This window comes from Parahoeflea alexandrii (assembly GCF_027214025.1).
GTDB lineage: Bacteria > Pseudomonadota > Alphaproteobacteria > Rhizobiales > Rhizobiaceae > Hoeflea > Hoeflea alexandrii_A.
Window position 1 is genome coordinate 187,918 of record NZ_JAPWHB010000005.1, and the last position, 227,697, is coordinate 415,614.

At 61.3% G+C, this 227,697-nt stretch carries 205 protein-coding genes, 1 tRNA gene, 1 pseudogene and 1 riboswitch (2 of these 208 cut by a window edge); of the genes and pseudogenes, 116 read left to right on the top strand and 91 right to left on the bottom strand.

The features are described 5' to 3' along the window. The 6 genes from O4H62_RS17325 to O4H62_RS17350 form a co-directional block, all read left to right on the top strand. On the top strand, positions 1-127 hold the end of the coding sequence (locus tag O4H62_RS17325; RefSeq protein ID WP_269389744.1) for a MaoC/PaaZ C-terminal domain-containing protein. The gene continues 326 nt to the left of window position 1, outside the view; only the last 127 of its 453 coding nucleotides appear in the window; its start codon lies beyond the left edge, outside the window; its stop codon occupies positions 125-127. 21 nt (positions 128-148) lie between these two features. After that, positions 149-883, top strand: coding sequence for an SDR family oxidoreductase (locus O4H62_RS17330; RefSeq protein WP_269389746.1), 735 nt, complete (start codon positions 149-151; stop codon positions 881-883). A gap of 23 nt (positions 884-906) precedes the next feature. Then, positions 907-2,202 (top strand): L-fuconate dehydratase, encoded by a 1,296-nt coding sequence (locus tag O4H62_RS17335; RefSeq protein ID WP_269389748.1) that lies wholly within the window; start codon positions 907-909, stop codon positions 2,200-2,202. A 29-nt stretch (positions 2,203-2,231) separates the two neighbouring features. Further along, entirely contained in the window at positions 2,232-3,071 is an 840-nt protein-coding gene (locus O4H62_RS17340) for a fumarylacetoacetate hydrolase family protein (RefSeq protein WP_269389749.1), read from the top strand. 157 nt (positions 3,072-3,228) lie between these two features. Continuing rightward, positions 3,229-4,371, top strand: coding sequence for a fumarylacetoacetate hydrolase family protein (locus O4H62_RS17345; protein WP_269389751.1), 1,143 nt, complete (start codon positions 3,229-3,231; stop codon positions 4,369-4,371). Between the two features lie 12 nt (positions 4,372-4,383). Beyond that, complete coding sequence (locus O4H62_RS17350; protein ID WP_269389752.1) at positions 4,384-5,889, top strand: aldehyde dehydrogenase (NADP(+)); 1,506 nt, start codon at positions 4,384-4,386, stop codon at positions 5,887-5,889. An 80-nt stretch (positions 5,890-5,969) separates the two neighbouring features. On the opposite strand, the gene O4H62_RS17355 is transcribed toward O4H62_RS17350, so the two are convergent. The 6 genes from O4H62_RS17355 to O4H62_RS17380 form a co-directional block, all read right to left on the bottom strand. Then, positions 5,970-6,668 carry an ABC transporter ATP-binding protein gene (locus tag O4H62_RS17355; RefSeq protein WP_269389753.1) on the bottom strand — a complete coding sequence of 233 codons (699 nt, stop codon included), beginning with the start codon at positions 6,666-6,668 and terminating at the stop codon, positions 5,970-5,972. Next, entirely contained in the window at positions 6,665-8,407 is a 1,743-nt protein-coding gene (locus tag O4H62_RS17360) for an ABC transporter permease subunit (protein WP_269389755.1), read from the bottom strand. Before O4H62_RS17360 ends, O4H62_RS17355 begins: the two co-directional genes overlap by 4 nt. Further along, positions 8,385-9,236, bottom strand: a complete 852-nt coding sequence (locus O4H62_RS17365; RefSeq protein ID WP_269389757.1) for a branched-chain amino acid ABC transporter permease — start codon at positions 9,234-9,236, stop codon at positions 8,385-8,387. Before O4H62_RS17365 ends, O4H62_RS17360 begins: the two co-directional genes overlap by 23 nt. Before the next feature lie 15 nt (positions 9,237-9,251). Then, the gene (locus O4H62_RS17370) at positions 9,252-10,415 is read right to left on the bottom strand and encodes a substrate-binding domain-containing protein (protein ID WP_269389758.1); all 1,164 of its coding nucleotides are present in this window, start codon (positions 10,413-10,415) and stop codon (positions 9,252-9,254) included. 23 nt (positions 10,416-10,438) lie between these two features. After that, positions 10,439-11,857, bottom strand: coding sequence for an indoleacetamide hydrolase (iaaH, locus tag O4H62_RS17375; RefSeq protein ID WP_269389760.1), 1,419 nt, complete (start codon positions 11,855-11,857; stop codon positions 10,439-10,441). A gap of 88 nt (positions 11,858-11,945) precedes the next feature. Further along, positions 11,946-12,707, bottom strand: a complete 762-nt coding sequence (locus O4H62_RS17380; protein ID WP_269389762.1) for a helix-turn-helix transcriptional regulator — start codon at positions 12,705-12,707, stop codon at positions 11,946-11,948. Positions 12,708-12,969: 262 nt separating this feature from the next. On the opposite strand from O4H62_RS17380, the gene ispD reads away from it, so the two are divergent. After that, positions 12,970-13,653 (top strand): 2-C-methyl-D-erythritol 4-phosphate cytidylyltransferase, encoded by a 684-nt coding sequence (gene ispD / locus O4H62_RS17385; protein ID WP_269390290.1) that lies wholly within the window; start codon positions 12,970-12,972, stop codon positions 13,651-13,653. Between the two features lie 66 nt (positions 13,654-13,719). On the opposite strand, the gene O4H62_RS17390 is transcribed toward ispD, so the two are convergent. The 9 genes from O4H62_RS17390 to O4H62_RS17430 all read right to left on the bottom strand — a co-directional run bounded on the left by O4H62_RS17390 (position 13,720) and on the right by O4H62_RS17430 (position 23,859). Beyond that, the gene (locus tag O4H62_RS17390) at positions 13,720-14,400 is read right to left on the bottom strand and encodes a GntR family transcriptional regulator (protein WP_269389764.1); all 681 of its coding nucleotides are present in this window, start codon (positions 14,398-14,400) and stop codon (positions 13,720-13,722) included. Positions 14,401-14,409: 9 nt separating this feature from the next. After that, the gene (locus tag O4H62_RS17395; protein ID WP_269389765.1) at positions 14,410-15,291 is read right to left on the bottom strand and encodes a dihydrodipicolinate synthase family protein; all 882 of its coding nucleotides are present in this window, start codon (positions 15,289-15,291) and stop codon (positions 14,410-14,412) included. 105 nt (positions 15,292-15,396) lie between these two features. Next, a complete protein-coding gene (locus O4H62_RS17400; RefSeq protein WP_269389766.1) occupies positions 15,397-17,196 on the bottom strand; it encodes an IlvD/Edd family dehydratase in 1,800 nt (599 codons plus the stop codon). Positions 17,197-17,294: 98 nt separating this feature from the next. Next, positions 17,295-18,209 carry an SMP-30/gluconolactonase/LRE family protein gene (locus O4H62_RS17405; RefSeq protein ID WP_269389767.1) on the bottom strand — a complete coding sequence of 305 codons (915 nt, stop codon included), beginning with the start codon at positions 18,207-18,209 and terminating at the stop codon, positions 17,295-17,297. Then, entirely contained in the window at positions 18,206-19,165 is a 960-nt protein-coding gene (locus tag O4H62_RS17410; RefSeq protein WP_269389768.1) for an ABC transporter permease, read from the bottom strand. The genes O4H62_RS17405 and O4H62_RS17410 overlap by 4 nt, the downstream gene beginning before the upstream one ends. 11 nt (positions 19,166-19,176) lie before the next feature. Beyond that, the gene (locus tag O4H62_RS17415; protein WP_269389770.1) at positions 19,177-20,226 is read right to left on the bottom strand and encodes an ABC transporter permease; all 1,050 of its coding nucleotides are present in this window, start codon (positions 20,224-20,226) and stop codon (positions 19,177-19,179) included. After that, a complete protein-coding gene (locus O4H62_RS17420) occupies positions 20,219-21,766 on the bottom strand; it encodes a sugar ABC transporter ATP-binding protein (protein ID WP_269389771.1) in 1,548 nt (515 codons plus the stop codon). The genes O4H62_RS17415 and O4H62_RS17420 overlap by 8 nt, the downstream gene beginning before the upstream one ends. Positions 21,767-21,858: 92 nt before the next feature. Next, entirely contained in the window at positions 21,859-22,995 is a 1,137-nt protein-coding gene (locus tag O4H62_RS17425) for a sugar ABC transporter substrate-binding protein (protein ID WP_269389773.1), read from the bottom strand. A 114-nt stretch (positions 22,996-23,109) separates the two neighbouring features. Further along, a complete protein-coding gene (locus tag O4H62_RS17430; protein WP_269389775.1) occupies positions 23,110-23,859 on the bottom strand; it encodes a FadR/GntR family transcriptional regulator in 750 nt (249 codons plus the stop codon). A 186-nt stretch (positions 23,860-24,045) separates the two neighbouring features. On the opposite strand from O4H62_RS17430, the gene O4H62_RS17435 reads away from it, so the two are divergent. Beyond that, on the top strand, positions 24,046-24,645 hold the full coding sequence (locus O4H62_RS17435; RefSeq protein WP_269389776.1) for a TetR/AcrR family transcriptional regulator: 600 nt from the start codon (positions 24,046-24,048) through the stop codon (positions 24,643-24,645). Position 24,646: 1 nt separating this feature from the next. After that, on the top strand, positions 24,647-24,976 hold the full coding sequence (locus tag O4H62_RS17440) for a DMT family transporter (RefSeq protein WP_269389778.1): 330 nt from the start codon (positions 24,647-24,649) through the stop codon (positions 24,974-24,976). A gap of 69 nt (positions 24,977-25,045) precedes the next feature. Here O4H62_RS17440 and O4H62_RS17445 read toward each other — a convergent pair whose 3' ends face one another. The 8 genes from O4H62_RS17445 to O4H62_RS17480 form a co-directional block, all read right to left on the bottom strand. Next, positions 25,046-26,086: an NADP-dependent oxidoreductase gene (locus tag O4H62_RS17445; protein WP_269389779.1), complete on the bottom strand. Its 1,041-nt coding sequence runs from the start codon at positions 26,084-26,086 to the stop codon at positions 25,046-25,048. A gap of 127 nt (positions 26,087-26,213) precedes the next feature. Continuing rightward, positions 26,214-26,984: an SDR family NAD(P)-dependent oxidoreductase gene (locus O4H62_RS17450; protein WP_269389781.1), complete on the bottom strand. Its 771-nt coding sequence runs from the start codon at positions 26,982-26,984 to the stop codon at positions 26,214-26,216. Positions 26,985-27,007: 23 nt separating this feature from the next. Next, positions 27,008-28,162 (bottom strand): acyl-CoA dehydrogenase family protein, encoded by a 1,155-nt coding sequence (locus tag O4H62_RS17455; RefSeq protein ID WP_269389783.1) that lies wholly within the window; start codon positions 28,160-28,162, stop codon positions 27,008-27,010. 80 nt (positions 28,163-28,242) lie between these two features. Then, positions 28,243-29,445: a pimeloyl-CoA dehydrogenase large subunit gene (gene pimC, locus O4H62_RS17460; protein WP_269389784.1), complete on the bottom strand. Its 1,203-nt coding sequence runs from the start codon at positions 29,443-29,445 to the stop codon at positions 28,243-28,245. A 12-nt stretch (positions 29,446-29,457) separates the two neighbouring features. Beyond that, positions 29,458-30,642 carry an acetyl-CoA C-acyltransferase gene (locus O4H62_RS17465; protein WP_269389786.1) on the bottom strand — a complete coding sequence of 395 codons (1,185 nt, stop codon included), beginning with the start codon at positions 30,640-30,642 and terminating at the stop codon, positions 29,458-29,460. An 18-nt stretch (positions 30,643-30,660) separates the two neighbouring features. After that, the gene (gene pimA / locus O4H62_RS17470) at positions 30,661-32,352 is read right to left on the bottom strand and encodes a dicarboxylate--CoA ligase PimA (RefSeq protein WP_269389787.1); all 1,692 of its coding nucleotides are present in this window, start codon (positions 32,350-32,352) and stop codon (positions 30,661-30,663) included. Next, positions 32,349-34,451 carry a 3-hydroxyacyl-CoA dehydrogenase NAD-binding domain-containing protein gene (locus O4H62_RS17475; RefSeq protein ID WP_269389789.1) on the bottom strand — a complete coding sequence of 701 codons (2,103 nt, stop codon included), beginning with the start codon at positions 34,449-34,451 and terminating at the stop codon, positions 32,349-32,351. The genes pimA and O4H62_RS17475 overlap by 4 nt, the downstream gene beginning before the upstream one ends. Before the next feature lie 21 nt (positions 34,452-34,472). Next, entirely contained in the window at positions 34,473-35,339 is an 867-nt protein-coding gene (locus O4H62_RS17480) for an alpha/beta fold hydrolase (RefSeq protein ID WP_269389791.1), read from the bottom strand. A gap of 163 nt (positions 35,340-35,502) precedes the next feature. Here O4H62_RS17480 and O4H62_RS17485 point away from each other — a divergent pair, with 163 nt between their 5' ends. Genes O4H62_RS17485 through O4H62_RS17510 form a run of 6 tightly spaced genes read left to right on the top strand, consistent with a single transcriptional unit; the run spans position 35,503 to position 41,101 of the window. Continuing rightward, a complete protein-coding gene (locus O4H62_RS17485) occupies positions 35,503-36,414 on the top strand; it encodes an IclR family transcriptional regulator (RefSeq protein WP_269389792.1) in 912 nt (303 codons plus the stop codon). Then, the gene (locus O4H62_RS17490) at positions 36,411-37,205 is read left to right on the top strand and encodes an ABC transporter ATP-binding protein (protein WP_430538474.1); all 795 of its coding nucleotides are present in this window, start codon (positions 36,411-36,413) and stop codon (positions 37,203-37,205) included. Before O4H62_RS17485 ends, O4H62_RS17490 begins: the two co-directional genes overlap by 4 nt. Continuing rightward, positions 37,202-37,915: an ABC transporter ATP-binding protein gene (locus O4H62_RS17495; RefSeq protein WP_269389795.1), complete on the top strand. Its 714-nt coding sequence runs from the start codon at positions 37,202-37,204 to the stop codon at positions 37,913-37,915. The genes O4H62_RS17490 and O4H62_RS17495 overlap by 4 nt, the downstream gene beginning before the upstream one ends. 10 nt (positions 37,916-37,925) lie before the next feature. After that, a complete protein-coding gene (locus O4H62_RS17500; RefSeq protein WP_269389796.1) occupies positions 37,926-38,801 on the top strand; it encodes a branched-chain amino acid ABC transporter permease in 876 nt (291 codons plus the stop codon). Positions 38,802-38,804: 3 nt separating this feature from the next. Then, the gene (locus O4H62_RS17505) at positions 38,805-39,851 is read left to right on the top strand and encodes a branched-chain amino acid ABC transporter permease (RefSeq protein WP_269389798.1); all 1,047 of its coding nucleotides are present in this window, start codon (positions 38,805-38,807) and stop codon (positions 39,849-39,851) included. 23 nt (positions 39,852-39,874) lie between these two features. Then, a complete protein-coding gene (locus tag O4H62_RS17510) occupies positions 39,875-41,101 on the top strand; it encodes an ABC transporter substrate-binding protein (RefSeq protein WP_269389799.1) in 1,227 nt (408 codons plus the stop codon). 65 nt (positions 41,102-41,166) lie between these two features. On the opposite strand, the gene O4H62_RS17515 is transcribed toward O4H62_RS17510, so the two are convergent. The 6 genes from O4H62_RS17515 to O4H62_RS17540 are packed head-to-tail and all read right to left on the bottom strand — an operon-like array spanning position 41,167 to position 47,133. Next, positions 41,167-42,450, bottom strand: coding sequence for a four-carbon acid sugar kinase family protein (locus O4H62_RS17515; protein WP_269389801.1), 1,284 nt, complete (start codon positions 42,448-42,450; stop codon positions 41,167-41,169). Positions 42,451-42,452: 2 nt separating this feature from the next. Continuing rightward, positions 42,453-43,727, bottom strand: a complete 1,275-nt coding sequence (locus O4H62_RS17520) for a RuBisCO large subunit C-terminal-like domain-containing protein (RefSeq protein ID WP_269389803.1) — start codon at positions 43,725-43,727, stop codon at positions 42,453-42,455. 7 nt (positions 43,728-43,734) lie between these two features. After that, complete coding sequence (locus tag O4H62_RS17525) at positions 43,735-44,274, bottom strand: VOC family protein (protein WP_269389805.1); 540 nt, start codon at positions 44,272-44,274, stop codon at positions 43,735-43,737. 7 nt (positions 44,275-44,281) lie between these two features. Continuing rightward, positions 44,282-45,559, bottom strand: a complete 1,278-nt coding sequence (locus O4H62_RS17530; protein WP_269389807.1) for a TRAP transporter large permease — start codon at positions 45,557-45,559, stop codon at positions 44,282-44,284. Further along, positions 45,556-46,071 (bottom strand): TRAP transporter small permease, encoded by a 516-nt coding sequence (locus tag O4H62_RS17535; RefSeq protein ID WP_269389809.1) that lies wholly within the window; start codon positions 46,069-46,071, stop codon positions 45,556-45,558. The genes O4H62_RS17530 and O4H62_RS17535 overlap by 4 nt, the downstream gene beginning before the upstream one ends. 24 nt (positions 46,072-46,095) lie before the next feature. After that, positions 46,096-47,133, bottom strand: coding sequence for a TRAP transporter substrate-binding protein (locus O4H62_RS17540; protein WP_269389810.1), 1,038 nt, complete (start codon positions 47,131-47,133; stop codon positions 46,096-46,098). A gap of 215 nt (positions 47,134-47,348) precedes the next feature. Between O4H62_RS17540 and O4H62_RS17545 the strand changes: the two genes are divergently transcribed. Together O4H62_RS17545 and O4H62_RS17550 are read left to right on the top strand one after the other, a co-directional pair. Beyond that, positions 47,349-48,344 (top strand): LacI family DNA-binding transcriptional regulator, encoded by a 996-nt coding sequence (locus O4H62_RS17545; protein WP_430538462.1) that lies wholly within the window; start codon positions 47,349-47,351, stop codon positions 48,342-48,344. Positions 48,345-48,615: 271 nt separating this feature from the next. After that, complete coding sequence (locus O4H62_RS17550; protein WP_269389814.1) at positions 48,616-49,590, top strand: agmatinase; 975 nt, start codon at positions 48,616-48,618, stop codon at positions 49,588-49,590. 26 nt (positions 49,591-49,616) lie between these two features. Here the strand turns inward: O4H62_RS17550 and O4H62_RS17555 are convergent, their stop codons facing one another. The 5 genes from O4H62_RS17555 to O4H62_RS17575 all read right to left on the bottom strand — a co-directional run bounded on the left by O4H62_RS17555 (position 49,617) and on the right by O4H62_RS17575 (position 53,850). Further along, positions 49,617-50,654, bottom strand: a complete 1,038-nt coding sequence (locus O4H62_RS17555) for an aromatic ring-hydroxylating dioxygenase subunit alpha (protein ID WP_269389816.1) — start codon at positions 50,652-50,654, stop codon at positions 49,617-49,619. Positions 50,655-50,769: 115 nt separating this feature from the next. Continuing rightward, on the bottom strand, positions 50,770-51,564 hold the full coding sequence (locus tag O4H62_RS17560) for an amino acid ABC transporter ATP-binding protein (protein ID WP_269389818.1): 795 nt from the start codon (positions 51,562-51,564) through the stop codon (positions 50,770-50,772). Beyond that, positions 51,561-52,229, bottom strand: a complete 669-nt coding sequence (locus O4H62_RS17565) for an amino acid ABC transporter permease (RefSeq protein ID WP_269389819.1) — start codon at positions 52,227-52,229, stop codon at positions 51,561-51,563. The genes O4H62_RS17560 and O4H62_RS17565 overlap by 4 nt, the downstream gene beginning before the upstream one ends. Continuing rightward, positions 52,226-52,867: an amino acid ABC transporter permease gene (locus tag O4H62_RS17570; protein ID WP_269389820.1), complete on the bottom strand. Its 642-nt coding sequence runs from the start codon at positions 52,865-52,867 to the stop codon at positions 52,226-52,228. The genes O4H62_RS17565 and O4H62_RS17570 overlap by 4 nt, the downstream gene beginning before the upstream one ends. 155 nt (positions 52,868-53,022) lie before the next feature. After that, positions 53,023-53,850, bottom strand: coding sequence for a transporter substrate-binding domain-containing protein (locus tag O4H62_RS17575; protein WP_269389821.1), 828 nt, complete (start codon positions 53,848-53,850; stop codon positions 53,023-53,025). Between the two features lie 428 nt (positions 53,851-54,278). On the opposite strand from O4H62_RS17575, the gene O4H62_RS17580 reads away from it, so the two are divergent. Genes O4H62_RS17580 through O4H62_RS17590 form a run of 3 tightly spaced genes read left to right on the top strand, consistent with a single transcriptional unit; the run spans position 54,279 to position 57,345 of the window. After that, entirely contained in the window at positions 54,279-55,208 is a 930-nt protein-coding gene (locus tag O4H62_RS17580) for a transketolase (RefSeq protein WP_269389823.1), read from the top strand. Beyond that, positions 55,208-56,212 (top strand): transketolase family protein, encoded by a 1,005-nt coding sequence (locus O4H62_RS17585; RefSeq protein WP_269389824.1) that lies wholly within the window; start codon positions 55,208-55,210, stop codon positions 56,210-56,212. The genes O4H62_RS17580 and O4H62_RS17585 overlap by 1 nt, the downstream gene beginning before the upstream one ends. Positions 56,213-56,214: 2 nt before the next feature. Then, complete coding sequence (locus tag O4H62_RS17590; protein WP_269389826.1) at positions 56,215-57,345, top strand: RuBisCO large subunit C-terminal-like domain-containing protein; 1,131 nt, start codon at positions 56,215-56,217, stop codon at positions 57,343-57,345. A 190-nt stretch (positions 57,346-57,535) separates the two neighbouring features. Here O4H62_RS17590 and O4H62_RS17595 read toward each other — a convergent pair whose 3' ends face one another. Genes O4H62_RS17595 through O4H62_RS17605 form a run of 3 tightly spaced genes read right to left on the bottom strand, consistent with a single transcriptional unit; the run spans position 57,536 to position 61,220 of the window. Further along, complete coding sequence (locus O4H62_RS17595) at positions 57,536-58,591, bottom strand: substrate-binding domain-containing protein (protein WP_269389828.1); 1,056 nt, start codon at positions 58,589-58,591, stop codon at positions 57,536-57,538. Positions 58,592-58,623: 32 nt separating this feature from the next. Further along, positions 58,624-59,685, bottom strand: a complete 1,062-nt coding sequence (locus O4H62_RS17600) for an ABC transporter permease (RefSeq protein ID WP_269390292.1) — start codon at positions 59,683-59,685, stop codon at positions 58,624-58,626. Positions 59,686-59,687: 2 nt separating this feature from the next. Then, positions 59,688-61,220, bottom strand: coding sequence for a sugar ABC transporter ATP-binding protein (locus O4H62_RS17605; RefSeq protein WP_269389830.1), 1,533 nt, complete (start codon positions 61,218-61,220; stop codon positions 59,688-59,690). A gap of 117 nt (positions 61,221-61,337) precedes the next feature. Here O4H62_RS17605 and mtnK point away from each other — a divergent pair, with 117 nt between their 5' ends. Together mtnK and mtnA are read left to right on the top strand one after the other, a co-directional pair. Next, positions 61,338-62,606 carry an S-methyl-5-thioribose kinase gene (gene mtnK, locus O4H62_RS17610; protein WP_430538464.1) on the top strand — a complete coding sequence of 423 codons (1,269 nt, stop codon included), beginning with the start codon at positions 61,338-61,340 and terminating at the stop codon, positions 62,604-62,606. Between the two features lie 2 nt (positions 62,607-62,608). Then, complete coding sequence (gene mtnA / locus O4H62_RS17615; protein WP_269389834.1) at positions 62,609-63,712, top strand: S-methyl-5-thioribose-1-phosphate isomerase; 1,104 nt, start codon at positions 62,609-62,611, stop codon at positions 63,710-63,712. Between the two features lie 27 nt (positions 63,713-63,739). Here mtnA and O4H62_RS17620 read toward each other — a convergent pair whose 3' ends face one another. Next, a complete protein-coding gene (locus O4H62_RS17620; RefSeq protein WP_269389836.1) occupies positions 63,740-64,711 on the bottom strand; it encodes a sugar-binding transcriptional regulator in 972 nt (323 codons plus the stop codon). Between the two features lie 84 nt (positions 64,712-64,795). Between O4H62_RS17620 and O4H62_RS17625 the strand changes: the two genes are divergently transcribed. Then, the gene (locus O4H62_RS17625; RefSeq protein WP_269389838.1) at positions 64,796-66,868 is read left to right on the top strand and encodes a bifunctional aldolase/short-chain dehydrogenase; all 2,073 of its coding nucleotides are present in this window, start codon (positions 64,796-64,798) and stop codon (positions 66,866-66,868) included. 74 nt (positions 66,869-66,942) lie between these two features. On the opposite strand, the gene O4H62_RS17630 is transcribed toward O4H62_RS17625, so the two are convergent. From O4H62_RS17630 to O4H62_RS17660, 7 genes are all read right to left on the bottom strand, one after another. Continuing rightward, positions 66,943-68,469 (bottom strand): mannitol dehydrogenase family protein, encoded by a 1,527-nt coding sequence (locus O4H62_RS17630; protein ID WP_269389840.1) that lies wholly within the window; start codon positions 68,467-68,469, stop codon positions 66,943-66,945. Beyond that, positions 68,457-69,230, bottom strand: a complete 774-nt coding sequence (locus O4H62_RS17635; protein WP_269389841.1) for an L-iditol 2-dehydrogenase — start codon at positions 69,228-69,230, stop codon at positions 68,457-68,459. Before O4H62_RS17635 ends, O4H62_RS17630 begins: the two co-directional genes overlap by 13 nt. Beyond that, positions 69,227-70,231, bottom strand: a complete 1,005-nt coding sequence (locus O4H62_RS17640; protein WP_269389843.1) for an ABC transporter ATP-binding protein — start codon at positions 70,229-70,231, stop codon at positions 69,227-69,229. Before O4H62_RS17640 ends, O4H62_RS17635 begins: the two co-directional genes overlap by 4 nt. Before the next feature lie 11 nt (positions 70,232-70,242). Next, on the bottom strand, positions 70,243-71,073 hold the full coding sequence (locus O4H62_RS17645) for a carbohydrate ABC transporter permease (RefSeq protein WP_269389845.1): 831 nt from the start codon (positions 71,071-71,073) through the stop codon (positions 70,243-70,245). 12 nt (positions 71,074-71,085) lie between these two features. Next, positions 71,086-71,955, bottom strand: coding sequence for a carbohydrate ABC transporter permease (locus O4H62_RS17650; protein WP_269389847.1), 870 nt, complete (start codon positions 71,953-71,955; stop codon positions 71,086-71,088). Positions 71,956-72,077: 122 nt separating this feature from the next. Further along, complete coding sequence (locus tag O4H62_RS17655) at positions 72,078-73,382, bottom strand: ABC transporter substrate-binding protein (protein WP_269389848.1); 1,305 nt, start codon at positions 73,380-73,382, stop codon at positions 72,078-72,080. 117 nt (positions 73,383-73,499) lie between these two features. After that, entirely contained in the window at positions 73,500-74,531 is a 1,032-nt protein-coding gene (locus tag O4H62_RS17660; protein WP_269389849.1) for a LacI family DNA-binding transcriptional regulator, read from the bottom strand. A gap of 312 nt (positions 74,532-74,843) precedes the next feature. On the opposite strand from O4H62_RS17660, the gene O4H62_RS17665 reads away from it, so the two are divergent. From O4H62_RS17665 to O4H62_RS17755, 19 genes are all read left to right on the top strand, one after another. After that, a complete protein-coding gene (locus tag O4H62_RS17665) occupies positions 74,844-75,443 on the top strand; it encodes an ANTAR domain-containing response regulator (protein WP_269389850.1) in 600 nt (199 codons plus the stop codon). Then, positions 75,444-76,658: a CmpA/NrtA family ABC transporter substrate-binding protein gene (locus O4H62_RS17670; protein ID WP_269389852.1), complete on the top strand. Its 1,215-nt coding sequence runs from the start codon at positions 75,444-75,446 to the stop codon at positions 76,656-76,658. Positions 76,659-76,978: 320 nt separating this feature from the next. After that, the gene (locus tag O4H62_RS17675; RefSeq protein ID WP_269389854.1) at positions 76,979-78,358 is read left to right on the top strand and encodes a CmpA/NrtA family ABC transporter substrate-binding protein; all 1,380 of its coding nucleotides are present in this window, start codon (positions 76,979-76,981) and stop codon (positions 78,356-78,358) included. 73 nt (positions 78,359-78,431) lie between these two features. After that, complete coding sequence (locus O4H62_RS17680) at positions 78,432-79,499, top strand: ABC transporter permease (RefSeq protein WP_269389855.1); 1,068 nt, start codon at positions 78,432-78,434, stop codon at positions 79,497-79,499. 9 nt (positions 79,500-79,508) lie between these two features. After that, on the top strand, positions 79,509-81,269 hold the full coding sequence (locus tag O4H62_RS17685) for an ABC transporter ATP-binding protein (protein ID WP_269389856.1): 1,761 nt from the start codon (positions 79,509-79,511) through the stop codon (positions 81,267-81,269). A gap of 4 nt (positions 81,270-81,273) precedes the next feature. Continuing rightward, positions 81,274-83,727, top strand: a complete 2,454-nt coding sequence (gene nirB / locus O4H62_RS17690; protein ID WP_269389858.1) for a nitrite reductase large subunit NirB — start codon at positions 81,274-81,276, stop codon at positions 83,725-83,727. Next, the gene (gene nirD, locus O4H62_RS17695; RefSeq protein WP_269389860.1) at positions 83,724-84,056 is read left to right on the top strand and encodes a nitrite reductase small subunit NirD; all 333 of its coding nucleotides are present in this window, start codon (positions 83,724-83,726) and stop codon (positions 84,054-84,056) included. The genes nirB and nirD overlap by 4 nt, the downstream gene beginning before the upstream one ends. Positions 84,057-84,064: 8 nt before the next feature. Beyond that, positions 84,065-86,728 carry a nitrate reductase gene (locus tag O4H62_RS17700; RefSeq protein ID WP_269390293.1) on the top strand — a complete coding sequence of 888 codons (2,664 nt, stop codon included), beginning with the start codon at positions 84,065-84,067 and terminating at the stop codon, positions 86,726-86,728. Next, positions 86,700-88,262 (top strand): siroheme synthase CysG, encoded by a 1,563-nt coding sequence (cysG, locus tag O4H62_RS17705; RefSeq protein WP_269389862.1) that lies wholly within the window; start codon positions 86,700-86,702, stop codon positions 88,260-88,262. Before O4H62_RS17700 ends, cysG begins: the two co-directional genes overlap by 29 nt. 109 nt (positions 88,263-88,371) lie before the next feature. Further along, complete coding sequence (gene ligD / locus O4H62_RS17710) at positions 88,372-89,319, top strand: non-homologous end-joining DNA ligase (protein ID WP_269389863.1); 948 nt, start codon at positions 88,372-88,374, stop codon at positions 89,317-89,319. Positions 89,320-89,509: 190 nt separating this feature from the next. After that, entirely contained in the window at positions 89,510-90,706 is a 1,197-nt protein-coding gene (locus O4H62_RS17715; RefSeq protein ID WP_269389865.1) for an MHYT domain-containing protein, read from the top strand. A 199-nt stretch (positions 90,707-90,905) separates the two neighbouring features. Then, positions 90,906-91,772, top strand: coding sequence for an FAD binding domain-containing protein (locus O4H62_RS17720; protein WP_269389866.1), 867 nt, complete (start codon positions 90,906-90,908; stop codon positions 91,770-91,772). Positions 91,773-91,787: 15 nt separating this feature from the next. Beyond that, a complete protein-coding gene (locus O4H62_RS17725) occupies positions 91,788-92,288 on the top strand; it encodes a (2Fe-2S)-binding protein (RefSeq protein ID WP_269389868.1) in 501 nt (166 codons plus the stop codon). Continuing rightward, positions 92,285-94,714, top strand: a complete 2,430-nt coding sequence (locus tag O4H62_RS17730; RefSeq protein WP_269389870.1) for an aerobic carbon-monoxide dehydrogenase large subunit — start codon at positions 92,285-92,287, stop codon at positions 94,712-94,714. Before O4H62_RS17725 ends, O4H62_RS17730 begins: the two co-directional genes overlap by 4 nt. Before the next feature lie 28 nt (positions 94,715-94,742). After that, on the top strand, positions 94,743-95,612 hold the full coding sequence (locus O4H62_RS17735) for an AAA family ATPase (protein ID WP_430538475.1): 870 nt from the start codon (positions 94,743-94,745) through the stop codon (positions 95,610-95,612). Position 95,613: 1 nt separating this feature from the next. Then, complete coding sequence (locus O4H62_RS17740; RefSeq protein ID WP_269389874.1) at positions 95,614-96,801, top strand: vWA domain-containing protein; 1,188 nt, start codon at positions 95,614-95,616, stop codon at positions 96,799-96,801. A gap of 2 nt (positions 96,802-96,803) precedes the next feature. Further along, entirely contained in the window at positions 96,804-97,622 is an 819-nt protein-coding gene (locus O4H62_RS17745) for an XdhC family protein (RefSeq protein ID WP_430538465.1), read from the top strand. A 57-nt stretch (positions 97,623-97,679) separates the two neighbouring features. Further along, positions 97,680-98,192, top strand: a complete 513-nt coding sequence (locus O4H62_RS17750) for an SRPBCC family protein (RefSeq protein ID WP_269389876.1) — start codon at positions 97,680-97,682, stop codon at positions 98,190-98,192. A gap of 121 nt (positions 98,193-98,313) precedes the next feature. Then, on the top strand, positions 98,314-98,532 hold the full coding sequence (locus O4H62_RS17755) for a DUF1858 domain-containing protein (protein WP_269389877.1): 219 nt from the start codon (positions 98,314-98,316) through the stop codon (positions 98,530-98,532). A gap of 6 nt (positions 98,533-98,538) precedes the next feature. On the opposite strand, the gene O4H62_RS17760 is transcribed toward O4H62_RS17755, so the two are convergent. After that, positions 98,539-99,114: a Crp/Fnr family transcriptional regulator gene (locus O4H62_RS17760; protein WP_331284469.1), complete on the bottom strand. Its 576-nt coding sequence runs from the start codon at positions 99,112-99,114 to the stop codon at positions 98,539-98,541. On the opposite strand from O4H62_RS17760, the gene O4H62_RS17765 reads away from it, so the two are divergent. After that, positions 99,088-100,542, top strand: a complete 1,455-nt coding sequence (locus O4H62_RS17765) for an NnrS family protein (protein ID WP_331284470.1) — start codon at positions 99,088-99,090, stop codon at positions 100,540-100,542. The two genes, O4H62_RS17760 and O4H62_RS17765, sit on opposite strands and share 27 nt — an antisense overlap. On the opposite strand, the gene O4H62_RS17770 is transcribed toward O4H62_RS17765, so the two are convergent. Further along, positions 100,539-101,219 (bottom strand): NnrU family protein, encoded by a 681-nt coding sequence (locus O4H62_RS17770; protein WP_269389883.1) that lies wholly within the window; start codon positions 101,217-101,219, stop codon positions 100,539-100,541. The two genes, O4H62_RS17765 and O4H62_RS17770, sit on opposite strands and share 4 nt — an antisense overlap. A gap of 423 nt (positions 101,220-101,642) precedes the next feature. Between O4H62_RS17770 and O4H62_RS17775 the strand changes: the two genes are divergently transcribed. The 7 genes from O4H62_RS17775 to O4H62_RS17805 are packed head-to-tail and all read left to right on the top strand — an operon-like array spanning position 101,643 to position 110,308. Beyond that, positions 101,643-103,859 (top strand): 4Fe-4S binding protein, encoded by a 2,217-nt coding sequence (locus O4H62_RS17775; protein WP_430538476.1) that lies wholly within the window; start codon positions 101,643-101,645, stop codon positions 103,857-103,859. 12 nt (positions 103,860-103,871) lie between these two features. Further along, complete coding sequence (gene nosZ / locus O4H62_RS17780) at positions 103,872-105,791, top strand: TAT-dependent nitrous-oxide reductase (RefSeq protein ID WP_269389886.1); 1,920 nt, start codon at positions 103,872-103,874, stop codon at positions 105,789-105,791. A gap of 12 nt (positions 105,792-105,803) precedes the next feature. After that, positions 105,804-107,072 carry a nitrous oxide reductase family maturation protein NosD gene (locus O4H62_RS17785; RefSeq protein WP_269389888.1) on the top strand — a complete coding sequence of 423 codons (1,269 nt, stop codon included), beginning with the start codon at positions 105,804-105,806 and terminating at the stop codon, positions 107,070-107,072. Beyond that, positions 107,069-107,998, top strand: a complete 930-nt coding sequence (locus O4H62_RS17790; protein ID WP_269389889.1) for an ABC transporter ATP-binding protein — start codon at positions 107,069-107,071, stop codon at positions 107,996-107,998. Before O4H62_RS17785 ends, O4H62_RS17790 begins: the two co-directional genes overlap by 4 nt. Next, on the top strand, positions 107,986-108,816 hold the full coding sequence (locus tag O4H62_RS17795) for an ABC transporter permease (RefSeq protein ID WP_269389890.1): 831 nt from the start codon (positions 107,986-107,988) through the stop codon (positions 108,814-108,816). Before O4H62_RS17790 ends, O4H62_RS17795 begins: the two co-directional genes overlap by 13 nt. Continuing rightward, entirely contained in the window at positions 108,813-109,364 is a 552-nt protein-coding gene (locus O4H62_RS17800; protein ID WP_269389891.1) for a nitrous oxide reductase accessory protein NosL, read from the top strand. Before O4H62_RS17795 ends, O4H62_RS17800 begins: the two co-directional genes overlap by 4 nt. Then, positions 109,361-110,308 (top strand): FAD:protein FMN transferase, encoded by a 948-nt coding sequence (locus O4H62_RS17805; protein WP_269389893.1) that lies wholly within the window; start codon positions 109,361-109,363, stop codon positions 110,306-110,308. The genes O4H62_RS17800 and O4H62_RS17805 overlap by 4 nt, the downstream gene beginning before the upstream one ends. 65 nt (positions 110,309-110,373) lie before the next feature. Here the strand turns inward: O4H62_RS17805 and O4H62_RS17810 are convergent, their stop codons facing one another. Continuing rightward, complete coding sequence (locus tag O4H62_RS17810; protein ID WP_269389894.1) at positions 110,374-111,138, bottom strand: helix-turn-helix domain-containing protein; 765 nt, start codon at positions 111,136-111,138, stop codon at positions 110,374-110,376. 283 nt (positions 111,139-111,421) lie between these two features. Here O4H62_RS17810 and O4H62_RS17815 point away from each other — a divergent pair, with 283 nt between their 5' ends. The 7 genes from O4H62_RS17815 to O4H62_RS17845 all read left to right on the top strand — a co-directional run bounded on the left by O4H62_RS17815 (position 111,422) and on the right by O4H62_RS17845 (position 122,257). Further along, entirely contained in the window at positions 111,422-114,145 is a 2,724-nt protein-coding gene (locus O4H62_RS17815; RefSeq protein ID WP_269389895.1) for a nitrate/nitrite transporter, read from the top strand. An 18-nt stretch (positions 114,146-114,163) separates the two neighbouring features. After that, positions 114,164-117,910 (top strand): nitrate reductase subunit alpha, encoded by a 3,747-nt coding sequence (locus O4H62_RS17820; protein ID WP_269389896.1) that lies wholly within the window; start codon positions 114,164-114,166, stop codon positions 117,908-117,910. Beyond that, positions 117,907-119,430, top strand: coding sequence for a nitrate reductase subunit beta (gene narH / locus O4H62_RS17825; protein ID WP_269389898.1), 1,524 nt, complete (start codon positions 117,907-117,909; stop codon positions 119,428-119,430). The genes O4H62_RS17820 and narH overlap by 4 nt, the downstream gene beginning before the upstream one ends. Beyond that, the gene (gene narJ / locus O4H62_RS17830; RefSeq protein WP_269389900.1) at positions 119,427-120,119 is read left to right on the top strand and encodes a nitrate reductase molybdenum cofactor assembly chaperone; all 693 of its coding nucleotides are present in this window, start codon (positions 119,427-119,429) and stop codon (positions 120,117-120,119) included. Before narH ends, narJ begins: the two co-directional genes overlap by 4 nt. An 18-nt stretch (positions 120,120-120,137) precedes the next feature. Further along, positions 120,138-120,839 (top strand): respiratory nitrate reductase subunit gamma, encoded by a 702-nt coding sequence (narI, locus tag O4H62_RS17835; protein WP_269389901.1) that lies wholly within the window; start codon positions 120,138-120,140, stop codon positions 120,837-120,839. Then, complete coding sequence (locus O4H62_RS17840) at positions 120,836-121,630, top strand: peptidylprolyl isomerase (RefSeq protein WP_269389902.1); 795 nt, start codon at positions 120,836-120,838, stop codon at positions 121,628-121,630. Before narI ends, O4H62_RS17840 begins: the two co-directional genes overlap by 4 nt. A 114-nt stretch (positions 121,631-121,744) precedes the next feature. After that, positions 121,745-122,257, top strand: coding sequence for a DUF2478 domain-containing protein (locus tag O4H62_RS17845; protein ID WP_269389904.1), 513 nt, complete (start codon positions 121,745-121,747; stop codon positions 122,255-122,257). A gap of 148 nt (positions 122,258-122,405) precedes the next feature. Here the strand turns inward: O4H62_RS17845 and O4H62_RS17850 are convergent, their stop codons facing one another. Together O4H62_RS17850 and O4H62_RS17855 are read right to left on the bottom strand one after the other, a co-directional pair. After that, positions 122,406-123,230: a transporter substrate-binding domain-containing protein gene (locus O4H62_RS17850; protein ID WP_269389906.1), complete on the bottom strand. Its 825-nt coding sequence runs from the start codon at positions 123,228-123,230 to the stop codon at positions 122,406-122,408. Between the two features lie 161 nt (positions 123,231-123,391). Beyond that, entirely contained in the window at positions 123,392-124,321 is a 930-nt protein-coding gene (locus O4H62_RS17855) for a LysR family transcriptional regulator (protein WP_269389908.1), read from the bottom strand. Positions 124,322-124,472: 151 nt separating this feature from the next. Between O4H62_RS17855 and O4H62_RS17860 the strand changes: the two genes are divergently transcribed. From O4H62_RS17860 to O4H62_RS17900, 9 genes are all read left to right on the top strand, one after another. Next, a complete protein-coding gene (locus tag O4H62_RS17860) occupies positions 124,473-125,648 on the top strand; it encodes an NAD(P)/FAD-dependent oxidoreductase (RefSeq protein WP_269389910.1) in 1,176 nt (391 codons plus the stop codon). Next, the gene (locus tag O4H62_RS17865; RefSeq protein WP_269389912.1) at positions 125,645-125,899 is read left to right on the top strand and encodes a 2Fe-2S iron-sulfur cluster-binding protein; all 255 of its coding nucleotides are present in this window, start codon (positions 125,645-125,647) and stop codon (positions 125,897-125,899) included. The genes O4H62_RS17860 and O4H62_RS17865 overlap by 4 nt, the downstream gene beginning before the upstream one ends. Then, entirely contained in the window at positions 125,892-127,223 is a 1,332-nt protein-coding gene (locus O4H62_RS17870) for an FAD-dependent oxidoreductase (RefSeq protein ID WP_269389914.1), read from the top strand. Before O4H62_RS17865 ends, O4H62_RS17870 begins: the two co-directional genes overlap by 8 nt. Positions 127,224-127,235: 12 nt before the next feature. Then, the gene (locus O4H62_RS17875) at positions 127,236-128,636 is read left to right on the top strand and encodes an aldehyde dehydrogenase family protein (RefSeq protein ID WP_269389915.1); all 1,401 of its coding nucleotides are present in this window, start codon (positions 127,236-127,238) and stop codon (positions 128,634-128,636) included. A gap of 11 nt (positions 128,637-128,647) precedes the next feature. Continuing rightward, the gene (locus O4H62_RS17880; RefSeq protein WP_269389916.1) at positions 128,648-129,391 is read left to right on the top strand and encodes a 4-hydroxy-tetrahydrodipicolinate reductase; all 744 of its coding nucleotides are present in this window, start codon (positions 128,648-128,650) and stop codon (positions 129,389-129,391) included. Positions 129,392-129,411: 20 nt separating this feature from the next. Then, positions 129,412-130,329: a 4-hydroxy-tetrahydrodipicolinate synthase gene (gene dapA / locus O4H62_RS17885; RefSeq protein WP_269389917.1), complete on the top strand. Its 918-nt coding sequence runs from the start codon at positions 129,412-129,414 to the stop codon at positions 130,327-130,329. 178 nt (positions 130,330-130,507) lie between these two features. Further along, complete coding sequence (locus O4H62_RS17890) at positions 130,508-131,173, top strand: amino acid ABC transporter permease (protein ID WP_269389919.1); 666 nt, start codon at positions 130,508-130,510, stop codon at positions 131,171-131,173. 115 nt (positions 131,174-131,288) lie between these two features. Then, on the top strand, positions 131,289-132,068 hold the full coding sequence (locus O4H62_RS17895) for an amino acid ABC transporter ATP-binding protein (protein WP_269389920.1): 780 nt from the start codon (positions 131,289-131,291) through the stop codon (positions 132,066-132,068). A 5-nt stretch (positions 132,069-132,073) separates the two neighbouring features. Then, positions 132,074-133,150, top strand: a complete 1,077-nt coding sequence (locus O4H62_RS17900; RefSeq protein ID WP_269389922.1) for a saccharopine dehydrogenase family protein — start codon at positions 132,074-132,076, stop codon at positions 133,148-133,150. Between the two features lie 192 nt (positions 133,151-133,342). Here O4H62_RS17900 and O4H62_RS17905 read toward each other — a convergent pair whose 3' ends face one another. From O4H62_RS17905 to O4H62_RS17930, 6 genes are read right to left on the bottom strand one after another with little or no spacing between them, the layout of a single operon-like run. Next, a complete protein-coding gene (locus O4H62_RS17905; RefSeq protein WP_269389923.1) occupies positions 133,343-133,642 on the bottom strand; it encodes a nitrate reductase in 300 nt (99 codons plus the stop codon). Further along, complete coding sequence (locus tag O4H62_RS17910) at positions 133,639-134,628, bottom strand: CobW family GTP-binding protein (protein ID WP_269389924.1); 990 nt, start codon at positions 134,626-134,628, stop codon at positions 133,639-133,641. The genes O4H62_RS17905 and O4H62_RS17910 overlap by 4 nt, the downstream gene beginning before the upstream one ends. Continuing rightward, a complete protein-coding gene (locus O4H62_RS17915) occupies positions 134,625-135,803 on the bottom strand; it encodes a CobW family GTP-binding protein (RefSeq protein ID WP_269389926.1) in 1,179 nt (392 codons plus the stop codon). Before O4H62_RS17915 ends, O4H62_RS17910 begins: the two co-directional genes overlap by 4 nt. Positions 135,804-135,808: 5 nt before the next feature. Next, entirely contained in the window at positions 135,809-136,219 is a 411-nt protein-coding gene (locus O4H62_RS17920) for a Fur family transcriptional regulator (RefSeq protein WP_269389927.1), read from the bottom strand. After that, the gene (locus O4H62_RS17925) at positions 136,216-137,067 is read right to left on the bottom strand and encodes an iron chelate uptake ABC transporter family permease subunit (RefSeq protein ID WP_269389928.1); all 852 of its coding nucleotides are present in this window, start codon (positions 137,065-137,067) and stop codon (positions 136,216-136,218) included. The genes O4H62_RS17920 and O4H62_RS17925 overlap by 4 nt, the downstream gene beginning before the upstream one ends. After that, positions 137,060-137,923, bottom strand: a complete 864-nt coding sequence (locus tag O4H62_RS17930; RefSeq protein ID WP_269389930.1) for a metal ABC transporter ATP-binding protein — start codon at positions 137,921-137,923, stop codon at positions 137,060-137,062. Before O4H62_RS17930 ends, O4H62_RS17925 begins: the two co-directional genes overlap by 8 nt. 125 nt (positions 137,924-138,048) lie before the next feature. Between O4H62_RS17930 and O4H62_RS17935 the strand changes: the two genes are divergently transcribed. The 10 genes from O4H62_RS17935 to O4H62_RS17980 all read left to right on the top strand — a co-directional run bounded on the left by O4H62_RS17935 (position 138,049) and on the right by O4H62_RS17980 (position 149,688). After that, entirely contained in the window at positions 138,049-139,101 is a 1,053-nt protein-coding gene (locus O4H62_RS17935) for a zinc ABC transporter substrate-binding protein (protein ID WP_269389931.1), read from the top strand. A 75-nt stretch (positions 139,102-139,176) separates the two neighbouring features. Further along, positions 139,177-140,385, top strand: a complete 1,209-nt coding sequence (locus O4H62_RS17940) for a GTP-binding protein (protein WP_269389933.1) — start codon at positions 139,177-139,179, stop codon at positions 140,383-140,385. Positions 140,386-140,515: 130 nt separating this feature from the next. After that, positions 140,516-142,018, top strand: coding sequence for an ABC transporter substrate-binding protein (locus tag O4H62_RS17945; RefSeq protein WP_269389934.1), 1,503 nt, complete (start codon positions 140,516-140,518; stop codon positions 142,016-142,018). Next, entirely contained in the window at positions 142,015-142,989 is a 975-nt protein-coding gene (locus tag O4H62_RS17950) for an ABC transporter permease (RefSeq protein WP_269389935.1), read from the top strand. The genes O4H62_RS17945 and O4H62_RS17950 overlap by 4 nt, the downstream gene beginning before the upstream one ends. Continuing rightward, on the top strand, positions 142,982-143,794 hold the full coding sequence (locus O4H62_RS17955; protein ID WP_269389936.1) for an ABC transporter permease: 813 nt from the start codon (positions 142,982-142,984) through the stop codon (positions 143,792-143,794). The genes O4H62_RS17950 and O4H62_RS17955 overlap by 8 nt, the downstream gene beginning before the upstream one ends. Further along, positions 143,791-145,209, top strand: a complete 1,419-nt coding sequence (locus O4H62_RS17960) for an ABC transporter ATP-binding protein (RefSeq protein WP_269389937.1) — start codon at positions 143,791-143,793, stop codon at positions 145,207-145,209. Before O4H62_RS17955 ends, O4H62_RS17960 begins: the two co-directional genes overlap by 4 nt. Before the next feature lie 15 nt (positions 145,210-145,224). Continuing rightward, positions 145,225-145,444, top strand: a riboswitch (cobalamin riboswitch). Between the two features lie 269 nt (positions 145,445-145,713). Beyond that, positions 145,714-146,487 carry a (2Fe-2S) ferredoxin domain-containing protein gene (locus tag O4H62_RS17965; protein WP_269389938.1) on the top strand — a complete coding sequence of 258 codons (774 nt, stop codon included), beginning with the start codon at positions 145,714-145,716 and terminating at the stop codon, positions 146,485-146,487. Positions 146,488-146,517: 30 nt separating this feature from the next. Then, positions 146,518-148,014 (top strand): ABC transporter substrate-binding protein, encoded by a 1,497-nt coding sequence (locus tag O4H62_RS17970; RefSeq protein ID WP_269389940.1) that lies wholly within the window; start codon positions 146,518-146,520, stop codon positions 148,012-148,014. A gap of 4 nt (positions 148,015-148,018) precedes the next feature. After that, complete coding sequence (locus tag O4H62_RS17975) at positions 148,019-148,936, top strand: ABC transporter permease (RefSeq protein WP_269389942.1); 918 nt, start codon at positions 148,019-148,021, stop codon at positions 148,934-148,936. Further along, positions 148,933-149,688 carry an ABC transporter permease gene (locus tag O4H62_RS17980; protein WP_269389943.1) on the top strand — a complete coding sequence of 252 codons (756 nt, stop codon included), beginning with the start codon at positions 148,933-148,935 and terminating at the stop codon, positions 149,686-149,688. The genes O4H62_RS17975 and O4H62_RS17980 overlap by 4 nt, the downstream gene beginning before the upstream one ends. A gap of 246 nt (positions 149,689-149,934) precedes the next feature. On the opposite strand, the gene O4H62_RS17985 is transcribed toward O4H62_RS17980, so the two are convergent. Continuing rightward, the gene (locus O4H62_RS17985; RefSeq protein ID WP_269389944.1) at positions 149,935-150,915 is read right to left on the bottom strand and encodes a fumarylacetoacetate hydrolase family protein; all 981 of its coding nucleotides are present in this window, start codon (positions 150,913-150,915) and stop codon (positions 149,935-149,937) included. 38 nt (positions 150,916-150,953) lie between these two features. On the opposite strand from O4H62_RS17985, the pseudogene O4H62_RS17990 reads away from it, so the two are divergent. Beyond that, a pseudogene (locus tag O4H62_RS17990) lies at positions 150,954-151,160 on the top strand (hypothetical protein); the annotation flags it as partial. Positions 151,161-151,218: 58 nt separating this feature from the next. Continuing rightward, a complete protein-coding gene (locus O4H62_RS17995) occupies positions 151,219-151,869 on the top strand; it encodes a hypothetical protein (RefSeq protein WP_269389945.1) in 651 nt (216 codons plus the stop codon). 311 nt (positions 151,870-152,180) lie between these two features. Here O4H62_RS17995 and O4H62_RS18000 read toward each other — a convergent pair whose 3' ends face one another. Next, a complete protein-coding gene (locus tag O4H62_RS18000) occupies positions 152,181-152,567 on the bottom strand; it encodes an HNH endonuclease (RefSeq protein ID WP_269389946.1) in 387 nt (128 codons plus the stop codon). Positions 152,568-152,937: 370 nt separating this feature from the next. Between O4H62_RS18000 and O4H62_RS18005 the strand changes: the two genes are divergently transcribed. After that, positions 152,938-153,204, top strand: coding sequence for a helix-turn-helix transcriptional regulator (locus tag O4H62_RS18005; protein ID WP_269389947.1), 267 nt, complete (start codon positions 152,938-152,940; stop codon positions 153,202-153,204). Between the two features lie 130 nt (positions 153,205-153,334). Here O4H62_RS18005 and O4H62_RS18010 read toward each other — a convergent pair whose 3' ends face one another. After that, entirely contained in the window at positions 153,335-153,844 is a 510-nt protein-coding gene (locus tag O4H62_RS18010; RefSeq protein ID WP_269389949.1) for a hypothetical protein, read from the bottom strand. Between the two features lie 80 nt (positions 153,845-153,924). On the opposite strand from O4H62_RS18010, the gene O4H62_RS18015 reads away from it, so the two are divergent. Genes O4H62_RS18015 through O4H62_RS18030 form a run of 4 tightly spaced genes read left to right on the top strand, consistent with a single transcriptional unit; the run spans position 153,925 to position 161,201 of the window. Beyond that, positions 153,925-155,430 (top strand): ATP-binding protein, encoded by a 1,506-nt coding sequence (locus O4H62_RS18015; RefSeq protein ID WP_269389951.1) that lies wholly within the window; start codon positions 153,925-153,927, stop codon positions 155,428-155,430. Further along, positions 155,427-158,171, top strand: a complete 2,745-nt coding sequence (locus tag O4H62_RS18020; protein WP_269389952.1) for a Z1 domain-containing protein — start codon at positions 155,427-155,429, stop codon at positions 158,169-158,171. The genes O4H62_RS18015 and O4H62_RS18020 overlap by 4 nt, the downstream gene beginning before the upstream one ends. Continuing rightward, complete coding sequence (locus tag O4H62_RS18025; RefSeq protein ID WP_269389954.1) at positions 158,158-159,117, top strand: PD-(D/E)XK motif protein; 960 nt, start codon at positions 158,158-158,160, stop codon at positions 159,115-159,117. Before O4H62_RS18020 ends, O4H62_RS18025 begins: the two co-directional genes overlap by 14 nt. Further along, complete coding sequence (locus tag O4H62_RS18030; RefSeq protein ID WP_269389955.1) at positions 159,114-161,201, top strand: AIPR family protein; 2,088 nt, start codon at positions 159,114-159,116, stop codon at positions 161,199-161,201. Before O4H62_RS18025 ends, O4H62_RS18030 begins: the two co-directional genes overlap by 4 nt. 5 nt (positions 161,202-161,206) lie before the next feature. Here O4H62_RS18030 and O4H62_RS18035 read toward each other — a convergent pair whose 3' ends face one another. Next, on the bottom strand, positions 161,207-162,748 hold the full coding sequence (locus O4H62_RS18035; protein WP_269389957.1) for a DNA cytosine methyltransferase: 1,542 nt from the start codon (positions 162,746-162,748) through the stop codon (positions 161,207-161,209). A 65-nt stretch (positions 162,749-162,813) separates the two neighbouring features. Between O4H62_RS18035 and O4H62_RS18040 the strand changes: the two genes are divergently transcribed. Then, positions 162,814-163,269 carry a very short patch repair endonuclease gene (locus O4H62_RS18040; protein ID WP_269389958.1) on the top strand — a complete coding sequence of 152 codons (456 nt, stop codon included), beginning with the start codon at positions 162,814-162,816 and terminating at the stop codon, positions 163,267-163,269. Between the two features lie 147 nt (positions 163,270-163,416). Here the strand turns inward: O4H62_RS18040 and O4H62_RS18045 are convergent, their stop codons facing one another. From O4H62_RS18045 to O4H62_RS18070, 6 genes are all read right to left on the bottom strand, one after another. Next, complete coding sequence (locus O4H62_RS18045; RefSeq protein WP_269389959.1) at positions 163,417-163,737, bottom strand: hypothetical protein; 321 nt, start codon at positions 163,735-163,737, stop codon at positions 163,417-163,419. Between the two features lie 404 nt (positions 163,738-164,141). Then, complete coding sequence (locus tag O4H62_RS18050; RefSeq protein WP_269389961.1) at positions 164,142-164,372, bottom strand: hypothetical protein; 231 nt, start codon at positions 164,370-164,372, stop codon at positions 164,142-164,144. Between the two features lie 295 nt (positions 164,373-164,667). Beyond that, on the bottom strand, positions 164,668-165,519 hold the full coding sequence (locus O4H62_RS18055) for an ATP-dependent Zn protease (protein ID WP_269389962.1): 852 nt from the start codon (positions 165,517-165,519) through the stop codon (positions 164,668-164,670). Then, positions 165,437-167,530, bottom strand: coding sequence for an ATP-binding protein (locus tag O4H62_RS18060; protein WP_269389963.1), 2,094 nt, complete (start codon positions 167,528-167,530; stop codon positions 165,437-165,439). The genes O4H62_RS18055 and O4H62_RS18060 overlap by 83 nt, the downstream gene beginning before the upstream one ends. Continuing rightward, positions 167,530-168,009 carry a hypothetical protein gene (locus O4H62_RS18065; protein WP_269389965.1) on the bottom strand — a complete coding sequence of 160 codons (480 nt, stop codon included), beginning with the start codon at positions 168,007-168,009 and terminating at the stop codon, positions 167,530-167,532. Before O4H62_RS18065 ends, O4H62_RS18060 begins: the two co-directional genes overlap by 1 nt. A gap of 84 nt (positions 168,010-168,093) precedes the next feature. Beyond that, positions 168,094-168,999 (bottom strand): hypothetical protein, encoded by a 906-nt coding sequence (locus tag O4H62_RS18070; RefSeq protein WP_269389967.1) that lies wholly within the window; start codon positions 168,997-168,999, stop codon positions 168,094-168,096. Positions 169,000-169,150: 151 nt separating this feature from the next. Between O4H62_RS18070 and O4H62_RS18075 the strand changes: the two genes are divergently transcribed. The 6 genes from O4H62_RS18075 to O4H62_RS18100 all read left to right on the top strand — a co-directional run bounded on the left by O4H62_RS18075 (position 169,151) and on the right by O4H62_RS18100 (position 176,229). Then, positions 169,151-169,531 (top strand): hypothetical protein, encoded by a 381-nt coding sequence (locus O4H62_RS18075; protein ID WP_269389969.1) that lies wholly within the window; start codon positions 169,151-169,153, stop codon positions 169,529-169,531. Positions 169,532-170,052: 521 nt separating this feature from the next. Then, on the top strand, positions 170,053-170,826 hold the full coding sequence (locus O4H62_RS18080) for a phage Gp37/Gp68 family protein (RefSeq protein WP_269389970.1): 774 nt from the start codon (positions 170,053-170,055) through the stop codon (positions 170,824-170,826). A gap of 21 nt (positions 170,827-170,847) precedes the next feature. Then, positions 170,848-172,059 (top strand): three-Cys-motif partner protein TcmP, encoded by a 1,212-nt coding sequence (locus tag O4H62_RS18085; protein ID WP_269389971.1) that lies wholly within the window; start codon positions 170,848-170,850, stop codon positions 172,057-172,059. A gap of 38 nt (positions 172,060-172,097) precedes the next feature. Beyond that, a complete protein-coding gene (gene dgt / locus O4H62_RS18090) occupies positions 172,098-173,540 on the top strand; it encodes a dGTP triphosphohydrolase (protein WP_269389972.1) in 1,443 nt (480 codons plus the stop codon). Positions 173,541-173,548: 8 nt separating this feature from the next. Beyond that, complete coding sequence (locus tag O4H62_RS18095; RefSeq protein ID WP_269389973.1) at positions 173,549-174,328, top strand: hypothetical protein; 780 nt, start codon at positions 173,549-173,551, stop codon at positions 174,326-174,328. 749 nt (positions 174,329-175,077) lie between these two features. Next, complete coding sequence (locus O4H62_RS18100) at positions 175,078-176,229, top strand: hypothetical protein (RefSeq protein WP_269389975.1); 1,152 nt, start codon at positions 175,078-175,080, stop codon at positions 176,227-176,229. A gap of 94 nt (positions 176,230-176,323) precedes the next feature. On the opposite strand, the gene O4H62_RS18105 is transcribed toward O4H62_RS18100, so the two are convergent. After that, a complete protein-coding gene (locus tag O4H62_RS18105) occupies positions 176,324-178,393 on the bottom strand; it encodes a site-specific integrase (RefSeq protein ID WP_331284471.1) in 2,070 nt (689 codons plus the stop codon). Between the two features lie 178 nt (positions 178,394-178,571). Then, positions 178,572-178,645, bottom strand: a tRNA-Gln gene (locus tag O4H62_RS18110). A 244-nt stretch (positions 178,646-178,889) separates the two neighbouring features. On the opposite strand from O4H62_RS18110, the gene O4H62_RS18115 reads away from it, so the two are divergent. Beyond that, a complete protein-coding gene (locus O4H62_RS18115) occupies positions 178,890-180,440 on the top strand; it encodes a Ppx/GppA phosphatase family protein (protein ID WP_269389977.1) in 1,551 nt (516 codons plus the stop codon). Then, the gene (locus tag O4H62_RS18120; RefSeq protein ID WP_269389978.1) at positions 180,437-181,153 is read left to right on the top strand and encodes an RlmE family RNA methyltransferase; all 717 of its coding nucleotides are present in this window, start codon (positions 180,437-180,439) and stop codon (positions 181,151-181,153) included. Before O4H62_RS18115 ends, O4H62_RS18120 begins: the two co-directional genes overlap by 4 nt. Here O4H62_RS18120 and O4H62_RS18125 read toward each other — a convergent pair. Together O4H62_RS18125 and O4H62_RS18130 are read right to left on the bottom strand one after the other, a co-directional pair. After that, the gene (locus O4H62_RS18125) at positions 181,136-182,551 is read right to left on the bottom strand and encodes an MFS transporter (RefSeq protein ID WP_269389979.1); all 1,416 of its coding nucleotides are present in this window, start codon (positions 182,549-182,551) and stop codon (positions 181,136-181,138) included. The genes O4H62_RS18120 and O4H62_RS18125 overlap by 18 nt on opposite strands. Positions 182,552-182,818: 267 nt before the next feature. After that, complete coding sequence (locus O4H62_RS18130; protein ID WP_269389980.1) at positions 182,819-183,859, bottom strand: alpha/beta hydrolase family protein; 1,041 nt, start codon at positions 183,857-183,859, stop codon at positions 182,819-182,821. A gap of 351 nt (positions 183,860-184,210) precedes the next feature. Between O4H62_RS18130 and O4H62_RS26530 the strand changes: the two genes are divergently transcribed. The 3 genes from O4H62_RS26530 (at position 184,211) to O4H62_RS18145 (ending at position 186,864) form a co-directional block, all read left to right on the top strand. Beyond that, complete coding sequence (locus tag O4H62_RS26530) at positions 184,211-184,510, top strand: hypothetical protein (RefSeq protein ID WP_430538467.1); 300 nt, start codon at positions 184,211-184,213, stop codon at positions 184,508-184,510. A gap of 246 nt (positions 184,511-184,756) precedes the next feature. Next, positions 184,757-186,256, top strand: a complete 1,500-nt coding sequence (guaB, locus tag O4H62_RS18140) for an IMP dehydrogenase (RefSeq protein WP_269389982.1) — start codon at positions 184,757-184,759, stop codon at positions 186,254-186,256. Then, positions 186,256-186,864 carry a hypothetical protein gene (locus O4H62_RS18145; RefSeq protein ID WP_269389983.1) on the top strand — a complete coding sequence of 203 codons (609 nt, stop codon included), beginning with the start codon at positions 186,256-186,258 and terminating at the stop codon, positions 186,862-186,864. Before guaB ends, O4H62_RS18145 begins: the two co-directional genes overlap by 1 nt. Positions 186,865-186,955: 91 nt before the next feature. Here O4H62_RS18145 and O4H62_RS18150 read toward each other — a convergent pair whose 3' ends face one another. Continuing rightward, positions 186,956-187,990, bottom strand: a complete 1,035-nt coding sequence (locus O4H62_RS18150; protein WP_269389984.1) for a hypothetical protein — start codon at positions 187,988-187,990, stop codon at positions 186,956-186,958. A 162-nt stretch (positions 187,991-188,152) separates the two neighbouring features. Here O4H62_RS18150 and O4H62_RS18155 point away from each other — a divergent pair, with 162 nt between their 5' ends. Then, a complete protein-coding gene (locus O4H62_RS18155) occupies positions 188,153-188,566 on the top strand; it encodes an MAPEG family protein (RefSeq protein ID WP_269389985.1) in 414 nt (137 codons plus the stop codon). Positions 188,567-188,626: 60 nt separating this feature from the next. Here O4H62_RS18155 and O4H62_RS18160 read toward each other — a convergent pair whose 3' ends face one another. Beyond that, positions 188,627-189,733: an endonuclease/exonuclease/phosphatase family protein gene (locus tag O4H62_RS18160; protein WP_269389987.1), complete on the bottom strand. Its 1,107-nt coding sequence runs from the start codon at positions 189,731-189,733 to the stop codon at positions 188,627-188,629. 143 nt (positions 189,734-189,876) lie between these two features. Further along, positions 189,877-190,836, bottom strand: a complete 960-nt coding sequence (locus tag O4H62_RS18165; RefSeq protein ID WP_269389989.1) for a LysR substrate-binding domain-containing protein — start codon at positions 190,834-190,836, stop codon at positions 189,877-189,879. 143 nt (positions 190,837-190,979) lie between these two features. Between O4H62_RS18165 and O4H62_RS18170 the strand changes: the two genes are divergently transcribed. Next, positions 190,980-191,261: a DUF1127 domain-containing protein gene (locus O4H62_RS18170; protein ID WP_269389991.1), complete on the top strand. Its 282-nt coding sequence runs from the start codon at positions 190,980-190,982 to the stop codon at positions 191,259-191,261. A 105-nt stretch (positions 191,262-191,366) separates the two neighbouring features. On the opposite strand, the gene O4H62_RS18175 is transcribed toward O4H62_RS18170, so the two are convergent. The 6 genes from O4H62_RS18175 to O4H62_RS18200 form a co-directional block, all read right to left on the bottom strand. Continuing rightward, positions 191,367-192,263, bottom strand: coding sequence for a DUF937 domain-containing protein (locus O4H62_RS18175; RefSeq protein ID WP_269389993.1), 897 nt, complete (start codon positions 192,261-192,263; stop codon positions 191,367-191,369). A 123-nt stretch (positions 192,264-192,386) separates the two neighbouring features. Then, a complete protein-coding gene (locus O4H62_RS18180) occupies positions 192,387-193,760 on the bottom strand; it encodes a glutamate--cysteine ligase (RefSeq protein WP_269389995.1) in 1,374 nt (457 codons plus the stop codon). A gap of 142 nt (positions 193,761-193,902) precedes the next feature. Next, the gene (locus tag O4H62_RS18185) at positions 193,903-194,637 is read right to left on the bottom strand and encodes a 16S rRNA (uracil(1498)-N(3))-methyltransferase (RefSeq protein WP_269389996.1); all 735 of its coding nucleotides are present in this window, start codon (positions 194,635-194,637) and stop codon (positions 193,903-193,905) included. Positions 194,638-194,668: 31 nt separating this feature from the next. Next, positions 194,669-195,127, bottom strand: a complete 459-nt coding sequence (locus tag O4H62_RS18190) for a hypothetical protein (protein WP_269389997.1) — start codon at positions 195,125-195,127, stop codon at positions 194,669-194,671. 181 nt (positions 195,128-195,308) lie between these two features. Then, positions 195,309-195,950, bottom strand: coding sequence for a LysE family translocator (locus O4H62_RS18195; protein WP_269389998.1), 642 nt, complete (start codon positions 195,948-195,950; stop codon positions 195,309-195,311). A gap of 124 nt (positions 195,951-196,074) precedes the next feature. Continuing rightward, positions 196,075-196,821: a hypothetical protein gene (locus O4H62_RS18200; RefSeq protein WP_269389999.1), complete on the bottom strand. Its 747-nt coding sequence runs from the start codon at positions 196,819-196,821 to the stop codon at positions 196,075-196,077. 87 nt (positions 196,822-196,908) lie between these two features. Here O4H62_RS18200 and O4H62_RS18205 point away from each other — a divergent pair, with 87 nt between their 5' ends. Next, on the top strand, positions 196,909-197,457 hold the full coding sequence (locus tag O4H62_RS18205; RefSeq protein WP_269390001.1) for a MarR family winged helix-turn-helix transcriptional regulator: 549 nt from the start codon (positions 196,909-196,911) through the stop codon (positions 197,455-197,457). After that, entirely contained in the window at positions 197,457-198,155 is a 699-nt protein-coding gene (locus O4H62_RS18210; protein ID WP_269390002.1) for an MOSC domain-containing protein, read from the top strand. Before O4H62_RS18205 ends, O4H62_RS18210 begins: the two co-directional genes overlap by 1 nt. A 9-nt stretch (positions 198,156-198,164) precedes the next feature. Here O4H62_RS18210 and O4H62_RS18215 read toward each other — a convergent pair whose 3' ends face one another. The 5 genes from O4H62_RS18215 to O4H62_RS18235 form a co-directional block, all read right to left on the bottom strand. Further along, a complete protein-coding gene (locus O4H62_RS18215; protein WP_269390003.1) occupies positions 198,165-198,836 on the bottom strand; it encodes a LutC/YkgG family protein in 672 nt (223 codons plus the stop codon). Then, entirely contained in the window at positions 198,833-200,269 is a 1,437-nt protein-coding gene (locus O4H62_RS18220; protein WP_269390005.1) for a LutB/LldF family L-lactate oxidation iron-sulfur protein, read from the bottom strand. The genes O4H62_RS18215 and O4H62_RS18220 overlap by 4 nt, the downstream gene beginning before the upstream one ends. 19 nt (positions 200,270-200,288) lie before the next feature. After that, positions 200,289-201,074 (bottom strand): (Fe-S)-binding protein, encoded by a 786-nt coding sequence (locus O4H62_RS18225; RefSeq protein ID WP_269390007.1) that lies wholly within the window; start codon positions 201,072-201,074, stop codon positions 200,289-200,291. Next, a complete protein-coding gene (locus O4H62_RS18230) occupies positions 201,071-201,898 on the bottom strand; it encodes a FadR/GntR family transcriptional regulator (RefSeq protein ID WP_269390009.1) in 828 nt (275 codons plus the stop codon). The genes O4H62_RS18225 and O4H62_RS18230 overlap by 4 nt, the downstream gene beginning before the upstream one ends. 237 nt (positions 201,899-202,135) lie before the next feature. Further along, a complete protein-coding gene (locus O4H62_RS18235) occupies positions 202,136-203,047 on the bottom strand; it encodes a LysR family transcriptional regulator (protein ID WP_269390011.1) in 912 nt (303 codons plus the stop codon). A 237-nt stretch (positions 203,048-203,284) separates the two neighbouring features. Between O4H62_RS18235 and O4H62_RS18240 the strand changes: the two genes are divergently transcribed. From O4H62_RS18240 to glcF, 4 genes are read left to right on the top strand one after another with little or no spacing between them, the layout of a single operon-like run. After that, on the top strand, positions 203,285-204,769 hold the full coding sequence (locus tag O4H62_RS18240; protein WP_269390014.1) for an FAD-binding oxidoreductase: 1,485 nt from the start codon (positions 203,285-203,287) through the stop codon (positions 204,767-204,769). Continuing rightward, positions 204,766-205,983: a glycolate oxidase subunit GlcE gene (glcE, locus tag O4H62_RS18245; protein ID WP_269390020.1), complete on the top strand. Its 1,218-nt coding sequence runs from the start codon at positions 204,766-204,768 to the stop codon at positions 205,981-205,983. Before O4H62_RS18240 ends, glcE begins: the two co-directional genes overlap by 4 nt. Before the next feature lie 53 nt (positions 205,984-206,036). Then, complete coding sequence (locus tag O4H62_RS18250) at positions 206,037-206,414, top strand: DUF4870 family protein (protein WP_269390023.1); 378 nt, start codon at positions 206,037-206,039, stop codon at positions 206,412-206,414. Positions 206,415-206,471: 57 nt separating this feature from the next. Beyond that, on the top strand, positions 206,472-207,815 hold the full coding sequence (gene glcF, locus O4H62_RS18255; RefSeq protein ID WP_269390025.1) for a glycolate oxidase subunit GlcF: 1,344 nt from the start codon (positions 206,472-206,474) through the stop codon (positions 207,813-207,815). Between the two features lie 117 nt (positions 207,816-207,932). Here glcF and O4H62_RS18260 read toward each other — a convergent pair whose 3' ends face one another. Further along, positions 207,933-208,643, bottom strand: a complete 711-nt coding sequence (locus O4H62_RS18260) for a L,D-transpeptidase (RefSeq protein WP_269390026.1) — start codon at positions 208,641-208,643, stop codon at positions 207,933-207,935. A gap of 182 nt (positions 208,644-208,825) precedes the next feature. Then, complete coding sequence (locus O4H62_RS18265) at positions 208,826-209,593, bottom strand: L,D-transpeptidase (protein WP_269390028.1); 768 nt, start codon at positions 209,591-209,593, stop codon at positions 208,826-208,828. Positions 209,594-209,831: 238 nt separating this feature from the next. Between O4H62_RS18265 and O4H62_RS18270 the strand changes: the two genes are divergently transcribed. Beyond that, positions 209,832-210,467, top strand: a complete 636-nt coding sequence (locus O4H62_RS18270) for a DNA-3-methyladenine glycosylase I (RefSeq protein ID WP_269390030.1) — start codon at positions 209,832-209,834, stop codon at positions 210,465-210,467. Beyond that, a complete protein-coding gene (locus O4H62_RS18275) occupies positions 210,464-210,817 on the top strand; it encodes a DUF1801 domain-containing protein (protein ID WP_269390031.1) in 354 nt (117 codons plus the stop codon). The genes O4H62_RS18270 and O4H62_RS18275 overlap by 4 nt, the downstream gene beginning before the upstream one ends. 2 nt (positions 210,818-210,819) lie before the next feature. Here the strand turns inward: O4H62_RS18275 and O4H62_RS18280 are convergent, their stop codons facing one another. Further along, on the bottom strand, positions 210,820-211,689 hold the full coding sequence (locus tag O4H62_RS18280) for a DMT family transporter (protein WP_269390032.1): 870 nt from the start codon (positions 211,687-211,689) through the stop codon (positions 210,820-210,822). Between the two features lie 426 nt (positions 211,690-212,115). On the opposite strand from O4H62_RS18280, the gene O4H62_RS18285 reads away from it, so the two are divergent. The 5 genes from O4H62_RS18285 (at position 212,116) to O4H62_RS18305 (ending at position 216,881) form a co-directional block, all read left to right on the top strand. Continuing rightward, the gene (locus O4H62_RS18285; RefSeq protein ID WP_269390033.1) at positions 212,116-212,571 is read left to right on the top strand and encodes a BA14K family protein; all 456 of its coding nucleotides are present in this window, start codon (positions 212,116-212,118) and stop codon (positions 212,569-212,571) included. 144 nt (positions 212,572-212,715) lie between these two features. Further along, positions 212,716-214,356 carry a histidine--tRNA ligase gene (gene hisS / locus O4H62_RS18290; RefSeq protein ID WP_269390034.1) on the top strand — a complete coding sequence of 547 codons (1,641 nt, stop codon included), beginning with the start codon at positions 212,716-212,718 and terminating at the stop codon, positions 214,354-214,356. Positions 214,357-214,362: 6 nt separating this feature from the next. Continuing rightward, the gene (locus O4H62_RS18295; protein ID WP_269390035.1) at positions 214,363-215,484 is read left to right on the top strand and encodes an ATP phosphoribosyltransferase regulatory subunit; all 1,122 of its coding nucleotides are present in this window, start codon (positions 214,363-214,365) and stop codon (positions 215,482-215,484) included. Then, positions 215,481-216,176 (top strand): ATP phosphoribosyltransferase, encoded by a 696-nt coding sequence (gene hisG, locus O4H62_RS18300; protein WP_269390036.1) that lies wholly within the window; start codon positions 215,481-215,483, stop codon positions 216,174-216,176. Before O4H62_RS18295 ends, hisG begins: the two co-directional genes overlap by 4 nt. 405 nt (positions 216,177-216,581) lie before the next feature. Continuing rightward, positions 216,582-216,881: a hypothetical protein gene (locus O4H62_RS18305; RefSeq protein WP_269390037.1), complete on the top strand. Its 300-nt coding sequence runs from the start codon at positions 216,582-216,584 to the stop codon at positions 216,879-216,881. 114 nt (positions 216,882-216,995) lie between these two features. Here the strand turns inward: O4H62_RS18305 and O4H62_RS18310 are convergent, their stop codons facing one another. The 4 genes from O4H62_RS18310 to groES all read right to left on the bottom strand — a co-directional run bounded on the left by O4H62_RS18310 (position 216,996) and on the right by groES (position 220,387). After that, positions 216,996-217,379 carry a DoxX family protein gene (locus tag O4H62_RS18310; RefSeq protein WP_269390038.1) on the bottom strand — a complete coding sequence of 128 codons (384 nt, stop codon included), beginning with the start codon at positions 217,377-217,379 and terminating at the stop codon, positions 216,996-216,998. A 128-nt stretch (positions 217,380-217,507) separates the two neighbouring features. Beyond that, positions 217,508-218,026, bottom strand: a complete 519-nt coding sequence (locus O4H62_RS18315) for a hypothetical protein (protein WP_269390040.1) — start codon at positions 218,024-218,026, stop codon at positions 217,508-217,510. Positions 218,027-218,373: 347 nt separating this feature from the next. Continuing rightward, positions 218,374-220,020: a chaperonin GroEL gene (gene groL / locus O4H62_RS18320; RefSeq protein ID WP_269390041.1), complete on the bottom strand. Its 1,647-nt coding sequence runs from the start codon at positions 220,018-220,020 to the stop codon at positions 218,374-218,376. 70 nt (positions 220,021-220,090) lie between these two features. After that, on the bottom strand, positions 220,091-220,387 hold the full coding sequence (gene groES / locus O4H62_RS18325; RefSeq protein ID WP_269390042.1) for a co-chaperone GroES: 297 nt from the start codon (positions 220,385-220,387) through the stop codon (positions 220,091-220,093). Positions 220,388-220,634: 247 nt separating this feature from the next. Between groES and O4H62_RS18330 the strand changes: the two genes are divergently transcribed. From O4H62_RS18330 to O4H62_RS18355, 6 genes are all read left to right on the top strand, one after another. Continuing rightward, on the top strand, positions 220,635-221,483 hold the full coding sequence (locus O4H62_RS18330; protein WP_269390044.1) for a TIGR01459 family HAD-type hydrolase: 849 nt from the start codon (positions 220,635-220,637) through the stop codon (positions 221,481-221,483). A 22-nt stretch (positions 221,484-221,505) separates the two neighbouring features. Further along, positions 221,506-222,495 (top strand): bifunctional riboflavin kinase/FAD synthetase, encoded by a 990-nt coding sequence (locus tag O4H62_RS18335; RefSeq protein WP_269390045.1) that lies wholly within the window; start codon positions 221,506-221,508, stop codon positions 222,493-222,495. Continuing rightward, positions 222,492-223,211: an SDR family NAD(P)-dependent oxidoreductase gene (locus tag O4H62_RS18340; protein ID WP_269390047.1), complete on the top strand. Its 720-nt coding sequence runs from the start codon at positions 222,492-222,494 to the stop codon at positions 223,209-223,211. Before O4H62_RS18335 ends, O4H62_RS18340 begins: the two co-directional genes overlap by 4 nt. Further along, a complete protein-coding gene (locus O4H62_RS18345; RefSeq protein WP_269390048.1) occupies positions 223,208-223,960 on the top strand; it encodes an SDR family NAD(P)-dependent oxidoreductase in 753 nt (250 codons plus the stop codon). Before O4H62_RS18340 ends, O4H62_RS18345 begins: the two co-directional genes overlap by 4 nt. A gap of 255 nt (positions 223,961-224,215) precedes the next feature. Further along, a complete protein-coding gene (gene ileS / locus O4H62_RS18350; protein ID WP_269390050.1) occupies positions 224,216-227,203 on the top strand; it encodes an isoleucine--tRNA ligase in 2,988 nt (995 codons plus the stop codon). A gap of 258 nt (positions 227,204-227,461) precedes the next feature. After that, positions 227,462-227,697, top strand: the start of a protein-coding gene (locus tag O4H62_RS18355; RefSeq protein WP_269390051.1) for a hypothetical protein. Its footprint extends 346 nt past the window's final position; the window shows 236 of its 582 coding nt (coding positions 1-236); it begins with the start codon at positions 227,462-227,464; its stop codon lies beyond the right edge, outside the window.

The following is a 227,697-nucleotide window of genomic DNA, read 5'->3' on the forward strand; positions in this document are numbered from 1 at the left end:
GGACGATCCGAAGCGCAAGGATATGGGGCGCGTGTTCGAGCGCACCGAGGTCGTCAACCAGCACGGCGATGTGGTGCTGGTCGCCGATCACATCTATATCGTGGAACGAAAGCACAAGCCCGCCTGAGCGGCAACATATGGAGACATCATGGCAGACTGGGTCAAGGACAAGACGGTACTGGTGACGGCCGCAGGCCAGGGCATCGGCCGCGCAACCGCAATCGCGTTCGCCGCCGCCGGCGCGCGCGTCATCGCCACCGACATCAACGAAACCACGCTGGCCGAACTTTCCGGCACATCCGGAATTGAGACCCGACGGCTCGACGTGCTCGACAATCAGGACATTGTCTCGACGGTCGCCGCCGTCGGTCCGGTCGACGTCCTGTTCAACGGCGCGGGTTTCGTTCACGCAGGCTCGATCCTGGAGATGCCGGACGAGGATTTCGACTTCGCGATCGATCTCAATGTGCGCTCGATGATCCGCACCATCCGCGCGGTATTGCCGGCGATGATCGAGCGCGGCGGCGGCGCGATCGTCAACATGTCGTCGGTGGCAAGCTCGATCAAGGGCGTGCCCAACCGCTTCGCCTATTCCACCACCAAGGCTGCCGTCGTCGGGCTGACCAAGTCGGTCGCCGCCGATTATGTCGGCCAGGGCATCCGCTGCAACGCCATCTGCCCCGGTACGGTCGAAAGCCCGTCGCTACAGGAGCGCATGCGGGCGCAGGGCGACTACGAGACAGCCCGCGCGGCCTTCATCGCCCGCCAGCCGATGGGCCGGCTCGGAACGCCGGAGGAAATCGCCGATCTCGCTGTCTATCTGGCAAATGCCACCTACACTTCTGGACAGGCCTACGCGATCGATGGCGGCTGGACCATCTGACGACCAGGACAGGATCAACGACCGTGACGAAAATCACTGGCCTCGAGACCCATGATCTCAGGTTCCCGACATCGCTGAGCCTTGATGGCTCGGATGCGATGAACCCGGACCCGGACTATTCGGCGGCCTATGTCGTGCTCAGGACCGATACTCCGGGAATGGAAGGCCACGGTCTGACCTTCACCATCGGCCGCGGCAACGACATTTGCTGCGCCGCGATCGAGGCCATGCGCCATCTCGTCGTCGGCCTCGACCTGGCCTGGATCAGTGAAAACCCCGGCCGGTTCTGGCGGCATGTGACCTCCGACAGCCAGCTGCGCTGGATCGGCCCCGACAAGGGCGCCATCCACCTGGCGACCGGCGCGGTGGTCAACGCGGTCTGGGATCTGCTGGCCAAGCAGGCGGGCAAGCCGGTCTGGCGGCTGGTTGCCGACATGAGCCCCGAGCAGATCGTCGACATCGTCGATTTCCGTTATCTCACCGACGCGATCACCCGCGACGAGGCGCTGGAGATCCTCCGGCGCGCCGAACCCGGCAAGGCGGAGCGGATCGCGAGCCTCGAAGAGACCGGCTACCCCTGCTACACCACGTCGGCCGGTTGGCTTGGCTATCCCGACGACAAGCTCCGCCGCCTGTGCCGCGAGGCGGTCGCCGCCGGCTACGACCACGTCAAGCTCAAGGTAGGCCGTGATCTCGACGATGACATAAGGCGGCTCAGGATCGCGCGCGAGGAATTGGGTCCCGACCGGTTTCTGATGATCGACGCCAACCAGGTCTGGGAGGTCGGCGAGGCGATCGAGTGGATGAAGCAGCTCGCCTTTGCGAAACCGTTCTTCATCGAGGAGCCAACCAGCCCGGACGACATAGCCGGCCACAAGGCCATTCGCGAGGCGATTGCGCCGGTGAAGGTGGCGACCGGCGAGATGTGCCAGAACCGCATCATCTTCAAGCAGATGATCGTCGGCGGCGCCATCGACGTGGTCCAGATCGACGCCTGCCGCATGGGCGGGCTCAACGAGGTGCTGGCGGTTCTGCTGATGGCCGCGAAGTACAATCTTCCGGTCTGGCCGCATGCCGGCGGCGTCGGCCTGTGCGAATATGTCCAGCATCTCTCGATGATTGATTTTGTCGCCATATCCGGCACAATGGAGGGGCGGGTGATCGAGTACGTCGACCATCTGCACGAGCATTTCCTTCACCCGTGCGTCATCCGCGATGCAGCCTACATGCCGCCCTCATCGCCCGGCTTCTCCATCGAGATGAAAGCCAGATCCATAACCGAGTACACCTTCACGCCGTCACAGACTGCGGTCGCCTGACCGCCCACCAGACACAAGGAAAGAACATCATGAAACTGCTTCGCGTTGGCGCCCCCGGCCAGGAAAAGCCCGCCATTCTCGACGCCGATGGCAAGGCCCGCGATCTCTCTTCCGTCATCAGCGATATTGCCGGTGACGCGCTGCTGCCGGAAAGCCTGGCGAAGATCGCGGCAATCGATCCGGCCACGCTGCCGGAACTGGCGGATGGCCGCATCGGCCCTTGTGTCGGCCAGGTCGGCAAATTCATCTGCATCGGCCTGAATTACTCCGACCACGCGGCCGAAAGCGGCCTGGATGTGCCCAAGGAGCCGGTTATCTTCATGAAGGCCACCAGCGCCATCTGCGGCCCCGACGACACGGTCCTGATCCCGCGCAAATCGGTCAAGACCGACTGGGAAGTCGAACTCGGCGTCATCATCGGCAAGGGCGGCGTCTATATCGACGAAGCCGACGCGCTTGACCACGTCGCCGGCTACTGCGTCGTCAACGACGTCTCCGAGCGCGAATTCCAGATCGAGCGCTCGGGCACCTGGGACAAGGGCAAGGGCTGCGACACCTTCGGGCCGATCGGCCCCTGGCTGGTCACCCGCGACGAGGTTGCCGATCCGCAGAACCTCAAGATGTGGCTGGAAGTAGACGGCCACCGCTACCAGGACGGCTCCACCAGCACCATGGTCTTCGGCGTCAAGCATCTGGTGAGCTATGTCAGCCAGTTCATGAGCCTGCAGCCTGGCGATGTGATCTCCACCGGAACGCCTCCCGGCGTCGGCATGGGCCAGAAGCCGCCGACCTATCTCAAAGGCGGCGAGACCATGGAACTCGGCATCGAAGGACTGGGCCAGCAGCGCCAGAAGGTCGGCAAGGCCTGAGGCTGATCAGGGGGCGTTCCGCTATCTGACGTCTCAAGAGCCAAACATGACGGGCGCCGGGGTTTTCCCGGCGCTTTTTTGCCAATTCGGGGTTGCGGGCTGCGTCAATCTGCCCGAAACAAGGCCGCTGCTTTTTGCATCTGGGGGGATATCCGAAATGACCGACTTCAACCTGCCCGACGAGGGCATTTTCATCGGCCGCATCTGGTCGCCCGAGGTTCAGGGACCATCCGTGGTGACGCTTCGCGACGGCAAGATCGTCGACATCACGTCAAAGGCTGCGCCGACAGTGCGCGACATCTGCGAGATGGACGATCCCGCAGCTTATGTGCGTGGCGCTGACGGCGTGACGGTTGGCGATCTCGCTTCACTGGCGGCCAATTCCGGTGACATGGCGAAGCCGCATTTCCTTGCCCCGTGCGATCTCCAGGCGGTCAAGGCCTGCGGTGTCACCTTCGCGTCCTCCATGGTCGAGCGGGTGATCGAGGAGAAGGCCGCCGGCGACCCGAAGAAGGCGCAGGATATCCGCGCCCGTGTCGGCGACATCATCGGCGGCTCGCTTCGCAACATCAAGGCGGGTTCGGAAGAGGCCGCCAGGGTGAAGTCGGCGCTGATCGCGGAAGGCATGTGGAGCCAGTATCTCGAGGTCGGCATCGGGCCGGACGCGGAGGTGTTTACCAAGGGGCAGGTGCTGTCCTCGGTCGGTCCGGGGGCGGAGGTCGGACTGCATCCGGTGTCCAAATGGAACAATCCGGAGCCCGAGATCGTTCTGGCCGTGTCGTCGAAAGGCCGCATCGTCGGTGCATCGCTCGGCAATGACGTCAACCTGCGCGATGTCGAGGGCCGCTCGGCACTGCTTCTCGGCAAGGCAAAGGACAACAACGCCAGCTGCGCCATCGGGCCGATGATCCGTCTGTTCCATGACGCTTTCACGCTCGACAACGTCCGCCGGGCCGAACTCGACCTGACGGTGAAGGGGGAGGACGGTTACGTGCTCAAGGGCCATTCCTCAATGAAGGAGATCAGCCGCGACCCCGCCGATCTGGTCGGACAGACCCTCGGCCGCCATCACCAGTACCCCGACGGGCTGATGCTTTTTCTCGGCACCCTGTTCGCACCGACCCAGGACCGTGATACGCCGGGCGAGGGATTTACCCACAAGATCGGCGACGTCGTCACCATTTCGTCGCCCGGGCTTGGCAGTCTTACCAACACGGTGCGGCTGTCGACCCAGTGTCCGGAATGGACATTCGGCGTCGCCTCTTTTATGCGGAACCTCGCCGCAAGAAATCTTATCTGAACGGAGACCGATATGCTGACGGGAAAACATCTGATTGCCGGAAACTGGGTTGCAGGTGACGCGACCTTCAAGAGTGAACCGGCGCATGGGGATGTCCATGAATTTGCGGTCGGCACGCCGGCCCACGTCGACACGGCGGTAAAGGCGGCCGAGGAGGCTTTCTGGAGCTTCGGCTATTCCTCCCGCGCCGAACGTGCGGCGCTGCTCAATGCCATCGCCGACGAGATCGAGGCGCGCGGCGCCGAAATCACCGCGATCGGCACCTCGGAAACCGGTCTGCCGGAAGCCCGCCTCGAAGGCGAGCGCGGCCGCACCACCGGCCAGTTGCGGCTGTTCGCCAGCCACATCGAGAAGGGCGACTATCTCGACCGCCGTCATGACGAGGCGCTGCCCGATCGCGCGCCGCTGCCGCGCCCCGACCTGCGCATGATGCAGCGCCCGATCGGCCCGGTGGCCGTGTTCGGTGCGTCGAACTTCCCGCTCGCCTTCTCCACCGCCGGCGGCGACACGGCGGCTGCTCTGGCGGCAGGCTGCCCGGTCGTGGTCAAGGGCCATTCCGCCCATCCCGGCACCGGCGAAATCGTCGCTCAGGCTGTCGACGCGGCACTCAATAAGCTCGGCATGCATCCCGGCATCTTCTCGCTGATCCAGGGCGGCAAGCGCGACGTCGGCCAGAGCCTTGTCCAGCACCCGCTGATCAAGGCCGTCGGCTTCACCGGTTCGCTTGCCGGTGGCCGCGCGCTGTTCGACCTCTGCGCCCAGCGCCCCGAGCCGATCCCGTTCTTCGGCGAACTCGGATCGGTCAACCCGATGTTCCTGCTGCCCGAAGCGGTCAAGGCGCGTGGCGAGGCGATTGCCAAGGGCTGGGCCGGTTCGCTCACCATGGGCGCCGGGCAGTTCTGCACGAACCCGGGCATCTCGGTGATCATTGACAGCCCGGAGGCCGATGCCTTCGTCGAAGCGGCGACGGCGGCACTCAGCCCCGTCGGTGCGCAGACCATGCTGACCGACGGCATCGCCCAGGCCTATCGCGCCGGACGCGACCGGGTCGCCGGCGTCACCGGGATCCAGGAACTGCTGACCTCGACCTGCGATCTGCGCAACGCCACGCCCTACCTCTTTGCCACCACCGGCAAGGAATGGCTCGACAACGAGATTCTCGGCGAGGAAGTGTTCGGCCCGCTTGGCCTGATCGTCCGGGTCTCCGATTTCGACGAGATGATGAAGGTCGCGCGCAGCCTGCATGGCCAGCTGACCTGCACCCTGCATCTGGATGCAGGCGACACGGCGCATGGCCGGGCGCTGATGCCGGTGCTGGAGCGCAAGGCGGGCAGGGTGCTCGCCAACGGCTTCCCGACCGGCGTCGAGGTGGCCGATTCCATGGTTCACGGCGGCCCCTATCCGGCGTCGACCAATTTCGGTGCGACCTCGGTCGGCACCCTGTCGATCCGGCGTTTCCTGCGCCCAGTCTGCTACCAGAACATGCCGGCAGACCTGCTGCCCGACGATTTCAACTGATCGTCTCGGCACGGAGCCTTTGAAGACAGACCGGCCTCATCCTCATGGATGGGGCCGGTTTTCTTTCGGCTCCCGGCGGCTCAGATCTTCAGCCGCCTGGACAGTTCCGCGCGAAGGTTGACCGTGCCGGAATGGGTGTAGATGCATTCGCCGTGATCCATCAGGGCGGCGTGATCCGCCACGGCCTCGACCAGGCTCAGATTCTGTTCGACGATCAGAAAGCCGCGGCCCACCGCCTTGGCGCTGTTGATCGCCTCGGCCATCAGCGCGATGTTTTCCGGCTGCACGCCTTCGGTCGGCTCGTCAAGAATCACCAGCCGCGTGTCTTCGGCCAGCGCCCGGCAAAAGGACAGGATCTTCTTTTCCCCACCCGACAGGGTGCCGGCCCTTTGCCCGAGCCGGTCCGGCAGGCGTGGAAACATGGCGAAAAGCTCCCGGTAGCGCTCCAGCGAACGGTCGCTGTGATGCAGCGTCAGGTTCTCGGCGACGCTCAGCGTATCGAACACCACGCCTTCCTGCGGGGCATAGCCCATGCCCTGCCTGGCACGGCCATGGGCCGGAGCGAAGGTGAGATCCTCCCCCTCGAAAATGACCTTGCCGGACGCGGGTTTGAGCGCTCCGGTGACAAGCCGCACAAGCGTCGATTTGCCGACGCCGTTGCGGCCGGTCACGCACAGCGCTTCACCCGCTGCCACCGCAAGCGACATATCGGTGACGATGACGATCTCGCCATAGCCGCCGGTGAGATTTTCGATGGAGAGAAGAGGCGCGGCACTCATTTGCTGCCTCCCGAATAGACGCGGGCGACATCGGCATTGGCGCGGATCTCGGTCATGGTTCCGTTGGCAAGCAGCGCCCCCTGATGCATGACGAGAACGTGGTCGGACAGCCGCTCAACCACCTGCATGTCATGTTCGATGATGATGAAGGTGGCCTTTGTCTGCCCGGCAATCGCGGCGATGGCTTCGATCATCTGCCGGGTTTCGTCGGTGGACAATCCGGCGCAGGGCTCGTCGAGCAGCACCAGGTCCGGCTCGGCGAGCACGGTCATCGAGAAATCGAGCATCTGCCGCTGGCCGACAGAGAGCGAGCCCGCAGCCTTGTGGCTCTGCTGAAGAAAGGGAAAGCGAGTTTCCAGCTCGCCAAGCATTTGTGTCGTCAAGCCATAGGGCCGCATCGAGAACATCTCCACTGTTCCGATGCGGTTTGCCCACAGGGCAATTTCGATGTTCTGGCGCACGCTGAGCTCGGGAAAGATCGAGGGCACCTGGAACTTGCGGCCGATGCCGTTGCGCGCCGCGATGAAGGGCCGGGTGTTGCCGAGCGAGATGCCGCGCCAGCTGATCTCGCCGCCGCCGAGCGGAAGCCGTCCGGTGAGCACGTTGAGCGCCGAGGTCTTGCCGGCTCCGTTCGGTCCGATGATGCAGTGAATGCCGCTTCGGGAGATGGAAAAGCTCAGACCATTGAGGATCCGGACGGGTCCCATGCTGACACCGACAGTGTCGAACCGCAGGTCAGGGGCCACGCGATGCTCTTTGCCCTCCAGCATCGCAGGCGCAATGCGCTTGTCATGATCATGTCTGCCGCCGCCGAACCGGGATAGTGCGGCTGAAAACAGCCCGCTGATGCCGCCCGGCATCTTCAGCACGACGAGGATGAACACCAGCGCGACGGCCACTTCCCAGTAGCGGAAGCTGTCGCGCAGGCCTGCCGCCATGAAGCCGATCAGCACCGCGCCGGCGACCGGGCCGATGAGGCCGAAGCGTCCGCCGACCGCGGTCCAGATCAGGAGTTCCGCCGACAGCACGAAGCCCACCGCCTGCGGCGTGACAATGCCCTGGTGCGGCGCGTAGAGCGCACCCGCCAGCCCGGCAATGCCGCCGCTGATGGCAAAGGCCGCGGCTTTCAGCATCGATGTGCGGAAACCGAAGAACTGCAGCCGCTCCTCGTTCTCGCGGATGGCGATAAGCAACTGGCCGAACGGCGCCCGCATCACATGCGCGAGTGCCAGGGTGGAAACGATCAGCACGCCGACGATGACGAAATAGAGCGTCTCGTAGGTATCGATGCCGGGCAGACCGGGAATTCCGGTCATGCCGTTGAACCCGCCGGTAATCCCGCTCAGCGAATTGGCAAGCTGAAAGCCGAGCATCGACAGCGCCAGCGTGATCAGCGAGAAATAGGGACCGGAACCGGTCTGCCGGTTGAACACCAGCGCGCCGATGAAACCGGCCAGCAGCGCCGGCACCAGGCAGGCGACGGCAAAGGCTGGAACGAGCATTGCCCAGCCGAGATCCGCCTTCAGCGCGGCGCCCGCGAGATAGGCGCCGATGCCAAAGAACAGCGCCTGCCCGAGCGGCAGGAAGCCGGCGCGACCCCAACAGAGCGCAATGCCCTGCGCCACCATGCCGTAAAGCAGATAGAGCCCCAGCTGGTAGGCTGTGAAGCTGTCCGAGATCCAGGGGAACGCGATCAGCAGCCCGGCGAGCGTGAATTTAGCGGCGCGAGAAAATGCCATCGGGCCTCAACCACAAAAACAGGATGGAGATCGCAAGCACGCCGAGATATCCGGCTGTCTTGTCGAAAATCGCGGAGATGATGACGTCTGCGCCGCCGATAATGCTCGATCCGGTGATCAGGCCCTCGATCGTACCGAGCCCGCCCACCACCAGGATGAAGAAGGACGACAGCAGGTAATCCAGCCCCATATAGGGTTCGACCCGCACCAGTGGCGCCAGCAGCACGCCCGCCAGGCCAGCGATGGCGACGCCGGTGACGAAAGTGGCGCGCGACAGCCGGGCCGTGTTGATGCCGACGGCCGCGGCAAGGTCGGGGTTCTGCACCATCGCCTTGATCCGCGCGCCGGTGTTGGAGCGCTGGTACCAGACAAACAGGGCGGCAAACATCACGACGATCACCGCCATCAGCACCAGCCGGTAGGCCGGGTAGTCGATGCCCAGCAGGCTGACCGTGCCCGGCAGTGATTGGTCGACGCTCTGGTATTCCCGCCCGAAAGTGACCTCGACGCCCTTCCGCATCAGGATCGCGATCCCCCATGTGGCCAGGAACGTGTCGAACGGCCGCCGGTAGAGGTGGCGGATCACCGACCACTCCATCAGCCAGCCGAGCGCGCCGCAGACAATCAACGCAAGCGGGATCGCCAGCAGGAACGGCAGACCGGCCTGCTGCACCGTGAGCGCGCTGTAGGCGCCGAGCATGACGAACTCGCCATGCGCCATGTTCATGACGCCGAGCAGGCCGAACACCACCGCAAGCCCCAGGACGATCAGTCCCAGGGTTGCGGTGGAATAGGCGAAATTCAGCCCGTAGGTGACAACGAGATCCATCGCCTCTGCCGATCCTCAGCCGCAATTGTTGCCGGGATCGACATTGGCGAAGGTCTGCACCACCTTGAAGGCGGTGCCGTCCGCTTCAGCCAGGTAGATGTCCTTGGCGACATGGCGGTTCGACATCGTCGCCTGACCGCGCGGACCTTCGTAGGTCGTGCCCTCGGCGATGGCATCGATGTCGCTGGCTGACAGCGACTGCGCCTTGCCGGCGAGCGCGCTCAGGAGCAACACGCCCTCGTAGCAGGATTCACCCAGCGAATTGAGCGCTGCGGCGTCGGCGCCGAACTTCGCGGCATAGGCTTCGGCGAAGGCCGTGGCGGCCGGCGTGTCGATGGAGGCGAAGTAGCCTGCCGAGGAGTAGAGCCCCTTGGAGTTTTCCGCGCCGATGCCGGCCAGGGTGTTTTCCTCGATCAGCGTGCCGAGCCGGATGGCGCTGTCGGCAAGCCCGAAGCTGGCAAAGGCCCGGTTGAAGCCGACCGATGCGCCGCCGACCAGCGTGATCAGAACCGCATTGGCGCCGGTATCCTTGATCTTGGCGAGATTGGAATCGAAATTGTCGGCCGTGAACGGCAGGTATTCCTCGCCTACCACTTCACCACCCGACGCCTCGATGTAGCCTTTTGCGGCAGCGTTGGTGTCGCGCGGCCAGTTGTAGTCATTGCCGATCAGGTACCACTTGGTGGCGCCCTTTTCCTTGGCCAGCCACGGAATGACCGGTGCCAGCTGCTGTTCCGGCGTTTCGCCGATGACATAGGTGCCGGCCGCGCATTCTCCGCCTTCATAGACGGGGGTGTAGATGTAAGGCACCTGGCCCTTGAACAGATTGGTCAGCGCGCCGCGCACGGCGCTGTCATGCATGCCGATGAAGGCTTCGGCCTTCTCGCCCTTCCACAGTTTCAGCGCGGCCTGCGTGGCGTCGGCGGGCGGTCCGCCGACATCAACGTACACCGGTTCGATCTGGCGGCCGAGAATGCCGCCGGAGGCGTTGATCTCGTCCACGGCCATCTGCGCGCAGTTCTGCGAGGACGGGCCGAACAGTCCGGCCGGGCCCGACAGCGGGATCAGGATGCCGACCTTGATCGGACCCGCGGCAAAGGCCGAGGTGATGGCATTGCCTGAAAGTGCGCCGACGAGGGCGGCACCCAGAGATGATTTGATGAAGTCACGTCTTTTCATGTTTGTTCCCCGGTTGTTAGGTTTCAACGGACTGGCGGTTTCGCATCGAAGGCGAAGACGGTTTCTATGGCGGCGGCAATGGCGAGCAGCCGGTCGTCGGACAACGCGGGGCCGTCGAGCTCCATGCCCAGCGGCAATCCGTCCGGACTGAGGCCGGAGGGCAGGCTGATGCCGGGAATCGCGGCATTGCTGCCCGGATCGGTGTTGCGGATGAAGGTCGGGAAGGTCGGAACCCGTTCGCCGTTCAGCTCCACGGTCTCGTCATCGCCGATCGGGCGGGCCGGAAGCGGCGTCGTCGGGAAGATGATTGCCTCAACGTCATGCGACCTGAAATAGTCGGCATAGGCCGCCAGCAGCTTCGGCCGGTCCTCGTCGAGTGCCTTCCGGTAGACAGCCTCCGGCAGGGCGTCCGGGCCAAGCTGGGAGGCAACCAGTCCCTTGACGTCCGGGCTGCCGATGCCGTCGAGAATGTCCTGCATGGTCAGGTCCAGTCCCTGGTCGCGCAGATAGGCCGGAAGATCCTGCATGAATTCGTAAAGCACCACCGGGAAGCTCACCGCCGCGTCGAGCGCGCCGATATCGGGAATGTCCGCCTCGATCAGCACCACTCCGGCGTTGCGCAGGGCTTCGAGCGCGGCTTCCGCATTGGCGGCCACGACCGGATCCAGCGTCTCGTAGAAATAGCCGCGCGGCACGCCGAGCCGCAGCCCCTTGAGGTCTGCCGCAGATGTCGCGGGCGCGCCGCCCGCCATCACCCGGTCGAGCAGTTGCGCGTCGGCGACCGAGCGGGTGATCGGGCCCGCGGTGTCGCGGGTGTGGGATATCGGAACGATGCCATCGCCTGGATAGCGCCCGACGGTGGGGCGGAAGCCGACCAGACCGCAAAGCGAGGCCGGAAGCCGGACCGATGCGCCCGTATCGGTACCGATGCCGCCGGGCATCATCCGCGCTGCGACCGCTGCGGCGACCCCGCCGCTCGATCCGCCCGGGATCATCGCCGGGTTCCAGGGATTGCGCACCGCGCCGGTGACGCCGTTGTTGGAGCTGATGCCGAAGGCCAGTTCGTGCATGTTGCCGCTGGCGCCGAGAAGCGCCCCGGCATCGAACAGGGCCTTTGCCACCGGCGCCGGCGCCCTGGCGACATGGCTCGACAGTGCCCCCGTTGCGGCACCCGTCGGCAGGATGCCCGTGTTGATGTTGTCCTTCAGGCACAGCGGGATGCCGCCGAGCTTCTGCCCGGCCTTGCCGGATGCATCGACCTTGTCGGCGGCCTCCAGCAGTCTGTCCCAGTCGTGCGACACCAGCGCGTTGAGCGATTTCTTATCTTCCGAGCGCGCGATCAGCGACTGGGCGTATTCGCGGGCGGAGAATCGCCGCGCCGCCAGCCCTTCCAGCGCCTGCGTGATCGTGAGGTCGAAAAGGTCGAGATCTTGATGTGGCATTTTCCCTCCGCCGGTGGTGTCGGACCGAGGGACATGATGCGTAGGACGGAGGCGGGATTCCTATCCTCAGTAATGAGGATATTTCAGATCAATGGGTGATCACCCGGGAGAGAAGCTGGGTGCGCCCGCTGATCCCGAGTTTGCCGTAAACATGTTTGAGATGGGACCGGACCGTGGTGAAGGAGATCCCGTATTTTGCGGCAATTTGCTGATCCGACAGGCCGGCGAGCACGGCCGCGCAGATTTCCTTCTCACGCGCGGTCAGCATCGCGCCGGCAGCCGTCTGCTCGAGCGCGGTGACCAGGTCGACCTTGCCCTGCGCGGTTGTCTCCCGCGCCAAGGCGCCGCGCATCGCATTGGTGAAGGCCGGGCCGATGGCATCGAGGATCTCGAGCTCGCGCTGGCTGAAATCCTCCTTGGTCTTGCCGCGCCAGATCCTGAGGTCGCCGATATTGGTGCCGCCGGAATAGGCGTAGTAGTTGACCCCGTAGTGAAGGCCGTCATTGGCGAGGAAATCGTTGAAGAACTCGGTTCGCACGAACCGGCTGCGCGGCATGATCTCGCTTACGCCGGTCGCCTTGCGCCGCCGTTGCAGCACCGGCGTTATCGGGTCGCAATACTGGAAGTACTGCTCATAAGCGCCCAGATTGTCGTCGCTCATGTTGATCGACACGCGGTCGCAGAACGTGTTCTTGGCATCGTTCCAGACATAGGAGGCGAAATATTGCGCGCCGAGCAGGTCCAGCAGCTTGAGCCCGACCCTGCGGCGCAACTCGTTCGAGCCGTACCCGTACGACAGATCAGCCATGATGCTGAAGACGAGATCGGTTTCCTTTGTCGTCAGGTTCAAGGACGGGCCCGCCGGTTGGGTGCGCAATCAGACCGTCACGATACACACAAGGCCAGTTTCTTTCAATCCGGATCGATGGCGGCTAAGAAACTGAGCCTTTACGGCGATGTTCCGACAGTTCCTGTCGCCGGCACAATCTTCGGGATCGGACCGTCCCGATCATGCCGGCGAGAGACTGCCCGGCGGTTCCGGCCTGCGCCATCCGGAAACGGAGATTGAAGTTCGCCGGAAGAAGGGCTAGTCGGAAACCATGTTGAATTCCGTGCTCATCGTCGCGGCCGGCCGCGGCCATCGCCTGGGCGGCGAGATCCCAAAGCAGTTCCTGCCTGTCGGCGGCATCTGTTCGCTCCGCCGCGTGGTGGACGCGTTTCTGGCGCTGGATACGATCGACCTGCTGCGCGTGGTCATTCATCCCGACGACGAGGCCCTGTGCGAGGGGGCCCTGGCCGGGATCGATGACAGGCGGCTGCTTGCCCCGGTGCATGGCGGCGCGACGCGGGCCCAGTCGGTGCGCCTGGGTCTCGAATCCTTCTGCGACACCGGTACCGGAAAGATCCTCATCCATGATGCGGCGCGCCCGTTCATCCCGGCACGTGTGATCGAGGACGTACTCTCCGCGCTTGATCAGGCGGAAGGCGCGTTCGCGGCCCTGCCGGTCGTCGATGCGCTTTGGCGGGCTGAGGGCGACCATGCCCTGGCGCCGGTTTCCCGCGACGGGCTGTGGCGGGCGCAGACCCCGCAGGGGTTTGACTTCAACGCGATTCTCGCCGCCCATCGCGGATATGATGGCGAGGCCCATGACGATGTCGCCGTTGCCCGTGCGGCCGGCATGGATGTCAGGATCGTCCAAGGCGCGGAGGCCAATTTCAAGATCACCACCGCGACCGATCTGGAACGGGCGGAAGGTGAACTGTTGCGTCTTGAAAATGAACGCCAACCGGACTGACCAGACCCGGCGCGCCTCGAAAGCGGTTTGCGCAAGCCGGCCCGCTTCTCCCGGCCGACCAACCTTTCACATGTTGACCGCGCGCCGCCGTGCAATCTCGATATGCCGGCGCATGGCTTCAGCCGCGGCGTCCGGATCGCGCGCCTCCAGCGCTTCGATGATGCGCAGGTGGTCGCCGATCACCGAGGGGATCATCGGCACGTAAAGCCGTGTCTCGGCCAGCCGGATCAGCTTGATCTTGATCCAGTTGACCCGGTAGGCCTGGGCGACGATGTCATTGCCGAGCCCGTCGATGATGGCCTCGTGCAGCTCGAGGTCGACGGCTTCCGCGTCCTGCATAAGCCCGTCTTCCTCGCCGCGCTCGAACCGTTCGAGAATCTCCTCATGGTGGGCGCGCAGCCTGGCGATCAGTCCGGCATCGGCATGTGTGGCAAACAGCCTGACGGCAGCCACCTCGATGAATTCGCGGAACTGGTAGGCGTTGCGCACCAGGTTGAGATCGACCTGCGGAACCTGCATTCCGCGCTGCGGCACGGTGCGGATCAGCCCCTCGGCCTCCAGCCGCGGTACCAGTTCCCGGATCGCGCCGAGCGGATATCCGGTGATTTCCACCAGCTGTCGCTGCGTGATGAACTGGCCCGGCCGGATTTCCTGCGACAGCAGGCTGCGCGTGTATTCCTCATAGGCCTGCTCGCGCAGCTTCAGCGGTTCACCATCCTTGTTGGTCTGTGTTGGTGACAGGATCATCCGCTCTCCTCAGGCAACCGCCATGATGGCGTCAAAGGCTTTGACGAGGTTTGATTTTTGCTCAGGGCTCAGTTCGGTAAGCGGTGCGCGCACGGCATCGAAGCCGGCATCGCGTGCCAGGTGCCCGACCAGAACCTTGACTGCCGGCATCACCGGATGGGAGACGATCAGGTCGACGAGTTCGCTGACCACCCGTCCGTCACTGCCGGAATGGATCACCGACGCCAGCAGCTCCGGTGCGACGTTGGCCACGCCGCAGATCGATCCCTCGGCGCCCCTGGCCATGGCGCGCGGCAGCAGCCGTTCGTCGCCGACCAGCACCGAGATGTCGCCGTGGCTTTCGAGATAGCGCTCGGCGGTCGCCCAGTCGCCCGAGGAATCCTTGATGCCGGTGATCACGCCGGGCCAGGCCTTGCGCAGCCGCGCGATCAGTTCCGGCGACAGCGCCACCGCCGTCTGTCCCGGGATATGATACATGATGACGCCGCGAAGGCTCGATCCGATGCGTTCGAACACCTGGTTGAACCAGCTGTAGAGCCCCTCGTCATCCACACCCTTGAGATAGAAGGGCGGCGCCATCAGCAGCCCGGCCGCACCTGCGTCGAGGGCCGCTTTCGACTGGGCGACGGCATCGTCAATGGCCGAGGCCATGATGCCGACCTGGATGCGTGTGTCCGCTGGCAGAGCGTCCGCCAGGGCCCGATACATGGCCTTGCGCTCCTCCAGCGACAGGCCGTAGCCCTCGCCGGTGGTGCCGCACAGCGTGACGCTGTCGCAGCCGCGCGCGAGCATCGCTCCGGCATGTCTTGCAAGCTTGGGAAGGTCGACCGCGCCCGACGCGGTGTAGGGAGTCACCAGGGCGGCCGAAAGGCCGAAGATCGGTTTTGACATCGGGGATAAGCCAGTCTATTGGAGCTAACATGTTAGTGCGATGTCACTACAGCGTTTGCCCCGGGCGGTAAAGCCCGGTGCAGACAAATCAACAGCCGTCAGGCGTCAATGATTGTCGCGGGGAATCGACTTCTGTGCGACGCGCTGGAACTCGTCCGATCCACGCAACACCATGCCCTCGGCAAAGGGCTCGGCCAGCTCGCGGAAGTATTTCTGCCAGGGAGTCTGGCTTGGCGGGATCGGGTAGCCGCCCGACGCGGCCAGGTCCCGGGCGCGCTGCTCCCATTCCTCCTGCGGCACCAGGGCATCGACGCGGCTCTTGCCGAGGTCGATCCGAATCCTGTCGCCGTTGCGCAGCAGCGCAAGACCGCCGCCGGCCGCGGCTTCCGGCGAGGCGTTGAGGATCGAGGGCGAACCCGACGTTCCCGACTGGCGGCCGTCGCCGATGCAGGGCAGGGCGGTGATGCCCTTTTTCAAAAGGTAGCTCGGCGGGCGCATGTTGACCACTTCCGCGCCGCCAGGATAGCACAGCGGGCCTGCGCCACGCATCACCAGGATCGAGTTCTCGTCGATGGCGAGGCTCGGATCGTCGATCATCTTGTTGTAGTGTTCGGGACCATCGAAGACCACCGCGACGCCCTCGAAAGCGTCCCTGTCGTCCGGATTGGACAGGTATCTCTCCCTGAACTCCTTCGAGATCACCGAGGTTTTCATGATGGCGCTGTCGAACAGCGACCCCTTGAGATTGAGGAAGCCCGCCTCCTGCATCAGCGCATTTGAAACCGGCCGGATCACGTCCGCGTTCTCGCTTTCGCGGTTGGAGCAGTTTTCCCCGATGCTGCGGCCATTGACGGTTAGCGCATCCGGGTGCGGCAGCAGATTGGCCCGCATCAGTTCGGCCACGACGGCGGGAACGCCGCCGGCCCTGTGAAAGTCCTCGCCCAGATAGGCGCCTGCGGGCTGCAAATTGGTCAGAAGCGGCACGTGGTGTCCCAGCGTCTGCCAGTCGTCATTGGTAAGCTCGACGCCGATGTGCTTGGCGACCGCCACCACGTGGATCGGCGCATTGGTCGACCCGCCGAGTGCCGAGTTGGTGACGATGACATTTTCGAATGCCTGCCGTGTCATGATGTCGGACGGTTTGAGGTCCTCGCGCACCATGTCGACGATCCGCTTGCCGGTGGCATAGGCCATCTGCCCGCGCTCGCGGTAGGGGGCGGGGATCGCGGCCGATCCCGGCAGTTGCATCCCAAGCGCTTCGGCGAGCGAGTTCATGGTCGAGGCCGTACCCATGGTATTGCAGTAGCCGACCGAGGGCGCCGACGAGGTGACGAGTTCTGCGAACTGCTCGTCATCGATCTTGCCTTCGGCATGCAGCTCGCGCGCCTTCCACACGATCGTTCCCGATCCGGTGCGTTCGCCGCGGAAATAGCCGTTGAGCATCGGTCCGACCGAAAAGGCGATCGCCGGAATGTTGACCGTCGCCGCCGCCATCAACAGCGCAGGCGTGGTCTTGTCGCAGCCAATCGTCAGCACCACCCCGTCGAGCGGGTAGCCGAACAGAGATTCCACCAGGCTCAGATAGGCGAGGTTGCGGTCGAGCATCGCGGTCGGCCGCTTGCCGGTTTCCTGGATCGGGTGAACGGGTACCTCGAGCGGCACCCCGCCATTGGCAATGATGCCGTCGCGAATGCGCTTGGCGAGTTCGATGTGATGCCGGTTGCACGGAGAGAGGTCCGATCCGGTCTGCGCGATGGCGATGATCGGCTTGCCCGACTGAAGCTCTTCGCGCGTCAGTCCGTAGTTGACGTAGCGCTCGATATAAAGCGCTGTCATCTCCCGGTTTTCGGGATTGTCGAACCAGAGCTGTGAACGCAGCGGGGGCTTCTTGTCTTCATTTGACATCTTGGTCTCCAATACCGTTAGGCGGGCATTACATATCGTATGGCGTTCCCGAATGCGGCGACTTCACATTGACCGGCATCGCCCGGTGGACGGCAGTGTTAGCAGCCTCTCGTCCGGACATAAATCGAATACACCGATGTCGTCGCGCAGATTGCAAGGCGATTCCGGTTGGCGCCAAAAAAACACACGTTCGAAACCACTTCCGGAACCAGGATCTTGCCGAGCAGGTCACCGTCTGGCGAGTAGCAGTGCACGCCGTCGCCGGCCGAAGACCAGATGTTTCCGGAGACATCGACGCGAAACCCGTCGAACAGACCGGAGTCGGACAGGACGAAATTCGTTCCGGCGCCTAGGCTGGCGCCGCCGGTTGCAACCGGGTAGCGGCGGATTTTCGGGGCGCAGTCGGCAACATGGGTGCGTCCGGTATCCGCGACATAGAGGAATGCCTCGTCCGGCGAGAAGGCGAGCCCGTTCGGCTGCACCAGGTCGCTGACCACGCCCGATACGGTTCCATCAGGTGCGATGCGGTAGACCTGCGACGCGCCGATCTCCGATGGCGCCGCATGTCCTTCATAATCGCTGTCGATGCCGTAGGTCGGATCGCTGAACCAGATCGAGCCGTCCGATTTGACCACGACATCATTGGGCGAGTTGAGCTTCCTGCCGTCAAAGCGGTCGGCAAGAACGGTCCGGCTGCCATCGTGCTCGATCCGGCTCACCGCCCGGCCGCCATGTTCGCAGCTTATGAGCCGGCCTTGCGGATCCGTGGTGTGGCCGTTCTGGTGCCGGCAGGGCTGCTCGAACACCGATACCGACCCGTCGGTCTCGTCCCAGCGCATCACCCGGTCATTCGGGATATCGGACCACAGCAGATACCTGCCGGCGGCGAAATAGACCGGCCCCTCGGTCCAGCGCCCCCCGGTCCATAGGCTTTCCAGCCGCGCGTTGGAATGGATCAGGTTCGAGAAGCGGTCATCGTTGACCTGGTAGAGTTGTGAAGTCGAGTGTGTCATGAGTGCACCTTGTTGCCGCGCCCATAGACCAGAAGCATGGAGATGATAACCGATCCATAGATGACCTGGCGTCCGGCTTCGGGCATCTGCATGATGGAGAGCACCGAGTTCAGCAGCACGATGAGGATAACGCCGATCAGGGTGCCGATGTAGCGGCCCTGACCGCCGAGAATGCGGGTGCCGCCGATCACCACGGCGGCGATCGCAGGCAGCAGGAAGGGATTTCCCATGCCCTGGTAGGCCCTGGCCGAATAGCCGGCAAGCATGACCCCGGCAAGGGCGGCGCAGATGCCCGAGACCACGAATGACCCGAGGATCACCCGCCGCGTCCTGATGCCGGAGAGATAGGCCGCGACCTCGCGGTTGCCGGTCACGTAGATCTCGCGGCCGAAGGCGGTGCGCTTGAGCATGACGGCGATGACGACGGAGACCGCCAGCCAGACAAAGATGGCGCTCGGAATTCCCAGGAACCGGTCCGACGCAAGCGTCCGCATCAGCGGCGTTGCACTGTCCTGCGGAGCAAAGCCTCCGGTGTGCGCCACCATCAGGCCGCGCAGCACCGAATCCACCCCGAGCGTGAAGATCATCGAGGGAACCCTGAGATAGGCGACGCCGAAGCCATTGACCAACCCGACGGCGGCACCCACGGCGATGCCTGTCGGAATCGCCCATTCGCCGCCGACGGTGGTCGCCATCATTGCCGCCGCGGTCATCGTCCAGGCGACGCTGAGATCGATATGCCCGAGCAGGATGACCACCATCATGCCGGCCGCCACGATCCCCAGGAACGATCCGGTCTGCAATTGCTGCAACAGATAGCCGGGAGACAACAGCGGCGCCGAGCCTTGCGTGGAAAGCGTGTAGACGGTTCCGATGCTCAGGATTACCAGGATGAAGGCCGAGGCGATCACCATCGGCTTGTCTTCGGCTTTCAGGCTCGGGATATGAAATGCCATGTCCTCGCCTCCTATCTGAACAGGTTGAGCTGGTTCTTGACCCGCAACGTTCTGAAAGCGCCGAGACTGACGGCGGCCAGCAGGACAAGCCCTTCGACCAGCGGCTGGAGCAGCGGATCGATCGAGACGATGCGGAAATAGAACGAAATGACCCGGAGGATCAGCGCGCCGACAAGCGAGCCGATGGCCCCGCCGACGCCGCCGAGCAGCGAGGTTCCGCCGACCACGACAGCGGCGATGGAATTGAGCGTGTAGGCGCCGGCCTGCGTGATGTCGGCGTTGCCCGACGATGTCTGGATGGCGAGATACAGCCCGCCGCAGGCGGCAAAGAAGCCCGCCAGCGTAAAGGCTGCGATCTTCGCCCGGTTGATCGGCAGGCCGGACATGTAGGCAGCGCCTTCAGCCGAACCGATGGCATAGATGGTGCGGCCGGTCACCGTACGCTTGAACGGCAGCCAGACGCCGAATGCGATCGCCACAACGATCAGCAATGGCACCGGAATCCAGGAAATCGTCTGGAACCAGCCAGCGTCCGCATCAAACAGCCCGTAGGTGGCGACAAATTCATAGAGATCATTGGTCAGCGCCCAGCTGATGTCGTCGTCGACATTGCCGCCGGGCACCGGCCGGATGAACAGCGCCAGCCCGACGGCGACGGCGCCGGTTGCCAGCGTCGCGATGATCGGCTGCAGGCGGCCATAGACGACGATCAGGCCGTTCATCAGACCGAACGCTGTCCCGGTCGCCAGCGTGATGATCATTCCGAGCACGATCTGCAGCGGCGATCCGTTGACGACCTCAGAGGCGATACAGTTTGCCAGCGTCATCACGGCGCCGACCGACAGGTCCAGGCCGCCGAGCAGCACCGGAACGGTCTGTGCCATGGCCAGAAACACGATTGCCACGGATTCGTTGCTGTTCTGGATCAGGACCGCGGCCGAAAAGCCACGCGGGTGCAGCATGTTGTAGACGAGATAGAGCGCCACGAGCATGGCGATGGCGCTGTAGAAAGCAACATTCTGCCTGATGTTGGTGGTGAGCGCGGAGCGTTTGTCAGCCATGCCGTGCTCCTGCCGCTTGCAGCGATGACTGCGTGCCCACATTGAGCGAAGCCGCGACGATGGCTTCCTCGGTGATCGCGTCGCCGCTGAGCTTGGCGACGATTTCTCCGTCGTACATCACCGCCACGCGGTCACAACAGCCGATCAGTTCGGCATAATCACTTGAATACAGCAGGATCGTTTTCCCCCGGTCGGCCAGCTCGCGAATGAGCTTGTAGATTTCCTGTTTGGTGCCGACATCGATGCCGCGCGTCGGATCGTTGAGCAGGATCACGTCCGGATCCGTCATCAGCCATTTCGCGATCACCACCTTCTGCTGGTTCCCGCCCGACAGTGTGGAAACGATGTCATCGGGGCTGGCGACCTTGATCTGCAGCTTGGCGATGCCCTCGCTCACCGCCGTTCTGGCCTTGTCCTGATTGATGAACGGCCCGTCGGAGACACGGTCATAGGAAGCGGCGAGCAAATTGTCGGCGATCGACATGGCCAGCATCAGGCCTTCGGTTTTTCTGTCTTCCGGCACCAGCGCGATCCGCATGGCGTCGCTCTTGGCTTCGGCCGGGGATCCAGGTCGGCAGGGGTGGTCAAGGATTGCGACCTTGCCCTGCAATCCCCTGAGCACGCCGAACAGGCCGAGAAGCAGTTCCTTCTGGCCTTGCCCGTCGAGTCCGCCCAGCCCGACGATCTCCCCCTTGCCGATGCTCAGGTCGATGCCCTTGAGCTGGCCTTCCCAGGCGAGTTTGTCGATTGTCAAGTAGGCGGGCTTCGGCACAGGCTCGGGTTTCGGCGGATAGTGCGCGGTCACCTCGCGGCCGATCATCAGCTTGACGATCTCGCCCTCGCTGTGGGCTCCCTTGGCAAAGGTCTCGATATGTTGGCCGTTGCGGAACACTGACAGCATGTCGCAGAGCTTGTCGATCTCGTGCATACGATGGGAAATGAACAGGCTCGCGACGCCGGCTGTCCGCAGCTCGGCAAGCAGGCCGTAGACGGTCTCGACATCACGGCTGGTCAGCGCCGATGTCGCCTCGTCGAGAATGAGAACCTTCGGATCCTTGCCGAGCGCCTTGGCGATCTCGACCATCTGCCGGCGCGACAGTGAAAGCTCGCGCACCAGCGAATTGGGATCGACATCCTCACACTTGATCCGTGCCAGGAGTTCCTCGGCGCGGCGGTTCTGCACCCGCTTGTCGATCAGCCCGAACCGGGTGCGCGGCGGTGCCGCGATGGAGATGTTGTCGGCGACCGACAGGTCCGGGACCAGCGAAAGTTCCTGGAAGATGCAGACGATGCCAGAAGCGACCGCCTGTTCCGGATTCGAGAACCGGACGGTCTTGCCTGCCACCTCGACAGTGCCGGCATCGGGCTGCAGCACGCCGGAGAGGATCTTGATCAGCGTCGACTTGCCCGCGCCGTTCTCGCCCAGGATCCCGTGGATCGTGCCCGAACGGCAGCTGAAATCCACGCCTTCCAGGGCACGCGTACCCGAAAAATGTTTCGATACGCCACTGAGCTGGACGATCGGACTGTCAGTCGGCATCGTGCGCGCACTCCTCGCAGGCAATTCGGTCATGTCTTGGGATGAATGGGGCGCCAGGTCATGCATGGCGCCCCGGGGATCTGCTTCGATGTTTACTTCACGTCAGCTTCGGTTTGCGCCATGATCGACGGGCCGGAGATGTTGACGCCACAGGGCGGGAACTCGTTCACTGTGAAGAAGTTGTCCGGCAGGTCGCTCCAGTAGTTCTTGCCGTCCTCGAGATCCTTGTAGGTCGCCACCGGCAGCGGCACCGAGATCAGCTGCGGCATCACATTGCCTTCGAGCGCGGAGACCGCCGCCTTCATGGCAATGGCGACCAGGCCCGGGGACTGGCCGATCGAGATGCCTTTCAGGCCTTCGGCGGAATGGGCGGCAATCGCCTTGCGGTAGCCGTTCTCGGATTCGCCCGCGACCGGCACCCAGGGGTGGCCTGCATCCTTGAGCGCCTGGATGACGCCGTTGGAGCCGCCCTGTCCGACGACAGCCTCGAACTGGCCGTGAACCGCGATGGCGTCGGCGACGACTTTCTGGGTCGTGCCGTCATCCCAGTTACCGACGACCGAAACCACTTCCCAGTTGCCGCCATCAGCCTTGATGACTTCATTGATGCCGATGGAGCGGTCGCGGTCGACCGAGTTGCCCGGCAGCCCGCGGACTTCGAGGATCTTGCCCGAAGAGACACCCTTGGCCTTGAGTTCGTCCAGCGCGAACTGGGCCCACATGCGGCCCATCTTCAGCTGGTCTTCGTTGACCTGCATCACCTTGTCGGTGTCGAGCACGTTGTCGAACGGCACCAGCACCACGTTGTTCTTGTCGGCAAGGCGGATCACCCGGTCGAAGCCGTCGGGCGACACCGCGATCGTGACGATCGCGTCATAGCCCTGGTTGATGAAATCCTCGATGGCGCCCAGCTGTGCCGGCGCGTCGGTTCCCGTCGAAACCACCTTGAACTCGGCAATCTTGTCCTTCATCGCCGGATCTTCGGCGAAGGCCTTGGCTGTCTTGATCATCTGGATGCGCCAGCCATTGCCGACGAAACCGTTGACCACGGCGACCTTGTAAGGGCCTGCCTTGGCCGGCCACTGCATGTATTTTGTGTCCGCACTCCACGGTGCGAAGCAGGCCGGGTCGACGCCCGGGCCGGAAACGATCTCGGGACCTGCCATGGACAGGCTTGTCGAGAGCATCAGGCCCACGGCGGCAGTTGAAATGAGTGTTCCTAGTTTCATGCTCGTTCCTCCTCCTACGGTGCTTCCTCGCACCCTCTCAGATGCCACGATGTGTGACGATCATCTCCTCGGCCGCGTTGTCTTTGTCGCCTCGCGGTCAGATATTGGCTGCCCCTAATCCGAAAAATGCCGAAAGCCGGCGTCCAGATGGGTCTTCATCTTGTATTGATAGGCCGTCCGGTCTCGCTTCTCGATCGTCTCAAGGATTGCGGCATGCTCGGAGTACGTAACGGTCGCGAATGTCTGGACGGTCTTTGCCTTCATCATGATTTTCACGATCACCGGCTTCATGATCTTGTAGACGTCTAGAATTGCCTTGTTTCCCATCACCGCCACCAGGCGGGTGTGAAAGCGGAAATCGATCTCCGAGGCGTTGACAGCTGTCTCGGCGTTCAGGAGTTCCGTGTTGATCTGGCGCAGCTCGGCGATGTCTTCGGGCGTGACCTTGTCGAAAAGCAATTCGAAGGACGCCACCTCGAGCAGGCTTCGGAAACCCTGGATGTCGACGAACGTCTCGCGCGATACCTCGAGTGTATTGAACGAAAACAGGTCGAAGGCCCGCGCCATGCGCTCGTCGATGATGACGGCGCCCACTTTCGGGCGTACCTTGACGACACCGTAGGTCTTGAGAATGCGCATCGCCTCGCGCACGGTGTTGCGGCCGGTGTTGAAGCGCTCGCAGAGTTCCTTTTCCGTCGGCAGGCTGTCGCCGACCTTCAGTCCACCCTCGGAAATCAGCGTGCGGATATGCTCGACAAGATCGTCCACCGCCGATGCCCGCGAAGTCCGGCCGCTCGGCTCCCGGGCTTCAGGATCGGTCGCGAGGCTCGTCTCGCGAAGGGATCTGTCGGATGTGTCGGTCACTGGATATTCCTATTTGTTGGACAAATAAGAGATATCCAACTCGAATATTCCAAGTCAAGTACGTATGAGCGCGATTATGGCCAAAATCGACGTTTAATCATCCCATAAATAAACGACTCGTGCTGCTCACTGTGTCATCAATTGATTTGCCTTGCTAAAAAACCGTCCAGACGGTATGTACTGGCCATGAACAGACCTCAACGCAAGAACAACCCGGATGCCGTGCGTGCAAGGCTCATCGAATGCGCCGCACGGCTGATTGTCGATGATGGGCTTTCCGCTTTGACGCTGGAAAACGTCGCGCGCGAGGCTGCCGTCAGCAAGGGCGGCTTGCTGCATCATTATCACGGCAAGAACGCGCTGATCGACGGCCTGTTCGAAGAGGTGGTGGATTGGTTCGACAGCCAGGTGGAGAATGCTCTCGAACCCGAGGAAACCGCACCGGCACGGTTCTCGAAGGCCTATTTGCGGGTCGTGGCAGCCATCGATATGTCCGTGCCCGAGGAAAGGCGTCTCGCCGTGTTGATGCTGATGCTCAGTTCCGACCCGCATTATTGCGCCCGCTGGAACCAGTGGGTGGAGGCGCGCCTGCAGCGGCACGCAAAAACCGATCTGTCGCCGTTCGCCCGTACCCTGCGTCTGGCAGCCGACGGTCTGTGGTTGTCCGACCTTGGCGGTGGACCGGATTCGAGCCCGTCCGCGCGCCGGGAAATCCTGGCGTTTCTTGAAGACATCGATGCAACAGGGGCGATGTTGGCCAACTCCCCCCACGAAGGAGGGCAGTGACATGCCATGGCTGTTTCTCGGCATTGCGATCACCGGTGAAGTCATCGCCACCACGGCGCTGAAAGCCTCCGAAGGCTTCACCAGGTGGGGGTATGGCGGCATTTCCGTTATCGGTTACGCCATTTCGTTCTACTTTCTGTCGATCGTTCTCAAGACCATTCCGGTCGGCATCGCCTATGCCGTCTGGGCCGGCGCCGGGGTGGCCATGGTCACGCTCATCGGCGTCGTGCTGTTTGGCCAGAAGCTGGACCTTTACGCCTATCTCGGCATCGCCCTGATTGTTGTCGGCGTGCTGGTACTCAACCTGTTGTCGGGAACGACTGCACATTGAAACCGCCCGGAGGCAATCGCGCATCCGGGCGGTGATTTCTCGGATCAATGGAGGACTGTAACGGTCCGCTTACGCGACCTTGACCAGCGTCTTGCCGAAATTCTTGCCCCCGAGCATCCGGATGAAGGCATCCGGCGCGTTTTCCAGCCCCTCGGTCACATCCTCGCGGTAGACGATCTTGCCGCTTTTGACGAGCGGCCCGACCTCGGCCAGGAAGTCGCCGAAGCGGTCGAAATGATCCGAAATAATGAACCCGCCCACGGTCAGCCGGTTGACGAGGATCGTCCGCCAGGCTTTAGGAAGCCGGTCGGGGCCGTCACTCTGTCCGGCACCAAGCGCGCCGGCATTGTACCAGGCGATCATGCCGCAGAGCGGGATGCGGCCGCCGACATTCATCATCGGCAACACCGCATCGAGCGTGATCCCGGCGACGTTCTCGAAATAGATGTCGATGCCGTCCGGGCAGACCTCGGAGAGGGCCTTGCGCAGATCCTTTGCGTCGCTTGCAGCCCGATGATCGATGCAGGCATCGAAGCCGAGTTCCTCGACCGCAAAGGCGCATTTGTCCGCCCCGCCGGCCACGCCCACCGCGCGCAGGCCCTTCTGCTTCGCCAGCTGCCCGACCATCGAGCCGACCGGGCCGGTGGCGGCGCCGACAACCAGCGTCTCGCCCGCCTTGGGCTGGCCAATGACGTTGAAACCGTACCATCCTGTAAAGCCCGGCATGCCGAGCACCCCGAGCGAGGTGGAGATGGGAGCGACATCCGGGTCGATTTTCCTCAGCTCCTTGGCCGGCACCACGCCATGGCTGCCCCAGCCGAACATGCCCATTGCAAGGTCCCCGGGCTTGAAGCGCGACGACTTGCTCTCAATGACTTCGCCAACCGCGCCGCCGCCCATCTGCTCGTCGATCTTCACCGGTGTCGAATAGGACTTTGCATCGTCCATCCGCCCGCGCATGTAGGGATCGAGCGACATGTAGAGGACCTTCATGAGCACTTCGCCTTCGCCGGGCGAAGGCATTGCCACCTTCTCCAGGCGGAAATTCTCCGGTCCCGGCTGGCCTTCGGGGCGCTTGGCCAGGACGATCCTCTGCATTTGCTCAGACATGATGTTTCTCCATTCTGGTGGCGGGCAAGGCCGAGCCGTGTTCGATCAGGGAGTGATCCGGCGCGGCAGTCCCGAAAATGATTAAGTCAGGTTTTTGTCGAGTGTAACCAGCCGAACGTGACATGAATCAGGCGATGGTGACGCCGCCATCGGCGACGATCACCTGTCCGGTGATGAAGCTCGCGGCCGGGGAGGCGAGAAACGCCGCCACCGGACCGATTTCCTCGGGCAGGCCGATCCGCCTGAGCGGCGTCGTTCTGGTGCGTTTCTTGAGCAGTTCCTCGTCCTCCCACAAGGCACGGGCGAAGTCGGTCTTCACCAGTCCCGGCGCAATGCAATTGACGCGGACATTGTCGCCACCGTGCTCGACGGCGAGATTTCGCGCCAGCGCGAAGTCGGCCGCCTTGGATATTCCGTAGCCGCCGATCACCGCGTTGCCCTGGATCCCGGCAATCGAAGAGATGATGACGATGGCTCCGCCGCCCTTTGCCTTCATCGCCGGGATCACCCGGTTGCAGAGCCACAGGTTGGACTTGACGTTCGAGCCCATGATCTTGTCGAAGGCCTCGTCGGACAAATCCGCAAGCGGCCCGTAGGCCGGATTGACCGCGGCGTTGCAAACCAGGATGTCCGGCGCGCCGTAGAGCTTCTCCGTCCCGGCGATCAGGCCTTCGACCTGCTCTTTCCTCGAAATGTTGCAGGCGATCACCGACGCCTCTCCGCCTTCCGCCCGGATCGCTTCGGCAACCGGCTCGCAGGCTTCCGCGGTCCGGCTGGAGATGACCACCTTCGCGCCGAGCCGCGCCATGGTCTCGGCCGTGGCGCGGCCGATGCCGCGGCTCGATCCGGTGATGACGGCCACCTTGCCGTCAAGCGAGTAGGGCGTCGAAGGGGTCATGGCGCTTTGCTCTCTTGTCGGGTTCAGGCGTCTTCGCGTATCAGGCCATCCATCTGTGCCAACCGCTTGAGGTGATGGTTGGCGTCACCGAACAGGATGTCGATCATCGTGGTGCGCTTGAAATAATGCCCGATCGCATATTCCATCGTCATGCCGACGCCGCCATGCAACTGGATCGCCTCGCGGCCGATGATCTTTGCGGATTCGCCGATCTGCACCTTGGCCGCCGACACCGCACGGGCGCGCTCAACCGGGTCGTCGCCGGTTGCCAGCATGCTGGCATACATGGTCATCGAGCGGGACTGTTCGAGTTCCACGAACATGTCGACCGCGCGGTGCTGTAGCGCCTGGAAAGAGCCGATCGTCGTGCCGAACTGGCTGCGGGTCTTGAGATAGTCGAGCGTCAGCTCGTGCATCTTCTCGAAGCATCCCACGGCCTCGGCGCAGAGTGCGGCAACGGCTTCGTCGGAGACACGCGAGATCACCGGCCAGGCGCCGCCCTCGCTGCCGATCAGCGCGTCCGCGCCAACCTTGACCGACTGCAGCGTGATCTCGGCTGCCCGCAACCCGTCCTGGGTCGGATAGCCATGGCGCGAGACGCCTTCGGCATTCCCGTCGACCAGGAACAGTGAAATCCCGTCCTCGTCGCGCGAGCCGCCGGAGGTGCGGGCCGAGACGATGAGCTTGCCGGCGCTGTCGCCATGCAGCACCAGCGCCTTCTTGCCGTCGATCACCCAGCCGTCGCCATTCTTTTTCGCAGTTGTTTCGACGTCGAACAAATCATATCGGCCCTGCGGTTCGGCGCAGGCAAAAGCCATCCTCAGGCTGCCGTCGGCAATGCCCGGGATCAGGGTGGACTTCTGTTCGCTGTTGCCGGCATGACGAAGCACGCCGCCGGCCAGGATCACGCTGGCAAAATACGGCTCCAGGATCAGCGCCTTGCCGAACGCTTCCATCACGATCATGGTTTCGGTGGCGCCGCCGCCGATGCCACCGTCCTCTTCGGCGAACGGCAGCGCCAGCAGACCGAGTTCGGCATACTGGTTCCACATCTTCTCGCTGAAACCGGTGTCGCCGGCGCGGTACTTGCCGCGCGCCTCGAAACCGTACTGGTCCTTGAGCAGGCGTTCCACGCTGTCCTTGAGCATGCCCTGTTCTTCGGAAAGGTCAAAATCCATTGCGTTGTTCTCCCGACAGGCCGGCCGCGCCGGCGCCGAATTGCAGGCCTCGTGTCCGGGCCCCTGAATGCTGGTCCGTGCTAAAGCCCGAGAATGGCCTTGGCGATGATGTTCTTCTGGATCTCGTTCGATCCGCCATAGATCGACACCTTGCGCGTGTTGAAATAGGCAGGCGCGATCGTCGAGGCCCAGTCCGGCCCGATCGACGGCTCGTTGCGTCCGTCGATATCGTCTTCCGGAATATAGGGCATGGCGTAGGGACCAACGACATCCATCAACAGTTCGGTCGTCGCCTGCTGGATTTCCGATCCCTTGATCTTCAGGATCGAGCTCGCGGGATCCTGCGTGCCTTTCTCACGTTTCGCCTCGCCGGCAAGAACCCTGAGCTGGGTCATCTCGAGTGCCTTCAGCCGCACTTCGACGGCCGCCACCTTCTCGCGGAATTCCGGCTGGTCGATCATGCGCTCACCGCCGACCCGCTGATGGGCGGCCAGCTCCTTGATCCGCCGGATGCGCTCCTTGGAAACGCCGACGCGGGCAATGTTGACGCGCTCGTTGCCGAGCAGGAACTTGGCGTAATTCCAGCCCTTGTTCTCTTCGCCGACGAGGTTTTCGACCGGGACCCGGACATCGTCGAAGAACACCTCGTTGACCTCAACGCCGCCGTCGATGGTCTGGATCGGACGCACGGTGATCCCCGGTGTCTTCATGTCGATGAGCAGGAACGAGATGCCGGACTGCTTGCGCGCATCCGGATCTGTGCGCACCAGGCAGAAGATCCAGTCGGCATATTGCGCCAGCGTCGTCCAGGTCTTCTGGCCGTTGACGACATACTCGTCGCCGTCGCGCACGGCGCGGGTTTTCAGCGAAGCCAGGTCGGACCCCGAGCCCGGCTCGGAGAAGCCCTGGCACCACCAGTCCTCCAGTGTCGCGATCCTCGGCAGGAAGCGGCTCTTCTGCGCCTCGTTGCCGAAGGTGTAGATCACCGGGCCCACCATGTTGACGCCGAAGGCCAGCGGAGCAGGGGCAGGGGTCTGGCTCATTTCCTCAAGATAGATGTACTGCTTGACCGGGCTCCAGCCGGTGCCGCCATGCTCGACCGGCCAGTGCGGCACCGCCCAGCCCTTGTCGTGCAGGATCCGGGTCCAGGTGACCAGCTCTTCCTTGGTCGTGTGGCGGCCCGCGACGATGTTCTCCCGAATGCTGGCAGGAAGCGCCTCCCGGAAAAATGTCCGGACCTCGTCGCGGAAGGCCAGCTCGTCTTCTGTGAATCTCAGATCCATGGTTCAACGTCCTCAAAAGATTTCGAAAAGGCCGGCCGCACCCATGCCGCCGCCGACGCACATCGTCACCACGCCGTATTTCACGCCGCGGCGCTTGCCCTCGATCAGCACGTGGCCGGAAAGCCGGGCGCCGGTCATGCCGTAGGGATGCCCGACGGAAATCCCGCCGCCGTTGACGTTGAGCTTTTCCGGGTCGATGCCCAGCCGGTCGCGGCAATAGATCACCTGGACCGCGAAAGCTTCGTTCAGCTCCCACAGGCCGATGTCGTCAATTGACAGGCCGGCGCGCTCCAGCAGGCGCGGGATGGCGAAGACCGGGCCGATGCCCATTTCGTCAGGCTCGGTGCCGGCGACAGCAAAGCCGCGAAGCGCGCCCAACGGTTCCAGGCCGCGATTTTCGGCAAGCTTGGCGTTCATCACCACGCAGGCCGATGCGCCGTCGGAGAGCTGGCTGGCATTGCCGGCGGTAATGAAGGCCCCTTCGCCGCGCACGGGTGTCAGGCCGGCCAGGCCTTCAAGTGTTGTCTGCCGCCGCGGCCCTTCGTCGGCCGAAATCGTCACTTCCTGATAGGAGACTTCCTTGGTCTCCTTGTTCATCACGCCCATGGTCGCCGTGATCGGCACGATCTCGGCGTCGAACCTGCCCGCATCCTGCGCGGCTGCGGTCCGCCGCTGGCTTTCCAGCGCGTAGATGTCCTGCGCCTCGCGGCTGATGCCGTAGCGCTTGGCGACGGTTTCGGCGGTGTCGATCATCGGCATGTAGATGTCGGGCTTGTGCTGCATTAGCCAGCGGTCCTGGCGATGAAATGCATTCATGTGCTCGTTCTGCACCAGGCTGACCGACTCAAGTCCACCGCCGATGGCGATGGGGACGCCGTCAAGCTGGATCGAGCGCGAGGCGACCGCGATGGCCTGCAGGCCCGAGGAGCACTGCCGGTCGATCGTGGCTCCGGAGACCGTGACGGGAAGACCTGCGCGCACCAGCGCCTGGCGGGCGACGTTGCCGCCGGTCGCACCCTGCTGCAAGGCGCAGCCCATGATCACGTCTTCGACCTCACCGGGCTCAATGCCCGCGCGCTCGACGGCATGCTTGATGGCGTGGGCCCCGAGTGTTGCTCCGTCGGTGTCGTTCAGTCCGCCGCGATAGGCCTTGCCGATCGGTGTGCGGGCGGTTGAAACGATGACTGCATCCTGCATTGGATTATCCTCTACTCTTTATGATGTGCTGTGTTCGGTGTGTGTCGGGGCTGCGGATCTGCTTTTCTCCATGTCACGCAATTCCTTGCGCGACAATTTGCCGACCGATGTCTTGGGAAGCTCATCCCGGAATTCCAGCGCCGCTGGCAGCTCGTGGCGTCCGAGCCGGTCTTCGAGAAACGCGACAAGCGCTTCGAGAGTGAACGATTCGGCCCCCGGTTTGAGCGTGACGAAGGCCTTCGCCGCCTCGCCGCGATACTCGTCGGGGATGCCGAGAACAATGCATTCTCCCACCGCCGGATGTTCGTAGATCGCCTGCTCGATCATCTGCGGATAGACATTGAAGCCGCCGGAAATGATCATGTCTTTCTTGCGGTCGACGATGTAGAAATAGCCGTCGGGCGCCATGTAGCCGACATCGCCGGTCAGGAAGAACCCGTCGGCGAACGCCGCTGCGTTTTCCCGCGGCTTGTTCCAGTAACCTGCCGTCACGTTCTTGCCGCGGACCCGCAATTCGCCGACTTCGCCAGCCGGCAGCACCCGGTGCGGATCGTCGAGATCGACCACCTGCAATTCAACGCCGGGCAGGGGCATGCCGATCGATCCGGGCTTGGCTTCGCCGAATGGCAGCAGGTTGGTGCCGGCCGGCGAGGTTTCGGTCATGCCCCAGCCGCCGGCCAGTCGCTGGCCGGTCAGACCTTCGAAGCGCTGGCCAACCTCCACCGGCAGCGGCGCGCCGCCGGAAGAGCAGCGCACAAGCGAGGAGAGGTCGGTCTTCATCAGGTCCGGATGGTTGGCAAGCGCGATCCACATGGTCGGAACCCCGGGGAACGTGGTGATCCGCTTGGCCTGGATGTCGTGGAGAACCTGGGTCGGATCAAAGCGCATATGCAGCACGATCTGCGCCCGCCGTCTGATCCCCAGGAGCAGGATCGTGGTCAGCGCGTAGATGTGAAACAGCGGCAGGATGCAAAGGACTTTCTCGCCCTCTTCCGGATCGCCGTAGAGCGCCTCGAACCAGATGTCGTAGCTCGAGACCGCGGCGGTCAGGTTGGCATGGGTCAGCATCGCCCCCTTGGCCGGGCCGGTGGTGCCGCCGGTATACTGAAGCAGCGCGATGTCGTCTTCGCCGATCTCCGGCCAGGATCCGGGTGCGGCTCCGCTCGCGCAGAATGCGTCGAACCGGATCACGTCCTCGCGCTCGGGGATCGCTTCCCGTGCCGGATTGTCACCGCCGAAACGGCTGTCGTCTCCAACGATGACGCGGTCCGCCAGACCCGCCTCCATCAGCTTGATCGCGCCGGCGAGCATGCCGCCGATGTTGGTCGTCACGATGGTGCGCGCGCCCGAATCGGTGAGCTTGTGCGCCAACTCGCGCGGTGCATCGAGCGGCGAAAGATGCGCCAGCCGGGCGCCGGATTTCAGTGTGCCGAAAAAGGCCACCGGATGCCAGGGCGTGTTGGGCAGGAACAGCGCGACGGTCTGGCCCCTGGCAAGGCCCGCCGCCAGCAACGCCGCGGCGAAGGCGTCCGCTTCGTCGCGCAACTGGCTGTAGCTCATCGACCATCCGCGGAACTCGATGAGCGCCCGGTCGGGACACTCGGCGACGGCCTCGTCGAGCAGGGCCGGAAGGCTGTCTGTCACGATCGGGGCATCCCACGTCATGTTGTCCGGGTAGGACGCTTCCCAGGCATGCCGCCCGGCGGTCATGCGACCTCGTCCTTGCCACCCATTGCGGATGCGAGCGATAGGCCGGTCTTCGCCGCCTTGCGCAACAGTTCTGCCGGCTCGAACACCGGATTGCCGGTCTTGCCGTGCCAGTATTCAAGCCGCTCGACGATGTGCGCGAGGCCTGCCTGCTCCGCCCAGAACATCGGGCCGCCCTTGCCGATCGGGAAAGCGTAGCCGTTGATCCAGACGATATCGATGTCGGACGGCCGGAGCGCGATGCCTTCCTCGAGGATGCGTGCGCCCTCGTTGATCATCGGATAGATCGTCCGCTCAATGATTTCGTCGGCGCTGATGCTGCGCCGGTTGACGCCGAGTTCCTTGGCCTTTTCCTCGATCAGCGCATCGACCCACGGATCTGGCTTTCCGTCGCGCGGCCCGTCCTCGTAGCTGTAGAAGCCCTTGCCGGTCTTCTGTCCGTAGCGGCCCGCCTCGCACAGCGCATCGCCGATTGCCGCGGTCTCGCCAAGCGACTTGCGGGTCCGCCAACCGATGTCGAGACCGGCGAGGTCGCCCATCGCGAACGGGCCCATGGAAAAGCCGAAGTCGAGGAATGCCTTGTCGACATCCGAGGGTGAAGCGCCCTCAAGCAGCAGCGACTCATTTTCCGCCGACCGTGACGACAGCATGCGGTTGCCGACGAAGCCGTGGCAGACGCCCACGACCACCGGCACCTTGCCGATCTGCTTGCCGAGCGCCAGCGCGGTGGCGATCACGTCCGGTGCGGTTTCCTTGCCGCGGACGATTTCCAGCAGTTTCATCACGTTGGCCGGAGAGAAGAAATGCATTCCCAGAACGTCCGACGGCCGCTTGGTCATCTGGGCGATTGCGTCGACGTCGAGATAGGACGTGTTGCTGGCGAGGATGGCGCCGGGCTTCATCACCTCGTCGAGCTTGCCGAACACCACCTTCTTGACCGACATCTCCTCGAACACGGCTTCAATGACCAGGTCTGCATCGGCGATGTCGTCGTAGTTGGTGGTCGTGCTCAGCCGGCCCAGCCGCCGGTCGCGCTCCTCGGCCGAAATGGAGCCGCGCTTGACCGATGTGTCGTAGTTGCGCTGGATCACCGCCATGCCGCGGTCGATGGCTTCCTGGTTCATCTCCAGGATGGTCACCGGAACGCCGCCATTGGCAAGCGCCATGGCGATGCCGCCGCCCATTGTTCCTGCGCCGATGACGGCTGCCTTGCTGACCTTGCGCGGTTTGACGTCACGGTCGATTCCGGGAACCTTGTTGGCCTCGCGCTCGGCGAAGAAAAGGTGCCGCTGGGCTTTCGACTGCTCGCCGTTCATCAGCTCGATGAACATCTCGCGTTCCTTGGCCAGCGCCTCGTCGAACGGCGTGTCGAGCGCCATGCGGACGGCGCGGACGCAGGCAAGCGGAGCCTCGAGGCCGCGTGCCTTCTTGGTCAGGTTCGCGGCATGGGCGTCGAGTGCCGAGGGATCACGGCGCGCGGCCTCAAGCTTGTCTTCGCGATCGCGCAGCGCCTTGGGCATTTCGCCAGCAGCCGCGAGTTCCAGCGCAAAGGCCTTGGCGTCGGCAAGAAGATCGTCGCCCGCAACGCGGTCGAGAATGTCCACTTCCAGAGCCTTCTTTGCGCCGACCGGGTTGCCTGGAACGATCACATCGAGGGCCGCTTCCGGCCCGATCAGCCGCGGCAGCCGCTGGGTGCCGCCGGCGCCGGGTATCAGGCCGAGCTTGACTTCCGGAAGCGCCAGCTTGGCGTCCGCCGATGCTATCCGGCCGTGACAGGAGAGCGAGACCTCGAGCCCGCCGCCAAAGGCAAAGCCGTGGATCGCCGCGACCACCGGCTTGCTCATGGTTTCGCAGCGGGTGTTGACGTCGGGCAACGAGGGCTCGCGCGGCGTCTTGCCGAACTCGGTGATGTCGGCGCCGCCACTGAAGGTCCGGCCGCCGCCGGTCAGCACGACGCAGGTGACGGCAGGGTCGGCTTCGGCGCGGTTCATGGCCTCGATAACGCCATGCCTGACATCAAATCCGAAGGCGTTCACCGGCGGATTGTTGATCGTGACAACCGCAACATTCCCATCCACCGTGTAATTCACATCACCAGCCATTTTTTCCTCCAAGAAATAAATTCATTTGTCCGCTCGTTGCACAAAAGAGCGGAGGCAATCAGTCAATGCCGCATTGAATGCGTCGGCAGCCTCGTACTGAACCCAGTGCCCGGCGTCGTCAATCAGTTTGAACGTCGCATCCGGATCGCGTGCGGCGAGCCATGCCCGCCGCTCGTCGAAATAGGGCGCGGCAAGTTGATCGTGCTCGCCCCAGATCGCCGCCAGCGGGACCCGGCTTGAATCAAGATTTGCGGTCAGCGGCTTGCTGCGCGCTGTCGGGCGGGTGTCGTGACGCGAACGCTCGGCATTGGATTGCTGGATCAGGATTGCGGTCTCGTCGATCCGTGCCGGGTCGGCGATCATGATCGCCTGAAGGTTTTGCTTGTGCCGGGCCCGGCGCTGCTCGGCATCGGAAATGTGACGCCAGCTCGACAGCGCTACATCCTGCCGCCGCGCTTCGAAGCCAACGCCGCCGACGATCACAAATCCTCCGATCCGCGGCGCGACGAGGCGCGACACGAAGCTGCCGATGATCCCGCCATAGGAAAACCCGACCAGGTGAAACCGCTCGGTTCCGGTGAGCCGGTCGAGTCCGGCCGCGAGAATACGCGCCATCCGGTGCGGGTCGGCGTCCGGGTTGCAGTCGGCGGAATCGCCAAACCCCGGAAGGTCTGGCACAATCACCCGGTAATCCTGTGCAAGGATAGGGATTTGACGGAAGTAATGGCTCCACGAACCGGCGCCGCCATGCAGCATTACCAGCGCCGGGCCTGAGCCCCATTCGCGCCAGACCGCAAAGCCTTCGTCGGTTGCAATTTCGGTCCGCCGTGCCGCGCGGTCGAGATCGGCCACCGGGCTGAAGGCGGCATGGTTCGACCACTCCGGCAAAGCCCGAATCGGGCTTCTGCCGGTTGTTTCAGGTACGGAAGTGGTCTCCTCCAACGTCCGCAAAAAAAGCCTCCAAGTTCCGCAGTGCGAAATTCAATTTTATTATTTGACCTCACTGCTAGAATGTGATGGATTGTTTGTCAATAAAGGGAGGAGCGGCTGCATGACAGCCAATGCACGTGGCAACGCTGACGGCGTTGACACTGACAGATCGAGCCATGCTCACGACGGCGACCGCAAGTTCGTGACCGCGCTTGCGCGGGGGCTTGAGGTGCTGCGCTGCTTCCATCCGCGTGACGGATTCCTGAGCAATCAGGAGATCGCCGAACGCACCGGCCTGCCCAAGCCGACGGTCACACGTCTCACTTATACCCTGTGCGAACTCGGTTACCTGATGCAGATCCCGAGGCTCGGCAAGTACCAGCTCGCCCCGGGTACCATCACGCTGGGCTATGCCGCCCTTGCCAATCTCGGTATTCGCCACATCGCCCGCGACTTCATGGACCAGGCCGCCGAAGTGCTTGCGGCGCCGGTTGCGCTTGGTGTGCTCGATCGCAGCAAGGCGCTTTATGTCGACATATCCCGCGGATCCGCGACATTCACCGTGCAGCTGGAGATCGGCTCGCGCATTCCGCTGGTCGAAACTGCGATGGGGCGCGCGCTGCTCGTCACTTTGCCGGAAGCGGAGCGCGAGGAGCATGTTCTCGCCGCCGTCGCGAAGCATCCCGAGAGGGGCATGCTGATGCGCAAGACCATGGACAAGGCCATTGCCGATTACGAGCAGTACGGCTTTGTGGTTTCCACCGGCGAATGGCGCCCCGACATCTACGCCGCAGGCGCGCCGCTGGTCGCCGCCGACGGATCGGGAACCTACGCCTTCAATTGCGGGGCCCCGCCCCATCATTTTCCACCCGAACGGCTTTACAAGGAAGTCGGCCCGGTGATGGCGTCGCTTGTGCGTGTTGTCGATGACGCCTTGAACGGCAGACGGCCGCTTCGGCCCGAGCAGACCTGGATGCCCGCGGTTCAAGCGGCGGGCATGCATGAAAACAGACCGGAGCATGGAGGTCCCTGATGCAAGCTCAACCCGCCAGTTCGCCACCCCAACTTGCCGTTCGCGACGTTGTCGTGAGATTTGGCGGAATCGTGGCGCTCGATGGCATTGCGTTCGAGTTGCACAAGGGGCAGATTCTTGGTCTCATCGGCCCCAACGGCGCGGGCAAGACCACGCTGTTCAATTGCCTCAGCCGTCTCTACACCCCGGCATCGGGCGACATCCTCTATGATGGCCAGTCGGTGCTCGCCAGGAAGGCCCACGAGATGCCTACGGTCGGCATCGGCCGCTCGTTCCAGAATGTGGCGCTTTTCCAGCGCATGTCTGTGCGCGACAATATCCGCGTCGGCGCCCATGCCAACAGCCGCAGCGATTTTTTCTCCGATGCGCTGCGCCTGCCCTGGGTTCGCCGCCAGGAAGCCGAGGTCGACACCACTGTCAATGAGCTGATCGAGTATCTCGAACTCGGAGATGTTGCAGATCTTCCGGTGGATGGTCTGCCCTTCGGCACCCGCAAGCGGGTCGAGATTGCCCGCGCCCTGGCGGCCCGGCCCGGCGTGCTTTTGCTCGACGAACCCGCCGGCGGCCTCAATCATGACGAGGTTGGCGAACTCGGACGCCTCATCCGCCACATCCGCGATGATCGCGGTGTCACCGTTCTGCTGGTCGAACATCACATGGGGCTGGTGATGTCGATCTCCGACAAGGTGGTTGTCTTGAGTTTCGGCCGCAAGATTGCCGAGGGCACGCCGGCCGAAGTGCAGCAGAACCCCGACGTGATTGCCGCATATCTGGGAGGCCAGTCCGAATGAGCATGCTACTTGAAGTCGAGGGACTGCACGCATCCTACGGCGATTTCCGGGTCCTGCACGGCCTCGATTTCTCGGTGGAAAAGGGCGGGATCTCGACGCTTCTGGGCGCCAATGGCGCAGGCAAGACCACGACGCTCAGGGCCCTGTGTGGGATGATCAAGCGGTCCGGTACCATACGCTTCGACGGCAAAGACATCTCTGGCAAGGCGACCGAGGACATCGTTCGCCTGGGCGTGGCCCATGTTCCCGAGGGACGGGGAACCTTTACCGGCCTGACCACCGAGGAAAACCTGCAGTGCGGCGCCATGACCCGCAGTTCCCGCGCCGAGATCGCACGGGATCTCGAACAGGCCTACCACTGGTTTCCCAGGCTGAAGGAGCGCCGCAACCAGCAGGCGGGCACCCTCTCGGGAGGCGAGCAGCAGATGCTGGCCATCGCCCGCGCACTGATGCTCAGGCCACGCCTGATGCTGCTGGATGAACCGTCCTTTGGTCTTGCTCCACTGATCGTGCAGGAAATGTTCTCGATCCTGCGCAAGGTCAACCAGGAAGAGCAGGTATCCATGCTGATCGTCGAGCAGAACGCCGGCGTGGTTCTCGAACTTGCAGACACCGCCTTTGTCCTCGAAACCGGAGACATCGTCATGTCTGGCTCCGCCGCGGAAATCCGCGACAACGAAACCATTCGCGCCGCCTATCTCGGCTACTGAGGGAGACACGATGGAGCTTCTCGTACAGCAATTGGTCACCGGCATCGCAACAGGCGGGATCTATGCCTGCATGGCGCTGGCCGTGGTGATGATCTACCAGGCAATCCATCATCTGAATTTCGCCCAGGGCGAAATGGCGATGTTTTCCACCTTCATCGCCTGGCAGATGCTTGCCTGGGGCGTTCCCTACTGGCTGGTGATCCCGCTGACCGTGGTCATTTCCTTTGCCGGCGGCGTCGCGATCGAGCGCCTCGTCATCCGGCCGCTCGGCGATGCGCCGGTGCTCAGCCACATTGTCGTCTTCATCGGCCTTTTTGCCATCATCAACAGTCTCGCCGGCTTCATCTGGGATTTCACCATCAAGCCGTTCCCCAGCCCCTTCGGCGAAGGATCGCAGTTCGGCGGCCTGATCAGCAACCATCAGGTTGGAATGATTGCGGTCACGATGACCGTGCTGGTGATACTGTTCCTGTTCTTCCAGTACACCCGCGTCGGCCTTGCCATGCGCGCGGCCGCCGAGAACCCCGCATCGGCCCGCCTGGTCGGGATCCGCGTCGGCTGGATGATCGCGCTCGGCTGGGGCATGGCGGCGGCAATCGGCGCCATCGCCGGAATCCTGATCGCCCCAATTGTCTTTCTTGAACCCAACATGATGCTGTCGATCCTGCTCTACGGCTTTGCCGGCGCGGTGCTTGGTGGACTGACCAGCCCGACCGGCGCGGTGTTCGGCGGCTTCATGGTAGGCATCATCGAAAACCTTGCAGGCACCTACATTCCGGAGATCGGCGGCGAATTGAAATTGCCGATTGCGCTGTTCCTGATCGTCACTGTTCTGGTGTTCAAGCCCACGGGCCTGTTCGGCCGCACTGTCGTACAGAGGGTCTGATTGATGTCCGTAAACACCACGACCACCGCCGACAGCCAGGCTCCGGCCAAGCAGGGTGTCAGCCTGCCTGCGCCCGCCGCGGCCACCGGCAATGTGAAGATCATGCGGACGGCGGGCGCAATCCTGCTCGCGATCGGCGTGGCTGCGCCCTTCCTGTCCGGCAATTTCCTGATCTTCCAGCTGACCATGATGATGATCTACGCGATCGCCATCCTCGGGCTCAACATCCTTACCGGTTTCAATGGCCAGTTCTCGCTGGGCCACGGGGCCTTCTATGCCGTCGGCGCCTACACGGCTGCCATCATGATGGACCAGTTTGGTATTGGCTATCTGTGGACGCTTCCGATCGCCGGCATCGTCTGCTTCGTGGTCGGCTTCCTGTTCGGCCTGCCGGCGCTGCGGCTCGACGGGGTCTATCTGGCTCTGGCAACGTTCGCACTTGCCGTTGTCACGCCGCAGCTGTTCAAGCTCACGCCTTTCGAGCACTGGACCAGCGGAGTCATGGGGATCGTGATCTCCAAGCCTGATGCGCCGTTCGGATTGCCGCTCAACCCGGACCAGTGGCTCTACTTCCTGACCTTCGCCATCGGCCTGCTCGCCTATGTCTGCGCCAGAAACCTGGTCGGAAGCCGGACGGGACGCGCCTTGATGGCGATCCGCGACAATCCGATCGCCGCCCGCTCAATGGGGGTCAATACAGCACTTTTCAAGTCGCTGGCCTTCGGAGTCAGCGCGCTCTACACCGGAGTTGCGGGAGCCCTGGGTGCCATCGTGGTTCAGTACATTTCGCCGGATTCTTTCCACTTCGCGCTTTCCGTAGCCCTGGTTGTCGGGCTGGTTGTCGGCGGAGTCGGCTGGCTGCCGGGCGCATTGTTCGGCGGCGCCTTCATCATGTTCGTGCCGAACATTGCTGAAGAGCTGTCGAAGGGCCTGTCGGGCGCCGTTTACGGCGTCATCATGATCCTCATGATGTATGCGATACCGACCGGGCTGGGAGGCCTGTTGAAGGCAGCGTTGGGAGCGCTGTCCAAACGGAGTACGACTAGGTAGTGCAACCTTAAAGGGAGGAAACCATGCACAACAGACGTAACATGCTTAAATATATGGGTGCGGGGCTCGCATTGAGCGCCAGCCTGGCATTTCCCGCAATCAGCCATGCGGCGGACATGCCCGGCGTCACCGACACCGAAATCAAGCTTGGCAACATCTCGCCCTACAGCGGACCGGCATCGGCCTACTCGACGATCGCCAAGACGATTGCCGCCTATTTCAACAAGGTCAACGAAGAAGGCGGGATCAACGGACGCAAGATCAACTTCCTGTCCTACGATGACGGCTACTCGCCGCCCAAGGCTGTCGAGCAGGCTCGCAAACTCGTCGAGAGCGACGAAGTCTTGCTGATCTTCCAGTCGCTCGGGACGCCGTCGAACTCGGCGATCGAGAAATACATGAACATGAAGAAAGTGCCGCAGCTTCTCGTTGCCACCGGCGCCACCAAGTTCGGCAATCCGAAAGAGGCCCCGTGGACCATGGGCTGGCAGCCGAACTACCAGAGCGAAGGCATCATCTACGGCCGCTGGATCAACAGCGAAATGCCCGATGCCAAGATCGCCGTAATGTATCAGAACGACGATTTCGGTAAGGACGTTCTGGCTGGTCTGAAAACCGGCCTTGGCGACAAGGCAGACATGATCGTTGCCGAAGCCTCCTACGAGGTCGCCGAGCCTGTGGTGGATTCACAGGTGGTCAAGCTGAAGGCCTCCGGCGCCGATGTTTTCATCAACATCGCAACGCCGAAGTTCGCCGCCCAGGCGATCAAGAAGGCCCATGAGATCGGCTGGGACGCGACCCAGATCGTTGCCAACGTCTCGACCTCGGTGGCCGCTGTTCTGACCCCCGCCGGGCTTGAAGCTTCCACCGGTGTGATCTCGACGGGTTATCTCAAGGATATGCAGGATCCGCAGTGGGCCGACGACCCGGCCAAAAAGGACTGGGAAGCCTTCATGGACAAGTACTTCCCGGACGGCAACAAGGCGTCTAACTTCACCGTTTACGGATACTCGGTGGCACAGACCATGGTGCATATCCTCGAACAGGCAGGCGATGACCTGACCCGCGAGAATGTGCTCAAGCAGGCAGCCAGCATGAAGGATGTCACTCTGCCGCTGTTCCTGCCCGGCATGTCCATGAACACCTCGGAAACCGACTACTTCCCGATCGAGCAGATGCAGCTGATGAAGTTCGACGGCGAGCGTTGGGTCAACTTCGGTGACGTCATTTCCGGCGAAGTCGGCGGCTGAAGCCGGCGCGTCTGAAAACACCAAAGGAGACGCCGGGTGCCAGATTGACACCCGGCGTTTTGCATTCAGGAGCCGGAAGCGAAGCGGTCGAAAAGATCCGGGCGTCCCATCTGACCGCCCTTGAGCATCAGTTCCATCCGGTCAAGCGCCGGATCTTTATGATGGCCGAGGCAAAGGCCCACCCCGGGATCGAGGTCCGCGGCGAATTCAAGCGCCGTGAAACCGAGGCGCTGGCAGATTGCGCTCGAGGTATCGCCGCCGGCCACGCCAAGCCGTCCGCAGGGAACACGCGAAAGAACCGCAGCAACGAACTCGACCAGCCGTGCTGTGAGCATCGGCGCATCCAGCGTGTAGTCGGCTCCCGGCAATGTGTGCGCCAGAACATTGCGGCCTTCCGCAAGGCTGGCCGAAACGCATTCGGCAACGGCCTCGAGCCGCTCCGGATCATTGAGCATCGCCGGGAGCAGCGGGAACATGTTAAATTTGGTAGCCGTCGACACCTGGGCCTCGGTTACAGATGAGCGGCTGCCGGCGATCACAAGGCTGGGGCCAGCCCGGCGTGTCGGCCATGAGGTGAGGGGGGAAGCCGCAGAAAACCCGGTCGATGCGTGGCTCAGGGCTTCTGCCACGCTGCTGGCGCCGACCAGCACAATTGGCTGGTCGCAGGATATCCGGCTCAGCGCCTGGCCAATGACCTTGATGTCGCCATCCGACCCGGCGTCGAGCAATAATCGTCTGGTGCCTTTGCCGAGGGACGTCTCAAGCGTACCAAGCAGCGCCTCCGGACCGGCAGAGAGTTCGGTAAAGGGTATCGAGACGAACCCTTCCAGTCCCTGGGCGGCAAGGTGAATTGTAAGATCGGCCTCGGTCATCGGCGTGATCGGGTGCCTGCGCATCACCGGGTGGCGGTCGATCCTGTACACCTGACCATCGGCCGCACCGGCAAACAGGTTGCCGAACAGGCAATAGCGTCCGAGACTTGGCTGGCCGCCGAGAACGAGCGTCAGGACCGGATCAAGCGCACGCTCAAGTTCGATGACGGCGGCCCCGATCGATCCAGTGTCTCGCCCGCTGTCGAAGGTGGAGCACACCTTGTAGTGCACATACCGAGGTTTGAGCCTGGCAACTGTGGCGGCGATGCCGGACATCCGGTCCCGAATGTGGCCGGCGGGCAGCCCCCGCAATTCGGTGGCGATGCCGATGACGTCGAGATCGTCGCCGGCCTTTTCCGCTTCGGCCGGGTCGAGGAACAGCCTGACGCGAGCCCCTGAGCGTGCCCAGGTGGCCAGCGTATCGGACGCGCCGGTGAAATCGTCACCGATGAAGACCGAGCGTGCGCCCCTCGCCATCCTCAACTCCCGAAGAAGTCGAGCGCGGCGCCGAGTTCAGGAGCCTTTCTGGCCCAGGCATTCAGCGTCTGGCCGGACCCGATCGCGTCCCAGGCCTGGCGCAGGCTCTGGACGCCGGCCGTCGGCCCCCGGGGATGCGCGAGGATGCCGCCGCCGGCCATGAACAGGAAATCCGGGCTGCCGACCGCCTCGAAGGTCCGCGGCAAGGTGCCAGCCCACTGGCCTGAGGAGAACGCCGGCATGACCCGGTCGTCCGGATCGGTTCCGTCCGCGGCGAGCGGCACGATGCACCGTCTCGCAGCGGCTTCGACCTCGTCCGCCGCATCCACAAACTTGCCGCCGATCCCGTGCACATGCATGTGGTCGACGCCCGCCAGCCGGTACATCGCCTGATAGGCGTCAAAGGCGATGCCGAGCAGCGGATGGCGCGACATTGCGCCAAAGCCGTTGCGGTGGGCGTGAATGGCCAGCGGCGTATGCGCCCTGAGGCTCTCCATGCCTGACAGCCCGCACCAGTTCAGGCTCGCCATCACGCACGAGCCGCCCTCGGCGGCCACCAGATCGGCGTGGCGGCGCATCGCATCGGTTTCGTCGGTGATGTTGAAGGCCATCATTACATCGCGCCCGGTCCGGTCGCGGAAAGCCCGGATCCTGGCCATGACAGCCGGAACCCGCTCGGCGATCGGCGCATGATCGGGATTGGCGCAGACCTCGTCATCCTTGATGAAATCGACGCCGGCCTCGCACAGTGTCTCGACCAGGTCGGCGATCTCGCTCGAGCGCATGCCGACATTGGGCTTGATGATGGTGCCGAACAGCGGCCGGTCGTAGACATCCAGTTGCGCCCGCGTTCCCGCGATGCCCATGGTGGGCATGGCATACCGTGCCCGGTAGGTCTGCGGAATTGAAAGCGAGAGCAGTTTGAGCCCGGTCAGTTCTCCGATGTCATAGAGATTGCCGGACACCGTGGCGGCCAGGGTCGGCAGGTTGCGGCCGATATTTGCCACCGGGAAGGCAATCCGCACCAGAGCCCGCCTGTAAGGTCCGGCCACCGCCTTGCGCTGCAGGTAGGCGCTCTCGAGACTGGGGACCCCGACCGGATCCAGTTCACTGACCTCCAGCACTTCGGCGGCGGCGCGGGCCCGCAACTCGTCGGTCTCGCCAGCCACGCGGACGAAAGTGCCGCTCGACTGCTCGCCCGCCATCACCGCTGCGATCCGGGCGGGATCCATCGGCGTTTCGATGAGGTAGGTGGCTTCGATGCGATCGGTTTTCATGCGTGTCTCAAATTGCCGAAAGGTCGGGGAAGGGGCGCAGCGGATCGCTGCCGTCCCAATTCTCAGACGCCGAGCGGATCAGGTCGAACATCCGGCCCTTCGGGCCCATCACTTCCGAAAGCTCGATCACGGTTCCCGGGTGCGCTTCCTGGGCGAAATAGGTGAATCGGCCGTTCTTGCCGACACAGCCGCTCATCTTCTCGGTGAAGCCCTCCTCGAGCATCCGCTTGAGGTCGGCGTCGAAGTCTTCCGTCCAGTAGGCCACATGTTGCAGGCCGCGATGTCCGGCCTGCATGAAGTCGCGATACATTGACGGCGCATCGTTGCGGGTCTGGATCAGTTCGACCTGGATATAGCCGGAATTGGCCAGTGCCACTGAATTGTGTACGTCGTAGCTCTTGCCGTCATAGCGGTAGTCCTCGATCGGCACCCGCGGATTGTAGAACCAGGGGCCGACGCCCATGACCCGCGACCAGTGGTCCATGCCCGCTTCGATGTCGTCGACCACATATCCCAGTTGCCGGATAGGTCCTAGAAACCTGCTCATGTCTGCCTCATTTCAAGAGATAATTGGGAAGCCAGGTTGAAATGGCCGGGACGGCCGAAACAACGACCAGCGCTAGAAGCAGCGGCACCAGGAAGGGCAGCACGCCGCGAATGACGACCGGCACCGGTATTTTGGTGACGATGGAAACCATGAACAGGCTCATGCCGACGGGCGGCGTCAGCAGGCCGATCATCAGGTTGAGCACGAAGACAATGCCGAGCTGCAGCGGATCGACGCCGGCCATGGTCAGCGCCGGTGCGATGATCGGCGCAATGATCAGGATCGCGGCAATGGATTCAAGCACCATGCCGACAACCAGCAGCAGAACATTGACCAGGAGCAGCAGCATGAAGGGATCGTCGGTCAGGCCCAGCAGAAGCTGGCTGGCGATCAGCGGCACCCGGTCGAGCGTCAGCACCCAGGCAAACAGCGCCGCGGCCGACACGATGAACAGGATATTGGCTGTCGCCTCGACGGTTTCCCTGAGGCAGGCGATCATCTTGGTCATGGTCAGGCTGCGGTAGATGAAGACGCCGATCAGACAGGCATAGGCAACGGTGACGCCCGCCACTTCGGTCGGGCCGAAATAGCCGCTCAGCAGCCCGCCGATCAGCAGCACCGGAGCCATCAGGGCAGGGAAGGACACTACGAACTTGGAAACGACAGCCTTCGCCGTCGGCCGTACAGTATCGCGCGGCAAGCCCTTGACCCGGGCCATGATCGCGACCTGGATCATCAGCAGGGCCGTCAGCAGCAGCGCCGGGACGATGCCTGCGACCAGCAGCTTCACCGCCGAGACATTGGCGACGCTGGCATAGATGATGATCGGGATCGAGGGCGGAAAGATCGGGCCGATGGTTGCTGCGGCGACCGTCAGGCCTGCGGCGAAATCCTCGCGATACCCTTGCGCCTTCATCTGGTTGATCTGCACCGCGCCCAGCGCCCCGATGTCGGCCAGCGCCGCTCCGGAGATGCCGGAAAAGATCAGGCTGACCAGCACGCTGACCTGCGCCACCGCGCCGCGGATGCGGCCAAGCAAAAGTCGTACGAGATCGAACAAATGGGTGGTTACACCCATGGCGTTGAGCAGGTTGGCGGCCAGGATGAACAGCGGCACGGCAAGCAGCGGCGAAGAATCGAGCGCATTGAGCGCGCGCTGCGCCAGCACCGAAACCGGCAGATTGTTGGCGACAATGACGATGGCCGAGGAAAGTCCCAGCGAGACCGCGACCGGGGCGCCGCACAGGAGCAATGCCAGGAATATGCCGAGAAGAACGAGGCTCATGGGATCATGCCCTTGTCGGCCGTATCCGGGCCGCGGAGAATATCGGAAATCCGGAAGATCGCGGCAAACACGATCAGGACCGTGCCGATCAGCGCCGGGGCGTAATATCCCCAGTTGGGCATGCCCATCGCCGGCGTCAGGAATTTCCCCGCGCGCGGCAGGAAGGCGGCAAAGCCCCAGAGCGTAAAGCCGGCGAAGGCCAGCGTCGCCAGTTCGGACGTGACATGCATTGCGCGGCGCAGCAAATCGCCCGACATGTCCGGAACGATGGTCACCGCCACCATCTGATGGCGGATCACCAGGCTTGGTATGGAGAGGAACACCAGCCCGATGCTGCAGAAGCGGGCCAGTTCGTCAGCCCAGGGCAGGCCCAGATCGAACAGGTTGCGCGCCACCACCTGGACGGCGACCATGATCGCCATCAGGGCAAGCATGCCGATGCTGACCGCAACGCCGGCATCGGCCAGCCGCGCCATCACGGCGCGGCTTCGTGTGGTATGTTGACGGGTCATGCCCATCCCTCTCGCTGTGAATGATCAGGCTACAGCGGCAATCTTCGCATAAAGGTCGCCATACTTCTCGCCAAAGCGTTCATCCACCAGCGCCTTCACCGAAGTCCGGAACTCCTCGAGCTTCAGCCCGTCGTCCTTGCCGATCACGGTCATGCCGAGTTCGCGCAACTGCTGGGTCTCGGCATCTTCCTTGTCGAGAATGGCGTTGGTGGCCTTGACCCGGGTCTCTTCCGCCGCCGTGGTGACGGCCTGCTTCTGTTCGGCCGAAAGCCCTTGCCAGACATCCTCGTTCATCACCACCATTTCGGCGTTCGACATGTGGCCGGTGAGCATCAAATGCGACTGGACATCGTAGAGCTTGACTGAAAGCACCACGTTGACCGGATTTTCCTGTCCCGAAACAACGCCTGTTGCAAGCGCGGTCGGAACCTCCGACCAGTCGACCGGCACCGCAACGGCGCCCATGCCTTCGACGGCTGTGGTGTAGATCGGGAAGGGCACGGCGCGGATCTTGACGCCCGCCAGATCGGCCGGCGAATAGACCGCTTTGTTGGCGGTGAGATTGCGGCGGCCGAAATAGTGGGCGTAGATCACGCGCACATTGGCAGCCGCGATCAGGCCCTCGTTGAGCTCCTGCATCACCGGCGAATTGACATCGGTGACCTTCAGCAGGTGGTCGACGTCACGATAGAGATAGGGCGTGTCGAGAGCTGCGAACGGCGCATAGAGCGAGCCGATGCCGCCGGCGGTGTTGTGCGAAAGCGCGATGCTGCCGAGCGAGACCGCTTCGGCCAGTTCCTGCAGCTTGCCGAGCTGCGAAGCCGGATAGACTTCGACGGCAATGTCGCCGCCGGAAGACTTGCCGAGCGCTTCGGCGAACCAGTCAGCCTGGGCTCCGGCGACCGATGCCGGCTCGTTGTTGTGGCCGTAGCGCAATGTCAGCGATGGTGCAGCGTGCGCGTAGCCCGGCATCAGCGCCATGGCGCCTGCGCCAAGCCCCATGCCAAGCGCTGCGCGACGTGTGATTTCGATTGAACGAATGCGTGAATTGCGTTCTGTCATAGTGACCTCCCATGATTTGTTTTGAGGTGTACGACACCTCCAGAAGCTTCGGTTCTCCCGGAAACAAGAAGCTTGACAGGAGGATAGGAACAGATATTTGGTGCGTCAAATGCGATTAAATGATGGTTTTTGATGTGTCGAAACAGATTTTGCCGGACCGCCGCGCTCCCCAGATGACAGACGTCGCCGCGGCCGCCAGGGTGTCTTTGGCAACCGTGGATCGTGTCCTTAACCGGCGCAAGGGGGTCAAGCAACGCACGACTGAGCGGGTTCTCAAGGCGGCACTGGAACTCGGGTTCCTGACCGAGGAGGAATCCGAACTGATCGCCACGCCGCGGCCGCCCAACATCGTGTTCCTGTTGCCTGCCGGCACCAATCCCTATCTGCGCCTGCTGGGGGAAAAACTGCGCGTGCGGGCCGCGGCGAAGGGGCGCGACGCGCCATCCATCCGCTGCATCTTCATCGAGAGTTTCAGTGCCCGGGCTCTGGCGGCAGCACTTCGTCACCATGCGGCGTGGGCCGACGGCATCGCCTTCATGGCGATCGATCACCCGGAAGTGCGTGAGGCGGTTGAGGCCGTGACTACGGCGGGGATCCGGGTCGTCACCATCGTCTCTGACCTGCCTCATCCCGCGCGAATGGGTTTCGTCGGGCTCGACAATCATTCCGCCGGCCGGACGGCGGCGATGCTGCTGGCCCGTTTCAGCAAGCGGACAAGCGGCAGCCTGGCGCTGGTCGCGGGATCGCGCAATTACCGCACCCATTCCGAGCGCGAGGCGGGCTTCCTGGCATTGCTTGAGGAGATGTATCCCGATCTGCGCGTGGTGGGCGTGCGCGAAGGCCATGACGATGCCGGCGAAAACTACCGCCATGCGATCTCGCTTCTGGAGCAGCATCCCGATCTGATCGGGATCTACAATGTCGGCGGGTCTTCGAACGGTATCGCCCGGGCGCTGGTCGAGCGGAACCGGGCGGGCGATGTGCTTTTCATCGGGCACGGACTGACCTCCGACACCCGCAGGTTCCTGATCGACGGGACCATGGACGCCGTCATCGACAGCAATCCCGACACCATCCTTTCAACCGCCATCACCCTGCTTTGCAAGCCGCCTGACCAGCTGCAGCCCGGCCATGCGGGAACCGCTTTGGGGATGGATATCTTCTTCCGCGAGAATCTGCCGTCCGGGTTCGGCATCACTCCACGGCCCTAGTTTGACGGTTCAATGGCCGACATGCGTGGCAGGGGCGCCTTGCTTTTCGGCCTTCCCGGTCGGTCGCGCCGGAATGGTCGTGCCCCGCATCGGACGGACTGCAGCGAGATTTTGTTTTGCGCCATGTCTCGATCCGGATTTCCTCCGCATGCGGCCCGGAATGGTCAAATAAATGCGGGACTTGACTGGCAGGAAGCTGTACAAAAGGAACTTGGTTTCTTCCTTCCAGAACCGGGCGCACCCTGCGTTCGAGCGAACTCCCGGAGACATGATGAGCGATCCGTTTTTCCATCCCGTATCGGGCTTTGACCTGCCGCGTTTTGCCGGTGTAGCAACCTTCATGCGGCTGCCGCATGTTTCGCTTGAAGATCCGCGCATCAAGGATGTCGCCATCGGATTGATCGGTGCGCCCTGGGATGGAGGCACCACCAATCGCCCGGGCCCCCGCCACGGTCCGAGGCAGTTGCGCGATCTCTCGACGATGATCCGCGCCGGAAACGGCGCCACCGGCGTTCGACCGTTCGAACTGGTCAATTGCGCCGATCTTGGCGATGTCGCCCCCAACCCTGCCGACCTCATGGATTCGCTCAACCGGATGGCCGATTTCTATGGCCGTGTGAAACAGGCCGGGATCGTCCCGCTGACCGCCGGCGGCGACCATCTGTGTTCGCTGCCGATCCTGCGCGGACTGGCTTCGGATGCACCAGTGGGCATGATCCATTTCGACAGCCACACCGACCTGTTCGACAGCTATTTCAACGGCTCCAAATTTACCCACGGCACACCATTCCGACGCGCGGTCGAGGAAGGCCTGCTGGATCCGAAACGGGTGGTACAGATCGGCATTCGCGGTACATCCTACGACACCGAAGACAAGGATTTCGCCCGCTCGGTCGGCATTCGGCTGATCACAATCGAGGAGTTTTTCGCCCGCGGCATTGAAGATGTCATGGCTGAAGCGCGCGAGATCGTGGGCCATGCGCCGACCTATGTGACCTATGACATCGATTTCGTCGATCCGGCCTTCGCTCCGGGCACGGGAACGCCGGAAGTGGGCGGCCCGAATTCGTTCCAGGCGCTTCAGGTGGTGCGCGAACTGGCAGGCGTGAATGTCATCGGCGCTGATCTGGTGGAAGTCTCGCCTCCGTTTGACGCTTCCGGCGGCACCGCATGGCTGGGCATTTCAATCATGTTCGAACTGCTGTGCATCATGGCGACGGCAGTCGATAAACGCCGCGCCGGATAAGGCGCTGCCTGATTAGGCGGTGGACCTTATTCCGCCGCCTGTTGCATCGGCTTCTCCGCCGCCACCATACGCTCGATGTGCTGACGAAACTTGATCGGGCCCTTGTCGATCTTCAGGTTGAGGTTGGGCGACGTCATCGTGTCCATGCCGATCTGCACGGCATTGAGCACGATGCGGTCTTCTTCGAACGCCGCCTGGACCGCGCTGCCGAACTGCGCCGAGACCTCCTCGTCCCCGGGCGCGAAGTTGCGCATCTGGAACCAGAAATAGCGCGTCCGCTTTTCGTCGATCGGCGTCATGAAATTGTAGCTGTCCATGAGGAAGGCGTCCTCGTGCAACGGCTTTCCCGGACCGCCGGTCCCGGCAGGCACGAAGATGGCCTTGATGATGGCGTGGGAGGGATAGCGGACCTCGTAGTGCTGTTCCCGGTCGGCGTTTCCCTTGAACTTGACGAACGGCGCGTAGAACGGCGCGACATCGACATCCATCATCCAGCGCGACACCACAACGCCGTCTTCCTTTTCCAGGGTATTGACCGGTACGTCCTCGCAAGCCGCGTTGCCGAACGAGGAGGGGTGCACCCAGGCAACATGGGAGGGGTCAAGCAGATTGTCGGTGATATAGAGATAGTTGCAGTCGACCGTCATCGCATCGCCGCGACTCTTGCCCCACTCCGGGTTGTCCCATTGATCGATCTTGAAAATCTTGGCGGGGTCTGCAAGCGCCGTGTCGCCTGGCCAGATCCAGAGCATGCCGTAGCGTTCCACCAGCGGAAAGGCCCGGACCTTGGCGACATGTGGAATGCGTTCTGCCCCGGGAACCCGCGTGCAGGTGCCGGCACAATCAAACCGCAGGCCGTGATAACCGCATTCGACCTCATCGCCGAGAAGCCGGCCCATGGAGAGCGGCAGCTTGCGGTGCGGGCAGGCATCTTCCAAGGCAATCGCCACCCCATCCTGACGACGGTAGAGCAGCACGTTTTCGCCAAGAATACGGACTTGCGTCAGGGTGCGACCAATCTCGTGATCGAGAGCCGCGACATACCAGGCATTTTTGACAAACATCACTGTTCTCCCAGCTTGCTTTATCTCATTCAAGTGTCGCACTGCGAAACGACATTGTCACATCAGAAAATGTTCGAGGCCGCCCTTGCCGTATTACGCTTTGCCGGCCTGCCTTCTAAAGAAGCGTTGCCGCGCCGCGATCGAGATAGGTGTCGAGGAACTGGTCGATGCGCTCGTGACGCGGTTTTCCGAAGACCTCTTCCGGCTTGCCTTCGACGATCAGCTTTCCCTGATCCAGAAACACGATCTTGGAACCCACCGAGGCGGCAAAACCGATCTCGTGCGTGACCACCAGCATGGTCATGCCGCTTTCAGCAAGATCGCGCATGACGTTGAGCACCTCGCCGGTCAGTTCGGGATCGAGCGACGAGGTCGGTTCGTCAAACAGCATGATATCCGGATCGAGCGCCAAGGCGCGGGCGATCGCCACGCGCTGCTGCTGCCCGCCCGACAGTTCGCTCGGGTAGTGGCCGGCGCGGTCGCTCAGCCCGACCTTTGACAGCTGTGCCATGGCGCGCTCTTCGGCATCCTTTCGCGGCATCCCCCGCACGGTCACCAGGGCTTCGGCGACATTGCCAAGCGCTGTCATGTGCGGCCACAGGTTGAACTGCTGGAACACCATGCCGATATGAGCGCGCACTTTCTGGGTCTCTGCGGCGGGAAGGCGGACGCGCTCGCCATTCGGGCCGCTTGCAAATCCCAACGGCATGCCGTTGATCTCGATGAAGCCCTCATTGGCTTCCTCGAGCAGGGCAACGCAGCGCAGCAGCGTGCTCTTGCCGGATCCCGACGGTCCAAGCAGGCAGGTTACCTCGCCGCGTTCGACCACTAGGTCGATGCCGTTGAGGACCGTGGTCTTGCCAAAGCGCTTGACGAGTTTTTCAACCTTGATTGCGGGCAGTCCTGTCATGATGCGGCAAACCTGTATTTGGAAAGACGGCTTTCGGCGAAGCGTCCCATGGCGCTGCAGGCTTCCACAAGCCCCCAGTAGATCAGTGCGAGAACGGCGAAACCCTCGACGAAGGCGTAATGCTTGGTGCCCAGTGCGCTGACGGCGAGCGTCAGTTCGGGCACGGAAATGATCGAAAGAATGGCCGTCTCCTTCAGCATGAGAATGGTCATGTTGACCATGGATGGCAGCAGCAGCATCGTCATTTCCGGCAGGATGATCCGGCGCAGGGTCTGTGTACGGTTGAAGCCGACGCATTGAGCGGCTTCCACATGTCCCTTCGGAATGGCGACAAAGCCGCTGCGCCACAGTTCGGAATAGTAGGCCGCGCCATAGATGGTCAGGCCCAGAAGCCCTGCGGTGACGCTGTCAAGCGACAGGCCGATGAACGGACCGCCGTAGTAAAGCAGGAAAATCTGCACCAGGAATGGGGTGCCGCGGATCAGCTCGACCGGTGCGAACAGGGCCAAATCCAGCCAGCGCGGACCGTAGCGCCGTGCCACCGCAATGATGAAGCCGACGACGATCCCGAGCGCCGAACCGGCGATCCACAGCAGGATGGTGACGCCAAGAGCGCGAACAATGTCGGGCAGGTACTGGATGATGAGATCGGGATCGAAGGTCATGTCCGACCCCACTGCATCTGCTTCTCGAGCTTCAGGCCAAGGGCCGCCACGACCAGGTTGATGATCAGGTAGATCAGTCCTGCGGCGGCAAACAGCTCCAGCGGCCGGTAGGTGCTGGCGGCGAGATCCTGTGCCATGCGCGACAGTTCAACCACGCCGACGACAGACACCAGCGACGAGGATTTCAGCATCATGATCGCCTCGCTGATCAGGGCGGGGATCGTCAACTGAACGGCGATCGGCAGACGTATGCGGCGGAAGGTGGCGAACTTTGAAAGACCGCACATGTTGGCCGCCTCGATGAGCCCTTTCGGCACGCTGGAGAACCCGCCGCGCAGGATCTCGGCCTGATAGGCCGCCGTGCACAGCGACATGCCGACGATGGCAGCCACCTCGCTCGGCACGTTCAGGCCGATCTGCGGCAGCAGGTAATAGATCAGCAGCAACTGCACCAGTAACGGCGTTCCGCGGAAGAAACTGACGAAAAGCTTGCCGCCGATCCGGGCCGCGCGATTGGTCGACATCACGGCCGCGCAGACAATCGAGGACAGCACAAACCCGATCGAGATCGAGATGATGCTCAGAAGGACGGTCAGCCTTGCGGCTTCAACCAGAAGCCAGAACAGCTTCCAAGACATTGGCGGACCTTTCCATCTGCGGCAAGGGAAGTTGGCATGAGAGGTTCACGCTGCATGGTCCCGGCAGGCGGGTGGCGGGCAGGCAACGCAAAAGGCGATTGCGCAACGGGCTTGCCTGGCGAAGAGGCGGACTGCTCCCGTTGCGCAACCGTTGATCAGATATTGGCTTTGTCGAGCTTGCCCGGCGTGTCGAATTCAACGCCGAACCATTTCTTCTGGATGGTGCTGAGGCGCCCGTCAGCCTTGATTGCGGCCAATGCTGCATCGATGGCATCCATCAGCGTTGCATATTCCGGATCGGGACGGCCGGGGAATCCGAAATAGGTCTTCACGCCGAACGGCGGCTCGATGAGTTGGAAGGTTTCCGGACGCTGCTGCGCCACGTAGGCGATGTTGGGGAACGAATTGGCGACCGCGACCACGCGTCCGGCGGCAAGATCCGCATAGGCTTCGTTGAAGCTTACATATTCCTTCGCCTCGATCGGGCTCGACAGGGTGTTGCCGAATTCGATCACCTGCGCGAGCTGAGCGGTCGCTTTGCCCGAGCCGACGGGCTTGCCGGCGATGTCTTCAGGCTTGGTGATGCTGTCGTCGCCGGTCTTCTTGAGAAGGGCGACCGTTGCTTCGGCGATCGGGGCGGTGAAGCGGAAGCGTTCCATGCGGGCATTGGTAATGGTTGCGGGCCCGGCCACCATGTCGAACTTGCCCGATTCAAGGCCCGGGAATACGCCGTCCCATGGCAGGGTCACCCACTCGATCTTGACGCCCAGTTCCTTGCCGATTTCAGCAAAAAGATCGACATTGAGGCCGACATGTTCGCCGGCATCGATGAAATCGAAGGGGGCGAAGGCCGTCTCGGTGCCGACTTTCAGCACGCCGGCGGCCTTGACCTTGTCGAGAATGTCCTCGGCCTGCGCCGCGCCAAGCATGGCCAGGCCCATCAGGCCGGCCATTGCCGAAGTCATAAGGGTCTTGAATTTCATCGTCGTTGCTTCCTTTTGTATTGCCGCCTCACCGGCGCGTGGATCATGCGCTGCAGGGGGTGCTCCCTCTTTTGTCTATACAAAATGAAACGCGGTTCTGGCCTCTTGTCAATCGGGTATTGCTAAAAAAATGTTCATGCATAAAAATTACGCAAAACATGCATTTTATCAGCAATCCGGAAAAGCGCCGACTGTGCTGCTTTCCGATGACCTTGTTTGGCGTGCTTGTCTTGTTGCGTGAGCGGCTCCTGATAAAAGTTACCTCCCCGTGATGTGAAATCTTGGTCGAAATGTCAGGCGAGACAGATTTTTCTGGTTCGCTGCCGGAGTGTGGTCAATGGCCGAAGCGACAGAAATTGTACATTTGCCAAATGCGTTGACATTTGTATATTATCGGGACATTGTCGGCCGGAATGAGGGAGACAGAAGTGCGCAACAAACGTTCGACCGAAGATGTGGCCATGGGTATTCGCAGACGGGTGTTCGAGCACTCGATGCGCAACAATGGCGGCTATCTGAGCCAGGCCTGTTCGGCGGCCGAGCAATTGGCTTTCCTCTACAATGAAGCCCTGAACCTTGGCGAACCGGTGCTGCCCGCAGTGCCCAGGCCTTTCGCCGGTGTACCCTCCGCCGACAATCCCGATTATGTGACCGGCGCCGGTTACAACGGCCCGTTCGAGCCGCAATACGACCGTCTGTTCATTGCCCCCGCACATTACGCGCTGGTTGCCTATGCGACGCTGATCGAGACCGGGCGCATGGATGCCGAAGGTCTCGAGATGTTCAACAAGGACGGCTCTTCGGTCGAGATGATCGGCGCCGAGCATTCTCCCGGCATGGAAGTTCACAACGGCACGCTCGGCATCGGGCTGTCCACCGGCGCAGGCCTCGCCTTCGGCCGCAAGCGCCGCGGCGAGAGCGGCCAGGTCTGCGTCTTCATGTCCGACGGCGAGGTCCAGGAAGGCCAGACCTGGGAAGCGGTCCAGGCGGCAAGCCATCACGGCATCGACAATCTCTGGGCGCTGATGGATGTCAACGACCAGCAGTGCGACGGCGCCATGGATTCGGTCATGGAAGTGCGCGACATCGCCGCCAAGTTCCGCGCCTTTGGCGCGGTCTGCGTGGAGATCGACGCCCATGACCTGAACGCAATGCGGCAGGCGAAGGCCGAGCCGCATGAAGGTCAGCCGCTGATCATTCTGGCCCGGTCCTCTCCGACGCAAGGCATGAGCTTCCTGCAGAAAAGGTTCCCGCGGCTGCACTATGTGCGGTTCAAGTCCGAAGACGAGCGCGCCGAGATGAATGTCTCGATTGCTGCCGAGCTTGGTATCGACCCGATCGAACTGGAGACGCACTGATGGTTGAGATGGTCAATCGCCCCTATGCGTCGGCCTTCGAGGCCTACGCCGTCAAGCATCCCGACGTGCTGTGCCTGTCAGCCGACCTGACCTCGTCCTGCGAGATCGACGGCTTCCGCGACCGCCACCCGGACCAGTTCCTGTCGCTCGGCATGGCCGAGCAGAACATGATGAGCTTCGCCGGCGGCCTCGGCCTTGCCGGTTACCGGCCGTTCCTGCATTCCTTCGGCGTCTTCCTCTACCGCAGGCCCTATGACCAGCTGATGGCATCGGTCGCCTATCCGCGCCGCAAGGTGCGGTTGATGGGCTTCCTGCCCGGCATCACCACGCCCGGCGGCATGACCCACCAGGCCATCGAGGATGTCGCCGTGATGCGGTCGATCCCCAACATGTCGATCCTCGAGACCGGCGATGCCACCGAGGTCGAGAGCATCTGCGAGGCCGCCGATTCCATCGACGGACCGGTCTATTGCCGCGTGCTGCGCGGCTCGGTGCCGCGCCTCTTCGACAGCCCGATCAAGGTCGGCGAAATGCGTGAACTCGCAACCGGCGCCGATGTTCTGGTGGTCACCTCCGGCATCGCAACCGAGGAAGCGCTCCGCGCCCGCGATGCGCTGTCCAAGGCCGGCGTTTCGATCCGGCATCTGCACATTCACACCATCAAGCCGTTCAACGAGCAGGCTCTGCTCGATCATATTGGCTCGGTGAGCAAGGGCGTCGTGGTGCTCGAGAACCATGTGATCACCGGCGGTGTCGGCTCGCTGGTCGCAGAGATTATGGCCGACAATGGTGTCGGCAAGCCGCTGGTGCGGCTCGGCCTCAACGACACCTATGCCCATGGCGGTTCGCGCGGCTACCTGATGAAGCATTACGGACTTGATGCCGGTGCGCTGGTGCGCGGCATCGAGCGCATCATCGGCGCCTCGACCGGCATCGACGAGGAAGCGCTTGCCAGCGCCCGCGTCGAGGCGGTTCACTCCGCCGTCAAGGCCGAGGCTCTGTAAGCATGGCGGACGACACCCGGTTCCGTGTTCGCTACCGGCTGCGTGCTGACACGCCGCAGGAGGCAGATCAGCGCGCGCTCGGCATCGCGCTCGAGCAGACGGTCGAGATCCCCGGCGACATCGTGCCTGAAGGACATATCAGCGATGAGATCGTCGGCCAGATCGAGGACGTTCGCCCTCTTGGCGGCAATGCCTACGAGGCGGACATCTCCTACAGCCCCGACAGCGCCGGTGACGAGGTCATCCAGCTCATCAACGTGATCTTCGGCAATTCGTCGATCCAGCAGAACATCCGCGTCGTCGGCTTCGAGCCGGGCCGCGTGATCCGCGAGCGTTTCGGCGGCCCGCGTTTTGGCATCGAAGGTGTGCGTGCACGTTCTGGCCGCAGCCGTGGTGGCCTTATCTCTCCGGTGATCAAGCCGCAGGGCTCGAGCGTCAGGCAGCTTGCCGATATCGCCTATCGCTGCACGCTGGGCGGTGCGGACATCATCAAGGACGACCACGGTCTCGCCAACCAATCCTTCGCGCCGTTCTCAGAACGTGTGAAGGCCGTCAGCGATGCGGTGGGCGAAGCCAACGCCAAGTTGGGTGGTTCCGCGCTCTACTTCGTCAATGTCACCGGTCATACCGGCTCGCCCGTCGCAGAAGCGTTTCAGGCAAAGGAAGCCGGCGCGGGCGGTGTGCTGCTGATGCCCGGCTTGATGGGCTTCGGTGTTGTCCAGGCGCTTTCGCGTGATCCGTCCTTCGATCTGCCGATCATGACCCATCCGAGCTTCACCGGGCCCTATGTGCTCACCCCTGAAACCGGCGTCTCACATGCCATCATGTATGGCGTGTTCCAGCGTCTGGCGGGGTCGGACATCTCGGTGTTTCCCAATGTCGGCGGCCGCTTCGGCTTCAGCGTCGAGGAATGCCTGTCGATTGCAGATGCCTGCCGCGCCTCCGACGGCATCGGCCGGGCGATGATGCCGAGCCCCGGCGGCGGCATGAGCTTCGAGCGCGCCGGCGACATGGTCTCGATGTACGGCGAGGACGTGGTCTTCCTGCTCGGCGGCAGCCTGCTGCGTGCCGGAGACAGGATCGGTGATGCGGTGCGCGCCATGCGCGATGCCGTCGACAGCATCGGGGCCTGACCTGAACAACCGGGGTCTGTCCTGGTAAACTCAGGGGCTGGTCGAAAGACCGGCCCCGCTTTTTTATCCTGGCATCGGATCCACGGATTGAAGCCATCCAATTGCCAGACGCTTCATCCGCTCCTGAATCAGGGCGCAAAAAAGCCGCGTCCGGAGACGCGGCTTTGTCATCCCGGGAGGGGATGTCGGATCAGCGTGCCGGAAGCGGCATCCACTCGGTCATGGCGACATCGGCATGGGCGAATTGCGGCATCTTCGCCGACAGCTCTTCCATGTTCTTGATGTCGTTTTCCTTGAGGAAGTCCTGCGTGATCAGCGTCGGCGGTACCACGACCTGGGCGCCGGGATCGCCACCGGTCAGCATGATTGCAAGCGTCCGCACGGAGACTTCGCCGACCACGGCCGGGTTGGTCGCGACGGTCGCAGCCCAGGCGCTGTCAGGCTCGCGCATGGCCGAGATGTCGGCGGTCGAAACGTCGGCGGAGTAGATCTTGATGTCCTGCGACATGCCGGCTTCGTCCACCGCGATCTTCACGCCCTTGGCGAATTCGTCATAGGGAGCGAAGAACACGGAGATGTCCGGGTTCGCCTGCAGCACCGAGCGGGCCTGGTTGGCGTTGGAGTTGGCGATCGGGTTGTCGAGCGTGCCGATCTGGGCTGCCTCGACGATGCCCGGATTGGCCTTCTTGACTTCTTCCCAGGCGACATGGCGGCGGTCGAGCGGCGCGATGCCCGGCACGTAGACATAGCCGGCCTTCCATTCGGTGCCGTTGTCCTTGATCGCCTGTTCCAGCGCCAGCTTGCCGAGCAGGTAATCCGACTGCTCGACCTGCGGGATCGCGGGGTTCTCGACATTGACGTCGAAGGCCACGACCTTGATGCCGGCGTCTACCGCACGCTGGGCGGCTTCCTTCATCGATTCGGTCAGGCCGTGCTGGATGATGATCCCGTTGACGCCGAGCGCGATGGCCTGGTCGACCATGTCCGCCTGAAGGGCTGCGTCCTGGCGGCTGTCAAGCACGCGGAGATCGACGCCAAGCGCTGCAGCCTGCTTTTCCACGCCCGACAGATAGGCCTGGAAGAAGTCGCCGGTGGAAAGATAGCGCACCAGCGCGATCTTGACGTCGCCTGGCTTGTCGAGCGGCGCCGGCATGTCCGCGGCTTGCGCGAAGCCGGCGGGAAGGGTGACGGCTGCAGCGGCGAGGCCGGCAAACAGGGCCAGGGCTTTTCTGCGTATCAGTTTCATGCTGTTTTCCTCCGTTAAATGATTGGTCTTGCTTAGTGGCCGCCGGCTTTCCGGGCCGAGAGCGAGAAGGTGAAGACAAGGGCGATGACCAGCACCAGGCCCTTGATGAAATCCTGCGTGTAGTAGGGTGCGTTCATCATCGTCAGGCCCTGCAGCAGGATACCGACGAACAATGCGCCCATGGATGTGCCGAAGGCGTTGGGCTTGGCGGCGCCCAGAACCGCAAAGCCGATCAACGAGGCGGCCACGGCATCGAGCAGCAGATTGGTGCCCGAGGCGATGTCGCCGCGCCCGAGCCGGGCGGCAAGCAGCATCCCGCCGATCGAGGCCAGCACGCCCGAGATCATGTAGGCGAGAATCTTGTAGTTGTTGACATTGGTGCCCGTCAGGCTCGCCGCGCGCTCGTTCGAGCCGATCGCGTACATCAGCCGGCCGTGGCGGGTGAGTTCCAGGAAAACCCACACGAGAATGCCGATGACCACCAGGAAGATCACCGGTGCCGGCAGAAGGTTGTCGAGCATGAAGTCGAAGCGGTGGCGGCCGAGTTGCAGGAACAGCGGCGAGAAGGTGCCTTCGGCGGTCGAACCGTCGGGCAGGCTCATGCCGGTGGCAATGGAACGTCCTTCGGTCGGAATCCGCTGCAGGCCGACCAGCAGGAACATCATGCCGAGCGTCGCCAGCAGATCCGGAACCTTGGTCTTGACGATCAGCAACCCGTTGATCAGGCCGATCAGCGCGCCCATCGCCAGGCAGGCAATGATGGCGACGAACGCGGGTTGTTCCAGAACCACCATCATGTAGGCCGCCAGCATCATCGACGAGGTGGCGACCGAGCCGATCGACAAATCGAAGCCGCCGACCACCAGCGTGCAGGTGACGCCCAATGCCAGGATGCCGGTGATCGCCACCGACTGGAAGATGAACACCGCGCTGCGCGGCCCGGCAAAGCCGCTGGCGAAGACCGAGAAGAAAATCACCAGTCCGACGAGAAGCGCGAGGAACCCGTAACGGATGGAGATGTCGATCAGCCCGTTGGAGCTGGGCTGCGGTTTTTGCGGGCGCGAACCCGCGCTCGGGGTTTCGGTCTGGTTCATGCTCATGCGTGTGCTGTCCTTGCGGCGCTGCCGGCATCTGCCGGCAATGCCCCGGTTACTGCGGTCAGGATCTCGTTGAGATCCACGTTCTCGTTTCTGAATTCCGCCGCGACCGAATGCTCGGTCATGACGATGATGCGGTCGGCGACTTCCAGCGCCTCGTCGAGTTCCGAGACGAACACCAGCGTCGCCCGGTTCTTCGCGGTCTCGCGGATCTTGCGGCCAATATCGCGGCGGGCGCGGATGTCGACGCCCTGGAAAGGCTCGTCGAGCAGCAGCAGCCGACAGTCCTCCGCCAGCCAGCGTGCCAGCATCACCTTCTGCTGGTTGCCGCCCGACAGCGTGCCGATGGAATCTGTCTCGCCCTGGCATACGATCGACAGCGCCTCGATCATTTCCTGGGCGGTCTTCCGCTCGTCCGAACGTCTGATGAAAGACAGGTTCGAGTAACGCGAGAGGAAGGGCAGGGTGATGTTGCGGGTGATGTCGAAATCGGCGACCACGGCATTGTTGGCCCGGTCCTTGGCCGACATGAACACGCCGCGTGCGATCGCGGCCTTCGGGGTCGCCGGCGCATAATCCTCGCCGTCAATCCGGATGCTGCCGGCCGCCGGGCGGCCGAGCCCGAACAGGCTCTGCGCAAACGCGCTCTTGCCGCTGCCGAGCAGGCCGGTCACGGCCACCACCTCGTTTTCGCACAGGTTGAAGTCGAACGGCTTGCTGCCGGAGAGCAGTTTGAGATCGCGGATCTCAAGTACAGGCTTTCCAGGCGCGCCGACGCTGATGTCGGCATCCGTCATGCGGTGGCCGAGCATCGCGTTGACCGCGCCTTCATAGTCGAGCTCGTCGCCTTCGAAGACGCCGGAGATCTCGCCGTCGCGCATCGAGACGATGCGGTCGGCGATGCGGCGGATGTCCGACATCCGGTGCGAGATGTAGAGGACGGCAACGCCCTTGGCCGAAAGACGTTCGATCAGCAGGAACAGCCGTTCGGCCTCCGAGGCCGAGAGCGACGATGTCGGCTCGTCCAGAATGAGCAGTTGCGGGTCATGCGCCATGGCCCGGGCAATGGCGATCAGCTGCCGGTCGGCGACGCCGAGCTCGGCCACCGATTGCCGCACGTTGAGAGTGAGCCCCATCTGGCTCGCGATGCGCTCGGCATCGGCATAGTTCTGCCGGCGCTTGAGAAAGAAGCCGTAGCCGGGCTCCGCAAGCCTGTCGATCAGCAGGTTGGAAGCGACATCGAGATCGGGGATCACCCCGTCATTGATGTTCTGGTGCACGGTGACGACGCCGGCGCGAATGGCTTCGGAAGGAGTCGACGGCCGGAAATCCTTGCCCAGCAGGGTGATCGAACCGGCGTCGAGCGCATGCACGCCGCTCAGGATCTTGACCAGCGTGGACTTGCCCGCGCCATTGGCGCCCATGAGCACGGTCACCGATCCGGCAGGCAGCGACAGGTTCAGCTGCTTGAGGACACGGTTGTCCCCGAACGACTTGTCCACACTGCGCAGATCGCAAAGAGTTCCGTTCATGCTGTCCTCCCGCTATGATGAAAACAGCAGCGCTGACAAAAGTCAATACGTATTGACAAATGATTGATGTGGGCACTAGGCTTGGTCAACAAACAGCCTGGACTGTCATTTGGGAGGATGGTTTTGAGCAACAACTACAAACCTTTATCGCCGGAAACCCTGGGCCAGCGGCTGGGCGGACTCGACGTCATGAAGCAGGCCGTGGGCGGCAGTGCCGACGCATGGACGGTGCGGGAGGTCGGCGACGGCAACCTCAATCTCGTCTTCATCGTGGAAGGTGACGCGGGCAGCGTCATCGTCAAGCAGGCGCTTCCCTATGTGCGCCTGGTCGGCGACAGCTGGCCGCTGCCGCTCAAGCGTGCATTTTTCGAATATCATGCGCTGATCCGTCAGGAAGCCCGCGACCCGGGCAGTGTCCCCCAGGTGCTGCATTTCGATGAAAGCCAGGCGCTCATCGTCATGGAGCGCTTGCAGCCGCATATTATTCTGCGCCAGCAGACCATGGAAGGGCGCAAGGTTGCGGGACTTGGCCGGACCTTGGGATTGTTTGCTGCGCGCACCGCGTTTCGCGGGTCGGATTTGTCAATGGAGGCTGGCGACAAGAAAGCCGACGCTGCGCTCTTTGCCGGCAATGCTGAGCTGTGCGACATCACCGAAACGCTGGTTTTCACCGATCCCTACTACGCTGCGGAATTGAACCGGCACACCACGCCGCAGCTCGACGGCATCGTGGCCGACCTGCGCCGCGACGAAGCGCTGAAGGTTGAAGTCCAGCACATGAAGCGGGCGTTCACCTCGCGCGGCGAGACCATGTGCCATGGCGATCTGCATGCCGGCTCGATCATGGTGACAGATGAGCAGTCGCGCATCATCGATCCTGAATTCGCCTTTTATGGCCCGTTCGGTTTCGACATCGGAATGCTGATTGGCAATTACCTGATGGCCTATCACGCTATGCCGGCCCACATTTCCGATGCGGATGCCTGCCGCGATTTCCAGGACTGGATCCTCTCGGTCATCGAGGAGACCTGGACAGTGTTCCGCGAGGAATTCCTGCACCTGTGGCGTACGGAACGCACCGGCATTCTCTATCCCAAGGCGCTTTACGAAGATCAGGGACATAATTTCGCTTCCGAGGCGGCTGCCGAGCAGCTGCTGGGCGAGATCTTCCGCGATCTGGTCGGCTTCGCCGGCATCGAGATGCATCGCCGTATCCTCGGCCTCGCTCATGTTGCCGAACTCGACACCATCGAGGACGAGGATCTGAAGGCCCGCTGCGAGGCCAAATGCCTGAAGCTGGGTCAGCTCCTGGTCATCAACAGAAATCGGCTGACCGGCATGGATGCCGTATTGGCAGCGGCGCGGCGCGCTGAAACGGGAGCATAGGCATGAAGGTTGGCGATACGCATTACCGGTCGATCTGGTTTGACGGCGAAACGGCCAGGGTCAAGATCATTGACCAGCGCTGGCTGCCGCACGAGTTTCGTGTGGTTGAACTGGAAACGCTGAGTGAATTCGCCACCGCGATCCGGGACATGTGGGTACGCGGCGCACCGCTGATCGGTGCCACCGCCGCCTATGGCGTCGCCATCGAAATGCAGCGCAATGCCTCCGACGAGGCGCTTGACAATGCCTGGGAGCGGCTGCACGAGACCCGGCCGACGGCGGTGAACCTGCGCTGGGCGCTCGACGAGATGCGCGGCGTCATTGCCGGTCTTCCCGAAAGCGAGCGCGCCGCCGCCGCCTTCCGCAAGGCCGAGGAGATCTGCGACGCCGACGTCGAGACCAACCGCATGATCGGGGTACATGGCCTCGAGATTGTCCGGAAGATCGCCGCTACCAAGAAACCCGGCATGCCGGTCAATATCCTGACCCACTGCAATGCCGGCTGGCTGGCAACCGTGGACTGGGGCACGGCCACCTCGCCGATGTATCACGCCGCGACTGCCGGCATTCCCATCCATGTCTGGGTCGACGAGACCCGCCCGCGCAACCAGGGCGCCCAGCTGACCAGCTGGGAGATGAACAGTCATGGCATCCCGCATCATCTCATCGTCGACAATGCCGGCGGGCACCTGATGCAGCATGGCCAGGTCGACTTGGTCATCGTCGGCACCGACCGCACGACCGCCTCCGGCGATGTCTGCAACAAGATCGGCACTTATCTCAAGGCGTTGGCCGCCCATGACAACAACGTGCCGTTCTACGTCGCGCTTCCCTCGAGCACCATTGACTGGACCGTCGACGATGGTGTGCGGGAAATCCCGATCGAGGAACGCGATGACCGCGAGGTCACCCATGTCTTTGGCCGTCTGGAAGACGGCAGCGTCACCTCGGTGCAGATTTCCCCGGATGGTACGCCCGGCGGCAACCCGGCCTTCGACGTGACGCCGGCGCGCCTGGTGACCGGCCTGATCACCGAGCGCGGCGTCGCAGAAGCCAGCCGCGAGGGACTGCTGGGCCTGTTCCCGGAACGCCGCAACGCCGCGTGATTGGGCATCGTCTGAGCGGCAGTCGTCTCAGGCGAGTTCCATCATAGCTGCGGCGCAGCTCTGGTTGGTCACCACATGGGTGGCATATCCGCCCCTGATCGCGGCCACGGCGGCCGGCACCCGCTCTTCGCCCACGGACACCAGGATGCCCATGTCGCGGTGGCGCAACTCCTCGAGTTCGATCCCCATCATCCGGTCGTCCAGCGGACCGGAAACCGGATCGCCCTTGGCGTCGATGAAGCGGCCGCACAGCACGCCGACCGCGCCGTTGGCGATGTAGTCTTCGAGCTCTTTCTGGGTAGCGACGCCGCTCGAGGCGACATGGCTGTCGGGTTTGCAGGAGCCCACTGCAAACAGCGTCTTGTTGCAGTCGCTGATCGCATCGAGCTGCTTGGCGATCAGCGATTCCGCCCTGAGGGTGGCGGCGATCTCGGCCGTGCTGAGGATTGCCGGCACATGCAGGTTGATGCACTTGGCCGAGAACTTGCGCGCCACGTTGGACGAGCAGACATCGGCGGAAAAGCCGTAGGGCGTGGCCATCGAGCCGACCAGCTGCAGCACGGTCAGGTCCGCAATCGTCGTCTGTTCCAGGCGTTCGGCGACATCGTAGATGGTCTTGCCCCAGGCAACGCCGAGCCGGTCGCCCGGCTCCAGCAGGCTCGGCAGCCAGTCCGCAGCGCCGCGGATGATGCGGCTCGCGTGGTCGTCCTGTCCGCCTGTGCCGTCGGGCAGGATATAGGCGGCCTTGAGCCCGAAGCGGTCGCGCAGTTCCAGCGCGGCGCGATGCGTGTTGAAGGCTTCCGGCGAGAGCTTGGTGTGGATGTAACCGCGCTCGCGGGCTTCCTGCAGATAGTTGACCACGGTTGCGCGCGACACCAGGAGCCGGTTGGCAATTTCGCTCTGGTTGAGCCCGTCATGATAGTAAAGCCATGCGGTTTCGACGACGATGTCCTCGCCGCTGATCTGTTTGGTAGAGCGCCTGGTTGAGTTCTGAGGCATTTCGATCCATCACCAAAATATACATTTGACAATAGTGAATGACTTTTGTCAAATGCGACAAGTTCACATGGGCAGGAGACGGTAATGCGGCAAAACAGGTGGAATGACAAGGAAGCCCAGGCGCGGGTCGATGCGGCGGGCGCCGATCCGGCTGACCGCACGCTGGCGCTCAGGGTCTATTCATCCCGCATCATAGGCGCCGATCCCGATCTTGTCATGCATGGCGGCGGCAACACATCCGTCAAGACCGAGCGACGGGACCTGTTCGGAGCGATGCAAAAAGTCCTGCACGTCAAGGGCAGCGGCTGGGATCTCGACACGCTCGAGGCGCCCGGCCTGCCTGGCGTCCGGCTCGAGCCGCTGCTTGAGATGCGCAAGCTCGATGCGCTGTCCGATGAGGACATGGTCAACATGCAGCGTTCCAACCTGCTCGATTCCTCCGCCCCCAACCCGTCGGTCGAGACCCTGTTGCATGCTTTCCTGCCGCACACTTTCGTCGACCACACCCATGCGACGGCCTTTCTGGCACTGGCAAACCTGCCGGACGCCGAAGCCGCGATCCGCGAGATCTTCGGCGACCGGCTGGCGGTGGTGCCCTACATCATGCCCGGCTTTGCGTTGGCCAAAAAGGCCGCCGAAGTCTTCGACGCCCATCCTGATTGCGAGGGGTTGATCCTGCTCAAGCACGGTCATTTCACCTTTGGCGCTTCTGCGAAGGAGAGCTACGACAAGGTCATCGAGCACACCAACTTGGTCGAGGAGTGGCTTGCTGCGAAAAACCAGGGCCGCAGGTTCGATTGTACCGTCAAGCGGACCCGCCAGCTTGCGGACCCGGATTCAGCGGCTTCCGTCCTGCCGGTTCTGCGCGGCGCCATCGCAAGCTTGCGCGGTGATCACCACAATGCAGCGCCCCGGCCTGTGCTGATGGACATTCGGGGCGGTCAGGCAATCAACGCCTTTCTTGGCCGCAACGATCTCGACGATCTGGCGCAACGCGGTGTCGCCTCGCCCGATCACGTCATCCGCACCAAGGGCCGCATGCTGGTTCTGAGCCAGGATGATCTCGCCAGCGGACGCGACGCGATCGAGGCGAAGGTGGCGGACTACGCTGCCGCCTACCGCGCCATGTTCGACGCGCAATTCAAGAGGGTTGGCGGCGGCAAGGTGATGCTCGAGCCACACCCTTGCGTGGCCTGGATCGAAGGCATCGGCATAGCCGGCATCGGCAAGGATGCAGCCGCCGCCTCGGCCGCCGCCGATATCGCCGAGCAGACCGTCGAGGTGATGAGCCAGGGCGAGGCAGCCGGCGGCTTCCGCCCCATCGGCCCGGACGATCTCTTCGACATGGAATACTGGTCGCTCGAACAGGCCAAGCTGTCAAAGGCGGCCGCCAAGCCCTTCGCCGGGCAGATCGTCGCCGTCACCGGCGGCGCCGGCGCCATCGGGCTCGCCACCGCCAAGACCTTCGCCCGCGAGGGGGCTGCAATTGCCCTGATCGATTTCAACCCGGAAGCCTGCAAGGCCGCAGCTGCTTCGATCGGATCCAACTGTCTCGCTGTCGTCGCCGATCTCACTGCAAAGGGCTCAGCCGAGCAGGCCGTCGCCGAAATCGTCCGGCGCTTTGGCGGTCTCGACGTGCTCGTCTCCAATGCGGGGGCCGCGATCCAGGGCATGCTGCTCGATCTTGACGACGCCACCCTGCGCTCGAGTTTCGAACTCAACTTCTTCTCGCACCTGGCCATGGCAAGGGCCGCGGCTCGGGTGTTCGCATCACAGAACCATGGCGGGCAGATGCTGTTCAACGTCTCCAAGCAGGCGGTCAATCCGGGCAAGGGTTTTGGCGCCTACGGGCTTCCCAAGGCAGCCACCTTCTTTCTGGTCCGACAACTGGCGCTGGAACTTGGCGGGGCCGGTGTCCGGGTCAATGGCGTCAATGCCGACCGGATCCGCTCCGGCCTGCTGACCGATGATTTCATCAAGTCCCGCGCCGAGGCGAGGGGAGTCTCCGCCTTGGACTACATGGCCGGCAACCTGCTGAAGGCCGAAGTCGAAGCCCATCATGTCGCCGACGCATTCGTGGCGCTCGCCAAGTCCGAGAGGACCACGGCGCACGTGATCACCGTGGACGGCGGCAATATCGAGGCTGCCTTGAGGTAAGAATTGATAGGGACCGCCGGGCGCCCGCGCGACTTGGCGTTTCACTCGCGCGGTCCTGCAATTCCGAACCGAGATCAGTCGGCAGCCCTGGAAGCGGTTCCGGTGTAAGCCTCGATGGCAGCCCCGGTTCCGTCCTGCCAGATCCGCTCCAGCCAGAAGCTGAAGCGCTGTGAGAACCGCGTTTCGCCGGCGACATCGCCGTAGATTTCGCGCTGGCCAAGCCAAGCGTGCGGATCCTCACGCGCCGCCAGGGCCGCCTTGTTGAGCGCGTCCCACAGCGGATCGTTCGGCTCGATCGCCGATCCGTCTTCGCGGGTGCCGGCGCACATCCGGGCCCAAAGCGCTTCAACGAGGCTCAGCCCTTCGATCGATCCCCCTGCATCCAGTGCATCGCGCAGGATCGGAAGAACGAAACCGCTATGGCGCGACGAACCGTCAAAGGCGACCCGCCGGGTCGTGTCGTGGATTTCCGGATTGGAGAAGCGCCGCTCGATCAGGTCGACATAATCCGCCGGGATCATGCCTGGAACCGGCCTGACATAGGTCGCGATTTCCTCCATCTGAACCTTGTTGAAGAGCGCGTTGATCGCCGGATGCGCCATGCATCCGGCAATCGTCTTGATGGATAGAAGTTCGCCGGCATTGGCGAGAACCTGGTGACCGGCATTGAGGATCCGGATCTTCATCGTCTCGAAGTCATGCACGTCATCCGTGAAAACCGCGCCGACCCGGTCCCAGTCCGGCCGTCCGGAGCAGAAATCGTCCTCGATCACCCATTGACGGAAATTCTCATGGGTGACCGGCGCGGCGTCGGCGATGCCCAGCTGACGCGCAAGGCCGATCTCCTTCGGACCCGTGGCGGGCACGATGCAGTCGACCATGGAATTCGGAAACGAGCAGTTGCCTTCGATCCATTCGGCAAGACCTGGTTCGGAAAGCCTGGCAAGGCCCAGAACCGTTTGCCTGGTGATGGCGCCGTTGCCCTGAAGGTTGTCACAGCTCTGCACCGTGAACGGGCCGTGCCCGCAGTCACGCCGCAGTTTCAGCGCAGCGACGATCGCGCCGAAGACGGTGCGCGGTCTGGTGGGGTGTTCCGCATCATGCCGGATATCGGGGTGCGATGCATTGAAAGCCCCTGTGCCCGGATCGGAGAAGTACCCGCCTTCGGTAATCGTCAGCGCAACGATGCGAATCCGCGGGTCGGTCATGGCGCCGATCAACGGGCCGTTTCCGTCCTCGATCGGCAGATAGTCGATCATCGAGCCGATCACTTCGGCCGAGGTGCCGGCGGGGTCGAGTTCGATCAGCGTGGTCAGGCAGTCCTGTGCAACAAGCCGCTCCCGCATCGCGGCATCATAGGTGCGCACGCCCGCGCCAATGATCGCCCAGTCGAGCGCCAGCCCGTCCTGCATCAGCCGGTGCAGGTACCAGGCCTGGTGAGCGCGGTGGAAATTGCCCAAGCCCACATGCACGATACCGGGTGTGAGGGCCGAACGGTCATAACGCGGGCGCTGAACGCCATCGGGAAGGTCGGCCAGTGTCGCGTTGGCGAGACTTACGGGCGAGGGGCCCGTCATGTGGGTGTCCATCAGCTCAGCCATTGTCCGCCATCAACATTGTAGGTCTGTCCGACGACATAGTCGGCATCACTGCTCGCCAGGAAAACCGCCATGCCGCAAAGGTCCTCGGCCGTGCCCATCCGTCCGAACGGAACCGCCTCGCCGACTTCCCTCTTTTTCTGGCCCGGAGCCTTGTTCTCATACTTCGCGAAAAAGGCGTCGACGCCGTCCCAGTGCTCGCCATCGACGACGCCGGGGGAAATCGCGTTCACGTTGATGCCGTGGGCGATGAGGTTCAGGCCCGCCGACTGGGTCAGGCTGATGATCGCGGCCTTGCTCGCGCAATAGACGGCGACAAGTGCTTCGCCCCGGCGGCCGGCCTGGCTGGCCATGTTGATGATCTTGCCGCCCTTGCCGGAGGCGATCATCTGGCGCGCCACCGCCTGCAGCATGAACAGCGTGCCGGCGACATTGATGTTGAAGACGCGATCGAAATCGATCCGCTCGATCTCGACGATCGGTGCGGCGGTGAAGATCGCCGCGTTGTTGACGAGGATGTCGATGCCGCCAAAGGCCGCGAGCGTTTCGCTCACGGCGCGGTCGATGCTTTGCTGTTGCGAAACGTCCATATGAACCGCAATGGCGGCGTCGCCCAGTTCCTTGGCCGCCGCCCGTGCCTTGGCGAGGTCTATGTCGGCGATCGCCACGCGGGCGCCCTCGCGGACATAGGCCTCCGCAAAGGCGCGTCCGATACCGCGAGCCGCACCGGTAATCAGCGCTGATTTGCCTGTCAGTCGCGTCATTGGATCCGCAACCCGTCTGCTGCGAAGCGGTGGATTTTCTCGGCGACCGGTGTCAGATAGACAATATCGCCGTGACGGGCGCTGAACTCGCCGTCGACGCGAACCGTGATTGTCTCTCCGCCGCTTTCGGGATGCACATGCAGGAAAGTGTCGGAGCCAAGATGTTCGGCCACGCCCACCGTGCCCTTCCACTCGCCTTCGGTGAGAGAGATCCCGAGATGTTCGGGGCGGAAGCCGATGGCATGGGCTCCGTGTTTCGCCGCCTCGGCCCCCTCGAGAAAATTCATTTTGGGCGAGCCGATGAACCCGGCGACGAAGCGGTTGCGGGGCCGGTTGTAGAGTTCGAGCGGGCTGCCCACCTGTTCGATATTGCCTGCCCGCAGCACTACGATCTTGTCGGCCATCGTCATTGCTTCGACCTGATCATGGGTCACATAGATCATTGTGGTCTTGAGCCGCTTGTGCAGCTCGGAGATCTCGAGCCGCATGCCCACCCGCAAGGCCGCATCAAGGTTGGAGAGCGGTTCATCAAACAGGAAGGCGGAAGGTTCGCGCACGATGGCGCGGCCGATCGCGACCCGCTGGCGCTGGCCGCCCGAGAGCTGGCCGGGGCGGCGATCAAGGTAGTCGTTGAGATTGAGCACCTGCGCCGCATTCGACACACGGCGGTCAATCTCTGCCTGATCCAGCTTGGCCATGCGCAGCGGAAAGGCGATGTTCTTGCGCACCGACATATGCGGGTAGAGCGCATAGGACTGGAACACCATCGCCAGTCCCCGCTTGGCCGGCGGAACCGTGGAGACGTCGGCGCCATCGATTTCGATGTGGCCCGAACTGAGATCCTCAAGCCCTGCGATCAGACGCAGCAGCGTCGACTTTCCACAGCCGGACGGGCCAACAAAAACCGTGAACTCGCCGTCTTCGATGGTCAGGTCCAGCGGCGGTATCACCTCGACCGAGCCGAAGCGCTTGGTCACCTTGTCGAGTACAATGCGTCCCATGGATTTGTTCCCTATTTCACTGCGCCGAAGGTCAGGCCCCGGACAAGTTGCTTCTGGCTGAACCAGCCAAGAATGAGGATCGGTGCAATGGCCATTGTCGATGCCGCGCTGAGCTTGGCGTAGAAGAGACCTTCCGGGCTCGAATAGCTGGCAATGAAGGCGGTCAGCGGCGCCGCTTGAGCTGCCGTCAGATTGAGCGTCCAGAACGCTTCATTCCAGGCCAGGATGAAGTTCAGAAGAATGGTGGAAGCGATGCCCGGCACAGCCATCGGTGTGAGCACATAGATGATTTCCTCGCGCAGTGACGCGCCATCCATTCGGGCCGCTTCGAGGATTTCTCCCGGGATTTCCTTGAAGTAGGTGTAGAGCATCCACACGATGATCGGCAGGTTGATCAGCATGATCACCACCACCAGGCCGGTGCGGGTGTCGAGCAGTCCGAGCTCGATGAAGATCAGGTAGATCGGGTAGAGCACGCCGACCGCCGGGAGCATCTTGGTCGAGAGCATCCACAGCAGGATGTCCTTGGTCCGCTTGGAAGGCACGAAGGCCATCGACCATGCTGCGGGTATGGCGATGATCACACCGATGAGCGTTGACCCGCCTGCTATGATGACCGAATTCCACAGGAAGCGCATGTAATCCGATCGCTCCTGAACCACAGCGTAGTTCTCGAGCGTCCAGTCGAAGAACAGAAACAGCGGTGGGTCGTTGATGGCCTGCGCCTCGGTCTTGAAGCTGGTCAGGATGGTCCAGAGGATGGGGAAGAAGATCAGGATGCCAATGCCCCAGGCGAGCACTGTGTTGATCGTCTTGCGGCGGGTGGTAACGGCTCGGGACATGGCGCTATCTCCTCACGCGTCCAGGTTCTTGCCGACAATGCGCATCAGGAAGACGGCAACGATGTTGGCGAGAATGATTGCGTAGACACCACCTGCACTGCCGAGCCCGACATTCTGGCTTTCCAGCACCCGCTGGAAGATCAGATAGGTCAGCGTCCGCGTGCCGAAGGCTCCCCCGGTGGTCACGAAGATCTCGGCAAAGACCGACAGGAGGAAGATGGTCTGGATCAGGATGACGATCGTGATCGCGCGGCTCAGATGCGGCAGAATGATGTAGAAGAAACGGGAGAGCGGTGGCGCACCATCCATCTCGGAGGCCTCCAGCTGCTCGCTGTCGAGCGACTGAATTGCAGTCAGCAGGATCAGTGTCGCGAAGGGAAGCCATTGCCACGATACGATCAGGATAATCGAAAAAATCGGAGCGTCGCTTAGCCAGACAACCGGTTCGGCGCCGAAAGCGCGCCAAAGGTGGGCAAACAAGCCATTGACCGGGTCCATGAAGATGTTCTTCCAGACCAGGGCGGAAACAGTCGGCATGACGAAGAACGGTGCGATCACCAGGATACGGACGACGCCTTGGCCCCACATCGGCTGGTCAAGAAGCAGTGCCAGCAACACACCGAGAACGATAGTGATCAGCAGCGCGCCGCCAACGATGATCAGTGTGGTCTGAACACTCGGCCAGAAGGCGCTGGACGTGACAAACCGCACGTAATTGTCGAAACCAACCCAGCCAGGCACGATGTCGGGACGGTTCGGCAGAAAGCGGCGGAAGGAAAACCAAAGTGTCATCACCAGCGGGATGAGCATCCAGCCAAGAAGCAGAATGACCGCCGGTGCCATCATCAGCCGGGCTGCAGATCTGGAGTGTTGGGTCGCCATGACGCAAATCCTCTGTGGCCGGGCACACTGGCCCGTTTATCGCCGAATTTTCAGGAATCGTGCGATTGCAAGTGAACCGGAAGGCGGCGGCATGCGCCACCCTCCGGTTTCGGGAGGAAGACTTAGCGGTAACCCGCCGCTTCCATGGCGTCGTTGGTGATCGCCTGCGCCTTTGCGAGCGCCTCCTCGACCGTCTGCTGACCTGCATAGACTGCCGAGAACTCCTGGCTGACCTCGGTCGCGATGCCGGCAAACTCCGGGATGGCCGCGAACTGGACCCCGACATAGGGTACCGGCTCGACCGTGGGCTTGTTCGGATCCGCCGTCAAAATCGACTCGAGCGTCATCTTGGCGAACGGAACAGCCTGGTAATTCGGGTTCTCGTAGAGCGAGGTCCGTGCACCGGGCGGCACGTTGGCCCAGCCTTCCTTTTCGGCAACCAGTTCGATGTAGTCCTTCGAGGTAGCCCATTCGATGAACTGCTTGGCAGCAGCTTCCTTGGCTGTGCCTGCCGGAATGGCGAGTGCCCAGGCCCACAGCCAGTTGGAACGCTTACCCAGGCCATTGTCCGGCGCGAGCGCGAAGCCAACGCTGTCAGCCACAGTCGAATCTTTCGGGTTGGTCACGAAGGATGCCGCCACCGTGGCGTCAATCCACATGCCGCACTTGCCTTGCTGGAACAGCGACAGGTTTTCGTTGAAGCCGTTGGTCGCGTAGCCGGACGGGCCAGACTCGTTCATCATGCCGACGAAGAAGTTGAGCGTATCGGCCCATGGCTTGGTGTCGAACTGGGCATTCCAGTCCATGTCGAACCAGCGGGCGCCGAAGGAATTCGACATCGCGGTAATGAAGGCGCCGCCTTCGCCCCAACCGGCCTTGCCGCGAAGGCAGATGCCGTTGACGTCGTTGTCGCGATCGGTCATTGCCGCCGCTGCCTTGCGGATGAACTCCCAACTGGGGGCTTCCGGCATTTCCATGCCGGCCTTCTCCATCAGGTCGGTGCGGTACATGATCATCGAGCTTTCGCCATAGAACGGCGCTGCATACAGTGTGCCGTCGTAGCTCAGGCCGCCTGCCATCGCCGGCAGGATGTCGCCGACGTCGTAGCTTTCGGAAAGATCATCAAGCGGGATCAGCCAGCCATTGGCGCCCCAGATCGGGGTTTCGTACATGCCGATGGTCAGGATGTCGAACTGGCCACCCTTGGTGGTGATGTCGGTTGTGACCCGCTGGCGAAGAACGTTTTCCTCCAGTGTGACCCACTCGACCTTGTGGCCGGTCTTGGCGGTGAAATCGTCCGTCAAACCCTGCATGCGGATCATATCGCCGTTGTTCACGGTTGCGATGGTGATTGTCTCGGCAATAGCGCCGGTGGTGCCGAGGACCGTCAAGGCGGTCGCCGCACACAGTGCGTTCCTCAAGTACATCCGTATCCTCCCTTTGATTGGATGTTGCCATCAAAAGGTACTGCCAGATCTACTCTCGCGTCAATTATATTTTTACGCGCGTATATATTTTGAATTTATGAATATGTTTTCAATTGGTTAAGCAGAGCCTCTCATGACCAGCTTGCCATCATAAAGTGTCACTTCACGAGAACTCGCGCGTTGTTCGGTGTCGATCAGCGTGAACAGCGTCTCCGCGCTCCGGGCCGAAATTGCCGCATAATCCTGTGAGACAGTCGTCAGCGTCGGGCAGGTATAACGCGAGAATGGATGGTCATCGTGACCTGCAACGCGCAAGGCGCAACTTGGACCCAGTCCCACGCGCAGCCCGTGTTGATAGGCTGCGGACAAGAAGCCGATTGCGAGACGGTCGTTGCTGCACAGAACCGTGTCAGTCGAGAGCATCCGGTCGGCTATGACCCGGGATCCTTCCCGAAATCCGATTTCCTCGAAGTCCCAGCCTTCGCCCTCGACCTGAATCAGATGCGGCGTGTGGCCCAATCGCTCCATCGAGTTGACATAGGCGTTGCGGCGTTTCAGAGCATTCGGGTTGGACGGGGTCAGCATCTCGAAGAATGCGGGCGGCTCGCCGGTCCGGCACAAGTACTCGACGATCAAGCCGATGCTCTGGTTGTTGTTCATTCCGATGAAAGCTTCGCCGACATCCTCGATATTTGCATCGAACAGAACCGTAGGGACGTCCTTGCAGAAGTCCGCTATGCGTCGGGCATCCGACATCCGTCCGATCGGGGCAAGCAGGACGCCGGCAGGCTTGAGCAGCCGCAGATTGTTCAGATTCTCGATCTCTTGTTCCGGATTGCCCTGGGATCCGAGCACGACCGGACGATACCCGGCCTCAATGACATGGTTTTCGACATTACGCGCAATCTCGGCAAAATGCGGGTCGGCCATATAGGGGATGACGATGCCGACATTTTTTGTCAGCCGCCGGTTCTGGTTCATCGCATAGAAGTTCGGCTGGTAGTCATAGCGCTCCAGCGCCTTCTCGATCCGCTCCCGGGTGGACTTCCTGACGCTGTCGGCATCATTGAAATATTTCGAGATCGTCGGGCGGGAAATGCCGCTCACGGATGCGAAGTCGTCCATATTCTTGATCTTGAAGTCGCTCATCCGTCAGCTCGCCCTTTTCATGTTCAAGTGCGCATGGGAACACTCGAAGTCCGCGATTCCCTCGACTGCCGCAATGGCCGGCAGACTAGTTTACGGGCGGAAATTTTGCCAGCATTCTGTCGGCTCCTTGGCGGGCCGCGTTTTCGAGCCGGGATATCCGTTCGAGCCCGAGATAGGTGCATCGTTGTTGCCTGGCTCAGGAGAGGCGAGCCAGAACCAATTCGGTCTTCCGGGAACGGAGATCGAGTACCCGAGTGTGGCTGCAGCAAGATTGTGCATTGCACAATTTTTTCGTTTGCGCAAAATGCAGCTATGAATGAGCCTCTGCCGTCGGTGCTGATCATTGATGAAAACGCCACCCGCGCTTCGATCATCGAAGCGGGGTTGTCGGCGGCCGGGCATACGAGGGTCACCGTCATCAACGAGATGCACGGTATTGCCGCCAAGATCGCGTTGCACGCGCCGGACGTGATCGTCATCGATCTGGAAAACCCGAACCGCGACATGCTTGAAAGCATCTTCCAGCTGTCGCGCGCGGTGAAACGGCCGATTGCCATGTTCGTCGACCGATCCGACAAGGAGGCGATGCAATCGGCGATTGATGCCGGCGTGTCCGCCTATGTTGTCGACGGACTGCGCCAGGAACGGGTCAAGAGCATTCTCGACATGGCCATCAGCCGGTTCAATGCCTTCTCCAGGCTCGAGCGGGAGCTTGAGGAAGCGCGCGGCGCGCTGGAAGAGCGCAAGGTGATCGATCAGGCCAAGGGGCTGATCATGAAATCGCGCGGGGTCGATGAAGCCACGGCCTACAAGCTGCTGCGCAAGGCCGCCATGAACGGCAACAGGAAAATCGCCGATGTAGCCGAAAGCCTGGTGATGTCGGCGCGGCTGCTTGGCGATGGGGGCGAATAGATGACCATAGAACTGAGCGCCGGCTTTCTTCCGTTGACCGACAGCGCGATTCTGATCGCCGCCAGGGAGTGCGGTTTCGCCGAAGCCGAAGGCATCGCGCTCGATCTGGTGCGGGAAACATCGTGGGCCAATGTCCGCGACAAGCTCGCCGTCGGGCAATTCGAGATTTCCCATGCGCTGGCTCCGATGCCGATTGCGGCCAACCTGGGACTGACGCCGTTCGAGACGCGGCTGATTGCGCCGATGGCGCTTGGCCTGGGTGGCAACGCCATCACCGTGAGCAACCGGCTCGTGGCCGAGATGCGCCATCAGCATGCCTTCGAGATGACCAACGCCAAGGCAGCGGGCGAAGCCCTTGCCCGCGTGGTCAGGACCGGACAGACACAGGGCCGCAAGCGGCTGCAGTTTGGCGTCGTGCATCCGTTCTCCGGGCACAATTTCGAACTGCGCTATTGGCTCGGCGCGTCCGGCATCGCACCCGACAGCGATATCGAGATCGTCATTCTGCCGCCATCGCTGATGGCTGATGCGCTGGCCTCCGGGCAGATCGACGGCTATTGCGTCGGCGAACCCTGGAACTCCGTCGGCGTTGCCAGAGGCGCCGGCCGGATCATTGCCACCAAGTCATCGATCTGGGCCTCGAGCCCGGAAAAGGTCCTGGCGGTCCGCGAGGACTGGGCGGAGGAAAACATGGAGACGCTGCATGCCTTGTTGCGTGCGCTCTACCGCTCCGCCGAATGGTGCGGACAACCGTCAAACCATACCGAACTGGCCGCACTTCTCAGCCTGCCCGGATATCTCGGGCAGCCCGTAAGCGTGATCCTTCCCGCGCTCGATGGCTCGATTCTCGGTGAAGCCGGCGCCGCGGCGTCACCGGATTTCTTCGAGCCGCATGCCCGGGCGGCGACGTTCCCCTGGCAAAGCCATGCGCTGTGGTTCTATTCGCAGATGGTCCGCTGGGGCTATGTCGATCATTCGGCGGACCATGCCGAGATGGCGCGATGCAGCTTCCGTCCGGATATCTACCGCTCGGCGCTTGCCGGAATCGGTGTTCCGGTGCCTTCGGCCAACTCCAAGGTTGAAGGCGCCCTCGCACGGACGACCGCTGTCGGCGCGTCCTCGCAGTTCCTCTATCTCGGGCCGGACGGTTTCTTCGACGGCGCGGTGTTCGATCCGGACCGGCTGGGCGCCTATATCGACAGCCAGAAGCCCTGAGTTTTTTTCCGCGAGTCGACGCTTGTGATTGTTTTTTGGTCTGCACTTTGTGCTGCTTTGCACAATTGCTGCGCAGAACTTCGCAAGGGCGGAAATTTCGGCAAATCCGGATTATCCCGAAAAAACAATGACAAGACGTCCTTTTTAGGAATTGGCACGCCGTTTGCAGGGCTTGGACCAGCTTTCCAAGGCTGACCAGGTCCAATGAAGGGCCCGAACCAGGCAACGCCGCCAAACCGAAGTGTCCCGCATCCTCCCGCGGGTCCTCCGGTTTGGCGGCTTTTTTTATGCGGTCAACGGACCGCCAAAGGAGACAGGGAATGACCATGAAGTTCACACGGCGTACCGCTCTTGCACTCAGCGCCATGATATTGGCTTCCGCCACCATGCTGACGCCCGCCTCTGCCGGCATGCTCGATGTCGAGAAGGACGAGTTGAAGTTCGGCTTCATCAAGCTCACCGACATGGCGCCGCTGGCGATCGCCTACGAGAAGGGTTATTTCGAGGATGAGGGCCTGTTCGTCACGCTCGAGCCGCAGGCCAACTGGAAGGTGTTGCTTGACCGGGTGATCACCGGCGAACTTGACGGCGCCCACATGCTGGCCGGCCAGCCACTGGCCGCCACCATCGGCTTCGGCACCAAGGCGCACATCGTCACCCCATTTTCGATGGACCTCAACGGTAACGGCATCACCGTTTCCAATGAAGTCTGGGACCTGATGAAGCCGTATCTGGAGAACGGCCCGGACGGCAAGCCCGTGCACCCGATCAAGGCGGATGTCCTCAAGAAGGTCGTCGACAAGTTCAAGGCGGAAGGCCGGCCGTTCAACATGGGCATGGTGTTTCCGGTCTCCACCCATAACTACGAACTGCGCTACTGGCTCGCCTCCGGCGGCATCCACCCCGGGTTCTATTCACCCAACGATGTCTCGGGCCAGATCGGCGCGGATGCGCTTCTCTCGGTGACGCCGCCGCCGCAGATGCCGGCGACGCTGGAAGCCGGCACCATTGACGGCTACTGCGTCGGCGAACCCTGGAACCAGGCCGCCGTGTTCAAGGGCATCGGCGTGCCGGTGATCACCGATTACGAGATCTGGAAGAACAATCCGGAAAAGGTCTTCGGCCTGACCAAGGAATTCACCGAGCAATATCCCAACACCACGCTGGCGCTGACCAAGGCGCTGATCCGCGCGGCGAAATGGCTCGACGAGAACGACAATGCCAATCGCATGGAGGCCGTCCAGATCCTGGCCCGGTCCGAATATGTTGGTGCCGATGCCGAAGTCATCGCCAATTCGATGACCGGTACCTTCGAATACGAGAAGGGTGACAAGCGCGACGTGCCCGATTTCAACGTGTTCTACCGGCACTTTGCCACCTATCCCTACTATTCGGACGCCGTCTGGTATCTCTCGCAGATGCGCCGCTGGGGACAGATCTCCGAAGCCAAGACGGACGAGTGGTTCGATGAAACCGCGAAATCGGTCTACCTGCCCGACATCTATCTCAAGGCGGCGCGGCTGCTGGTCGAGGACGGTCATGCCAACGAGGCGGATTTCCCCTGGGACACCGATGGCTACCGCGCGCCGACACCGGCCGCCGATATCATCGACGGCATCGCCTATGACGGCAAGAAGCCCAACGACTACCTCAACAGTCTGAGTATCGGCCTCAAGGGCGATGAAGTCGCCGGCGGTTAGTCCGCCCGCTGTTTGGGGGCGCCCTTAGCGGCGCTCCGTTCCATCTGTTGACCACTTCAAAGGATTACCACCGATGGCAAATGCCACCGAAACCGCACCAATCGATCTGACCGGACGCGAGAAGATCTTTTCCGCCATCACCAGGGCTAGTGGCTGGCTGGATGCGCTGGGCTTTTCCTGGCTTGTGCCCATCCTGCGCATGCTGGCCGGCGACAATCCGCGCGTGCAACTGGGCGAACTCAAGCGGGTCCTGCTCATTCCGTTGCTGGGCATCCTCGCCTTCCTCGTCGCCTGGGGCATGCTGGCTCCGAAGGTCGAGACGTCGCTGGGCGCGGTTCCGGGACCGGTTGAGGTCTGGGAGCAGGCGGGCAATCTGTGGGCCGACCACGTCCGGGAGCGCGAAAAGTCCGCGTCCTTCTACGAACGCCAGGACAAGCGCAACGAGAAGCTGGTGGCCGAGGGCAAGGAGCCGCAGTTCCGCACCTACACCGGCAAGCCGACCTATCTCGACCAGATCGTCACCTCGTTGTTTACCGTCGGCCTCGGATTTGCCATCGGCACGCTGATCGCCGTTCCGCTCGGCATCGCCTCCGGACTGTCGAAGTCCTTCAATGGCGCCATCAATCCGCTGATCCAGATATTCAAACCGGTATCGCCTCTGGCCTGGCTGCCGATCGTCACCATGATCATTTCGGCGACCTACGCCAATCCCTATGACTGGATGCCGAAATCGCTGCTGATCTCCGCCGTCACCGTGACACTGTGTTCGCTCTGGCCGACATTGATCAATACTGCCCTCGGCGTCGCCTCGGTCGACAAGGATCTGATGAATGTCGGCCGCGTGCTGCAGCTGCCGACCTCGAGAACCATCACCCAGGTGGTGCTTCCGTCGTCGCTGCCGCTGATCTTCACCGGCCTCAGGCTGTCGCTGGGCGTGGGCTGGATGGTGCTGATCGCTGCCGAAATGCTGGCGCAGAATCCCGGTCTTGGAAAATTCGTCTGGGACGAATTCCAGAACGGCTCTTCGCAGTCGCTGGCCAGGATCATGGTCGCAGTGCTGACCATCGGCATCATCGGCTTCATGCTCGACCGGCTGATGTTCGCGCTGCAGCGCGCCTTCACCTTCTCGGCCAACCGGTAGGAGGATGTGATGCCAATTCTTGAAATATCCGGTCTCACCAAATCCTACGGCGAAGGCGCTGACCGCACCGAAGTGCTGAGCAACATCAACCTGAAGGTCGACGATGGCGAGTTCATCGCCATCGTCGGGTTCTCGGGATCGGGCAAGACGACGCTGATTTCGCTCCTGGCCGGGCTGATCAAGCCGGAAGAGGGTGGGGTGATCTTCAAGGGCACCGAAATCGACGGTCCGGGGCCGGAGCGGGGAGTGGTGTTCCAGTCCTATTCGCTGATGCCGTGGATGACCGTGGCCGGCAATGTCAGCCTCGCCGTCGACAGCGTCTTCAGGAAAAGGACTCGAGCCGAACGGGCGGCTATCGTCGACAAGTATATCGGGATGGTCGGGCTCGGCCATGCGCGTGACCGCAAGCCGGCCGAACTGTCAGGCGGCATGCGCCAGCGCGTGGCGGTGGCCCGAGCGCTCGCCATGCAGCCGGAAGTCCTGCTGCTCGACGAGCCGCTTTCGGCGCTCGATGCGCTGACCCGTGCCAAGCTGCAGGATGAGTTCGCCGATATCTGCCAGAAAGAGAAGAAGACCATCATCCTCATCACCAATGACGTGGATGAAGCCATTCTGCTGGCCGACCGTATCATCCCGCTCAATCCGGGACCGAAGGCGACGCTTGGTCCGGATTTCCGGGTCGACATCGCCCGGCCGCGCGACCGTGCTGAGATGAATTCGGACGAGGACTTCATCCGGCTGCGCGGCGAGATCACCAGCTATCTGATGGAGGTCGGCGCCGAACGCGGGTCTGAGGCGGAGCGCGATATTGCCTTGCCCAACATCGTGCCGATATCGCTCGGCAGGGAGAGGCTTCCCAAAGCCTATGCCGAAGCGTCAGCGGCGGTCAAGGACAACAGTTTCCTCGAGTTCAGCCAGCTGAAAAAGGTCTATCCGACGCCCAAGGGGCCGCTCACCGTTGTCGACGGCTTCGAGCTGAAGATGAAGAAGGGGGAGTTCACCACCCTGATCGGCCATTCGGGCTGCGGCAAGTCCACCGTGCTGTCGATGGCTGCGGGCCTCAACCCGATCACCGAAGGCGCGATCATCCTCGATGGCCGCCATATCACCCAGGCCGGACCTGACCGGGCGGTGGTGTTCCAGGCGCCTTCGCTGATGCCGTGGCTGACGGCTTATGAAAACGTCGCGCTCGGCGTCGACCGGGTCTATCCGAACGCTTCCAGGGCCGAGCGCAACGACGTGGTCGAGTACTACCTGCAGCGCGTCGGTCTGATCGACGCCATGCACCGTCCGGCGCTGGACCTGTCGAACGGCATGAAGCAGCGCGTCGGCATCGCCCGGGCGTTTGCGCTGTCGCCGAAGCTGCTGCTGCTCGACGAGCCCTTCGGCATGCTCGACAGCCTGACCCGCTGGGAGTTGCAGGATGTCCTGATGGACGTCTGGAAGCGCACCCAGGTCACCGCCGTCTGCGTCACCCACGATGTCGACGAGGCGATCCTGCTGGCTGACCGGGTGGTGATGATGTCGAACGGGCCGAACGCCCGGATCGGCAACATCATGGACGTTGATCTGCAGCGTCCCCGCTCGCGCAAGGCGCTGCTCAATCACCAGGATTATTACGCCTACCGCGAAGAGCTGCTCGAGTTCCTCGAAGCCTATGAGGGCGGTGCAAACCCCTCCGAGGAGCAGTTGAAATCCATTTCCCAGAAACGGTCCGTTCGGGTCGCCCGCCAGAAAAGCGTGGCCGCCAGTCTGACCGCAGCGGAGTAGACCCATGACCGGAAAACAAAAACTCGTTGTCATCGGCAATGGCATGGCGCCCGGACGGATGCTCGAGCATCTGTTCGACAATGCCCCCGACGCCTTCGACGTGACCATCTTCAACGCCGAACCGCGCGTCAATTATGACCGCATCATGCTGTCGCCGGTGTTGTCGGGCGAAAAGAGCTTCGAGGACATCATCATCCACGGTGACGGCTGGTACGTCGACCATGGCGTCATGCTCTACAAGGGCCACAAGGTGGTCGAGATCGATCGCACCGCCAAGACGGTGAGATCAGAACACGGTGAAGTCGTCGGCTACGACAAGCTGGTGATCGCCACCGGCTCGGCCCCCTTCATCATTCCGGTTCCCGGCCATGATCTGCCTGGCGTTCTCACCTACCGCGATCTCGATGACGTCGACGCGATGCTGCTCGCCGCCCAGTCGCGCGGCAAGGCAGTCGTGATCGGCGGCGGGCTGCTGGGTCTTGAAGCCGCAGCAGGCCTCAAGGAGCGCGGCATGGATGTCACGGTGATCCATCTGATGCCGAGCCTGATGGAACGCCAGCTCGATCCCGCCGCCGGCTACCTGCTGGAGCAGGAACTTGAGGGACGCGGCATCAAGGTCATCACCAAGGCCAGCACAAAGAAGATCCTGGGCGACAGCCGTGTCGAAGGCATCGAGCTCGAGGGCGGCACCGTTATCCCCGCCACCCTGGTGGTGATGGCGGTCGGCATCCGGCCGAACGCCGCACTGGCGAAAGCGGCGGGGCTCTCCGTCAACCGTGGCATCGTCGTCTCCGACCACATGCAGACCAGCGATCCGGACATCTATTCGGTCGGCGAGTGCGTCGAGATCAATGGCAATGTCTACGGCCTGGTGGCGCCGCTCTACCAGATGGCCGAGGTTGCCGCTTCGCATCTCGGCCGCACCGGCCAGAAGCGCTTCGTCGAGACCTCGACTGCAACCAAGCTCAAGGTCACCGGCATCAATCTCTACTCGGTGGGGGACTTTGCCGAAGCCGACGACCGCGAGGAGATCGTGCTGCGCGATGCCACGGCCGGCGTCTACAAGCGGCTTGTTCTCAAGGACAACAGGATCCTCGGGGTAGTTCTGTATGGCGAAACCGCCGACGGCGCCTGGTTCTTCGATCTCCTCAAGAAGCAGACCGACATATCCGAGATGCGGGAGACGCTGATCTTCGGCCAGGCCTATCAGGGGGGATCCCCGATGGACCCTATGGCAGCCGTTGCAGCCTTGCCGGATGATGCGGAAATCTGCGGCTGCAACGGCGTTTGCAAGGGAAAGATCACGGGAGCCATAACCTCCAAGGGGTTGACCGGCCTTGACGACGTGCGCGCCCATACCAAGGCGTCGGCGTCCTGCGGGACATGCACCGGTCTGGTCGAGCAACTTCTCAGCCTGACACTTGGCGATGCCTACAATCCGGCGGCGGTGACGCCGATGTGCGGCTGCACCGAACTCGGCCATGACGACGTGCGCCGCCTGATCAAGGCAAAGCAGCTGAAAACCATCCCGGCGGTGATGCAGGAGCTGGAATGGAAGACCTCCTGCGGCTGTGCCAAATGCCGTCCGGCACTCAATTACTATCTGGTCTGCGACTGGCCGGCCGAATATGCCGACGACTACCAGTCGCGCTTCATCAACGAGCGCGTGCACGCCAACATCCAGAAGGACGGCACTTACTCAGTGGTGCCGCGGATGTGGGGCGGCATGACTTCGGCGGCGGAGCTTCGCGCGATTGCCGATGTCGTCGACAAGTTCAACATCCCGGCGGTCAAATGCACCGGCGGCCAGCGCATCGACATGCTCGGCGTCCGGAAGGAGGACCTGCCGGCGGTCTGGGCCGACCTCGGCAAGGCCGGCTTCGTCTCGGGCCAGGCCTACGCCAAGGGGCTTCGCACCGTTAAAACCTGCGTCGGCAGCGACTGGTGCCGGTTCGGCACCCAGGATTCCACCGGCCTCGGCATCAGGCTCGAAAAATTCATGTGGGGCTCATGGACGCCCGCCAAGCTGAAACTGGCTGTCTCCGGCTGCCCGCGCAATTGCGCCGAAGCCACCTGCAAGGACATCGGCGTCATCTGTGTCGACAGCGGCTACGAGATCCATTTCGCCGGAGCCGCCGGCCTCGACATCAAGGGCACCGAGATCCTCGGGCATGTGAAGACCGAGGAAGAGGTGATGGAGCATGTCGTGGCGCTGGCGCAGATGTACCGCGAGCAGGGCCGCTATCTCGAACGCATCTACAAATGGGCCAAGCGCATCGGCCTCGACGAGATCCGCCGTCAGATCATGGATGAGCCCGACAAGCGCAAGGCCTATTACGAGCGCTTCGTCTTCAGCCAGAAATTTGCCCAGGTCGATCCCTGGTCTGAGCGCGTCTCCGGCAAGGACAAGCACGAGTTCAACCCGATGGCGACACTGAGCCTGGAGGCGGCGGAATGAACGCGATGACACAGACATGGGTCAGGGTGGGAAGCCTCAACGATATTCCCCGGCGCGGGGCGCGCTGCATCAAGAACGGCGAGACGAGCATCGCCATTTTCCGCACGGCCGATGACCGGGTGTTCGCGCTGGAAGACAAGTGCCCGCACAAGAACGGGCCCTTGAGCCAGGGCATCGTGCATGACGGCTGCGTCACCTGCCCCCTGCACAACTGGGTGATCAGTCTCGAAACCGGGCTTGCCCAGGGTGCTGACGAGGGGCAGACCCTGTCGTTCCCGGTTCGGCTCGAGGGCGATGAAATCGTCCTCGGCCTCGGCGTTTCGAAATGACTGGAAAAATGGGCACAACGGTCAGGACGACGTGTCCCTATTGCGGGGTGGGGTGTGGCGTTCTGGCGACCCTGGAGGAGGGCGGCGCCGTCACGATCAAGGGCGATCCCACCCACCCCGCAAACCTTGGCCGCCTGTGTTCAAAAGGCTCGGCGCTCGGAGAAACAGTCGATCTGGATGGCAGGCTGCTTTATCCGGAGATCGCCGGCGAGCGTGCCTCGTGGAACACGGCCCTTGATCTTGTGGCCTCGCGATTTTCTCAGGCAATCGCCGAACACGGACCGGACAGTGTCGCTTTCTATGTTTCCGGCCAGATCCTGACCGAGGATTACTACGTCGCCAACAAGCTGATGAAGGGCTTCATCGGCTCGGCAAACATCGACACCAATTCGCGGCTGTGCATGGCGTCCTCGGTCGCCGGTCACCGCCGCGCCTTTGGCTCGGACACTGTGCCGGGAACCTACGAGGATCTGGAACTCGCCGACCTCGTCGTGCTGACGGGATCGAACCTGGCCTGGTGCCATCCGGTGCTCTATCAGCGCATCGCCGCCGCCAAGGCCGCACGCCCGGAAATGAAGATCGTCCTCATCGATCCGCGCCGCACCATGACGGCCGATATCGCCGACCTGCATCTGCCGATCGCACCCGATGGCGACGTAGCCCTGTTTCTGGGGCTTCTCGCCCATCTCGAAGAAAACGGCCATTTCGACACCGGCTACGTCGCGGCCCACACCACCGGCGTCGAAGCGACGCTCGCGGCTGCCCGTGCGGTGGGACTTTCAGACCTGATGGCGCAGACCGGGCTGGCAGCGGCCGAACTGGAAGCCTTCTACGCCCTCTGGGCCGGATCCCAGAAGGTCGTCACAGTCTACAGCCAGGGCGTCAACCAGTCCGCCTCCGGTACCGACAAGGTCAACGCCATCATCAATTGCCATCTGGCGACCGGCCGCATCGGCAGGCCGGGGATGGGACCGTTCTCGGTGACCGGTCAACCCAATGCAATGGGCGGCCGCGAGGTCGGCGGCCTCGCCAACATGCTGGCAGCCCATATGGAGATCGAGAACCCGGTCCATCGCGACCGCGTGCAGCGTTTCTGGAAGTCTCCGGTGATCGCCGACAGGCCGGGGCTGAAGGCGGTTGACCTGTTCAAGGCGGTGGGAGACGGGCGGATCAAGGCGCTCTGGATCATGGCCACCAACCCGGTCGATTCGATGCCCGATGCCGGCGCGGTCGAGTCAGCTCTCAAGACCTGCCCCTTCGTGGTCGTCTCCGACATCATGGCTGACACCGATACCATCCGGCATGCCCATGTCAAACTGCCGTCGCTCGGCTGGGGCGAGAAGGATGGCACGGTGACCAATTCCGAACGCCGCATCTCGCGCCAGCGCACCTTCCTGGCCGCGCCGGGCGAGGCCAGGGCCGACTGGTGGCAGATGGCCGAGGTCGGCAGGCGCATGGGTTATCCCGAAGCCTTCGGTTTTGCCAATCCCGCATCGATCATGCGCGAGTATGCGGCGCAAACCGCTTTCGAGAACAACGGCGGCCGCGATCTCGATATCGGCGCCTGCGCCGATATCGATGACCGGGCATATGATGAACTGACGCCGTTCCAGTGGCCGAAACCTGCACGGGATATCTCGATCTCGCCCGATACGAGGTTCTTCGCCAATGGCGGTTTTTTCACTCCGGACCGCCTGGCACGCTTTATCGCGGTTGCACCGCCCGAAGCTGCTTCCGCCAAGACCGATCATCGCTTCACGCTGAACACCGGACGCGTTCGCGATCACTGGCACACGATGACGCGCACCGGCAAAAGCCCGCGGCTGGCGGCGCATATCGCAGAGCCCTTCGCCGAGATCCATCCGCGCGATGCGAAATCATTGAACATCGGGACTGCGGACCTGGTGCGGGTGGCGAGCGTGCGTGGTGAGATCATTGTCCGGGCGCTGATCACCGACAGGCAGCGGCCGGGCAACATCTTCGTGCCGATGCATTGGACCGACCAATGGGCATCCGGCGCGAGGGTCGACCGGCTGGTGGCGCCGGTGGTCGATCCGGTCTCGGGACAGCCGGCGCTGAAGAACACCGCCGTAGGCCTCAGCCGGTTCGAGGCCAGTCACTATGGATTTGCGGTCACTCGCCACAAGCCGGCCATGCACCGGGCCGATTACTGGGCGATGGCCAGGACCGGGGCCGGCTGGCGTGCCGAATTCGCGTTGGCGTGCGCGCAGGCCGATATCCGGGAACTTGTCTGCGCCGTGCTGGATCTCGATCCGGCCACGCCGCTTCTGTCCTTTACCGATCCGCGCAGCGGCCTGGCTCGGCATGCCGCCTTTGACGGCGCCGGTCTGGTCGGCGCGGTCTTCGTTTCGGACCGTCCGGTGGCGGTCTCGCGCAGCTGGGCCGCCGATCAGCTGGCGGAAGACTTCGCAAACGTATCGTCGCGCTGGCGGGTGATCGCGGGTAGGCCGGCCAATGACATGCCGGACAAGGGCGCGATCGTCTGCGCCTGCATGAATGTCGGCATCAACGACATTGTCGGCGCCATCAGCAGAGGATGCGCCAGCGTCGACGCGATCACCAATGCCACCACCGCCGGCACCAATTGCGGCTCCTGCAAATCGGAAATCAAGGGTCTCCTCGATGAACATCAGATCATTGCAGCCGAATGAAGCGCCGCGCGGACGCGGCGAGCGCGAGCGCATGGGACCGCTCGCGACCCTGCCGGTTTTCTACAGGCTCAAGGGCAAGAAGGTGCTGGTGGCGGGCGGTTCCGATGCGGCGGCGTGGAAGGCCGAGTTACTCGCCGCCGCCGGTGCAGAGGTGCACGTCTTTGCCGAGGAACTCGAAGCGGTCTTTGCCGGGCTGATCGCGGGCAGCACCTGCGCCTATGTCTGGCACCCGCGGCTCTGGACCTCCGACAGTTTCGAGGGCATGCAGATCGCCATCTGCGATGCCGCGACCGATGGCGAGGCACAGGCCTTCCACTGCTCAGCGCATGGAGCCGGGGTCCCCGTCAATGTCATCGACAAGCCGGCCTTCTGCGAGTTCCAGTTCGGCTCGATCGTCAACCGTTCGCCGGCGGTGATCGCGATTTCGACCGATGGCGCCGCTCCGATCCTCGGACAGGCCATCCGCCGCCGCATCGAAACCCTGATCCCGCCCTCGGTCGCGGCCTGGGCGAAGCTCGCGCAGACGATCCGCGCCGCGGTCAATGACCGCCTCAATCCGGGCGGCGAGCGCCGCGCCTTCTGGGAAGGCTTTGTCGACCGCGCCTTTGCTGCCGCCCCCACCGCAGCCACCGCGCGCGAATTGCTGGCCGGCACCGCGGCGCTTAAGCGGGCAGGCGCGCGCGGTACAGGCCGGGTCACCCTGGTCGGAGCCGGTCCGGGAGACGCCGAACTGCTGACGCTCAAGGCCGTCCGCGCGTTGCAGGCCGCCGACGTCATCCTGTTTGACGATCTCGTTTCCGGCGACGCGCTCGAACTGGCGCGCCGCGAAGCCAAACGCATGTTGGTAGGCAAGCGTGGCGGCCGGGAAAGCTGCAGGCAGGACGACATCAACGCGACCTTGGTCAAGCTCGCCAAAGCCGGCAAGCATGTGGTGCGGCTGAAGGGCGGGGATCCGATGATTTTCGGCCGGGCAGGGGAGGAAATCGCCCGGCTCGAGGCGGAAGGCATCCCGGTCGCGGTGGTCCCGGGCATCACTTCGGCGCTCGCCATGGCGTCGCAGCTCGGGGTATCGCTGACGCATCGCGACCATGCGCAATCGGTCCGTTTCGTTACCGGCCACAGCCGCAACGGGGAATTGCCATCGGATCTGGATTGGACCGGGATCGCCGATGCCGGAACCACCACCGTCTTCTACATGGGCGGACGCACGGCGGGCGATATCTCGGGCCGCCTGATCGCCGGCGGGATGCGTCCTTCCACGGCCGTGGTTGTCGCCAGGTCCGTCGCCCGCGACGGCTTCCGGCACTGGGCCGGCGAACTCAAGGACCTCGACGCGGGAATGTCCATCATCGGATACGACGAACCGGTCCTGATCGGAATCGGTGCCGTTTTCTCACGCGTCGCAAAGCCTGTCTCCCGCACACAGCCGGACATTCCGGTCTCGGTCAGAGTAGCTGAACTTGCATCGCCTCTGTTGCAACCGCGCGAAGATGCTAGATTGGCTGACCGCGGACGCGTCGCCGGACGGCCTTAGCGATCATCTTTCCTTAGTCCGGCGCGCCGGCGCGAACGCGAGGCAGTCCGTGGAGGGGCGTCTTCGTGATGGCGTCTCTCCGGGTGCGCGCGAGGAGAAGGATGCGACTATGGCAAAGCTCGAAAAACCTGCGCAGGCCTCCGATGATCAAGGCGCGGTTCTGGGTGTGCGGATCACCCATCCGGATCGTGTGGTGTTTCCCGAGGCGGGCTGCACCAAGGGCGATGTTGCGGCGTATTACGCGAAGGCGGCGGACAGGATGCTGGAACTTGCCGGACACCGGCCGGTGTCGCTGCTCAGATGCCCCGAGGGCATCGACGGCGAGTGTTTCTTTCAGAAACACGCCGGCAAGGGATTTCCCTCCGGCATCGCCCGGGTCGACCTCACGGAGAAGTCCGGCAAGACCGAGCCATACATGGTGATCGAGAAGAGGCAAGGTGTTGTCGCGGCTGCGCAGATGGGAACCATCGAATTCCACATCTGGGGCTCGCGGACCGACATGCTGGAGACCCCCGACCGACTCGTCTTCGATATCGACCCGGATGAGGGGCTGCCCTTCTCCGACGTCAAGGCCGCGGCCAGCGATGTCCGCAAGCTGCTGGAAGATGTCGGACTTCAAGGTATGCCGATGGTTACCGGCGGCAAGGGTGTGCATGTCGTTGTGCCGTTGCACCGGGCGGCGGGTTGGGAAACGGTCGCGGCCTTCTCGCGCACGGCTGCCGGCGGCCTGGCGCTGCGCCATCCGGATCGCTATGTCGCAACCATGTCGAAGGCCAGGCGCAAGGGCAGGATTTTCATCGACTGGCTGCGCAACGAAAGGGGGGCGACGGCGGTTGCACCCTATTCACTCCGGGCCCGCAAGGGCGCTCCGGTGGCAATTCCGGTAACCTGGCGGGAATTGTCGCGTCTGGATTCGGCTCATTGCTTCGGCATCGCAGAGGCACTCAGGCGCCTGGACACGCCCTGTCCGTTGCAGGCGATGAACGCCAATCAATCGATATCGCAGGATATGGTCGAGGGCCTGAAAAAACGGATCGCCGACTCCTCTGATCCCTGACGCCGGAGTCCATCCGTCGGACAGGACGTTTCGTGGCCAGGTGACCGCATGGATTCAGCGGGCAAGCGTGTCTGTCCGGGTCTCGCGTGCACCGCTTCCGCATCAGATGGAAATCGGGAGATGAATTATGCTAGCCTGCAACCATGATCAGCAAAGCAACTCTGTACCAGGCTGACGGGGCCACCCCGTAATGGCATCGCACCACCACAATCTCTATCTGGTCGTTCTGTCGATCGTCGTCGCCATACAGGCGAGCTATGTCGGCCTCAATCTGGCGCTGCGCATCTCGGGGGCTTTCGCACTCAATCGCCGCCTGCTCATCGCCGCATCGGCGATTACCCTGTCGGTCGGCATCTGGAGCATGCATTTCATCGGCATGCTGTCGATGGGCATGGCCTCGCAGGTTGACTATCTGGTCCTGCCGACATTGCTGTCACTGCTGCTGTGCGTGCTGGTGACCGGCATCGCGGTGTTCCTCGCAAGCCTGCGCTCGCGGCACTTGCTCGCCATCGCTGCAGGTGTGATGGGGATGGGCATCACCACGATGCACTATGTCGGCATGATCGCACTGCGCTCAAGCGCCAGCTTGAGCTATGATCCGGTTTACGTCGTCTTGAGCTTCGTGATTGCCGTCACAGCCTCGGGACTGGCGCTGTGGCTGGCGTTCTCGGCCGACCGGCGGCCACCGCTTTTCCTCTGCGCCACGTTCCTGGGATGCGCGGTCTCCGGAATGCACTACACCGCCATGGTGGGCACCACTTTCGATTTCTCCCTTGCAGCCGAGAGCACCTCGACCTCGTTCATCTCGAGCGATACACTGGCCGTCATTGTCAGCGTCGTTGCCTTCGCGATCTCCGGGATTTTCATGCTGACGCTTGTGCCGAAGCGACCGGACGCAGGCAGCGACGACGCGAGACTGAAGGCCGGGGAAGACAACGCCGACGATTTCAATGACACCGAACCCAATGGCACGGACCCTGCGAGACTGGTAGGCGCGCCAGCCGCTGCGCCGACCGACGGCGTTTCGGCCACCCTGCTGCCGATCGAAAAGAACGGAAATCGGTTTCACATCGCCGCCAGCGACGTCATATCAGTGCACGCCAACGCCCATTACACCTATGTCTTCAACGGGCGCGACGATCTGTTCTGCACGCTCTCGATCAGCGAGATCTTCGAACGCCTGCCAAAGCCTGAATTCTACAGGACCCATCGCAGCTACATCGTCAGCCTTGCGCATGTCGGGCAGGTGAAAAAATCTGGCGATGCAGCCGTCGCCGAACTGGTTTCGCCGGTCCGCCGAACCGTTCCGATCAGCCGTGCCCGCGTCGCCGAACTTCGGCAGGAACTGGCCGCCCACCAGGCCCGTCAGCACTCGGGCATTGCCTGAATTTAAGTCAATATTGTTGACGCAGTTCGTGCAGGCTGGCTGTATTTCGTGAAAATACGTGGTGTTCGTGCGCCACCGGTTGTCCGCAACCATTGGAATAGCCTCTCATCAAGACACTGTTGAAAACCGATCAGGAAGCCGGCTCGCCGGATTAATGACGATGCGGTTTTTGAACTGCCAGGCTTTGGGAGGAGCTAACATGATACCCGGCACTTTCGACTATCATCGACCTGCGTCCGTAGAGGATGCAGTTGCCTTGCTTGCCAGGCTCGGCGAGGAGGCCAACATCCTTGCAGGCGGTCACAGCCTGATACCGCTGATGAAAACCCGGCTGGCTTCGCCGGAACATCTTGTCGACCTGTCCGGTATCGGCAATCTCAAGGGTATTTCGGTCACCGGCAATGACGTCGTCATCGGCGCCATGACGACGCAGTTCGAGCTGATCTCCTCGGAGGAACTCGGCCGGCATCTCCCGATCATTGCCGAGACTTCCAGGCTGATCGCCGATCCGCAGATCCGCTACAAGGGCACATTCGGCGGCAATGTCGCCAACGGTGATCCGGGCAACGACATGCCGGCGCTGATGATGTGCCTGGGGGCGACCTATGCGGTCACCGGCCCGGACGGCAGCCGTGATATTGCGGCTCGCGACTTCTACCAGGGCGCCTATTTCACCGCGCTCGTGCATGGCGAGATCCTGACCGCGGTCCGCATCCCGATCCCTTCGCCGGATCATGGCTATGCCTATGAGAAGCTCAAGCGCAAGGTCGGCGACTATGCCACTGCGGCGGCCGCCGTTGTTATCACCATGGCGGGCGGCAAATGCACCAGCGCATCCATCGGCCTGACCAACGTGTCGGAAACCCCGCTGTGGGCATCCGATGCGGCAGCTCTGCTTGTGGGAACGAGCCTCGACAAGGTGTCGGTGGATGCAGCGGTTGCAGCCGCTGAAGCGATCACGCAACCGGCGTCGGACATGCGCGGGCCTGCCGAGTACCGCACGAAAATGGCCGGCGTCATGGTGCGTCGCGCACTTGAGCGGGCGCAGTCCCGCGCCAAGGGTTGAGGGGGGAGAATTCCAATGGCAAAATCACACATCGAACTGACCATCAACGGCAGGAAGGTTGAGGCTCTGGTCGAGCCGCGCACCCTGCTGATCCACTTCCTGCGTGAACAACAGAACCTCACCGGCGCGCATATTGGTTGCGACACCGGCCATTGCGGCGCGTGCACCGTCGAGATGGACGATATGTCGGTCAAGAGCTGCATGACCTTCGCGGTCCAGGCCAACGGCGCCAACATCACCACCATTGAAGGCATGGCCAACCCCGACGGGACGCTGAGCGCGCTGCAGGAAGGCTTCCGCATGATGCACGGCTTGCAGTGCGGTTTCTGCACACCCGGCATGATCCTGCGGGCGCACCGCCTGCTTCAGGAAAATCCGGCGCCGACCGAAGACGAGATTCGCAACGGCATTGCCGGCAATCTTTGCCGCTGCACCGGCTACGTCAACATCGTCAAGGCGATCCAGTATGCCGCAGCCAAGATCAACGGAACCCCGTTTCAGGAGGCAGCAGAATGAACGACCAGACCAAGATTGATCAGGACCGCGCCGAACGTACGGAAAAGCTCCAGGGCATGGGCTGCAAGCGCAAGCGCGTCGAGGACATCCGCTTCACGCAAGGCAAGGGCAGCTATGTCGACGATTTGAAATTGCCCGGCATGCTGTTCGGCGACTTTGTCCGCTCACCCCACGCCCATGCGCGGATCAAGAGCATCGACACCAGCCGTGCGAAAGCCCTGCCGGGCGTCGTTGCGGTGCTGACCGCCGCCGACCTCAAGCCGCTCGGCCTGCATTACATGCCGACGCTGGCCGGCGACGTGCAGGCGGTCCTGGCCGAGGAAAAGGTGCTGTTCCAGAACCAGGAAGTGGCCTTCGTCATCGCCGAAGACCGCTACATCGCCTCGGACGCCACCGAACTGGTCGACGTCGAGTACGAAGCACTGCCCTGCATCGTCGATCCCTTCAAGTCGATGGATCCCGACGCGCCGATCCTGCGCGAGGACATTCAGGACAAGATGGTCGGCGCGCACGGCCCGCGCAAACATCCCAATCACATCTTCGAGTGGACCATCGGCGACAAGGAGGCCACCGACGCGGTCTTTGCCAATGCCGATGTGACCATCAAGGAAATGCTGGTCGATCACCGCACCCATCCGTCACCGCTCGAAACCTGCCAGTCGGTGGCGTCCTTCGACAAGGTCAAGGGTGAGCTGACGCTGTGGGGAACCTTCCAGGCGCCGCACGTCATCCGCACCGTCGTCTCGCTGATCTCGGGCCTGCCCGAGCACAAGATCCATGTCATCGCGCCCGATATCGGCGGCGGCTTCGGCAACAAGGTCGGCGCTTATGCCGGCTATGTCTGCTCGGTTGTCGGCTCCATCGTGCTGGGCGTGCCGGTCAAGTGGGTCGAGGACCGGATGGAGAACCTCTCCACCACGTCGTTTGCCCGCGACTATCACATGACGACGGAACTCGCCGCCACCAAGGACGGCAAGATCCAGGCGATGCGCGTGCATGTGCTCGCCGACCACGGCGCCTTCGACGCCTGCGCCGATCCGTCGAAATGGCCGGCCGGCTTCATGAACATATGCACCGGGTCTTACGACATCCCGACCGCGCACCTGGCCGTCGACGGCGTCTACACCAACAAGGCATCGGGCGGTGTGGCCTATCGATGCTCGTTCCGCGTCACCGAAGCGGTGTTCGCCATCGAGCGCGCGGTCGAACTTCTTGCCCAGAAGCTCGGCATGGACGCGGCGGAGCTGCGCATCAAGAACTTCATCAAGGCCGAGCAGTTCCCCTACCAGTCGGCGCTCGGCTGGGAATATGACAGCGGCGACTATCACACCGCCATGAAGAAGGCGATGGACACCATCGGCTACAAGGAGCTGCGCGAGGAGCAGGCGAAGAAACGCGAGGCGTTCAAGCGCGGCGAAACCCGCGAACTGATGGGCATCGGCATCTCCTTCTTCACCGAGATCGTCGGCGCCGGACCCTCCAAGAATTGCGACATCCTCGGCATCGCGATGTTCGATTCCGCCGAGATCCGCATCCATCCCACCGGTTCCGTGATCGCCCGCATGGGGACCAAGAGCCAGGGCCAGGGACACGAGACCACCTATGCCCAGATCATCGCTACGGAAATCGGCATTCCAGCCGACGACATCATGATCGAGGAAGGCAACACCGACACCGCGCCCTATGGTCTGGGCACCTACGGCTCGCGCTCGACCCCTGTGGCGGGTGCAGCGACGGCCGTCGCCGCGCGCAAGATCAAGGCGAAGGCGCAGATGATCGCCGCCCACATGCTCGAAGTGCACGAGGGCGATCTCGAATGGGATGTCGACCGGTTCCGGGTCAAGGGCTTGCCGGAAAAGTTCAAGACGATGAAGGAAATTGCTTGGGCTGCCTACAACAGCCCGCCGCCGAACATGGAGCCGGGCCTGGAGGCGGTGAATTATTACGAACCGCCGAACATGACCTATCCGTTCGGCGCCTATTTCTGCGTCATGGACATCGACGTCGACACCGGTGTCGCCAAGACCCGGCGCTTCTATGCGCTCGATGATTGCGGCACCCGCATCAACCCGATGATTATCGAGGGTCAGGTGCATGGCGGGCTCACCGAAGCCTTTGCCTGCGCCATGGGCCAGGAAATCCGCTACGACGAGCATGGCAATGTCATGGGCGCGTCCTTCATGGACTTCTTCCTGCCGACCGCTGTGGAGACCCCGCACTGGGAAACCGACCACACGGTGACCCCGTCGCCGCACCATCCGATCGGCGCCAAGGGCGTGGGCGAGAGCCCGCATGTCGGCGGCGTGCCCTGCTTCTCCAACGCAGTGAACGACGCCTATGCGTTCCTCGGCGCCGGTCACATCCAGATGCCCCACGATGCATGGCGGTTGTGGACCGTCGGCCAGAAGCTGGGCCTGCACACCTGACGATCGGCGCGGGGAGAGAGCGGTGAAAATCCCTCAGGAAAATGTCGCCACAGAGCTGGCTGCGGTCGGGTACATTCCCGACCGCGACCTGGCGACGGCGCTGTGGCTGATGGACAGCCTCAAGCGGCCCTTGCTGCTTGAGGGCGAGGCCGGCGTCGGCAAGACCGAAGTGGCCCGCGCCTTGGCGCTGGCCCATGACACGCGGCTGATCCGGCTGCAATGCTACGAGGGTCTGGACCAGAGCGCGGCGCTGTATGAGTGGAACTACCAGCGGCAATTGCTGGCCATCAAGGCCCGCGAAGGTGCCGATGCCTCTTCGGTCGAGGAACACATTTTCAGCGAGACCTATCTGCTGGAACGGCCGCTTTTGGCGGCGATCCGGCAGGACAAGGCGCCGGTGCTGCTCATCGACGAGGTGGACCGTGCGGACGAGGAGTTCGAGGCGTTCCTGCTCGAGCTGCTGTCTGATTTTCAGGTCTCGATCCCCGAGCTGGGGACGATCACGGCGACCACGATTCCCCGCGTCATCCTGACATCGAACGGGACCCGCGAGCTCAGCGACGCGCTGCGCCGCAGATGTCTCTATCACTATGTCGACTATCCCGATGTCGACCGCGAGGCCCGGATCATCCTGTCGCGCCTGCCCGGCATCGACACCGATCTGGCCTTGCAGATCGCCAACATGGTCAGCCTGATCCGCAAGGAAGAGCTGCGCAAGACGCCTGGCGTCGCCGAGACGCTGGACTGGGCGGCAACGCTGGCCGGGCTCGAGATCCGCCACCTGCGCGATGAGCCCGAAGCGGTGCATGAAACGCTGATGTGCCTGATAAAGACCGCCGAGGACAAGTCCCGCATGACCCGCGAGGTCTCCGACCGCCTTCTCGGCAAGGTGGCCTGAGATGAGCCTGGCGATGGCATCCGAAAATCCTCTCGGCGCAGGCGCCCGGACGAAGCTGAACGGCTTTGCCCAAACCCTGCGCGACAATGGTTTTATCGTTGGCCTGGCTGAAACCCGGGATGCGCTGACGATCCTGGCCGGCGGCGATGCGGCACGCCCCTCGCGCTTGCGTCCGGCTCTGAAGACCCTTTTGTGTAGCCGCCAGGCCGACTGGGAGAAATTTGACGAGCTGTTCGACGCCTACTGGTTGAGCCGCGGCATGAAATCGGCGACGCGCATTTCCGGCGCGCCGCAGAAATCGCCTCCCGGGCTGCAGACCCAGGCGGCGGGCCGGCGCGGAATTGGTGAGAGCGACATGGCCGACCATGTCGAGCGCGGCGAGGGAAGCGAAGTCTCCGAGACCGGCCAGTCAAAGCGGGAGGGCGCCTCACGCACCGAGCTGTTGTCGAAAACCGATTTCAGGCATCTCACCCAGCCCAAAGACCTGGCGGAAGCACACCTGCTTGCCGAGCGGCTGGCAAAGAGCATGCGCGCGCGGCTGACGCGCCGAATGCACGCGCGGCGTTCGGGCCAGCGGCTCGACCTCAGGCGGACGATCCACAAGAGCATTGCCCATGGCGGCACGCCGCTGGAACTGATCCGGCGAAAGCGCAAGGACAAGCCGCTTCGGCTGGTGGTCCTGCTCGATGCGTCGGGCTCGATGAACCTTTATTCCGCGGTCTTCCTGCGCTTCATGCACGGCGTGCTCGACAGTTTTCGCGAGGCCGAAGCCTTCGTCTTTCACACCCGCCTGATCCACATCTCGCCGGCGCTGAAGGAGCGTAATCCGCAGCGTGCAGTGGAACGCATGTCGTTGCTGGCGCAAGGCACCGGCGGCGGCACGCGGATCGGTGAAAGCCTCGCCACCTTCAACCGCTGGCATGCAAAGCGCTGCATTCACTCACGCACCTGCGTCATGATCGTCTCGGACGGCTATGACACTGGTCCCGCCGAGGTGCTGGGTGTCGAGATGCAGGCCCTGCGCCGCCGCTGCCGCCGCATCGCGTGGCTCAACCCGATGATCGGCTGGCAGGGCTACGCGCCCGAGGCCGCAGGCATGAAGGCGGCGCTGCCCTATGTCGACCTGTTCGCCCCGGCGCACAATCTCGAAAGCCTCAAATCCCTTGAACCCTATCTGGCGAGGATATGATCATGCCGCAACACGCCGATATTCTGGAGCTGATGAACGACTACAAGACCAGGGGCGAGCCTTTCGCGCTGGCAACGGTGGTGCGCACGGTCTCGGTTACCGCCGCGAAGGCCGGCGCCAAGGCGCTGATCCTGGCTGATGGCACCATCACCGAAGGATGGATAGGCGGCGGCTGTGCCCGTGGAGCCGTGCTCAAGGCGGCACGGGAAGCGCTTGCCGATGGCCAGTCGCGGCTTGTCAGCATCCAGCCCGGCGATCAATTGTCCGAGCACCGGGTCAAGGCAGGAGAAACGCGTGACGGCGTCATCTATGCCAGCAACCATTGTCCGAGCCAGGGGACGATGGACGTGTTCGTGGAGCCGGTGTTGCCGCGACCCAACCTGCTGATCTGCGGCGCCTCGCCGGTCGCGGTAGCACTCGCCGACCTTGCGCGGCGGATGGGCTTCTTCATCACCGTCTGCGCCCCGGCGACCGAACACGCGAGCTTCGGCGAAACCGATCGGCTGATTGACGGCTATGCCGTGCCGATAGACGGAAGCGAGCGGGACTATGTGGTGATCGCCACACAGGGCCGCGGCGACAGTGCGGCACTCAAGGCAGCGGTTGAGGCGCCTTCCAAATATCTCGCCTTTGTCGGCTCGCGCAAGAAGGCGGCGGCGCTAAAGGCCGACATGATCGAAAGCGGCATTCCGCCTGCTCGGCTCGAAAACATTCGCGCGCCGGCGGGTCTCGATATCGGCGCCATCACGCCGGACGAGATCGCCTTTTCGATCGTCGCCGAGATGATCGAACTGCGCCGCCGCGGCCAACGCACACTCTGACCCACGCTCTGGCCAACGCTTTGGCCCACACTCTGGCAAGGACACACCAAGATGGAAATGAACGGATCACAACGCATCGAAGCTTCCCGCGAGCAGGTCTACGCCGCCTTGAATGACGTCGATATCCTGCGCCAGTGCATTCCGGGCTGCGAGTCGATCGAGAAGACCTCCGACACCGAGATGAACGCCAAGGTGACGCTGCGGGTCGGTCCGGTCAAGGCGAGCTTCACCGGCAAGGTGACCCTGTCCGATCTCGATCCGCCCAACGGTTATACGATCAGCGGAGAAGGATCGGGCGGCATGGCCGGCTTCGCCAAGGGCGGAGCCAAGGTGGACCTGGTACCCGATGGCGATGCAACGATCCTCAATTACACCGTGTCGGCTGAAATCGGCGGCAAGATCGCTCAGCTCGGCAGCCGTCTGATCGATGGAACCGCGAAGAAGCTGGCCGGTGATTTCTTTGCGAAATTCAGCGAGATTGTCGGCCCGACACCGGCAGCCGAAGACACGCCAGCTGAAGACGTCGCGGAGAAGAAGGGCTGGGTTGGCCGCTTGCGCGATTCCCTATAGGCCAGGCGCCACGCAGGGGCCCTTCCGGCCAGGCGATGCCAAATCACCAGTTGATTGCGATTGAACAAATTGCGCCCGACAGGGTCTGCTAGCGTCCGGGTTTGACAAACCGGGCAGCTCAATGGGCAAGCAGACCATCACACTGGAGACGCCGATGGATGTGGTGATGAGCCGGCATCCTGAAGTGCTTCCGGTGTTGCTGGCATCCAGGATCCATTGTGTCGGCTGCCCATTGAGCGCGTTTCACAGCGTTTCGGATGCGGCTCTCGAGCATTCCCGTAACCCCGAAGAGTTCCTTGCGTCGCTCATGTCGGCGATCGCTGCGGCCGGTTCGCGGTGAACGGCATCAGTCGCGCGCGGATGCGACCATCATCAGCCTGTGGCCTTCGACAAGCGTGATCTTCTGGCGTCCGCCCTTGATCCAGCCCTTCGAATCCCAGCTGCTGAGCAGGCGGGAGACGGTGTGAAGCGTCGTGCCGGTCATCTCGGAGATGTCCTGCCGGGAGATCGGAAAGTCGATCAGGATTCCTTCATCGGTCTTGCGGCCGGTTTCCCGTGCAAGGCTTAGAATGGCGTTGGCGACCCTTTGTTCCACCCGCTCCGTGGCCAGTTCGACGACACGGTCCTGGGTGCCGACCAGCCGGCTGCCGACCATGGAATAGGTGTTGGTGGCAAAACCCGGGTGTGCGGCAACGATGGCGTCCCAGGCGTTGGAAGGCCAGGCGAGCAGGACGCAATCGACCGCGGCCACTGCATTGGCCGGGTAGCTGTCCCGCCCGATTGCCTTTGCAATACCGAGCAGTTCGCCGGTCGCGATATAGCGGACGATCACCTGTTCGCCGTCGGGCGTCACCTTGACCACACGCACATAGCCATCAAGCAGCAGGAAGAACGAGTGCGCTTCCTCGCCTTCCCGAAACACATAGGCATCCTTCGCGCTCCGGAACGACACGGCCCGTGCGAGCATATCGTCGAGCGCGTCCCGGCTCATTCCGGAAAAGGGAGGCAGGTCGGCAAGAAGCGACGCATCAAGACGGCTCAATGGTTTTCTCCAGTTTGCGACAATGCAAAGATCCGGCTGGCCAAACTGTTAGGGATTTGGTGGCGCCAACGCAACCCGAACAGGCGTCCCGCAACTCAACAGACACTGGATCCCATCATGGCAATTCCTCGAACCCGCACATATGCCGGACCGGCCATCCTGAGCTACGGCTTTCGTCCGTTCTTTCTTTTCGGCGGGCTGTATACGGGGCTGTCGATCCTGCTTTGGCTGCCGCAGTTTTACGGCGAGCTGGCGCTGGCGACGCTGTTTGCGCCGGTTGATTGGCACGTGCACGAACTCTATTTCGGTTTCCTGCCGGCGATCGTCACCGGGTTCCTGTTCACCGCCGTGCCAAACTGGACCGGCCGCATGCCACTGCAGGGAAACGCCCTCCTGGCATTGCTCCTGCTCTGGTTGGCGGGGCGGGTGGCGGTTACCTTTTCAGCGTATATCGGCTGGCAGTCGGCGCTGGTCGTGGATTGTGCTTTCCTGATCGCAGTGGCGATCGTGATTGCCCGTGAAATCATCGCCGGCGCGAACTGGCGAAACCTGAAGGTGCTGCTGCCCTTGTTGGTCCTGGCAGCCGCCAACATCGCCTTTCATCTGGAAGCGCATTTTGACGGCGTCTCCGATATCAGCCGCCGGCTGGCGGCGCTCGCCGCGATCACGTTGATTATGCTGATTGGGGGGCGAGTCATCCCGAGTTTCACCCGCAACTGGCTGGTTCGCGAGAATCCCGGGCGCCTGCCTGCGGCCTTTTCGCGCTTCGACGTGGTCTCCATTGCCGCGGGCATAGCGGCCCTGGGTGTCTGGACCGCGTCTCCGGAGTCACTCGGCGCCGCTGTAACCATGGCCATCGCGGCCTTGCTGCATTTCATTCGGCTCGGGCGCTGGGCCGGCGATCGCACCTTGCGCGATCCGCTGGTCTGGATCCTGCACGCGGCTTATCTCTTTGTACCCGCCGGATTTGCGCTTATTGCTGCGGCCATTCTCCTACCGGAGCATATCTCGCCGCTTGCCGGTGTGCATGCGCTCGGTGTCGGCGCTGTCGGTGGCATGACCCTGGCGATGATGGTACGTGCCTCGCTGGGGCATACCGGACAGGCGCTGCGTGCCGGTCCCGCCGTCAGCTTGCTTTTTCTGGCGGTGCTGGTCGCGGCGGCCGCGCGCATTCTCGCCGCCATGACCGACAGCCATACGGGCCTGTCATTGCATGTCGCGGCTTTCGCGTGGATGGCGGCATTCTGCGGCTTTGCTGTAGTCGTCGGCCCGGCGCTCGTCATGCCGCGGCGGTCGGCGAGGCCCTAGAGAACGGCCGCCAGCGGCGACACCCCGATCACGGCCGGATGCAGTGCCAGCAGGATCGCAAACAACGCCAAGCCGGCGATCAGCCTCACCAGAAGGCTTTGCGCGCCGAAGCTGTCTGCAAGGGATGCCCGGCGCATGTCCGCCAGCAGGTCCTGATACCGGTCCTCACCGATTTCCCGTTTCTTGCGCCGGTCGATCAGCCGCATTCCGACAAGGGTGAAGGCGGCGAAGATGCCGAACATTATGAGATGCGCTAGGTTGCCGTTGGGGAGGATATGCGAGCCGGACCACAGCAGGAGAGCCACCAGCAACGGATGCCGGTGCAAGCGGACAATTCCGGCCCGCCTCGGATCAAAGGAGCTATTTCTGGAACCGCCAAAGGAAAAGGGATTGGGGCGCCCGATGGAGAGTGCGAAGACGATACAGGCAAGCAGCATTGCCGCCAGCGTCACGGCCGACTGCCAGGGCGCCGGCTGCCAGATTTCTACATAGGGCGCGCGTCCGGCGCTGACGATCAGCCAGGCCAGCGCCAGCACCGATACGATCGAATAGCCAATCGAGAAGGTCCGCGCTCCGAAGCGGCCGACAATATGAGACTTGACCGCCGGCCGGACCGGCACCGCATGCAAGACGAAGAAAACCGCCAATGCCAACGAAAATTCAGTCCAGTTTTCCATTATCGAACCCCGACCCTTCCGGCAAATCTTGAAGCTGTATCAGCGGTTTGCAACCGTTCGACGGATGTCTCGCATGGCGCGGCTGCTGTTTGGCCGCCGCATGCGGACCGCCTTCACAAAATCGCTTCCCCATGCGCGATAATGCGAACGCGGGAGTGTGGCTCTGCTCGGTCAACCCGTTGGCTGAGGTGGAACAAAAAGCATTTCGTTCGGATACAGGCAAGGGTCCTGAGCCAAATGCAGCAACGAAAACATTATATATAAACAATATAATATATTGATATCGCTGAGGTTTCCGGGCGCGTTTCATTTGCGAGTTTGCGCAAATGCAAAGAGGTCGCCAGGCCACGAGGCTAGGTTCACGCCGGAAATGACCGGGTGAGTTTAGACATGATGGCCAAGTCGATCAGCGTTCGCAATTACATGGTTGCAGCATTTGCGATGCTGGCAAGCCTTCTTCTGCCCATCGGCGCCGCGCAGGCCGAACCCCTGGTCATGAAGTTCCTGGACAAGGCGAGTGTCGGCGACATCGTTCCCGGCGCCACCGAGTACGGTCAATTGCGGTCGGACATTCCCGTGGTTGAAGCCCTGAAGGACGGCAAGGTCGTCGGCTACGTCTTCCTGACATCCGATTTCGTCACGACGACCGGCTATTCCGGCAAGCCGATCCACACGCTCATGGGAGTTGACGACAACGCGAAGGTCACCGGCGTCCGCCTCGTCAAGCATTCCGAACCGATCGTGCTGGTCGGCATCCCCGAATCCAAAATCGCCGCGGTGACGGAGAAATACGCCGGGCTCGATCTCATCGCCGAGGCCGCCGCCGGTGGCTCGGCGCATGATCTCGACATCGTCTCGGGCGCCACCGTGACGATCATCGTCATCGACGATTCCATTGTCCGGGCAGGGCTGAAAGTGGCGAGGTCTCTTGGCCTTGGCGGCCTTGAGCCCGAACTGGCAAGCTCGGGACCGACGAAGGCTTTGTCGATGCCAAGCGGTGACGACGTCACGGTATCCGACTGGCAGACGCTTGCGGGTGATGGTTCGATCCGCAGCCTTCGGCTCGATATCGGTCAGGTGAACACGGCATTCGAGGAGACCGGTGACCCTCGCGCCATCAAGCGCCCGGAAAAGGGGGCGCCCGAAGACACCTTCATCGACATGCAGATGGCGCTGGTCAGCGCGCCGGAGATCGGCCGCACGCTGCTTGGCGACGATGAATACGCCAACCTGCTCGAATGGCTCGATGAAGGCGACCAGGCGATCCTCGTTGTCGGTCGCGGCAAGTATTCCTTCAAGGGATCGGGCTATGTCCGCGGCGGCATATTCGACCGCATCCAGCTGATCCAGGGCGACACCGCGGTTCGCTTCCACGACAAGCAGCACAAGCGGATTGGCAAGCTCGCGGCGGAAGATGCGCCGTCGTTCACCGAACTCGATATCTTCAAGGTGAAGGCGGGCAGCGGCTTTGATCCGGCGGAGCCGTTCAGGCTGCAGCTCTTGGTGCAGCGCGCCGTTGGCGCCATCGACAAGGCCTTCATCACCTTTGATCTCGGCTACCGAATTCCGGACCGCCATACCGAGAAGCTTGCGGTCGAAACCGCCGCCGTCAACCCGCAGATCCAGAGCGACGTGGCGGTATCGGATACCAGCGAACTGAGCCATCTGTGGAAGCGCGTCTGGCTGCAGAAGCGCGTCGAGGTCGTGGTCCTGGTGGCCGCCCTCGTCATCCTGACCGGTGTATTCTTCTTCCAGATGCAGGTAACCCGGCATGAGCGTTTCACCTACTGGTTCCGCGTCGGCTTCCTGGTGTTCACGCTGGTCGGCCTCGGCTGGTACGCCAATGCGCAATTGTCGGTGGTCAACATCCTGGCATTCTTCTCGGCGGTGATGGCAGGCTTCTCCTGGTCGGCCTTCCTGATGGACCCGCTGGTCTTCATCCTCTGGTTTTCGGTGGCGGCGTCGCTGCTGTTCTGGGGCCGCGGTGTGTATTGCGGCTGGCTCTGCCCGTTCGGCGCGTTGCAGGAACTGACCAACAAGATCGCGCGCTTTTTCAAGGTCCCGCAATACACGCTGCCCTGGGGTCTGCATGAGCGCCTGTGGCCGATCAAGTACATGATCTTTCTCGGCCTGTTCGGCCTGTCGCTGTACTCGCTGGAAATGGCCGAGCGCTATGCGGAGATCGAGCCGTTCAAGACCGCGATCATCCTCAAGTTCCAGCGTGGCTGGCCGTATATCCTGTTCGTGGTCGTGCTGCTTGGCGCCGGCCTGTTCATCGAGCGCTTCTACTGCCGCTACCTGTGCCCGCTCGGCGCGGCGCTGGCGATCCCTGCGCGGCTCAGAATGTTCGACTGGCTCAAGCGCTACAAGGAATGCGGCGATCCATGCCAGCGCTGCGCCAAGGAGTGCATGGTCCAGGCCATCCATCCGGAAGGCAATATCAATCCCAATGAATGCCTGCAGTGTCTGCACTGCCAGGTGCTCTACCAGAGCGCCACCAAGTGCCCGGTTTGCATCAAGAAAGAAGCCAAGCGGGCGAAATTCCGCAAGCAGAACGGGCTCGACTCCGTCGCTCCGGCATCGACCGGCATAGGGCAGCCGCGCGTGGGAACCAATCCGACAACACAACCATCAACCTGAAGGAGACAGAACATGTCAGCAGAAGAAACCAGACGAAAAGGCCTGTCCCGGCGATCCCTGATGACCGCCACGGCAGGGGGAGCCTTCCTGGCCGGATCCGGAATGGGATCCGAATTGCTCAAGGGTACGCTTGTCAGCAAGGCGCATGCTTCGACACCGAAACTGAACTTCGAGCCGGGTGAGCTCGACCCCTATTACGGGTTCTGGTCGTCGGGTCAGAGCGGTGAATTGCGCATTCTCGGCTTTCCGTCGATGCGTGAGCTGATGCGGGTGCCGGTGTTCAACCGCTGCTCGGCCACGGGCTGGGGCCAGACCAATGAAAGCCTGAAGATCCTGACCGAAGGCCTGACCGAGGAGACAAAGGCGTTTCTCGCGGCCAAGGGCATGAAGACCTATGACAATGGCGACCTTCACCATCCGCACATGTCGTTTACAGACGGTACCTATGACGGCCGCTACATCTTCGCCAACGACAAGGCCAACACCAGGGTCGCGCGCATCCGCTGCGACGTGATGAAATGCGACAGGATCATCGAGATCCCCAATGCCCATGACATCCACGGCATGCGGCCGCAGAAATATCCGCGCACCGGCTATGTGTTCGCCAATGGCGAGCATGAGGCACCACTCGTCAATGACGGCAAGATCCTCGACGATCCTTCGCAGTATGTGAACATCTTCACCGCCATCGATGGCGACGAGATGAAGGTGGCCTGGCAGGTCATGGTGTCGGGCAACCTCGACAACACCGATTGCGACTATCAGGGCAAGTATGCCTTCTCCTCGAGCTACAACTCGGAAATGGGCATGAACCTTGCCGAGATGACCGAGAGCGAACTCGACCACGTGGTGGTGTTCAACCTGAAAGCCATCGAGGACGGCGTCGCCGCCGGCGATGTGCAGATGCTCAACGGGGTGCCGGTGATCGACGGCCGCAAGGGCCAGAACAAGAAGTACACCCGCTACATCCCGATTCCCAACAGCCCGCACGGCGTCAATGCGGCGCCGGACAAGAAGCACATCATGATCAACGGCAAGCTGTCGCCGACCGTTTCGGTGATCGACGTGACCAAGCTCGATGCATTGTTCGACGAGGATGCCGATCCGCGCTCCTGCATCGTCGCCGAGCCTGAACTGGGTCTCGGGCCGCTTCACACGGCCTTTGACGGCAAGGGATTTGCCTACACCACGCTTTTCCTCGACAGCCAGATCGTCAAGTGGGACATCGACAAGGCCATCCGCGCTTATGCCGGCGAGGACGTCGATCCGATCGTCTCCAAGGTCGATGTGCACTACCAGCCTGGCCACAACTCGACCTCGATGGGCGAAACCGCCGAGGCTGACGGTGCATGGCTGATCTCGATGAACAAGTTCTCCAAGGACCGGTTCCTCAATGTCGGCCCGCTGAAACCGGAGAACGAGCAGCTCATCGACATCTCGGCCGATGACATGAAGGTGGTTCATGACGGCCCGACATTCGCCGAGCCGCACGACAGCATCATCGTGCGTGCGGACATCGTCAATCCGGTCAATGCCTGGTCGCGCGATGATGCGATGTTCGCCGATGCCGTCGCCCAGGCGAAAGCCGACGGCGTGGACCTCGAAAGCGATGACATCGTCATCGAGGACGGCAACAAGGTGCGCGTCTACATGACGTCGGTCGCCCCGCAGTTCGGCCTTGAAAAGTTCACGGTCAAGCAGGGGCAGGAAGTCACGGTCTACGTCACCAACCTCGACGATGTTGACGACGTGACCCACGGCTTCTGCATTTCCAACTACGGCATCGCCATGGAAGTGGCGCCGCAGGCGACCGCGTCGATCACGTTTACGGCGGACCGCCCCGGCGTTCACTGGTTCTACTGCCAGTGGTTCTGCCATGCACTGCATATGGAAATGCGCGGCCGCATGTTTGTCGAACCGCGGAATGCGTGAGGCCATACGACCATGAAACTGACCGCCCGCACATTCGCAATGCTGATCGGATCCACGCTCCTCGCGGGATCGGCGAACGCCGCCGATATTCGTGTCGAGCCGGGTCCGGATGCACTGGTGCGGGCGGTCGAACTGGCTCAGCCGGGCGACAGGCTTCTGTTGTCCGGCGGGATCTACCAGGGCGGCATAACCTTGTCCAAGCCGCTCGAAATCGATGGCCAGGGCAAGGCTGAGGTGACCGGCACGGGCGTCGGCTCGGTCATCACCATTGATGCGCCCGATGTGGTGATCGACGGTTTGAGGCTGACCGGCTCGGGCTCTTCGCACGAGACCATCGACAGCGGCGTGCAGATGACGAAAAACGGCACCCGCGCCATCGTCCGCAGCAACCATATCGAAGGCAATCTCTACGGCGTTGATATCCATGGCGCCCGCGACGCTCGTGTCGAAAACAACACCATCATCGGCCGCGACGACAGGCTGATGAACCGGCGCGGCAATGGCGTTTATGTCTGGAACGCACCCGGAGCGAGGGTATCAGGCAATGTGATCCGGCAGGGCCGGGACGGCATTTTCGTCAACACCAGCCGCAAGAACACATTCACCGACAACCGCTTCGAGGGCCTGCGCTTTGCCATTCACTACATGAATGCCGATGACAGCGAGGTTTCCGGCAACATCTCGATCGGCAACCATCTCGGCTACGCCATCATGTTTTCCAAGCGCGTTACCCTGCGCGACAACATCTCGCTGGATGACCGCGATCACGGCATCATGCTCAATTATGCCAACAACGCCGTCATCGAAGGCAACGCCGTGGTCGGCGGCGGCGAAAAGTGCCTGTTCGTCTACAATGCCAACAAGAACATGATCAGTGGCAACCGCATCGAAGGGTGCGAGATCGGCATCCACTTCACCGGTGGATCGGCAAACAACGAAATCACCGGCAACGCCTTTGTCGGCAACCGCACCCAGATCAAATTTGTCAGCACCAGGGATCACGTCTGGTCGGGCAACTACTGGAGCGACCACGCCGCCTATGACGTCAATGGCGACGGCATCGCCGACCAGGCCTTCCGCCCCAATGACGCGATGGACCAGGTGTTGTGGACCCAGCCATCGGCGAAGCTGCTGCTGGGCAGCCCGGCGGTGCAACTGGTGCGCTGGGCGCAGAGCGAATTTCCGGCGCTGCTGCCCGGCGGCATCGTCGATGACCGGCCCCTGATGAAACCGCATGCGCTGCCCGAGACCGCGCGCAAATGGAAAGAATCGCTGCAATGACCGAGATCGTCAAAGCCCGGAATGTGAGCATGAAGTTCAAGGCCGTCGAGGCGCTGACCGATGTCTCGCTCGGCGTGGCGCCCGGTGAACAGGTTGCCTTGCTTGGCCACAATGGCGCCGGCAAGACCACGCTGTTCCGCCTGATCCTGGGTTTCATCAAGCCAACCGCCGGTTCCATTTCCATTGCCGGTTTCATGCCGGGGAGTGACGCAGCGCGGCACGTTGTGTCCTACCTGCCCGAGCAGGTGGCGTTTCCAAAAATGCTGACCGGCCGCGAAGTCGTGCGTTTCTACGCCAGGCTCAAGGGCGCAGCGCCCGAGGGTGTGCAGGCGGTGCTCGACAAGGTCGAACTCGTCGAAGCGGCCGACCGCCGGGTGGACACCTATTCCAAGGGTATGCGGCAACGGCTGGGGCTGGCGCAGGCACTGGTCGGAAACCCCCGCCTGCTGTTGCTCGACGAGCCGACCTCCGGCCTCGACCCGCTTTCAAGGCAGCATTTCTATGAATTGATCGCCGATGTCAGCCGGCGGGGTTGCGCGGTGCTGCTGTCTTCGCACGGGCTGAGCGAACTCGAAGCCAAGACCGACCGGGTGGCCATCATGCGCAAGGGCCGGCTGGTTGCCGACGGGCCATTGGCTGAACTGCAGCATCAGGCCGATCTTCCGATCCGCATCCGCGTGCGCGCCGCTGCCGGCGCCGTTGCCTCCGTCCATGCCGAGATCGGTGGCGGCCGCATCAATTGCGCATCGGTGGAACTCTACTGCGCCAAGGGAGACAAGATGCGCATCCTGTCGAAGATCAGCGGACTTGGCGCGCAGGTTGAGGACGTGGATGTCGCCTCTCCGACACTGGACGAGGTCTACCGCTATTTCTCCAACAACGGGATTGAACAAATCCAGAGAGGTGAGATCCAATGCACGGCGTAATCACCATCGCTGCAACGGAAATCCGGATCGGCCTTCGCAACCGCTGGATCATCCTGTCGTCGCTGATCCTTCTGGCCTTCGCACTCATCCTCGTGCTGCTGGGCAGTGCGCCGGGTGGCGAAGTCAAGACCGATGCCGTCACCGTAGTGGTCGCCAGCCTGTCGACGCTCTCGGTCTATCTGGTGCCGCTGATTGCGTTGCTGTTGTCCTACGACGCGATTGCCGGCGAGATCGACCGCGGCACATTGCAGCTCGTGCTCGCCAGCCCGGTTTCCCGCGGCGCCGTTCTTGTCGGCAAGTTTCTGGGCCATGTCGCCGTTCTCGCCATCGCGGTCAGTTTCGGATACGGCATTGCCGGTCTCGTGGCTTTCTTGGCCAATGGGGGAGGGGAGGCCGTTGCATTGATCGGCGTCGGCCGACTGATTGCAAGCTCGACGATCCTCGGCGCCACCTTCATCGCCATCGGCTATATCGCCAGCGCCAGCGTGCGCCAGACCGGGACCGCGGCAGCGCTCGCCATCGCCATCTGGCTGTTTGCCGTGGTGCTCTATGATCTCGCGCTTCTTGGCGGATTGCTGGCGAGCCAGGACGGCTTCTTCGCCCGGACCGTGTTCCCCTGGCTGCTGGTGTTCAATCCGGCCGATGCGTTCCGGCTCTACAACATGAGCGCCATCGACGCGCTCGCCGTCGGCAGCAATCTGGGCGGCGCCGGCTCGGCGCTGCCGCTCTCCGGTCTTGCAACCATGGTCAGCCCGGTTGCCTGGACCGCCATCGCCCTGGGACTTTCCACCTTCATTCTCAAAAGGGTCAGGCCATGAACATTTTCGTGCGGCTCTCAGCCATGGTTGTCGTGGCGGTCGCGGTTGCGGCTTGCAGTGAACAGCAATCCAGCACCGAACTGCCACAACCGGTGGCGCTTTCGGAAGAAGCGGTCGGGCATTACTGCAACATGACCGTTCTCGAGCACACCGGGCCCAAGGCGCAGATCCACCTCGTCAACAACCCGCATCCGATCTGGTTCAGCCAGGTGCGGGACGGTATTGCGTTCATCCGCTCCCCGGAGGAGCAGGAGGACGCCGTCGTCGTCTACGTCAACGACATGGGCAAGGCGAAGGACTGGGATTTCCCCGGCGATGATACCTGGATTGACGCCAGTCATGCCTGGTTCGTGATCGGATCACGCAAGACCGGTGGCATGGGAACGCCGGAAGTCATTCCGTTTGGAGCCGAACAGGGCGCAACAGCCTTCGTCGCGCAACATGGCGGAAAGGTTGTCCGGCTGGACGACATCCCCGACGCCTATGTTCTCGGCCCCGTCGAGCTGAATCAAGAGAGCAGCAATCTGGTCACGGGAGCGATACGATGAACCTTTCCAGACGCCGATTCATCAGTATCACGGCAGGCTGTCTGCTCGGTGCGCACCATGCGATTGCCTCCGAGAATATGGGAGCACGCTGGCAGGGGATCGCGCTTGGGGCCCATGCCGATCTTCGGCTGGTTGGATTGCCGGCGCGCGAGGCCGAGAGATTGCTGCTTGCAGCGCGCGCTGAAATCGAAAGACTGGAACGGCTGTTCAGCCTCTATCGGGCTGACAGCGCGCTGGTCCGGCTCAACGCGACGGGTATTCTCGAGCGGCCGGGGCCGGATATGCTCGAACTCTGTTCGCTCGTGTCCACCATCCATCAGGCAAGTTCCGGACGGTTCGATCCGAGCATCCAGCCGCTGTGGATGGCCTATGCGCGCGCCGGCGGTGTTCCGGATCAAAAGACCCTGGCCGCGGCCCGCGCAGCAACCGGCTGGAGCAAGGTGGAGGTATCGGCGGATCGTATCCGGCTCCGGCCCGGCGCCGCCCTGACCTTCAACGGCATTGCGCAGGGCTTCATCACCGACCGGGTTGTCGGTCTCCTCATGGCGCAGGGCCTTGAGTCAGGGCTTGTGTCCGTCGGCGAGATTGCCGCAGTCGGCGCATCGCCTGGCGGCGGGGACTGGGCGATCGGTCTGGCCGATCTTGAAGATGGCCCGGCAGACACCACCATCCATCTGCGCGACCGGGCCGTGGCAACTTCAAGTCCGCGCGGAACAATGTTCGGGCCAGGACTAGCCGGGCATATTCTCGACCCTGAAACCGGCATGGCGGCCCCGGCCAATTGGCGAAGGGTCAGTGTCATTCATCGCTCGGCCGCGATCGCCGATGGGCTGTCCACCACAGGCGTTCTGCAAAGCGCCGCGGACTTGCGCGCCATGGTGAGCCGCTTTCCGGATGCTGCGGTCCGCGCGATTGATCAGGTTGGACATATGCTGGATGCCTGATCGGTGGCCATGCGATCGGCCGGTTTGCGCATGTTCGGCGAGGCAGTATCTCTCGCGGGTGCTGTTCAGCTTGTTCTGCGCTGTTTGTCGTCCCATCGAACATCGGGAAAGTTTGCACCGGGAAACTCGGAATTGGCATCGGGTCCGTCCATCAGCGAGTCTGGCCCGGCAATCGCCTCAAGCGCCTTCAGATCGGTGATGATAATGCGCATGCCATCGACGGCGACACCGTCGGTTTGCAGCGACTTGACGGCACGTGAAAAGTTTTCCGGGGTCATTCCGAGATAGGACGCCAGCAACCGCTTTTCGATCGGCAGGATAAAGCTGGCAGCGTTCCCCGCAAGTCTTGCCTGCCGGCAGATATAGGCGGCGACCCGTTCCCTTGAGGTGCGCAGTTTCAGGCCCTTGGCGTGCCGCACCACGGACCGGTAGCAATTTGCCAACTCGGTGATCGTCGACATGGCGAACTCCGGGTCGAGCCGGAAGGTTGCGCGCAGATCCTTGGCGGGGATCATGATGATGCGGGATTTCTCGACCGTCCGCGCCGACATCAGGTAGGGGGCATCCTTGATGCAGGCGGCGAGGATGAAGGTCGAGACCGGCCTGACCACCGCCATGGTCGTCTCGCGGCCGCGCCATCCGGAGAAGAGCTCGACCGTACCCTCCATCATTATATGCAGAAAGTCTGCAGGTTCGCCCTGGTGGATCATTTCGAGTTGTGCGGGAAAGCTCTGCGCATAGGCCGCCAGCATGAGCGTCTCGAAATTCTCTTCGCTCATGTCGCGGAACAACGGCAATTTGCGAATCTCGGGTTTGTCTTGATCCCGCATGTCGTGTCTCCCCCAGGTTCCGACTTGCCAGACACTAGATCAGGCCCAGACAAAAGCTCGCACAAGAATTGATAATTGTCACCTCTGCGATTGACCCTTTTGTTTCCCGATTTTGACCAAGTTCAATTCCGGTTGGTTTGTGCCGGGCGATGCCGACCGGTTTGATCTGCATCAACGGCACCAGGGTTTCTCCATGGATTTTTGTCTCCGAACGGCCATCGGGACCGATGGCGGAAGCGCACTTGCGCAGGGGGAGCCCGGCGCTGCCATGTGGAGATACACAATGCTGGAAAAGGTGAATGTATCGGACAGTGAACGCACCCGTGCTCTTGGATTGAGCACCATTGCATTCACCGCCTGTTTCGCAGTCTGGACCATATTTTCGATCATCGGAATCGAGATCAAGGCTGAACTGGGACTGAGTGAGTTCCAGTTTGGTCTGCTGGTCGCGACCCCCATTCTCACCGGATCGCTGACCCGGCTGATCCTCGGCGTCTGGACCGAGAAATACGGCGGGCGCCTGGTGTTCACGACCCAGATGCTGCTGACAGCTGCGGCGACGTGGATGCTCACCTGGGCCGATTCCTACGCGGTGTATCTCATTGCAGCCCTTGGCATCGGCCTTGCCGGCGGCTCCTTCATCATCGGCGTTGCATACGTGTCGCGCTGGTATGATGCGGGACGTCAGGGGACCGCTCTGGGGATCTTCGGCGCCGGCAATGTCGGTGCTGCGGTCACCAAGTTCGTCGCGCCCTTTGTCATGGTGGCCTATGGCTGGCAGGGCGTCGCCCATGTCTGGGCCATCGGTCTGGCGCTGATGGCGGTCGTCTTCTACGTGTTCGCCAAGGATGACCCGGCTCTGGTGGCGCAACGCAAGTCCGGACGGAAATCACCTTCGCTGGCCGAGCAGTTTGCGCCGCTCAGGAACCTTCAGGTCTGGCGCTTCTCTCTGTACTATTTCTTCGTGTTCGGCGCGTTCGTGGCTCTGGCGCTGTGGATGCCGCATTATCTGGTCGATGTCTACGCGTTGGACATCCGTACGGCCGGCATGTCGGCGGCGGCGTTCTCGCTCTCGGCGTCCCTGTTCCGCGCCTATGGCGGGCACCTGTCCGACCGTTTCGGCGCCCGCGCGGTGATGTACTGGACCTTCGGCTTTTCGCTGATCCTGCTGTTCATGCTGTCCTATCCTCCGACCGACTACGTCATCATGGGCAAGGATGGTCCGATCGCCTTCAGCACGCAGATGGGTCAGTGGCCGTTTGTCATCACTCTGTTCGTGCTCGGCTTCTTCATGAGCCTGGGCAAGGCCGCAGTGTTCAAGCACATCCCGGTCTACTACCCGGACCATGTCGGCGCTGTGGGTGGTCTCGTCGGCATGATCGGCGGGCTCGGCGGTTTCGTGCTGCCGATCAGCTTCGGGGCGTTGCTCGACCTGTCGGGTATTTACACCAGCTGTTTTGCGCTGTTGTTCGTGATCGTTGCCATATCGTTGGCGTGGATGCACCTGTCGGTCCGCGCCATGGAGCGTGCGGCGCAGGGTCCCGAATTGGACAAGCTGCCGCAGCTTCCTGAAATGCAGGATATCCACGATCCAGAACGGATCACGGCGACGCGCGTGCTGCAGGAATGGAAGCCCGAGGACCCGGAATTCTGGGAAACCAAGGGTCGCGCCATCGCACGCCGCAACCTGTGGATCTCGATCCCGGCGCTGCTGCTGGCCTTCTCTGTCTGGATGGTCTGGTCGGTCGTCGTTGCACGGCTGCCGGCGATCGGCTTCAACTTCACCCAGGGCCAGCTGTTCTGGCTGGCGGCGTTGCCGGGTCTGTCGGGCGCCACGTTGCGCATCTTCTACAGCTTCATGGTGCCGATCTTCGGCGGCAGGCTGTGGACGACGATCTCGACCGCTTCGCTGCTGCTGCCGGCCATGGGTATCGGCTATGCGGTGCAGAGCCCGGAAACACCCTATCTGATCTTCCTGGTTCTGGCGCTGCTGTGCGGCTTCGGTGGCGGCAACTTCGCCTCATCGATGGCCAATATCGCCTTTTTCTACCCGAAGGCCGAGAAGGGCAACGCACTGGCCTTGAATGCGGGGCTTGGCAATCTTGGTGTGTCGGTCATGCAGTTCCTTGTGCCGCTTGCCATTACCGCCGGCGTCTTCGGTGTGATGGGCGGGCAACCGCAAACCATGTCGGATGGCGGGCAATTGTGGATGCAGAACGCGGGCTTCATCTGGGTCCCGTTCATCATCGCCGCCACCATCGCCGCCTGGCTCGGCATGAATGACATCGCCGATGCCAAGGCCAGCTTCCGGGAACAGGCGATCATATTCAGCCGCAAGCACAACTGGATCATGTGCGTGCTCTACACCGGGACCTTCGGTAGCTTCATCGGCTATTCAGCGGGCTTCCCTTTGCTGACCAAACTGCAGTTCCCGGAAGTCAACGCGTTGCAGTTCGTCTTCCTCGGGCCGCTTGTGGGGGCGCTGTCACGCGCCGCGACGGGATGGGTCTCTGACAGGTTCGGCGGCGGACGCGTCACTTTCTGGACGTTCCTTGGAATGATCGCGGCGGTGTTCGGGGTGATCTTCTTCCTTGGCATCAAGGAGCAGCCGGGTGCGTTCTGGGGATTCTTCTCCTGCTTCATGGCGCTGTTCTTCCTCACCGGAGTGGGCAATGCCTCAACCTTCCAGATGATCCCGGTGATCATGGCGCGCGAAGTTCCGCGTCTGATGAAGGGGTTGAAGGGTGACGAATTGCAGAAGCAGGCAGGTCGCGAGAGTGCGGCGATCATCGCCTTTACCTCGGCGATCGCCGCCTACGGCGCATTCTTCATCCCGAAAGCCTACGGCACGTCGATTGCCATGACCGGCGGACCGGTCGCGGCACTCTGGGGCTTCCTCGCCTTCTACCTGATCTGCGCGGTGTTGACATGGGCCTTCTACACAAGACCCGGCGGGCTTCTGTTCGACGTCGAACGCAATGTTGCCGCCACACCCCTGACAGCCTGACCTGAAAGGACAAGCAAGATGAGCCACCTGCTCGACAGATTGAATTTCTTCGCCTCCAAGCGCGTCGACACCTTTTCCGACGGCCACGGCGAGACCACCAATGAAAGCCGCGACTGGGAGGATGTCTACCGCAATCGCTGGCGCCACGACAAAATCGTCCGCTCGACCCACGGGGTCAATTGCACGGGCTCCTGTTCCTGGAAGATCTACGTCAAATCCGGCGTCGTCACCTGGGAAACCCAGCAGACCGACTATCCGCGCACCCGGCCGGAACTGCCCAATCACGAGCCGCGCGGCTGCGCCCGCGGTGCCAGCTACAGCTGGTATCTCTATTCCGCCAACCGGGTGAAGACGCCGCTTGTCCGGGCGCGGTTGATGAAGATCTGGCGCAAGCTGCGCCAAACCCAGTCGGCGATCGAGGCCTGGACGACCATCCAGTCCGATCCCGCGCTGCGCGCCGAGTATGTCACGAAGCGCGGCAAGGGCGGCTTCGTGCGCGCCTCCTGGGATGAGGCCACCGAAATCACCGCCGCCGCCAACGCCTACACGGCGAAGAAATACGGCCCGGACCGGGTCTTCGGCTTCTCACCGATCCCGGCCATGTCGATGGTCTCCTACGCCGCCGGTTCGCGCTATCTGAGCCTGCTCGGCGGCACCTGCATGTCGTTTTACGACTGGTATTGCGACCTGCCGCCGGCCTCGCCGCAGACCTGGGGCGAGCAGACCGACGTGCCGGAATCGGCTGACTGGTACAATGCCGGCTTCCTCATCCTGTGGGGCTCGAACGTGCCGCAGACGCGCACGCCGGATGCGCATTTCTACACCGAGGCGCGCTACCGCGGCACCAAGTCCGCCGTCATCTGCCCGGATTACTCGGAAGCATCGAAGTTTTCGGACATCTGGCTCAACGCCAAGCAGGGCACCGATGCGGCGCTCGGCATGGCTTTTGGTCATGTGATCCTCAGGGAATTCCATCTCGACCGCCAGGCCGAGTATTTCGAGGATTACTGCCGCAAATATTCCGACATGCCGATGCTGGTGCAGCTCGACAAGCGCGGCGGCTCCTACATTCCCGGCCGCCAGCTGCGCGCCTCCGACTTCGCAAAGAAACTCGGCCAGGACAACAATCCCGAATGGAAGACCGTCGGGATCGACGAGGCCACCGGCAACGTGGTGGTTCCCAATGGATCGATCGGCTTCCGCTGGGGTGAGCACGGCAACTGGAACCTTGAGGAAAAGGCCGCGGGCGAACCGGTCAAGCTGCGCATGAGCCAGATCCTCGACACGGACCACGATGCTGTTGTGGGCGTCGAGTTTCCCTATTTCGGCGGCGCGGCCACCAACGGCTTCGAGGTCTGCGATCATCCCGATGTCTTGACCCGCAATGTGCCGGTCAGGAAGATCAAGCTGGCCAATGGCAAGACCGCCATGGTCGCCACGGTGTTCGACCTGTTCTGCGCCAATTACAGCCTCGACCGCGGCCTGGGCGGCGGCAATGTCGCCAGCTCCTACGATGACGACGTGCCGTTCACGCCGGCCTGGGCCGAGAAGATCACCGGCGTTCGCCGCGACAAGATCATCCAGGTGGCGCGCGAATTCGCCGACAATGCCGAAAAGACCAATGGCAAGTCGATGGTGATCATCGGCGCCGCCATGAACCATTGGTACCACATGGACATGAACTACCGCGCGGTCATCAACATGCTGGTGATGTGCGGGTGCATCGGGCAGTCGGGCGGCGGCTGGGCGCATTACGTTGGCCAGGAGAAACTCAGGCCGCAGACCGGTTGGGCGCCCCTGGCATTCGCGCTCGACTGGGCCCGTCCGCCACGCCACATGAACTCGACGTCTGCCTGGTACGCCCATACCGACCAGTGGCGCTACGAGACGGTGACAGCGGCGGAGATCCTGTCGCCGACGGCGCCGGAGGGCGACTGGAAGTCGTTGAGCCTGATCGACTACAACATCCGCGCCGAACGCATGGGCTGGCTGCCCTCGGCGCCGCAGCTCAAGACCAATCCGCTCGAGGTCGGCCGCGCCGCCAAGGCGGCCGGCAAGGACGTGCCGGCCTATGTCGCGGAGAAGCTGAAATCGGGCGAACTGGAAATGTCGTGCGAGGATCCGGATGCGCCGGAAAACTGGCCGCGCAACCTGTTCGTCTGGCGCTCCAACCTGCTCGGATCGTCGGGCAAGGGACACGAGTATTTCCTCAAGCACCTGCTCGGCACCGATCACGGCGTCCAGGGCAAGGATCTGGGCGAGGAAGGCCGGCAGAAGCCGGTGGAAGCCAAGTGGCATGACCAGGCGCCGGAGGGAAAGCTCGATCTTCTGGTGACCATCGATTTCCGCATGTCGACCACTGCGGTCTATGCCGACATCGTGCTGCCGACGGCGAGCTGGTACGAAAAGGACGACATGAACACGTCCGACATGCACCCGTTCATCCATCCGCTGCAGGCGGCGGTGGACCCGGCCTACGAGAGCAAGACGGACTGGGAGATCTTCAAGGCGATCGCCAAAAAGTTCTCCGAGATCTCGCCTGAGATCCTCGGTGTGGAAACCGATGTGGTGCAACTGGCGCTGCATCACGACACGCCGTCGGAACTGGCGCAGCCGCAGGTTCTGGACTGGAAGCTGGGCGAATGCGACCTCGTTCCGGGCAAGACGGCTCCGGGCTATATCGCGGTCGAACGCGACTATCCCAACCTCTACAAGCGCTTCACCTCGCTTGGGCCGCTCATGGACAAGGTCGGCAATGGTGGCAAGGGGATCACCTGGGACACCAAGACGGAGGTCCACCACCTCAAGGCGCTCAACGGCACAGTGACGGAGGAGGGGGCTTCCCGGGGGCTGGCCAGGATCGACACGGCCATCGACGCCTGCGAGGTCATCCTGATGCTGGCGCCGGAAACCAACGGCGAGGTTGCGGTCAAGGCCTGGGACGCGCTCGGCAAGCACACCGGCATCGATCACAAGCACCTGGCCGAGGTCAAGCAGGACGAGAAGATCCGTTTCCGCGACATCGCTGCCCAGCCTCGCAAGATCATTTCGTCGCCGACATGGTCGGGGATCGAGAGCGAGGAGGTCTGCTACAACGCCGGCTGGACCAATGTGCATGAGCTGATCCCCTGGCGCACGGTGTCGGGCCGCCAGCAGCTCTACCAGGACCACAAGTGGATGCAGGCCTTCGGCGAGTTCTTCGTCACCTGGCGCCCGCCGGTGGACCTGAAGACGGTCGGTCCGGACATCAATATCTCCGAACGCGACAGCGAGCCGCATGTGGTGCTCAACTTCATCACACCGCACCAGAAATGGGGCATTCACTCCACCTATTCGGACAATCTGATGATGCTGACGCTCAACCGCGGCGGCCCGGTGGTGTGGATTTCGGAAGTGGACGCCCGCAAGGCCGGCTTGGTCGATAACGACTGGGTCGAGGTCTACAACTCGAACGGGGTTCTGACAGCACGGGCGGTGGTGAGCCAGCGTATCAAGGAAGGCACGCTGTTCATGTATCACGCCCAGGAAAAGATCGTGAACACGCCGGGATCGCAGATCACCGGCCAGCGTGGCGGCATCCACAATTCGGTGACCCGTGCCACGCTCAAGCCGACCCACATGATCGGCGGCTACGCCCAGCTCTCCTACGGATTCAACTATTACGGAACCGTGGGCTCCAATCGCGATGAGTTCGTCATCGTTCGCAAAATGACAAAGGTCGACTGGCTGGATCGCCCGTCCACCCAAGTGGAGGCAGCAGAATGAAAGTCCGCGCGCAAATCGGCATGGTGCTCAATCTCGACAAATGCATCGGATGCCACACCTGCTCGGTGACCTGCAAGAATGTCTGGACCAGCCGTGAAGGTGTCGAATACGCCTGGTTCAACAATGTCGAGACCAAGCCCGGCATCGGCTATCCCAAGGACTGGGAAAACCAGAAACGCTGGAACGGCGGCTGGACCCGATCGAAATCCGGCCACTTGCAGCCCAAGCAGGGCGGCAAGTGGCGGATCCTGGCGAATATCTTCGCCAATCCGGACCTGCCCGAAATCGACGACTTCTACGAGCCGTTCGATTTCGATTACGACCATCTCAAATCGGCCCCGGAAATGCAGGCGTTCCCGACGGCGCGGCCGCGTTCGAAGATTTCCGGCGAGCGGATGGAAAAGATCGAATGGGGTCCGAACTGGGAAGAAATCCTTGGCGGTGAATTCGCCAAGCGCAGCCAGGACTACAATTTCGAGGGCATCGAGAAGGAAATCTACGGCGAGTACGAAAACACCTTCATGATGTATTTGCCGAGATTGTGCGAGCATTGCCTCAACCCGGCCTGCGTCGCCTCCTGTCCCTCGGGCGCGATCTACAAGCGCGAGGACGATGGGGTCGTGCTGATCGACCAGGAGAAATGCCGCGGCTGGCGCATGTGCGTCTCCGGCTGCCCCTACAAGAAGATCTACTACAACTGGGAAAGCGGCAAGTCGGAGAAATGCACCCTGTGCTATCCGCGCCTCGAATCGGGTCAGCCGACGGTCTGTTCTGAAACCTGCGTCGGCCGCATCCGCTATCTCGGCGTCATGCTCTATGACGCCGACAAGATATCGCAGGCGGCGGCGACCGAGCACGAGAAGGATCTCTACGACGCCCAACTCGGCGTCTTCCTCGATCCCAATGATCCCGACGTGATCAAGGCGGCGCGCGCCGAAGGCATTCCGGAAGACTGGATCAAGGGCGCGCAGAACTCGCCGGTGTGGAAGATGGCGATGGAGTGGAAGATCGCCTTCCCGCTGCATCCCGAATACCGCACCCTGCCGATGGTCTGGTACGTGCCGCCGCTCTCGCCAATCCAGAATGCGGCGGAAGCCGGCGCCATCGGCACCGTCGACAACATGCCGGATGTGAAGTCGCTGCGCATCCCGGTACGCTATCTCGCCAACATGCTGACCGCCGGTGACGAACAGCCGGTGATCGCGGCGCTGGAACGGATGATGGCGATGCGCGCCTACATGCGCTCGAAGACGGTGGATGGCGTAGTCAATCTCGGCGTGGCCAATCGCGTCGGGCTGACGCCGCACCAGATTGACGAGATGTACCAGCTGATGGCCATCGCCAATTACGAGGACCGGTTTGTCATCCCGACAACCCACCGGGAGCTGGTCGAAGACGCCTATGACCTCAAGTCGGGCTGCGGCTTCACCGACGGCAATGGCTGCTCGTCAGGCATTTCCAAAGGCAAACTGTTCGGCGGCGGCAAGAGCTTCCGCTCACCCACGGAGTTCCTGTCATGACCCGTACTTTCAAGGCCCTGTCGGCAGTACTGACATACCCCTCCACCGAGCTGCAGCAGGCCATTCCGGAGATCCGGGAGGTGCTTGCGGCCGAAGCCATCGTCTCGGCGGCCGCGCTTGATGCCATCGAGCCGTTGCTGGCCGAGTTCGAGACCGGAGACATCTACGATCTGCAGGAGCGGTACGTGCTCCTGTTCGACCGGTCGCGGACGCTGTCGCTCAACCTGTTCGAACACATCCACGGCGAGGGCCGGGACCGGGGCGGGGCGATGGTCGACCTGCTCGAGACCTACCGCGCCCGTGGCTTCGATCTGGTCGCGACCGAACTGCCCGATCACCTGCCGGTGCTGCTCGAGTTCATCTCGACGCTGCCGCAGGCCGAAGCGCGCGAGATGCTGGCCGACGCCGGCCACATCATCGCCGCCCTGGCTGAGCGGCTGACCCGGCGCGAAACGCCCTACGCGGCTGTGCTGGTCGCGTTGTCGGAGATCGCGCAGGCCTCGACCGGGACCGAAGAAGCCCAGGCGCTGATCGCCGAGAAGGATGACGATCCCGAGGATCTCGAGGCGCTCGACGCGGTCTACGAGGAGGCGATGGTCACCTTCGGCCCTGATCCGAACGCCGGCTGCCCCATCAGCCGCGATATTCTGGCCCGCATGGACGAGCCGCTCCGGCCGGCCTCCGCCTGACACGAAAGGACGAACATCATGAGCTATTTTCTTTTCGGAGTTCTTCCGTACCTGGCGCTGACCGTGCTGGTGTTCGGATCCATCGCGCGCTACGAGCGCGACCCCTTCACCTGGAAATCATCCTCCAGCCAGCTGTTGCGCCGCAAGCAGCTGGTCTGGGGCTCGATCCTGTTCCATGTCGGCGTGCTGATCGTGTTCTTCGGCCATCTGGTCGGCATGCTGACGCCGGTCGAGATCTTTCACATGCTGGGCATGAGCTACGGCTTCAAGCAGGTGCTGGCGATTGTCGTCGGCGGCGTGGCCGGAGCAATGGCCATTGTCGGCGGCGCCATGCTGCTGCACCGCCGGCTGTTCGATCCGCGGGTCAGGGCCAACTCGTCGTTTGCCGACACCGCCATCCTGGTTCTGCTCTGCGCGCAGCTTGTCCTGGGTCTCGGCACCATCCTGGTCTCCATCCAGCATCTGGATGGCGGCGAGATGGTCAAGTTCATGATGTGGGCGCAAGGCATCTTCACCCTGCAGGCGGGAGCCTGGGAACTCGTCGCCGACGTGCACTGGATCTTCAAGCTGCATATCCTGCTGGGGCTGACGATCTTCATCCTGTTCCCGTTCACCCGGCTGGTGCACATGCTCTCGGTTCCGGTGCGCTACGTGTTGCGCCCGGGTTACCAGATCGTCCGCACCCGCAAGCACAAGGTAAATCTGGGGCCAAGACCATGAAGCAGACATTCACCGACATTTCCGTCAACGGCGAGGCCATCTCGCCGGAACTGATCGCCACGGAAGCGCAGAACCATCCGGCGCCCAAGGGCAAGCCGGGCATGGCCTGGATGGCGGCGGCGCGGGCGCTCGCGGTCCGCACGCTGATCCTGCAGGAGGCGCGGCGCCGCGGGCTTGCGGCCTCGCCGTTGGAACTGGCGCCAGGGCTATGGGAAACCGAGGAAGAGGCGATCATCCGCCAGGTTCTCGATGACGCGGTCGAGGTGGAAACCCCGACGCCTGAGGCCGTTCGCGCGGCCTACGAGGCCAATCCGGAACGCCACCGCGCGCCCTCGCTTTATGAAGCAGCACATATCCTGTTCGCCGCGCGGCCAGACGATGTGGTGGCGCGCAAAGTGGCGAAGGATCAGGCCAGTGCAGTTCTGGCCAAGATCAAGGCCGAGCCGAAAGCCTTCGATGCATTGGCGCGGGACCATTCCGCCTGTTCGTCGCGCGCCAATGGCGGCCGGCTGGGGCAGATCTCGGCCGGCGACACCGTGGCCGAATTCGAAGCCGCGCTGGCGGCGCTCAACGAGGGCGAGATCGTCGACGCACCGGTGGAAAGCCGTTACGGCTTTCACATCATTCGGCTCGACGCCCGCGCGGAAGGCGAGATCCTGCCGTTCGAGGCGGTGGAGACCGCCTTGCGCTCGGCCCTTGAGAAAGCCGCCTGGGTTCGCGCCAGCCGTGCCTTTGTCGATGCCTTGGCCGAACAGGCGCAGGTCACCGGCATCACGCTCAGGGCGGCGTGAGCCGTTTGGCCTGTCCCTGCCGCGGCATGATCAGTCGCGGCAGGAACCTTTATTTCCACCGGTTGCGGTCGTACTCTCGCGTTCGATCCTGCCGGAAAACGAGGAGCAGTCATCATGGCGTTGGCCTTTGTGAAAACCACCGAGCGCGGATTGACCGACCGGTTGTTGTGGGAGTTTGCCGACCGCCTGCAAGAGCGCGGGTTTAACCTCGCCGGCGTTGTGCAGACCAACAGCGACCGGCCCGGTTCACATCACTGCGACATGGATGTACGGGTTTTGCCGACCGGCCCGGTGATCCGGATCAATCAGGTTCTGGGCGACGAATCGCGCGGCTGCCGCCTCAATCCGGTTGCGCTCGAGGAAGCCGTTGCGCTGGTCGAGGCCGGGCTCGAGCGTTCGCCAGACCTCCTGATCATCAACAAGTTCGGCAAGCACGAAGCCGAGGGCAGGGGCTTCCGGCCGCTGATCGCCGAGGCGCTCGCCCGCGACATCCCCGTGCTGCTGGGTGTCAACGCGCTCAACAGCCAGGCTTTCGAGGAGTTCAGCGGCGGCTATGCCGAGGAGATCGCGGCGAATGCCGAAAGCTTGGCCGCATGGTACGGGTGTTTGCAGCAATTGCCTGCCTGACAGGACGTCCATGCTTGGTGTGCAGGGCCTGATCTGCTTTCCGGGGCGGGACTGTCGCGGCGCAAGCGGGCGGTGTTTTCGAGAGAGGCCGAAACGAAAAATCCTCCCTTCCGGGTCGGAAGGGAGGATTGAGAGCGATGGGTAGATCTTAGCCGCCGAAACCGAAGCCGGGAGGCATGTCGGTCAGCGTGACACCATAGGTCTCGAGGCTCTTCAGGATCCAGGTCTGGTTGTTGCCGATGCGGCGATTGTACTCCGCCCAGCCTGAAACGAAGCTCTTGAAGGTTTCGTCCGTGCCATAGTTGACCGCGATGACCGATGGTGTCGAAAGAACCGGGGTCGGTACCTTGACGGCGCCAATCGTCGGGGCCTTCTTCGAGATCACCAGGCCGTTGAGCATGGTGTTGACGAGGCCGTCCGCCTTGCCCGTGGTGACCGCGACGATGGCTTCGTCGCGGGTCTTGAAGCGAAGCATGTTGGCATTCGGCAGATATTGCTGCGCCATAAGGTCCTGGGCCGATCCGAGGTCGACGGCGAAGGTGTATTTCGCATCGTTGAGCTCGTTCCAGCTCTTGCCGGTCAGTTCCTCATTGGCCGAAACGATGACGAAGCTGTTGTAGTAGGTCGGGTCCGAAAACGAGACCGACATGGCGCGGACCGGGGTCGCGGTCACGGCGAACGCCATGTCGACCTTGCCGCTCTGCACGTCGAGGATGGCATTTGCCCAGCTCGATTCGACCACTTCCAGCTTGACGTCGAGGGTCTTGGCGATGTCGCTCGCCATGTCGATGACGAAGCCCTGCCATTCGTTGGTGCGCGGATCCTTGTTGAAGTAAGGAACCTCGTTGAGAATGGCCGGTATGCGAAGCACGCCCCGGGCGCGGATTTCGTCGATGGTGCCGGCGGAGGCAGTCGTTCCCAGAACGGAAAGCGCCATGGCCGCCAGGCCGCAGATCTTTGCGAATAGTTTCATTGTCAGGTTCTCCATTGTTCCCCGAAAACTCCTCAGTGTCCGTTCCCGCGGCGGGAAATTCCCTGTGCGGCGTCAACGGCCACGGGTAGCCTAGCCGGTAAAAGAAGGGGGACAATGCTAGAGAACCCGAGCCACTTATCCGCTTTTTTGTATGTGGCCGGTCACAATGGAGGGTGGGACAGCTCGCCGCCGCGGGGTGGTTCGAGAACGGGGCCGACGAGTTCGCGCCTGCAATCCTCGAACAATTGCTGCACCGTCGGGTGCTTCTGCAGGAAGCCGGCACTGCCGAAATACACGCGGACTTCCGGCAGGTTCGTCAAACGCGTGCTGCTGATGGTCGGATCTTCCGGACCAACACACCAGGATGGAATGATCGAGAACCCCAGCCCTTCCTCAACACAGCGCTTGACGCTGGAACTGCCCGAGGCCGAGATCACCGGCTGGACGACCGAACCGTCGCGGCCGAGAAAATCGACGGCCAGGTTTCTCAGCGTCTGTCCGGGCTCGTAGGTGATGAAGGGACGCCCCTTTGCCCAGGACGGGATGTCGAGCAGCGCAGGCGCCTTGCCCCAGGCGCGGGGGTAGACCAGGCTCAGCCGGTAGCTGCCCAGAAGCCGCTGGGGCACGACCGGGTCGCCGAAATAGCGCTCTGAAATGCACACGTCGAGACTGCCGTTCTTGACCAGTTCGGCAAGCACGGTGTCGCGCTCGTAAACCGCGAACTCCATCTCCGGAAAGCACTCGCGAAATCGCGACAGCACTTTCGGAAACAGGTAGAAGAAGATCGCCTGCGGCATGCCCACCCGCAGCGACGAACGTTGGCTCTCGATCAGCTTCGACAGTCGCTCCAGCATGATGTCGAGTTCGGGATGCAGCAGATTGTAGAGCGCCCGCCCGCGCGGCGTCAGCGAAATGCGCTTGGCGCCCTGCTCGCTGTCGATCAGCTTGCCCTTGAGGATCTGCTCAAGCCGGCGCACATGGTTTGCCGCCGATTGGTAGCTCAGGTTCAATTCTCGGGCCGCACCGGAAAACGAACCGTGCCGGGCCACCTGGTAGAAGGTCTGGATGAGTGTGAGGCTTATCTCTGCCATGGCTGAATTCCCCTTTCTTCGGGCTTAAGGGGTCTGGACCTTCTCACCGATACAAATTTCGTGAGCGAACAAGGCCGTCATCTTGTATCGACGGCCCGAGCCGGCAGCCGTCAATATTGGCCTACGAAAGCAACAATGTCGGTCAAACGCAATGCAAACCCGCACCCCGTCCACTGTCATCGTCGTCGGCTCCGGCATCGTCGGTGCCGCGACGGCATACTTTCTGGCGAAACGTGGTGTTGCGGTGCAGCTTTTGGATGCCACGGCACCTGCGGCTGAGGCGACGGGTGCAGCCGATGGCGCGGTGTCCGTCGCCAGCAAGCGTCCCGGCCCGATGATGCAGGCGGCCCTCGCAGGCGTCGAGCTCTATCGGAACCTGGCAAAAGCCGGGCTGTTCGCCGATGTCTTCAAATCCCGCTCGACCTTCATTGTCGCCTCCTCGGATGAGGAATGCTCGGTTCTGACGTCCCATGCCGATGCGCTTGCCGGTGCAGGTGTCCGCGTCGAGCGGCTTGGCGCGGCAATGCTGCGCGAGCGCTTCCCGGCGCTGTCGTCCAACGCGATGATGGCGGTCGAGGTTCACGACGAGGGACACGCTATAGGCTACCAGATTGTCCATCGCCTGTTGACCGCTTCCGGGACGATTGTTGCAAGGCGTACGCCTGTCGAGGGTCTGGTAAGGGCTTCCGGCGGGTCCCGTGTCGTCGCGGTCGCAACGCCGCAAGGCAATCTCCAGGCCGATGCGGTCGTGATCGCCGCCGGCAACGGATCGGGAAAGCTGCTTGGGCTCGAGCAGATCCTGACGCCGCGAAAGGGCCAGTTGCTGATAACTGAACGGGTGCCTCCATTGAATGCCGCGATGGCCGGGTCGATCATGTCGGGCCGCTATCTGCTGAGCAAAGGCAGCCAGCCGGCGGGCAACGGCAAGCCGGCGCGGGGACTGGGTCTCGTGATCGATCCGCTGTCGACCGGCCAGTTCCTGATCGGCGGAACACGTGAAGACCACGGCGACCGGCAGACCAATGACATCGACGCAGTCTCGCGCATCCTCGCCGATGCCGTGGCGCTGGTGCCGGAACTCGCGGCCGTGCGCCTGTTGCGCAGCTTTGCCGGCGTCCGCACTGCCGTCACCGACGGCTTGCCGCTGGTTGGACGCATACCCGGACTGGAGAACGCCTATGTCGCCACCGGATTCGAGGGCGATGGAATCTGCCTTGGCCCGATCACCGGCAAGGTGATGTCGGAGCTTGTCTGCGGCGAAAGCCCGTGCATCGACATCGCGCCTTTTAACCCGGCGCGGTTCGACGGACTGGGGGTCGCGGCATGACCGAGGATACCTTCCGTTTGATGGGCCGGACCATCTCCTTCAGGGCAGGCGAGAGCATTGCCGCGGCGTTGCAGGCCGTTGGCGTCCTGACCTATGGCCCCGATGCGCTGGGTAACGAGACACGCTGCTTCTGCGGTATTGGCGCCTGTCAGTGCTGTCTGGTTCGGGTCGACGGGGTCGTTCGCGAAGCCTGCATTACGCTGGCACGACCTGGCATGAGTGTCGAGCCGATGGAGCGCCGAAATGCGTGATCCCGACATTCTTGTAATCGGTGGCGGCCCCGCTGGCATGTCAGCCGCACTTGAAGCCGCAAGATCAGGCCTGGCAGTCGAACTTGTCGAACAGCGCGAAAGCCTTGGTGGCGCGATCTATCGGCAACCGATCGAGGGCGTCCAGGTTATCCCGCAATCGGCGGGAGCCCGCGGCCGCTGGGCGGCCCTTTCGCAGGCATTCAGCAAAGCCGCAATCCCGGTCCGTTTCGGATCCGTCTTTTTGGGCGTCGATGGCCACGGCTACGTTCTGGTCGAGAACCGGCAGAACGGCCTGGTCGAATGCCTGTCGCCCAGGGCGGTGGTGTTGGCGACCGGCGCCGTCGAGCATGTCCATCCGCGCCCGGGTTGGCAATTCGCCGGCGTTTCGACGGCCGGTGGATTGCAGGTAATGATGAAGGAAACCGGCACCGCCCCGCGCGGAAGCGTGCTTCTTGCCGGCAGCGGCCCGCTGTTGATCGCGGTTGCGGCGCAGATGGCGCGCCTGGGAAATCCGCCTCTGGCAATCGTGGAATCCGGCGATCCCTACCGGCGGATCATGCCCGGCCTCAGCATGCTCGGTTTTCCGAAGCTGCTGGCCGAGGCGCTTGGCTATCTCAAGGACATTCACCTGCACCGCATTCCATGGCTGCGCGGTTCGCGGCTGGTACGGATCGAACGGCAAGGGGAACGGTTCTCTGCTGTCGTGCGAGCCGGAGACGGGAGCCAATCGACGTTCGTCTGTGACCGGATTGGCCTGCATGACGGCATCAGGCCCAATGACTATGGCCTGCCTCAGGCTTCGTCGGAGGCCGCGGCCGGTCCGGTCATCTTGCGGGCGGGCGATTGTCGCGAGGCGCTCGGCGCCATTGCCGCCGAAGCCGACGGCCGTCGCGCCGGCCGCCTGGCGATCCAGGGAGTGGCCGCAAGCGCTGCTGATGATATCGGGAAGATCGACCGGCAACGCCGTGCACAGGCCCTGCTTGCCAGACTTTTTGCGCCCGTTGATGACCGTTCCGCGCTCGACGAGCTTGCTGACGACACGCTGCTGTGCCGCTGCGAAGGCAAGACGGTTGGCGATCTGCGCAACCTGTGCCAGCGGGTCGACAGCCTGACCGGGCGCGAGGTCAAGCACAATGGCCGGTTTGCCATGGGCGCCTGCCAGGGCCGGTTTTGCGCCGCCAACACTGCCGCCCTGATGGCCCGGTTCAAACCTGAAGCCCCGGCATCTTCAGCCGCTGACCTGACCGGTCGGCGCTGGCCGGTTCGACCGGTGTCGATCGGCGCCCTCGTTCGCGCCGCCTCCCGAGACAATGACACACAATGATGAGGTTTTGAGATGACGCAGACCCAACGAAAAGCGCTGTCGGACATCTGTTCGATCCCGGTGCGCAATCCTTTCGATGGCAGGATCGTCGGCGAAGTAGGTGAATCCTCGCAAGCCGAAATTGCCGGCGCCATTGTGCGGGCCAAGGTCGCGCAATGGGAATTCCGCCGTTCGACGCCGGCGATGCGCCGCCAGCTCCTGAACGCGCTTGCAGCCGAGGTTGCGGCGGACGCCGAAAACCTGGCGCGCATCATTTCGTCCGAGATGGGCAAGACCATCCGCGAGGCCCGCAACGAAGTCCGCCGTGCCCAGAACACCCTGAAACTCTCCGGCGATGCGGCGACCTTCCTCGACGGGGAGGCGCTTCACTGCGCCATTGTCGAAGGCGGCGCCGACCGTCTGGCGACCATTACCTATGAACCGGTCGGCGTCATCGGCGCCATCACGCCGTTCAACTATCCGCTCAACCTGCTTTGCCACAAGCTCGGTCCGGCCATTGCGGCCGGCAATGCGGTAGTCGCCAAGCCGTCGCCCAAGGCACCGCTGGCCGCCAATCGCCTGTGCGAACTGGCGGTGAAGGCCGGGTGGCCGCGCGACCTGTTCCAGGTCGTCCATGGCGGCGCGGAGGCAGCACTTTCGCTGGCGCGCGCGCCGATCGACCTCCTGTCGTTCACCGGGGGGCCGGCGGCGGGCCTGGCACTGAAAAACGCCAGCGGTCTCGTGCGTTGCCTGATGGAGCTTGGCGGCAACGATCCGCTGTTCGTGCTGCCCGATGCCGATCTAGGCAAGGCCGTGGCGACTACCATCGGCCACCGCTTCGAGATCGCCGGCCAGAGCTGTGCGGCAGTCAAGAAGCTCTACCTGCACAAGAATATCGAGAAGGTCTTCACCGAGATGCTGCTCGCCGCAGTCGATGAGGTCGAGTTCGGCGATCCCTCGCTCGACGATACCGACATGGGCACGGTGATCGATCTGCCCGCCGCGCGTCTCGTGGCTGAGCGGGTGAACGCCAGCATTTCCGGCAATGGTGGAAGGCTGCTGACAGGTGGCACCCATGACGGCACGGTGTTCTCGCCGACCGTGATTGCCGATGTCGCGCCCGACGCGCCGGTCATCGCCGACGAAACCTTCGGGCCGGTCATCGCCATCCGCAGCTTCACCGATGCGCACGAGGCGATCGCCGAGGTCAATGCCGGCGCCTATGGCCTGCAGGCGGGCGTGTTCACCAACGACCACGCATTGATCAAGACGTTCTCGCGCGACCTGATTGTCGGTGGCGTGATGATCAACGAGGGGCCGGATTTCCGGGCCGAACATGTTCCGTTCGGCGGCGTCAAGCGCTCAGGCCTCGGCCGCGAAGGGGTCCGCATCGCACTGCGCGAAATGTCGGAGACCAAGGTCGTCATCGATTGAGGAGAAGCAGCATGCGTATTGGAATCGTTGGTGCGTCCGGCCGCGTCGGAACACAACTGGTCGAGATCATTCTCTCAAGCCCCGGCCTGGAACTTGCCGCGGCCCTTGTCTCGCCAGGCTCGAAACTGGTCGGCACGGCGGTTGCTGGCGGTAGCGTCGAGTACCGTCCGGCGGATGCCGCCATGCCCAGCCATTGCGACGTCATGATCGATTTCACCACGCCGGCCGCGAGCCTCGCGCTGCAGAGGGAGATCGGTGAGAAGCGGATTCCGATGGTGATTGGAACGACCGGTTTCACCCGGGAGGAGGACGCTCTCCTGACCGAGGCTTGCGCCTATCGGCCGATGCTTGTCAGCGCAAACTTCGCCCACGGCTTCGAGGCCTTCCGCCTGGCCGTCATCGATTTCGCCAAACGCATGCCCGACGCCGCTGCACGGATCAGCGAAACCTACCATGCGCGCAAGAAGGCGGAACCCTCGGGCACGTCGCGTTTGCTGGCCGGTGCGATCAAGGAGGTCCGCAGTCGGGCAATCGGGTCTGATGCGCCGCAGCCGCCGATCGACGTCCATCGGCTTGGTGACACCGTCGGTCTGCACGACGTGCATTTCGACATGGGATCCGCCGAGGCGAGCTTCAATTACCGGGTTCACACGCTGGGCGCCTATGCCGAAGGGGCAATTGCCGCAGCGCTCTGGCTCATCTCCGAGCCGAGGGCTGCGGGCCGGTACAGCCTTGCCGACAGTCTTGCAGATTGATGAGAAAGAGGATGAAGACGATGAACGAACTTACCGAACGCTTCAGGGGTGTTTTCACCGCGCTGGTCACGCCGTTCAAGGACGGTGCGGTCGACTACGCCGCCTATGACGCGCTGGTCGAGCGGCAGATCGACGCCGGGATTGCAGGTCTCGTTCCGGTCGGCACCACCGGCGAGGCCGCGACCCTTTCCGATGAGGAGGCCGACGCGCTGATTGCCCGCACCGTGCGGCTTGCCGCCGGTCGTGCGCTGGTCATGGCGGGTGCCGGGGCCAACGACACGCTGAAGACGGTCGACAAGGTCAGGCGCGCCGAGAAAGCCGGCGCTGACGCCGTGCTGATCGTCACGCCCTATTACAACAAGCCGACGCAAGCCGGCCTGATCGCCCATTACGGCGCGGCGGCCGAAGCGACCTCGCTTCCGATCATGCTCTACTCGGTGCCGGGCCGCTGCGGCGTCGAGATCGCCCCGGAAACCTGCGCCACCCTGATGGCGGCACACGACAACATCGTCGCCATCAAGGAGGCCGGCGGATCGGCGGCCCGGGTCACCCAGCTGCGCAAGGCCTGCGGCGACAAGCTGATCATCCATTCCGGCGATGACGGCCTGACGCTGCCCTTCCTCTCGCTCGGCGCCATTGGCGTCACCAGCGTCGTTGCCAATGTGGCGCCTCGGGAAATGGTGCAACTGGTCGAGGCCTGGCAGAAGGGCGACACGGCTCGCGCGCTTGCCCTGCACGACATGATCGCCGAACTGACTGATGGCATGTTCATCGAATCCAATCCGGGACCGGTAAAGGCGGCGCTGGCGCTCAGCAATCTCGCCGGTCCGGAGATGCGCCTGCCGATGGTGCAGGTCTCGGATGCAAACCGCGAAACGATCGCCGGGATCCTCAACCGCTTCGCCTCAACGGCGGCCGCCTTCCAAGAAATGCGCTAAGCAGGCCCGGTAGCTTTACATTGTTCTCGGCCATTGGACATAGGACACTTCAGTGCCGGAAGCCTCATCGGCTGTCCGGCACGACAGGAAAGATCGGGGGAAGCAGAATGATTTCCAGAACCAGGAGCGGCCGGCCAGGACGGACCGGTAGCGGCGCTGCTTCAGGGAGGCGCGCGCAATGACCTACACTTGGGATTTCCACTCTGTCTGGCAATATTACGATCTTTTCCTCTGGGGGCTCTGGATCAGTGTCGTCTACACATTCGGCTCGATCTTCTTCGGAATAGTGATCGGACTGGCCACCTGTGCAGCCCGGCTTTCAAGCTGGAAAGTGCTCAACGCGATCGCTCGCGTCTACCAGGAAATCTTCCGCTGCACGCCGCTGCTGGTCCAGCTGCTGTGGTTCTATTATGCCTTCCCGCTGCTGGTCGGCGGCTCAATCGACAATCGCGTCGCCGCCCTGCTGACCCTTTCGCTTTATGTCGGCGCCTTCTATGCCGAGATATTTCGGGGCGGGATCGTGTCTATCGACAGGGGCCAGCACGAGGCGGCTTCTGCGATCGGCATGAGCCCCGCGCAATCGATGCGGCGGATCATCCTGCCGCAGGCACTGAAGCGGGTGCTGCCGTCTTTCATCAACCAGTCGGTGATCCAGTTCAAGAATACCTCGCTGGTCTCCGTCATCTCGGTTGCCGATCTCGCCTACATGGCGGCGGTGGTGAACGGCCAGACCTACCGGCCTCTTGAATCCTACACGCTGATGGCGGGGCTCTACATCGCCATGTTGCTGCCGCTGACGCAGGCGGCCGACTGGATCGAGCGGCGTCTCAGGGTGAGCGACTAGAGCATCCAGCGTTCGGGCGGAACCGCCCGACACAGACAGGATGCTCCAGATTCAAAATGTCAGAGCGGCCCTTGCGCGACCAGCTGGACGTGCAGCGCTCTGGAGGAACGGATGGATGAACATGACAACCAATTCGAACGCCGTCGCGCCCGTTATCGAAGCCATAGGACTGCAGAAGAGTTACGGACCGCTCGAGGTTCTGAAGGGGCTCGACCTCAGCCTCGAGCGCGGCGAGGTGGTGGCGTTGATCGGCCCGTCCGGCTCGGGCAAATCGACGTTCATCCGCTGCCTCAACATGATGGAGATCCCGACCGGCGGGATCATCCGTTTCCGCCAGAAGCGGGTTGGCGATCGCTTTCGCGACAAGGGCGAGGACATCGGCATCGGCACGCTCCGCCGTCACGTCGGCATGGTGTTCCAGCACTTCAATCTGTTCCCGCACAAGACTGTCCTTGAGAATGTCACCGAAGGTCCGATCGTCGTCTGCAAACGTCCGAAAGCGGAAGCACGAGACCTGGCAATGGACCTGCTGATCCAGGTCGGCCTCGGAGACAAGCACGCGGCCTATCCCGCCCATTTGTCCGGCGGGCAGAAGCAGCGTGTCGCCATAGCCCGGGCATTGGCCATGGAACCCGAGGTCCTGTTGCTCGACGAAGTCACCAGCGCGCTCGATCCGGAACTGGTAGGCGAAGTGCTGGCCGTCATCCGCGGACTGGCCGACAAGGGCATGACCATGGCGATCGTCACCCACGAAATGGCGTTTGCCGCCGACGTCGCCAGCCGCGTCCTCTTCCTGGATCAGGGCGTGATCGCCGAGTCCGGCTCGGCCGAGGATGTGATCCTCAACCCGCAGAACCCCAGGCTTCAGGGCTTCGTTGCGCGGTTCAGGGGGTAAGCGGCATGGCAAGGCTCAATGTCAGCATTTTCGGCGCCGGCGAGATAGGGACAGCGCTTGCCGCTGCATTGGCCGCCAGCGACGCCTTCTCGGTGCAGGTTATCGACCGGTCGGAGGGCGCGCTCGACCGCCTTCGCTCGATGAACACCAAGGCATTGCTGCGAACCTTCAGCCATCGCGATGATCTGCAAAGACTTCTGTCCGGCCAGGACGTCGCGGTCGCCGCCGTTCCTGAATCCGCAGTAGGCGATATTGCCCAGGCCGCGGCGCAGGCAAACGTCCATTATCTCGACTTCACCTGCCCCGGACCGGACACGCGGGCAATCCTGGATGGTCTGTCACGGCATCGCGCAGTCTTCACCGGTTGCGGCGTTTCGCCGGGCTTGATCGGCAACGTCGCGTGTCAGCTTCTGGACGCGTTTTCGCCGGTGACGGACCTGACGATCCGGGTCGGCGCCATACCGCGCTACCCCACCAACCGGCTCGGTTATGGCCAGATCTGGAACGTCGACGGACTGATCGACGAATACACGCGGCCCAGCGCCGGGATTCGCGACGGCAAGCCGGTTTCGCTTACGCCGCTCGAGGGATACGGCCAGCTGAGCATCGATGGCGTGAGCTACGAGGAGTTCATCACCTCGGGCGGCATCGAAGACCTGTCGATCTTTGGCGAGCAACTGCCCAAGAACGTCACGTTCAAGACCATTCGCTATCCGGGCCATCTCGACTACATGCGCTTCCTGCTCGACGACCTGGGCCTTCGCCATCGCCGCGACATGCTCCGTTCGCTGCTCTACAACGGGCTGCCGGTCATCGACGACGATATCCTGCTTCTGGTCGTCACCGCCCGTGGCTATCGCGGTCGTCAGCCGACGGAACGGACGGTCAGCTACCGGTTCGCCCCTGACCTGAAGTCCGGCCCGTTCAACGCCCTGACGTCCGTGGCGACGCGCTATGCCGCCACGCTTCTTTCCATGCTCCAGCGCGGAGATATCGGGCCGAGCGGAAAGGTTGCCCATCACCGCATCGACACCACGAAGATCCTTGCAGACCCGTTCCTCAAGCCGCTGATTTGCGATTAGCCGGCATTCCGGGCTCGGCACCTCCCGGCACCACTCGCTTTTGAATTCAGGCCGAAGATGTCGATGGCGCTGGTTCTTGCCTGCGCCATCGATCTTCGCTTCGTGTTGTCTTTCCGGCAGTCTGGAACAAGGAAGGCAGACATCCTGCAGGAGTGACTAGGCGGCTGTTTTCCAGGGCTCCGGCAGCAGGGGCTAGGGTGTGACGCCGGGATTGCGTCCGCTGGTTTCCATTACAGCGGCGGCTATCGCTTCAATTGTGATCTCTGCCATGGGCAAGTGAATTCGGATCGTCCGGATCGGCTTGCCTGCTTCCATCAGGCCGATCACGGTTTCGATATCCGGACATCCTTCATCCCTGCAGGCGAGTTCGACGACGCTCACCGGCGTGTCTTCCGGCAACACCGCAAGTAGGCGCGCCCAAGCCTTGATCTCGGCCGACTTCACCTGCAGCCGGTTGGGCCTGGGGGCAAGCGGGTTCACAAAGCCCTTCATTGCCGGCGGCTTTGCTCGCCGGCGACACACCGTTTGAACCCGTCCTCGATGATGTCGCGCGGCAGATCCCTGCCTATGAAGACGATCCGCGTCCGACGCGGCTCGTCGGGTTTCCACGCCCGCTGATGATTGCCTTCCAGCAGCATGTGGACGCCCTGCATGACATAGCGGTCGTCATCGTCTTCGAAGGCGATGATGCCCTTCATGCGCAGCATGTCGATGCCGAAATGCTGGGCAACGGACTGGATCCAGGGGAAGAACCTCTCCGGCGACAACGGCTCCTCGCTGAGCAGCGAGAAACTGGAAACGTGGTCGTCGTGGTCATGGTCATGGAAGTGATCGAGGAAGTCCGGCTCGATCTCCAGCACCCGCTCGAGATCGAAGGCGTTGCGGCCGATCACGTCCTCCAGCGGCACCTGACAGCGCTCGCTGTGCCGGATGACGGCGGTCGGATTGATCCTGCGGATCCGCGCCTCGACTTCGGTCAGTTCACGGGCATCGACCAGGTCGATCTTGTTGAGCAGGATGATGTCGGCGAAAGCCAGCTGTTCCTGTGCTTCGTGCGCCTTGTCGATTTCTCCAAGGAGATGCTTGGCATCGACAACCGTCACGATGGCGTCGAGTTTCGTTTTCGATTGCACGTCTTCGTCGACAAAGAAGGTTTGCGCCACCGGCGCCGGGTCAGCCAGTCCGGTCGTTTCCACAAGGATTGCGTCGAAACGGTTGCGACGCTTCATCAGGCCTTCGATGATGCGGATCAGGTCGCCGCGAACCGTGCAGCAGATGCAGCCATTGTTCATTTCGAAGACTTCTTCATCGGCATCCACCACAAGGTCATTGTCGATGCCGATCTCGCCGAACTCGTTGACGATCACCGCGTAGCGCTTGCCGTGGCTCTCGGTCAGAATCCGGTTCAGCAGTGTCGTCTTTCCAGCGCCGAGATAGCCGGTGAGAACGGTGACGGGGGTCTTCTCGATGGCATTCATTTAAATCTCCTTGGGAAATTGGCGATGTGAGAATGGGCGCCGGACACCATGGCCGCGAGTCCGCTGCCCAACTGTCGGAACAGTCTGGGAAAAGAGAATGGCGTTGCGCTGATGATCGCCGCGAACAGGTCCCGAACCGGTTCGGGATCAATGCCGCTGGTGATGAAGACCAGCCGTGTCCGGCGATCATGGTCAGGCCAGGCAGCAAGCCGGGCCGGATCGGAAATGGCGTGCTGCACCACGTGAACGACAAGCGGGCTTTCCGGGCTTTCCGCCACAGCAACGATACCCTTGACGCGCAGCAACCCTGGTCCGGCAGAAGACTGAAGTGCTGCAAGGAACTGCCGGATACGCTCCTGGGGAATCGGGTCGTCGGCAATGATGCTGAAGGTCCGGATGCCAGGCCCGTGCCTGGTCGCTGGTGCGTTTTCGTGCGGCCGGGAGGAGGCGCGCGCTTCCGCCGCGAGGGCCGATTCAAGCGCCAGCCATCCGGCAACATCTTCTCCGCGTTCGACGCTTGAATAAGGCCTTGGAGAGAACAGTCGCGAAAGGTCGATGCCCTGGCGGTCAATGACTTCCGCACTTGCGTTGATTGCATGCAGCTCATCGGGCAGAGCCGCAATGTCGGCCCGTGTCGCCGGGTCCTTTGCCAGATCTGTCTTGGTGAGAACGATCCGGTCCGCGAAGCCGATCTGTTTGAGCGCCTCGAAATGCCGCTCGACAGAAACTGTTCCGGTGATGATATCGTATAACGTAACAATTCCTGCCAAATGGAATGCGCAGTCGACGGTCCTGTCGCGCACCGACGCTCCCGCAACAGGTTTATGCATCAGCGTATTGACCAAGGGAGCGGGGTCGCCCAGTCCGCTCATTTCCACGATCACCCGCGAGAAGCCGGGGGTCAGTCCACCGGAAGCTGCACAATGCAGGTCGAAGAGGGTTGCCCGCAGATCCGTTGTTCCCGCGCAGCACAGACAGCCTGTCGAGACCTGGCTGATCGTGGTTTCACCGCGCCGTACCAGCAGGTGATCAACCGGGATGTCCCCGAACTCGTTGATGATCACGGCAGTGTCCTGAAAAGCGGGATCGGACAGCAGCTCGTTGAGCAGTGTCGACTTGCCCGCGCCGAGAAACCCGGTGAGCAGGAAGACCGGGATGCGTTCCGGCAAGGCCATCTTGGTCAGGCGGCCTGGCAGTTGCTGCAGATGCCACGCAGTTCGACGGTTGACTTCTTCAGCGCAAAGCCGGCTTTCGATGCAAGTTGCTTCAGCCGCTCTGCCAGCGAAGTGTCTGAAATCTCGTTTACCTGTCCACAAGTCTCGCAGATCATGAAGGCGATGGCCTGGTGCGCATCGCAGCCCGGATGGCGGCAGGCAACAAAGGCATTGAGGCTCTCAAGTCGGTGTACGAGACCGAACTCCACAAGTTTGTCGAGCGCGCGATAGACCTGCAGGGGGGCTCGAAAGCCGTCATCGCGTAGATGATCAAGGATCGTGTAGGCGCTGAGCGGGCTGTCCGACTGGCTCAACGCGCCCATGACCAGCGCCTGGTTTTTTGTCAGTTCGGACGTTGTGTGAACATGCTCGTTCATGGACGTGCTCCTTTGTGCGCTCGGGGTGAGCCGCTATCAGGCCCGGCCGGTTTTGCGCCTGTGCGGCTAAAGACGGGCAGGATGGACAAGACAAAGAGACAGAGCGCGGCCACCACGATGCTCGGTCCTGCCGGCGTATCCCATTCCAGCGAACCGAACAGGCCGCCGATGACGGCGACGGCGCCGATGACGGCCGCCAGCACGGCCATCTGCTCCGGGCCTGCCGCAAACCTGCGCGCCGCGGCAGTGGGAATGATCAGCATGGCGGTGATCAGCAGCACGCCGACGATCTTCATCGAGATGGCAATGACGGCCGCCATCAACAGCATGAAGATGATATTGGCCCGTTCGGGGTTCATGCCTTCGGCTTCGGCGAGTTCCCGGTTGACGGTGGCGGCAAAGAGCGGCCGCCAGATGGCCGCGAGTATGGCGAGAACCACGACGCCGCCGAGCCAGATGACGGCTATGTCCGTCTTCGAGACGGCCAGGATGTCCCCGAAAAGGAAACCCATCAGGTCCATGCGGACCCATGTCATGAAGGCAAGCGCGACAAGGCCCAACGCAAGCGCCGAATGGGCAAGCAGGCCAAGCAGCGCATCGGCCGACAGGGTTGCGCGTTTCTGCAGCAGCAGCAGTGCGATCGACACGCAGGCGGACACGCCGAAGACGGCGAGAGTGATGTTGACCTCGAACAGGAAAGCCAATGCCACGCCTAAAAGCGCAGCGTGAGAAAGCGTGTCGCCAAAATAGGCCAGCCTGCGCCAGACGATGAAGCAGCCGAGCGGCCCCGTGACCAGCGCCACCCCGATGCCGGCCAGGATTGCGCGTGTGAAGAAGTCGTCAAGCATCGCGCCTGGCCTCCCTGTCGTGGCCATGTGGTTCGTGTTCATGCCCGTCATGATCATGTTCATGATGGTGGCCGTCTTCCGAGTGGCAGTGGTCGGTGACCGTGCCGTCGGCATGCCTTACCCGGCCGTCGGGCAGATGGGTATGGTCGTGATGGTGCTCGTAGACGGCGAGCGACGAGGCGGCGCGGGCGCCAAACAGTGCCTTGTATTCCGCACTGGAAGCAACAGCCTTCGGCGTACCGGAACAGCAGACATGACCGTTCAGGCAGATCACGCGGTCGGTTGCAGCCATGACGACATGGAGATCGTGCGAGATCAGGAGAATGCCGCAATGCATTTCATCGCGGATCCGCTTGATCAGATCATAAAGCGCGATCTCGCCGGTGAAGTCGACGCCCTGAACCGGTTCGTCCAGCACAAGCAGGTCCGGCTTTCGGGCCATGGCGCGGGCCAGCATGACCCGCTGGAACTCACCGCCGGACAGATTGCGCACCTCGGCGCCTGCAAGATGCGATATGCCTGTGGAAGACATCGCAGAATTCGCTTCATCGTCGCTGACATGTCCGGTCAGCCGCATGAAACGGCTGACAGTGAGCGGCATTGTCCAGTCCACGGAGAGTTTCTGGGGAACATAGGCAACGCGCAGGCCCGTCTTGCGAATGACGCTGCCTTCATCCGGCTTGAGGATTCCCAGCACCATCTTTGCGGTGGTCGACTTTCCAGATCCGTTCGGGCCGATGAGGGTGACGATCTCCCCTGCATCCACCGACATCGAGACACCACGGACCAGCCATCGTCCGGCACGGTGAATGCCGGCACTTTCGAGGGTAGCGAGCGCTTCAGGCTTGTTCAGCATGGTTCATTCGGGCCATTGAAAACGATTCCTGTACGAGGGTCTTGCATATGCTTATTGCACACGTTATACCGTTACGCAATCGTGTTATGAGATAACGTGACAAACGCACCATTCCGGAGATTGAAATGCATAAGATCAAATCCCTTTTGCTGGCGACTTCACTGCTTGCATACACCGCTGTCTCGGCCAGTGCAGAGGTAAACGTGGTGGCATCCATCAAGCCGGTTCATTCGCTGGTGGCTGCGGTGATGGAAGGTGTGGGTGAGCCCGGCCTGATCATCGAGGGCGCAGGCTCGCCACACAATTACGCCTTGAAGCCGTCCCAGGCGCAGATGCTGGAGAAGGCCAATCTGGTCTTCTGGATCGGACATGAGCTGGAAGCATTTCTTGAAAAGCCGCTGGAAACCGTTGGTGCGAACGCCAGGTCGGTCGAGTTGATCGATGCCCATGATCTGGTCAGGCTGGGTTTTCGGGAAGGCGGTGCGTTCGAGAAGCACAGCCATGGTGATCAAGATGATCATGACGAGGCTGCGGCGGCCGGGCATGACGATCACGATGACCATGGCAATGAGAAAACGGCTGAAGCCGGCCATGATGAGGACGACCACGATCACGAAAAGACGGGCGAGGCCGGTCACGAGGGTCACGACCATGGTGCGTTTGACGCCCACGTCTGGCTTGATCCGATGAATGCCAAGGCGATGGTTCATGAGATCGAGGAAGCACTGATTGCCGCCGATCCGGACAATGCGGCAAAGTACGAGGCCAATGCCGAAGCCGTCAGTGCGAAGCTCGATACTCTGATTGCCGAGGTCGGCGCCGAACTGGAACCGGTCAAGGACAAGGGGTTCATCGTGTTTCACGATGCCTATCAGTATTTCGAGAAGCGCTTCGGCGTGACGGCATCCGGCTCCATCACGGTTTCACCGGAAGTCATGCCCGGCGCCGAACGCATTACCGAGATCCGTGCCCGCGTGCAGGAACTGGGAGCGGCCTGCGTCTTCGCCGAGCCGCAGTTCGAACCGAAGCTGATCTCGACGGTGATCGAGGGCACGCAGGCCAGGTCCGGGGTGATCGACCCGCTGGGCGCGGAACTGGAAAACGGCCCCGATCTCTACTTCCATGTCATTCGCAAAATGGCGTCATCCATCAAGACCTGCCTGTCGGAAGCTAGCTGACATCGAGACTTGCCTCCATCGCGGGCGGCAAACGTCGCCCGCTTTCTCGTAACCTCGGTAGTCATGGTATAACATATGGAAAACCAACACCTCCCGGTCACCGTGCTGTCCGGCTTCCTCGGCGCGGGCAAGACCACGTTGCTCAACCACATCCTTAACAACCGCGAAGGCATGCGGGTGGCGGTCATCGTCAACGACATGAGCGAGGTCAACATCGACGCGACCCTCATTCGCGATGGCGGTGCAAACCTGTCGCGCACCGACGAGCAACTGGTCGAGATGACCAATGGCTGCATCTGCTGCACGCTGCGCGACGATCTTCTGGCCGAGGTGACCGCGCTTGCCGCCCAGGGCCGGTTCGATCACCTGCTGATTGAATCGACCGGTATTTCCGAACCGCTGCCCGTCGCCTCTACCTTCGAATTCCGCGACGAGCAGGGCTTCAGCCTGTCGGATGTCGCCAGGCTCGATTCGATGGTCACGGTGGTCGATGCGGCAAGCCTGCTCAAGGACTATGCCTCGAGCGATTTCCTGCGTGATCGCGGCGAGACACTGGGCGACGAGGACAACCGCACGCTTGTGGATCTGCTCGTCGACCAGATCGAATTCGCCGACACGATCATCCTCAACAAGGTGTCGGCAACATCGCCGGAAAACCTGGATGCGGCACGCAAGATCATCCGTTCGCTCAATCCTGACGCTTTCTTGATCGAGACCGATTTCGCGCAGGTTGCTCCGCGCGAGGTTCTGGGTACAGGCCGTTTCGACTTCGACAAGGCGCATGAGCACCCGTTCTGGTACAAGGAGCTCAACGGCTTCAAGGATCATGTTCCCGAGACCGAGGAATATGGCATCCGCTCCTTTGTCTACCGCGCCCGCCAGCCCTTCGAACCGATGAAGCTGAAAGCCTTCATCAACCGTCCCTGGCCCGGTGTGGTGCGCGCCAAGGGCTTCTTCTGGCTGGCGACCAGGCCGCGGTTTGTCGGCGAGCTCTCCATGGCCGGCGCGCTTGTCCGTACCGAAAAGCGCGGGTTGTGGTGGTCGGCGGCTCCAAAGGAATACTGGCCCGATGATCCGGCATGGCATCGCGCCATGGCGCCGTACTTCGATCCCGTCTGGGGCGATCGCCGCCAGGAGCTGGTGTTCATCGGCTGCGATCCGATGGACGAGGTTGCCATTCGCCGCGATCTCGACGCCTGCCTGGTGAACGCGCCGGCCTTGCTGCCCGATCTGTGGACATCCATGCCCGATCCGTTTCCGGCCTGGGACAAGAAGGTGGCTTAGGCGCTTCCAGCAGGACCAGCCCGGAATCCGGAGCGATCCGGCGACCGTTCGAACCGCGCGGACACTGCGCAGCGGACGGCACTACACGCATTTCCAGAAATCCGATTTTCAACCAACCAAGAGATCCCCAATGATGAAGAGACTCGCCCTTGCCATCCTTCTGTCTACGAGCCTTTCACCGGCCGCTCTGGCCGCTGACGACGTGTTTGTCGTTGCCGCGCCTTTTGAAATCAAGGGCGCCGATCCGTCGTTGTCGGGTGACATTTTTCTCAAGATGGACATCGCCGAGACGCTGGTGAATGCCGACACGGCCGGCCACCTGCAGCCCGGCCTCGCTGAGAGCTGGTCGGTGTCCGATGACGGGCTCAACTGGCGGTTTGACCTGCGCGAGGGCGTGACCTTCCATGATGGGTCGCCGTTCACCGCCTCCACCGCCGCAGCGGCGCTTGACATCGCCAGGGCGAAGAAGGGCTTGCTTTCGAATGCGCCGATTACGTCCATCACAGCCGACGGCGCGGATCTGGTGATCTCCCTGTCCGAGCCCTTCGCCGCGCTGCCGGCCTTCCTGGCCGAGTACCGCTCGCAGATCCTGGCGCCCCGGGCCTACGGTCCCGATGGCATGGCGACATCCGTCATCGCCACAGGTCCGTTCAAGGTGACCGACATGCAGGCGCCGTTGTCGCTCCGGACCGAGCGCAACGAGGCCTATTGGGGTGCCAAGCCGGCGATCGCCAGGGCAAGCTATTCCGCCATCGGCCGCGCCGAAACCCGCGCCCTGATGGCGGAAAGCGGCGATGCCGATTTCGTCTTCAACCTCGATCCTGCGTCGGTCCAGAGGCTGGCTTCGGTGGATCAGGTCGGGATCCATTCGGTCTCGATCCCCCGCACGTTGATGCTGAAACTCAACGCGGCCGATCCGCATTTCGACACGGTCGCCGAGCGTAAGGCGCTGAGCCTCGCCATCGACCGCGCCGGATTGGCCAGCGCGGTGCTGCGCTACCCCGCGGCCGCGGACCAGATGTTTCCGCCGGCCATGGCGCAGTGGCATCAGGCAGGCACTTCTCCGCTCGGTTTCGATCCGGAAGCCGCCAAGGCCCTGCTGGCCCAGGAAGGCTGGATGCCGGGTGCAGATGGCATTCTTGAGAAGGATGGCGATCGGTTCGAGGTGGAATTGCTGACCTATCCCGATCGCCCGGAACTGCCGCTTGTTGCCGCGGTTCTCGAACAGATGTTCGCCGATGTCGGCATCAAGGCAGTCATCAACTCCACCAATTTCTCCGAAATCCCGGCCAAGCACGCCGATGGCACGCTGCAAATGGCGTTGTTCGCCCGCAACTTCGGCCTGGTTCCCGATCCGATCGGAACCCTGTTGCAGGATTACGCTCCGGGCGGCGACTGGGGCGCCATGGGCTGGGAGAACGCTGAGTTGACCGGCCTGGTCGACAAGCTTGCCAGCGGCACCGGAACCGATGAAGACCGTGCCCGGGTGTCTTCCATCCTCAATGACCAGCTTCCGGTCATTCCGATCGCCTGGTACCAGCAGACCGCCGCGGTCTCCAAAGCCGTGACCGGCGTGGTCATCGACCCCTATGAGCGCAGCTTCGGCCTGCGCGGCATGAGCTTTGCGCAATGAGTTCACTCGCCCGCATCCTCGGCTTCCGCCTTGCCCAGGCGGGAGTCGTGGGGGTGATCGTGGGTATTGCCACCTTTGTGATGATGCGGGCCCTGCCGGGCGATCTGGCGTTCCGCATCGCCGCGGGGCGCTATGGCTATGACAACACCACCGCCGAAGCCGCAGCCCAGGTGCGCGATGAGCTGGGTCTCGATCAAGGTCCGCTTCTGGCTTTCCTGGACTGGATCGGAGACATCGCCCGCTTCGATCTCGGCCGGTCGCTGGTCTCGGGAGAAACGGTCTGGTCGGAGATCACCCATCAGCTTGGCGCCAGCCTGCAACTGGCCGGCGCCGCAGTGCTTCTGGCCATGCTGATCGGCCTGCCGGTCGGTATCTGGTGCGGATTGCGTGCGGGCAGTACGGCCGACCGGCTTCTGATCCTGATCTCGTCGGCGGCGCGGGCCATGCCGCAATTCCTGCTCGGGCTGGTGCTGATCGTCATCTTCGCCGTGCAGTTGCGCCTTTTGCCCGCGGCGGGGCATGGAGATGTCAAGCACCTCGTTCTTCCCGCGCTGACATTGGCGCTGGGGCTGGCGGCGGCTCTGGCGCGCATCACCCGGGAAGCGACCCACGGTGTGGCGCAATCTTCCTATTACGAATTCGCCCGGTGGAAGGGGCTCAGCGACCGGCAGGTCTTCTTCCGCCACGGGCTGCGCAACATCACGCCCCCGGTGCTGACCTATCTCGGCCTGCAGTTCGTGCTGCTGGCCGAGGGCGTGGTGGTTGTCGAGACGATTTTCGGCTGGCCGGGCATCGGCCATGCGCTGATCCACGCGATCTTTCACCGCGACGTGCCGATGGTTCAGGGCACGGCGCTGGTGATGGGGCTGGGCTTCGTCTTGATCAACACGCTTGTTGATCTGGCAATCACCCGGATCGATCCGCGCGGCGACGGCCGGTCTTCAAACAGGGCAGGGATCGAACATGGTTGACTTGACCGCAATTGCGCCGGCGAAGACGGTTCGCCGCCCGGCGCCGTGGGCCTTCATCGTGCTTGCCGCAGTGGTAGTGTTAGCGCTTCTGGCGCCGTTGATCGACCAGCTCGGCCCCTACAGGCAGGTGCTGTCGAAAGCCCTGTCCGGTCCGGATATGATCGCGCCCCTGGGCTATGATCATCTTGGCCGCTCGATGCTGGCGCGCATGGCTTATGCCGTCCGCCTGTCGCTTGCCCTGGCCATGGCCTCGACGGTCACCGCGGCCTTCATCGGCATTGCCCTTGGCATGCTCGCAAGCTGGCGCGGCGGGTGGACCGACACGCTCCTGCGTCTGGTGTCGGACTCCATGCTGGCGCTGCCGGCGCTGCTGCTGGTCCTGATTGCCGGCGTGATCGTACAATCGACTGCGGTGTCCTTCTGGATCGGCCTTGCGGCCGTGCAATGGATCGAGTTCTTCCGTCTTTCGCGTTCGATGATGCGGTCTCTGATCCAGTCGCCTGCCGTTGAGGCGGCCCGGTTGCTGGGCTTTGGCCCGGTGCACATTTTCTGCCATCACCTGTGGCCGGAAATGCGGCCGCTGCTGCTGACCGCGGCCGCTTTTGGCGTCGCCAATGCCATCATGGTGATTGCGGCGCTGGGCTTTGTCAGCGTCGGCATGCGCGCGCCGACCCCGGAAATGGGACTGATGATGGTCGAGTTGCTTCCCTATTGGCGCGAGGCCCCTTGGGCGCTGGCACAACCGGTGCTGGCCTGTTTTGCCATTCTTCTGGCCCTGAACTCGATCGCCGGAGCAAAGACATGAGTGTTCTTATCGAAGCCCGCGAGGTGGCCGTCGATGGTCCGCAGGGCCGCCTGGTCGAGCCGGTGTCACTGACGCTCAGGCCAGGTGTCCCGTTGACCATCGTCGGCGAAACCGGGTCCGGTAAAAGTCTCTTGATGCAGGCGCTGATGGGCACATTGCCGGCCGGCCTGCAGGCGCGGGGGTCGGCGCGGATCGACGGCGAAGACTTTGATCTTTCGGCCCCGGGAAACATGCGCCGGCTCTGGGGCCGGACAATCGCGGTGTTGCCGCAGGAGCCCTGGCTGGCGCTCGACCCGCTGATGCGGGCCCGCGAGCAGGTTGCCGAAGTCCATCACCTCGTAAGTCTGGAGACAGCAGGGGGCGCCCATGCCGATGCCGATCTCGAAACCGTCGGGCTGGCAAGGGCTGCGGCACGTCTGCCGGGCGAACTGTCGGGCGGCATGGCGCAAAGATTGGCCTTTTCCGCCGCGCGCGCCGGTGGCGCAACCATCCAGTTTGCCGATGAGCCGACCAAGGGGCTCGACACCGCGATGCGCGACGGGATCGCCGATCTGCTGATTGGCCGGCTTGGAGCGGAAGGCGGGCTGCTGACCGTAACCCATGATCTCGACCTGGCGCGGCGGATCGGCGGCGAACTGATGGTAATGCTGAAGGGCCGCATCGTCGAACAGGGGCCTGCGTCCCGGCTGCTCGCCGCGCCCTCGCATGACTACACAAGGCGGCTTGTCGCCGCCCAGCCATCGAATTGGGCGCGGAGGCAGGGATCACAAGGCAGCGAGGCGGCGGTGATCTCAGCGCGAGGCTTGTCGGTGGTGCGCGGCGGCGTGCGCCTGTTCGATGGCGTCGATCTTGATCTCAGGCCCGGCGCCATCACCGGCATTCTGGGCCGCAGCGGCTGCGGCAAGACCAGCCTCGGCAATGCGCTTCTGGGCCTGGTTCCGCTGTCAGGCGGGCATGTGTCGCGCGATCCCTCGATCCTTTCGCACCGGTTCCAGAAACTCTGGCAGGATCCGCCGAGCGCCTTTGCCAGAACCCAGACCATCGGTCGCGAGCTCAACGCGCTGGCGAGACTCCATCGGGTCGACCGGCAGCGGATGGATCGTCTGCTCAAGCGGCTGCGTCTGTCGCCGGAACTGCTGAAACGACCGCCCGGCCAGGTTTCCGGTGGCGAATTGCAACGCATCGCGCTGATGCGGGCGCTGATGGTCGATCCGGTCTTTCTTTTTGCCGATGAACCAACCTCGCGGCTCGACCTGATCACCCAGCAGGAAGTGATCGACATGCTGGGCGAGGTGGTGCGTGAGGAAAAGCTGGCGCTCCTCATCGTCAGCCACGACGGCGATCTGCTCGAGCGTTTCTGCGACGATGTGGTGAAGCTCGACCATCGCGACGGAACAGCAAGGCAAAGCAATTGACGAGGTGAAAACATAAATCTAGGTTCATGGAATGGTTCCGCCCGACTCGAAGGAAAGGCGGATTAAAAGGGAACACGGTGAGGTGTAGCCAAGAGGCGCCGAATCCGTGACTGCCCCCGCAACTGTGAGCGGCGAGCTCTCTCAAGAGCGACCACTGGTGCTACGACGGCATTGGGAAGGTTTGAGAAAGCAATGACCCGCAAGTCAGGAGACCTGCCATGACCATTGAAACTCAACCCGGGCGGGGTGTCCGGAAAGGGAGAATTGTCGTGAGCAACCGGAATTCCGGACATAGCGAAGCCAGTGATCACTTTGCCCCCCGCACTCTTGTGCGGAGCGCGCAATGCCGACCAGAGCGACAACCACACCACCAGCCTCCCATAGCATAACCGTCTGCACCGCGTGCCGCCACACGGGCTCCGACCGGCCGTGCAGGGTTGCCTATCCGGCCACTGTCAACGCGGCGTTCCTGTGCGCCTCGACTGGCCTCGCGCGGGGCACGTCGTGACTGAAACGATCAATCCCGAAGAACGCGACGCCGTTCTTCTCGTCGCCAAGTCCGCATTTGCCGCTGCACCTTACGCTGACATGGAGCGCATTGCGGCGAGCGTGGCCGCGCGGCGTCCCGGGGTCTTGGTCAGATTCGGCTTTACCGAACAGGGGATGCCGTCTCTGCGGGACGCCTTGCGCGAGCTTGTCGGGCAACGGGTTGCGCGCGTTACCCTTGTCCCGCTGGTGCTGCCAATGGAGCCGAGCTTCGACACCTGGCTGAAGAAATCGGTCCGTCGCTGGCAAAGCGAGGACGGGCGAGACTGGCCGGAGGTATCCGTTGCCGGACGGATCAGCGAAAGCCCGCATTTGGCGGATCTTGTCGAAGCGCTCCTTGAGGCGAGTTCGTCCCTCGAACGCGCGACCCGTCTGAACTCACCGGTGGAAGGATCACTGGTGCCTGCGCAGAAGCGCCGCGTTCTCGTTTGCCAGGGAGGTGCCTGCAACATGGCCGGCGCCGAAGCAATCTGGTGTCACCTGCGAAACCAGCAGGTTCGCCAGAAGCTCAGGGTTACCGGCGATGGAACCATGACGGCGAAATCCACCTGCCTCGGGCCCTGCAATCTTGCGCCCGTCGTCCAGGTCTTCCCCGAAGGCACCTACTACGGCGGCGTCACCGAAGCAGCCATCGACCGGATCATCAGCGAGCACCTTCTCGGTGGTTCGGTTGTCGAAGCCTTCGCCTATCACCCGACGGGCCGCAAGCAGCGGCTGCGTACCCCCCTTTAGTCATAGTCTTTTCAAGTAGGAGAAAACTGCATGTCATTTGTATTGAGAAATTGCCTCGCCGGTGTGGTGATTGCCACCGGTCTGGTCGCCAGCTTGCCTGTGAGCGCCGCCGACCAACTCCGCTTCGGCGCCACATTCATCACCAGCGGTTTGGATCCGGCCAAGGGCTCCAACGGGTGGGCGCTGGCGAGCCACGGTGTCGGCGAGAAGCTGTTCATGGTCGACAGGGACGGCAAGCTGGTGCCCGAACTGGCGCAATCCGCCGAACGGACCGGTGACCTGGAATGGACCATAAAGTTGAAGCAGGATCGCTTCTTTTCCGACGGAACACCGGTGACTGCCGCTGCGCTCAAGGCAGGTTTCGATCACACTTTCGCAAGCAACGGCGCGGCCCTGGCCACCGGTGGCAAGCTGGAGTTTGCCGCCGACGGGGACTTCGTCCTCAAGGTTGCGACAGAAAAGCCGGTTCCGCTCATCCAGGCGCTGTTCGCGGAATGGCCGTTGATTGCCTACAAGCCGGGACCGGAGGAGGGGACCGCGATCTTCTCGGGACCCTACCAGATCGCCGAATTCAAGGCGGACAACGCCGTCGAGCTCAGCCCGAATCCCCATTTCGACGACGCTGACACACGCGCTCCGGTGTCCCTCAAACGGTTCGGCGATGCCCAGGCAATGGCTATTGCGCTTGAGTCCGGTGAACTCGATCTCGCCTTCGGATTGCCTTCGGAAAGTGTCGCGCGCCTGGAGCGAAACCCGGATCTGACCATCAAGTCGTTCCCCGTGGGATATCAGTATTTCGCATTTCTCAACACCGAACGCCCCGCGCTTCAGGAAGTCGCCGTGCGTCAGGCGATCGATCTTGCCTTCGATCGCGAAGAACTTGCAGCGGCGATCAATGGCGGGATGCCGGCAACTGGCGCTTATGCACCCTACTTCCCCTTTGCTGCCAAGGACGCCCGAATGGGAGATTTGGCAAAGGCCGAAGCGCTCCTTGATGCCGCAGGCTGGGAAAAGGGCTCGGACGGCATTCGCAGCAAGGACGGCAAGGAACTCCGCTTGCTGGCCATCACCTATCCGCAACGGCCCGACCTCGTGACCATGTTGCCCGTGATCAAGGCGGAACTGGCGAGGGCGGGTATTGCGCTCGATACACGTATCGTCGACAACATTTCCGAAGTGGCCGCGGGAGGTGATTTCGATATTGCGCTCTGGGCACAGCATACGGCACCGAGCGGCGATCCAGCATTCTTCCTCAATTCCATGCTGCGCACGGGGGCGTCGTTGAATTACACCAACTACGCCTCCGCCGAGTTCGATGCCATTATCGACCGTTTCGCCACGACCGGAGATCCTGAAGAGCGGGTCCAGATCGCGCTCGACGCCCAGAACAAGCTGTTCGAAGACGTGCCTGTATCCTTCCTTGTCTCGCCGGTCTGGTATGTCGGCCTGTCGCAGCGGATGAAAAACTACGAACCCTGGGGATCGGATTACCACGTGCTGCGCGCCGATATCGGTCAGGGCAGGTAGTCCGGTGAAAAAACCGGCATCATGGGCGATGCAGTCGGGGCTTGGCCTCCTGGTCATATCCTTTGCAGCTTTTGCAATCATCGCGCTGATGCCGGCTGATCCGGTCGAAATCGCCATTCGGGCCTGGAACCTGGCGGCAACCGATGAAACGGTTGCCGCCCTCAGGCGCGAGTGGGGGCTCGACCGTCCCTTTCTGGTCCGATACGGGGACTGGCTGGTGAGTTTCCTGCAGGGCGAATGGGGTCGCTCTTTCCGCACCGGCGAACCTGTCTTTGAAGAATTCATGAAAAGGCTGCCCCTTTCGCTGCTGCTCGGGGCATCCGGCATCGGACTGGCAATCGCGCTTGCACTTCCGATCGGCTTTGTCTCGGCCCTGCATCCAGGCGGGCTGGCCGATCGATTGAGCCGCCTGTTGTCTGTGGCCACGCAGTCGATACCGATCTTCGCGACAGGTCTGGTGCTGATATGGGTTCTCGGGGTGAAGCTGCGCTGGCTCCAGCCGTTCTCCGATCACGCAGCTGCCGTGATGCTTTCCATCTGCCTCATCTCGCTGCATTCGATGGCGGTTCTCGCACGCGTCTATCGGCAGGGGCTGCAAGCGGCAATGGCGCAGCCCTGGTTTCTCACCGCGCGGGCAAAAGGGCTTTCTGACGCGAGGGCGCTCTGGCGCCATGCCCACCCCAGCGCATTCTATGCGGTGATAGCCGCCGTTCACGCAGAGGCGGGATGGGTGATCGGAAGTTCGGCAACGATGGAAATCCTGTTCGGTCTGCCGGGGATCAGCCAGTTTCTTGTGCTCAGCATCTCGGCGCGCGATCAGATGGTGCTTCAGGCCTATGTGATGGTCGTGGCGCTGTGGATGATACTGGTCGATCTGCTCGCCCGGTTTCTGATGAGCCGGCTCGATCCCCGCCTGTCATGACACGCGGCCTCGCTCTACTCCTTCTGATCGCAATCCTGCTTGCTGCCGGCCTTTGGCAGCCGCATGATCCCGATGCGGTCGACATTCTGGCGCGTCATTCTGGCCCGAGTCTGAGCCACCCGCTTGGAACCGATCACCTCGGGCGCGACCTTCTTTCACGGCTGATGATCGGCGGGCTTCGGACCGGGACAGTCATTGTTGCCGTGGCCTCGATCGGGTTTGCCGGTGGCGCACTTTTCGGTACGCTCGCAGCGCTGCTTGGCGGCTGGCGCGAGACAGTGATCCTCCGCGCCAGCCAGGTATTCATCATGGTGCCAACCCTTATAGTTGCCCTCACCGCCGCCGCGGTTTTCGGACTGTCACCGTTGAATGCCGGAATTGCGCTCGGCCTAGCAGCGATCGGGCCACTGACCCTTTTTACCCATTCCCTGACAAAAAGGGTGCTCGGACAACCCTTCATAACCGCCGCGGTCGCGCTTGGCGTGCCGCCGCTTGGAATGCTGACCCGGCATCTCCTTCCCAACACCCTGCCGGCATTGCTGACTTATATCGGCAACCAGTCCGGTGCTGCAGCCATTGCCTACGCGTCGCTTGCCTTCATCGGACTGGGCGCCGATCCGTCGCTGCCGGATTGGGGTGGAATGCTGTTCGAATACCGCATGTTTATCTTCGACAACCCGATGCTGCTCATCTGGCCCGGCCTGGCGCTGGGCGTCACGGTGTTTATCCTCAATCGTATGTTTGACCGGTAGGTTGCCGACGGCCAACCGCAATCCGCTCACCGGCCTGCTCCTTTGCCTCATAACCGTGGCACTGCTTGCGTTGCCAGGGGCGCTCGTGGCCACGTCCTTGGCGTGGCGCGCACTACGCACTCCAATAGCGCCGACCGGCTGGTGCTGGCCGTTGATTATGTTGATAACCTGTGCGGCCTGGCTGCACTGGCGATCTCAACGCGATGACTGTCGCAGATGAAGCCGCCAACACGCCGGAGTTCTCAGTTACGGCCCGAGAACGGAAACGGTCTGGGCTATGTCGCCAAAGAGATTGTCACCCGTTTCCGTCTCGGAACGCATCTGGACCCGGTCGCCATTCTGCATGAAACGGGTCCGGGCCTCACCGACCCGGATGGTTTCGATGGCGCGGCGCTCGGCGATGCAGCTTGAGCCGACGCTCTCGTAGTCCTTGTTGGAGACCGTGCCCGAGCCAAGGATGGTTCCGGCGGGCAGATTGCGCGAATAGGCGGCATGGGCGATCAGCTGGTCAAATCCGAATTTCATCTCATTGCCATTGGTGCGGCCGAATTCCGCACCGTTGAGACGTACCTGCAGCGGCAGGCAGACGCGGTTGTTCTGCCATGACGCACCCAGTTCGTCCGGGGTGACCGCGAAAGGCGCGATGCCGCAGGCGGGCTTGCATTGGAGCCAGCCGAAGCCTGTCGCCATCTCGATGGGGCCGATGGTCCGAAGGCTCCAGTCATTGATCAGGACGATCAGGCGGATGTATCTTGAGGCGTCTTCGGCCCTGGTGCCCATCGGCACGGCATCGAGGATGACACCGTATTCGCCCTCGAAATCGATCCCGTCCCTGGCCGAGGGAAAGACAGCCGTTGCCGTGGGCGGCAGGAAACGGTCGGACATCCCCTGGTACATCAGCGGGCGGTCGTTGAGGCCAACTTCCGGCTGTCCCCAGGCTTTCTGGATCAACAGGGAGTGGGTTTCAAAGGCCGATCCGTCGAGCCACTGCCACGCACGCGGCAAGGGCGCGAGCGTCGCGTCTGCTGAAAGAGGCTGGGCATCGGCGGCTTCACCGGCATTCAGCCTGTCATATTGCGCCTGCCAGAGAATTGCGTTCTCGGCCCATGTTTCAAGGGCCTGTTGCAGGGTCCCGGCATTATCGGCAGGCACTGCGAGTTGTCCGTCGCGGGAAGCGACATGAAGCCGTCCGTCCGGTGTGCCGTTGGCGAGGGTTACGAATTTCATCGGTCTGTGCTCCTTGAGTCTTCAACCGCGGCGTTAACTTCCGGGCGGAATGTCTGAACCAGCACTGGTTCCTGACGCTTGACGACGCCCGCCAGAAGATGGGGGAATGGCCCCTCTCATCGTTTGCAAGCAAACGACTGCCGGGCAATGGTAGAGACTACAACGAGGTTCGCCCTCACAGCGCCATGGGCAACAAGCGGCCGATAACGCTCATGAATGCCTCCGGCGCATCCGGTCCGCCGTGAGTATTAGCCCTGGGAAATTCCCCAGCCGGGTGGTCCAAAATCGGGTCTCAAGTCATTCATGCTTGTCGATGTCGTCATCGGATTGGGATTTGGTTACGGATACGGCGTTATCGCAATGGCGCGTTCTATGGACGCGTATGGTCACGCTCGGAAGGCATTTCTCGCGTTTGTACCATTCGCAAACTTCTTGCTCTTGCTTACGCCATCAAAGAATGCAGTTTCCGCAAACCGCGCGGCAACTATCCCGCTGCTGACAGGCGGCGTCGGCGTTCTTACCGGTTTTGTCCTGTTCATAGCTGGTCTCGTCATCTCAACTTTTATAAAGGTGGAGATCAAGCGAATGATCGAGAACTCCGCAAAAGACCCCGCCATACAGAGCGAGAGCATTGACATGGTGCTTCGGAGCCAAGGGCTTGAGGAGACACTTAGGCGAATAGCACTGGAAGTTCCAAGGCGACAAGTCGATGAGACTACGACCTTGTCGCGCGTTGAGGCAGACAGGGCGACGATAAGGTGCATCTACGAGGTTTCGACTGTTGTTGACCAGTTGCCCGGTTCTGTACGCGCAGGCTTAGTGAAGCAAAATTGTGGCTATGATTTTTTGCAAAAACTAATGAAGGCAGATGCCACAATTGAACACGTTTACCGCCAGAGCGACGGGAGCAGCATCGATATTGTCACTGTCTCAAGGCACATTTGCGGTTTCTGACTGTAAATGAATCTGTGCACCCGAACGCTAAAGTCGTGCTGAAGCCGAAGCACGCATAATTGCATCACCTTAGCCGTTACCGATGGCAATCGCGGTGCGGCGAAGAAAAGATAACCCATTGAAAAGAGTGGCTGGGGAACCTGGATCCCCAGCTAAGGTTTTTCGACCCCCTCACAAGCATCTGAAATGGTTGGTGAAATCCGATCACCACAGTTCTTGTAAGACAAAATTGTCATACACGCCCGGGGGACAGTCGTGCAAGACAATTCCCAACAGGAAGCGTAAAGCTGAGGGCCAGCGCCGAACGATGCTCATTGCGCGCGTTCTGGGTCAGCCCTTCGTTCGGCGAGAATCGCGCTGACCTGTGATGGGTGCCACTTGCCGTTGGCCAGCCTCGACCGCACATGAGACGCGTAGGTCACAGCATCCGCAGGGTGCTTTGCCTTGTGCCGTGTAGCGTTGCAGAAGTGGCAGGCGGCGACGATGTTCGGGGCAACATCCTTGCCGCCATCGCATCGGGCTTCGACATGTTCGGCGGTGCATTGAAACCGCGTGGCCAGACCGGGCGGAATCGGATAGCGCACGATGAACTCCTCAGGACTGGAGTCCCACATCGGCATCTGGCAATAGTGGCAGCGCCATCCTTGTTGTTGGGCCGCCTGGTTTCTGAGGTTTTTGAGTCTGTTTCTTGATGGCATGAGTCCACGTCCTTTGCTTCATTTCTGAAGCGGACGTGCAATGACCCCTATGGGTCATCCCTCAATTGGGAGGAATTATCCTCGCACAAGACGACGTATATGAAACACGTCACTCCGCAGTCTTTGAACGGTACGCACGACCAGTAATGGCCTTTCGTTGACGAGTTCGGTAAAACTCCAAGCAAGCCAAATGTCTTGCCTCCATCCGACATCAACCTATCATGAAATGGGGTCTGATCAATCTCTTGACCGCTGCCTGCCCGATCGGGAAGTATTTTACCTTCTCATCCAATATCTTCCTTATCGGGAAGTTTCGATAGATTTTTGAGAATTCTTCCTGTACGGTAAGCTGAACTATCAAGGGCACCTCATGATCCGTTCAGCCGCAGAATTCGGCGCACTTGTCCGAGTGAATAGAAAAAAGCAGGGATGGACACAGGCCCAGCTTGCAGAACGTTGCGGGACCGGCGAACGCTTCATAGTCGACCTGGAGAAAGGCAAGCCCAGTTGTCATCTCGAAAAGTTGCTCATCGCGGCACGGACGGTTGGCATCGATCTGGGCGACCTGAAAACCGCCATTCCGCCGGCTGCCACTGACGCCGATGATGATCTCGGCTATTTGCCCCGGTTCTCATGATCAGGTGTGATGGTGACTACTGTCTTTTACGGGACTTTGCCCGTCGCCGAACTCATTGACCGCGAACGGATTTCGTTCGTCCATGACAAGAATGGGCTGAAGCTTGGCTCGGAATTCATTTTGTCGCGGATCATCCCAGAACAGTTTTGGCCTTTTGCAACTTATCAGACCATGATTCGGCTTGCCAATATTCTGCCTGAAGCGCCTCTCTCCGGAATCGGTCATTGGCTTGATATTCGCCTCGGTTTATTCGTGTCCGTCTTTGAATATGAGGCGAGACAAAACGGGTGACGTTTGGATTGGCAGCATTGAAAAGGCGGAAATAATTTCCGTGTCGGCCTGGATTAGGCATCGCCAAACGCATCCCGGACGAATTGCCCGGGTGAGCCTTCATGGTCGGGGAGTGGGGCGTTTTGACCACGCTGGCGGGCGTGCAAAACAAGCTGCCCATTTCAGCGCCAGGCTCCCGCTTTCCAAATGCTGATGGACACAATCCCTGCTTTCGCGACACTTTGCGGAAAGCCAATCTCGGCTCACCCTCCGCAGGCGTTTCAAATTGGGTGGCGTCAATCGAGATTGGAATTTCTCTTACATTTCGTCCGTAAAGGATCGCTTTGTCAAAGCCACCCACATGATCCATTCTACCTAATCCTTACGATTTTTACCCTGCACCCGTTTCCGTTCTTGCGTTGTCTGTCCATATCGGCACCAATAGGTTGAATGGATGGAATCGCAAGCGAGAAAATGAAAATTCGGGAAATCGACGCGGCACCCTTTGCCGCTTCACTCATCGAGGGGCATCGAGATTTCGGGTACAGTCTCGAAACCGCGCTTGCTGATATCATAGACAACTCCATTTCTGCCGGAGCAACAGAAGTTGCTCTGGAGGCGGATACCGCAACTGAATACCCTTGGATCGCGTTGGCGGACAACGGTCGCGGAATGTCCGAACCCGAACTGGTTGAGGCAATGCGCCTCGGTTCGAAAAATCCCACTGATGTTCGGGCCATTGATGATCTTGGGCGTTTCGGTTTGGGGCTCAAGAGTGCGAGCTTCTCACAATGCCGCCAGCTGACGGTTCTGACCCGCCGCGACGGAATAATCTCATGCGCCCGTTGGGACCTTGATGGGGTATCCAAACGCAATAACTGGAATCTCGAATTGATTGACTCGCCACAGGATATCACGGGGCATGAATTGCTTCCGGTTACTGGAACTGTCGTCATTTGGGAAAAATTGGATCGGCTGGACGGTGGATATGACCGCAACTGGGATAAACGCGCAGCACACATGAACGGAGAACTGGCCGGAGCAGAGCGTTACCTTCGGCTTGTATTCCACCGCTTTATTGAAGGCAAAAGGCCGCGCTTGAAAATCTTGCTCAACGGACGCGTACTTAAACCAATCGATCCACTGGCCTCCGACAATCCTGCTTGCCAGAAGGATCCGGAAGAAATCATGAGGCTAGAGCAGGGGGATGTCCGAATTCGGTGCCACACCCTTCCTCATCATTCCAGGATGCCCCGGGAAAGGTGGGAAGAGATTGGCGGACCAGAAGGGCATTTGAAGACCCAAGGATTGTATGTCTATCGAGAGAACCGCCTGATTATCTCGGGAGGGTGGCTTGGTCTGGCAAGGCAGACAGAACTGACAAAACTTTGCCGCATCGCGATCGACATTCCGAACACCATGGACGCTGATTGGAAGATAGATGTCAAGAAGGCGTCAGCTCAGTTGCCGGCAGTTGTCCGCGAGAGGCTCAAGAAAGTCGTGGAGCGGTTTCTTGGTACTTCAAAGCGCACCTACAAAAAGCGCGGCCAAAAACTGGTCGATGCGACACGCTTTCCGGTCTGGAACCGGGTCCAACGTGAGGGAAACATAGTATTTCGACCAAATCTCGAACACCCGGTATTTCGCAGCTTTGCAAATGAACTCCCGGAAGAATTTCGAGACGGGTTCGACAGGTGCCTAAGGCTTCTTGGATCAGCCTTGCCAATTGATACCCTACATGCAGAGCTTACCGGCAATGCCGAAGCTGTTCACGCCGATGTAGCGTTATCAGATGAGTTGGAGATCATGGTTCTCGAAATTGGAAGAACATTGCTTTCCAGCGGAATGAAGCCAGCCGATTTGCCCGACACATTGCAGAGCCACCCATTCTTGAGAGCGAATTGGGATGCAGTTGTGCCCCTGCTGAAGAACTTCATTGGAGAATTGAAAGAGTGAGCGACACCTATAATACCCTTACAAACGTTGTAGATTCAGCGCTTTATGACCAGCCGCGCAAAACAGAAGATGAGCTTCGTTCGCTGATCAAGGGGCTTGCTGCAGCAATTGCACCCGATCTCTCTGGAGATGACTTGGAGAGATTGGCTCGGGAAATCGAGGTCAAACAGGGAATTAAGGCTGGTCTCGGAGCAATCGTCGACAGCGACGATTTCGAGCCTTGGCTGGATGATGCAAAGCCTTCGATTGATCCGTTCTACTGGAACAGATACCGGAAACTGCTCTTGCAGAACGGGTTGCCGAAGGATGTGGTGATCGCAACGGACAAGGTGACAGACAAGATACTGAGCCGCCTCGGCAATCCGGAAAAGCATGTGCCTTGGGATCGGCGGGGCATGGTGGTAGGACATGTGCAGAGCGGGAAAACCGCGAACTACACAGGCCTGATCTGCAAGGCGGCCGATGCCGGCTACAGGCTGATCATTGTAATCGCCGGAATTCACAACAATCTCAGAAACCAGACTCAGGCTCGGATCGATGAAGGGTTTATCGGGCGCGATACCGGCAAGGCACTAGAGAAAAAGAAAGGTGGTGCGAAGCACACCATTGGCGTCGGACACTTCGACCCCAACAAGACACCGGTTAGCCTCACAAACACGCTACGTGACTTCAACAGAGCGACGGCCTCGACGAATACGAGCGAGATAGAATCCTACAAGGTACCAGTCGTTCTGGTAATCAAGAAGAACCACCGCACACTCGCGAATTTGCTCGACTGGTTGCGGGACAACAGTGCACGCGGTGATCGGGAGATGATCGATCAGCCGATGCTCCTGATCGATGATGAAGCGGACAACGCATCAATCAACACGAAGTACGGCAAAAAACTCATCACTACAATCAACGGGCAAATCCGCGATCTGTTGAACATGTTTCACCGGAGTTGTTATGTTGGCTACACGGCGACTCCGTTCGCCAATATTTTCATCGATCCTGATCAGGATGATGAGATGTTCAACGAGGACCTATTCCCACGAGACTTCATTATTGGGCTCGACGCACCCAGCAACTATTTCGGACCCGGCAAGGTTTTTGTTGATGGATTACCAGACGAAGGTCAACCTGTCTGGCTAAGGTACATTACCGACAACGAAGACATTCTGCCAATTAAACACCAGATCCACCATGAGCTTGATACCCTGCCGGCTTCGCTGATCAAGGCTCTTCAGGTTTTTCTCTTGGCGCGCACGGTCAGAAATCTTCGCGGCCAAGTATCCGCACACTGTTCGATGCTGGTTAATGCGAGTCGTTTCACCGCAGTACAGGGAAAGATCCGAAACCGCCTACATGAAATTATTGAGCGTATCCAGAACGCTGTTCGGATCAACGGAAGTAAAGGCTCTGCCGCTCTGCGCGACCCTGAAATAGCAGCTCTCCAGGCGACCTGGTTTGAAGAGTATTCTGATGCTGAATTTGATTGGCCCGAAATACAGGCGGAACTACTGGACGCGATCGCATCGACAAAGGTCGTTGAGGTGAACAGCCGTGCCAATGATCTGGACTACTCGAACTCTGGGGAGCGTGGACAGACCGTCGTTGCTGTCGGAGGCTTCTCTCTTTCACGTGGTCTTACGCTTGAGGGGCTGACCGTCACCTGGTTTCTGCGCAACACAATGATGTACGATACGCTAATGCAGATGGGGCGCTGGTTTGGATATCGGGGTGGTTACGAAGACCTGTGTCGCATCTGGATGCCCGCCGAGGCGATTGGCTGGTATGCGTTTATCGCAAATGCGTCTGAGGAGCTGCACGAAGAGCTCAGAACAATGGAGAAAGCGAAGGCGACACCACGGATGTTCGGCCTTGCGGTGAGGAGCCATCCTGCGTCTTTGCTTGTAACTGCGAGAAACAAGATGGGGTCTGGCAAAAAGGTCACCACACTTGTTGGTCTATCCAACAAATTCGTGGAAACATCCAAGGTCAGCACGAAATCAAATGATCTGTCTGCAAATGTGGAAATCGCTAAGTCATTTGTTTCGAAGCTAAATGGCTCCGGATATGGGGAAAAGCCGACGCCTTGGGGCACCTTGGTGCCAGAGGTGCCGGTTGAGTTCGTTGATGAATTCCTAGCTGGCTGGCGCAACGCGGAACAGAGCGTCACCACAGATCCGGGACCTATACGCAGTTATATCCGTGCTCGAAGAGCCGACGAATTGCGCACTTGGGACGTGCTCATTCCGAGTCTCACCAAAACCAATGATGAACCAGACATGACGCTTGGCAAGGCCATAATTCCCACAACCCGCTATGTAGACCTTCACGATCTGAAGCATAAATTCATGTCATTCAGTGGCAAGCGCATGCGCATAGGGTCGCGGGGCATCGAAAAGGCCGGCGTCGATCCGGTAAAGGCCAAAGATGCGGAAGCGCTTTATCGAGAGAAAAATGGAAAAGCCGAAACCGAACGCTTGAACTATCCCGACTCGATATATCGGCGAGAGAGAGAGCGTGGCCTTTTCATACTGCATTTTGTCAAGGCCAAGGCACCTGACGGAAAGGAAGATGCAGAAGGTGTTGACTTGATACCCGTCGAACCAGTGGTGGCATGGGGAATCAGCCTGCCTGTCTCTTCGCGTCCAGCTGAGCGAGTGGAGTATGTAGTCAATACGGTTCGATATCAGGAACTATTTGGAGAAGAAGACGAAGATGATGACCAGGAGGCAGCCCTTGAAGCCTCTTGATCCATGGCAAAAGCTTGAAGTCGGCGATGCTCGACGGGTGGACAGCGCTGGTCGGTTCGATTTCTTCTGGGTATTGGTGGATGCCGGCACCTTGGGTTTGATGCTCAAACTTCCAGCAATGCCCGATCCCTTGCCGAAGCTCCCCAAGCTCAGGAATCTGACAGCGACTTTCCGTCAACTGGGCTCCGGTTCGGCCTTCGTGCTCAGCCTGAAGGAAAGATCACAGGTCGAGATATTCGAGACACTGTGCCTCGACGTCGTAGGTGCGGGCGAAGCAGCAGAAAATACAGATGATGCGCTGGTTCGGACCATTCAACGTACTCGAAGATGGCACCACCTATTGCGAAGCGGAAGGACTGGCGGCCTCAGTGTGGAAGAGCAACGTGGTCTCGTGGGCGAACTTTCCGTGTTGCGCGAACTCGTGGCAGATCTCGGTTCAGAGACATCGATAGATGCATGGAAAGGGCCAACCGGATCGGCGAAAGACTTTGAATTCATAGGCACCTGCATTGAAGTGAAAACGCGTCGTGCAGCTGCGAAACCCAACATTTCCATATCCTCCGCTGATCAGTTGTCCGATGTCCCCGGCAGCAGGCTGCTTCTGCGTGTGACCAACGTGGCATCTGTAGTCCTTCCCGAAGGGCTCAGCCTGCACGACCATGTCAGGCAAACCGAGCAACTATTCGAAATGGCGGATGAAGCCTTCGAGAAATGGGAGGAAGCCATCTATTCGACAGGATACGATCCCGAGAATGACTATGATGAACGACGCTGGCAACTTGGCACTTCTGCCGACTATGAAGTCATATCCGGCTTCCCGCGCATATCCACCCCCTTGCCCAGTGGTGTGGACGAAGTCCGATATTCGCTTTCACTCGACGCCTGCGCCCCCTTTGCAATGCATGAAAAGTTGATTGATGTCATTCGAACGGGTCTGGAACCATGAGCGATCTGGAAGAATTTCACCGCGAGCTGATCGCGGATATTCAAGGCGATGCCGATGTTCTTGGCTTGGTCACGGTTGAAGCTTTCTTCGAGAAGGTTGGCGACCTGCTGACTGAAGCGGGTGAAATTGACGAAGCCAATCGAGCCTATTTCGAAGGGACTTACAGTCGCGGAGGTCTTCAGATTGATGGCTATGGAGGCGACCCGAGGGATTCTGATGGAATTCTCAGCTTGATCCTGTGTGATTTCGCCTTGTCGGATGAGGTGAGAGTCCTGAATAAGGATCACGTGCAAAGGCTCCTGCAGAAACTCTATCGATTCCTGGTAGCCAGCCTGAAGCGTGATTTCCGTGAACAGTTGGAGGAAACCAGCTCCGGATTCGGTGTGGCCGACCTGATTGCGACAACTTGGAAGGCTGTCGAGAAGGTCAAGCTGATCATCGTCACCAATGGAGACTTCCGGGCTCGCGCTGATGCAGCAAACGTAACCGAACACGAGGGTGTACCTGTTACCCTCAGCGTCTGGGATCTGAAACGGCTGAGGCAGTTCCTTGAACAGGGACAGGCTCGGGCGAACCTTCAAATAGACTTTGACAAGGATTTTGGTGGCGGTATTCCTCTTCTGAGAGCCTCCAATAGCGCCGCATCGCTGGAAAGCTATCTGGCGATTATACCCGGACAACAATTGGCTGCTATTTACGACAAATGGGGCCCCAGGCTGCTGGAAGCCAACGTCCGGAGTTTTCTTCAGGCGCGTGGAAAGGTGAACAGAGGTATACGCGATACCATACGCGACGAGCCCAACATGTTCTTCTCCTACAACAATGGGCTCAGTGCGACAGCAGAGGAAATAGAGATCGAGAATACAGATCGGGGACTTGAGCTCGTTCGTGCAGACAATTTGCAGATCGTGAATGGCGGCCAGACAACAGCCTCGCTTCACGCTGCAAGAAAAACCCTTCCGGAACAATTGGCCCAGGTCTATGTCCAGATGAAACTCACGATCGTTCCCAGGGAAAGATCCGAAGCAATCGTTCCCAAGATATCGGAATTCGCGAACAGCCAGAACAAAGTGAACGCAGCGGACTTCTTCGCCAACCATCCGTTCCACATTCGCGTGGAGGAGCTATCCCGCCGTATCCTTGCACCGGCCAGTGGGGACGGATACCGTGAGACCAAATGGTTCTATGAAAGGGCGCGTGGGCAATTTGCCGATGAGCGTGGTCGTCGGACGCTAGCGGAACGCAAGAAATTCGATTCCGACTATCCGAGGTCACAGTTCCTGACAAAAACGGACCTTGCAAAATTTGAGAATACCTGGTCGGGAACGCCGCATCTTGTTAGCCTCGGCGCGCAGAAGAACTTTGCCGAATTCGCCAAGGGCATGGAAAAGCGGTGGGGCAAGGATGGGTCGGCTTTCAGTGACGTCTGGTACCGGCGAATGATCGCCAAGGCGATTGTCTTCAAGCGCACAGAAAAATTGGTTTCCGATGCGGATTGGTATGAAGGCGGCTATCGAGCAAACATCGTCACCTATGCAATTGCAAAACTCGTCTATGACGCAGAACTGCAGGACAAGGTTGTCGATCTCGACACGATCTGGCGCAGACAGGAAATCTCGATGGACCTCAGGTCTTGCCTGTTGGCGGCGGGTCGTGAGGCACAAAAAGTGATTACCCATCCACCCGAGGGCATCCGGAATTACAGCGAGTGGGCCAAGAAACAGGCTTGCTGGAAGCGGCTCAGCGAGGCAAAAATCGATTATCCGGATGGCCTCGACAATGTACTGATCCCACTTGATCTGGCTAACGAGAGCATAAGGGAGGCCAAAGCGGACAAGGCTGTAGAAACGAGCGTTGAGGCACAGATTGAGGTATTCAACCTCGGTGCGGAATTCTGGAAAGAGGCACGCAACTGGGCTCGGGAACACGGCATTCTGGGGCCAACCGAGTTGGGCGTGATCGAGACCTGTGCCGCAATGCCCCGAAAAATTCCGTCAGACAAGCAATGTGCAATCGCGATGGCGGCTTTGGGCAAATTGACTAAAGAAGGCTTCCGATCAGCACTGAACACTGAGGCTGATTGAGAGATTCATTCGTCCCAATCCAAAGCGTTCAAAATCAATTTCGCAATCTGCCTTGCAAGGAAAGGTGGCACAGCATTGCCGACCTGAACGTATTGCTGTGTCCGGTTCCCGAGAAACAGATAGTCATCAGGGAAAGTTTGCAGCCTAGCTGCCTCGCGCACTGTCAAGCTGCGACACTGCATGGGATCAGGATGAATGAAGTAATGCCCATCCTTGGAGATGTGGCTCGTTATCGTAGTAGAAGCCTGCTTGGCCAGCTGTACGCGAAAGCGGTCATTGAAGACGCCACTATGCCAGTTGCGGTGATCGGGACTCAGAGCAAGTGGAAAATCTGCGGCCTTGGGACTGTAGCCATGGAGCTCGCCGAACACCGCGGCAAACATATAGCGTCCAAGGTCGGATGCCATATGCCCACGCGTTTCATGCTGGGCTAAGGCGCGCAGCTCCGGCCGCTCCAGCCAGCACATCAAGTCATCATCAGTAGTGCCGTAATTGTCTGGGAGTGCAGTGGAAATACGCTTACGCAATGGGCCTGTTTCCAAATTCCGAACCAATGCGGAGAAGACTCTTTCGAGAGCTGGGTGCTCGCTGTCTCTGCAAATGAGGGCAAGCGTTCGTGCTGAATCAACGACGGTCTTCTCCCAATCGTCTGCCCTGTCGCGTCCTCGGCTCAAGCCGCTTCGCAACGATGGCAGGTTGCCTATCGCATCGACCACCGAGCGTGTCGATCCAGATACATCTATTCGAGCCTGTGATAGACGAGCCGTGCAATCGGATCTGATACCAACGATGATTACCCTGTGCCGTCGTTGAGGAACTCCAAATTGCTCTGAACGCACGATAAAATCCGAAGGCTGCTGCGCCTCCCGCAGGCAAGCCTCACCATCCTCGATCCTGACCGCACGCAGTTCATAGTGATGGGCTTGGCCTGTGCCGAGCGATGCCAGATCCTCCATCAGCATCTCAAAGACAAGGCGGCTTTCGACTGTCGAAGATAGAATTCCCTTCACGTTCTCCATCACAAAGGCCGCCGGTCGAAGCTTGTCGAGCACTCGAATGTACTCTCGAAATAGGTAGTGCCGCTCATCGTCCTCCGGAACATAGCCAAGTTTGCCCCTTGAGCGAGCTCGTCCCACAAGGGAATACGCCTGACAGGGCGGTCCTCCGATTAGTATTGTGTCGTCGTAGGTGCCCTGCAGCTTCTCGATGGCTTCGTCGATGGCCACTGATGTTGCTTGAGTGCCGAGTTCGAGTGCACGGGCATCTTCGTTGGCTAGGTGCCATGCCGCAGAATCGACCACGGACCAGTCCGGTTCAGAAATCAAACCGGCATGAAAATTGATATATTCGCTGGGCAGCCTGCCGTGCCTCATTTGATAGTTGCGAAGGAACGCACGTAGCCTCAGGGTACGATGGGCGGACGCCTCCTTCTCAACCGAGATGCCGATTCGGAAAGGCTTGTGCCCGTCATCCATGAGAGAAGCGAAGCCCTCGCCAAGTCCACCGGGACCGGCAAACAGGTCGCAAATACCGAAAGTCGCAGCCAAACCGCCCTCCTGAAAACCAGACAACCCCGTGTATACTAGTTTCTTCAACCAAAACCAGGACGCCCGTGACCGATATCGTGGACAAACAAACTCGTTCCCGCATGATGAGCGGAATTCGGGGACAAAACACCAAACCGGAAATGCAGTTGAGGCGAGCACTGCATATTCGCGGGTTCCGTTATCGCTTGCACGAAAAAAAACTCCCGGGAAAACCTGATCTTGTTTTCCCAAAGTTCGGTGCGATCATTTTTGTGCACGGCTGTTTCTGGCATCGTCATGAGGGGTGCCGCTTCTCGACCATCCCCTCGACGCGCAAAGAGTTCTGGCAGAATAAATTTCGTGGCAACGTGGCTAGAGATCATAGAAACATAGAAGAGCTGGTGAATGCGGGTTGGAGAGTCGCTGTAGTTTGGGAGTGCGATTTGAGATTTCAATTGGACGCGGTTTCAAGAAGTATTGAAACTTGGTTGAAAAGCAGCGAAAAGGATTGGAATGGGCTAGTTCCACAAAAAAAACCTTGAGAGATCACGAATAGATCGGAGATGTCGACAACTTCGTCAGTCAGTATTTTCGATTCCGCTGCAAACGGCGTTATAGGTAGTAATGGGGGGAAGCGAGATAAAATGGATCAAACAGCGTTTGAATAGAGCCGCCAAAGAACCGCCCAATCATGCAGGCTTGAGATGCCGCTTCGGACGGAAAGGAAAAAGACCATCTGCGTAACGTGCAGCAAGCTCTTCGAAGACCTCTTCGCTTTCGCGGACTTCAAAACCTTGAAGCTTAAGTCCATCGACGATCTCGTCACGGAGCCGATCCAACGCCTGGCGTCGGCCCAGCTGATGCTTCTCGGTGCTCATAATCATTTTCCAAAGCAGCATCCGGGCTAGATCATCCCGCGAAGGGCGACGCCGATCGCGGGCCTCGTCTCTCACTCTCTGCTGCCGCGCTCGTTGCTCGGCATTTATTTCTCGCTTTGATTTCTTTGTCATCCTGATCTCCTTGTTCATCATTACAGAGCCTCAGTCTGACGGCCGGCGATGCAAGGAACAAACGCCGTTTGCCTCCCAATGTTGACAATCGGGAATGGGGGTGGTCCGCGGGTATGGTTTCGAGGTCTCCAATCCCAGTGCCACAAACGACGTGCGAAGAGGAATCGCGGTTTCCTGGTTTCGAATCGGCAAGACCAAATCCAGAATCGCGGCAGGATAAATTGAGATGACTTGTTTCGAGTTACCCGCACGTCATTGCAGATTGAACTGACGTCGCGATGATTTGAATCGGATCCCCTGCACGTTGCTTCGATGGATATCAAATTGCGACGCGTTGTTTGCTGGTTTCCCTGCCGCCGCCACTTGCCGTTGCCAGAATCCACGGGCCTGAATTACCGTTGGCGTCAACGGCTGATGCGGGGCTGCATCCATTTGGGTTCATCGCCCGAGACCTTACGGATTGTCCGTGCCAGAGCATCGCTCAGGTCAACGACTGCATTGTAGTGTTCGGACTGGGGCTTCAGTTCGCAAAGCAGCGGGACAAGGTCTTTATGCAAGTCTGTCGTCCAGGCGACGAGGTCATCGATCTGTGCAGACGTCAGTTCGGGTTTCCGCTTGTGCCTTTTTGTCATCATGAGCCTTCCTGAACGAGGGCCCGCCCTGCCTCTGGGTTAGCTGATTCACGCCTTCACGCAAATCATGATCGTGAAGGCCGCTGATCGTCTGACGTGAATCGCAGTTTCCTGGGTTGGAAACGGCTGCGCTGAAGTCGGAATCACCAAGGCTGAATCTGGCAACGCGGGGACTGATTTCCGAAACGTCGAATCCTGGGTCGGACTCGCCGTTTCAGCATTCAGAATCGCGAAGGCCTGCTTTGGAATCGCGGGCGCCGAGTTTGGTAACGCGGAAGCCGAATTCTGAATCGCAGTTTCAAGGCGCCGCTTTTTTGGAGCCCGTTGCGGTGGCATTCATTTCCTGAGCAAGCAGTGCTCTCACTTCGCCGCCATCAAGGGTCTTTGCTTCTGCAAGGCGGGTTGCCAGTGCTAACAATGCATCGTGACGCCGAGATAGCAGTTCGAGAGCCATCCTCTCTGAAGCTTCAAGCCGGTCATGAACATGCTGCGCAAGCTGCCGATCAAGTGAGAGCATTGATGGCTGTTCTTCCAATGATCGATAGAGCAACGGCTGAGCCCTGCCGAAACCTACGTTCGTTTCAGCGTCAGTCGCAAACCTTGTCGCTCGCGCAAGATCAGACCTTTCGCTTCCACCAGCGCCAACACCAGCTTCGCCAAAGATGAGCTTTTCCGCTGCTTGTCCGGCAAGTGCGCAAGCAATCATCTGATTGAGCCAGGTTTGAGTTTGGACAACACCCTGTCGCATTTCGCATTCGACAAAGCCTCCGGACCCATTTCCAACGGTCACGGTGAAAACTGTTGCGATGTCAAATGCAGTCCACGCCAGCGCATGGCCAGCTTCGTGAACAGCAATGCGCCAGATCAGTTCCGGTGGCATTGCCGTCTGGCCTGCGGTGAGCGCTGCATGGATGTCGCTGTAAGTGAGCTGCCGCTTTTCTCGACGGGCTTTCTGGCGTACTTCGCGGACCAGACGCTCGACGTCTGCACCTGTGCTACCAGCGGCAGCCAACGCCAAAGGCAAGAGTGCTGAGTTCAAATCAGGCACTGCAGCGGAGAGATGAGCGTTATCCATTGATGAGCACCCCTTGTTTGGTTTCGCTGGATTGATCACTGCCCTTGCCGGAAATGGTGGTGTTGCTGTGTTCATTCAAAGTCCCAGCCGAACTGGTGAGACCAACGGACCTGCCGACCTCACGGCTGTTCAAGACCGCATCGAGATCAGACCCAAGATGATGCGCGATGATTGTTACCAGCGCAGCCGTATCTGGCTGCGGGATGACAATATGCTTCTCAAGGCGACCTGAGCGCAAAAGTGCAGGGTCGATCTTGTCGGGCCTGTTGGTCGCGCCAATGACAATGACCCCCTCGGTTTTCGAGGCACCATCAAGCAATTCGAGCACACGGTTGACGAGGCTGGACCAGTAATCATCGTAAGGCCGGTCGCTGCTTCCCCGGTTTCCAATGTTGTCCACTTCATCGATAAACAGGATGCAAGGAGAGTTGTGAGTGGCATGTTCGAAAGTGGCGTTCATCGCTGCCAGCACATCACCAAGATTCGACGCTTCCAACCATCTTGCCACGGATGTTGCGATCATCGTCACGCCCAGTGTGTTGCAGAGAGCCTTGGCGAATGTCGTCTTGCCCGTGCCGGGCGGCCCGGAAAGCAGCAACCGGGAGCTGAGGTCAGACCACTCCGCTCCACCGTTCCTGTACTCGTCAAGGTCAGCCTTGAGGTCAAGCGCCCACTGCTGGGCATTGCCATATCCGGCGAGCCGTTCAACGAACAAGTGATCCTTTCCCGCGGACGGTTTGGCAGATTGTTTCGCCGTCTGCCCTTTGCCTGGTTCTGGCGCGGCCAGTTCCTTGACTGGCTCGATGATGTCGAAGCAGCCCGAATATTTCTCGCGCTTCTTTGTTTCCGACCGTTTCATCAGAGAGCCCAATCGGCCTTCTTTGTCTTCGTCCTCCTTGGCTTCGGCAACTGCGCGGTTTTCGGCTTCAAGCGTCGTCAAGATTGCCATGATTTTGGTCAGAGATCGTCCAGGGCGGATTGCGATCGCGAGATCATCAATGCCGAGATGGCCTGGCTCGAAGTCGAGTTCCTTCATCAGAAACCATGAGCGGCTGATAGGGATTTGGTGGCAGATCGAAAGAACGTCAGCGATGAGACTGGCATCAATTCCGACTCCCGTGATCACCATGTCCGCGACAGCGACAAGCCGAGCCGGTAGGGGGCGATCACGCTCGTCGCAAATGATGAGCGGTTTGAATGTCGTGAGAACCCTCTTCGAGACGATTGTGCGAAGTTCGTCATCATCTTCGTACCGCTTTAACGAAGCGCTCCCGAAACAGCTGAAGGATTTCCGCGGCGTTGCGTCAGCGAGCGCTTTGTAGCGCCCGGTCAACGTTGGGCCTTCAGCGATCGGTTCAAGCGACACATGAAACGGCAACGCCAAACCATCTTCGAGCAGATAGCCGAAGTGTCGTTCGAAGTCCCTGACTGGGACCTGGACAGCAACAATGGATTTCTTCGGTTTCATGATCGAGAGCAGTCGATCGACTGCATGCTCATCCTGCTCAATTGCCCGTGCGAGCAGCAGCGCCGCAGAGACTTCTGGAACCTTCAACGCAGACGCAAAGCCCGCCACAATCGACAGGACATGATCCCGAAGTGCTGCCATGTTCTGGAAAGGCAAATTTGTCGCCGTACCTTCTCCAGTCATCGGCCCGTTTGCTTTGGACGTCAGATTTGAGGATAGCACACTTTCACCGTCAACTTGAGGCAGCGTGTCGGAATGTCCTCCAGCATTTCCAGTGGAGGTGTTGGATGCGTCGACAGTTTCGTCAGCGCCATCTTCTTCATCCAGATTGAATGCATCGAACTCGCCAGATTCGATCCGTCTCTCGATCTGCTTCCTGTTTTGCAAAGATGTTTTCAGAAGTGACTGGATCAATTTTCGGTCCTGATCGACATCACCGGAAAACAGCGCTGCCTTTTCGGCCACAAGGTTCCAGACCACCCCCCCGCGCTCGGTGTCACCTAGCGACTGACTTTCGAGAATGCCAGCGTCCATGGCACGGCCGAAGGCTTCAAGCCGAGCGGCGCGCTTCAGGCGAGCAATGAGATATTTGGAGACGCGTTTGCTGATCTTGCTCATCAGTTTTCCTCCCTGGCACATGTGGAGTAGTCTGCAACTGTCTGGATGTTCGCTGGCAGGAACCTGCGGTTTCCATCGAGCCAGTCTTTCAGGATGAGCGCTGCGGGATGCTTGAACTGACACATCAGATCAAGCCGCCGCTTCAGATGTTTGGGCAGTTCGGTCTTGCCGGTATCGCCTTTTCCAGCACGACGAAGGATGTTGCGGACAAGCCCTGGAGCCAGCTCGTCGATCAGTTCAGGCGTCGGATTACCCTTATTCGTCAAGATTTCAATTCGCCGGCGATGTCGGTGAAGCATGTCATTTTCCGTGCTTGGATGAAGAGGAGGTCGGAGCTCCGGTGCGGATTTGCTCTGCCGCCGCTTGGGCGTGCGTGTGAGAGGTTCTTGAGGCGGGACCGAGGTAGCGGAAGGATGCTTCCGCTGTTGCCTTGGAAAGGCGATGACATTGCTTTTGGTCGTGGGATCGGATTTACGCATGACAGATTTCTCCTGCGCCGGATCACTGAGATCGGCGGGTGTCGTGAACAAAAAAGTTAATGAGTGAGTGGAGGCAGGCGTCCGTCAGTGACGGGTAGGCGCTTGAGCAAAGCCCAGTTTGATCAGCTGCGCATTGCCGCTGGCGTCCGTAACGTCGGCGTCGTCAGAAGACTGATTTTGCTCGTCATCAGTCTCCACCTCATAGAACGTGCCCTCGGACTTACCCGGGGGTGCTATCTGCGAATGACAGGCCTGGGCGAAAGCCTCGCAAGCCTGTTTCCAGTGTTCGTCAACACGAGAGCGAAACTCTGCCTGCAAAGATGCGATCGCTGCGCCCGCACCTTCAACTTGAACCAGGTGGTCCAGCTGCGAGAGATGCCAGATACCGCCGTTCAGGTCCGTCTTCCGACTGTCAGCAGTCAGGATAACGATCCTGACTTCCTTGACGTTCAGGCGTTGATGTTCCTTGTAGAGGAAGTCTGGCAACGAAAGACCCGCCGCTTTCATGCGGTTCTGTAGATCAACAAGCCGAACGCGGTCATAAGTGTAGACACTGCGTTTCGCATCGACAACGTGCGCCGTATTCGTGCGTTGATTGAGAATGACAAAGTCCGGCGTATATGTCTTGCGGCCGCCCATGTCGGAATCGAACGTTAACGCCCTGAAATTCTCGGCGTGATTCATCTCGACGATTTGCAGCGCAGTTGGCGAGACTGGTAACCGCAGGTTCTGCGTGAGGACCTTCAGGTCCGTATTGCACCTAGCAACTGCAGCGATGCCGAGTTCGATGAGCCTGCCTTCAATTGCAGGCAGTGGCCGAAGCGCAGCGGCAAGGGCATCAATACCGCCAGATAGTGCTTGCGCAATGGCGTCTACCGACAGCGAGGGATCGACGAGTTCGTTGATGAACGCATCGAACTGCTGCTTCAGTTCTAGAGAATTGGCGGAATGCGCATACACGGGTGCAGTGGTTGTCTTGAGTTTGGTCATTGAAATCTCCTGGGTCGGAGCGATCACGGCAGCGAGGCAGACACACGGCCGTATGCGGAAATTATTTCCGCATTGGCTACCCCGAACGGGCAGTCGTACCGCTGATGTCGGCGAAGAACCGGGTGTGATCGCTGTGATGTGAAACGATCAGTTGCGCGAAAAAGAAACGGGTGACGGCGATAGATCGCCGGTCATCGTCAAGCATCGCCGCGATCGGGCATCAACAGGAGAAAAATGTGATTGGTATTCCCCATCGGGGGAGATAGCGATAAAGGTCAACATAGCCTTAGGCCTTTCGATAGAAGGTTCCGGGTCAGGCCCTCGTTCGATGTTTGCAGCATCGGCGGGGGCCGTTAAGTCGCTGCAGAAATACAATTTCTTGCGACAATCAACGGATAGTCCGGAGTTGATTATCCGGCAAGGCAAAAAGAACGTATCCGGAACAAGAGCTCCGGGATGGTTAACAAGCGACGCGGCCATCTTGAAACAACAGCGAAACAATAGTCCACATGACACTGATCATTTGGAATGAGTTGTTCGCCGCGACAGGATCGCTTTTAAAGAAACCGTCGCTGCATTTTGTAGCTCAAGTGTCGTGGAAATTTGCCGACAGAGGATTAAAAGTGGTGCCGTTCAGAACGGTAGTTTGCAGTGGGCTCGACTGACAATCGTTACCCCTCATAAATGACAGCTTTGCGCCCCCAAGCCGGTGGTTCGCGAACTTGGACCCAACTCCCGTAAGCGGCTATTCGCTGCGTTCCGTCCGAAGGTCCTGATTGGGCGGAAATCTGCCTGGTGTTGCGAGCGCTGCACATAAACTGGGTCTTCTGAAGCAGACGTTCGTCACGTGGCATTTCAACCAAGCTGACCGCTTGCGTGTTGAAAAATCGAGCAGCATGACAGATAGTCAGCCAAGCTATGGTGCACTATGCGACTTCCTATCAGGTGCGTGTTGTAATCCTTTCGTATTTTGAATATTTTCAATGGGTTGAAGCCGCCGCATCGTGGTATGATAACCAGCAGAGCCTGCCATTTCAGGGACGGAGACTAGTCTTGTCAGAAATTGAATGGACTGACACAACTTGGAATCCCGTTGCCGGTTGTACGGCAGCATCAAGTGGATGTACGAATTGCTATGCAATGCACATGGCTCTCCGATTGGAAGCTATGGGGATCAAGAAGTATCAGAACCTAGCTCGTCGCTCTGGCAAGAGAACGGTATGGACGGGTTCAGTGAACCTCGACGAAAAATCACTCGAAACACCCTTCAGATGGCGAAAGCCGCGGAAGATTTTCGTGAATTCCATGAGCGATCTGTTCCACGAAAAGGTACCATTTGAATTTGTCGAAAGAGTTTGGCACACGATGGAGCAGACGCCGCGCCACCAATACCAGATTTTGACCAAAAGGCCGGAGCGTATGCTTGAGTTCACGCGCAGTCGAATAAAAGATGTCTTGCCAAATGTTTGGCTCGGTACAAGTGTGGAAAATGAAGAAACTTCTGAAAGGGTGTCTATACTGTCTAAGACGCCCGCGGCAATTCGATTTGTTTCATTTGAGCCGTTGATAGATTCTGTGGGGGGGATTGATCTGGGAAATATACACTGGGCTATTGTCGGCGGAGAAAGCGGTGCGCAAGCACGACCTATTAAGGAGGAGTGGATCGATGAAATCCACGCTTTGTGCCAGCTGTATGGAACAGCTTTTTTCTTCAAGCAGTGGGGAACTTGGGGCAAGGATAACAAAAAACGCTCTAAAAAGGCCAACGGTAGATTGTTTAGAGGTAAAGTTTGGGAAGAAATGCCAGAGATTTATTTTGCTCGGTAAGTTTAACTGGATGTACTCGCCATGGTGAAACGAGAGTACGATTGGGAAAATGGCGCAAAAATAGGGCTACATTCAAAAATAAAGCTTGCGATCGTTCAAGAATACATCCACGAATACATCCGTGTCCGCTGTAGCCTTCCGCAGCAGGAGCGTTTCAGGCTCTCCTTTGTGGATGGGTTTTGCGGGGCGGGGGAGTATGAGTGTGGAACGCTTGGGTCGCCGCTGGTGGTGCTCCAAACATTAAAGGCGGTGAGTTCGGAAATAAATTTCCGGAGGAAAATAGATGGCTTTAAGCCTATCTCGTTCGAGTATTTTATGTACTTTAATGATCTGTCTCCCTTCGCTATCCAGTTATTGCGCAGCAAAGTTGCCGCCTTCATGGACGAGCATGAGACCGATACCGGCGGAGCGTCATTTCATGTTGTGTACTTCGAGGGAGATTTTGGAGGAAACCTTGCAGATATTGCGCAAAGGGTGCTTGCCTCCAAAGTTCGAAACACCATCTTCAACCTTGATCAGTACGGTCACTCAAATGTGTCTGAAGAGCACCTGAGATTGGCATTGTCCTTGACCCGTTCCTCCGAGGTGTTCCTTACATTTTCGATAAAGTCGTTTTTGGCATTCATCAGCCCAAACAGAAGACAGGATAAACGAATTTTCGACGGCCAGATTTCGGAAATTTCACTGCATAAAAGCAAGAAAGAATGGCTGGCAGCGGTTGAGAAGTTAGTGTTCGAAGAACTCCATTCATTGGCCAATTTCGTGAGCCCGTTTTCCATCAACAATCAGGCCGGCTGGGAGTACTGGCTTGTGCACTTTGCAAATTCTTACCGAGCCAGACAGGTCTATAACGACATCTTGCACCGGAAAAGAAATTCACAAGCTCATGTTGGAAGGTCTGGTCTCCAGATGCTTAGGTATACCTCTATCGAAGAGACCTCACTATATTTGTTTGATGCGACATCACGTCAGAAGGCAAGGGAGGAACTGTTGATGGACGTTCCTCGATTCCTTGCGGACTGTACTCCCGAGGCATCACTTTTGGTTAGCGATTTCTTTGCTCAAACATATAATCAAACCCCAGCCCACTCTGACGACCTCAACAACGCGCTCATAAAGTCACCTGACGTCGAGGTCTTGACTGCGACAGGAGCAAAACGCCGCAAACCACAAATGATTAAGCGAACTGACACGATACGGTTAGCTCCCCAACGAACGTTTCATTTTCTCTAATCAGAAAGTGGCGTTCGCAAAACATTTTGGAGAAAATAATGGATTGGCAAAAACTAATGTCAGGCACCCGCCGCAAGGATATGCACGGTGACGGAGAGCAGCCCTTGAACGCAGGAGGAGACAGGACTGAGTTAGAACGAGATTACGACCGGGTCTTGTTCAGTACCCCTGTTCGGCGTTTGGCCGACAAGACGCAAGTTTTTCCACTTGAAAAGAATGACAGTGTGCGGACGCGTCTCACACATTCACACGAAGTTTCGAATATCGCGCGAAGTATTGGAGTTGCACTCACCCATCGTGAAGGCTCGCCTTTTTCTGAGGACGAATTTCGACGTGATCTGCCCGCAATTCTCGCAACGGTGGGATTAGCACACGATATTGGGAACCCACCGTTTGGCCATCAAGGAGAATACGCCATTGGTGACTGGTTCAAGAAAAATGAGACCATGGCATTCGAGTTCCTCAATTGCGAAAACCTAAGCCCTGAACCTGGTGTTAGGGAGCGTATGCGGCTTGACTTTGAGAAATTCGAAGGCAATGCCCAAGCACTTCGTGTGCTCACTAAACTTCAGATCATGAATGATAGCTTTGGCCTCAACTTGACCTGTGGTGCTCTGGCAGCTCTCATGAAATATCCTGTGACCTCTGAAAAACAGGACAAGTCCAATATCGCAACGAAAAAGTTTGGATGCTTTCACTCCGAGTTGGACGTTGTAAAGGACGTCTGGAGTGAGACGGGGCTGCGAGAAGGCGTTCGTCACCCACTGACGTTCTTGATGGAAGCTAGCGATGACATCGCATACTCCGTTCTGGATGTGGAAGACGCTGTGAAAAAGGGTTTGGTATCTTACAGAGATTTGATCAGTTTCTTGACGGCCGGGTCATCTGAAGATGATGAGGCCGATGAAATCATTGTGCGTGTCGTCGAACGGGCGGAGAAACAGCACCAGAGGCACAAAGGCGCTGGTCTCTCGCCGGCAGAGGTCAACGACTTGTCTACTCAAATGTTCAGAGTGTTCGCAATCGGAGAGATGGTTTCGTCTGTTATCGAAACCTTTTTGTCGAGGAAGGCTGAAATCGATGATGAACAGTTGCGCGATGACCTTATTAACGTCTCCCCATCTGCTTCGCTTTGCAAAAAGCTTAAAAAATTCGCGTTTGAAAATGCCTATAAGCACCGCAGCGTTCTTGAACTGGAACTGGTAGGGCACAGGACCGTCCATTCGATTATGGACATGCTTTGGCCTGCGATTGTCAGCCGAGGTGACCCGCAGGAAGAGACTAAGGGGCACCCTGGTACGCCATACGAGAAATACGCCTATGGTCGCATCTCCGAGAACTACAGGCGGGTGTTCGAAAGCCCGAACGAGAATCTGCCACTCGGTTATCGTCGATGCCAATTGCTTGCAGATATGATCTCTGGCATGACAGATAGCTTCGCAATAAGCTTCGAAAGAGAGCTTAGTGAACTTCGTTGCTAAGGTGAGACATGAAACCCGTCGTTGACCAAATGGCCGCCAAAAAGCGCATCAGACGCTTCTTCGATGAGCCTGTGGCCGAGCGTAGGGCTGTCTCTAAATTTATTGATGAAGTGACTGTTGGTGCTGATGTTTTTGTATTCGGCGGCGCGCTCAGGGATATCTCCCTTTTGGGTTTGCCACATTTCACAAGTGATGTCGACATCGTGGTGCAGGTTCATGACTATGACGCTTTCTCAGATGTCTTATGTCAGTTCGATGCGAACCGGAACAAATTTGGCGGCCACCGCGTTCGCTTTGGCAGGTGGAACTTCGATGTCTGGGAAGTTGCCAGCACTTGGGCATTTTCGGTGGGCGCTGTCGAAGCTCGCAGCCACTTGTCCTTGCTTGAAACGACGTTCTTCAACTGGGATGCAATTTTGTACGATTGGCGATCGGGCTCGCTGCATCATAGGCAGGACTATTTTTCGGACCTTTCGGCGAAGTACCTAGAGTTGGTACTTGAAGATAACCCGAACACTGTTGGTGCTTTTGTGCGTACATTGCGGACGCTTTGTATTTCAGAGGAAATTAGGACAGGGCCGAGGCTATCCAGATTTATAAAAGAAAATTTGCTCGAAATTTCTAATGAGGAAATTTTGTCATATGAAAACGAAAGTTTCGCAACCAAACGGCTATCCGCTAACTTGCTTGCAGGTCTGCGAGAAAGAGCTACGGCCTGGAAAGTAGGAACGCAATTTCAATGGCTTCCAAAACAACAACTGTGTTTCTTTGACGAGTTTGCTAATTAGGGGTTCCCATTCCGTTTTGGGCGATCGAAAAAGTATGGCAGGCATTTGTATCAGTCTGTCCAGTGCCTGATGTCTCAATCTCCACAAACGAGCGCAATGATAGGCGGCGATCAAGCGTTGAGTCAGCCAGTGAACGGCAGCATTGGGCCGTAAGTGACGCCGCACCTAGCAACGCGGAACGTCTGCTTTACCGACTTCGTTCCAACAAGCTGCCTGACAGGTTAGTGCTCCATTCGGTCATTTGCCCACTGAAAACAGCAGTCGCTATTTGGCCTCCCAGCCGTCTCGAATTCGGACCACTTGCGGGCTGGGTCATGAAGCCTCGGGAATTCCTGCCCAAGGCGCATAGCCAAAGCGCGGAATTAATATCGGGCCGCCCAATCGCTTTGAGTCGTACTCATGAACAGAGAGCGACCCGTCGCGACCAATCTCATAAACCCTCTCATTGGCGAACAAGTGATGCAGCGTCCTGCCGCAATAGAGCATCGGCTCGCTGGATAGATTTCTCCATCGCTTGAGAACTCAATCACGGCGCTCTTTGGGCATTATATAGAGCTGCATAGAGCGTCAAAATATAAATATAAATACCAGTAGATAAATATACAATTATCCAGAAAAAGCGCAAATTTACATCATGTAAATAGTGATCTCCGTATATTTCGGAAAATATTAGTGTTGCAATATTATATATTATGTGATATAATGGTAACACCTACGTATACGTAGATAATTATTGATTGGAGATCAAAATGGCTAATATAGACAGAAAAGTAAAGCGTGCAGCCGCTGCTAAGCAGACGAAGAAAACACGTGCGGAAAACAACGCCGTTACGAAAAAGAAGGTGCGCGCAGCGCTAGCACCAAAGGAAAATGACGATCCGCTCTCGCCAGAGGCCGAAGCGCGCCTGGCTGAACTCGTCAAGCGAATCGTCTCATTGCATCGCAAGTCGACCGGTCAGGTGTTTGAACTGGGCGAGTGCCTGGCTGAAGCAAAGTCTGTTCAGCCAATCAAGCGCTATGGCCGCTGGCTGAAAGAAAATTGCGGCTACAGTGTCCGTTCGGCCTGGAGTTTTATCTCCGTTCACGAGCGACTTGCTGATCACCGCGAACGACTTGAACAGCATGCAGTCGGTTCGACCGCGCTCATCGAACTGGCGAAAGGTGAGCCGGATCAGATCGAAGACGTCATCAAGCAATTTGACGAAGGCAAGAGCCTCAAGCCTACGGAAATCAAGAGGCTGGTCGGCGGCAAAAAGGATGAAGCTGCTGATCCGAGACAGCTGGGCGGAAAGGCAGGGCTACAGAAAATGGCTGCTGCCAAACTCAAATCCGATATGGACGAGTTTCATCGGCTTGCGACCTTGGTCCTCACTGAACTTGAAGATGCTATTTCCAGGGTGACCGCAGGAAAACGGATGATCATGCGATCGCTTGCCAATGAAGTTGAGCTATATGCTCGGCATGCATCGGACCGTTTCAAAGACATCGCCGCGCCGCTTCAGCCTGTTGACCATCTGCCGCGTGGTAATCTCAGCCATGGAAAGATTGCAGACCAAACCGGCTGGGGCGCAGTTCAGCGCAGCCTCTATCGCCTGGGTGGGGCGGACTCATGGCCAGTGCGCGACGAGATGGAAAAATGGGTCATCGAAGTGGCACACCCGGCGCTACGTTTTGCAGTCCATGGCGAACCCTATGTTGTCAGTGCAAACCTGCCAGCTGTCCCCGTCCTGGATGTCGCAAAAGTAGAGATCGACGTCACGAAAAATGATCAGATTATGGTCGAGAAGGAAGACGACGCTGATGAGACTACACCAAGCATTTCAGATGCCGAGCTGGATGCAACGCTCAACAGCTTTATGGCGGTCAACAAAGCACCCGTTGAAGCACGCATGCCGCGATAACACGGGGCAGCAATTCTGCGGTTGCGCCACCTCATGCCTGACCCAAACACCGAACAAAGCCCCGCTCTCCGTAGCGGGGCTTTGGTCTTTATGGTCAGACGTCTGCTGTCTGCATTTGGTCTGGCGTTCGTTTTGTGCTCTTTCGTGTCTTGCGGGGCACGTGTGAAATCACCTCTGGTCGCAGTCGAATCGCCGATGCCTTGAGCTCGGATGTGGGAGTGGGAAGCTTCCCCAATGCAGCCTGCATTAGCTTGAGGTGCGCCACTTCCGTATAGGTCCCCTCGTTCACATCCTTATTCACATGCCCGAGAATGTCCTTGCGGATTTCTGATCCGACGCCTGCCTGTTTCATTTCATTGTTGCACCAGTGACGGAACGAATGAAACACCTTTCGTTCCTCCTTCGCCTTTGGCAGTGCAGCCTCTTTCATCTTCCGCCAGTCATCGTGGAAGACATCTCCCATGGGAGTGGATTCTGCGACAGCCAGAAGCTCCGGAAACAGCAGTGTGTGTTTTGTCTTTCTCAGCAACTGGACATAGTCCATGAAGCCAAGGCGAATGAGTTCGGTATGTAATGGGACATGACGCTTCGACGCTTTTGTCTTCAAGCCGCGCACGTCGGTCGGGGTGAACTTCAATCCCCAAATGCCTTCAAATTCGGTGATGTCATCAAGCTGTAGGCCACAGATTTCTTCACGCCTCGCACCATGGTAGGCTGCAATCAGAGGCACCCAATAACGTGCGTCATGAATTATGACATCGTCTGAATTGCCATCATTCGTGTCCGAGGTTGCGCCGGTCCAGATCGAAAGGCTGAACAACGCTTGAAGGTCACCGGTGGTGAATGGCGGGCGTCCATTCTCGGAGTTTCCGCGAGCCTTCGCACGAAGTTTCGAAATGCCATCGTAGCTCTCCCACGAATAGCCGTAGGCCTCGCACATTCCTGCAATATTGGCCATGTTGTTCATGTGCCGATTGATTGTCGCTTTTGTCAGGCCGACTTGATCTTTTGGGAGTTTCTCTGCGCGGGCAATAATTTCGCTGACCGGGATGATATGGTCCCGGGGCGATTTGCCATAATTCTTGGGGAACTTGAGCAGGACATCCCTGAACTGGGCGAGATGCTTTTGACCGACACGCGTTGGGTTGTCGTGTCCGAGAAAGCGTTCGAAGAGTTTGGCGAGTTGGATATGTTGCTTGAGTGTCTTGCTGTCCCACTCACCGAGAGCCACCTTTGCTTCGCCTGCAGCAGTGACAATATCTAACAGGCTACGATAGCTCTCATCTTCGATGTCAATGATGCTGTCGAGATCATCGGCGTCTTCGCTGAGCGCCACCTCTTCGGTAATCGGCTCTTCAGTCGTCACCGCAGATGGAGGAGGCGTCTCCGGTCTTTCTGCCACGGGCACTGGAATGCTATTTGGCACGGCGGGAGCAGGGGAGGCCGATCCAGTATCGACATCAACCGGAACCGATTGAGCGATCGGCCGTCGTGCTTCTTCGAGAAGGCCCGACTGGAGGAGTAGGTCGTCGTCATGACGCAGGCCGGTCCAACGGCGACCAGCGTCGAGAAGTGCTGCAGCCATTCCACGAAGATAGAGCTGCTCGGCCTGCTGCACATTGACCCTTGTTTCGGGAATGTTGAACTCTTCCATCAGCGCCACAATCCGCTGGCGTTTTGGCGGCATGACTCCGCGATCCCGAAAGGTTACAATCGTCTTGGCGACCAGCGTGATCATCTGCGCTTCAAGACCTGCAGCCAACATTTCCTTTTGCTCTATCTCGCCCACCGCAGCATCAATGCCCTGGGCCGCGAAGAGTCGGTATGCCCAGCCAGTCACGATGTCCGAGGTCCGCCCGCTCGGGGCACTGTCGCCATAGGCAAGTTCGGTGGCCGCGACGCGATCAAGGTTGGCGCTATGGGTGATAGCCACTTTTGTCAGGATACGTCGGGCGTCATCAGCAGAGATCATGGATTGTCTCATTCCGTGTAGTAGGTGCTCGCTGGCCCTTGTGACCTCGGCGGCAATCGAACGGGCAATGTGCAACGACTTTGTCCGCAGGCTGACTTCAATGCCCGAACGGCAATCGGCCCGAAGCTGAATGGGCAATCGCCGCCTCCACCAATAGACCGCTCCGCGCCGGAACACATATTGTACACTCATACCAACCTCCGTTTGGAGGTGACGGATTCTCCCGAACTTCCGTTGGAGGACACCAATGTCAGACACGCGTGATGGACACTCGTGTCAGACAGTACTGTCCATCAGACGGCAAAATCTATCCCCAGCTAACGAAAAAACGCTGGAAAATCAATCTTGTTCAGAGCTTGAAGAGGTCGATTGGCTGGGGAACCTGGATTCGAACCAGGACTAACGGAGTCAGAGTCCGTGGGTCTACCGTTAACCTATTCCCCAACGCGGGCGGGCCGGAAAAATCGGGCCAGCGCGGCGGTGTATAACCAATAAACTCCGGCGATGCAAACCCGGAAACGGCAGTTTTTGTAAACTATTTGAACAATCGGTTCGCAAGCCGGTCCGCGCCGTCCGATTTCCCGCGATTTCACGATCTCAAAAAGGCTTTTGCGTTCTGTCGAGCGCTTTGCTAATCTGGCCCCAACGACAAACCGTGAAGCGCGAAGCGGGCCATTGCACGCCGCGCATGACAGGACAGACCGTGAAAGACCTTCGGGACGGCGAAACGCCAGACGTGGGTGCATCACTGGCAGGTGAAAGGCCGTCTGGAAGCGCCGGCAAGGCAGCATCAGATGGTGTGAAACAGGGGCATGGAAAGATCGTGTCCCAAAGTTCGTCTTCTGATGCCACGCCATCAGTGCGATCTTCAGCCAGTGAATCCACCTCCAGCAAGGGCGGCTCCGAGCCGCCGGGACGGCGCAGACGGCGGCGGCGGAAATCCGCGCGCAAGGCCGAGGGCAAGAATGCACCCGCCGCGGCTGCGACCGGCGCCCCGGCCGCACAGGCAAATACCCCGAAGCCAGGCGAGAAAAAAGGCCGCCGCCGGCGCCGCAAATCCGGTCGCGAAATACAGGGACGCCCGCTGGCGCCGCAGAAGGCCGCGGGGCAGGCGAAGGCCCAGTCCGGTCCGGTCGCCGATGTGGCTGCGGGGCCGGCCCAGGCGGCTGGAGCTACGGCGCCCGCGATTCGGCGTCAGGCTGATGATCTGTATGCTGCACTCGATCTTGGCACCAACAATTGCCGCCTGCTGATCGCCCAGCCGACAAGGCCGGGCCAATTCCGGGTTGTCGATGCTTTCTCCCGCATTGTGAGGCTCGGCGAGGGGCTCGATGCCACCGGCGAGCTGTCCCAGGACGCCATGGACCGGGCGGTCGAGGCCTTGAAGATCTGTGCCGGCAAGTTGAAGAACCGTCCGGTGCGGCGCCACCGGCTGATCGCCACCGAGGCCTGCCGCTCGGCGCGCAACGGCGTGGAATTCCTGGAACGGGTGCTCGCGGAAACCGGCCTGGAGCTTGAGATCGTCACCCGCGAAACCGAGGCCAGGCTGGCCGTGGCCGGCTGCTCGTCGCTCGTCGGCCACGAAACCGATGGCCTGGTGCTGTTCGACATCGGCGGCGGCTCCTCCGAGATCGCCATGATCGACCTGACCGAGAACCGCTCGAACCGCCTGGCCAATCACATCAAGGCCTGGACCTCGCTGCCGGTCGGCGTGGTGACTCTGTCCGAGCGCCATGGCGGATGCCTGGTGACGCCGGAAGTGTTTCAGGCGATGGTCGAGGAAGTGGATGCGTTGCTGGCCGATTTCGTTCCGCCGTCGCTTCCGGCGTTCTCGGGCCTGGGCGCCGGGCGGATCCATCTGCTGGGCACGTCGGGAACCGTGACCACGCTGGCCGGCCTGCATCTCGACCTGCCACGCTATGACCGCCGCAAGGTCGACGGGCTCTGGTTGTCGAACGAGGATGTCGATCGCATGCTCGACAGGCTGTTGTCCTGGGATTTCGAGGCCCGTGCCGCCAATCCCTGCATCGGCGCCGACCGGGCCGATCTGGTGCTTGCCGGCTGCGCCATCCTGCAATCGATCCGCAAGCGCTGGCCATCCCAGCGGATGCGCGTCGCCGACCGGGGCTTGCGCGAGGGTCTGCTCAACGAAATGATGGCGTCCGACGGCGCCTGGCGGCGGAGTGGGCGAAATTTCCGCCACCGCAATCAGCGGTCCGCCCAAGGGGAAAAACCATGACCCGTCCTCCGACCGGACCCACCGGGCGCAAGCTCGGACAGAAAGTCAAGCGCAAGAGCAAGCTCAAGGCCTCGTCCCGGCGCTGGATCGAGCGGCATCTCAACGATCCCTACGTCCAGCAGGCCAAGCAGGAAGGCTATCGCTCGCGCGCCGTCTACAAGCTTCTCGAAATCGACGCCAAGCACAAGATCCTCGACAAGGCGAAACGCATCATCGACCTGGGCGCTGCCCCCGGCGGCTGGTCTCAGATCTCGGCGCAGGTGACCGATTCCACCGACGCGGACCCCAAGGTGGTCGCCATCGATTTTCTCGAAATGGATGGCCTTGCGGGTGTCAAGTTCCTGCAGATGGACTTTCTCGACGATGCGGCACCGCAGGCCCTGAAGGATGCGCTTGGCGGCGCTCCCGACGTGGTGCTGTCGGACATGGCGGCTCCCACCACCGGCCACCAGCGCACCGATCACCTCAGGACCATGCATCTGTGCGAGGTGGCGGCGCATTTCGCCATCGAGGTGCTGACGCCCGGCGGGCATTTTCTCGCCAAGACCTTCCAGGGAGGTACCGAGAATGATCTCCTGACCCTGCTCAAGCAGAATTTCAAGTCCGTCATCCACATCAAGCCACCGTCGTCACGGGCGGAGTCGGTCGAGATGTTCGTGCTCGCCAAGGGCTTCAAGGGCCGCAGCAATCCGGAGCTAGCTGCGGACGGGTGAGGCGGCGCGCGAGCCCGCCCGCTTCAGCGTATGGCCGGAGACGGCGTTGCCGGCATCCGGCGGCAGGGCAAGAAACGGCAGGATTGCGAGCGCCGTCAGGGCTGCGACAGCGAAGAAGGCTGTGTGAAACGCGCTCAGATCCAGCACGCCTCCATTCATCCTGGTCACCACCTCGACAATGCCGCCGGCAAGCGCAACCCCGATGGCGATCGAGACCTGCTGGAAGGCCGACGTGATCGAGCTCGCCTGGGCTGCGGTTTTGGAGTCGATCTCGGAGAAGGTCAGCGCGTTGACCGAGGTGAAGAACATCGACCGCACCAGCCCGCTTGCGAACAGGATCACCAGCATCAGCACGATCGGTGTCGCTGGCGTGAACAACCCGTTGACCGCAATCGACAGCGACGCTCCGGCCGCTGCCACCAGCAGCGTGGTGCGGAAACCGCCAAGGCTGAGGATCCGCTTGATGGCGAATTTCATCACGATGGCGCCGGCTGCCGAGATGAAGGTGATCATGCCGGACTGGAACGGCGACATGCCGAACCCGAGCTGGAGCATCAGCGGCAGCAGAAAAGGCACCGCGCCCGAACCGACGCGAAACAGGTTCGAGCCAAGCAGCGACAGCGAAAAGGTCCGGTTCTTGAACAATTTTGGATCGAGCAGCGGCTTGGGATGGGCACGGGCGTGCCTGAGATAGGCTACGAGCGACAGGACGCCCGCGGCTGTCGCTGCAATTCCCCACAGCGGCGGCAGCACCGGCAGGCTGATCACCGAGAGCCCGAACACGATCCCCGAGGCAGCTCCGCCCGACAGCAGGAAGCCAATCCAGTCCACCCTGTCGCGCACGCGGATACCGTCATCGGGAATGATCTTCAGCGCAAACGCGATGCCTGCCAGTCCGATCGGTATGTTGATCAAAAAGATCCAGTGCCAGCTCAGGAAGGTGGTCAGGAAACCGCCGACGGGTGGACCGACCATCGGACCGACCAGCGCCGGTATCGTCAGCCACGCCATGGCGCTGACCAGCTGCGATTTCTCCGTCGACCTTAGCAACACCAGCCGGCCGACAGGTGTCATCATGGCGCCGCCCATGCCCTGCAGAAACCGCGCGGCAACGAATTCCAGCAGGCTCCCGGACACCGCGCAGGCAATCGATCCGGCCAGAAACACGCCGATCGCGATGGCGAAAATACGCCGCGCGCCGAACCGGTCGGCCATCCAGCCGGAAATCGGGATGAAGATCGCCAGCGACACCAGATAGGCCGTCAGTGCCAGCTTCAGCGAGATCGGGCTTGTCTGGATATCGGCGGCGATCGCCGGCAGCGCGGTGGCGATAACCGTCGAATCCATCTGTTCCATGAACAGGGCGACGGCCAGAACAAGCGGGATTGAGCGATTCACTGGCAATATCCGTGGGAACATGTGGCGCCCGCACCGGGGCTTGGAAGAAGGTTGTGCGTTTCGTCCGGTATCGCAGGAAATGGCCGCCGCTGAAAGGGTGACGCAATGTCAATTGCGAGTGTCCCTCCGTTCACCGCCATGCCCGATACCGTTTGTTTGAGGGTTTCTGCGAAGCGCCGGGCGTCCTGTCACGCATCCATCTTCAACGGTCTGCGGGCTGGCGGAAGGCGATCGAACCGCTCACGCCTTTGAAGATGCGGCACATCTTCAAAACAGCTTCGCCAGCAGTTCGATATAGTCGTAGCCGCCGTTCCGGCCGCCCAGCTGGTGGGCCAGAAAGGTTTCCTGCAGGCGCGCCACCTGAACCCGGGTTTGCCAGCGGGAATAGCAGTGATCTTCGTGATTGAAGAAGGCCGTCTCGACATGATTTCCGGAGTTGCGAAGTGCACGCGCAAGGATATGCGCATGTTCTGCCGGCGCAACCGTATCGGCGTTGCCGTGCGTGATCAGAACCGCGCTCTCGATGCGCTGCGCCAGCTCAAGTTGCGCTGGGATAGCCGAGCTGATCTCTCCCTGGTCTGGCAGGCCGAGTTGCATGGGCCCGGTTGCCACAGCCTTTTGCGGCTTGAACGCGATCTGGCTATCCGGCGCGGACGGTGCTCGATCCATCCCTGTGGAATGCAGGATGGCGGCCTTGAACAACGAAGGTTCCAGCGCCATGCTCATGAGCGCGAGATAACCGCCCAGACCCGAACCAATCACCGCCAGCGCGGCCTTGTCGGCGATTTCCAGTTCGGTCAATCGCCTGGCCTCGTCGCGGATTGTTGCGGCGGTGCATCCGCCTGTGGTTTGGAACCCGGCTTGCGCGTCCGGGACACCACTGTTGTCTGCCAGCGCTCCGCAATCGATGGAGAGGACCGCATACCCGCGATTGGCCAGAAACCGAACCGTACGCTCGTGGTCCTGACTGGTGCCGCTTTTCGGCCGGCTGTCGACCATCACTACAGTCGGCAACGGTCCGGGATATGAACCGGTTTGCGGAAGGGTGAGGATCGCGCTCACCGCGCTTTCGGTTGCGGATGGGGCCTTCCATCCTATCTTCGTTCCCGGGTTCGATGCTGTTTCCTGCACGGCCCCATCGGCTCCGCTGCCGGAGTGGGCGGAAAACAGGTTATGAATGGCGATCAACGGCGGCAGCTGGGCAGCCTTCAAACCGGCATGCCTGGCCGGCTGATCCATGCTGACCAGCATGTACAGAAAGCAAAAGGACGCTGAAAAGGCAACGATCAGGACGAGCAGCTTCTTCAAAATGGAGCTCCCTTATTGCATTTCCTATGCCGCGTATTTGAAGTACAATTCAACCCTAAATTTATATGGCGAAACGCTAAATCAGCGCGTTCGCCCCGCAAGCTTTCTTCATTGCACCGATTGTTCACTGTGTTGGTACGGTTCATTACGGTTTGCCGCTGCCGGCGGCGCTTGCCGAAAGGGGCGGCTGCGCCAATTCCTCGCTGTGCATCCATTTTCGCTTCGGAGGAATAAGCCCTGTCAACTTCAACCAGCCTGTCTCGCAGAGCTCTGTTCAGGGCTGCCGGCTTTGGCGCCGGCGCGCTCGCGCCTCCGCAACTGATGGTGCGCGCAGCAAAAGCGGATGTGCCGATGGCGGCAGCCCAACCGGCAGCTTTCAAGCGCTTTTCTCTCGGAGACTTCGAGATTACCGTTCTGTCCGATGGCCATCGCGTCGTTCCCGGCCCGCAAGAGATCTTCGGCACCGACAAGACCGAGGAAGAGGCCGACAAGGCCAAAGCCGCTGCGCCCCGCAAGGCCGTCTTCGCCATGATCGCGGCCGACCGGCTGCTGTTCGTCGGCAACCACATGCCTTTCCCGTCCGCGGGTTTCATCGAGACAGCCGCCGAAGGCTATCGCTTCATTCCCGAGACCTATCAGTTCGAACTCTGAGACTTTGCGTCATCCCGGTGTGAGAGCCAGGACCAGGGCAGCGATGCCCGGGTTTTTGTTTGCTAACGGGTTTTGTCTCTCCGGCGTGCCGAAAGTGTGCGCCGCAGCGAAATTCGGTGAGCAAACGCTCTCCGGCTCTTTCATAAGCCCGGGAAGCATGGTACTTGCCGCTGCCAACGCGAGATACCCGAAACAGCACCGGGCAGCCCGGTTCGGGCGGCCCCGAACAGACGGAGCCGACAGGCGATGGCGACCATTATCCAATCCATTACCGGCGCAGAAGCGCTCACTTTTGATGACGTGCTGCTGCAGCCCGGGCATTCCGAGATCATGCCTGGTCAGGCCAATATCGCGACACGTATTGCCCGGGATTTCGAGCTCAACCTTCCGATCATCTCCTCGGCGATGGACACGGTCACCGAGGCACGGCTTGCGATCGCGATGGCGCAAGCCGGCGGCATTGGCGTCATTCACCGCAACCTGACGCCTGAAGAACAGGCCGAGCAGGTTCATCAGGTCAAGAAATTCGAAAGCGGCATGGTCGTCAATCCGGTGACCATCAGCCCGGAGGCGTCGCTGTCGGAAGCTTTGGCGTTGATGAAGGCGCATGGCATTTCCGGCATTCCGGTAGTTGAGCATCGCGGCGGCGGCAATGGGCCGGGTCACCTGGTCGGCATTCTGACCAACCGCGACGTGCGGTTTGCTTCCGACCCAAGTCAGAAGATCCGTGAGCTGATGACCCATGAGAACCTGATCACGGTCAAGGAAAGTGTCGAGCAGACCGAAGCCAAGCGGCTGCTGCACACGCATCGCATCGAAAAGCTGGTAGTGGTCGATGGTGAAGGGCGCTGTGTCGGCCTGATCACCGTCAAGGATATCGAGAAATCGCAGCTCAATCCGCACGCCTCCAAGGACGAGCAGGGACGGCTGCGTGCCGCTGCCGCCACTTCGGTCGGTGAAGACGGTTTCGAGCGCGCCGAGCGGCTGATTGCGGCCGGTGTCGACCTCCTGGTCATCGACACTGCGCATGGCCATTCGCAGCGGGTGCTCGATGCCGTGACCCGCGCCAAGAAGCTCTCCAATTCGGTGCGCATCATGGCCGGAAACGTGGCGACCGCGGAAGGGACGAAGGCTCTCATCGATGCCGGCGCCGACGCCGTCAAGGTCGGTATCGGACCCGGCTCGATCTGCACAACGCGCATTGTCGCCGGCGTCGGCGTACCGCAGCTCTCGGCCATCATGAGCGCCGTTGACGAGGCGCAGAAACACGGCATTCCGGTTATCGCCGATGGCGGCATCAAATATTCGGGCGATCTGGCCAAGGCGATCGCCGCCGGCGCGTCGGCGGTCATGATAGGCTCTCTGCTCGCAGGCACCGATGAAAGCCCGGGCGAGGTCTATCTGCACCAGGGCCGCTCGTTCAAGGCCTATCGCGGCATGGGCTCTGTCGGCGCCATGGCGCGCGGCTCCGCCGACCGCTACTTCCAGGCCGAGGTCCGCGACACGCTCAAGCTGGTGCCGGAAGGTATCGAGGGACAGGTTCCCTACAAGGGACCGGTATCGGGCGTGCTGCACCAGCTCGCCGGCGGCCTCAAGGCGGCCATGGGCTATGTCGGTGCCTCGGACCTGAAGAACTTCCACGACCGGGCGACCTTTGTCCGCATCTCCGGAGCAGGTCTGCGCGAAAGCCATACGCACGACGTCACCATCACCCGTGAAAGCCCCAACTACCCCGGCGCCATGTGATGAAACGGCTTTGGCCCGGCTGGCTGCTGTGCATGCTCACGGCCGGGCTGTTTGCCTATGTTGCCTTTGTCCATGTGCCCCCGATCAATGCTCTTCTGGGGGGCATGAGAATCCCGGACCAGATGCCTTTCGGCTATGGCCTGGAGGACGCGCGCGCAGTCTTTGAAGCTTTCCGGTCCGATCATGCCGCAGCGCAGCTTGCCGCAAGGACCAGTGCCTCTGAAGCCTATGTTTCGCTGCATGCCGGATTTGATCTCGTTTTCCCGCCACTGCTGACGGCTTGCCTGGCCTTTTGCGGCTTCGCGGCGCTTTTCCGGCCATCAGTCCCCGGCCACACTCCGCGGATGGCGGGTGTCGGCTTCGGTCTGGTTCTGGCCCTGGCGTTTACCTATCTGGCCTGTGATTTCATCGAGAACGCCGTCGCGGACGCGATGTTCGCTCCCAGGGCTTTCGCGCTCGAATTCAACGAAGGGTTCGTCTTCGTCCTGCGCGTCCTGACCACCGGAAAATACGTCACGGTCGGTTTGGCCTTCGCCATCATTGCCGCACTCTGGACGTGGCGGTTGACTGCCGGCAGGCGAGGTGGCCCGCCCATACCCGAAGCCTGAGTCGATTGCCGTCTTGGTGTTGATTTAAGAATGGGACTGGCAAAATGTTGGCCCGGCTGCCAGCGACTCTGCGGGGCACCGGAAAAGCCGCTCAGAGGTAGAGCGTCAGATTGCCCGGCCCGGCCGTCAACCAATCCTCGTCGTCCTGGTACAAGGTGGCCGCGCCTTGAGCCTTCTTATCCGGGCTGTCATCCGCTTCGTCCGCGCCAGCCGTTGCGTCTTCTGCCGCATCGGGTTTGCTGTCCGCGTCATCCGTGCCGGTGGTCAGTGCCGCGAGTTCGATCGCCACCTTGGCTTCGGTCAGTTCCGCCTCTTCCGCGTGCACGTCCTCGATATAATCCCGCGTTTCGTTCAGTGTGTCGAAGGCCTTGGCGAGTTCGAGGTCGTTCTTGTCCTCTTCCTTGGTTTCATCGTCCACCTCGTCATAAGGCTTGATGTCCTCGATGTCGTATCTGGTTTCCGCGACCGAACGCAGGCCCTTGACGGCATCATCGAGGCGCTGACGGACCTTGCTTCCCTCTTCACCGGCAAGCGCATCGGAAATGATCCTGTCCAGCTTGTCATTCTCCGCCCCGGTGGGATCGGCGAAGGCCTGCAGGATGTCTTTTGCGGTCATGCCCTTCAGGTCGAAGCCGATCATCTGCTCGAGATAGCGTGTTATAGTGCGATCCTTGGCCAGAACATCGAGGTTCATCGTCATCAGCATCTTGGTGGCGGTCGCCTGCATCGACTGCCTGCCCTCGCTGTAGCCCGAAAGCGTGTTTTTAAGGCTCGCGCGGACATCCGCATCCATTGCAGCTAGGCTGTCGGTCAGCTCCGAACTGGCGCGCGGAGTGCCCTCGGCCGTGGTTCCCGGGTTCTCAACGGCGTCGATCTGCTTTTCCATATACTGGGAGAGATAGCCGAAGAGCTGCGCTTGCACTTCGCTCGCACGCTGGTGATCGCCGAAATAGAAGTCGTTGAGCTTTTGTGTCGTCTGGGCGGAATAGGCAGGCGTAACCGCGACGTTTGGCGTGTGGCCGTTGGCCGAAGAATAGTCCTGCTGCGTGCGCTCCTGGAAACTGACGATCGACTGCATGATGGACAGGGCCGGGCTCAGCGTCGAAGTTGCTGTGGGCGGGATCATGACTTGCTTCCGAGAAATCCGTAAAATATCGCAGCAGGCTCGCATGGAAATGGTTAAGGAACCGCTAACGAGCCTCCGTTTCGGCCGATCGGTTCGCACTTGTGGTTGCGGATGAGGCCCTCTAGGTTGCGCGTCATCTTCAAGACAAGGGTTGCCTCACCGATGACCTCATCAACAGCGATTTTCTGGCCGGTGCTGGCCCAGGTGCTCCTGACCTATGTGGTCTATGCGATCATGTCGTCTCGCCGTATCGGTGCGGTCAAGGCGGGCACTGCCCGACCGTCCGATTTCAAGGTCCCCTCGATCGAGCCGGAGCCAAGTGCGACGGCCGCCCGCAATGTAACCAACCAGTTCGAACTGCCGGTGTTGTTTTTTGCCGCCTGCCTGTCGCTGTTCGTTACCGGCGGCGCCGGTATCGCGGCGGTCATCGTGGCCTGGGCCTTCGTTCTGGCCCGGGTGGCCCATGCCTGGGTCCACCTGACCAGCAACCGCATCAGGAACCGCCGCATGCTGTTCATCCTGGGGCTGCTCGTCAATTTCGTTCAGTGGCTGCTACTGGCAATTCACATCGCCTGAGGCTGCGCCGTACGGTGAGCTCAACCAGCTTTCACTGTGGCGGCAAAACCTGACCGGTATTCACATCTTGCGCGGGTCGCGTCCGGCGGCGATGGCGTCGAGATAGTGGCCCGAGAAATCCGTCTTGACCTCGCACCAGAGCAGATTGTGGTCGGACAGCTGGTGCTTGCGGTAGAAGTTGCGGAAGTACTCCATTGCCTTGTCCTTGGCACGTGGCTTGCCGTCCCTGCCATTCGAAACCTGTTCGATCCCGGCATTGGTGGCATAGTGTTCCGCGTCTTCGTCGCGATAGACACTCTTGAAGATGTTGAGAACGCCCGAAGCGCCGAGCTTTACCCTTCGCTCGGCAAGCTTGAAGACGATCTGGTCGTAGTGATGTTTGCCCGAGAGACTGGTGGCTGCGTCCCTGATTCCCTCGGTGGTCGTGAAGCCGGCGTCCAGGAGCGCCTGCATCGTCTTGTGTTCCGGACTGATGATGTTGAAGTCACCCAGCAGGATCATGTTGGCGTCGGTGCCGGAGCTTCGTTTCTCCGCCTTCTGCACGTTGGCCAGAAACACCGCGATCTTTTCGATTTCGCCCCGCCGCAGCTCCATTTCCGGCGAATTGTCCGCCGATTTCCCGTAGTAGATATGAACGGTGCAAAGCTTGAACCGAAACCATCCAGCCTGGAACGTGACCGCGAAGGGGGTGCGCGCGAATTGCAGCTTGCGGGTGGCGTTTTTCTGATCCGGGGCGACGATTTCCTGGCCCTCGGGCAGCACGATTTCCCCGGCTTCGCGCAGGAACCGGACCTTTGCCTTGCGGTAGACAAAGGCCAGGCGCTCGCGGTTGCCGCTGGCGTCGGTCAGGATGTAATCCCAGTCACCACCCAGATAGCGCTGCATCAACAGCTCGAACTTCTTCAGGTCGTGGTTGACTTCCTGGATCGCCACCAGATCGAAATGATCGATGATCTCTGCGATGTAGAGCAACGACTCCGTCGTGCGCTCATAGGCCCCGCCATCGGAAAAATGCATGATGTTCCAGGTTGCCAGCCGCAGCGAACCCTCGCCGACCCGGCTCTGGATGTCCTCATCCAGCTGCGTCTTCAGCGCCTTGAGACGTTCAGCCACAAAAGCCCGGTGCTCATCGGGCTTGATGTAGCGAATAGATGAAATGAACGACATGCCATTTCCTCTCTCGGCTTTCAGCCAAGCGAGTATAGCCGAGAATCACTGCAATGTAAGGATGCATCGATCTTTCGGGTATGGTGTCTCTGCATGAACCGTCATGCACTTGCGTTGGCCGCGGGCATGGCGGGGCTTCGCATTCACCAGGCCGGCATCGCTGCGATGTCCGGCCGCCCGCGGGAATCACGGCGCGACGAGGAGCCAGAACCGGCGGAAATCGGCTTCTCCTCGGCGCCCACCGGGGTGATGTTGTCGAGGCTGGCGGCGATATGGCCGCAGATGGCATTGACCAGCGCCGCCGGAGCGCCCGGCCGCTTCATCAGGCCGATCTGCGCCGGTTGAAGCGCGGGAAACCCGTCGGCAGGCGACAGGATGCGCATTCCCGGACGGACCGCGCATTCGGGCAGCAGCGAAACCGCAAGACCCGACAGCACAGCCGAAGCCACCACCGTTGCCGACCAGCTGGTAAACAGCACCTGGTAGTCGCGGCCGGCCGAATCCAGCGCCGTGCAGGCGATGTTGCGCCAGTTGCAGGACCGGCGTCCGACTGCCAGCGGCACCACCGCGTCCTCGTGCACGGTGTGGTTCATCGATGTCACCCAGTAGAGCGGCTCGGTGCGCACCACTTCCGATGTCCGTTCCCGTGGATTGTGCGTCACCAGCGCCACATCGAGTTCGCCGCGCGCCAGCCGGGCCGCAAGCTCGCTCGAAGGCTCGCACTCGATATAGAGTTCGACATTCGGGTTGGTCTTGGCGAAGCGGGCAATGATGGCCGGCATGTATCGGTCGGCATAGTCGTCCGGCGTGCCGATCCGGATCGAGCCTTCGAGCTGGTGATCGTCGAAGGCGGCGATGGTCTCATTGTTGAGCCGGATGATGCGGCGCGCGTAGCCGAGCATGCGTTCGCCGTCTTCGCTCAGCCGGTTGAGCCTGCCGTCGCGAATGAACAATGACTTGCCCACCCGTTCCTCCAGCCGGCGCATCTGCATCGAGACCGCGCTCTGGGTCTTGAACACTTTGTCCGCGGCGCGTGTGAAACTCCCGGTGTCGACGATCGCCACGAAGGTCTGCAGCTGATCGATATCAAGTGGCGCGGGCATCTCGGGCTCCTATCAATAGTTCTGATGATAAGGATTAGAAACATTCGCTGGTATGATCAATCGTTTTTTGAGAAACAGGATTTGCAAGTTCGGTTCGCGCCGGCCCGAAGATCAGTCGGCGAGTTTTATCAAGGATGAAGACAATGAACGTCCGCAGTTCTGCTGCCGTCCGGACGTCTGCCCGCTTTTTGAGCGTCGCTCCGGTTTTCCTGAATGCCATGCATTTCGCATCGAGCAACGTGAAAGCACTGGTACGCGCGCTTCGCAATCGACGCGTGGCCGGGAAGCTGGATCAGCTCTCTGATCATGAATTGTCGGATATCGGCCTGACCCGGGATGATCTCCAGTTTGGCAAATCCATGCCATTCAACGCAGATCCGACCGCTGAACTGGCGCGCCGTGCTCGCCGCAACAGCTACCGCTAGACGCATATTTCAAGGTCCCCTGCGGGACACTGCCCTGTGTTCCGCCTTTTCCCGGCCGTCGCCTGAACTATCCCGGTTCGCGCGGCCGGGTTTTTTATGCCCGATCTATCGCGACCGGTTCATGCCCTGAAGATACTGGTCGAAGATCGATTCGACATTCTTCTGGTATCCCTGCTGCACTTCCTTGCCGGCGTCGAACATCTGGCCGAAAAGGTCGTCGTATGGATTGCGTTTCCGGCCCGATGGCATCAGATCCGGATCGGGTTGCTGCTCCGGCTCCGGCGTCTCCCGTGTCTGGCCGCCGCCCATCGCGCCGCCCATGGCCCCGCCGAGCATGTCCTGGAAGATCTGTCCGAGCGGATTGTCGCCGAACGGGTTGCCGCCACTTTGCGGCGCCTGGCGCTGCGCCCCACCGCCAAACATGCCCTCGAGGATCTGTCCGAGCGGATTGTCCATTGGCGAGGCCTTGGGCACCGGTTTCGGCTGGCCGCCGCCCATGCCCTGGCGCATCATCTCGGAAATCAGGTCCCCGATCGGATTGGAACTGCCCGTGGCGTTGGCCTGTGTCTGGCCGGAAGCCTGTCCTGTCGCCTGCTTGAACAGGCCGCCCATTATAGTAGTGGCCAGGATCGGCAGCATCTGCTTGAAGATTTCTTGGCCGATGCCCGTTGCCGCTTCAGCCTGGGCAGCCACCGCGCGGCTGACCTCCTTCGAGCCGAACAGGTGGCCCAGAATTCCGTTGCCCTCCTGCATCGCCTGCGGGCTGAAGGCGTTCTGCATGTTCTCGAAATACTGGGCGTGATTGCCGCTGGCGAGCGCGGACAGGAAATTTGACATGTCCATTGGGTTGGAAGCGTTGCGCTTCAGGCCCGTGGAAAAGGCGGGCATCAGCGCGGCCATCGCCTGCTCCATTTGGCTTTGGTTCAAGCCGAACTGCCGGGCCATGGCCTGCATGGCGTCGCCGTTCTGGGCATTCATCATCATGTCGTAAAGCGGCATCATCGGACCAGGTCTCTCCTCCATCGCCCCGAAAGGCTTTGGCAAAGACTATACCGCCCGAAGCCCTGTGCCTAGGGCGGCATTCTTGTTCGTAGGAACCGGGTCGCTTATGCCATGTGGCCCGGTTCAGTAGGCGTAATCTTCGAAAACCGGGTCGACCGAACCGTTCCAGCGGCCGTTGTAGAGCGCCAGCATTTCCTCGGCCAGTGTGGTGCCGCGGGCGATGGATTCCTCAAGCGGAGCGAGGAAATGGCTCTCGTCATTGCCTTCGGAATTCAGCCGCGCCCGGTTAATCAGGCCGCGGCGGGAAATGCCCAGCACCTCGCGCCCGATGTCGCGCAGCGACTGGCCATTGATCCTGGCGTTCAGGCCGTCCCGCGGCGTCGTATCGCGCAGGGCGTTGACGTCCTCGAGGCTCCAGTTGCGGGCGAGTTCGAGCGCTTCACCGATCGCGCTTTCATCGTAAAGCAGGCCGACCCAGAACGCCGGCAGCGCGCAGATCGTCCTCCACGGTCCGCCATCAGCGCCGCGCATCTCGATGAAGCGCTTGAGCCGGGCATCGGGAAACAGCGTTCCCAGATGATTGGTCCAGTCGCCCATCGTCGGCATCGGCTGATCAAGTTCGCCCTTCAGCGCACCATTCATGAACTGGCGGAAGGTGACATGGGTGGCCTCGTGATAGCGCCCGTCGCGCAACACGAAATACATAGGCACATCAAGCGCCCATTCGACATAATCCATGAAACCGAAATCGTCCGAATAGACGAATGGCAATTGGCCGGAACGCTGGTTGTCGGTATCGCGCCAGATATCGCCGCGCCAGGACACCAGGCCATTGGGCTTGCCTTCGGTGAAGGGAGAGGCGGCAAACAGCGCCGTTGCCAGGGGCTGCAGCTTCATGCCGAGCTGCATCTTCCGCCGCATGTCGGCTTCGGAGGAGAAATCGAGGTTCACCTGGATCGTGCAGGTCCGGTACATCATGTCGAGTCCCTGGCTGCCGACCTTCGGCATGTAGCGGGTCATGATGTCGTATCGCGACTTCGGCATTTTCGGCGTCTCGGCCAGAGACCACGCCGGGCTGCCGCCCATGCCGAGAAACCTTATGCCGAGCGGTTCGGCAATTTCCTGCAACTGCGCCAGATGCGCATTCGATTCGCGGCAGGTCTGGTGGATGGTTTCGAGCGGCGCGCCGGAGAGTTCGAACTGTCCGCCCGGCTCCAGGCTGATGGCGCCGTGCCCGGTCGGCTCGACAAGGCCGATGATCTTGCCCGCGTCGATGATCGGTTCCCAGCCAAGCATCATCGCCATGCCTTCAAGCAGTGCCTTGATCGAGCGATCACCTTCATAGGGAACAGGCTCGTGGGAATCGGTGTAGAACACGAACTTCTCGTGCTCCGTGCCTATCCGCCACTTTTCCTGGGGTTTGCAGCCTGCAGCCATCCAGCCCGCCAGTTCGTCAACCGAGCTGATCGGGGTGTCGTCGGTGGTGTCGCGTGCCATATCCGGCCCTTTATCGTCATATCAATTGCGTGATCGGCAACCACGTATCCGACGCTGATTGGACCGGAAACGGTCTGTCTTGCAAGCGAAAATCCCTGATCGGTGCATCAAAGAAGATTGATCCGGACATCCCGGAAAATTCCTACCAGTCGCCGATGGTCATTTGAACCGCGGTCAGAGCAGCAACTGCGGCGGTGTCGGCGCGCAGGATCCTCGGTCCGAGCGGTATCGGCGTGACGAAGGGCAGGGCGGTCAGCATCTCCCGTTCCCGCTCGGAAAATCCACCTTCGGGGCCGACCAGCAGCGCGAGATCGCGCTCCGTGATGGCGGACAGGATCCCGGCCGGGTTGTTGCCCGCCTGGCTTTCATTGCAGAAGATGATCCGGCGCGCCGGATCCCAGCCGGACAGCAGGGTCTCGAGCCTGACGGCTTCCCCCAGCTCCGGGATGGCGAGATTGCCGCATTGTTCCGCAGCCTCGAGAATGTTGGCTTCGAGCCGCCCCTCGTTGACCTTGTGCAACTGGGTGTGATCGGTGAACACCGGCGTAATCCTGCGCACGCCCATTTCCGTGGCCTTCTGCACGAGATACTCAAGCCTGCCAACCTTGAGCGGCGCGAACAGGAAGTCCAGCCGCGATTGCGGAGCCTGTTCGCGGGTTTGCGCGCCGATTTCCAGGTTCGCGGATTTCCTGCTTTCCGGCCGCAGCGTTGCGCCAAACTCGCCGTCGCGACCGTTGAAGACCATTACCTGCGCCCCATCCTGCAACCGCAGAACTGTCAGCAGGTAATGGGCCTGTTCCTTGCCAAGCGGTAAACTCGCGCCCGGGGCAAGCGGCAGATCCAGAAACAGGCGTTGAAGTTTGTAATTTGCACGCATTCCCGTCTTCTTGCCCAAGCCGTTGTGAAGATCAAGTGGCGGGCTTCCAGGCGCGGGAATGGAAGGCCGGAAGATAGCCTTGCCGAAGTGCGGCCACGGTCGAAGGTGGTGTAGCGAGATATATCGGGGCCGGGGTGAGCGTTTCGAAACTGACCGGCGTACCGTAGCCCTCGAAGGACCAGGGCAGCAGCTTTCCCCCGCGCACCGAGTGGAATTTGTCGCCTTGCCGGATCATGGCCCCATCGGGAAGTGCGGCGGCGGCGCTCGGGGTGAGCAGACGGGCGGGATCATCGGCGCTGCGCCGGCGCTCTGCATCGAGCATCTTGTCCATTACCGGTGCTATTGGAGGTTCGGTGCCCTGTGATCTGCCGATTGCTTCTGCAAACCGGAGCGCATCTTTCCGCCGACACTCGAAGCAGGGCCTGTGTCCTGCGGCGAGCGCGGTCACTTCGTCCAGGAAGAACAGCTCGGTGTAGCGTCCGGGTTGCATCAGCGCCCTCCGCCGGCCCTTGAATTCCAAGAGGCAGACAATCCAGGACCTGCTTTTCTGGGTTCGCACAATGCGCTGGTCTGCAGAGTGGAGCGCGCCGCCGCGATTGCCGAAGAACTCTCCGCGCGCGGAGGAAAAACAGATGGCTCCGCCCGGATCGACCCTGTTCTGCAGGCCCATTTCAGCTCGCGCGCCGTGTCAATGCGGCGGCAACGCCGGCCATCATCAACAGCGATCCGCCGGTGCGCATCGCAACCTTCATCACCGCCGGACGGCGGATCGTCTGCCGGGCGCCTGCCGCGGCAAGCGCAAACATGGCCGCGTTGAGAATGCCCAGCGCGGTGAAGGTCAGAACATAGGTGGCCGCCTGCGGCACATAGGGCAGGGCGGGGTCGATGAATTGCGGCACGAAGGCCACGAAGAACAGGATGCCTTTCGGGTTGAGCGCGGTGATCAGGAAGGAATCGCGGAAGATGGTTGCCGTCTCGCCCGACGCTTCCGGCACTGTGGCTTCGGACATGTCGGGAATCGTGACCGGGGTCCGCCACATCTTGTAACCGACCCAGACGAGATACACCGCGCCGATCAGTTTCAGCGCCTGAAACAGCGAGGCCGACGCCGCCAGCAGCGCGCCTGCGCCGGCAATCGACAGCGACGTCGCCAGCAGGTCGCCGAGGCCGACGCCCAGTACGCTGGCTAACGCCACCTTGCGGCCATGCGCCAGCGCCTGGCTGATCACCATGATGATGGTCGGACCGGGAATGACCAGCAGGATGACGCTGGCCAGAATGAAAGCGGCAAAATGTTCGAGTGATACTGGCATGGCTGCTTGCTCCGAAGTGGAAAATTCGGAGCAAGCAGGAAATTTTCGCGAGCGTCAATATCCCTGGACCCGCACCTGTTTGCTGCAGGCACCCTGGTGCGGGTCCGGGCAGGGTCTGAGAAGCCTATTCGACGCCGCCAGGCAGACTGAGGTCTCCCGAAGCGATGTCAAACAGATCCGTCACACAAAGCAGCGGTGCGTGCACGTCGGCATTGACCTTCAGCGCCGCAGTTACGCCGTCAAACGACGCCCCGGCAACTGCGCCGGGATCCGCCAGCTCGACCGTGATGGCTATTTCCGGACCATCAAACACCGGATTGAAGCCGGGACTGTCGATGAAAAGGGGTAGCCCCGGCCACGTCGCTGGCAGCTCCGGCGCCTCATTCTCTCCGATGTCGCGAACCGACAATGCCCCCGCTCCGCAAGCCGCGTTTGGGGTCAGAACCACCCAATGGCTGTGCCAACCGGCGCCGTCGTTTGCCATGTCGCCGTCGCCGTTCTCGTCATAAAGCGGTGTGTCGTCGAAATCCGGATGGCTGGTGGCAGCAAGCGCCAGAATGCCTGTCCCGCCTTCAAAACCCACTTTGGAGGGATCGAGCGAAGTCGGCCAGACATAGGACCAGACCGGCGCGCCGGCAAGCGCACCGACTGCCGAGGGCTTGTCCGCCCCGGCTGTCCCTGCCGTTGTCATGTGAAACGTAACCGAACTGCCGGACCTGTGAACATGGGCTGCAAGAATGTCGAACGGTGCCGCTGTGCTGGTATCGGCTTTCGACTGGATCGCACCGTTCTGGCTGATTGCGTGGGTATCGTCGGCATGTGCCGCGCTGGTGAGCAGTCCGCTCAGGGCAAAGATGAGAAGTGATTTCATGGGGGTCTCCTTTCAGATTGACAAACCTCCATTAGTAGCGAGTCGAAACTATTGCAAGATTTATTTCGAGTCGCTATTATTGTCGTCATGATTACCCATCATCACAATCAGATCCGTGCCTTGATCGAGCGGCTTGCCCGGCTTTCCGAATCGGAAGACTGGGCTGGAGAGCTCAACCCCGCGCAGATGGCGGCGCTGAGCTACCTCTCCAATGCCAATCGGTTTTCGCGCGCGCCCTCGCATGTTGCCGCCTTTTCCGGTTCCACCCGAGGCACTGTGTCGCAGACTTTGCGGGCGCTCGAGCGTAAGGGGTTGGTGACCGAAGCGCGTTCGCAAAACGACCGCCGCAGCATCTCCTATTCAGTCACAGCCGAAGGGCGCGACCTGGCCATGAGCGGAAAAGCGCTCGACAAAGCGATCGCCAGCCTGCCCCCCGACAGGGTGCAGGCGCTGGAGCAGGGACTGGGCGATGTTCTGCGTACCTTGCTTGCCGTGCAGGGCGGCAGGTCCTTCGGCCTGTGCCGCCTGTGCCGCCATCATGAACGCCGCGGGTCCGCCGGCTACTGCCACCTGCTCAAGGTCGATCTCGAGCCGGCGGAGACGGACCAGATCTGCCACGAACAGGAGCCCGCGTGATGCCCGTGCAACCCGAACTTCGAGCCACAGTAACCGGGCTTTTTGTCGGCCAGGTCCGCCAGCTCTGGCCAGGCAAGCCCGCCTCGGCAATAGGCAAGCTGCTGACAGAGGCTCCACAGGCTCTCATGGAAACCGGTTTTACAGATGACCAGCAGGCCGATCTTGCGGTTCACGGCGGCGTCGAGAAGGCGGTTCATCACTATGCCGCGGAGCACTACGAAACATGGCGGTCGGAACTGGGCCCCTCTGTCGATGGCTTCGGGCCCGGCCGGTTTGGCGAGAACATCTCGACAACCGGGATGACGGAGAGTGATCTGTGTATCGGCGACAGACTCAAACTCGGATCAGCGGTCGTGGAAATATCCCAGGGGCGCCAGCCTTGCTGGAAGCTCAATGCCCATACGGGTTTGAAGACCATGGCCGCCCTGTTTCAGCAGACCTTGCGAACCGGCTGGTATTACCGCGTGATTGAGCCTGGTACCGTGCGGATCGGTGACGAGATCCTGCGTCTGGAGTGCCCCAATCCGGGCTGGACCGTTGAACGCGTCACACGCGCCCGGCTCGATCCCGGACTCGCCCCGGAAACGGCTTCAGTTCTGGCTCGATTGCCGCGGCTTGCACCAGGTTGGGCGGAAGCTTTCAGCCGCAAGTCTCATCGGGGTTTTCGCGAAAACGTCGCCGCCCGGCTTGAAGGCTAGCGGGCCTGCCTACTCGACCACGATGACATGCAGCGCCCGTGGCCCGTGCGCGCCGAGCAGGATGGTCTGTTCGATGTCGCCGGAACGCGATGGACCGGTGATCAGGTTGAAGGCTCTCGGCATTTCGCCCTTGCCCTGCGCCTTGCGCAGCATCGCCCAGACGCTTTCCATGTCGCCCTTTATGTCGCTGGCCTTGAGCACCACGATATGGTGCTCGGGCAGGAAATTGATGGTGGTCGGGTTGTCCTGACCCGAAGCCAGCGCCAGCGTTCCCGTTTCGGCAATCCCGGCCATGGCGTGGCTGACGCCGCTCAGATCGCCGCCATCGGAGGCGCCGTGACGCACTTCGAGATTTTTCTCGGCTTCCCAGCCGGCCTTTTTCAGCCGCTTGTCGGCGCCCATCCGGATTTCGGCCGGCAGGTTGCGTGACCTCAGATAGGTGGCGACTTCCGCCGGAACCGCCTTGTAGTCGCTGACCCGTGCCAGGGTCGCGCCGAATTGCTCGGCCATGGCACAAAACAGGTCGACCTGTCCGGCCTTTGGCAATTTCGCCCGGGCGGGAATGACGCCTGTGGGTGTGCTTTCCAGCCGGTCGGCGACCGTCTTGCGGCGCACGTCGTCGGAAGCAGGCACCCGCATGGACGCCCGGATCTTGCCCAGCACCGTGTCGCGCGCGCTCATTGTCCGGCCTCCTGCTTCAACGCTTCGCGCTGTGCCCAGGCTTGCAGGAAGGTGCGGCCCTCCGGCGCCGGCAGGTCGCGATGTCGGGTCCATCCACCGGCAAACGGCAGCGAGCGGAAGCGCCGCGAGGTGCCGCCGAACAGCGACAGCAGCGGCATGCCGAAGGAGGCGGCGAGCCGGTAGAGCTTCGGCCGCTTGGCGAAGAAGGCCCAGGCCTTCAGGCCATAGCGCGCAACCGCGGGCGTCAGATTGCGCTCGAATTCGCGCTCGCGCCAGTGCCGCATCATCTTCGGCAGGGGGATGCGCATCGGACAGACGCTTTCGCAGCGTCCGCAGAAGGTCGAGGCATTGGGCAGTTGCCCGGTTTCGTCGATGCCGTTGAGCGAGGGCGTCAAAACCGCGCCCATCGGGCCGGGATAGACCGATCCGTAGGCATGGCCGCCGACCGCGTGATAGACCGGGCAATGGTTCATGCAGGCGCCGCAGCGGATGCAGCGCAGCATGTCCTGGTACTCGGTGCCGAGCATCGCCGAACGGCCATTGTCCAGAAGCACGACGTGATATTCGTCCGGCCCATCCGGGTCTTCCTGGCGCTTCGGCCCGGTGGAAAACGTGGTGTAGACGCTCATGTCCTGCCCGGTGGCCGAGCGTGCCAGCACGCGCAGGATCTGCGACGTGTCCTCCAGTGTCGGCACGATCTTCTCGATCGAGGCGACGACGACATGCACCTTGCCCAGTGTCTGGGTCAGATCGCCATTGCCCTCATTGGTGACGATCACCGAGGTGCCGGTCTCGGCAATCAGGAAGTTGGCGCCGGTGATGCCGACGTCGGCCGCGAAATAGCGCTGGCGCAGCACTTCGCGCGCCTCGCTCAGCAAGGAGACCGGTTCGCTAAGATCCCGGCCCGCCGGCAGATGCGTGTGCACCCGCCGGAAATCACCTTCGACCTGCTCCTTGTTGAGGTGTACCGCCGGCGCGATGATGTGGCTCGGATGTTCGCCGCGTAGCTGGATGATGTATTCGCCGAGGTCGGTTTCCACCGGTTCGATGCCGTTGGCCGAAAGGTGATCGTTGAGCGCGATCTCCTCGGTGATCATCGACTTGCCCTTGGTCACGGTGCGGGCATTGGCCTTTTTGCAGATCTCGAGCACGATGCGGCGGGCGTCTTCCGCCGTCTCGGCCCAGTGGACATGGCCGCCGGCCGCAAGCACCTTGCGCTCGTACTCCTCGAGATAGAGGTCGAGATGCGCCAGCACGTGGTTCTTGATATCACGGGCATTGTCGCGAAGCGCATCGAATTCCGGCAGGGCGTCGGCGGCCATTTGGCGCTTGCCGATAAAGCCCTTCTCCACGTTGCCGAGCGCCTTCTGCAATTGCGCGTCGACCAGCGCCCTTGAGGCGTTTGCCTTGAACTTGTTGGCGGTGAGTTCCATCGGCTGTCTCCTGTTCCGCCTACTTGCCGGAGCCGGCGATCGGCGGCTGGCTGGTCATGCCCGCCAGCACCTCGGCGACGTGGCGCACCTCGACGTCCGATCCCTGGCGCTTGAGCTTGCCGGCCATGTTCATCAGGCAGCCGAGATCACCGGCCAGCAGCATGTCGGCGCCGGATGTATCGATGTTGCCGACCTTTTTGGTGACGATGGCGTTGGAGATGTCGGAATACTTCACGCAGAAGGTGCCGCCGAAGCCGCAGCAGACATCTGAATCCGTCATTTCGCGAACCTCGACGCCGCGGACATTGCCCAAGAGCTTGCGCGGTTGCTCTTTGACACCGAGCTCACGCAGCCCCGAGCAGGAATCGTGATAGGTGATCTTTGTTTCAAGCGCCGCCCCGGTATCGCGCACCATCATCACGTCTGTAAGAAACGATATCAGTTCATGGCACTTGCCGGAAAAGGCCGTGGCTCGCTCTTCCCAGGCGGCATCGCCTGCAAACAGTCCGGGATAGTGCTTTTTCAGCATCGAGGCGCAGGATCCCGACGGCGCGACGATGAAATCGAAACCCTCGAAGGCCTCGATCACCTGTTCGGCGATCTCGCGCGTGTCCGCCCTGTCGCCGGTGTTGTAGGCGGGTTGGCCGCAGCAGGTCTGCGCCACCGGCACATGCACTTCGCAGCCGGCATCCTGCAGCAGCTTGACGCTGGCAAAGCCGACGGATGGCCGGAACAGATCGACCAGGCAGGTCGCAAAAAGGCCCACACGCGGCTGCCGCACAGCCTTAGCTTCGCTTGACGTCACTCTGCCGCCTCCGATTGTTTTTGCTTTGATGGTTTGCTTGGACTCGAAAGATTCGGGGCACGCTGCTGCAGGCGCAGTTTCGACACGCGCTCCCAGTCGCCCGAGCGCTCGGCATCTTTCATCGCCCTCGAAACGAAATCGATATGGGCCTGGGCCGCGCGCCGCGCCGCGTCCGGATTTGCCGCCATGACCGCGTCGTAGATGGCGATATGTTGAGCCAGCAACTGGTCGCGCGCGCCCGGCAGGTTGTAGACCAGCGCGCGATTGTAGAACACGCCCTCGGCCAGCAGTCGGTAACAGGACCTGAGCGTATGCAGCAGGATGATATTGTGCGCGCACTCGCCGATTGCGCTGTGAAATTCGACATCGATCTCTGCTTCTTCCTCGAAGTCGTCTTTCTGGTGAGCGGCTTTCATCGACGTGATGATGCGGGTCAGGAGCGCCTTGTCGGCTTCCGTGGCGCGCCGAGCGGCGAACTCGGCGGTGACGCCTTCGATCTCGCGGCGGTATTCAAGATAATCCAGCGTCGCCTTCTGATGCCGCGCTATCAGCTCCATAACCGGCCGGGTGAAAACCTGGCCGATGACGTCGGCGACAAACGTGCCGCCGCCATGCTGGGTGTTGAGCAGGCCCCGTCCTTCGAGAACCTTGAGCGCTTCCCGCAGGATCGGCCGCGAGACATCGAATTGCTTGGCGAGCTCCCGCTCGCCGGGAAGCCGGTCGCCAACGCGCAAGATGCCCTCGAGCACGAGAACCTCGATCTGATGAACCACTTCATCAGCTGTCCGGCTGTGCTCGATCCGTGCAAAAATGTCTGTGGCCATTACGTTTCCCGCTGAGTGCTCGGCGGGAGCGTATCAAGTGTCGGGAAAGGTGGTCAATATTTTTATCCACTTTGCGACAAGTTTAGGTTGCCCGCCCCGGAAACGATAGGGTCCGCGACTGCTGGCTTGCTCGCCGGAACGTCGCATGAAGCTCGCCAGTGTCCGCTCAAGGGGGCTTTCCTGACTTGCAGGTGGTGTCCTTTGCGAAGGCCGGCCTGGGAACCCGTTGCTGTGAACTTACCTTTCGGCTTGGGTGGTGTCCCAGTAGGGCGTGGGACCGTATAGGTCCGCCAGATAGTCGATGAACAGCCTGACTTTGGCCGGCAGAAACCGGCGACTTGCATAGACCGCGTGAATGGCGACATTGCGCGACCCTTCGTAGGCGGGCAGCACCTGGATCAACCGGCCGTCGGCGAGTTCGGCGCCGATGTCCCATGTCGAGCGCAAGGCGATGCCGACGCCGCCAATGACGGCTTCGCGCACCACTTCGCTGGAATTGGTCTGCAACGGTCCGAGGGGCCGATGGAGCATCTGGCCCGGAGGACCTTCGAGTTTCCAGGAGTCGTTGTTGTGCGGCGCAAGGCAGATGTGGCGGTCGAGATCCTCTATGGTTTGCGGTGTTCCATGCCGCTTGAGATAGTCCGGTGAAGCCACCAGAATACGCCGAACCGGTGCAAGTTTTCGCGCAACCAGGCTTGAATCGCTCAATTCCGCGATCCGGATCGCCAGATCATAGCCATCTCCGACGATATCGACGAATTCGTCGCGCAACATCAGATTGACGCCCAGATCGGGATTGGCCTGCATGAAGGCGTTGATATGGGGCGCAATATGCATGCGTCCGAATGAGGTCGGGGCGGAGACCTTCAGGACGCCGTGCGCCAGCGCCGATCTGCGCGAGACAAACGCTTCTGCCTCTTCGATGCCTGCCAGGATCGCCACCACGCGCTCGTAAAAACCCTGGCCGGCTTCGGTAAGCGAAATCTGTCGGGTGGTGCGCTGCATCAGGCGCGTGCCGAGCCGGTCTTCGAGACGGCGCAGCCGTTTCGACACGACGGCAGGAGACAGCCCGAGTTCCCGCCCCGCCGCTGACATCGACCCGGCGGACACCACGCGGGCAAAAATCTCCAGGTCTCCCAGATTGTTCATGCCGGATCGTCTCTCCCCTGTGAGAACGTCATTCCTGTTGATACGCAAACATTGCCGTCGCGGATCATTTCTGCGTCACATCCGGTTTACAGAGTGATCGCCGTTTCCTCATATGGGATTCCGAGGTGCGATGTGAACCGCATTGCCGAAAGGCAATTTAAGTGGTAAACAAAAAATACCAGTTTGAGCTCGATCCTTGTGCTTCTGGCGCTGGTTCGAGATGCGAGGGAGGAAGCCATGTCGGAGTTGATTGCTTTTCTGGAGCCTGACCGTGCGGTCATTGACCGCCGTCCCGCGATCATTGCCGACCTCGCGGGCCTGCTGCCCGACAGCTGCCTGATAACCGAGGAGCGTGAACTTGTGCCCTTCGACACGGATGCCTTTGTGTCCTACCGGCGCATGCCTCTCGCCGTTGTTCTACCCGAAACTACGGCCCAGGTCGCGGCGGTTCTGAAATACTGCAACGACAATGCGATCCCCGTCATTCCGCGCGGGGCGGGTACGTCGCTGTCCGGAGGTGCGATCCCGCAGGAGGATGCCATCGTCATCGGTGTTTCCAAGCTCAACCGCATTCTCGAGGTGGACTTCCCCAACCGGGCGGCTGTCGTCCAGGCGGGGGTCACCAACATTTCCATCAGCCAAGCGGTGGATGCCGACGGTTTCTTCTACGCCCCCGACCCGAGCTCGCAGCTGGCCTGCACCATCGGCGGCAATATCGGCATGAATTCGGGCGGCGCCCATTGCCTCAAATACGGCGTCACCACCAACAATTTGCTTGGCGTCAAGATGGTCATGTTCGACGGCTCCATTGTCGAGATTGGCGGCAAGGCGCTGGACGCGGCGGGCTACGATCTGCTTGGCCTGATCTGCGGATCGGAAGGCCAGCTCGGCATCGTCACCGAGGCGACCGTCAGGCTGATCGCCAAGCCCGAGGGCGCCCGCCCGGTTCTGTTCGGCTTTGAAAGCTCGGTTGCCGCCGGCGCCTGCGTCACTGACATCATCGGCGCGGGCATCATTCCGGTCGCCATCGAATTCATGGACAAGCCGGCCATCGAGATCTGCGAGGCCTTTGCCCATGCCGGTTACCCGATGGATGTCGAGGCGCTGCTGATCGTCGAGGTCGAAGGCTCCGATGCCGAGATGGATGCCATGCTCGAACGCATCATCGAGATCGCCCGCAAGCACGGCGTCAAGACGATCAAGGAAAGTCAGTCTGCCACCGAGGCCGCGCTGATCTGGAAAGGTCGAAAGTCGGCCTTTGGCGCCACCGGCCGCATCGCCGACTATATCTGCATGGACGGCACCGTGCCGCTCGGGCAATTGTCGCATGTGCTCGAGAAGACCTCCGAGATCATCGACCGCTACGGATTGCGCGTCGCCAACGTGTTTCATGCCGGCGACGGCAACATGCATCCGCTGATCCTGTTCGATGCCAATGATCCGGAAGAAAGCCTGAAGGCCGAGATGGCCGGCAATGACATTCTCAAGCTCTGTGTCGATGCTGGCGGCTGCCTGACCGGGGAACACGGCGTCGGCATCGAAAAGCGCGATCTGATGCGTCACCAGTATTCCGATGCCGATCTGGCCCAGCAGATGCGGGTGCGCGCTGCCTTCGATCCGAAATGGATCCTCAATCCATCCAAGGTGTTTCCGCTCGATCGCCGAAACGGCTCCCAACCGGGCAACCAGAGTGCTGCCGGCGATGACAGGACAGCAGCATGAGCACGACCGATATCCAGTATCCCGGCAGCGAGGAAGAGATCGCCCGGATCGTGCTCGAGGCGAGCGAGGCGCGCCGTCCCATCGAGGTCAGGGGAGGCGGCACTCGGCTCGATCTCGGCCGTCCCGTGCAATCCTCCTCGGTTCTGTCGGTGGCCAGGTTGAGCGGGATCACCAATTACGATCCCTCCGAACTGGTGATGGCCGCCCGCGCAGGCACGCCGCTCGCCGAAATCGAGGCGGCGCTGGCGCAAAACAACCAGATGCTGACCTTCGAGCCGATGGATCATCGTCCGCTTCTTGCCGCCAGCGGCGAGCCGACCATAGGCGGCGTCTTTGCCGGAAACGTCTCCGGCCCGCGCCGGATTTCCGCAGGCGCGGCGCGCGACAATCTCTTGGGCGTCCGTTTCGTCAACGGCTCCGGCGAAATCGTCAAGAGCGGCGGCCGGGTGATGAAGAACGTCACCGGCCTCGATCTGGTCAAGCTGATGGCCGGCTCCTGGGGCACGCTCGGGGTGCTGAGCGAAGTCATCTTCAAGGTGCTGCCGCGGCCGGAAACGGCCGTCACCATCGCCGTCTCCGGGCTCAACGATGCCGAAGCCGCCGAAGCCATGGCCGCCGCACTTGCGATGTCGGTCGAGGTCTCCGGAGCGGCGCACCTGCCCGAGAGCGTCATCAACAAATTTGCCGGCGGCAGTCTGAAGGGCGGCCCGGCAACGGTTCTGCGGCTTGAGGGGCTGACCCCCTCGGTCGAGGTGCGCACCGGACGGCTGGTCGCGGAAATGAGCCGCCGAGGCACGATATCGGTGTTGGAAGGCGATGTCTCCGCCGGCCTCTGGCGCGATATCCGGGACGTGACGCCTTTCGCGGATGGCACCAGCAAGCCTGTCTGGAAAGTGTCGGTGGCGCCATCCGCCGGCCATCAGCTGGTCGCGGCCCTGCGGCTCAAGACCGGCGTCGATGCCTTCTACGACTGGCAGGGCGGCTTGGTCTGGCTGCGCATGGAAGCCGACTCGGAAGCCGATCTGGTTCGCCAGTACCTCAAGGCGCTGGGCGGTGGCCATGCCACCCTTGTCCGGGCGGATGCCGCCACCCGTGCCTCCGTTCCGGTGTTCGAGCCGCAGCCAAAGCCGCTTGAGGCCCTGGCGCGGCGGATCAAGGATCAGTTCGATCCGGCCGGTGTGCTCAATCCGGGACGCATGACCGTCGGAATGTGATAGTCTTTCGGACTTTTAGGGAAATGCAAACTCTTCCGAACAAGGAGCAGGCAATGAGCAATCCGGATCAATCCCCCCAACCCCGCCAGACCGACCGCTGGCTCGAGCCCGGCAAGACCAATCTGCAGGTGATCTACATCCTGTATCTCGCAAGTTTCGTCATCGGAGTGACCGGACTTGTCGGCATCGTGCTGGCCCATCTCAATCGCGGCAAATCTGAAGCCTGGCTCGAAAGCCATTACACCTGGGCGATCCGCACCTTCTGGCTCGGAATGCTTGGCGCCTTTGTCAGCGCGCTGCTGATGATTGTCGTGATCGGCATGCTGACCATGCTTCTGGTCGCACTCTGGGTCATCATCCGCACCGTGGTCGGGTTGCAGAAGCTCGGACGCAACGAACCCATCGACAATCCGCAAAGCTGGCTGCTCTGAGAGACACGCGTTCCGGCCGGCGGCACATACTTCTGAAGATTCCAGGGAATTCGCGACATGCAGACCAATTTTACCGCCGAGCAGCTCTCTGATCCCGGTGTCGCCGAATCCGAGAAGATTCTCAGGAAATGCGTCCATTGCGGTTTCTGCACCGCGACATGCCCGACCTATGTCACGCTCGGCAACGAGCTCGACAGCCCGCGCGGCCGGATCTACCTGATCAAGGACATGCTGGAAAACAACCGCCCGGCTGATGCGCAGGTAGTCACCCATATCGACCGCTGCCTGTCGTGCCTGGCCTGCATGACCACGTGCCCCTCCGGCGTCAATTACATGCATCTGGTCGACCACGCCCGCGCCCATATCGAGAAGACCTACAAGCGGCCCTTGATGAACCGCATCACCCGCGGGCTGCTGGCGCTGGTGCTGCCCTATCCGGGACGTTTCCGCGCTTCGCTCCATGCCGCCCGTCTTGGCAGGCCGTTCGCGCCCTTATTCAAGGCATTGCCGGGCCTCAAGCCGATGGCGGCGATGCTGGAGCTTGCCCCGGCTTCCGTGCCTCAACCGTCGAAATATGCAATGCCGGGGTCCCATGCCGGCACAGGTGAAAAGCGCGGCAAGGTCGCCATCCTCACCGGCTGCGCCCAGCCGGTGCTCAAGCCTGGCATCAACGAGGCGACGATCCGCCTCTTGAACCGGATCGGCGTCGAGGTGGTGGTGCCCGAAGGCGAGGGCTGCTGCGGCGCGCTGGTCCATCACATGGGCCGCGAGCATGATGCGCTCGATGCGGCGCGCAACAATGTCGATGCCTGGACGCGGGCGATCGACAATGGCGGACTCGATGCCATCATCATCACCGCCTCGGGCTGCGGCACCACCATCAAGGACTACGGCTACATGCTGCGCGAGGATCCGGCCTATGCGGCAAAGGCGGCCCGCGTCTCCGAGCTTGCCAAGGACATCACCGAGTATCTGGCAGGCATCGAGATGCCGGCCCCGGTCAATGGCGCCAGCATGGTCGTAGCCTATCACTCGGCCTGTTCGATGCAGCACGGCCAGAAGATTGCCACCCAGCCCAAGGCGCTATTGAAGGCGGCTGGCTTTACCGTCAAGGATCCGCCGGAAGGCCATCTGTGCTGCGGTTCGGCCGGCACCTACAACATCATGCAGCCCGAGATCGCCCGGACGTTGCGCGACCGCAAGGTCAAGAACATCGAGCGCACAAACCCGGACCTGATCGCAACCGGCAACATCGGCTGCATGACCCAGATTGCCGGCGGAACCGACATCCCGATCATCCACACGGTTGAGCTGCTTGACTGGGTCTATGGCGGCGAGAAGCCCGCGGGCCTGCCCGATAGTGCCGGGACGAAGGCCCGGTCACTGCAAGCCGCGGAGTGACATCGCCTCGACCGGGCTGAACCTGCTTGAGCGGGCAGCCATCTGACAAATGAAAAGGCGGCACCTTTCGCGCGCCGCCTTGTGCATTTGGTGTTTGTCTTGGAGCCTGGACCGGCTTCAGCCGCCAAACAGGGTCCCGAAGAGGTCCATCCCGCGATCGGTGTAATGCTTCTCGGCGCCCTCGCCGTTGGGCCCGATCACGATCACCTTGGAGCCAACGCCGGCGCGGTCATAGAGATGCTTGACATCGTCGTTCATCATCCGGATGCAGCCCGACGACATGTTCAGGCCGATGGTCCAGGGTTGATTGGTGCCATGGATGCGGAAAATGGTGTCGCGTCCGCCCTTGTAGAGATACATGGCCCGTGCGCCGAGCGGGTTGTTGATCCCGCCTTTCACGTAGGATGGAATGTTCCGGCCTTTCCGGCGCTCACGTGCGATCATGCTCGCCGGCGGACGCCAGTCCGGCCATTCCGCCTTGCGCCCGACCTTGACCGTTCCCGACCAGCCGAAGCCCTCGCGTCCGACACCGACGCCATACCGTGTGGCGCGATCCTTGCCTTCAACATAGTAGAGATACTTGGTGCTGGTATCGATGATGATGGTGCCGGGCTTCTCGTTGGTCTTGAGCCTGACCTTCTTGCGCATGAACTCAGGCTTCGGCTTCTTCGACTGCGCCACCTGAACGACCGGCAAGGTCGTGCCGGATGCTGCGGGCGCGGCGGAACGCGGCATGGCCGATGCATCCGTCTGCGCTGGCGCGACAAGCAATGCCAGGGCGCTGGCCGCAATGATGGCAAATCGGGTTGAAAAGCGTGGCAATGTCATGGTTTCCCCTCGTTCATACTTTAGCGCTCGGTCACAAAGGTACCATCGATTCGCATGGGATCAACCGTTTGAAAGGTTAAAACGGCAACCGGTTCTAAAGAAAAATGAAATGCCCGGCGCCGGTGGTATGCCGGGCCGGGCTCTACGTATTGCTATAATATTGGCCGCAAATCAGACGGTGATCACATCACGATAACCTTGGCGCCGACCTTGGCATGTTCATAAAGTTCAGTGACGTCTTCATTGCGCATCCGGATGCAGCCGGACGAGACGGCCTTGCCGATTGTCCAGGGCTGGTTGGTGCCATGGATCCTGTACAGCGTCGAACCGAGATAAAGTGCCCGCGCACCGAGCGGGTTTTCCGGGCCGCCGACCATGTGCACCGGCAGAATCCGGCCTTCCTTTTCGCGCACCCGCTTGATCATCTCCGCCGGCGGACGCCAGTCCGGCCATTCCGCCTTGCGGCTGATCTTTTCGGTGCCGCTCCAGGCGTGGCCTTCCTTGCCGACGCCAACGCCGTAGCGCCGCGCCTGGCCATCACCCATGACGTAATAGAGGTGCCGCTCGCTGGTGTTGATGATGATCGTGCCGGGCTTCTCGCTGCCGGTATAGGAGACAGTCTGCGGCAGGAAGCGCGGATCGATCTGGTTTGCCGGTTTCGGTTTCACCCGCGGCGCGGCAAGCGACACGTTGGTCACCCGGCGAGGCTCGGCCCGCTGCATCCGTGGCTGGGTTGCCGCCTGGCGCGCGGCTCTCGGCTGGGTCCGGTAGACGATACCGCCACGCGGTGCCGCCTGGCCGCCAAGCTGCATCACCCAGGGGGCTGTCAGATCCGGGCTCAGCACCACGGGCGGACGCTGGCCATAGCGGTCGCCGGCATTGGTTGGGGAGGAGAACGCGGCAAGGCTCAACGCCGCGCCGGACAGGAGAAGAAGAGCAAGCTGTTTCATCGGACGCACCAAATACCTTTCGTCTGATTACGCGAGGCTCCATTGCCGGCACGCGCCGATGGACCTGGCTTCCGGGATTCATGCTGCGGCAGCGGTGGAATCAATTGGTGAATCCGCGTCAATAAAATGCCCGTTTGCGTGGAAACCTCTTCTTAGGGTTATCGCCGCCTTGCCAAACGCGGTGAACGACCGCTTAATTGCCCTTGATTCCCGATTAACCATGATGACGAGCGGTTCCATGGCGCATGAAAACGGCCTGATCACCGGTGAAGACGGCCGCACCCGCTGCTTCTGGCCCGGCAATCTCCCCGACTATCTGGCTTATCATGATGCCGAGTGGGGCCGGCCTGTGACAGACGACACAAGGCTGTTCGAGAAGATCTGTCTGGAGGGTTTTCAGTCCGGCCTGTCCTGGCTCACCATCCTGCGCAAGCGCGAAAATTTCCGCGCCGCCTTTGCCGGCTTCGATTTCCGCAAGGTCGCCCGCTTTGACGAGGCGGATATCGAGCGGCTGGTCGCCGACAAGGGCATCGTCCGCCACCGCGGCAAGATCGTCTCGACCATCAACAATGCGGCCCGCGCCATCGAGATGGTGGAGGAGTTCGGTTCTCTTGCTGCCTATTTCTGGTCCCACGAGCCAGGCCCCGACGAGCGGCCCGAAACGGTGGATTACGCCACCCTGACCGCCAACCCGACGACGGCGGTATCAACCCGCATCTCGAAGGACCTGAAAAAACGCGGCTGGAGTTTTGTCGGCCCGACGACGGTCTACGCCTTCATGCAGGCGATGGGACTGGTCAACGACCATCTCGAGGGCTGCTGCTGCCGCAACGAGATCGAGACCCTGCGCAATGCACTGGTGCGTCCCGCGTGACCCCTGACGACCTCAAGTCCATGATCCGTCGGGTCGCCGCGGCGACACCGGAGATCGGGCCGCTGGAGGAAAGCCTCAAATGGGGCGAACAGAGTTTTACCCCGGCCAGACGCAATGTCGGCAGTTCTGTCCGGATCGCTGAGCGCAACGATGGCGGCCTGGCGCTGATGTTCATCTGCCACACCAATCTGGTCGACGAGTTCCGGGACCTTTATCCCGATGCTCTCAACTATGAAGGCAACCGCGCCATTCTGATTGCCGCCGACGCCGCGCCGGATCGCGAAGCGCTTGCGCACTGCATCGCCCTGGCGCTCACCTACAAGCTGCGCAAGCGGCAGAAACCGGCCTGAAGTCACACCCGCTTTTGCTTTGCGATGATTGCCAATGCGACACCGCCGAGAATGAGGACGGACGAGACCACAAGCCGCAGCGTCCATCCTTCGCCAAGCAGCAGGGAGCCGCCGGCCGCCGCGATCACCGGCACCGTCAGTTGCACGATCGCGCCCTGCGTTGCGCCGATCTGACGGAGCACCCGGTACCACAGCGCGTAGCCCAGGCCCGAGGTAACCGCGCCGGAGACAAGCGCCAGCACCACGCCAATCGCGCTGGCATGAACCGGCAGTCGCGCCAAAAGCACGGCGCCAAAGAGCGGAATGATGAAGGCGACCGAGCGCATGAAATTGTCGGCCGTCGCCTTCAGCGGATCCGGCAGCCCGCGCCCTCTGAGCGAATAGACGCCCCAGGCAATCCCCGACAGAGCCATCAGGGCCGCCGCCAGCGGATCGGGCGCCGACAGGCCAGGCGACACCAGCCAGACGAAGGCGCCGAAGGCTGTCAGCAGTCCCAGCCACTCCAGCCGTGAAGGCCGGTCGCCTTCCATCAGGGCCCGGCCGATCATCGTCGCCTGAACGCAGGCAAACAGGATCAGCGCGCCAACCCCGGTGTCGAGCGCCACATAGGCGTAGGAAAATGCCACCGCATAGGCAAACAACGCCAATGCCGAAGCCCAGGAGCCTGACTGCAGGCGCGGCGAGCGGCTTGCCCCGGTGCCGGTGACAGCAACCAGAAGCGCCAGCATGACGGCTCCGCTCGCCAGCCGAACCGCCGAATAGCTCGCCGGATCGATCAGCGCCGCCTCGCCCGAACCGATCGCCATGCGCCCGAGAACCGAATTGGCCGCGAAGGCGATCATGGTCAGGCTGGTGAGTAGAAGCAGTGGCAAGGACGGTCTGCTTTCGCGAGAAGAGGGAAGGCAAAGAACACCTATTGCCCGATTGCCGTTGCCTGTCGATCCGGCCCGGTGATTTCCACAGGCCCGATGATTTCGACAGGCCCGTTGATTTCGACAGGAAGGTCTTGCCATGCCAAACCGGGTCTTTTCTGAATGCCGGATGAATGGAAGGTTCAGCGGGAGTTCAAACCGGCAGCGCTATGGTGATCCCCGATGTGACCTGAACCAAAAAGGGAAGGGCATATCGAGGCTCCGGGAGACGGATCGATTTCGCGCCGGTTTGTAATAGTCCGGCTTGCCCCCGGGGCCATGGCACTTCGCAGTGATGCGAATCGCCAACTGCCGAAGGAACCATCACCCGGTCACCGCGTTGACAACGTGAAGGGCCAATTTGTGATCCTGCATGAGGAGTATGGAATGTTTAGCAATTTGATGAAATCCATCGTGACGGCCTCGTTCTGCCTGGCGGCGCTCGCCCCCGCAAGCGCTGCGCCGATGATGGTGCAGAAACCGGCCGTCGAGATGACAAGCAATTCCGGTCTGGTCGAGGTTCAGTACCGCGACGGGCGCCGTGATAACAGGCGCGGTTTCTACCGCCACAACCACCGCGGATACTACAACGGCCATCGCGGCTATCGCCACAAGCGCCACGGCTATCGCCATTACAATGGCTACTGGTTTCCGCCGTCAGCCTTTTCCTTCGGCGTGATCATCGGCGGCAACAACCGCGGCAGTGTCGGAGTCCGTCCGGGCTACACCAACCCGCAGCATGTCCGCTGGTGCCACAACAAGTATCGATCCTACGATCAGCGGAGCAACACGTTCCAGCCCTATCACGGGCCGCGCCGCGAATGCCGCTCGCCTTACTATTGAGGCCTGACGTAAAATGTGAGCACGGGTGAGGGCATGGATTGACCGGTCCTCGCCCCGCACGCTACCAGCCAAGCCTTGCAGCAAAAGGGCCTGTCGGTTAGGAGAAGCGCAACAAAACGTTTCTCCTGCCGCAGGCCCTTTTCCATGTCCGACAAGAAGCAAAAGAAGCCCCAGAAACTGAAAGCCCGTCTGGCGCGCGGTTTTCCCGACCGGTCCTCGGCCGATATCCGCGCCACCGACCAGATGATGGGCAAGATCAGGCTGGTCTACGAGCGCTTCGGTTTCGAACCCGTTGAGACCCCTTTTGTGGAATACACCGATGCGCTGGGAAAGTTCCTGCCCGACCAGGACCGGCCCAACGAAGGCGTGTTCTCGTTCCAGGATGATGACGATCAATGGCTGTCGCTGCGCTATGACCTGACCGCGCCGCTGGCCCGCCACGTCGCAGAGAATTTCAACGACATCCAGCTGCCCTACCGCACCTATCGCGCCGGCTGGGTGTTCCGCAACGAAAAGCCCGGCCCCGGCCGCTTCCGCCAGTTCATGCAGTTCGACGCCGACATCGTCGGCGCGCCCGGCGTCCAGGCGGATGCCGAAATGTGCATGATGATGGCCGACACCATGGAAGCGCTCGGCATCAAGCGCGGCGACTACGTCATCCGCGTCAACAACCGCAAGGTGCTCGACGGCGTGATGGAGGCCATCGGCCTCGGCGGTGACGAGAATGCGGCGCGCCGCCTCACCGTGCTCCGCGCCATCGACAAGCTGGATAAATTCGGCATCGAGGGTGTCAAGTTGCTGCTCGGTCCGGGACGTTGGGACGGCGGCAAGGAAGGCGAGGGGGACTTTGCAGCAGGCGCTGGGTTGAGCGATTTCGCGGCAGATCGCATGATTGGTTTTATCACAGAAGCATTGGAAATATCCAAGCTCGCAAAAGCATACTCAAAGAACTCAGGTTATTCAGGCAATCCGAAGCTGGTTTCCGCCGCTATTGAGGAGCTATCCAAGTATGTTGCTCCAAAAAGCAGCGGCGGTGACGGTGTTGAAGAATTAAGAGCAATTGCTGAACTGGTCAGTGCTGCGGGTTATGATGACGGTCGCGTTTCCGTCGACCCCTCCGTCGTCCGCGGCCTCGAATATTACACCGGCCCGGTCTTCGAAGCCGAACTCCTGTTCGATGTCACCAACGAGAAGGGCCAGAAGGTCCAGTTCGGTTCGGTTGGCGGCGGCGGCCGCTATGATGGCCTGGTCTCGCGCTTCATGGGCCAGCCGGTGCCGGCAACCGGTTTCTCCATCGGCGTCTCGCGGCTGATGACGGCGCTCAAGAACCTCGGCAAGCTCTCCGGCGAGGCGGCTTCCGGCCCGATCCTGGTGACCATCATGGATCGCGACCGCATCGGCGATTACGCCCGAATGGCGCAGGAGCTTCGGACCGCTCTCAACCCGCTGGATGGAGACGGTCAGCCGCTCGGCCCGACCATCCCGGTCGAGCTGTTCCAGGGCAATCCGAAGGATTTCCCCAAGCAGCTCCGCTACGCCGACCGTCGCGGCTCGCCCATCGCCATCATTCAGGGCGGCAACGAGAAAGAGGCCGGCAAGCTCATCGTCAAGGACCTGATCGAGGGCAAGCGCATCGCCGAGACCATCACCGACAATGCCGAATGGCGCGAAGCCAAGGCCGGCGAGCATCTGGTCGACGAGGCCGATCTGGTCATCACCGTCAAGCGCGTCCTTGCCGAGCAGGCCTCCGATGCTGCGCTCGATGCTTCAAACGGGCAGGGCTGAGAGATCATGCCTGAGGCCGGACTTCCAGATTTTGCCGCCGACCTTGCTCGCGCGCTCGATGCGCTTGAAGCGCCGCGCGTCGACATTCCGGTGATCCAGCCGGCCGAGCCGTTTCTCGACATGGCTGGCGAGGATCTGCGCCGCCGCATTTTTTTGACCGAGAGCGAAACCGGCGAAAGCCTCTGCCTGAGGCCGGAATTCACCATCCCGGTGTGCCGCGCCCATATTGCAGAAAACGTCGCCACCCCGCGCCGCTACTCCTATCTCGGCCAGGTTTTCCGCCAGCGCCGCGAAGGCGGCAACGAATTCTACCAGGCCGGGGTCGAGGATCTCGGCGAACCCGATGAAGCCCGCGCCGATGCCCGCGCGGTTTCCGAAGCCCGGTCGCTGATCGCGCAACTTACCCCCGGAGCGGATCTCAAGATCATTCTCGGCGACCAGTCGGTGTTCGAGGCGGTGGTCGCCGGTCTCGGCCTTCCCGCAGGCTGGCAGAAGCGGCTGATCCACGCCTTCGGCAATGGGCCGGCGCTGGATGCGATGATCGCCCGCCTGGCCAATCCCGACGCGTCGGCCCAGCCCGATGCCTCAGTGGCAGGCTTCCTGGCGCGCGGCGACGTTGCTGGGCTTGAGGCGCATATCGAACAGGTGATGCAGGAAACCGGCTACTCCACCCATGCCAGCCGCTCGCCCGCCGAGATTGCCGCCCGGCTGATCGGCAAGCAGGCGCTCGACGCCACGCGGCTGTCTCCCGGCGCGCTCGATGCGCTCAAGGCATTTCTGGCGCTTGACGTGGCGTTTGATCGCGCTGCGCCGGCACTTTCGGATTTCGCGCGGCACGCCGGTCTCGACATCAGCCTGGCGCAGCAGGCCTTCGAGGCCCGTCTCGACGCGCTGTCCGAGCGCGGCGAGGATCTGTCCTCGATCCGCTGGCGCGCCGCCTTTGGTCGTCCGCTGGACTACTACACTGGTCTTGTGTTCGAGATTTCCGCAGGCGCCCACAATCTGGTTCTCGCCGGCGGCGGACGCTATGACCGGCTGATGGAACTGCTTGGGGCGCAAGAGCCGATCCCCGCCGTGGGATTTTCGCTCTGGCTCGACCGGATTGAAAGCGTGAGGGCCGGCAAATGACATTGACCGTTGCGCTGCCATCCAAGGGCCGCATGAAGGACGACGCCATTGCCGTGTTCGCCCGTGCCGGATTGACCGTGTCGGCAATCGGCAATGATCGCAGCTATCGTGGCCGGATTGACGGGATCGACGATGTCGAGGTGGCGTTCCTCTCGGCCTCCGAGATTGCCCGCGAGGTCGGCGCCGGCGCGGTCGATTTCGGCGTCACCGGCGAGGACCTGGTGCGTGAAAGCCTGGCCCGCGCCGATGAGCGGGTGGAAATCACCGCCCGGCTCGGCTTCGGCAATGCCGATGTGGTGGTCGCCGTGCCCGATATCTGGAAGGATGTCGATAGCATGGCCGATCTCGGCGACGTGGCCGCGGACTTCCGCTCGCGCCATGGACGCCGTCTGGCGATCGCCACCAAGTACTGGCGGCTGACGCAGAGTTTCTTCTCGACCCGCCACGGCATCCAGCTTTACCGGATCGTCGAAAGCCTCGGCGCCACCGAAGGCGCACCGGCCTCGGGTGCTGCCGATATCATCGTCGACATCACCACGACTGGGTCGACGCTGAAAGCCAATCATCTGCGAATCCTGTCGGATGGCGTCATTCTGAGATCCGAGGCGTGCCTGGTGCGGGCGCGCAAGCCCGGCCATGATGATGATCCGCGCGTTGCCGCCCTGATCGAGGCTGTGCGATCCGCAGGCTGATCCGGCTGAATTGCCTTCATAAAAAAGAAAGGCCGCCTCGCGAGGAGGCGGCCGCGGCGACAGAGGATCGGGAACCCTGTCTGCCAAGTCTGTCGCAGGGCGTCAGATCGGGGCGACATTCCTGCGACGTATTGGTCTTTACGCGCGGGCCGTCCGTCCGGATCACCGCCCGGCTCGGCGGCTCAGGAAATATTTTCGGCTTGCTCCGCGACCCACTTGCGTTCCCGCCGCGTTGAGGCAATGTTCTTAAACCCGGGAAAGACCCGGCCTGCACGCGTCCTTCGCGCCCCTCGGCTCCGGTTCGACCGGACCCGGGCGGAATGGCTCCGCCAACCACAAAGCCGGTTCTCCACCGGTTCAGCCTCGTCCTGGGCATCGGGATGATTTTGGATTGTGGGGTTTATCATGGAATTCACCTTCGGATCGGTTGTCTTCCTCTCGTCAATGCTTCTGCTTGCCATCCTGGCCCGGATTGCCGCGGTCAATCCAGCAGCGCGGATCTTGCGCGGTGAAATTCTGCCGGCGATGCTGGCGGTTTTCATTTCGACCGGTCTTGCCGTCGGCCTGATGATGATGGTGCTGGGCGGGGAGAGCTATTTTGCCTCGCGCTCCATCGAACTGGCGGTGATCGTGGTTTTTGCGATCGCGTCGGTCTGGATCATCGTCAAGCTGGTGGCGCGTGCCCCGGGCAGATTGTCAGCCTGATCCGGCCTGTCACAGTCGCCTTTCAACCGGGGCGCTGGACAAGCTGAGCGCAAGGAAACCCCGGCGCTGAAAGCGCCGGGTCCAACAGGTGCGGTTTGTCCAATGCGCGTCGTGTCAGGCGCGGCGAGCGCCTACCGAAAGGCTGCCCGGGCCTGTTGCGGCCAGAACCAGGAAACCACCGGCGATAGCCAGGTTCTTCATGAAGTTGATCATCTGCATCTGGTCTTCAGGCTGGAAGTGGGCGAGATAGCCCGACGCCACGCAGAAGGCTGCCAGTGCCCAGGCGGCGTAACGGGTGAAGAAGCCGAGCAGGATCGCGAGGCCGCCGAGGATCTCAAGTGCGATCACCAGCCAGACGGTGAGGCCAGGCAGCGGAATGCCCATGCTGGCCATGTAACCTGCGGTGCCGTCGACACCGCCCAGCTTGCTGATACCGGCCATGATGAAGATGATGCTCATGAGCACGCGGCCGATGAGAAGCTGAAGATTGATTGACATAGGTTTCTCCTGTTTTGAAACTGGAAAGAGACCTATAGGTAATTGTGCAGCGCGAAAAGATGAACGAGTATGAACATATCGTTCACAAATACACAACTATGCAGACGTGCCGAAACTGGCCCGGGGAGCTATTGTTGCGTACTCGAAGGGGTCTGGTTGAGAAGCTTGAACTTTGGAAAAACAAACACGCCATTGATGGCGCCGTCACCCTCATCGGAGAAGTTCGACGATTCACCGATGCACATCACCGGCACCTGGCTGCCGTCTTCATGAATGATGGTGGTGGAGAAGCAGAATGAGGAGGGCCGCATTGCCGCCAGCTCGTAAAGCTCCAGCACATGATTGCGATATTCTTCGTCGTAACACTTGACCAGATTGTAAAGCCCGAACTCGCCCTGTTCCGGAAGCTGGTGATGGTATCGTGCCGCAGGTCCGAGTTGAAAGGCGCCTGTCGCCAGATCGGCTTCAAATGCCTCGATACGACAGAAATGAGAGATGACGTCGAGATCAGGCGCGTCAAAGCCATGCGTCTGAGCGCCGAATCCCGAAATACCGTCTGCCCTAACAATTTTGAACAATGTAGACCTCGGCAGTGCCTGACTGTTTCCTGCATGTACCTTCCCCCGATCGTCCGGGTCAAGGATCACGCAGGCCCCGTTTCGGTGTATTGAAGCAGTCTCTGATCCGGGCACTTCTTTGGTGCGGAAGCATCCGCTGATCAGTCTTCGCCACCGGCCGGGGTTGATGAAAGTTCAGGGTAGACCATTCTGCAATCAAAACGCCATACCCGATAGACCAATTGAATGGTTGATTATCAGTTAAGTTTCGAAGCGATACTAGGGTACGAATGACATATTTTGCAACAATAGCAAGATTGAAATCTGGCCTCTGCCGGCCCGGCGGCCCGAAGCCGCAAAAAAGGGCGGTCCGGAGACCGCCCTTTTCTTAAGTCACGCGATGTGCGTTGACCGGCTGTAACAAGGCTAAAGCCTTATTACATCATGCCGCCCATTCCGCCCATTCCGCCCATGTCGGGCATGCCGCCGCCGGCAGCACCTTCCTTCTTGGGAAGTTCTGCAATCATCGCTTCGGTGGTGATCAGCAGGCCGGCAATCGAGGCCGCATCCTGAAGCGCAGTGCGGACAACCTTGACCGGGTCGACGATGCCCATGGTGATCATGTCGCCATATTCACCGGTCTGGGCATTGTAGCCGTAGGTGTCGCTCTTCTGGTCGAGGATCTTGCCCACGACGATCGAGGCTTCATCACCGGCGTTTGTCGCGATCTGGCGGCACGGAGCCTGCAGGGCGCGACGGATGATGTTGATGCCGGCTTCCTGGTCGGCGTTCACACCCTTGACGGTGATGGCGCCCGAAGCCCGCAGCAGCGCGGTGCCGCCGCCTGCAACGATGCCTTCCTGGACGGCAGCGCGGGTTGCGTTGAGCGCGTCGTCGACGCGGTCCTTGCGTTCCTTGACTTCCGTTTCAGTTGCACCGCCAACGCGGATGATGGCGACGCCACCAGCGAGCTTGGCCAGGCGTTCCTGCAGCTTTTCGCGATCGTAGTCGGAAGAAGTTTCTTCGATCTGAGCCTTGATCTGTGTGATCCGGCCTTCGATTTCCTTCTTCTTGCCAGCGCCATCGACGATGGTGGTGGTTTCCTTGGTGATCGAAACCTTCTTGGCGCGGCCCAGCATTTCGAGGGTCACGTTTTCAAGCTTGATGCCGATGTCTTCGGAAATCACCTGGCCACCGGTCAGGATGGCGATGTCTTCGAGCATTGCCTTGCGGCGATCGCCGAAGCCGGGAGCCTTGACGGCAGCGATCTTCAGGCCGCCGCGCAGCTTGTTGACCACGAGGGTGGCAAGAGCTTCGCCTTCAACGTCTTCCGAGATGATGAGGAGCGGCTTGGAGGTCTGCACCACGGCTTCGAGCACAGGCAGCATGGCCTGAAGGTTCGAAAGCTTCTTCTCATGGAGAAGGATGTAGACGTCGTCGAGTTCGGCAACCATCTTGTCGGGGTTGGTCACGAAGTAAGGCGACAGGTAGCCGCGGTCGAACTGCATGCCTTCGACGACTTCGAGTTCGCTTTCGGCGGTCTTGGCTTCCTCGACGGTGATGACACCCTCGTTGCCGACCTTCTGCATGGCTTCGGCAATGTCCTTGCCGATCTGCGTTTCGCCGTTGGCCGAGATCGTGCCGACCTGTTCGACTTCAGCCGAGGTCTTGATCTTCTTGGCCTTCTTCTGGAGGCTGGCGATGACTTCGGTCACGGCCAGGTCGATGCCGCGCTTCAGATCCATCGGGTTCATGCCGGCAGCAACAGCCTTGCCGCCTTCGCGGACGATGGCCTGGGCCAGCACGGTTGCCGTGGTGGTGCCGTCACCGGCGATGTCGTTGGTCTTCGATGCGACTTCGCGCACCATCTGGGCGCCCATGTTTTCGAACTTGTCTTCCAGTTCGATTTCCTTGGCGACGGTGACGCCGTCCTTGGTGATGCGCGGAGCGCCGAAGGACTTGTCGATGATGACGTTACGGCCCTTCGGGCCCAGCGTCACCTTCACCGCATCGGCGAGGATGTCGACGCCGCGGAGCATTTTCTCGCGGGCAGTACGACCGAATTTAACTTCTTTAGCAGCCATTTCACTTAACTCCCGGGCCTGAGGCCCATCGTGTTGAGGCAGATTGGATTTGTTCGGGCAGAGTTTCGGCTTAGCCGAGGACGCCCATGATGTCGCTTTCCTTCATGATCAGAAGGTCTTCGCCATCAAGCTTGATTTCGGTGCCGGACCATTTGCCGAACAGCACGCGGTCGCCAGCCTTGACGTCGAGCGGCACAAGCTTGCCGGCTTCGTCGCGGATGCCGGAACCCACGGCGATGATTTCGCCTTCCTGAGGCTTTTCCTTGGCGGTGTCCGGAATGATGATCCCGCCTTTGGTTTTCTCTTCGGACTCAACACGACGAACGACAACGCGGTCGTGGAGCGGACGGAACTTGGTTTTTGCCATTGTCTAAATTCCTTGATCGAATGACAGAAGCGGCTGAGCACCCCGAATGGGCCTCATGGAGCTGATGTTAGCACTCACACTGGTGGAGTGCTAACGAAGCCGAGATAAGGAGGCGGGGAGCAAGAGTCAAGATATTGGAGACCATTCCGGCTGGATGTTTTTGCGCCCGGTTGCCATTTTTCCGGCGGGGACTTGTAATCAATGACAAGCTGGGCGACATCGTTGGGCCGAAAGGAACCGTTCGCCCATGGCCCGCAGGATAACCGATCTTGATCAACTGACCGGCAGCGCCGACATCTTGTTGTGCGATGTATGGGGTGTCATCCACAATGGCGTCAACCCCTTTCAATTGTCTGTTGAAGCCTTGAAGGCGGCGCGGCAACGCGGGCAGACCGTTGTTCTGATCACCAATTCCCCGCGGCCGGCCGCGGGCGTTATCCGCCAGTTCGAGACCATCGGCGTCGATCCAGAAAGCTGGGATGACATCGTCACGTCGGGCGACGTGACCCGGCAACTGGTCAAGGAAGGGCCGAAGAGGATCTATTTCCTCGGGCCAGAACGCGACAGCGCACTTGTCGAGGGCCTCGACGTCGAACTCGTCGAGCCCGACGCCGCACAGGCGGTCTTGTGCACGGGCCTTTTCGACGACGAGACCGAGCAGGCCGAGGATTACCGCAGCATGCTGGAGAGCTTCAGGGCGCGCGACCTGCCGTTCATATGCGCCAATCCCGACCGCATGGTCGAGCGCGGCGACCGGTTGGTGCCTTGCGCGGGAGCCCTGGCGGATCTCTATGTCGAGCTTGGCGGCGAGACACGAATTGCCGGCAAGCCGCATGCGCCGATCTATCGCGAGGCGATGGCGCGCGCCCGTGCCATCCGCGGCAGCGCCGATCAGGCGCGGGCGTTGGCGATCGGCGATGGCGTGCACACCGATATCCGCGGTGCCCTGGACAATGGATTTGAAGCCGTCTTCATTGCGCGGGGAATACACGCCAACCACTATCTCAATGGTCGGGCGACCGACGAGGCACGGCTGCAGGCCTTTCTCGATGCCGAAGGCGTGGCTCCAGCCTACTGGATGGAATGGCTTGCCTGAAGAAAGCGGAACAGGGACAGAAATGGCGCGTCGATTTCACGGTGCCGAGACGTTCGCAGCCGAACTGAGGGGCGGCGTCGTGGCGATTGGCAATTTTGACGGCGTTCACCGCGGTCATCAGGCCGTGCTGGCGCGCGCCACCGAGATATCGCGGGCTGCAGGCGTCCCCTCGATCGTGCTGAGCTTCGAACCCCATCCGCGCACGGTCTTCCGTCCCGATCAGCCGGTCTTCCGCCTGACGCCTGCGCCGATGAAGGCGATGATCCTGGGGCAACTTGGCTTTGACGCCATCGTCGAGCAATCCTTCGATCAGGCGTTTTCGTCTCAGAGCGCCGAGGATTTCGTCACCGGGATCCTATGCGGACGGCTTGGCGTGCATCATGTCGTCACCGGCTACGACTTTCACTTCGGCAAGGGCCGAGAGGGCAATCCGGACTACCTGATGAAGGCCGGTGTAAGGCACGGTTTCGGGGTCACCCTGGTGGAGCAGTTCCAGGACGAGAGCGCTGAAGTGGTCTCCTCGAGCCGTATCCGCGAGGCGCTGGCGGCTGGCGATGTGGCGCTGGCCAACGGATTGCTCGGCTATCGCTATGCTGTCTCTGCCGAGGTTCTGCACGGCCAGAAACTCGGACGCACACTCGGCTACCCGACGGCCAACATGGCGCTGCCTCCGGAAACGGGGCTTGAACCCGGCATCTATGCCGTTCGCTTCCGCCGCGCTGACGGAACAATTCATGATGGCGTGGCGAGCTTTGGCCGCAGGCCGACGGTTGCCGAAGACGGCGCGGCCTTGCTGCTCGAAACGTTCCTGTTCGATTTTGCCGGCGATCTCTATGGTGAGACCTGCACGGTTTCGTTCGTCTCGAGATTGCGCGGCGAGGAAAAATTCGATGGTCTTGACCCATTGGTGGCGCAGATGAAGATCGATGAGGCCGAAGCGCGCGCGGTGCTTGGTTCGTTGCAGCCGCTGTCGCCGCTGGATGTTGCCATGACCTTCGAGGCCGCTGGATGATCGGTGCCAGGTCGCGCCGTATCCTGATCACCGGCGGAAACGCCGGTCTCGGTCTGGCACTCGCGAAAAAGCTTGCGCGGCGCCACTCGCTTCTATTGAGCGGACGGAAATCCCAAAACGAGGTTGCGGGCACGTTGCCGCCCGGTGCCGGCTATGTCGTCGCCGATCAGAGCGACCCCGAAAAATCGGCCCTGGCGCTCGTCCGCGGTATTCGCGATTTCGGCTGGGACGGTCTCGACAACGCGGTGCTCAATGCCGGCATCGGCATTGCCGCCGTTGACGGCGTCGACAGCGCGGAGGCGATCCGCCAGACCCTCGATGTGAATCTGCTCGCCGCCATCCTGCAGGCCCGGGCGCTGTTTCCGCTTCTGAAGAAGTCCAGCGGAACACTGACGCTCATCGGCTCGGTGGCGCACAAGGGATCGGCGACGATCCCCGCCTATGCCGCATCAAAAGCCGGGTTGCACGGCTTTGCCCGTGCCTTGCGGTCCGAATGGAAGGGCCAGGTCGCGGTCCAGGTGCTTCATCCGGGGCCGGCGAAAACCGATATCCATGAAAAGGCCGGGTATGATCCCGGCCGCATGCGGGCGCTGTTTCTGGCGCCGGACGATATCGCCGCCATGATGGCGTCGGCCATCGCCTCACGCCGTTCGCCGGCAACCTTGTCATGGGTGAGATATCTCAACGGCGGCGCCTTTACCGGGAGGCGCCTGTGAAGTCCGGCCCCAGACGGGCTCTTGTCACCGGCGGCAGCGCCGGCCTGGGAGCTGCATTGGTGGATTGGCTGCTGGCCAATGGCTACGAGGTCGTTGTGCTCGATCGGGATCGCCCATGGACCGGCAAGACATCTGTTGACTTCATTCGCTGCGATCTCGCGAGCCGGACTGAACTGGACGGCGTCCTGCCCGATCTGGTGTCCGGCGGCCCCTATGACCTGGTGTTCCTCAACGCGGGCATCAACGCCACCGGCAAATTCGAGGCTCTGGATCCGCGGACCCATGTCGAGGTGCTCCGCGTCAACACCGAGGCGCCGATGGTCATTGCCGCGGCGCTTTTTGAGGCGAAAGCCTGCAGGGCAGGGGCGGCAATGGTCTTTGTCGCTTCTCTTTCGCATTTCACCGGTTATCCGGGCGCGGCCAGCTATGCGGCCTCCAAGGATGCGCTGGCGATCTACGCCAGGAGCATGCGCAAATATGCGGCATCCAGGGGCGTGAGCCTGACCGTCGCCTTCCCCGGTCCGCTAAAGACAGACCATGCCGAGCGGTACTCCCCCGAGGGCGCCGATGGCAGCAAGCGGATGGATCCGGATCGGGCGGCAAGCCTCATACTTACCGATGCGCTGGCGGGGAAGAAGACTTCGATTCCCGGCGCTGGCAATCGTGCCTTTGCTGTTGTTGGCAGAATGTTCCCGAAACCGGTGACAGCCATGATGCGCAGGCTTTTATATGATCGGCTCAAGTCATAGCGGCAGGAGTTTTGGAACGTGAAGGCATTGCATTGCGCAATCTTCTTTTCACGCGCACCAAAAACGATTATGAACCCGACCCATGACCACGGCTGTCAAGATCATAGGCGCTCCGCCGATACGAATTATGGTCCCGGTTTCCCGCTGAGCTGAGCTCGCAGGAGACCGGGCAATCTGGCGCGCCCGCAGCGCCCGCTTTCGAATTCTCCGATACACTGTCTACCACGGGCCATCGGCCCAGAAGATTGCGACACCATGACCGATACCAACGACACGCTCGACTATTCCAAGACGCTCTATCTGCCGGAAACCGAATTTCCGATGCGCGGCGGCCTGCCGCAGAAGGAACCCGAACTGGTTGCCCGCTGGCAGCAGATGCGGCTTTACGACAGGCTGCGCACCACCTCCGCCGGACGCCCGAAATATGTGCTGCACGACGGCCCGCCCTATGCCAACGGCAACATCCACATCGGCCATGCGCTCAACAAGATCCTGAAAGACGTGATCACCCGCTCGTTCCAGATGCGCGGTTTCGATTCCAACTACGTGCCGGGCTGGGATTGCCACGGCCTGCCGATTGAGTGGAAGATCGAGGAGGAGAACTACCGTTCGAAGGGCAAGGAAAAACCCAACCTCAAGGAATCGGCGGCGATGCTCGAATTCCGCAAGGAATGCCGCGCCTATGCCGAGCACTGGGTGTCTGTTCAGTCGGACGAGTTCAAGCGTCTGGGCATCGAGGGCGATTTCGACAAGCCCTACAAGACCATGGATTTCCATTCCGAAGCCCGCATTGCCGGCGAATTGTTGAAGATCGCCAAATCCGGCCAGCTCTACCGCGGCTCCAAGCCGATCATGTGGTCGGTGGTCGAACGCACCGCGCTCGCCGAAGCCGAGGTCGAGTATCAGCCCTATGAGAGCGACACGATCTGGGTGAAGTTTCCGGTGGTCCCGAAATCAGCAATGGTTGGAAGGGATGAGGCAGGACACTTCGAGTCCGGCAGAACACAATCAGAGTGGGAGCTAAATGGTGCCTCGGTCGTCATCTGGACCACCACGCCCTGGACCATCCCCGGCAACCGCGCCGTCTCGTTTTCGGATCGCATCGCCTATGGTCTCTACCAGGTCACGGCGGCGGAAAACGACTTCGGTCCGCAACCCGGCGAGAAGCTGATCTTCGCCGATGCCCTTGCCGAAGAGTGCTTCACCAAGGCGAAGCTTCAGTTCAAGCGGCTTTCCGATGTCAAGCCGTCAGACCTTGAAGGCATGGTCTGCGACCATCCGCTCAAGGGCCTCGGTGGCGGCTATGATTTCGCTGTGCCGCTGATCGCCGGCGATCATGTCACCGACGATGCCGGTACCGGCTTCGTGCACACCGCGCCCGGCCATGGCCGCGAAGACTTCGAGGCATGGATGGACGCGGCCCGCGATCTCGAAGCGCGCGGTATCTCGGCTGCGATCCCCTTCACCGTCGACGATGCCGGCTACTACACCAAGGATGCGCCGGGCCTCGGGCCGGATCGCGAAGGCGGACCGGCGCGGGTCATCGATGACAAGGGCAAGAAGGGCGACGCCAACCAAGCCGTCATCACCGCGCTGATCGAGGCCGGCAACCTGTTCTCCCGCGGCCGCCTCAAGCACGACTACCCGCATTCATGGCGCTCGAAGAAGCCGATCATCTTCCGCAACACGCCGCAATGGTTTGTTCATATGGACAAGGATTTCGGCGACGGCACCACGCTGCGCACCCGCGCGCTCAAGGGCATCGATGAGACCCGCTTCGTCCCCGCCTCGGGCCAGAACCGCCTGCGCGGCATGATCGAGGATCGTCCCGACTGGGTGCTCTCGCGCCAGCGCGCCTGGGGCGTGCCGATCTGCGTCTTCGCCGATGCCGATGGCAATGTACTTCTGGACGAGGCCGTCAACGCCCGTATTCTCGAAGCCTTCGAGGCCGAGGGCGCCGACGCCTGGTTCGCAGAAGGCGCCCGCGAGCGCTTCCTCGGAAACCACGCCAGCGATCCGAAATGGATCCAGGTCACCGACATTCTCGATGTCTGGTTCGACTCGGGCTGCACCCATGTCTTCACGCTGGAAGACCGTCCCGATCTGAAATGGCCGGCCGACGTCTACCTCGAAGGCTCGGACCAGCACCGCGGCTGGTTCCATTCCTCGCTCCTCGAAAGCTGCGCCACCCGCGGCCGTGCGCCTTACGACGCAGTCATCACCCATGGCTTCACCATGGCCGAGGACGGCCGCAAGATGTCGAAGTCTTTGAACAATCAGGTCTTCCCACAGGACATCATGAAGGAGTCCGGCGCCGACATTCTGCGCCTGTGGGTGATGAACACCGACTACTGGGAAGATCAGCGCCTCGGCAAGACGGTGATCAAGACCAACATCGATGCCTATCGCAAGCTGCGCAACACCATCCGCTGGATGCTCGGCACGCTCGCGCATGATGGCGGTGAAGCCATCTCGCCGGCAGACATGCCCGAACTCGAGCGGCTGATGCTGCACCGGCTCTCCGAGCTCGATCAGCTGGTCCGCACCGGCTATGACAATTTCGATTTCAAGCGCATCTCGCGGGCGCTGACCGATTTTGCCAATATCGAGCTCTCCGCCTTCTATTTCGATGTCCGCAAGGATGCGCTCTATTGCGATGCGCCGTCGAGCCTGCGCCGCAGGGCTTCGCTGCAGGTCATCCGGAAGATCTTCGATTGCCTGGTGACTTGGCTTGCGCCGATGCTGCCCTTCACCATGGAAGAAGCCTGGCTCTCTCACAGGCCGGACGCCGAATCCGTGCACCTGGAACAGTTCCCCGAGGTTCCCGGAGCCTGGCGCGATGAGGCCCTTGCCGCCAAGTGGAAGAAGATCCGCACCGTACGCCGAGTCGTTACCGGCGCCCTGGAAATCGAGCGCCGTGAAAAACGCATCGGTTCGTCGCTGGAAGCGGCACCCGTGGTCTACATCACCGACCCGGCGCTGGTTGAAGCGGTCGGCGACAGCGACTTTGCGGAAATCTGCATCACGTCCGGCGTCCGCGTCGAGACCGGCGAGGGGCCCGATGACGCGTTCCGCATCGATGAGGTCGGCGCGGTTGCGGTTATTCCCGCCCTCGCCGAGGGGACGAAATGCGCCCGTTCCTGGCGGATCACCGACGACGTCGGCTCCGACCCGGAGTTTCCTGATGTTTCAGCCCGCGACGCCGCCGCCCTGCGCGAGCTCAAGGCGCTGGGACGGTTGTGATATTCCGCCGGACCCCGGTTGTCCGGGATCCGGCGGCTTCAAAGCCGGTTCGGGGGCATTTTTCCCGGGGTCAATTGCCCTTGTTGTCCCAATCCGGTAAAACCCTGCCTGAAAATGGCCGGATTGTGCGGCGACAATCAGTACCAATACCAAGCGACTGTCTGAGACGGGATCCTGTGCATGACAATGAAGACCGAGTATCGCGCCGGCGTGACAATAGGCGCACTCATTGCCGCAAGCCTTGCGCTTTCAGGCTGCATGGGGCCGACCTATGGCACCGACAAGACATCTACCGCGCAGCTGATGGATGATATCGGCAGCATCGCGTCGATCGGGTCCCCGAGAAAAGGGGCGGACATTGAGTACAAGCCACGCCCTGCAATTGTTAAGCCGGTAGAGACCGCGGATCTTCCGGCGCCGCAGCAGAACGTCGCCGAAAACAACCCGGCATGGGTGGAATCACCCGAGCAGACCCGCCAACGCCTGTTGGCCGA

What these genes read in the sequence shown, in the direction of transcription:
- O4H62_RS17330 (WP_269389746.1), top strand. Translation starts at nt 149, where the DNA reads ATGGCAGACTGGGTCAAGGACAAGACGGTACTGGTGACGGCCGCAGGC.
- O4H62_RS17340 (WP_269389749.1), top strand. Translation starts at nt 2,232, where the DNA reads ATGAAACTGCTTCGCGTTGGCGCCCCCGGCCAGGAAAAGCCCGCCATT.
- O4H62_RS17345 (WP_269389751.1), top strand. Translation starts at nt 3,229, where the DNA reads ATGACCGACTTCAACCTGCCCGACGAGGGCATTTTCATCGGCCGCATC.
- O4H62_RS17350 (WP_269389752.1), top strand. Translation starts at nt 4,384, where the DNA reads ATGCTGACGGGAAAACATCTGATTGCCGGAAACTGGGTTGCAGGTGAC.
- O4H62_RS17355 (WP_269389753.1), bottom strand. Translation starts at nt 6,668, where the DNA reads ATGAGTGCCGCGCCTCTTCTCTCCATCGAAAATCTCACCGGCGGCTAT.
- O4H62_RS17360 (WP_269389755.1), bottom strand. Translation starts at nt 8,407, where the DNA reads ATGGCATTTTCTCGCGCCGCTAAATTCACGCTCGCCGGGCTGCTGATC.
- O4H62_RS17365 (WP_269389757.1), bottom strand. Translation starts at nt 9,236, where the DNA reads ATGGATCTCGTTGTCACCTACGGGCTGAATTTCGCCTATTCCACCGCA.
- O4H62_RS17370 (WP_269389758.1), bottom strand. Translation starts at nt 10,415, where the DNA reads ATGAAAAGACGTGACTTCATCAAATCATCTCTGGGTGCCGCCCTCGTC.
- iaaH (WP_269389760.1), bottom strand. Translation starts at nt 11,857, where the DNA reads ATGCCACATCAAGATCTCGACCTTTTCGACCTCACGATCACGCAGGCG.
- O4H62_RS17390 (WP_269389764.1), bottom strand. Translation starts at nt 14,400, where the DNA reads ATGATCCTGTCACCAACACAGACCAACAAGGATGGTGAACCGCTGAAG.
- O4H62_RS17395 (WP_269389765.1), bottom strand. Translation starts at nt 15,291, where the DNA reads ATGTCAAAACCGATCTTCGGCCTTTCGGCCGCCCTGGTGACTCCCTAC.
- O4H62_RS17400 (WP_269389766.1), bottom strand. Translation starts at nt 17,196, where the DNA reads ATGTCAAATGAAGACAAGAAGCCCCCGCTGCGTTCACAGCTCTGGTTC.
- O4H62_RS17405 (WP_269389767.1), bottom strand. Translation starts at nt 18,209, where the DNA reads ATGACACACTCGACTTCACAACTCTACCAGGTCAACGATGACCGCTTC.
- O4H62_RS17410 (WP_269389768.1), bottom strand. Translation starts at nt 19,165, where the DNA reads ATGGCATTTCATATCCCGAGCCTGAAAGCCGAAGACAAGCCGATGGTG.
- O4H62_RS17415 (WP_269389770.1), bottom strand. Translation starts at nt 20,226, where the DNA reads ATGGCTGACAAACGCTCCGCGCTCACCACCAACATCAGGCAGAATGTT.
- O4H62_RS17420 (WP_269389771.1), bottom strand. Translation starts at nt 21,766, where the DNA reads ATGCCGACTGACAGTCCGATCGTCCAGCTCAGTGGCGTATCGAAACAT.
- O4H62_RS17425 (WP_269389773.1), bottom strand. Translation starts at nt 22,995, where the DNA reads ATGAAACTAGGAACACTCATTTCAACTGCCGCCGTGGGCCTGATGCTC.
- O4H62_RS17435 (WP_269389776.1), top strand. Translation starts at nt 24,046, where the DNA reads ATGAACAGACCTCAACGCAAGAACAACCCGGATGCCGTGCGTGCAAGG.
- O4H62_RS17440 (WP_269389778.1), top strand. Translation starts at nt 24,647, where the DNA reads ATGCCATGGCTGTTTCTCGGCATTGCGATCACCGGTGAAGTCATCGCC.
- O4H62_RS17445 (WP_269389779.1), bottom strand. Translation starts at nt 26,086, where the DNA reads ATGTCTGAGCAAATGCAGAGGATCGTCCTGGCCAAGCGCCCCGAAGGC.
- O4H62_RS17450 (WP_269389781.1), bottom strand. Translation starts at nt 26,984, where the DNA reads ATGACCCCTTCGACGCCCTACTCGCTTGACGGCAAGGTGGCCGTCATC.
- O4H62_RS17455 (WP_269389783.1), bottom strand. Translation starts at nt 28,162, where the DNA reads ATGGATTTTGACCTTTCCGAAGAACAGGGCATGCTCAAGGACAGCGTG.
- pimC (WP_269389784.1), bottom strand. Translation starts at nt 29,445, where the DNA reads ATGGATCTGAGATTCACAGAAGACGAGCTGGCCTTCCGCGACGAGGTC.
- O4H62_RS17465 (WP_269389786.1), bottom strand. Translation starts at nt 30,642, where the DNA reads ATGCAGGATGCAGTCATCGTTTCAACCGCCCGCACACCGATCGGCAAG.
- pimA (WP_269389787.1), bottom strand. Translation starts at nt 32,352, where the DNA reads ATGACCGCCGGGCGGCATGCCTGGGAAGCGTCCTACCCGGACAACATG.
- O4H62_RS17475 (WP_269389789.1), bottom strand. Translation starts at nt 34,451, where the DNA reads ATGGCTGGTGATGTGAATTACACGGTGGATGGGAATGTTGCGGTTGTC.
- O4H62_RS17485 (WP_269389792.1), top strand. Translation starts at nt 35,503, where the DNA reads ATGACAGCCAATGCACGTGGCAACGCTGACGGCGTTGACACTGACAGA.
- O4H62_RS17495 (WP_269389795.1), top strand. Translation starts at nt 37,202, where the DNA reads ATGAGCATGCTACTTGAAGTCGAGGGACTGCACGCATCCTACGGCGAT.
- O4H62_RS17500 (WP_269389796.1), top strand. Translation starts at nt 37,926, where the DNA reads ATGGAGCTTCTCGTACAGCAATTGGTCACCGGCATCGCAACAGGCGGG.
- O4H62_RS17505 (WP_269389798.1), top strand. Translation starts at nt 38,805, where the DNA reads ATGTCCGTAAACACCACGACCACCGCCGACAGCCAGGCTCCGGCCAAG.
- O4H62_RS17510 (WP_269389799.1), top strand. Translation starts at nt 39,875, where the DNA reads ATGCACAACAGACGTAACATGCTTAAATATATGGGTGCGGGGCTCGCA.
- O4H62_RS17515 (WP_269389801.1), bottom strand. Translation starts at nt 42,450, where the DNA reads ATGGCGAGGGGCGCACGCTCGGTCTTCATCGGTGACGATTTCACCGGC.
- O4H62_RS17520 (WP_269389803.1), bottom strand. Translation starts at nt 43,727, where the DNA reads ATGAAAACCGATCGCATCGAAGCCACCTACCTCATCGAAACGCCGATG.
- O4H62_RS17525 (WP_269389805.1), bottom strand. Translation starts at nt 44,274, where the DNA reads ATGAGCAGGTTTCTAGGACCTATCCGGCAACTGGGATATGTGGTCGAC.
- O4H62_RS17530 (WP_269389807.1), bottom strand. Translation starts at nt 45,559, where the DNA reads ATGAGCCTCGTTCTTCTCGGCATATTCCTGGCATTGCTCCTGTGCGGC.
- O4H62_RS17535 (WP_269389809.1), bottom strand. Translation starts at nt 46,071, where the DNA reads ATGACCCGTCAACATACCACACGAAGCCGCGCCGTGATGGCGCGGCTG.
- O4H62_RS17540 (WP_269389810.1), bottom strand. Translation starts at nt 47,133, where the DNA reads ATGACAGAACGCAATTCACGCATTCGTTCAATCGAAATCACACGTCGC.
- O4H62_RS17550 (WP_269389814.1), top strand. Translation starts at nt 48,616, where the DNA reads ATGAGCGATCCGTTTTTCCATCCCGTATCGGGCTTTGACCTGCCGCGT.
- O4H62_RS17555 (WP_269389816.1), bottom strand. Translation starts at nt 50,654, where the DNA reads ATGTTTGTCAAAAATGCCTGGTATGTCGCGGCTCTCGATCACGAGATT.
- O4H62_RS17560 (WP_269389818.1), bottom strand. Translation starts at nt 51,564, where the DNA reads ATGACAGGACTGCCCGCAATCAAGGTTGAAAAACTCGTCAAGCGCTTT.
- O4H62_RS17565 (WP_269389819.1), bottom strand. Translation starts at nt 52,229, where the DNA reads ATGACCTTCGATCCCGATCTCATCATCCAGTACCTGCCCGACATTGTT.
- O4H62_RS17570 (WP_269389820.1), bottom strand. Translation starts at nt 52,867, where the DNA reads ATGTCTTGGAAGCTGTTCTGGCTTCTGGTTGAAGCCGCAAGGCTGACC.
- O4H62_RS17575 (WP_269389821.1), bottom strand. Translation starts at nt 53,850, where the DNA reads ATGAAATTCAAGACCCTTATGACTTCGGCAATGGCCGGCCTGATGGGC.
- O4H62_RS17585 (WP_269389824.1), top strand. Translation starts at nt 55,208, where the DNA reads ATGGTTGAGATGGTCAATCGCCCCTATGCGTCGGCCTTCGAGGCCTAC.
- O4H62_RS17590 (WP_269389826.1), top strand. Translation starts at nt 56,215, where the DNA reads ATGGCGGACGACACCCGGTTCCGTGTTCGCTACCGGCTGCGTGCTGAC.
- O4H62_RS17595 (WP_269389828.1), bottom strand. Translation starts at nt 58,591, where the DNA reads ATGAAACTGATACGCAGAAAAGCCCTGGCCCTGTTTGCCGGCCTCGCC.
- O4H62_RS17600 (WP_269390292.1), bottom strand. Translation starts at nt 59,685, where the DNA reads ATGAACCAGACCGAAACCCCGAGCGCGGGTTCGCGCCCGCAAAAACCG.
- O4H62_RS17605 (WP_269389830.1), bottom strand. Translation starts at nt 61,220, where the DNA reads ATGAACGGAACTCTTTGCGATCTGCGCAGTGTGGACAAGTCGTTCGGG.
- mtnK (WP_430538464.1), top strand. Translation starts at nt 61,338, where the DNA reads ATGGTTTTGAGCAACAACTACAAACCTTTATCGCCGGAAACCCTGGGC.
- mtnA (WP_269389834.1), top strand. Translation starts at nt 62,609, where the DNA reads ATGAAGGTTGGCGATACGCATTACCGGTCGATCTGGTTTGACGGCGAA.
- O4H62_RS17620 (WP_269389836.1), bottom strand. Translation starts at nt 64,711, where the DNA reads ATGCCTCAGAACTCAACCAGGCGCTCTACCAAACAGATCAGCGGCGAG.
- O4H62_RS17625 (WP_269389838.1), top strand. Translation starts at nt 64,796, where the DNA reads ATGCGGCAAAACAGGTGGAATGACAAGGAAGCCCAGGCGCGGGTCGAT.
- O4H62_RS17630 (WP_269389840.1), bottom strand. Translation starts at nt 68,469, where the DNA reads ATGGCTGAGCTGATGGACACCCACATGACGGGCCCCTCGCCCGTAAGT.
- O4H62_RS17635 (WP_269389841.1), bottom strand. Translation starts at nt 69,230, where the DNA reads ATGACGCGACTGACAGGCAAATCAGCGCTGATTACCGGTGCGGCTCGC.
- O4H62_RS17640 (WP_269389843.1), bottom strand. Translation starts at nt 70,231, where the DNA reads ATGGGACGCATTGTACTCGACAAGGTGACCAAGCGCTTCGGCTCGGTC.
- O4H62_RS17645 (WP_269389845.1), bottom strand. Translation starts at nt 71,073, where the DNA reads ATGTCCCGAGCCGTTACCACCCGCCGCAAGACGATCAACACAGTGCTC.
- O4H62_RS17650 (WP_269389847.1), bottom strand. Translation starts at nt 71,955, where the DNA reads ATGGCGACCCAACACTCCAGATCTGCAGCCCGGCTGATGATGGCACCG.
- O4H62_RS17655 (WP_269389848.1), bottom strand. Translation starts at nt 73,382, where the DNA reads ATGTACTTGAGGAACGCACTGTGTGCGGCGACCGCCTTGACGGTCCTC.
- O4H62_RS17660 (WP_269389849.1), bottom strand. Translation starts at nt 74,531, where the DNA reads ATGAGCGACTTCAAGATCAAGAATATGGACGACTTCGCATCCGTGAGC.
- O4H62_RS17665 (WP_269389850.1), top strand. Translation starts at nt 74,844, where the DNA reads ATGAATGAGCCTCTGCCGTCGGTGCTGATCATTGATGAAAACGCCACC.
- O4H62_RS17670 (WP_269389852.1), top strand. Translation starts at nt 75,444, where the DNA reads ATGACCATAGAACTGAGCGCCGGCTTTCTTCCGTTGACCGACAGCGCG.
- O4H62_RS17675 (WP_269389854.1), top strand. Translation starts at nt 76,979, where the DNA reads ATGACCATGAAGTTCACACGGCGTACCGCTCTTGCACTCAGCGCCATG.
- O4H62_RS17680 (WP_269389855.1), top strand. Translation starts at nt 78,432, where the DNA reads ATGGCAAATGCCACCGAAACCGCACCAATCGATCTGACCGGACGCGAG.
- O4H62_RS17685 (WP_269389856.1), top strand. Translation starts at nt 79,509, where the DNA reads ATGCCAATTCTTGAAATATCCGGTCTCACCAAATCCTACGGCGAAGGC.
- nirB (WP_269389858.1), top strand. Translation starts at nt 81,274, where the DNA reads ATGACCGGAAAACAAAAACTCGTTGTCATCGGCAATGGCATGGCGCCC.
- nirD (WP_269389860.1), top strand. Translation starts at nt 83,724, where the DNA reads ATGAACGCGATGACACAGACATGGGTCAGGGTGGGAAGCCTCAACGAT.
- O4H62_RS17700 (WP_269390293.1), top strand. Translation starts at nt 84,065, where the DNA reads ATGGGCACAACGGTCAGGACGACGTGTCCCTATTGCGGGGTGGGGTGT.
- cysG (WP_269389862.1), top strand. Translation starts at nt 86,700, where the DNA reads ATGAACATCAGATCATTGCAGCCGAATGAAGCGCCGCGCGGACGCGGC.
- ligD (WP_269389863.1), top strand. Translation starts at nt 88,372, where the DNA reads ATGGCAAAGCTCGAAAAACCTGCGCAGGCCTCCGATGATCAAGGCGCG.
- O4H62_RS17715 (WP_269389865.1), top strand. Translation starts at nt 89,510, where the DNA reads ATGGCATCGCACCACCACAATCTCTATCTGGTCGTTCTGTCGATCGTC.
- O4H62_RS17720 (WP_269389866.1), top strand. Translation starts at nt 90,906, where the DNA reads ATGATACCCGGCACTTTCGACTATCATCGACCTGCGTCCGTAGAGGAT.
- O4H62_RS17725 (WP_269389868.1), top strand. Translation starts at nt 91,788, where the DNA reads ATGGCAAAATCACACATCGAACTGACCATCAACGGCAGGAAGGTTGAG.
- O4H62_RS17730 (WP_269389870.1), top strand. Translation starts at nt 92,285, where the DNA reads ATGAACGACCAGACCAAGATTGATCAGGACCGCGCCGAACGTACGGAA.
- O4H62_RS17740 (WP_269389874.1), top strand. Translation starts at nt 95,614, where the DNA reads ATGAGCCTGGCGATGGCATCCGAAAATCCTCTCGGCGCAGGCGCCCGG.
- O4H62_RS17745 (WP_430538465.1), top strand. Translation starts at nt 96,804, where the DNA reads ATGCCGCAACACGCCGATATTCTGGAGCTGATGAACGACTACAAGACC.
- O4H62_RS17750 (WP_269389876.1), top strand. Translation starts at nt 97,680, where the DNA reads ATGAACGGATCACAACGCATCGAAGCTTCCCGCGAGCAGGTCTACGCC.
- O4H62_RS17755 (WP_269389877.1), top strand. Translation starts at nt 98,314, where the DNA reads ATGGGCAAGCAGACCATCACACTGGAGACGCCGATGGATGTGGTGATG.
- O4H62_RS17770 (WP_269389883.1), bottom strand. Translation starts at nt 101,219, where the DNA reads ATGGAAAACTGGACTGAATTTTCGTTGGCATTGGCGGTTTTCTTCGTC.
- O4H62_RS17775 (WP_430538476.1), top strand. Translation starts at nt 101,643, where the DNA reads ATGGTTGCAGCATTTGCGATGCTGGCAAGCCTTCTTCTGCCCATCGGC.
- nosZ (WP_269389886.1), top strand. Translation starts at nt 103,872, where the DNA reads ATGTCAGCAGAAGAAACCAGACGAAAAGGCCTGTCCCGGCGATCCCTG.
- O4H62_RS17785 (WP_269389888.1), top strand. Translation starts at nt 105,804, where the DNA reads ATGAAACTGACCGCCCGCACATTCGCAATGCTGATCGGATCCACGCTC.
- O4H62_RS17790 (WP_269389889.1), top strand. Translation starts at nt 107,069, where the DNA reads ATGACCGAGATCGTCAAAGCCCGGAATGTGAGCATGAAGTTCAAGGCC.
- O4H62_RS17795 (WP_269389890.1), top strand. Translation starts at nt 107,986, where the DNA reads ATGCACGGCGTAATCACCATCGCTGCAACGGAAATCCGGATCGGCCTT.
- O4H62_RS17800 (WP_269389891.1), top strand. Translation starts at nt 108,813, where the DNA reads ATGAACATTTTCGTGCGGCTCTCAGCCATGGTTGTCGTGGCGGTCGCG.
- O4H62_RS17805 (WP_269389893.1), top strand. Translation starts at nt 109,361, where the DNA reads ATGAACCTTTCCAGACGCCGATTCATCAGTATCACGGCAGGCTGTCTG.
- O4H62_RS17810 (WP_269389894.1), bottom strand. Translation starts at nt 111,138, where the DNA reads ATGCGGGATCAAGACAAACCCGAGATTCGCAAATTGCCGTTGTTCCGC.
- O4H62_RS17815 (WP_269389895.1), top strand. Translation starts at nt 111,422, where the DNA reads ATGCTGGAAAAGGTGAATGTATCGGACAGTGAACGCACCCGTGCTCTT.
- O4H62_RS17820 (WP_269389896.1), top strand. Translation starts at nt 114,164, where the DNA reads ATGAGCCACCTGCTCGACAGATTGAATTTCTTCGCCTCCAAGCGCGTC.
- narH (WP_269389898.1), top strand. Translation starts at nt 117,907, where the DNA reads ATGAAAGTCCGCGCGCAAATCGGCATGGTGCTCAATCTCGACAAATGC.
- narJ (WP_269389900.1), top strand. Translation starts at nt 119,427, where the DNA reads ATGACCCGTACTTTCAAGGCCCTGTCGGCAGTACTGACATACCCCTCC.
- narI (WP_269389901.1), top strand. Translation starts at nt 120,138, where the DNA reads ATGAGCTATTTTCTTTTCGGAGTTCTTCCGTACCTGGCGCTGACCGTG.
- O4H62_RS17840 (WP_269389902.1), top strand. Translation starts at nt 120,836, where the DNA reads ATGAAGCAGACATTCACCGACATTTCCGTCAACGGCGAGGCCATCTCG.
- O4H62_RS17845 (WP_269389904.1), top strand. Translation starts at nt 121,745, where the DNA reads ATGGCGTTGGCCTTTGTGAAAACCACCGAGCGCGGATTGACCGACCGG.
- O4H62_RS17850 (WP_269389906.1), bottom strand. Translation starts at nt 123,230, where the DNA reads ATGAAACTATTCGCAAAGATCTGCGGCCTGGCGGCCATGGCGCTTTCC.
- O4H62_RS17855 (WP_269389908.1), bottom strand. Translation starts at nt 124,321, where the DNA reads ATGGCAGAGATAAGCCTCACACTCATCCAGACCTTCTACCAGGTGGCC.
- O4H62_RS17860 (WP_269389910.1), top strand. Translation starts at nt 124,473, where the DNA reads ATGCAAACCCGCACCCCGTCCACTGTCATCGTCGTCGGCTCCGGCATC.
- O4H62_RS17865 (WP_269389912.1), top strand. Translation starts at nt 125,645, where the DNA reads ATGACCGAGGATACCTTCCGTTTGATGGGCCGGACCATCTCCTTCAGG.
- O4H62_RS17870 (WP_269389914.1), top strand. Translation starts at nt 125,892, where the DNA reads ATGCGTGATCCCGACATTCTTGTAATCGGTGGCGGCCCCGCTGGCATG.
- O4H62_RS17875 (WP_269389915.1), top strand. Translation starts at nt 127,236, where the DNA reads ATGACGCAGACCCAACGAAAAGCGCTGTCGGACATCTGTTCGATCCCG.
- O4H62_RS17880 (WP_269389916.1), top strand. Translation starts at nt 128,648, where the DNA reads ATGCGTATTGGAATCGTTGGTGCGTCCGGCCGCGTCGGAACACAACTG.
- dapA (WP_269389917.1), top strand. Translation starts at nt 129,412, where the DNA reads ATGAACGAACTTACCGAACGCTTCAGGGGTGTTTTCACCGCGCTGGTC.
- O4H62_RS17890 (WP_269389919.1), top strand. Translation starts at nt 130,508, where the DNA reads ATGACCTACACTTGGGATTTCCACTCTGTCTGGCAATATTACGATCTT.
- O4H62_RS17895 (WP_269389920.1), top strand. Translation starts at nt 131,289, where the DNA reads ATGAACATGACAACCAATTCGAACGCCGTCGCGCCCGTTATCGAAGCC.
- O4H62_RS17900 (WP_269389922.1), top strand. Translation starts at nt 132,074, where the DNA reads ATGGCAAGGCTCAATGTCAGCATTTTCGGCGCCGGCGAGATAGGGACA.
- O4H62_RS17905 (WP_269389923.1), bottom strand. Translation starts at nt 133,642, where the DNA reads ATGAAGGGCTTTGTGAACCCGCTTGCCCCCAGGCCCAACCGGCTGCAG.
- O4H62_RS17910 (WP_269389924.1), bottom strand. Translation starts at nt 134,628, where the DNA reads ATGAATGCCATCGAGAAGACCCCCGTCACCGTTCTCACCGGCTATCTC.
- O4H62_RS17915 (WP_269389926.1), bottom strand. Translation starts at nt 135,803, where the DNA reads ATGGCCTTGCCGGAACGCATCCCGGTCTTCCTGCTCACCGGGTTTCTC.
- O4H62_RS17920 (WP_269389927.1), bottom strand. Translation starts at nt 136,219, where the DNA reads ATGAACGAGCATGTTCACACAACGTCCGAACTGACAAAAAACCAGGCG.
- O4H62_RS17925 (WP_269389928.1), bottom strand. Translation starts at nt 137,067, where the DNA reads ATGCTTGACGACTTCTTCACACGCGCAATCCTGGCCGGCATCGGGGTG.
- O4H62_RS17930 (WP_269389930.1), bottom strand. Translation starts at nt 137,923, where the DNA reads ATGCTGAACAAGCCTGAAGCGCTCGCTACCCTCGAAAGTGCCGGCATT.
- O4H62_RS17935 (WP_269389931.1), top strand. Translation starts at nt 138,049, where the DNA reads ATGCATAAGATCAAATCCCTTTTGCTGGCGACTTCACTGCTTGCATAC.
- O4H62_RS17940 (WP_269389933.1), top strand. Translation starts at nt 139,177, where the DNA reads ATGGAAAACCAACACCTCCCGGTCACCGTGCTGTCCGGCTTCCTCGGC.
- O4H62_RS17945 (WP_269389934.1), top strand. Translation starts at nt 140,516, where the DNA reads ATGATGAAGAGACTCGCCCTTGCCATCCTTCTGTCTACGAGCCTTTCA.
- O4H62_RS17950 (WP_269389935.1), top strand. Translation starts at nt 142,015, where the DNA reads ATGAGTTCACTCGCCCGCATCCTCGGCTTCCGCCTTGCCCAGGCGGGA.
- O4H62_RS17955 (WP_269389936.1), top strand. Translation starts at nt 142,982, where the DNA reads ATGGTTGACTTGACCGCAATTGCGCCGGCGAAGACGGTTCGCCGCCCG.
- O4H62_RS17960 (WP_269389937.1), top strand. Translation starts at nt 143,791, where the DNA reads ATGAGTGTTCTTATCGAAGCCCGCGAGGTGGCCGTCGATGGTCCGCAG.
- O4H62_RS17970 (WP_269389940.1), top strand. Translation starts at nt 146,518, where the DNA reads ATGTCATTTGTATTGAGAAATTGCCTCGCCGGTGTGGTGATTGCCACC.
- O4H62_RS17980 (WP_269389943.1), top strand. Translation starts at nt 148,933, where the DNA reads ATGACACGCGGCCTCGCTCTACTCCTTCTGATCGCAATCCTGCTTGCT.
- O4H62_RS17985 (WP_269389944.1), bottom strand. Translation starts at nt 150,915, where the DNA reads ATGAAATTCGTAACCCTCGCCAACGGCACACCGGACGGACGGCTTCAT.
- O4H62_RS17995 (WP_269389945.1), top strand. Translation starts at nt 151,219, where the DNA reads ATGCTTGTCGATGTCGTCATCGGATTGGGATTTGGTTACGGATACGGC.
- O4H62_RS18000 (WP_269389946.1), bottom strand. Translation starts at nt 152,567, where the DNA reads ATGCCATCAAGAAACAGACTCAAAAACCTCAGAAACCAGGCGGCCCAA.
- O4H62_RS18005 (WP_269389947.1), top strand. Translation starts at nt 152,938, where the DNA reads ATGATCCGTTCAGCCGCAGAATTCGGCGCACTTGTCCGAGTGAATAGA.
- O4H62_RS18010 (WP_269389949.1), bottom strand. Translation starts at nt 153,844, where the DNA reads ATGGATCATGTGGGTGGCTTTGACAAAGCGATCCTTTACGGACGAAAT.
- O4H62_RS18015 (WP_269389951.1), top strand. Translation starts at nt 153,925, where the DNA reads ATGGATGGAATCGCAAGCGAGAAAATGAAAATTCGGGAAATCGACGCG.
- O4H62_RS18030 (WP_269389955.1), top strand. Translation starts at nt 159,114, where the DNA reads ATGAGCGATCTGGAAGAATTTCACCGCGAGCTGATCGCGGATATTCAA.
- O4H62_RS18045 (WP_269389959.1), bottom strand. Translation starts at nt 163,737, where the DNA reads ATGACAAAGAAATCAAAGCGAGAAATAAATGCCGAGCAACGAGCGCGG.
- O4H62_RS18050 (WP_269389961.1), bottom strand. Translation starts at nt 164,372, where the DNA reads ATGATGACAAAAAGGCACAAGCGGAAACCCGAACTGACGTCTGCACAG.
- O4H62_RS18055 (WP_269389962.1), bottom strand. Translation starts at nt 165,519, where the DNA reads ATGAACACAGCAACACCACCATTTCCGGCAAGGGCAGTGATCAATCCA.
- O4H62_RS18060 (WP_269389963.1), bottom strand. Translation starts at nt 167,530, where the DNA reads ATGAGCAAGATCAGCAAACGCGTCTCCAAATATCTCATTGCTCGCCTG.
- O4H62_RS18065 (WP_269389965.1), bottom strand. Translation starts at nt 168,009, where the DNA reads ATGCGTAAATCCGATCCCACGACCAAAAGCAATGTCATCGCCTTTCCA.
- O4H62_RS18070 (WP_269389967.1), bottom strand. Translation starts at nt 168,999, where the DNA reads ATGACCAAACTCAAGACAACCACTGCACCCGTGTATGCGCATTCCGCC.
- O4H62_RS18085 (WP_269389971.1), top strand. Translation starts at nt 170,848, where the DNA reads ATGGTGAAACGAGAGTACGATTGGGAAAATGGCGCAAAAATAGGGCTA.
- dgt (WP_269389972.1), top strand. Translation starts at nt 172,098, where the DNA reads ATGGATTGGCAAAAACTAATGTCAGGCACCCGCCGCAAGGATATGCAC.
- O4H62_RS18095 (WP_269389973.1), top strand. Translation starts at nt 173,549, where the DNA reads ATGAAACCCGTCGTTGACCAAATGGCCGCCAAAAAGCGCATCAGACGC.
- O4H62_RS18100 (WP_269389975.1), top strand. Translation starts at nt 175,078, where the DNA reads ATGGCTAATATAGACAGAAAAGTAAAGCGTGCAGCCGCTGCTAAGCAG.
- O4H62_RS18105 (WP_331284471.1), bottom strand. Translation starts at nt 178,393, where the DNA reads ATGAGTGTACAATATGTGTTCCGGCGCGGAGCGGTCTATTGGTGGAGG.
- O4H62_RS18115 (WP_269389977.1), top strand. Translation starts at nt 178,890, where the DNA reads ATGACAGGACAGACCGTGAAAGACCTTCGGGACGGCGAAACGCCAGAC.
- O4H62_RS18120 (WP_269389978.1), top strand. Translation starts at nt 180,437, where the DNA reads ATGACCCGTCCTCCGACCGGACCCACCGGGCGCAAGCTCGGACAGAAA.
- O4H62_RS26530 (WP_430538467.1), top strand. Translation starts at nt 184,211, where the DNA reads ATGGCGGCAGCCCAACCGGCAGCTTTCAAGCGCTTTTCTCTCGGAGAC.
- guaB (WP_269389982.1), top strand. Translation starts at nt 184,757, where the DNA reads ATGGCGACCATTATCCAATCCATTACCGGCGCAGAAGCGCTCACTTTT.
- O4H62_RS18145 (WP_269389983.1), top strand. Translation starts at nt 186,256, where the DNA reads ATGAAACGGCTTTGGCCCGGCTGGCTGCTGTGCATGCTCACGGCCGGG.
- O4H62_RS18150 (WP_269389984.1), bottom strand. Translation starts at nt 187,990, where the DNA reads ATGATCCCGCCCACAGCAACTTCGACGCTGAGCCCGGCCCTGTCCATC.
- O4H62_RS18155 (WP_269389985.1), top strand. Translation starts at nt 188,153, where the DNA reads ATGACCTCATCAACAGCGATTTTCTGGCCGGTGCTGGCCCAGGTGCTC.
- O4H62_RS18160 (WP_269389987.1), bottom strand. Translation starts at nt 189,733, where the DNA reads ATGTCGTTCATTTCATCTATTCGCTACATCAAGCCCGATGAGCACCGG.
- O4H62_RS18165 (WP_269389989.1), bottom strand. Translation starts at nt 190,836, where the DNA reads ATGCCCGCGCCACTTGATATCGATCAGCTGCAGACCTTCGTGGCGATC.
- O4H62_RS18170 (WP_269389991.1), top strand. Translation starts at nt 190,980, where the DNA reads ATGAACGTCCGCAGTTCTGCTGCCGTCCGGACGTCTGCCCGCTTTTTG.
- O4H62_RS18175 (WP_269389993.1), bottom strand. Translation starts at nt 192,263, where the DNA reads ATGATGCCGCTTTACGACATGATGATGAATGCCCAGAACGGCGACGCC.
- O4H62_RS18180 (WP_269389995.1), bottom strand. Translation starts at nt 193,760, where the DNA reads ATGGCACGCGACACCACCGACGACACCCCGATCAGCTCGGTTGACGAA.
- O4H62_RS18185 (WP_269389996.1), bottom strand. Translation starts at nt 194,637, where the DNA reads ATGCGTGCAAATTACAAACTTCAACGCCTGTTTCTGGATCTGCCGCTT.
- O4H62_RS18190 (WP_269389997.1), bottom strand. Translation starts at nt 195,127, where the DNA reads ATGCAACCCGGACGCTACACCGAGCTGTTCTTCCTGGACGAAGTGACC.
- O4H62_RS18195 (WP_269389998.1), bottom strand. Translation starts at nt 195,950, where the DNA reads ATGCCAGTATCACTCGAACATTTTGCCGCTTTCATTCTGGCCAGCGTC.
- O4H62_RS18200 (WP_269389999.1), bottom strand. Translation starts at nt 196,821, where the DNA reads ATGAAATCACTTCTCATCTTTGCCCTGAGCGGACTGCTCACCAGCGCG.
- O4H62_RS18205 (WP_269390001.1), top strand. Translation starts at nt 196,909, where the DNA reads ATGATTACCCATCATCACAATCAGATCCGTGCCTTGATCGAGCGGCTT.
- O4H62_RS18210 (WP_269390002.1), top strand. Translation starts at nt 197,457, where the DNA reads ATGCCCGTGCAACCCGAACTTCGAGCCACAGTAACCGGGCTTTTTGTC.
- O4H62_RS18215 (WP_269390003.1), bottom strand. Translation starts at nt 198,836, where the DNA reads ATGAGCGCGCGCGACACGGTGCTGGGCAAGATCCGGGCGTCCATGCGG.
- O4H62_RS18220 (WP_269390005.1), bottom strand. Translation starts at nt 200,269, where the DNA reads ATGGAACTCACCGCCAACAAGTTCAAGGCAAACGCCTCAAGGGCGCTG.
- O4H62_RS18230 (WP_269390009.1), bottom strand. Translation starts at nt 201,898, where the DNA reads ATGGCCACAGACATTTTTGCACGGATCGAGCACAGCCGGACAGCTGAT.
- O4H62_RS18235 (WP_269390011.1), bottom strand. Translation starts at nt 203,047, where the DNA reads ATGAACAATCTGGGAGACCTGGAGATTTTTGCCCGCGTGGTGTCCGCC.
- O4H62_RS18240 (WP_269390014.1), top strand. Translation starts at nt 203,285, where the DNA reads ATGTCGGAGTTGATTGCTTTTCTGGAGCCTGACCGTGCGGTCATTGAC.
- glcE (WP_269390020.1), top strand. Translation starts at nt 204,766, where the DNA reads ATGAGCACGACCGATATCCAGTATCCCGGCAGCGAGGAAGAGATCGCC.
- O4H62_RS18250 (WP_269390023.1), top strand. Translation starts at nt 206,037, where the DNA reads ATGAGCAATCCGGATCAATCCCCCCAACCCCGCCAGACCGACCGCTGG.
- glcF (WP_269390025.1), top strand. Translation starts at nt 206,472, where the DNA reads ATGCAGACCAATTTTACCGCCGAGCAGCTCTCTGATCCCGGTGTCGCC.
- O4H62_RS18260 (WP_269390026.1), bottom strand. Translation starts at nt 208,643, where the DNA reads ATGACATTGCCACGCTTTTCAACCCGATTTGCCATCATTGCGGCCAGC.
- O4H62_RS18265 (WP_269390028.1), bottom strand. Translation starts at nt 209,593, where the DNA reads ATGAAACAGCTTGCTCTTCTTCTCCTGTCCGGCGCGGCGTTGAGCCTT.
- O4H62_RS18270 (WP_269390030.1), top strand. Translation starts at nt 209,832, where the DNA reads ATGGCGCATGAAAACGGCCTGATCACCGGTGAAGACGGCCGCACCCGC.
- O4H62_RS18285 (WP_269390033.1), top strand. Translation starts at nt 212,116, where the DNA reads ATGTTTAGCAATTTGATGAAATCCATCGTGACGGCCTCGTTCTGCCTG.
- hisS (WP_269390034.1), top strand. Translation starts at nt 212,716, where the DNA reads ATGTCCGACAAGAAGCAAAAGAAGCCCCAGAAACTGAAAGCCCGTCTG.
- O4H62_RS18295 (WP_269390035.1), top strand. Translation starts at nt 214,363, where the DNA reads ATGCCTGAGGCCGGACTTCCAGATTTTGCCGCCGACCTTGCTCGCGCG.
- hisG (WP_269390036.1), top strand. Translation starts at nt 215,481, where the DNA reads ATGACATTGACCGTTGCGCTGCCATCCAAGGGCCGCATGAAGGACGAC.
- O4H62_RS18305 (WP_269390037.1), top strand. Translation starts at nt 216,582, where the DNA reads ATGGAATTCACCTTCGGATCGGTTGTCTTCCTCTCGTCAATGCTTCTG.
- O4H62_RS18310 (WP_269390038.1), bottom strand. Translation starts at nt 217,379, where the DNA reads ATGTCAATCAATCTTCAGCTTCTCATCGGCCGCGTGCTCATGAGCATC.
- groL (WP_269390041.1), bottom strand. Translation starts at nt 220,020, where the DNA reads ATGGCTGCTAAAGAAGTTAAATTCGGTCGTACTGCCCGCGAGAAAATG.
- groES (WP_269390042.1), bottom strand. Translation starts at nt 220,387, where the DNA reads ATGGCAAAAACCAAGTTCCGTCCGCTCCACGACCGCGTTGTCGTTCGT.
- O4H62_RS18330 (WP_269390044.1), top strand. Translation starts at nt 220,635, where the DNA reads ATGGCCCGCAGGATAACCGATCTTGATCAACTGACCGGCAGCGCCGAC.
- O4H62_RS18335 (WP_269390045.1), top strand. Translation starts at nt 221,506, where the DNA reads ATGGCGCGTCGATTTCACGGTGCCGAGACGTTCGCAGCCGAACTGAGG.
- O4H62_RS18340 (WP_269390047.1), top strand. Translation starts at nt 222,492, where the DNA reads ATGATCGGTGCCAGGTCGCGCCGTATCCTGATCACCGGCGGAAACGCC.
- ileS (WP_269390050.1), top strand. Translation starts at nt 224,216, where the DNA reads ATGACCGATACCAACGACACGCTCGACTATTCCAAGACGCTCTATCTG.